Origin of the sequence: Plantactinospora sp. WMMC1484, from assembly GCF_049315195.1 — a bacterium.
In the GTDB taxonomy this organism is placed as follows: Bacteria; Actinomycetota; Actinomycetes; order Mycobacteriales; family Micromonosporaceae; genus Plantactinospora.
In genome coordinates, this window is the sequence record NZ_CP186055.1 from 7,787,564 (window position 1) to 7,962,965 (window position 175,402).

Annotated in this window: 152 protein-coding genes, 1 tRNA gene, 1 other RNA gene, 8 pseudogenes and 5 riboswitches (1 of these 167 only partly in view); of the genes and pseudogenes, 72 read left to right on the plus strand and 90 right to left on the minus strand. The window is 72.0% G+C overall.

Annotated features, from left to right (window positions below):
* The 8 genes from ACN28C_RS33325 to ACN28C_RS33360 all read right to left on the minus strand — a co-directional run.
* A protein-coding gene (locus ACN28C_RS33325; RefSeq protein WP_422771443.1) for an anchored repeat-type ABC transporter permease subunit crosses the window boundary here: on the minus strand, positions 1-360 show its beginning. Its footprint begins 573 nt before the window's first position; 360 of the gene's 933 nt are visible here — the first part of the coding sequence; it begins with the start codon at positions 358-360; its stop codon lies beyond the left edge, outside the window.
* Complete coding sequence (locus tag ACN28C_RS33330; protein ID WP_422774898.1) at positions 360-1,073, minus strand: anchored repeat-type ABC transporter ATP-binding subunit; 714 nt, start codon at positions 1,071-1,073, stop codon at positions 360-362. Before ACN28C_RS33330 ends, ACN28C_RS33325 begins: the two co-directional genes overlap by 1 nt.
* A gap of 26 nt (positions 1,074-1,099) precedes the next feature.
* Entirely contained in the window at positions 1,100-2,050 is a 951-nt protein-coding gene (locus ACN28C_RS33335; RefSeq protein WP_422774899.1) for a choice-of-anchor M domain-containing protein, read from the minus strand.
* A gap of 191 nt (positions 2,051-2,241) precedes the next feature.
* A complete protein-coding gene (locus ACN28C_RS33340; RefSeq protein ID WP_422771444.1) occupies positions 2,242-3,864 on the minus strand; it encodes an anchored repeat ABC transporter, substrate-binding protein in 1,623 nt (540 codons plus the stop codon).
* Between the two features lie 108 nt (positions 3,865-3,972).
* Positions 3,973-5,544, minus strand: coding sequence for a TIGR03773 family transporter-associated surface protein (locus ACN28C_RS33345; RefSeq protein ID WP_422771445.1), 1,572 nt, complete (start codon positions 5,542-5,544; stop codon positions 3,973-3,975).
* Positions 5,545-5,643: 99 nt separating this feature from the next.
* Positions 5,644-6,849 carry a WxL protein peptidoglycan domain-containing protein gene (locus tag ACN28C_RS33350; protein ID WP_422771446.1) on the minus strand — a complete coding sequence of 402 codons (1,206 nt, stop codon included), beginning with the start codon at positions 6,847-6,849 and terminating at the stop codon, positions 5,644-5,646.
* 210 nt (positions 6,850-7,059) lie between these two features.
* The gene (locus ACN28C_RS33355) at positions 7,060-7,572 is read right to left on the minus strand and encodes a Fur family transcriptional regulator (RefSeq protein ID WP_422771447.1); all 513 of its coding nucleotides are present in this window, start codon (positions 7,570-7,572) and stop codon (positions 7,060-7,062) included.
* A gap of 259 nt (positions 7,573-7,831) precedes the next feature.
* Positions 7,832-9,307: a choice-of-anchor M domain-containing protein gene (locus tag ACN28C_RS33360; protein WP_422771448.1), complete on the minus strand. Its 1,476-nt coding sequence runs from the start codon at positions 9,305-9,307 to the stop codon at positions 7,832-7,834.
* 99 nt (positions 9,308-9,406) lie between these two features.
* On the opposite strand from ACN28C_RS33360, the gene ACN28C_RS33365 reads away from it, so the two are divergent.
* The 3 genes from ACN28C_RS33365 (at position 9,407) to ACN28C_RS33375 (ending at position 11,066) form a co-directional block, all read left to right on the plus strand.
* The gene (locus tag ACN28C_RS33365) at positions 9,407-9,676 is read left to right on the plus strand and encodes an ArsR/SmtB family transcription factor (protein ID WP_422771449.1); all 270 of its coding nucleotides are present in this window, start codon (positions 9,407-9,409) and stop codon (positions 9,674-9,676) included.
* A 192-nt stretch (positions 9,677-9,868) separates the two neighbouring features.
* The gene (locus tag ACN28C_RS33370; protein ID WP_422771450.1) at positions 9,869-10,756 is read left to right on the plus strand and encodes a fructose bisphosphate aldolase; all 888 of its coding nucleotides are present in this window, start codon (positions 9,869-9,871) and stop codon (positions 10,754-10,756) included.
* A 19-nt stretch (positions 10,757-10,775) separates the two neighbouring features.
* Positions 10,776-11,066 (plus strand): hypothetical protein, encoded by a 291-nt coding sequence (locus ACN28C_RS33375; RefSeq protein ID WP_422771451.1) that lies wholly within the window; start codon positions 10,776-10,778, stop codon positions 11,064-11,066.
* Between the two features lie 210 nt (positions 11,067-11,276).
* Here ACN28C_RS33375 and ACN28C_RS33380 read toward each other — a convergent pair whose 3' ends face one another.
* Positions 11,277-11,432: a hypothetical protein gene (locus ACN28C_RS33380; protein WP_422771452.1), complete on the minus strand. Its 156-nt coding sequence runs from the start codon at positions 11,430-11,432 to the stop codon at positions 11,277-11,279.
* A gap of 182 nt (positions 11,433-11,614) precedes the next feature.
* Here ACN28C_RS33380 and ACN28C_RS33385 point away from each other — a divergent pair, with 182 nt between their 5' ends.
* From ACN28C_RS33385 to ACN28C_RS33410, 6 genes are all read left to right on the plus strand, one after another.
* Positions 11,615-11,905, plus strand: coding sequence for a transcriptional regulator (locus ACN28C_RS33385; protein ID WP_422771453.1), 291 nt, complete (start codon positions 11,615-11,617; stop codon positions 11,903-11,905).
* Entirely contained in the window at positions 11,902-12,207 is a 306-nt protein-coding gene (locus ACN28C_RS33390) for a hypothetical protein (protein ID WP_422771454.1), read from the plus strand. The genes ACN28C_RS33385 and ACN28C_RS33390 overlap by 4 nt, the downstream gene beginning before the upstream one ends.
* A 509-nt stretch (positions 12,208-12,716) precedes the next feature.
* Positions 12,717-12,917 (plus strand): hypothetical protein, encoded by a 201-nt coding sequence (locus ACN28C_RS33395; protein WP_422771455.1) that lies wholly within the window; start codon positions 12,717-12,719, stop codon positions 12,915-12,917.
* Positions 12,918-13,172: 255 nt separating this feature from the next.
* Positions 13,173-15,017, plus strand: coding sequence for an ABC transporter ATP-binding protein (locus ACN28C_RS33400; protein WP_422771456.1), 1,845 nt, complete (start codon positions 13,173-13,175; stop codon positions 15,015-15,017).
* Entirely contained in the window at positions 15,014-16,756 is a 1,743-nt protein-coding gene (locus ACN28C_RS33405) for an ABC transporter ATP-binding protein (RefSeq protein ID WP_422771457.1), read from the plus strand. Before ACN28C_RS33400 ends, ACN28C_RS33405 begins: the two co-directional genes overlap by 4 nt.
* A gap of 63 nt (positions 16,757-16,819) precedes the next feature.
* The gene (locus ACN28C_RS33410; RefSeq protein ID WP_422771458.1) at positions 16,820-17,656 is read left to right on the plus strand and encodes a class I SAM-dependent methyltransferase; all 837 of its coding nucleotides are present in this window, start codon (positions 16,820-16,822) and stop codon (positions 17,654-17,656) included.
* A gap of 152 nt (positions 17,657-17,808) precedes the next feature.
* Here the strand turns inward: ACN28C_RS33410 and aztC are convergent, their stop codons facing one another.
* The 7 genes from aztC to ACN28C_RS33445 form a co-directional block, all read right to left on the minus strand.
* Positions 17,809-18,732, minus strand: a complete 924-nt coding sequence (aztC, locus tag ACN28C_RS33415) for a zinc ABC transporter substrate-binding protein AztC (protein ID WP_422771459.1) — start codon at positions 18,730-18,732, stop codon at positions 17,809-17,811.
* Positions 18,729-19,910, minus strand: coding sequence for a hypothetical protein (locus ACN28C_RS33420; RefSeq protein WP_422771460.1), 1,182 nt, complete (start codon positions 19,908-19,910; stop codon positions 18,729-18,731). The genes aztC and ACN28C_RS33420 overlap by 4 nt, the downstream gene beginning before the upstream one ends.
* 390 nt (positions 19,911-20,300) lie before the next feature.
* Positions 20,301-21,224: a class I SAM-dependent methyltransferase gene (locus tag ACN28C_RS33425; protein ID WP_422771461.1), complete on the minus strand. Its 924-nt coding sequence runs from the start codon at positions 21,222-21,224 to the stop codon at positions 20,301-20,303.
* 104 nt (positions 21,225-21,328) lie between these two features.
* A complete protein-coding gene (locus ACN28C_RS33430) occupies positions 21,329-25,030 on the minus strand; it encodes a choice-of-anchor M domain-containing protein (RefSeq protein WP_422771462.1) in 3,702 nt (1,233 codons plus the stop codon).
* Positions 25,031-25,117: 87 nt separating this feature from the next.
* Entirely contained in the window at positions 25,118-25,768 is a 651-nt protein-coding gene (locus tag ACN28C_RS33435) for a hypothetical protein (RefSeq protein WP_422771463.1), read from the minus strand.
* A gap of 123 nt (positions 25,769-25,891) precedes the next feature.
* Positions 25,892-26,533: a choice-of-anchor M domain-containing protein gene (locus ACN28C_RS33440; protein ID WP_422771464.1), complete on the minus strand. Its 642-nt coding sequence runs from the start codon at positions 26,531-26,533 to the stop codon at positions 25,892-25,894.
* A 316-nt stretch (positions 26,534-26,849) separates the two neighbouring features.
* Positions 26,850-27,254 carry a hypothetical protein gene (locus ACN28C_RS33445; protein WP_422771465.1) on the minus strand — a complete coding sequence of 135 codons (405 nt, stop codon included), beginning with the start codon at positions 27,252-27,254 and terminating at the stop codon, positions 26,850-26,852.
* Positions 27,255-27,552: 298 nt separating this feature from the next.
* Here ACN28C_RS33445 and ACN28C_RS33450 point away from each other — a divergent pair, with 298 nt between their 5' ends.
* The 4 genes from ACN28C_RS33450 to ACN28C_RS33465 all read left to right on the plus strand — a co-directional run bounded on the left by ACN28C_RS33450 (position 27,553) and on the right by ACN28C_RS33465 (position 30,440).
* A complete protein-coding gene (locus ACN28C_RS33450) occupies positions 27,553-27,753 on the plus strand; it encodes a hypothetical protein (protein ID WP_422771466.1) in 201 nt (66 codons plus the stop codon).
* A gap of 119 nt (positions 27,754-27,872) precedes the next feature.
* The gene (locus ACN28C_RS33455; protein WP_422771467.1) at positions 27,873-28,562 is read left to right on the plus strand and encodes a helix-turn-helix domain-containing protein; all 690 of its coding nucleotides are present in this window, start codon (positions 27,873-27,875) and stop codon (positions 28,560-28,562) included.
* Positions 28,563-28,874: 312 nt separating this feature from the next.
* Complete coding sequence (locus ACN28C_RS33460) at positions 28,875-29,285, plus strand: transposase (protein WP_422771468.1); 411 nt, start codon at positions 28,875-28,877, stop codon at positions 29,283-29,285.
* Between the two features lie 1,026 nt (positions 29,286-30,311).
* Entirely contained in the window at positions 30,312-30,440 is a 129-nt protein-coding gene (locus tag ACN28C_RS33465; protein WP_422771469.1) for a hypothetical protein, read from the plus strand.
* 1,028 nt (positions 30,441-31,468) lie between these two features.
* Here the strand turns inward: ACN28C_RS33465 and ACN28C_RS33470 are convergent.
* Positions 31,469-31,684: pseudogene (locus tag ACN28C_RS33470) on the minus strand (glycine hydroxymethyltransferase); the annotation flags it as partial.
* A gap of 52 nt (positions 31,685-31,736) precedes the next feature.
* Positions 31,737-33,974, minus strand: coding sequence for a 5-methyltetrahydropteroyltriglutamate--homocysteine S-methyltransferase (gene metE / locus ACN28C_RS33475; RefSeq protein ID WP_422771470.1), 2,238 nt, complete (start codon positions 33,972-33,974; stop codon positions 31,737-31,739).
* Between the two features lie 117 nt (positions 33,975-34,091).
* A riboswitch (cobalamin riboswitch) is annotated at positions 34,092-34,303 on the minus strand.
* A 110-nt stretch (positions 34,304-34,413) separates the two neighbouring features.
* Between metE and ACN28C_RS33480 the strand changes: the two genes are divergently transcribed.
* Entirely contained in the window at positions 34,414-34,740 is a 327-nt protein-coding gene (locus ACN28C_RS33480) for a hypothetical protein (RefSeq protein WP_422771471.1), read from the plus strand.
* Here ACN28C_RS33480 and ACN28C_RS33485 read toward each other — a convergent pair.
* The 11 genes and pseudogenes from ACN28C_RS33485 to ACN28C_RS33535 all read right to left on the minus strand — a co-directional run bounded on the left by ACN28C_RS33485 (position 34,718) and on the right by ACN28C_RS33535 (position 49,733).
* On the minus strand, positions 34,718-35,764 hold the full coding sequence (locus tag ACN28C_RS33485) for a ribonucleotide-diphosphate reductase subunit beta (protein WP_422771472.1): 1,047 nt from the start codon (positions 35,762-35,764) through the stop codon (positions 34,718-34,720). The two genes, ACN28C_RS33480 and ACN28C_RS33485, sit on opposite strands and share 23 nt — an antisense overlap.
* Positions 35,761-38,150: pseudogene (locus tag ACN28C_RS33490) on the minus strand (ribonucleoside-diphosphate reductase subunit alpha). The gene ACN28C_RS33485 and the pseudogene ACN28C_RS33490 overlap by 4 nt, the downstream one beginning before the upstream one ends.
* Before the next feature lie 134 nt (positions 38,151-38,284).
* Positions 38,285-38,492: riboswitch (cobalamin riboswitch) on the minus strand.
* A gap of 340 nt (positions 38,493-38,832) precedes the next feature.
* Positions 38,833-39,276 carry a hypothetical protein gene (locus ACN28C_RS33495; RefSeq protein WP_422774900.1) on the minus strand — a complete coding sequence of 148 codons (444 nt, stop codon included), beginning with the start codon at positions 39,274-39,276 and terminating at the stop codon, positions 38,833-38,835.
* Positions 39,277-39,329: 53 nt separating this feature from the next.
* A complete protein-coding gene (locus tag ACN28C_RS33500) occupies positions 39,330-40,370 on the minus strand; it encodes a peptidase (RefSeq protein ID WP_422771473.1) in 1,041 nt (346 codons plus the stop codon).
* 387 nt (positions 40,371-40,757) lie between these two features.
* Positions 40,758-41,399 (minus strand): LysE family translocator, encoded by a 642-nt coding sequence (locus ACN28C_RS33505; protein WP_422771474.1) that lies wholly within the window; start codon positions 41,397-41,399, stop codon positions 40,758-40,760.
* Positions 41,396-41,905 (minus strand): acyl-CoA thioesterase, encoded by a 510-nt coding sequence (locus ACN28C_RS33510; RefSeq protein WP_422771475.1) that lies wholly within the window; start codon positions 41,903-41,905, stop codon positions 41,396-41,398. Before ACN28C_RS33510 ends, ACN28C_RS33505 begins: the two co-directional genes overlap by 4 nt.
* 139 nt (positions 41,906-42,044) lie before the next feature.
* Positions 42,045-42,264, minus strand: a riboswitch (cobalamin riboswitch).
* Positions 42,265-42,469: 205 nt separating this feature from the next.
* Complete coding sequence (locus ACN28C_RS33515; RefSeq protein WP_422771476.1) at positions 42,470-43,279, minus strand: ECF transporter S component; 810 nt, start codon at positions 43,277-43,279, stop codon at positions 42,470-42,472.
* Complete coding sequence (locus tag ACN28C_RS33520) at positions 43,276-44,895, minus strand: ABC transporter ATP-binding protein (protein WP_422771477.1); 1,620 nt, start codon at positions 44,893-44,895, stop codon at positions 43,276-43,278. The genes ACN28C_RS33515 and ACN28C_RS33520 overlap by 4 nt, the downstream gene beginning before the upstream one ends.
* On the minus strand, positions 44,892-46,028 hold the full coding sequence (locus ACN28C_RS33525) for a CbiQ family ECF transporter T component (protein WP_422771478.1): 1,137 nt from the start codon (positions 46,026-46,028) through the stop codon (positions 44,892-44,894). The genes ACN28C_RS33520 and ACN28C_RS33525 overlap by 4 nt, the downstream gene beginning before the upstream one ends.
* A 46-nt stretch (positions 46,029-46,074) precedes the next feature.
* Positions 46,075-47,037 (minus strand): hypothetical protein, encoded by a 963-nt coding sequence (locus tag ACN28C_RS33530; protein WP_422771479.1) that lies wholly within the window; start codon positions 47,035-47,037, stop codon positions 46,075-46,077.
* Complete coding sequence (locus ACN28C_RS33535) at positions 47,034-49,733, minus strand: prenyltransferase/squalene oxidase repeat-containing protein (RefSeq protein ID WP_422771480.1); 2,700 nt, start codon at positions 49,731-49,733, stop codon at positions 47,034-47,036. The genes ACN28C_RS33530 and ACN28C_RS33535 overlap by 4 nt, the downstream gene beginning before the upstream one ends.
* Positions 49,734-49,996: 263 nt before the next feature.
* Positions 49,997-50,129: riboswitch (cobalamin riboswitch) on the plus strand.
* Between the two features lie 107 nt (positions 50,130-50,236).
* Here ACN28C_RS33535 and ACN28C_RS33540 point away from each other — a divergent pair.
* The 6 genes and pseudogenes from ACN28C_RS33540 to ACN28C_RS33565 all read left to right on the plus strand — a co-directional run bounded on the left by ACN28C_RS33540 (position 50,237) and on the right by ACN28C_RS33565 (position 55,864).
* Positions 50,237-51,637 (plus strand): prenyltransferase/squalene oxidase repeat-containing protein, encoded by a 1,401-nt coding sequence (locus tag ACN28C_RS33540; RefSeq protein ID WP_422771481.1) that lies wholly within the window; start codon positions 50,237-50,239, stop codon positions 51,635-51,637.
* A gap of 139 nt (positions 51,638-51,776) precedes the next feature.
* Positions 51,777-52,508 (plus strand): helical backbone metal receptor, encoded by a 732-nt coding sequence (locus ACN28C_RS33545; protein WP_422771482.1) that lies wholly within the window; start codon positions 51,777-51,779, stop codon positions 52,506-52,508.
* Between the two features lie 441 nt (positions 52,509-52,949).
* A pseudogene (locus tag ACN28C_RS33550) lies at positions 52,950-53,519 on the plus strand (superoxide dismutase); the annotation flags it as partial.
* Positions 53,520-53,525: 6 nt separating this feature from the next.
* Complete coding sequence (locus ACN28C_RS33555; RefSeq protein WP_422771483.1) at positions 53,526-53,798, plus strand: superoxide dismutase; 273 nt, start codon at positions 53,526-53,528, stop codon at positions 53,796-53,798.
* 217 nt (positions 53,799-54,015) lie between these two features.
* Complete coding sequence (locus tag ACN28C_RS33560; protein ID WP_422771484.1) at positions 54,016-55,254, plus strand: hypothetical protein; 1,239 nt, start codon at positions 54,016-54,018, stop codon at positions 55,252-55,254.
* A gap of 61 nt (positions 55,255-55,315) precedes the next feature.
* Positions 55,316-55,864, plus strand: a complete 549-nt coding sequence (locus tag ACN28C_RS33565) for a hypothetical protein (protein WP_422771485.1) — start codon at positions 55,316-55,318, stop codon at positions 55,862-55,864.
* A 56-nt stretch (positions 55,865-55,920) separates the two neighbouring features.
* Here the strand turns inward: ACN28C_RS33565 and ACN28C_RS33570 are convergent, their stop codons facing one another.
* The 4 genes from ACN28C_RS33570 to ACN28C_RS33585 are packed head-to-tail and all read right to left on the minus strand — an operon-like array spanning position 55,921 to position 59,491.
* The gene (locus ACN28C_RS33570; protein ID WP_422771486.1) at positions 55,921-56,616 is read right to left on the minus strand and encodes a class I SAM-dependent methyltransferase; all 696 of its coding nucleotides are present in this window, start codon (positions 56,614-56,616) and stop codon (positions 55,921-55,923) included.
* Positions 56,613-57,401 carry an ABC transporter ATP-binding protein gene (locus ACN28C_RS33575; RefSeq protein ID WP_422771487.1) on the minus strand — a complete coding sequence of 263 codons (789 nt, stop codon included), beginning with the start codon at positions 57,399-57,401 and terminating at the stop codon, positions 56,613-56,615. Before ACN28C_RS33575 ends, ACN28C_RS33570 begins: the two co-directional genes overlap by 4 nt.
* Entirely contained in the window at positions 57,398-58,381 is a 984-nt protein-coding gene (locus tag ACN28C_RS33580; protein ID WP_422771488.1) for an ABC transporter substrate-binding protein, read from the minus strand. The genes ACN28C_RS33575 and ACN28C_RS33580 overlap by 4 nt, the downstream gene beginning before the upstream one ends.
* Before the next feature lie 24 nt (positions 58,382-58,405).
* Positions 58,406-59,491 carry a FecCD family ABC transporter permease gene (locus tag ACN28C_RS33585; protein ID WP_422771489.1) on the minus strand — a complete coding sequence of 362 codons (1,086 nt, stop codon included), beginning with the start codon at positions 59,489-59,491 and terminating at the stop codon, positions 58,406-58,408.
* 337 nt (positions 59,492-59,828) lie between these two features.
* Between ACN28C_RS33585 and ACN28C_RS33590 the strand changes: the two genes are divergently transcribed.
* The 5 genes from ACN28C_RS33590 (at position 59,829) to ACN28C_RS33610 (ending at position 64,426) form a co-directional block, all read left to right on the plus strand.
* Positions 59,829-60,590, plus strand: coding sequence for a class I SAM-dependent methyltransferase (locus tag ACN28C_RS33590; protein WP_422771490.1), 762 nt, complete (start codon positions 59,829-59,831; stop codon positions 60,588-60,590).
* A 237-nt stretch (positions 60,591-60,827) separates the two neighbouring features.
* Positions 60,828-61,012, plus strand: a riboswitch (cobalamin riboswitch).
* A 44-nt stretch (positions 61,013-61,056) separates the two neighbouring features.
* Positions 61,057-62,091, plus strand: a complete 1,035-nt coding sequence (locus ACN28C_RS33595; protein ID WP_422771491.1) for a FecCD family ABC transporter permease — start codon at positions 61,057-61,059, stop codon at positions 62,089-62,091.
* Entirely contained in the window at positions 62,088-62,921 is an 834-nt protein-coding gene (locus ACN28C_RS33600; protein WP_422771492.1) for an ABC transporter ATP-binding protein, read from the plus strand. Before ACN28C_RS33595 ends, ACN28C_RS33600 begins: the two co-directional genes overlap by 4 nt.
* Positions 62,918-63,994: an ABC transporter substrate-binding protein gene (locus ACN28C_RS33605; RefSeq protein ID WP_422771493.1), complete on the plus strand. Its 1,077-nt coding sequence runs from the start codon at positions 62,918-62,920 to the stop codon at positions 63,992-63,994. The genes ACN28C_RS33600 and ACN28C_RS33605 overlap by 4 nt, the downstream gene beginning before the upstream one ends.
* A 90-nt stretch (positions 63,995-64,084) precedes the next feature.
* Positions 64,085-64,426: a hypothetical protein gene (locus ACN28C_RS33610; protein WP_422774901.1), complete on the plus strand. Its 342-nt coding sequence runs from the start codon at positions 64,085-64,087 to the stop codon at positions 64,424-64,426.
* 599 nt (positions 64,427-65,025) lie between these two features.
* Here the strand turns inward: ACN28C_RS33610 and ACN28C_RS33615 are convergent.
* Positions 65,026-65,098 (minus strand) — tRNA-Ala (locus tag ACN28C_RS33615).
* A gap of 95 nt (positions 65,099-65,193) precedes the next feature.
* Positions 65,194-65,748 (minus strand): YqgE/AlgH family protein, encoded by a 555-nt coding sequence (locus ACN28C_RS33620; protein ID WP_107258059.1) that lies wholly within the window; start codon positions 65,746-65,748, stop codon positions 65,194-65,196.
* 340 nt (positions 65,749-66,088) lie between these two features.
* Between ACN28C_RS33620 and ACN28C_RS33625 the strand changes: the two genes are divergently transcribed.
* Positions 66,089-66,892 carry an S-methyl-5'-thioadenosine phosphorylase gene (locus ACN28C_RS33625; protein ID WP_422771494.1) on the plus strand — a complete coding sequence of 268 codons (804 nt, stop codon included), beginning with the start codon at positions 66,089-66,091 and terminating at the stop codon, positions 66,890-66,892.
* 30 nt (positions 66,893-66,922) lie between these two features.
* On the opposite strand, the gene ACN28C_RS33630 is transcribed toward ACN28C_RS33625, so the two are convergent.
* The 9 genes from ACN28C_RS33630 to pruA all read right to left on the minus strand — a co-directional run bounded on the left by ACN28C_RS33630 (position 66,923) and on the right by pruA (position 75,363).
* The gene (locus tag ACN28C_RS33630) at positions 66,923-67,048 is read right to left on the minus strand and encodes a hypothetical protein (RefSeq protein WP_422771495.1); all 126 of its coding nucleotides are present in this window, start codon (positions 67,046-67,048) and stop codon (positions 66,923-66,925) included.
* Between the two features lie 167 nt (positions 67,049-67,215).
* Positions 67,216-67,591: a transfer-messenger RNA gene (gene ssrA / locus ACN28C_RS33635) on the minus strand.
* Positions 67,592-67,798: 207 nt separating this feature from the next.
* Positions 67,799-68,275, minus strand: a complete 477-nt coding sequence (gene smpB / locus ACN28C_RS33640) for an SsrA-binding protein SmpB (RefSeq protein WP_422774902.1) — start codon at positions 68,273-68,275, stop codon at positions 67,799-67,801.
* A gap of 141 nt (positions 68,276-68,416) precedes the next feature.
* Positions 68,417-69,292 carry a permease-like cell division protein FtsX gene (ftsX, locus tag ACN28C_RS33645; protein ID WP_422771496.1) on the minus strand — a complete coding sequence of 292 codons (876 nt, stop codon included), beginning with the start codon at positions 69,290-69,292 and terminating at the stop codon, positions 68,417-68,419.
* A gap of 102 nt (positions 69,293-69,394) precedes the next feature.
* Positions 69,395-70,075: a cell division ATP-binding protein FtsE gene (gene ftsE, locus ACN28C_RS33650; RefSeq protein WP_421490846.1), complete on the minus strand. Its 681-nt coding sequence runs from the start codon at positions 70,073-70,075 to the stop codon at positions 69,395-69,397.
* A 164-nt stretch (positions 70,076-70,239) separates the two neighbouring features.
* Positions 70,240-71,361, minus strand: coding sequence for a peptide chain release factor 2 (prfB, locus tag ACN28C_RS33655; protein ID WP_422771497.1), 1,122 nt, complete (start codon positions 71,359-71,361; stop codon positions 70,240-70,242).
* Between the two features lie 215 nt (positions 71,362-71,576).
* On the minus strand, positions 71,577-72,089 hold the full coding sequence (locus ACN28C_RS33660) for a helix-turn-helix transcriptional regulator (protein ID WP_421490844.1): 513 nt from the start codon (positions 72,087-72,089) through the stop codon (positions 71,577-71,579).
* 219 nt (positions 72,090-72,308) lie between these two features.
* Positions 72,309-73,457, minus strand: coding sequence for a protein kinase domain-containing protein (locus ACN28C_RS33665; protein ID WP_422771498.1), 1,149 nt, complete (start codon positions 73,455-73,457; stop codon positions 72,309-72,311).
* Between the two features lie 277 nt (positions 73,458-73,734).
* Positions 73,735-75,363: an L-glutamate gamma-semialdehyde dehydrogenase gene (gene pruA / locus ACN28C_RS33670; RefSeq protein WP_422771499.1), complete on the minus strand. Its 1,629-nt coding sequence runs from the start codon at positions 75,361-75,363 to the stop codon at positions 73,735-73,737.
* A 290-nt stretch (positions 75,364-75,653) separates the two neighbouring features.
* On the opposite strand from pruA, the gene ACN28C_RS33675 reads away from it, so the two are divergent.
* Both ACN28C_RS33675 and ACN28C_RS33680 read left to right on the plus strand, forming a co-directional pair.
* A complete protein-coding gene (locus ACN28C_RS33675; RefSeq protein ID WP_422771500.1) occupies positions 75,654-76,892 on the plus strand; it encodes a hypothetical protein in 1,239 nt (412 codons plus the stop codon).
* Positions 76,893-77,016: 124 nt separating this feature from the next.
* Positions 77,017-77,340, plus strand: a complete 324-nt coding sequence (locus ACN28C_RS33680) for a hypothetical protein (RefSeq protein ID WP_422771501.1) — start codon at positions 77,017-77,019, stop codon at positions 77,338-77,340.
* Positions 77,341-77,452: 112 nt separating this feature from the next.
* On the opposite strand, the gene ACN28C_RS33685 is transcribed toward ACN28C_RS33680, so the two are convergent.
* Positions 77,453-77,965 carry a DUF6912 family protein gene (locus ACN28C_RS33685; RefSeq protein ID WP_422771502.1) on the minus strand — a complete coding sequence of 171 codons (513 nt, stop codon included), beginning with the start codon at positions 77,963-77,965 and terminating at the stop codon, positions 77,453-77,455.
* A gap of 297 nt (positions 77,966-78,262) precedes the next feature.
* On the opposite strand from ACN28C_RS33685, the gene ACN28C_RS33690 reads away from it, so the two are divergent.
* Positions 78,263-78,490, plus strand: a complete 228-nt coding sequence (locus ACN28C_RS33690) for a helix-turn-helix transcriptional regulator (protein ID WP_421490838.1) — start codon at positions 78,263-78,265, stop codon at positions 78,488-78,490.
* A 212-nt stretch (positions 78,491-78,702) separates the two neighbouring features.
* Complete coding sequence (locus ACN28C_RS33695; RefSeq protein ID WP_422771503.1) at positions 78,703-79,431, plus strand: Rv3235 family protein; 729 nt, start codon at positions 78,703-78,705, stop codon at positions 79,429-79,431.
* A 153-nt stretch (positions 79,432-79,584) separates the two neighbouring features.
* Here ACN28C_RS33695 and secA read toward each other — a convergent pair whose 3' ends face one another.
* Positions 79,585-82,443 (minus strand): preprotein translocase subunit SecA, encoded by a 2,859-nt coding sequence (secA, locus tag ACN28C_RS33700; RefSeq protein ID WP_422771504.1) that lies wholly within the window; start codon positions 82,441-82,443, stop codon positions 79,585-79,587.
* A gap of 171 nt (positions 82,444-82,614) precedes the next feature.
* On the opposite strand from secA, the gene ACN28C_RS33705 reads away from it, so the two are divergent.
* Positions 82,615-83,949 carry a GNAT family N-acetyltransferase gene (locus ACN28C_RS33705; RefSeq protein ID WP_422771505.1) on the plus strand — a complete coding sequence of 445 codons (1,335 nt, stop codon included), beginning with the start codon at positions 82,615-82,617 and terminating at the stop codon, positions 83,947-83,949.
* Between the two features lie 199 nt (positions 83,950-84,148).
* Here the strand turns inward: ACN28C_RS33705 and ACN28C_RS33710 are convergent.
* The 6 genes and pseudogenes from ACN28C_RS33710 to mtrA form a co-directional block, all read right to left on the minus strand.
* Positions 84,149-84,343 (minus strand): annotated as a pseudogene (locus tag ACN28C_RS33710) (sigma 54 modulation/S30EA ribosomal C-terminal domain-containing protein); the annotation flags it as partial.
* A gap of 87 nt (positions 84,344-84,430) precedes the next feature.
* Positions 84,431-84,820: pseudogene (gene hpf / locus ACN28C_RS33715) on the minus strand (ribosome hibernation-promoting factor, HPF/YfiA family); the annotation flags it as partial.
* 342 nt (positions 84,821-85,162) lie between these two features.
* Positions 85,163-85,906, minus strand: coding sequence for a ComF family protein (locus ACN28C_RS33720; RefSeq protein WP_422771506.1), 744 nt, complete (start codon positions 85,904-85,906; stop codon positions 85,163-85,165).
* A gap of 10 nt (positions 85,907-85,916) precedes the next feature.
* The gene (locus tag ACN28C_RS33725) at positions 85,917-87,731 is read right to left on the minus strand and encodes an LpqB family beta-propeller domain-containing protein (RefSeq protein WP_422771507.1); all 1,815 of its coding nucleotides are present in this window, start codon (positions 87,729-87,731) and stop codon (positions 85,917-85,919) included.
* Positions 87,732-87,808: 77 nt separating this feature from the next.
* Positions 87,809-89,644, minus strand: a complete 1,836-nt coding sequence (gene mtrB / locus ACN28C_RS33730) for an MtrAB system histidine kinase MtrB (protein ID WP_422774903.1) — start codon at positions 89,642-89,644, stop codon at positions 87,809-87,811.
* 76 nt (positions 89,645-89,720) lie between these two features.
* The gene (mtrA, locus tag ACN28C_RS33735; RefSeq protein WP_101369873.1) at positions 89,721-90,410 is read right to left on the minus strand and encodes an MtrAB system response regulator MtrA; all 690 of its coding nucleotides are present in this window, start codon (positions 90,408-90,410) and stop codon (positions 89,721-89,723) included.
* A 373-nt stretch (positions 90,411-90,783) separates the two neighbouring features.
* On the opposite strand from mtrA, the gene ACN28C_RS33740 reads away from it, so the two are divergent.
* The 5 genes from ACN28C_RS33740 to ACN28C_RS33760 all read left to right on the plus strand — a co-directional run bounded on the left by ACN28C_RS33740 (position 90,784) and on the right by ACN28C_RS33760 (position 96,242).
* Positions 90,784-91,629 (plus strand): hypothetical protein, encoded by an 846-nt coding sequence (locus ACN28C_RS33740; protein ID WP_422771508.1) that lies wholly within the window; start codon positions 90,784-90,786, stop codon positions 91,627-91,629.
* Positions 91,626-92,372 (plus strand): DUF4129 domain-containing protein, encoded by a 747-nt coding sequence (locus ACN28C_RS33745; RefSeq protein ID WP_422771509.1) that lies wholly within the window; start codon positions 91,626-91,628, stop codon positions 92,370-92,372. Before ACN28C_RS33740 ends, ACN28C_RS33745 begins: the two co-directional genes overlap by 4 nt.
* Positions 92,369-93,907: a DUF4350 domain-containing protein gene (locus ACN28C_RS33750; protein WP_422771510.1), complete on the plus strand. Its 1,539-nt coding sequence runs from the start codon at positions 92,369-92,371 to the stop codon at positions 93,905-93,907. The genes ACN28C_RS33745 and ACN28C_RS33750 overlap by 4 nt, the downstream gene beginning before the upstream one ends.
* Positions 93,908-94,005: 98 nt before the next feature.
* Positions 94,006-94,935, plus strand: coding sequence for an AAA family ATPase (locus tag ACN28C_RS33755; RefSeq protein ID WP_422774904.1), 930 nt, complete (start codon positions 94,006-94,008; stop codon positions 94,933-94,935).
* Complete coding sequence (locus ACN28C_RS33760) at positions 94,932-96,242, plus strand: DUF58 domain-containing protein (RefSeq protein WP_422771511.1); 1,311 nt, start codon at positions 94,932-94,934, stop codon at positions 96,240-96,242. The genes ACN28C_RS33755 and ACN28C_RS33760 overlap by 4 nt, the downstream gene beginning before the upstream one ends.
* On the opposite strand, the gene ACN28C_RS33765 is transcribed toward ACN28C_RS33760, so the two are convergent.
* The gene (locus ACN28C_RS33765) at positions 96,220-97,212 is read right to left on the minus strand and encodes a stage II sporulation protein M (protein ID WP_422771512.1); all 993 of its coding nucleotides are present in this window, start codon (positions 97,210-97,212) and stop codon (positions 96,220-96,222) included. The two genes, ACN28C_RS33760 and ACN28C_RS33765, sit on opposite strands and share 23 nt — an antisense overlap.
* Positions 97,213-97,254: 42 nt before the next feature.
* Between ACN28C_RS33765 and ACN28C_RS33770 the strand changes: the two genes are divergently transcribed.
* Positions 97,255-98,241 (plus strand): RDD family protein, encoded by a 987-nt coding sequence (locus ACN28C_RS33770; protein WP_422771513.1) that lies wholly within the window; start codon positions 97,255-97,257, stop codon positions 98,239-98,241.
* Between the two features lie 98 nt (positions 98,242-98,339).
* Here the strand turns inward: ACN28C_RS33770 and ahcY are convergent, their stop codons facing one another.
* The 13 genes and pseudogenes from ahcY to ACN28C_RS33835 all read right to left on the minus strand — a co-directional run bounded on the left by ahcY (position 98,340) and on the right by ACN28C_RS33835 (position 115,495).
* Positions 98,340-99,839, minus strand: coding sequence for an adenosylhomocysteinase (gene ahcY / locus ACN28C_RS33775; protein WP_422771514.1), 1,500 nt, complete (start codon positions 99,837-99,839; stop codon positions 98,340-98,342).
* A 434-nt stretch (positions 99,840-100,273) separates the two neighbouring features.
* Positions 100,274-101,449, minus strand: coding sequence for a mannose-6-phosphate isomerase, class I (gene manA / locus ACN28C_RS33780; protein ID WP_422771515.1), 1,176 nt, complete (start codon positions 101,447-101,449; stop codon positions 100,274-100,276).
* 3 nt (positions 101,450-101,452) lie between these two features.
* On the minus strand, positions 101,453-102,421 hold the full coding sequence (locus tag ACN28C_RS33785) for a cation diffusion facilitator family transporter (protein ID WP_422771516.1): 969 nt from the start codon (positions 102,419-102,421) through the stop codon (positions 101,453-101,455).
* Between the two features lie 67 nt (positions 102,422-102,488).
* Entirely contained in the window at positions 102,489-103,682 is a 1,194-nt protein-coding gene (locus ACN28C_RS33790; protein WP_422771517.1) for an SIS domain-containing protein, read from the minus strand.
* A 95-nt stretch (positions 103,683-103,777) separates the two neighbouring features.
* Positions 103,778-103,951 (minus strand): annotated as a pseudogene (locus ACN28C_RS33795) (Trm112 family protein); the annotation flags it as partial.
* A gap of 69 nt (positions 103,952-104,020) precedes the next feature.
* On the minus strand, positions 104,021-105,406 hold the full coding sequence (locus tag ACN28C_RS33800) for a phosphomannomutase/phosphoglucomutase (RefSeq protein WP_422771518.1): 1,386 nt from the start codon (positions 105,404-105,406) through the stop codon (positions 104,021-104,023).
* 126 nt (positions 105,407-105,532) lie between these two features.
* Positions 105,533-106,840: a hypothetical protein gene (locus ACN28C_RS33805; protein ID WP_422771519.1), complete on the minus strand. Its 1,308-nt coding sequence runs from the start codon at positions 106,838-106,840 to the stop codon at positions 105,533-105,535.
* A 176-nt stretch (positions 106,841-107,016) separates the two neighbouring features.
* Positions 107,017-107,661 (minus strand): deoxyribonuclease V, encoded by a 645-nt coding sequence (gene nfi, locus ACN28C_RS33810; protein WP_422774905.1) that lies wholly within the window; start codon positions 107,659-107,661, stop codon positions 107,017-107,019.
* A 41-nt stretch (positions 107,662-107,702) separates the two neighbouring features.
* Positions 107,703-109,175, minus strand: a complete 1,473-nt coding sequence (locus tag ACN28C_RS33815; protein ID WP_422771520.1) for an aldehyde dehydrogenase family protein — start codon at positions 109,173-109,175, stop codon at positions 107,703-107,705.
* Between the two features lie 112 nt (positions 109,176-109,287).
* Entirely contained in the window at positions 109,288-110,331 is a 1,044-nt protein-coding gene (locus tag ACN28C_RS33820) for a glycoside hydrolase family protein (protein ID WP_422771521.1), read from the minus strand.
* 433 nt (positions 110,332-110,764) lie between these two features.
* The gene (locus ACN28C_RS33825; protein WP_422771522.1) at positions 110,765-112,315 is read right to left on the minus strand and encodes a hypothetical protein; all 1,551 of its coding nucleotides are present in this window, start codon (positions 112,313-112,315) and stop codon (positions 110,765-110,767) included.
* Positions 112,312-114,441: a GTP-binding protein gene (locus tag ACN28C_RS33830; RefSeq protein ID WP_422774906.1), complete on the minus strand. Its 2,130-nt coding sequence runs from the start codon at positions 114,439-114,441 to the stop codon at positions 112,312-112,314. The genes ACN28C_RS33825 and ACN28C_RS33830 overlap by 4 nt, the downstream gene beginning before the upstream one ends.
* Positions 114,442-114,559: 118 nt before the next feature.
* Positions 114,560-115,495 carry an IniB N-terminal domain-containing protein gene (locus ACN28C_RS33835; RefSeq protein WP_422771523.1) on the minus strand — a complete coding sequence of 312 codons (936 nt, stop codon included), beginning with the start codon at positions 115,493-115,495 and terminating at the stop codon, positions 114,560-114,562.
* A 397-nt stretch (positions 115,496-115,892) separates the two neighbouring features.
* Here ACN28C_RS33835 and ACN28C_RS33840 point away from each other — a divergent pair, with 397 nt between their 5' ends.
* The 13 genes from ACN28C_RS33840 (at position 115,893) to ACN28C_RS33900 (ending at position 132,753) form a co-directional block, all read left to right on the plus strand.
* A complete protein-coding gene (locus tag ACN28C_RS33840; RefSeq protein ID WP_422771524.1) occupies positions 115,893-117,320 on the plus strand; it encodes an Hsp70 family protein in 1,428 nt (475 codons plus the stop codon).
* On the plus strand, positions 117,317-119,971 hold the full coding sequence (locus ACN28C_RS33845; RefSeq protein ID WP_422771525.1) for a LuxR C-terminal-related transcriptional regulator: 2,655 nt from the start codon (positions 117,317-117,319) through the stop codon (positions 119,969-119,971). Before ACN28C_RS33840 ends, ACN28C_RS33845 begins: the two co-directional genes overlap by 4 nt.
* Positions 119,968-122,445: a nitrate- and nitrite sensing domain-containing protein gene (locus ACN28C_RS33850; protein ID WP_422771526.1), complete on the plus strand. Its 2,478-nt coding sequence runs from the start codon at positions 119,968-119,970 to the stop codon at positions 122,443-122,445. Before ACN28C_RS33845 ends, ACN28C_RS33850 begins: the two co-directional genes overlap by 4 nt.
* Complete coding sequence (locus ACN28C_RS33855) at positions 122,429-122,836, plus strand: roadblock/LC7 domain-containing protein (RefSeq protein ID WP_422771527.1); 408 nt, start codon at positions 122,429-122,431, stop codon at positions 122,834-122,836. Before ACN28C_RS33850 ends, ACN28C_RS33855 begins: the two co-directional genes overlap by 17 nt.
* Before the next feature lie 6 nt (positions 122,837-122,842).
* The gene (locus ACN28C_RS33860; RefSeq protein WP_422771528.1) at positions 122,843-123,226 is read left to right on the plus strand and encodes a DUF742 domain-containing protein; all 384 of its coding nucleotides are present in this window, start codon (positions 122,843-122,845) and stop codon (positions 123,224-123,226) included.
* Positions 123,227-123,312: 86 nt separating this feature from the next.
* Positions 123,313-124,047, plus strand: a complete 735-nt coding sequence (locus ACN28C_RS33865) for a cellulose binding domain-containing protein (RefSeq protein WP_422771529.1) — start codon at positions 123,313-123,315, stop codon at positions 124,045-124,047.
* An 87-nt stretch (positions 124,048-124,134) separates the two neighbouring features.
* Positions 124,135-124,902 carry an ABC transporter permease gene (locus tag ACN28C_RS33870; RefSeq protein WP_422771530.1) on the plus strand — a complete coding sequence of 256 codons (768 nt, stop codon included), beginning with the start codon at positions 124,135-124,137 and terminating at the stop codon, positions 124,900-124,902.
* 170 nt (positions 124,903-125,072) lie between these two features.
* Positions 125,073-125,267 carry a CsbD family protein gene (locus tag ACN28C_RS33875; RefSeq protein ID WP_422771531.1) on the plus strand — a complete coding sequence of 65 codons (195 nt, stop codon included), beginning with the start codon at positions 125,073-125,075 and terminating at the stop codon, positions 125,265-125,267.
* Between the two features lie 254 nt (positions 125,268-125,521).
* Positions 125,522-126,793, plus strand: coding sequence for an ATP-grasp domain-containing protein (locus tag ACN28C_RS33880; RefSeq protein ID WP_422771532.1), 1,272 nt, complete (start codon positions 125,522-125,524; stop codon positions 126,791-126,793).
* A gap of 16 nt (positions 126,794-126,809) precedes the next feature.
* The gene (locus ACN28C_RS33885) at positions 126,810-128,687 is read left to right on the plus strand and encodes an IucA/IucC family protein (RefSeq protein WP_422771533.1); all 1,878 of its coding nucleotides are present in this window, start codon (positions 126,810-126,812) and stop codon (positions 128,685-128,687) included.
* Positions 128,688-128,727: 40 nt separating this feature from the next.
* Positions 128,728-130,302, plus strand: coding sequence for an IucA/IucC family protein (locus ACN28C_RS33890; protein ID WP_422771534.1), 1,575 nt, complete (start codon positions 128,728-128,730; stop codon positions 130,300-130,302).
* A complete protein-coding gene (locus tag ACN28C_RS33895; protein ID WP_422771535.1) occupies positions 130,299-131,468 on the plus strand; it encodes a type III PLP-dependent enzyme in 1,170 nt (389 codons plus the stop codon). Before ACN28C_RS33890 ends, ACN28C_RS33895 begins: the two co-directional genes overlap by 4 nt.
* A gap of 10 nt (positions 131,469-131,478) precedes the next feature.
* Entirely contained in the window at positions 131,479-132,753 is a 1,275-nt protein-coding gene (locus ACN28C_RS33900; protein ID WP_422771536.1) for a bifunctional helix-turn-helix transcriptional regulator/GNAT family N-acetyltransferase, read from the plus strand.
* On the opposite strand, the gene ACN28C_RS33905 is transcribed toward ACN28C_RS33900, so the two are convergent.
* Entirely contained in the window at positions 132,750-134,009 is a 1,260-nt protein-coding gene (locus tag ACN28C_RS33905) for an erythromycin esterase family protein (protein ID WP_422771537.1), read from the minus strand. The genes ACN28C_RS33900 and ACN28C_RS33905 overlap by 4 nt on opposite strands.
* 73 nt (positions 134,010-134,082) lie before the next feature.
* Here ACN28C_RS33905 and ACN28C_RS33910 point away from each other — a divergent pair, with 73 nt between their 5' ends.
* Complete coding sequence (locus ACN28C_RS33910) at positions 134,083-134,274, plus strand: DUF2795 domain-containing protein (protein WP_422771538.1); 192 nt, start codon at positions 134,083-134,085, stop codon at positions 134,272-134,274.
* 125 nt (positions 134,275-134,399) lie between these two features.
* Here the strand turns inward: ACN28C_RS33910 and ACN28C_RS33915 are convergent, their stop codons facing one another.
* The 4 genes from ACN28C_RS33915 to ACN28C_RS33930 all read right to left on the minus strand — a co-directional run bounded on the left by ACN28C_RS33915 (position 134,400) and on the right by ACN28C_RS33930 (position 139,250).
* A complete protein-coding gene (locus tag ACN28C_RS33915) occupies positions 134,400-135,056 on the minus strand; it encodes a response regulator (protein WP_422771539.1) in 657 nt (218 codons plus the stop codon).
* Positions 135,057-135,071: 15 nt separating this feature from the next.
* A complete protein-coding gene (locus ACN28C_RS33920) occupies positions 135,072-135,995 on the minus strand; it encodes a Gfo/Idh/MocA family protein (RefSeq protein WP_422771540.1) in 924 nt (307 codons plus the stop codon).
* Between the two features lie 77 nt (positions 135,996-136,072).
* Positions 136,073-136,852: a hypothetical protein gene (locus tag ACN28C_RS33925; RefSeq protein ID WP_422771541.1), complete on the minus strand. Its 780-nt coding sequence runs from the start codon at positions 136,850-136,852 to the stop codon at positions 136,073-136,075.
* A gap of 112 nt (positions 136,853-136,964) precedes the next feature.
* Entirely contained in the window at positions 136,965-139,250 is a 2,286-nt protein-coding gene (locus ACN28C_RS33930) for a HelD family protein (protein WP_422771542.1), read from the minus strand.
* Positions 139,251-139,677: 427 nt separating this feature from the next.
* Here ACN28C_RS33930 and ACN28C_RS33935 point away from each other — a divergent pair, with 427 nt between their 5' ends.
* Positions 139,678-140,043, plus strand: a complete 366-nt coding sequence (locus tag ACN28C_RS33935; protein WP_422771543.1) for a hypothetical protein — start codon at positions 139,678-139,680, stop codon at positions 140,041-140,043.
* A gap of 139 nt (positions 140,044-140,182) precedes the next feature.
* Complete coding sequence (locus tag ACN28C_RS33940; protein WP_422771544.1) at positions 140,183-140,659, plus strand: hypothetical protein; 477 nt, start codon at positions 140,183-140,185, stop codon at positions 140,657-140,659.
* Here ACN28C_RS33940 and ACN28C_RS33945 read toward each other — a convergent pair.
* Positions 140,617-142,272, minus strand: coding sequence for an alpha-amylase family protein (locus tag ACN28C_RS33945; protein WP_422771545.1), 1,656 nt, complete (start codon positions 142,270-142,272; stop codon positions 140,617-140,619). The two genes, ACN28C_RS33940 and ACN28C_RS33945, sit on opposite strands and share 43 nt — an antisense overlap.
* Before the next feature lie 149 nt (positions 142,273-142,421).
* Between ACN28C_RS33945 and ACN28C_RS33950 the strand changes: the two genes are divergently transcribed.
* Complete coding sequence (locus ACN28C_RS33950) at positions 142,422-143,084, plus strand: DedA family protein (RefSeq protein ID WP_422771546.1); 663 nt, start codon at positions 142,422-142,424, stop codon at positions 143,082-143,084.
* Positions 143,085-143,106: 22 nt separating this feature from the next.
* Here the strand turns inward: ACN28C_RS33950 and ACN28C_RS33955 are convergent, their stop codons facing one another.
* The 4 genes from ACN28C_RS33955 to ACN28C_RS33970 all read right to left on the minus strand — a co-directional run bounded on the left by ACN28C_RS33955 (position 143,107) and on the right by ACN28C_RS33970 (position 147,578).
* Positions 143,107-144,489: a chitinase gene (locus ACN28C_RS33955; RefSeq protein WP_422771547.1), complete on the minus strand. Its 1,383-nt coding sequence runs from the start codon at positions 144,487-144,489 to the stop codon at positions 143,107-143,109.
* A gap of 108 nt (positions 144,490-144,597) precedes the next feature.
* Positions 144,598-146,034, minus strand: a complete 1,437-nt coding sequence (locus ACN28C_RS33960) for a carbohydrate-binding protein (RefSeq protein WP_422771548.1) — start codon at positions 146,032-146,034, stop codon at positions 144,598-144,600.
* 53 nt (positions 146,035-146,087) lie between these two features.
* Positions 146,088-147,014, minus strand: a complete 927-nt coding sequence (gene yidC, locus ACN28C_RS33965; RefSeq protein WP_422771549.1) for a membrane protein insertase YidC — start codon at positions 147,012-147,014, stop codon at positions 146,088-146,090.
* 177 nt (positions 147,015-147,191) lie between these two features.
* Complete coding sequence (locus tag ACN28C_RS33970; RefSeq protein ID WP_422771550.1) at positions 147,192-147,578, minus strand: DUF6412 domain-containing protein; 387 nt, start codon at positions 147,576-147,578, stop codon at positions 147,192-147,194.
* A 338-nt stretch (positions 147,579-147,916) separates the two neighbouring features.
* On the opposite strand from ACN28C_RS33970, the gene ACN28C_RS33975 reads away from it, so the two are divergent.
* A complete protein-coding gene (locus ACN28C_RS33975; RefSeq protein ID WP_422771551.1) occupies positions 147,917-149,074 on the plus strand; it encodes a carboxylate-amine ligase in 1,158 nt (385 codons plus the stop codon).
* Positions 149,067-150,437: an FAD-dependent oxidoreductase gene (locus ACN28C_RS33980; protein ID WP_422771552.1), complete on the plus strand. Its 1,371-nt coding sequence runs from the start codon at positions 149,067-149,069 to the stop codon at positions 150,435-150,437. The genes ACN28C_RS33975 and ACN28C_RS33980 overlap by 8 nt, the downstream gene beginning before the upstream one ends.
* A gap of 36 nt (positions 150,438-150,473) precedes the next feature.
* On the opposite strand, the gene ACN28C_RS33985 is transcribed toward ACN28C_RS33980, so the two are convergent.
* Positions 150,474-151,031 (minus strand): GNAT family N-acetyltransferase, encoded by a 558-nt coding sequence (locus ACN28C_RS33985; RefSeq protein WP_422771553.1) that lies wholly within the window; start codon positions 151,029-151,031, stop codon positions 150,474-150,476.
* A gap of 381 nt (positions 151,032-151,412) precedes the next feature.
* Between ACN28C_RS33985 and ACN28C_RS33990 the strand changes: the two genes are divergently transcribed.
* From ACN28C_RS33990 to ACN28C_RS34005, 4 genes and pseudogenes are all read left to right on the plus strand, one after another.
* On the plus strand, positions 151,413-152,141 hold the full coding sequence (locus ACN28C_RS33990; protein WP_422771554.1) for a glycoside hydrolase family protein: 729 nt from the start codon (positions 151,413-151,415) through the stop codon (positions 152,139-152,141).
* Between the two features lie 64 nt (positions 152,142-152,205).
* The gene (locus ACN28C_RS33995) at positions 152,206-153,288 is read left to right on the plus strand and encodes a response regulator transcription factor (protein ID WP_422771555.1); all 1,083 of its coding nucleotides are present in this window, start codon (positions 152,206-152,208) and stop codon (positions 153,286-153,288) included.
* A 34-nt stretch (positions 153,289-153,322) separates the two neighbouring features.
* Positions 153,323-153,985, plus strand: coding sequence for a uridine kinase (locus tag ACN28C_RS34000; RefSeq protein WP_422771556.1), 663 nt, complete (start codon positions 153,323-153,325; stop codon positions 153,983-153,985).
* 160 nt (positions 153,986-154,145) lie between these two features.
* Positions 154,146-154,286: pseudogene (locus ACN28C_RS34005) on the plus strand (transposase); the annotation flags it as partial.
* An 81-nt stretch (positions 154,287-154,367) separates the two neighbouring features.
* Here the strand turns inward: ACN28C_RS34005 and ACN28C_RS34010 are convergent.
* On the minus strand, positions 154,368-154,805 hold the full coding sequence (locus ACN28C_RS34010; RefSeq protein WP_422771557.1) for a MarR family winged helix-turn-helix transcriptional regulator: 438 nt from the start codon (positions 154,803-154,805) through the stop codon (positions 154,368-154,370).
* Positions 154,806-154,868: 63 nt separating this feature from the next.
* Between ACN28C_RS34010 and ACN28C_RS34015 the strand changes: the two genes are divergently transcribed.
* Positions 154,869-155,345, plus strand: coding sequence for a MarR family winged helix-turn-helix transcriptional regulator (locus tag ACN28C_RS34015; RefSeq protein WP_422771558.1), 477 nt, complete (start codon positions 154,869-154,871; stop codon positions 155,343-155,345).
* Between the two features lie 326 nt (positions 155,346-155,671).
* Here ACN28C_RS34015 and ACN28C_RS34020 read toward each other — a convergent pair whose 3' ends face one another.
* Both ACN28C_RS34020 and ACN28C_RS34025 read right to left on the minus strand, forming a co-directional pair.
* On the minus strand, positions 155,672-156,394 hold the full coding sequence (locus ACN28C_RS34020) for a hypothetical protein (protein ID WP_422771559.1): 723 nt from the start codon (positions 156,392-156,394) through the stop codon (positions 155,672-155,674).
* A gap of 15 nt (positions 156,395-156,409) precedes the next feature.
* A complete protein-coding gene (locus ACN28C_RS34025; RefSeq protein WP_422771560.1) occupies positions 156,410-156,949 on the minus strand; it encodes a TetR/AcrR family transcriptional regulator in 540 nt (179 codons plus the stop codon).
* A gap of 112 nt (positions 156,950-157,061) precedes the next feature.
* Between ACN28C_RS34025 and ACN28C_RS34030 the strand changes: the two genes are divergently transcribed.
* Both ACN28C_RS34030 and ACN28C_RS34035 read left to right on the plus strand, forming a co-directional pair.
* Positions 157,062-157,886, plus strand: a complete 825-nt coding sequence (locus ACN28C_RS34030) for a methyltransferase domain-containing protein (RefSeq protein ID WP_422771561.1) — start codon at positions 157,062-157,064, stop codon at positions 157,884-157,886.
* Between the two features lie 99 nt (positions 157,887-157,985).
* A complete protein-coding gene (locus tag ACN28C_RS34035; protein ID WP_422771562.1) occupies positions 157,986-158,579 on the plus strand; it encodes a DUF1707 SHOCT-like domain-containing protein in 594 nt (197 codons plus the stop codon).
* Between the two features lie 49 nt (positions 158,580-158,628).
* Here ACN28C_RS34035 and ACN28C_RS34040 read toward each other — a convergent pair whose 3' ends face one another.
* Positions 158,629-159,900, minus strand: a complete 1,272-nt coding sequence (locus ACN28C_RS34040; protein WP_422771563.1) for an ArsB/NhaD family transporter — start codon at positions 159,898-159,900, stop codon at positions 158,629-158,631.
* 197 nt (positions 159,901-160,097) lie between these two features.
* Between ACN28C_RS34040 and ACN28C_RS34045 the strand changes: the two genes are divergently transcribed.
* From ACN28C_RS34045 to ACN28C_RS34055, 3 genes are read left to right on the plus strand one after another with little or no spacing between them, the layout of a single operon-like run.
* Positions 160,098-160,457, plus strand: a complete 360-nt coding sequence (locus ACN28C_RS34045) for a GntR family transcriptional regulator (RefSeq protein WP_422771564.1) — start codon at positions 160,098-160,100, stop codon at positions 160,455-160,457.
* Entirely contained in the window at positions 160,454-161,371 is a 918-nt protein-coding gene (locus tag ACN28C_RS34050; RefSeq protein WP_422771565.1) for an ABC transporter ATP-binding protein, read from the plus strand. Before ACN28C_RS34045 ends, ACN28C_RS34050 begins: the two co-directional genes overlap by 4 nt.
* The gene (locus ACN28C_RS34055; protein ID WP_422771566.1) at positions 161,368-162,060 is read left to right on the plus strand and encodes an ABC transporter permease; all 693 of its coding nucleotides are present in this window, start codon (positions 161,368-161,370) and stop codon (positions 162,058-162,060) included. The genes ACN28C_RS34050 and ACN28C_RS34055 overlap by 4 nt, the downstream gene beginning before the upstream one ends.
* Before the next feature lie 88 nt (positions 162,061-162,148).
* Here ACN28C_RS34055 and ACN28C_RS34060 read toward each other — a convergent pair whose 3' ends face one another.
* Together ACN28C_RS34060 and ACN28C_RS34065 are read right to left on the minus strand one after the other, a co-directional pair.
* Positions 162,149-162,973: an Fpg/Nei family DNA glycosylase gene (locus ACN28C_RS34060; protein WP_422771567.1), complete on the minus strand. Its 825-nt coding sequence runs from the start codon at positions 162,971-162,973 to the stop codon at positions 162,149-162,151.
* Positions 162,974-163,013: 40 nt separating this feature from the next.
* The gene (locus tag ACN28C_RS34065) at positions 163,014-163,424 is read right to left on the minus strand and encodes a VOC family protein (protein WP_422771568.1); all 411 of its coding nucleotides are present in this window, start codon (positions 163,422-163,424) and stop codon (positions 163,014-163,016) included.
* A gap of 254 nt (positions 163,425-163,678) precedes the next feature.
* On the opposite strand from ACN28C_RS34065, the gene ACN28C_RS34070 reads away from it, so the two are divergent.
* Positions 163,679-164,050: a hypothetical protein gene (locus ACN28C_RS34070; protein WP_422771569.1), complete on the plus strand. Its 372-nt coding sequence runs from the start codon at positions 163,679-163,681 to the stop codon at positions 164,048-164,050.
* A gap of 57 nt (positions 164,051-164,107) precedes the next feature.
* Here ACN28C_RS34070 and ACN28C_RS34075 read toward each other — a convergent pair whose 3' ends face one another.
* Genes ACN28C_RS34075 through ACN28C_RS34085 form a run of 3 tightly spaced genes read right to left on the minus strand, consistent with a single transcriptional unit; the run spans position 164,108 to position 168,861 of the window.
* Positions 164,108-165,838 carry an ABC transporter ATP-binding protein gene (locus tag ACN28C_RS34075; protein ID WP_422771570.1) on the minus strand — a complete coding sequence of 577 codons (1,731 nt, stop codon included), beginning with the start codon at positions 165,836-165,838 and terminating at the stop codon, positions 164,108-164,110.
* Positions 165,835-167,658 (minus strand): ABC transporter ATP-binding protein, encoded by a 1,824-nt coding sequence (locus ACN28C_RS34080; RefSeq protein WP_422771571.1) that lies wholly within the window; start codon positions 167,656-167,658, stop codon positions 165,835-165,837. The genes ACN28C_RS34075 and ACN28C_RS34080 overlap by 4 nt, the downstream gene beginning before the upstream one ends.
* A gap of 42 nt (positions 167,659-167,700) precedes the next feature.
* On the minus strand, positions 167,701-168,861 hold the full coding sequence (locus tag ACN28C_RS34085; RefSeq protein WP_422771572.1) for an AraC family transcriptional regulator: 1,161 nt from the start codon (positions 168,859-168,861) through the stop codon (positions 167,701-167,703).
* A gap of 106 nt (positions 168,862-168,967) precedes the next feature.
* Between ACN28C_RS34085 and ACN28C_RS34090 the strand changes: the two genes are divergently transcribed.
* Together ACN28C_RS34090 and ACN28C_RS34095 are read left to right on the plus strand one after the other, a co-directional pair.
* The gene (locus ACN28C_RS34090) at positions 168,968-169,903 is read left to right on the plus strand and encodes an NADP-dependent oxidoreductase (RefSeq protein WP_422771573.1); all 936 of its coding nucleotides are present in this window, start codon (positions 168,968-168,970) and stop codon (positions 169,901-169,903) included.
* Between the two features lie 231 nt (positions 169,904-170,134).
* A complete protein-coding gene (locus ACN28C_RS34095) occupies positions 170,135-170,791 on the plus strand; it encodes a PaaI family thioesterase (RefSeq protein ID WP_422771574.1) in 657 nt (218 codons plus the stop codon).
* Positions 170,792-170,817: 26 nt separating this feature from the next.
* On the opposite strand, the gene ACN28C_RS34100 is transcribed toward ACN28C_RS34095, so the two are convergent.
* From ACN28C_RS34100 to ACN28C_RS34110, 3 genes are all read right to left on the minus strand, one after another.
* Entirely contained in the window at positions 170,818-170,964 is a 147-nt protein-coding gene (locus ACN28C_RS34100; RefSeq protein ID WP_422771575.1) for a DUF397 domain-containing protein, read from the minus strand.
* On the minus strand, positions 170,961-171,101 hold the full coding sequence (locus ACN28C_RS34105; RefSeq protein ID WP_422771576.1) for a hypothetical protein: 141 nt from the start codon (positions 171,099-171,101) through the stop codon (positions 170,961-170,963). Before ACN28C_RS34105 ends, ACN28C_RS34100 begins: the two co-directional genes overlap by 4 nt.
* Positions 171,102-171,484: 383 nt before the next feature.
* Positions 171,485-172,393, minus strand: coding sequence for a helix-turn-helix domain-containing protein (locus ACN28C_RS34110; protein ID WP_422771577.1), 909 nt, complete (start codon positions 172,391-172,393; stop codon positions 171,485-171,487).
* Between the two features lie 574 nt (positions 172,394-172,967).
* On the opposite strand from ACN28C_RS34110, the gene ACN28C_RS34115 reads away from it, so the two are divergent.
* Positions 172,968-173,297 (plus strand): hypothetical protein, encoded by a 330-nt coding sequence (locus ACN28C_RS34115; RefSeq protein ID WP_422771578.1) that lies wholly within the window; start codon positions 172,968-172,970, stop codon positions 173,295-173,297.
* Between the two features lie 221 nt (positions 173,298-173,518).
* Here the strand turns inward: ACN28C_RS34115 and ACN28C_RS34120 are convergent, their stop codons facing one another.
* Positions 173,519-174,007: a cupin domain-containing protein gene (locus ACN28C_RS34120; RefSeq protein WP_422771579.1), complete on the minus strand. Its 489-nt coding sequence runs from the start codon at positions 174,005-174,007 to the stop codon at positions 173,519-173,521.
* A gap of 128 nt (positions 174,008-174,135) precedes the next feature.
* Between ACN28C_RS34120 and ACN28C_RS34125 the strand changes: the two genes are divergently transcribed.
* A complete protein-coding gene (locus tag ACN28C_RS34125; RefSeq protein ID WP_422771580.1) occupies positions 174,136-174,789 on the plus strand; it encodes a TetR/AcrR family transcriptional regulator in 654 nt (217 codons plus the stop codon).
* 145 nt (positions 174,790-174,934) lie between these two features.
* Positions 174,935-175,402, plus strand: a pseudogene (locus ACN28C_RS34130) (hypothetical protein); the annotation flags it as partial.

Here is a 175,402-nt window from a genome sequence, read left to right on the forward strand (position 1 = left end):
GTACCCGGGTGCCTGCGAGATGATCACGATGCCGAGGGCGAAGGCGGCGACCAGGAAGACGCCGATCAGGGAGTCCTCCTTGAGCCGCCGGTTCTGCGCGAAGATCGCGATCAACAGGGCGGTCGCTATCCCGGCGACGGCGCCGCCGAGGACCAGGCTGCCCTGCAGGACGAAGGCGACCGCGAGGCCGGGGAAGACCGCGTGCGCGACGGCGTCGCCGATGAAGGCCATCCCCCGGAGTACGACATAGCAGCCGACGACGCCGCAGACGACGCTGGACATCACCGCGATGGCCAGCGCCTTCGGCAGGAAGGCGAGGTCAGGATTGAGCAGGTCGGTGATGAAGTCGGTGATGGACACTAGGCCGCCCTAACGAGTTTCAACAGCGGAGAGGTCTCGCTGACCCCGAAGGTACGCATCCACACCTCGACGTCCTGGAGTTCGTCGGGTCGCCCGTCGGCGATGACCGTGCGGTTGAGCAGGACCAGCCGGGTGCAGGACTCCATCGCCGCGACCAGGTCGTGGGTGGTCATCAGCACCGCCCGGCCCTCGGCGGCGAGGCTGGCGAAGAGGTCGCCGAGCAGTTCCTGGGTCGGCATGTCCAGCCCGGTGAACGGCTCGTCGAGCAGCAGGATGCGCGGCGCCAGCGCCAGTGCCCTGGCCACCAGGACACGTTGCCGCTGCCCACCGGAAAGCTCGCCGACCGGGCGCCGACGCAGACCGGCGAGTTGCACCCGGTCGAGCGCCTCGCCGACGGCCCGCCAGTCGGCGAGGCCGGGGCGGCGGAGCAGGCCGATCCGGCCCGTCCGGCCGGTCAGCACCGCCTGCTCGACGGAGATCGGGAAGTCCCAGGTGAACTCGTGGCGCTGCGGCACGTACCCGATCCCCGCGCGTCCGGGCCGGGACCGCTTCCCCTCCACCAGCACCTGGCCGCCCCTGGCGCGGACCAACGCCAGGACGGTACGGAGCAGGGTGGTCTTGCCGGCTCCGTTGGGGCCGAGCAGTCCGACCAGCTCCCCCGGTTCGAGGTGCAGGCGTACGTCGCGCAGCACCGGCCGGCCGCCGAGGTCCACGTCCAGGTTTTCGATTTCCAGTGCTCTCACGGCCGACCGTCCGTCGGCGGCGTGCTGCGCTCGAATTCGGCCCGGCGCCGCGCCCCGGCGCCGCGGACCAGCACCACCACGAGGGCCACCGCGAGCAGGACCGCGATGCCGACCAGCGCGGCGAGCAGCGGCGTACCCGGGCCGCCGGACGAGTCGCCGGCCTCGGCCGGCCCGTCGTCCGGTGCGCCCTGGCCGCCGGGTCCGGGGACGTCCGCCGCGGCGGCGAACGCCTCGTCAACGCTGGCCGCGTCGCCGACCGCGAAGCGCAGCGTCCGGGTGGCGGAGACCTTCTCACCACTGATCAGGTCGGCGGAGACCTGCACCGAGACCAGGTAGACCCCGGGCGTGCTGAAGACCCAGTTGGCGTGGGTGTGGGTGTTGACCTCGACCCACATCGGCTGGGCTGCCGGCTCCGCCGAGCGCCACAGCACCTGCGGCGCGGCGAAGTTGCCGGACTGGAGGAACGTGGTGAGGGTGCCCGGCCCGCGCACGCCGAGCAGGCTCAGCGTGACGCCCCGGTCGATGGTCTGCATCACCCGGGGATCCTGGCTGTTCCAGCCGAGCCAGACCACGCCCTGATCCTGCACCTGTGGCACCACGTGCACCCGCTTCCCGGCGTCGATGCCGAGAAAGGCGTACGCCGGATCGTCCGGCACGGCCTGCAACGCCGCGTCGGAGACCCGGAACACCGTCTCGTCGGGATCGCGCCACACCGGCCGGGCCTGCGTGCCGTCGTGCACCAGGAGCGTCCACTTGTCGTCGACGTAGCGGGGGCCGATGTCCACGTGCCCGGTCGCCAGGGTCACCCGGCCGGTGGCCAGCGGCTGGTCCGCCGCGATCGACTGTTGTAGTCCCGGGCTCGGCTGCTGTAGTCCCGGGCTCGGCTGCGCGACGGGCACGGAACCAGATCGCTCGGCAGGCACGGAAGCAAGGCGCTCGGCAGGCATGGAAACCGGCCGCGCGCCGAGCGCGGGAGTGGCCGTCGCCGCCAACACGACCACCGTTCCCGCCACGCATCGCCACAGGGTCGTCGCCGCGCGGGCGCTCCGCTCACGCGTCGGCCGCCGCGCCGCGTCCAGGCGCCGCTCACCGAGCCAACGGCGCGACCGCGCTCGTCCTGCCGTCACTGCTTCCTCCCTCATCGTGCCGTGCCCAGGCAGTCGTACAGCGATTCGGCGTTGAACCGCATCATTTGCAGGTAGTCGGTGACCTCGTCGTCGAAGGTGTCGCCGTAGATCCGGCAGATCCGCAGCCCCTCCTCCCGGGCCACCTCGGTCAGCGTGGCGGAGCGGGCCGCCAGGTTCGGCTCCAGGAACACGGCCGGGATGTCGAGGTTGCGGATCGTCTCGGTGAGCCGGCGCCGGTCGGCCAGGCTCGGCTCGGTCGCCGGGTTCGGAGTGACGAAACCCGAGATCTCGATCCCGTACGCCTGGCCGAGATAGCCGAACGCGTCATGCGTGGTGACCAGATGGCGTCGCGAGGGCGGGATCTGGGCGATGGTGTCCCGGACGAAGGCGTCGAGTCGTTCGAGTTCGCCGACGTAGGCCGCCGCGTTGGCGCGGTACTCCGCCGCGCCCTGCGGATCCACCCCGATCAGGGTGTCCCGGATCAGCTCCACGTAGGCGATGACGTTGCGGACGTTCTGCCACAGGTGCGGGTCGATCTCGCCGTGCACGTGCTTGCCGAGCACCGCCTGGGGTAGCTGGTGGACCTGGGTGCCCGGCCGGCCGAGGAACCGGTACCTGCGGTCGCCCGGCACCTCCCGCAGTGCCTTGTTCGGCACCTCGATCACCGTGCCGGCCGGGTCGTACACCCGCTGGTTGACCGTGCCGCCACCCTCCGGGTCCGCCAGCAGGTCGAGCCGGCCCCGGTCGAGGTCGACGCTGAGGTCCGCGTGCCCGGAGTTCAGCACCGCCGCATCCGCCATCCCTGGCACCGAGTGCGGATCCACCCCGACGGCGAAGGTGAAGACCTGCTCCCCCATCGGCACGGGCGCGGTGTCCGGGGTGACCGCGAGCTCTGCCCGCATGGTGAGCCGGTAGACGCCCGGCTTGGTGAACGCCCAGCTCATGTGCGTGTGCGCGTCTGGTGGCAGGGTCGCAGTGTCGTCCCGGTAGCCGTTGCCCGGGTCGAATCCGTCCGTGGAGTCGACGTAGAACGACGGGTCACCGAACGACTCGGTCAGGTAGGCGACGAGGCCGCCCGGCCCCTCGACGGCGGTGGCGTGCAGCAGCACGTCGGAGGAGCGGTTGGCGCCGTGCGCCGCGCCGGTGCCCCGGACCCGCATACCGAGCCAGATGGTGTCCAACGAGACGTCCTCGACCAGCGGAATGATCTCCGCCGCGTACTTCACCGCCCCCTCGGCCAGCGAGACGTTCGGTACGCCGTCGCGCAGGTTCGCGTCCAGCGCCTTGATGATCGCCTGCTCCTCCAGCAGCAGGTAGTTGCTGAACGCGACGTCGGCGTAGACCACGTTGCGGATGCTCCGCAGGGTCGGCTCGTAGCTGTGCGGGTCGGCACCGTCCGGCACCAGCGCGCTGACCCGTACCCGGTCACCACCGACCTGGCCGACCAGGTCGCGCAGGATGCCGGTGGTGGTGACGACCTGGAGCCGCTCGTCGTGGGCGCTCAGCGTCACCTCCGACCGGCAGCCGGTGGCGAGCACCGCGAAGAGCAGTGGCAGCAGCACCGGCAACAGCCGGACCCTCGGGATGGTGCGGTACGCCTGCGGGCGGACCCGGGTGACGGCGGCAGCGGGCATCCGCGTACCTCCTCGCTCGGCGCGACGGCGCCGGTCGGTCCCCACCACCGTGCCGCGCGAACGATAGCACGGAGATGGCAACGGTTATCAGCTCTGTTAGGGCGGTGACTACGGTGCGGTGGTCGCCCCGGTGCCGGTCCCGCCGCGGCGGCGCCGTGCGACGAAGAGCAGCAGCGCACCGGCCAACACGAGCAGCAGTCCGCCGCCCACCGCCGGAAGGAGCCAGGACTCACCGGTACGCGGCAGCCTGCCGTTCCCGGAACCGTTCCCGGAGCCGTCGCCCGAACCGGCACCGAAGCCCGCGCCCGGATCGGTCCCGTCGCCGACCGCGATCGCCAGGGTCTTGGTGTCGGTGACCGCCCTGCCGTCCGTGGTGCTGCCGCTCATCTGCACGCTCAGTTTGTAGAGGCCGGCCTCGCTGAACGCCCAGCTGCCGTGCGCGTGCGTGTTCGGCGGGATCACCAGCCGCTGCGGCAGCGCCTTGCCGGTGTCGAACAGCACCTTCGCGCCGCCGAACGAGTCCGTCGTGAAGAGCGTGAACCGGCCCGGACCGTCGACCCCGGCAAGAGTCCACGTCACATTGCCCCGGATACCCGAGATCACCGACTCGTGCTGGGTGTTCCAACCCGGCCAGACGATCCCGGACTCCTGCACCTGCGGCAGCACCCAGACCTCGTCACCCTCCTCGCCGAGGAAGTCCTTTCCGGCCGGCACCGTCGTCTTCGCGTTGTCCTTGACCTGGAGGACCACGTCGGCCAGCTCCCGCCACACCGCCGGGGTGACGCTGTCGTCCTTGAGCCGGATCGTAAGGTTCCCGCCCACCAAATTCGGTCCCATGTCGACGTGCCCGTCCGAGATCACCTTGCGTTCGGCGGCGGCCGCGGCGGCGTTCACGCCTGCCGGCTGCGACGCCGACGGTGTCGTCGGCACCGGCGCGGCCTGCGGCGGCGCGGGGGCCTTGGCTCTGGTCTGTGGCAACTGCCGGGCCGGCTCGACCGGAGCCGCCGGCACCGGCGGCGGCAGCGTCGGGCCCGGCCGCAGCGGCGGGACACTGACCTGGTACGTCGCCTCGGCCGTCACCGTCGCCCCGGTCGTCAGCGTCGCCGACGACGCGAGCGTCAGCCGGTAGTCCCCGGCCGCGTCGAAGGCCCACACGACCGGAGTCCGGGCGGCGGTCGGCAGCGACACGTCCCGGGCGTCCGGGCCGAGCAGTTGCCGGGCCACGCCGAGACCGGAGACGGTGTACGCGGTGAATCGGCCGGGTCCCGCCACCGCCGTCAGCGACAGCTTCACCGTGTCACCCCGGACGGCGCCCCGGCCCACCCTCGTGGTGTCGAACCCGGGCAGACCCGCGTTCCCCGAGGTGAGCGACCAGACCGCCGCACCGGGCGTACCGAGGAACGAGAACTGTGGACTGTCCGGCAGCCGTACCGTCACGCCACCCTCCGGGTCCAGCAGCACGTCGGCCGGAGCGTGCCCGGCCTCGTCCCGGGCGACCTGGCCGGCGTCGCGGACCCGCATCGAGAGGTCGCCGTCGACGAGGGAGAGGGATACCAGATCCGCCCCCGCCGGGTCGACCGGCGCCGGCGCGGCGCCCACCGGTGCGGCAGTGCCGGCCAGCGACAGTACGGCCAGGGCGAGCCCGGCCGCGCCCACCCGTACCACTGCTCTTCTTCTCATCTCCCTGCCTCGCTCCACTCGGGGGTTGTCGATGTCACGGCCGGTACGCCGGCACTGTTCGTCTCGATCACGGTTCGTCTCGATCACTGTTCGTCTCGATCACGGTTGGGCGCCCGGGGTTGACGTCGGCGGCCCGGCCGCGGCCTTCGGCGTACTCCTGTCGGGCTGTGTGGGTGGGCCCGTGCCGGCCGGCGGTCCGGACGGCGTGCCGGCGGCCGTCGCGGTGGCTTCGGCACGGCCCTGCTCGCGAGCTGCGGCAACGGCCTGCGCCAGGTTCCGGGCCGCCCGGCGGCGCCTGCGGCGGCGAAGCATCAGCAGGGCACCCACCGCCCCGAGGACGAGGAGGACCAGCAGGAGTTGGCGCCACGGTACGGCCCACACGGTGACCTCCTCCGACGCCTCGGCCGGGTGCGGGTCGAGCGCCTGCCCCTCGACGGCCGCCGGGACGACGGTGGTGGTGACGGTGAGCCGGAACAACGGCGCCACCCCGCGGAGCCGGACGGTGGTCCGGACGGCCCCGCCCGGCAGGATCTCCGGCAACGCCGTGCCGGACGCGCTGCGACGTCCCAGGCCGAAGAGTCCGGCCGACTCGGTCATCGGCTGGCCGGCGAGCCGCACGTTTCCGGTGTTCCGGATCGTTGCCGTGGCGACGATCTCGCCCCCGGCGAACGGGTTGCCGGACGCCCGGTGGTCTACCCGAAGGCCCTCCAGGGCCAGCGCAGGCCGCAGTTCGCCGGTGACGCGCAGGTAGATCCGTGCGCCGACCCGGTGGTCGACCGCGACCTGGTTGCCCTGCCCGTCGGTGGTGGTGGCGGCGAGCGAGGCCACGATGCCGCCGACGTGGTCGCCCGGGGTGGCGTTCTCGGGCACGGTCAGGGTGAACGGCACGTCCATCCGGGACGTCGACGGGATCGTCAGCGTCGGGGCGGTGAGCCGCACCCAGGAACCCACGTCGACCGGCCGCTGCCCCCCGGGCAGTAGGTCGAATCCGCCCTGCGGGGTGGTGACGGCGTCGCTGGCGTAGAGGCTGAGGGTCAGCGGCCGGGCCGAGTGGTTGGTCACCGCGACGTAGTCCGTCACCCTGGCACCGGGATCGAGCTTGTAGCCGAAGCTCGCCCGCCCGTTTGGCCCGGTCGGGCTCGACGGGGTCACGCCCCAGGTCACCGGCGCCGGACGGGCGGGCACGCTGCCGCTCGGCGTCGGCGTCGGCGTCGGCGTCGGCGCGGCGGCCGCCGGGACCGCGCCGAGCACGAGCGCACTGACGGCGCCGGCAACGACGGCGGCGATGGAGGTGGGCAGACGCATAATGGGTGGCGCATCCGTTCGGGTAGGGGCATGGCCGGCGCTCGGGCCGCCCGGCGTTCGGGGAGCGGTGGTCACCGCTCGGCTCCTGGCACAGAGCAAGACACTATAAGGGTAACCGTTTTCGTTTTCGCCAGGGTGGCCCCGGCGGGTCGACCGAGGAGACCGAAGGTGCCACTTGACTTCCGCCGCGACGCCACGTCGACATGTCGGTCACTGATCGCCATCCGGTGGGCGGCGATCGGCGCGCAGGCACGTTCCACACACTCCGTACAGGTCGCTGTGCTGTGGGTTGGGCACGAAATCCTCGTCCGCACGTACCTGTTGGAGCCAGCGGGTCACCGCGTCGGCGGACCGCTCCACGACCAGCCCGCACACCTCGCACACCAGGTGGTGGTGCGGCCCCTCCCGGCAGTGCCGATAGGTCAGCTCACCGTCGCGATGGAAGACGTGCACCCGTCCTGTGTCCGCCAACGCGTGCAGGGTGCGGTAGACCGTGGTCAACCCCACCGCCCGTCCGTCCGCGCGCAGCCGCTGGTGGATTGCGATCGCACTGGCCGGATGCTCCTGCCCGTGCAGCGCGTCGAGCACCAGCCGGCGCTGGGCGGTCGGCGCCAGGCCGGCCGCCCGCAGCTCGCCGATCAGCTCGTGCTGCTGGTCCGGCCCGCCCCGCTGGTGGATGGCCATCATGGCGTCGCGGGGCGGGCCGGTCGGAGTGCCCGACACTCTCCGATGACCAGCACGCTCGGTCGGCCGTACCGGCCAATCGGTGGCAGCACGGCGCCATCCGCGCACCGGCACGCCGGGAAGGAACGCAGGACCATGGTGACCACGCTATACGGTAATGAAAACCAATATCAAGTCAAATCGAACCAGATCTTGCCGGAGACCGCCGGCGCCGACTGATCGCCAGCCACCCCGGTCGGCTCGGTCCGGACGCCGCCCCGGCCGGGCCAAGGGTCGGGGCGGCGACTGCGGCGGTGGATTAGATGGCGGTCAGCGTCAAGGTGGCTGCGTATTCGCCCGCCGCCGTGTCGGTCGGCAGCTCGAGCGAGACGACGGCGCCGAGTCGAGCGGTGCCGCGCCCGCTGCCGGATGGCGCGGAGCCGAGTAACGCGCCGCTGGCGAGGCCGTTACCCGAGGTGAAGCCGGAGGCGGCCACCGGGCCGGCGACCACGTCCTGGCCGGCTGCCTGTGCGATGACCTCCGGCGCCCATCCGAGGTACCGGCCCCCGAAGTTGCCGGCGGTGCCGACGAAGTCTGAGACCTGGCCCGACGCGTTCCAGCCGGGCTTTCCGACCCGGGTGTCGGTGACGGTCACCGGACGCAGCGCACCGGAGGACGCCAACCGGTCACCGTTCGCCCCGAGGGTCGCCGCAGGCAGCGTGACGACGCGGTCGTCGGGGTCGACGCTGACCACCAGCGCGCCGTCGGAATCGCGGATCGTCGCGACGATCGCCTGGCTGGCACCGGGTTCGCCGGGGTCGTGGCCGGGCTCGACCACGAGGGTCACGGGATCTGCCTCGGCCACCGCGTTGTGGTCGTCGTCGTAGAGGATCGCCTTGTACTGGCAGCCGTTCAACGCCTCGGTGGCGGTGAACTGGTACGAGAAAGAGCCCTCCCCCGCGATGACGGTGAACTCGGCAGCGCCCGGGCACCGGCTGAACCAGTGGAAGTGGTCGAGTTCGGTCTCGATGTCGGTCGCGGCGACGAGGTTGACCTGCCGGCCGGGCGAGTAGCTGTCTTCCAGGCCGTAGATGTCGAGGTTGATCTCGGTAGGTGGCGGGGATCCCGTCAGGTCGCCCACCACGAATGTGTAGTCGACCGGGCCGGTCGACACCGGGGTGCCGTCGGCGAGTGTGGCGTCGGCCTGGAACTTCAGGGTGTAGGTGCCGGTGGCACCGAACGCCCAGTTGGCATGGGCGTGGGTGTGTACCGGCACCTGGAGCGCGTCGGGCAACCCGTCGTCGCTCCGGAACTGGTGAAGCGGCAGTCCGATGGCGTCTTCCATGTACACCCAGACGTTACCGGGGCCATCGACGTCGACCAGGGAGATGGTGACCTCGTCGCCCCTGAAGACTCCGTTTTCGAGCGTGGTGGTGTTCCAGCCCGGCCAGAGCAGATCCGGGTTCTGGATCTGGGGTAGCAGCCAGATGGTGCTCCCGGCCGGGCCGAGAAACGCGTAGTCCGGGTGGTCCGGCACCGCCGCGGCCGACGCCGGCAGCGCGTGGAATATCACGTCCGCCGGGTCGCGGGAGACCGCCGGCTCCACGGTGTCGTCGTGCACCTGCAGCGACAGCACACCGTCCTCGAGGTGGACGTCGACCGCGTCCGTGTGCCCCTTCGACAGCACGACCCGTTCTGCCGCTGCGGCAGGCTGCGCACCAACCGAAAGACCCGCCAGGCCCGTCAGCAGTGCGACTGCCACCACCAGAGGCCGGCCGCGCGCGCGTAGTCTCATTCTGCTCCTTGTTTCGACGACAGCCTCTTAATGAGAACGACAATCAATGTCAAGGCCGTGGCCGGGAAAGTACCACGGGTCGCGGCAATCTGTCGAGTTGTGCACCGAGTCCAGTCGGCCGCGCTGAAGCCGCCGAGGAGGTGCGTCGCGCGACCGTGCCAGCCAGAGGCGCGACGACAGTACGAACGCCACCTGTCCAACCACCTGGCCTGCCTGCGGGGCTGCGGCCTCGTCGTCGGGATTCCCGAGGGGCGGCACACCCGTCACGAGCTGGCCGACGGTCGCCTCGCACACGCCCTCGGCGACCTGCTCGGCCTGATCCTCGCCGTGGACCCGGCCTGCACCGCCCCGGCGGGAACGGATCACTGACACGTCGGGGGTCGACCGGCCCCGGCCGCTCGCGCCGACATCGGCGGGCGCGTTCAGGGTCATCTCAAACCAGGTCCCGCCGCCCGCTCAAGTCTGGCCGGATCAGGGCGCCGCGAAGCAGGCTGTATTGAAAACGGTTTTCTATTAGACTGACGGCGGCCCGACCGGACCACGTAGCGAGAGGAACCACCCGTGCCCGACCAGGAGCAGCTCACCCGATTCGAGACCGGACGCGGGTTCATCGCCGCGCTGGATCAGAGCGGCGGCAGCACGCCGAAGGCGCTGCGGCTGTACGGAATCGAGGAGTCTCGATACTCATCCGAGGCGAAGATGTTCGACCTGATTCATGCCGCACGGGTCCGTGTCGTCGGCAGCCGCGCCTTCACCTCCGAACGAATCCTGGGCGCGATCCTGTTCGAAGGCACCCTCGATCGCCAGCTCGACGGGCGCGGATTCGTCGACTACCTCTGGAAGGACAAGGGCATCGTGCCCTTTCTGAAGATCGACAAGGGCATGCGGGACGAACAGGACGGCGTCCAGTTGATGCGGGACATCCCGGCCCTCGACGAACTGCTCGACCGTGCGCGAGCGGCGGGCGTGTTCGGCACGAAGGAGCGCTCGGTCATCCACTCGGCGAACGCTGCCGGGATCGACCGCATCGTTGCCCAGCAGTTCGAGATCGCGGAGCGTGTCCTCGCAGCGGACCTTGTGCCGATCCTGGAGCCCGAGGTCGACATCAAGGCTCCGGACAAGTCCGAGGCCGAGGCGTTGTTGAAGGCGGCGATCCTGGAGCGGCTCGATGCGCTGGGTGGCCGGAAGGTCGCCATCAAGATCACCATCCCCTCCGTCGACGGGTTCTACGCCGACCTGATCGCCCACCCGACGATTGCCCGCGTCGTCGCTCTTTCCGGCGGCTACAGCCGGGACGAAGCCAACGAGCGCTTGTCCCGTAACCCGGGGCTCATCGCCAGCTTCAGCCGCGCCCTGCTGGACGGGTTGACGGCGCAGCAGAGCGACGAGGAGTTCGATCGCACCCTCGACGCGTCGATCGAGTCCATTCACCGGGCCTCGGTCGCCTGACCCCGGCGAGCTGATGATCATGAGCGGCGAGGCGGACTCCTGGCTCTCCCCGACACAGTTCCGCTGCCTGCGATCCGGTCTACGCGTGGTCACCACCTGGGCGGCCGAGGACCTCGAACCCGAGGCCGCGCTTACGCAGGCACTGCACGACGAGCCGGCCCTCGTCGAGGTCGTCGTCGGGCTGGCCACGGTCTCCCGCCTCCTGGCCATCGAGCTCGCCACGGCCACCGGAGCGACCGAGGCAGAGGTACTTGCTCGGCTGGATGCCACCGTCCACCGACTACAAGGCACCGCACACAAACCAGGTTGAGAGCCTGTTGCCCTGGCGGGCGGCCGGTCCCCCGTCGTACGTGCCGGCACGCCCGCCGGGCGCCTCAGTGTCCCGTGCCCGGCCCCTGCTGATAGGGGCCGGGCCGGACGAGGTTGGTCCGTGGGCCGGCCACCCCGTACTCCGATAACCCCGTCGGTACCCGACGATGCGGGAGACCGGACTCCGGCAGAGCCGCCCGATGGTCGGGCGTCAGTCGCAGCACGTGCCGCAGTCGCCGCTCTCCTTGCGCTTCTGGGCGGCGGCGACCGTCGCAGCCTGCACAGCGTGGGCCCGAGCCCGGGCTGCGGCGTCGACCTCCGCCTGCCGTGCGGGATTGCCGAACCGTCGCTGTTTCCTGCTCGCCATGACCGCAGCCTTGCCACCTGTCCCTGGCTGCCGTAACGCCAGGGCGACCAGGGCCGCAGCGCCCACCTCTCCGGCGCCTCTCAGTCCCACCGGAACCCGACATCGTGCGTGGCGGGCGTCACCCTCCTGCCTCGCGAATTTGATATGCGCTTCTGCGCATGCGACTATGTGTTCCGGATGAGGTGGAACCGTACGAGGCTGTCGGCCAGCTGTCCCGGGCACTGGCCGCACCGCTTCGGGGAGCAGCCGTCGACCTGCTCGCCTACCGGAAGCTCCTGGTGCAGCGGTTGGCGGAGGCGACCGGACCGGCGCAGCCGTTGGTGTCGCAACGCCCGCGCGTACTGCGCGAGGTCCGGCTGGTCCGGCGCGGACACGACGCGGTGTACGCATCCACGACCGCTCACCCGGCACCCATCGTGGGCGACGCCGTCGCCCACGCGACCGAACACGGCAGCGAGGAAGGACCGTCATGACGACCGCTACCGAACACCGTCCGCACAGCGGACACGAGCACGCGCACGCCGATGGCTGCGGGCACGTTCCCGTCCAGCACGCTGGCCACATCGACTACCTGCACGATGGACACGCCCACCACAGCCACGGCGACCACTACGACGAGTGTGACGTCCAGGGCCAGCACGTCGCGGCCGAACGGCACGAGCACACCCACGCTGACGGCTGCGGCCACGAGGCCGTGGCCCACGGCAACCACGTGGACTACGTGCACGACGGCCACCGCCACGCCGCCCACGAGGGCCACTACGACGAACACTGAAAGTGCCGGGCCGGCGCCGTGGAAACTGCCGGGACCTCCGGGCGATGCCCCGTCCGGCCGTCCGGGCACCCGATCGGCCCACGGTGATGTCGTCCGGCGCCACCGGCCGGCGGGCGGCGCCCGGTCGGTGGCGCCGGACATCACGTCGAACCACGGCGTGGGACCTGTGTCGATCTCCTTCCCCGGCCGGGCGGTTCACCCGCGTCGACGACAGGATCAGGCGCCGCGAACGAGGCTTCGCGGGCCCCGGCACCCGCGTCCGCCGAGCACCGGGACCGCGTCGGCGCTGCGGGCGCTCGTTGGTGCGGGGCTGCGGCTCCCCCGAAGAGGCACCCCCCTTCCGGACCGATGGGCCGTTATCAGTATTGAGAATCGTTATCAATTGTGGTGGGCTGTCGGTGCGCTCGCCACGAAGGCCAGCCGGGCCCGGGCGGGGATGGGGGTCGGACACAATGCATCCCACGCTGGAGACACTGACCCAGCTCTCTGAGCGTGATGACCCACGTTTCGTGCGCGGGCTCCGCTGCGGTGTGCCCGTACCGCCCCGCGAGTACCGGTACGCGACGGCATCGACGGTCCGGCTCTGGTGCGTCGTGGCACAGGTGCTCGCGGTCATCTGCGGGTTCGACATCGGCGTCGTCGTGGCGAGCGTCCTCCTCGCGGCGGCCGTGACAGCACCCCACATGACCAGCGCGTTCCTGAAACACTGAGGCGGCCGGCGCGACTGCCCGGATCCGACGCGTCGCCCGACGGAACCGGCTCGACGGCCCCCACCCGGCGGCGGCTGGGACCCCCGCCCGACTCGGTGGAGCACCTCCCGGAACACCTACGCGCGCGGCCCGGTCCCGATCCGTTCCCGAATCCACGGCACTGCTGAAAACGATGTTCGTTGTACGATCTGCTCGGCCGTACCCACCCGCACGTAAAATCTGCCCCACCCACGACTCGGAGTCCGAGGAGCTCGCATGGTCACGATCGTGGACGACGGGACAACCGCTCCGTCGGCGCAGGACCACAACCCGACGAAGCCCGCAGACGCCGAGACGGAGGCGCGGGCGTCGTCGCGGGCACTGTCCGACCTCCTGGCCCCGGCGCGGGCTTCGCTGGCCATCGGAGTGGCGCTCCAGGCATTGGGCGCGATCGCCACAATCGCGCCGTACGTGGCCATCGCCGAACTTGGAAAGAGCTTCCTCGGCACCGGTGAGGTGGACCGGGCCCGAGTGTGGTGGATCGCGATCGCGGTGGTTATCGCGTTGTTCGCCCGCACGGTGCTCGGCGGCGCGGCCCTGTCGGTGACGCATTTCGCCGACGCCCGGTTGCAGGGGATCATCCGTACCCGCATCGTGGAGCGACTGGGCCGGGTACCGCTGGGATGGTTCACCCAGAACTCGTCCGGCCTGGTCCGCAAGGCCACCCAGAACGACATCAACGACATCCACTACCTCGTGGCCCACGGCGCCGTGGAGACCACCGCGGCGGTCACCGTGCCGCTGGTCGGCCTGGCCTACCTGTTCACGCTGGACTGGCGGCTCGCGCTGGTGGGAATCGCGACGCTCCCCATCTACCTGGTCGCCTACGCGGTCATGGCGAGAGGCATGGCCGCGAAGATGGTCGAGATGAACGCCGGGATCGCACGGATCAGCGCGACCATCGTCGAGTTCGTCTCCGGCATCTCGGTGGTCAAGACCTTCGGGCAGGCCGGGCGCGCGCACGCCGCCTACCGGAAGGCGGCCATGCGGTTCGCCGAGGCGTACGCGGCATGGGTGCGGCCGATGCTGCGTACCGACGCCCTGGCGACTATCCCGATCTCCGCCCCGTTCGTGCTGCTGGTCAACCTCGTGGTCGGGGCCTGGTTCGTCGCCCGGGGCCGGGTCACCGTGGTCGACCTGGTGACGGCGGCCCTGGTGGCGATGACGCTGCCGGCGGCGATCATGACGGTGAGCTTCAGCATGCAGGCCCGCCGCGAGGCTGCGGCCGCCGCGAAGCGCATCACCGACCTCCTGGCCACGCCGGTGCTGCCCGAGCCGGCGCAGCCACGGTCGCCGGAGTCGGCGGAGGTGCGGATCGAAGACGTCGGGTTCAGCTACGACGGTCGGCACCGGGTGCTGCACGACATCGACCTGACGCTCCCGGTCGGTACGGTCACCGCGCTCGTCGGGCCCTCCGGCTCCGGTAAGTCGACGTTGGCGACACTGGTGGCGCGGTTCCATGACGTGGCGGACGGCCGCATCTCGATCGGCGGGGTGGACCTGCGGGACATCGCCACGGAAGAGCTGTACCGGTGGGTGGGGTTCGTGCTGCAGGACGTCCAACTGCTGCGGGCGACCGTGGCTGACAACATCCGGCTGGCTCGGCCCGACGCGACCCTGGAGCAGGTACGGCGAGCCGCACGGCTGGCGCAGATCGACGACCGGCTCCTCGCCCTGCCGCGCGGGTACGACTCGGTGGTCGGCGTGGACGCGCAGCTCTCCGGCGGCGAGGCGCAGCGGGTGTCGATCGCCCGGGCCGTCTTGGCCGACCCGCCGATCCTGATTCTCGACGAGGCGACCGCGTTCGCCGACCCGGAGTCGGAGGCGCGCATCCAGACCGCGCTCGCGCACCTGGTCGGCGGGCGCACGCTGCTCGTGATCGCCCACCGGCTCGCCTCGATCACGTCGGCCGACCAGATCGTGGTGCTGGATCGCGGCCGCGTCGCCGAGGTCGGAACCCACACCGAACTGCTGGGTGCCGGCGGGGTGTACGCACGCATGTGGCGGGCCCACCAGGGTGACTCCGCAACGGCCGTCTCCGCCGAGGGGGAATCGCGATGATCCGGCAACTGAGGGCGGTGCTCGGCCCCGAGCATCAGGGTGACTACACGCGGTTCCTCGTCTGGGCGAGCATCTACGGCGTGCTCCAGGGCTTCGCCGTCAGCCTGCTCGTCCCCATCGCCCGGGCGCTGGCCGTCGGCGACTGGTCGGGTGTCCGGACGTGGGTCGGCGTCCTGGCCGTGGCGGTCACGGGCTGTGCCGTCGCGCACTACGTGCAGGCGATGCGCGGATTCGGCGTGGCGCTGACCGTGCTGCGCACCATGCACCTGAACATCGGCGACCACCTCGTCCGATTGCCGATCGGCTGGTTCGCCGGCAAGACCGGCAGTGTCGCCCAGATCGCCGCCAAGGGCACCCTGGCCGCCGGTGGCGCCGCGGCCCACCTGATGACCCCGCTCGTCGTCGGTATCGCCGCACCGGCCGCGGTCACCGCGTCCATGCTCGTCTTCGACTGGCGACTCGGCCTCGCCCTGCTCGTGACGGCACCCGTCCTCGCCCTCGCCGCCCGGGCGGCCGCGCGACTGATCGCTCGCAGCGAGCACGCCGCACACGAGGCCGCGGTCGAGTCCAGCGACCGAGTCATCGAGTTCGCCCGCTGCCAGCCCGTGCTCCGCGCCTTCGGCCGCACCACCGGAGCCGGCTACCCGCCACTGAGCGCGGCGATCGCCCGGCAGCAGAGGGTCGCCCGGCGCACCATGGTCGAGGCGGTTCTGGGTCTGTCTCTCAACGGGGTGACCATCCAACTCGTCTTCACCGGCGTGGTGGTCCTCGCCGCCGCTCTCGCGCTCGGCGGCAGCCTGTCCGGTGTCGACCTGCTCGCGCTGCTCGGGGTGGCCTCCCGGTTCGTGCAGCCGCTGTCGGAGATCGGTGAGTTCGGTGGCTCGCTGCGCCAGATCCGTGGCGAACTGAGCCGCATCCAGGGCATCATGGACGCCCGGCCACTGCCCGAACCGCACCGGTCCGCCGCCGTCGACGCGCCCGGCCTGGTCGAGTTCGCACACGTCCACTTCGGCTACGAACCCGGTACGCCGGTGCTCGACGACGTGACCTTCACCGTTCCGCCGAACAGCATGACCGCGCTCGTCGGGCCGTCCGGTGCCGGCAAGACCACGGTCACCCGGCTCATCGCCCGCTTCTACGAGGTGGACGCCGGCACGGTCCGCGTCGGTGGCGCCGACGTTCGGGACCAGACCACCGAGGACCTCATGGCGCAGCTCGCCCTGGTGTTCCAGGACGTCTACCTCTTCGACGACACGCTGCGGGAGAACATCCGCTTCGGCCGCCCCGACGCCAGCGAGGACGAGATAGCCGAGGCGGCGCTGCTGGCCGGGGTGACCGAGATCGCCGATCGACTCCCCGACGGCTGGGACACCCGGGTGGGCGAGGCCGGATCCGCGCTCTCCGGCGGCGAGCGCCAGCGCGTCTCCGTCGCCCGAGCGATCGTCAAGCGCGCCCCCGTCGTGCTGCTCGACGAGGCCACGGCCGCGCTCGACCCCGAGAACGAACGCTACGTCCAACGTTCCCTGGAAGCCCTGCGGGAACACTGCACCCTCGTGGTCATCGCCCACCGGCTCTCCACCGTGATGGACGCCGACCAGATCATCGTCCTCGACGAGCGGGGACGCGTCGCCGAGGTCGGTACCCACGACCGCCTGCTGGCCGCCGGCGGCCGGTACGCCGCCTTCTGGCTCGAACGGTCCAGCGCCGTCGGATGGCGCCTGGAGGCCGCCCGCTCGTGAGCCATCAGGGCGAGACGATCGGCCGGTTCATCGGCAACGGTTGCCACCGTAGAGTCGGCCGACATGACGGAACGTGCACCCATCTCGCTCGGCGACGTCGAAGAGACGATGCTGATTCCGCTCTACGCGCGGGCCGTGGAGACCCGGCGCGAGCGAGGCATCGTCAACGATCCACTGTCGGCGCGGATGGTCGACGCCATCGACTACGACTTCAGCCGCTTCGACCAGCCACCGACCCTGTACGGCTGCGTGCTGCGTGCGTCGGTCTTCGACCGCTGGGTGCGCGAGTTCCTCGCCGACCACCCCACGGGCACGGTCATCGAGGTGGGTGCCGGCCTGAACACCCGTTTCGAACGGGTCGACAACGGCAGCGTGCACTGGGTGGACCTCGATCTGCCGGATGTGATCGCCCTGCGCCGACGATTCTTCGACGAGTCCGACCGGCGTCGCATCGGTGCCGCGTCGGTGCTCGACCCGGCGTGGGTGTCTACGGTCCGGCAGTGGCCTCCGCCGTACTTCTTCGCCGTCGAGGCGGTCCTCATGTACCTGGTCGAGGCGGACGTCCGCCGCGCACTCGGCCTCATCGCCGACAACTTTCCGGGCGCCCGGGTCGCGCTGGACACCGGCGGCCACCTCATGGTCGACCGGCAGGACCGGCACCCCACGATGAAGTTCATGGCGGCGAAGATGCGGTGGGCCTGCGACGACCCCAGGGAGATCGAAGGCTGGGGGCTCGGCCTGCGGTTGCTCGCCTCCTCCACCTCTACCGAGGTCCCCCGGGACCAGTTCCGACGGCTTCCGCTGGTCTACCGCGCCGCGTTGCGGGCCATGCGCGCATTCCCCCCGACGGCCCGCATGTACCGACTCAACATCTTCGAGGTCGCGCCCCCCGCCGGATGACGGCCCCGACCGCCGGGAGAGGCGTGTTCCCGGCGGTCGGGCCCACTGCGGTGAGACCATGGACAGCGCGTCGGTTCACTGCCTCCTCAACGGTTCTGCAACCGTTTTCATGAGAAATACCTGAGCAGTCCCGTTCGGCGTCCCGGCCCGACTCAGCGGCCGTTGCCGGTGAGGCCACCGATGATGGCTTCGGCGTTGAACCGCATCATGTCCAGGTAGGTCCCGGCGTCACCGTCGGCCTCGCTCAGCGACTCGGAATAGAGCGGGACCACGCTTACCCGGATCCCTGCCTCGGCGGCAAGGACCTCGGCCAGCTTGGCCGGCTGCGAGGTGTCGGCAAAGATCGCCGGCACCTGATGCGTCCTGATCGCGGTGACCAGCGAGGCCAGATCGGACGAACTCGGCGACGCGAGCGTCGTGCCGCCCGGGATGATCGCGCCGATCACCGTGAAGTCGTAGCGATCGGCGAAGTAACCGAACACGTGGTGGTTGGTGACCAGCACCCGCCGTTGCGCCGGCAGGCCGGCGAACCGCTCGGCCAACTGGGCGTCCAGCTCACTCACCTGTTTCGCGTACGCGTCCGCGCGTTCCCGCACGACCGCGGCGTCCACCCCGTCGACCTGGCCGACGATCTCGTCGGTGAGCAACCGCACCGCGCCGACCACCCGGGCCGGGTCGGTCCAGAAGTGCGGATCGGACGTCCCCGCCGCATCGCCGTCCCGGTATTCCATCGGGTCGACCTGCTTGCCCACCTCGACGGTGCGGGCGCCTTCGGCCCGGGCCGCCTCGACGTGCTGCAGCACGCCCTCCTCGAGGCCGAGACCGTTGTAGACGACCAGGTCCGCCGATTGCATGGCATGCGCCTCGCGAGCCGAGATGCCGAACGAGTGCGGGTCCGCGTTCGGCTTCATCAGCACGCTCACCTCGGCCTCGTCACCGACGATCTGGCTGACCACGTCGCCGAGGATGTTCGTGGTCACCACGATGCTCGGCCGGTCCGGCGAGCCGCAGGCGGCCCCGGCCACCAGCATCGACGTCGAGACGGCGAGCATGGACAGCAGTTTGCGGAGTCTCATCGGCCGACCTCCACCATCAGATCCGGGCGTTCGGCGACCGGCAGGGTGCGGGCCGTGCGTAGCCCGTCGCCGTAGTCGATCTCGTGGATCACCTGGCCCTGCGGGTCGGGCAGGTAGGCGCGGTTCATGTCGATGGTGAGGCTGGTGGCCGGCACGGGCTTCTGCGCGAGCACCTTCCCGGTCTCGAGGTCCAGGCTGAGCAGCGTGCCGGCGGAGGAGAGGGCGAGCACCGTGTCGCCGTCGGCCGGAGACGCCGCCGCCACCAGGTTGTGCCCGGCGGCCGGCAGATGCCGCAGGGTGTCCTTGGCCGCGTTCACCGACCAGATGCCGCCGGCACCGGCCAGCGCGGCCTCGTTGCTGCGCGGCCGGTATCCCAGTCCGCCCGTCGGGACCGGCCGGTGCGGGGAGGTCAGGGCTTTCGCGCCGAGCCCGCCGGATTCGCGCTGGACCCGTACCAGACGGTCCTCGCAGGCGATGACCGCGCCGCCGCGCAGCACCGCCCATCCGCGCGGCGCCCGGCAGGGCGTCTCCGCACCGGTCCGGCGGCCGTCCGCGGCCATCGTGACAATCCGGTCCGCCGGCTGGCCGCTGTCGCCGCCGCCGATGGCGACGATCAGTTCATCGCCATACGGCACCGCCAGCGGCGTGGAGCTGCCCGAGTCGATCCGGCCCAGCTCGGCGACCTGCCCCGCCTCGAGTTGACGTCGGTCGAGGACCCGGATCTGCCCATCGGCGGTACCGATCGCGGTGTGGCCACGGAAACCGGTGATCGTGCGGATCTCGGCGTCGAAGGTCAGCGTGCCCAGCGATCGGGCCGGCTTGCGGTAGTAGTGGACGTGATCGGTGTGGTCGACCGTCCACACCCCGGCGTCGACGATTTCGAGTTGCCGTCCGCCGTCGTCGGCGTAGACGAAGCGGCCGTCCTCGACCAGCCGTTGGACCGCGATCGACAGTGTGACGTCCTTCTCGGTGGCGGAGGCGAGATCGAGCAGACCGAGGCGGGACGAGCCGCGCGCCGCATAAGCGACGGTCGCCTGCATCTCGTCCATCTCCTCGGCGCCGGCGACGTAGCCGTGCGGCGTCGCCTCGGCGTCCTGCGGTTGTTCCGGTGAGCCGCAAGCGGCCAGCGCGAACGCGACGCTCAACGCTGCCGCGCCGAGAAACCTATTGATGAACACGAGCATCCCTTCCGGTACGGGGCTTGTGCCCTGACGGCGACGGCTGACCGGCGCCCGAGGCGCTGACGAGGCCCGTCCGGCCAGCAGGAGAAGGAACGACAGAAGGGTGACCGCAGTAATCGTCACGAGCAGCGACATCACCCAATCGAATATGGGCGTAGGCGCCATGTGCGTTCCGAGGTCGCACACGCGCAGGTTCTGCCGCTCGTTCGCGCCGCCCGCGAATGCCTCGTGGCAAACTTCCACGGCCACGCCGTGGTAGGGGCGACCGGCCGACTCCAGCAGCGCGAGACCGACTGCCGGCCTGGGCCTCGGCGGTACCTCCCGTGCGGTGGGCGGCGAGCGCGCTCAGATGCTGCGTCCCGTGGCGGCCGGGCCCGCTGTCGGCGCTCACGCGACCGGTGTGCGCCCGGTCCACAGCAGGGTGGGTTGGACGACGTAGGTGTGCGGGTCGTCACCGACCCAGGCGGGCCCCTCCGGATCGAGCAGTTCTCCGGCGCGGACGATGTCGGTCTCGCTCATGCCGGCGGCGCGCCCGTGTGAGGCCACGGCATGGCGCATCTCCGGCCACACGATCTGCTCCAGGAACGCCCGTGCCGCCGGCTCCGAGGCCATGCCGGCAAGCGGGAACGCCCGGACGGCGACGTCGGCCAGACCGGCCGCACGCAGCCACGCACCCAACCGTTCGTAGTGGGTCGGCCCGTCACCGGGCAGTCCCCAGGTGAGCTCCGACGCCGTCCGGATGAGTCGCTCCAGCCGCGAGTGCCCCGGAAGAAGCATCGACTGGTAGTAGTTCGTCGTGAACAACGCCAACGTCCCGCCCGGAACGAGCGCGCCGGCCAGGGTCTGCACCACCTCGGCCGGATTGTCGAACGTGGTTGGCCAGACCACGTCGGACGACCAGATCAGGTCGAAGCGTTCACCCGATGTCACGGCCCCGGCCGCCACGTCACGCAGGTCGGCAACCCGCAGGTCGACCGGTGCCGCACCCAGGTTCAGGTCGCCGAGTTGGCGCCCGGCCACCTCGACCGCCCGCTCGTCGACGTCGACCGCCACCACGGTGCCCCCGGGCCCGCCCGCCGCCCGCACCAGCGCGATCAGCTCGGGAAGCGCGCCGCCGGCCCCCGTACCGGCATCCAGCACCCGGAGCGGGCGACCCGAGATCTCCGGCGTGATCGACGCGACCGCGGCTGCCACCGCGGGTGCGGTGAAGTTCCGGTTCGTGAGCAGATAGTCCAGGTAGCCCCGGGTGTCCGGGCCCGCGCCCGTGTCAGCCACCGGCAACTGCTGCTTCTCGGCCACGTGTACCCCCACTTCCTCAATGAGAACGATTGTCATTCTAACCAAGCGTTGTCGCCGCAGGCCCGCAGGTGCGGCGCCGGCACGACCTCTTGCCCTGGCAGATCCGCCAAGGCAGGTCAGATGGCGGTGAGGGTGAGGGTGGCGGCATAGGTTCCGGGGGCGGTGTCGGTGGGCAGTTCCAGGTACAGGCCGGCGACCAGGCGGGCGGTGCCACGGCCGGCACCGGCCGGCGCCGAGCCGAGGATGCCGCCGGCCGCCAGACCGCCGCCACCGGAGAAGCCGGCCGGTACCGCAGGGCCGGGCGTAACTTCCTGGGCCGGGGCCTGCGCCAACACGCCCGGCGTCCATCCGAGGAAGGCGCCGCTGACCCGGCCGGCGGCCGAGGTGAAGTCGTTGACCTGGCCGGACACGTTCCAACCGGGTGCCGCCGGGCGGGTGTCCGTGACGGTGACCGGCCGCAGCTGTCCGGCGGTCTGCCACCGGTCGCCCGAAGCCGCCAGTGCGGTCTCCGGCAACACCACCAGACGGTCGGTGGAGTCGACGGCGACCACCAGCCCGCCGTGCGCCGGATCCACGGCGACGACGATCTGCTGGCTGGCACCGGGCTCGACAACGACAGACTGCGAGGGTGGGGAGGGAGCCGAGGCGCCGATGGCGTTCACCGCGAGAACAGAGGCGGTGTAGGTGCCCGGGGCGACGCCCGTGAACGTCGCCGTGGTCGTACCGGTGACCTGCTGGACCAACGGAGTGGGGCCACCGTCCAGTCGGACGGTGTAGCCGGTGATCGGCGACCCGCCGTCCGCCGGCGCGGTCCAGTTGACGGTGACGGCATCACCGCTTCCCTCGGCGGTCGGCGCGGCCGGCGGGTGCGGCACGGTCCGGCCCGGTCCGGCGGCCGTGCAGTCGGATGGGTCGATCCGACGCGGGTCTGTCTCGCCGACGGCGACCGCGAGGGTGAACGCGTGCGCCTGCGGCGCCTCCGCGCCCGCGACGGAGCGCTCGAAGTCGAGGCAGTAGACGCCCTCGGCGGTGAACGCCCAGCTACCGTGGGCGTGCGTGGCCGGCGGGATCGTGTAGTGGTCGGGCAATCCGTCCGCGGCGTTGAAGACCTGCCTGATCGGGCTCACCCCGCCGCCGTAGTAGAGGAAGAATTGTCCCGGGCCGCGCGCCCCGGTCAGGGTCCACCGAACCCCCTCGGGATAGACGCCCGGCCCGATGTGTTCGGTCGACCAGCCCGGCCACAGCAACCCGGGCTGTTGGGTCTGCGAGACCTGCCAGACGTGGCTGCCGGCAGCGCCGAGGAAGGCGTACTGCGGGTCGTTCGGAACCGTCGTCCTCGACTCCGGCAGCAGTTGCAGCACGACGTCGTCGCTGTCATGCCAGTACGCGGTTTCGCCGTCGGGCTTGTTGGCCAGGCCCTCGGTGGTGGTGTCCTTGACCACCGTGGTGAGTACGCCGTCGCGGCGGATCGAGGCGATGTCGATGTGCCCGTCGTTGAGAATCACCGCGTCGGTGGTCGTCCTGGACCAGTTCGGCACGTTCCAGGGAGCGTCGGATGGTGGGCCGCCGGGAACGGGTACCTCCTCAGGTGTGGTCGCGGCTCCGCCCCGGGTACAGGTGACGGTGAGGGTGTGCTCGTTGTGTCGGAATGCCGGACCGGGATAGTTCCCCGAGCCGTCCGGACGAGTCGTGGGGTCCAACGGGCCGTCGACGACGAAGGTCAGGGTTCTGGTGTCGGAGACGACACCGCCGCCGTCGGGCAGGTCGGCCTGCCAGTTCAGGGTGACGCAGTACTTGCCGGGGCGGGAGAACGACCAGGTCATCGCACTGTTGGTGGTGCCGCCGGCGGAACCCGCCCAGAGGGCGTACGGGTCGCGGTCTCCGGTGGCGGTGTTGAAGACGTACGGTCCACGCTGGGTTTCGCCGCCGGACAGCGCGACGTCACCGGGTCCGGCGAGGCCGGCGAGGGACCAGCGGATGTCACCGTCGAGCTGCTGCGGAAGCAATCCGGTCAGGTCCCATCGGGTGGCCGGCAGCGACCATCCGTACACCGGTGACGTAAAACCGGAGACGTTGTGTGCGGCGCCGGAGAGCGCCGCCGGGCGGTGGAAGATCACCTCGTCGATGTTCCGGGGGTCGCCCCAGCCGGCGGTCGGCGCATCGTAGATCAGGAGTTGGGTACGGAGGCCGGCCGGGTCGAGGGTGCTCACCATCGAGCTGGTCCCGCCGTCGACCACGACCGTGTCGTGGCTGGGCACCGGGGTCGGGCTGTCGGGTACGGGCTGTGGGTACGGCTGGGTCCGCCCGCAGGGGGTGACGGCGTCGGCGTCGGTCGTGTCGCCGACGGCGATGGTGAGCTGCTCGGAGTCGGTCAGGCGCCGGCCGTCCGTGGTCTCGGCCCGGAGGCTCATCGCCACGCAGTACACGCCCGGTGCGCTGAAGGACCAGTTGTAGTGCGCGTGCCGATGTTGCGGGACCCACTGCGCGGCGGGCAGGCCGAGCCGGGTACCGACCTCGGGAAGGTCCTGCCGGTCGGCGGCCTGTTGCCCGCGCTGCGGCGAGCCCTGCCAGAGCGCGAACTCGCCGGGTGCGGCGGCGCCGCCCGGGCCGGAGACCGCGTCGACCCGCCACAGCAGACTGTTGTGCCCGAGCGCGGAGAGAGTGTTCGACTCGGTGCTGAGGCCCGCCCAGGGCATGCCCGACTCCTGGTCGAGCGGCAGGTTCCAGTAACCGGTGCCGGGAGGCGCGATGAAACTCCAGTCGTTGCCGGAGGTGTAGGCCGCCGGGGTCGTCTCTCTCGCCGCGTCCGGTGTGACGATCACCAGGTCGTCGTACTCGATCCACGCCTGCCGGTGCTCGCGGGGGACGTCGTACTTCGCCCGCAGGGACAGCCCGTCGCCGTCGACCTGGGCGGCGATCGCGTCGATGTGCCCCTCGCGGACCACCCACTCGGCGATGCCGGGCTCGGCGGGCTGACTGGGGCCGGGAGAGCCGGTCGGGCCGGGAGAGCCGGTCGGGCTGCCCGGGTCGGTGGGTGCGGCCGTACCGCACTCGGCTTCGGCCGGCGTCGTGTCGCCGACGACGAACCGGATCGGCAGCGAGCGCTCCGCCGTGCCGCCGTCGAGCAGCGGGACCCGCGCGGTGAGCGTGAAGCAGTACATCCCGGCGGCGCCGAACCGGAACCGGGTCGGGCTGGAATCCCATGCGGTCAGCTCCGCCGGAACCGTCGCCTGCGGCGTCCCGTCCCGCTGGGTTCCCGTGCCGAAGCGGTACCCGATCGGGACGTTCGTGTCCGGCTCGAACGGGAGCCTGGAGGTCGCGTAGTAGGCGAGGTCTCCCGGGCCGACGACTTCAGTCGCCGTGAAGGAGAATTGGCTGCCCTCCGAGATGAGGTGGTCGTAGTAGTAGCCGTCCGGGGCGTTCGTGCTCAGCGACAGCACGAGTCCGTCGGAGATGTCCTCGAAGGGCCCTCGGGTGGTGAAGCCGGTCGCACCCGCCGGACCCAGCCAGGCGTACGAGTCCGCGTCCGGCACGTCGGTGACCGAGTCCGACGGCACCCGGAACGCCAGGCCGTCCGGGTTCACCGAAACGAACTCGTAGGCACGCTCGTCCAACAGCCCGATGGCCATCGCACCGGTCTCGTCGGGATACGCCGCGATCTGGTAGATGCCCGCCGGCGTCTCGGCCGGGATCGGGTCGGTGGCGGCGGCAAGGATCGGTACCGCGACGAGCCCGGCCAGCCCGACCGCCACCACGACTGACAGCGTGGTGGCGTCGGCCGGACGCCGGAACGGTCCGAAACGAACGCTGGAGAACATGGGATCCTCTGGGCTCTCGCGGAACTGCCGAAAGGGGGCGGTGCCCGGAAACGTGGTGGTTCCGGGCACCGCTGGTAGCTACCGAGGTCAGGGAACGATGACGAACTCGGCCTCGAGATAGTTCTGCGTGCTCATCGGGGTCCCGTTGTCGGGGCCGAACCCGAAGTACAGCCGGTACGTCGCGGCGATCGTCGGCTTCGCCGAGGCGTAGAACCGCCATGCGAAGTGCGTGTGCTGACCGGAACTCAGGGCGTACTCCGCCGAGGAGTTCGTGCTCAGCACCACGGAGCCGCCGGAGTTGCGCAGTTCCACCCGGCCGGGGTTGGCGCCGTTCACCGGGGAGAGCCACACGTCGCCGCTGCCCGCGCAGCTACCGTTGAAGTTGAAGCCGACCCAGGGCGCCGTCCCCATGGTCGAGGAGGAGATGTCGACCAGCCAGTATCCGGCCGTGCCCGTGGTCGGAACCCAGGAGACGTACGGGCTGGACGCGTCTTGGTACACGAAGGCGTAGTTGTGCAGGTCGGTCGGGTTGATCGGCGTGCCCGAGTCGAGCTTCGTCGTCAGGGCAAGGGCGGGGCTCGACGGGCATTCGATGTTGACGATGTCGATGTGGCCGGAGGTAATGTCGTTCGTGGCGTAGACGCCGGCGAAGGCCGGCGCGGAGGGTGCGACCAGCGCCAGCACGAGGCCGGCGAAGCCGGCGAGCATCGAGCGCCTCGTGCGTCGAGTCTTCAACATGCGTACCCCTACTCCTCGTGGGTTGACGGTCCCTGCGTGGCCGCGTGGGTCACGGCCTGCCCACGCCGCCTGGCGGCGAGGCGTGTCTTGGTGGATCGCGGCTGGCGTGCGGCGGTGACCGGACTATCCGACCTGGAACGTGTAGGTGACGTTGCCGGAGGTGACGCCCGCCCCGCCCTGGGCGGTCGCGCGGAAGGTCAGGGTGTAGGTGCCGAGGGTGTTGAAGGCCCAGTTGCCGTGGCCGTGGACCCCACGGGCGATGTTGCCCGGCCACGTCGTGATGGTGCAGCCTGCGGCGCCGTTGGTGTTGAGGCGGTAGGTGGGCCCGCCGAGACTGACGGTGTAGAGGGCGAACCTGCCGCCAGGGGGCGTGGTCCAGCTGACCAGTTGCATCCTGATCGGGCCCTGGGCCACAGGAACGTCGTAGGTGTCCCAGCCCGGCCAGAGCAGGTTGGGATTCTGGCTCTGCGGCAGGACATAGGTGGTAGAGCCGGCGGCGCCGAGGCAGGCCCAGGTGGACCCTGAGGGGATGGTCCCGGCAGAGGCGGGCAGTACGCGTAGGACGGTGCCCGTCGGCGAGAGGTCGTCGTTGGCGGGGTTCTGGGTCCTGATGTTCAGGGTGAGCGCGCCGCCGGAGTAGTCGACGTCGAGGGCGTCGATGTGGCCGGTCTGGATGGTGGCGGCTGAGGCCGGTGTGGCCGACAGGGTCAGGGCTGCGGCTGTCGCGACCGCGGTAAGCGACAGGAGGCGGCGCGTGAATGGCATCCTCGGCTCCTTTGCTGCTCGTCGTTGCATGCCTTCGAACGCGATGTCGATGGTGTCCACGTGCTCTACGACGCACCACCCATGGCAACGCAGACACCGGCACCGTCCAGACCGGCACGGTGACCGTCACCGACACCACAGGAGGTAACCCGTCGTGTTCCGTGCGGCGTTCGCCACAACACGGCGATGGTAGTCATTTTCAATAGCAGAAGTCAATCACTGCCGATCCCCCTGCGGCCGAGCGGCCGTAGCCCGGCAGTGGTGGCGCACCCCGGCGGCGGAGAAGGTGAGGTCTTCCCCGGCGGAAACCGGGACGTCAGTGTGCCGACAGCGTTCCGCTGATCTCGTTCGGAATCGCGTCGAGCGTCACCGATCGGACAACCTTGCCGGTGGCGAGGTCGAGCCGGTGCACCGTCCTGGTGGCCGGTTCGGTGATGTACGCGTCGTTCCCCCGGGCGAAGAGAGCCGGGCGTGGCTCCTGCCAGTCCATCGGCTCCTTCCACGCGGCGACCACCGGCCACGAGTTGGTCAACTTCCCGGAGCTGGGATCGACCACGTGCAGCTTGCCGTCGGTCCCGAGGATCAGCCCCTCGCCCTGCGGACCACGGGCCAGCGAGCGGAAGCTGTAGCTGGCGCCCGCCGGCATCGGCACGACCCGGATATTCTGGTCGCCGGGACCGCCTCGATCCTGGGTCCACAACAGCGACTGCGAAGAGATCATCTGTAAGAACGCCTACGACGCTCGATTCCCGCTACGCGTTCCGGATACCTACGAGCAGGATGAGCTGCCTGATCCTTCGATCGTCCGGCGGAGCAAATAAGGGCGGGGACCAATCGCCAACGGCTGCCACCACTTCGTGATCATGCCGAATGACGAGGTCAGGACAGTGGCCGACACCGGGCGCGGTGGGTCACGTACGCCGGCATCGGTTCTCGAAGACCTGTGAGAATAGAAGATCTTCGCTGGGCACACGAGCATCGTGGGATTTGCGAGACCGAAGGTCCCCAACGGGGTGCTTATGGCAGGGGTTCTCAAGGTCAAAGACGGACAGGTCGTGGAGTTCAATCGGTTTTCCGGCCACTATGAGCCGCAGGACTACGGAGACGACGGCGAGATGCTCGAAGAGATCTCCAAGCGTGCGTTCGCAGCGGCCGGTTACGGCGGGTCCGCGACGTACACGGGCATGACGTGGTGCGAGGACGAGGACGAGGAGGACTAGGGTAATGGCGACCCGATGGCGGACGGTTTGGGCGACCGGCGGAAGCGACAACTTGATCGCCTGTCTCGGCATGACGAGTCCCGCCGTGGTGGTCTCGGCCCACCACGGCGGTACCCTCGATGCACGGCGAGCCGATGACGTTTCCCTGCTGGCAGCGATTCAGGTCGCCCGTTCCGGCCACCGAGATGACGGAGGTGAGTGTGGAACGTCCGAGTGCCGCCGTAATCAAGGCGCTGACCGATCCGGCGCACGATGCTGCTCCCGACCAGCTGGCTGCCGAACGGTCGGTCCTGGCGACGTTCCTTGACACGCTGCTGGGCGAGCTGCCGTGGTGGAATCGCGCCTGGCGGGTCGCCGAGGTGGGAGAAGTGTGTAAGAGTTCTTCTGCCCGGGCCATGCGGCCGGGGAGGGTGCAGGTTGTCGAGGTGACCGTGCCGGGTTCCCTCGGCGGCGACGCCCGCGAAATTCAGACGTTCTCCGCGCGGGTGAGGCTGCTGGAAGACCGGCTCCTCCGTTGGCAGATGAAGGTCGGGGACACGGTCATCGGACCGGCGGTCGCGCCGGCGGGGGAACTGGAGCCGCACCCGTTCGGCGCCGTGTTCCAGATGCTGGTGGAGATGCGCGGCCTGTCGCGGGGCGAGGTGGCCTTGCGGACCGGGCGAGCCCAGGCGACGATCATGAAGCTCCGTCACGGAGCCCTGGTTCCCGAACGGGCGCTGATCGAGGAGCTGGCGCGGGCGTTGAACGTGCCGGCAGCGAATCTCGCCCTCATCGCCGGAGTGGACTCGGCCGACCCGGGCCGGGCATAGGCGTTTGAGGCCTCGATCAGCGCTCAGCGAGCAGCGAAATGCGGCCGTTCCAGGATGTCATCTATGTGGTGTGGGGCATCGCGGACGTCTCGGCTTAAGGCGAAGTTTACGAGTACGGTGTAGGGCGTTTCGTGCCCCAGCCCGGGATGTTGACCTCGCCTGAGCTGCGGTTCGACGCGGTACGAGAACGAGGACAGCGACCGTCGATGATGGACGGTTGCGTGGCCTGACCATGACGCAGCGGTGGCTGCCGGATAGAGGGCAGACGCCCCCAGCGATGGCGGGTGCTGTTCGACGACCTGATGTTGACGGTTGGGCAGCGTTTCCGCAGGCCCGAGCCGCGTCGCCGGGCGCGTGACTTCGTCGGGCCTGTTGGCACCGCCGCTGCGGAAGAACCGCTGGATTATCGCCGAGCACGCCGGGGATGCGGGCCTGGACGGGATGCAGGGACTGCTGCCCCGGGTGACGTGGGACGACGCCGAGGTTCGTGCCGATGTCCGCGAGTTCGTCGGTGACCAGCTCGGTGATGTCGATGCCGTGCTGATCATCGACGAGATGGGTGATGTGAAGAAGCGCCGGCACACCGTGAGTGTGCAGCGGCAGCACTCGGAAAGGGCCGGGGAAGATCGAGAACTGCCAGGTCGCCGTGCGCCTAGTCTATGCTGCCGAGGGTGCTCACGCGATGCTCAACCCGGCCCTCTACCTGCCGAAATCCTGGCGTGAAGATCCGCAGCTACCACATACCGGCCGACCAGATCGAACGCTTGCTCGACAGGGAATTCAATGGTCGGGTGGCAGGGAGGCGCCTCACCTGCCGGCTCCCTCAGATTCGGGCGTGACAGTCTCCCGTCACCCGGCTCTTGTCACCCCTGGTCCCCAGAAGCCGCGGGTCCAACGCCAGTGGGCGCGCGCTCGTCGCACCACAGGCGTCGGCGCACCCAAACAGCAGCTCAGGCGGAGCCGACAAGCGAGCATGCCAGCACACATTCGATGTGGTGCGGTGCCTCGCCGACGGTTCCGAGGCCGGCGAACTTCGACGAGCCGGACGGGCCAACGGGCTGACGCAGCCACTACGACCAGGGAAATCGCTCCGAATAGAAGCAAGGCTCGCGGCTGCCTGGTCATGCTCCGACCACTGAAGCAGGCCGCTTGAAGACGCCAACAGCCTTCACGTAGTGAGACGATGTGAGACGCGAGGCCAGCGGCATTCACAAGCATCGCTTGAAAATGCCGCTGACCTGCGATTTCGGGTGGAGCCGAGGGGACTCGAACCCCTGACCCCCACACTGCCAGTGAACCGGCCAGCCTGCCGGGGTCTGTCAGACGATGCCGGTTCGTGCCGAACATGCAGGTCACTGGCCCAGTCGGAGTCCGGACCGTACCGTCCTTCGCCGGGGCTTGTCAGACCGTCCGTGAGACGGTTGTGAGATATCACGGCCATCCGGCCCTGGAGGGGCGCTGGAGATCAACAACCAGCGCACCTCCCTCTTTTGTGGTCCGACTCACAGAACTAACAGACGACTGGTTCCGGCGAAGCGCTCGCGGAGAAGCTCGGCGGTGGCGTGGTGTACCTCAAGGCGGAGCCCTTCGAGCCGAAGCACGATGACGCAACCGAGAACCCGCCGGAGCATCTGCTTAGCCTCGCAGCAAGGTCGGTCGTGTCTCTGTCGCGTTCGCGGTGAACGGCCTTGTTCACTTCTGGGAACAGGAGGCGCTCGCGACGGACGAGCGGCAAACAGTGTGAACAGGGTGCGCTCGCGGTTCCCCGCCCCACACAGCAACCTCGACGACGGCCCGGACCGGCTCAGCGACCAGGAACGGGCACGCCTCCCCGACGAACTGGCGAACAAGCTGCTGGCCATACGCCGGAATTCCTAGCTACCAAGACCAGCTCACCGGCCGCACGCAAGCAGGTAGCCGAGCAGTTCCTCATCCCGCAGGGCGGCGGGTGCAGCCTGCCAGCACAATCTCCGAGACGAGCTGTACGCGTCTCATCGGCGCCTTGCCACGACAGTCAAACAACCCTCCGCCCAGCTGTAGCGACCGGTCGTGTCGCTCCAGAGCGATGCTGCGGGTGAGGCGTCACCAGGCGTTACCAGGCGTTACCAGGCGTTACCGCGACCGGCGTTGTCATGTCGGAAGCCTGGAACCGCGACTCTTCGCCGGCACCACTTCTTTCGATGAACATCGATACGGGTGGGCCGAGCGCAGAGACTTCAAGGTCGTCAAACCGTAGAGGCCAGGAGCAACGTCCGTTCACTTGCTCACGTAGTGCTGTGCCGCAGAACACGGAACAACGCTCCTGCGGAAGCCGAACCCAAGAGCGCGGAGGGAACAGCGGAGCGCGCAGCGAACAGGTGCTGCGGGGTCTCACCCGGTCGAACAGCGACGGCCCAAGGTAAAGAGCCGTCGGGATGCCCGCCGGCGGTGTGTCCGCGACCGTCGAGGACGAGCCGCGCGCCCTCGGCCAGACCGCAGGCGATGTGAATGGTGGCCCGGCGGCAGGCCGCATTGATGACCAGGGAGCCCGAAGGCGGCGTCCGGGTCGTGCCCGGCCCCGACTTGCAGGGCACGGACCCGGTCGGCGGGGCGCCCGACCAGCGCGTCGGCGTGGCCTCCCGATCGACACCGCCATCGAGACCGCCATGCAGCGTTGCCCGGCAGGCCGCACCGCGGCGCCGACCAGGGGCGTCGAGAACCTAGTCGAGGTCGGCATCGGGCATCACCACAGCATGGTTCTTCGCACCGCCGAGGCACTGCGCCCGTTTGCCGTGAGCCGTGGCGGTGGCTCACACGTCGTGCGCGGCGGTCGTGAAGCCGACGAAACCCACCGCCAGCACCCGGGGGTCGGTCAGCAGTGGCGCGTCGGTATCGCCGTCTCCGTTGACCACGTTGCAGAACCCGGGCCGACGCCCGACGGTGCCATCGGCGTACTTGTCGGACAGCCAGTTACCCACCTCCAGCAGCACGGCCGGCGAGGCGTAGTCCTTCTTGGCGATTAGTTTCAGTAACTCGCGCTGATCGTCAAGTTCCTAGATGATCGCGTCGGCGATGCGCGGTTCGACGGCGCGGACCGCCTCGATCGCAAAGCGAGAAGCGCCTGATTCGACGTTCAATGTCACTCCCGAATCAGGCCGGGCGGGCTCTCCGGAAAGCCCGCCCGGCGCGGCGATGTCAGTTTCCGCGGACCTCGGCGGCAGCGGCGACCAGGTGTCGCAGCGACGCCTCGACTTCGGGGTAGCCGCGGGTCTTCAGTCCGCAGTCGGGGTTGACCCAGAGCCGCTGGGCCGGGACGGCGGCGACCGCCCGGCGCAGCGCCTCGACCACCTCGTCGTGGGACGGGACCCGGGGCGAGTGGATGTCCCACACCCCGGGGCCGACGCCCCGGCGGTAGCCGATCGCGGCGAGGTCGTCGAGGACCTCCATCTTCGACCGGGACGCCTCGATGCTTGTCACGTCGGCGTCGAGGGCGTCGATCGCGGTGATGACCTCGCCGAACTCGGAGTAACACAGGTGGGTGTGGATCTGGGTGTCGTCGGCGACGCCGCTGGTCGCCAGCCGGAAGGCGCCGACCGCCCAGTCGAGGTACGCCTTCTGGTCGGCCTTGCGCAGGGGCAGGGTTTCGCGCAGGGCCGGCTCGTCGACCTGGATGACCCGGATGCCGGCGGTCTCCAGGTCGTGGCACTCGTCGCGCAGGGCGAGCGCGACCTGGTCAGCGGTGTCGGCCAGGGGCTGGTCGGTGCGGACGAACGACCAGGCCAGGATGGTGACCGGACCGGTGAGCATCCCCTTGACCGGCTTGCTCGTGAGCGACTGGGCGTAGGTGGACCACTCGACGGTCATCGGCGCCTTGCGGGCGACGTCGCCGTAGATGATCGGCGGGCGTACGCAGCGGGAGCCGTACGACTGCACCCAGCCGTGTTTGGGTGCGGCGAACCCGTTCAGTTGTTCGCCGAAGTACTGGACCATGTCGTTGCGTTCCGGTTCGCCGTGCACGAGCACGTTTAGGCCAAGCCGCTCCTGGAGCCGGATGACGTGCTCGACCTCGGCGCGCATCCGCTGGACGTAGCCGGCGTCGTCGAGCCGGCCGGCCCGGTGCTCGGCGCGAGCCTTGCGCAGCTCGTCGGTTTGCGGGAACGACCCGATCGTGGTGGTCGGAAGCTGCGGCAGTCCCAGCCGCTGCTGCTGGACGGCGGCCCGGTCGGCGTAGTCACCGCGCTGCCGGTCCGCCGGGGTGAGCGCGACCAGCCGGGCCCGGACGTCGTCGTGCCGCCAGGCCGCCGGGGTGGGCGGCTGGGGCTCGGGCAGGTGGGTGGTGCCGTCGCGCAGCGCGCGGCCGAGCAGGACGACCTCGTCGACCTTCTGCCGGGCGAACGCGAGCCGGGCGTACAGATCCGGGTCGAGACGGGTCTCGACGGACAGGTCGACCGGCACGTGCAGCAAAGAGCAGGAGGTGGAGACGGCGACGTGGTCGGCGAGCGCGGTGACGGTCGCTCCGGTGGCGATGGCCGCGCGCAGGTCGGTACGCCAGACGTTGTGGCCGTCGACCAGGCCTGCCACGATCGTCTTGCCGCGTAGCGGGCCGGCCGCGGCGAGCCGTCCCAGGTTGCCCGGTCCGGCGACCAGGTCAAGGCCGACCGCCTCGACCGGGGTGTCCAGCAGGGCCGGCAGGGCGTCGCCGAGCTCGCCGAAGTAGGTGGCCACGAAGATCCGTGGCCGGTGTCCGAGTTCGCCGAGCCGGCTGTAGGCGCGGCGCAGAGCCTCGATCTCCTCGGGGCTGCGGTCGGCGACGTAGCCGGGTTCGTCGAGCTGCACCCACGCCACGCCGGCCTCGGCGAGTGCGGAGAGGATCTCGGCGTACGTCTCGACCAGGTCATCGATTCGGGCGAACGGATCGGCGCCCTTGGCCAGCAGCAGGAACGTGGCCGGGCCGACCAGCACCGGTCGGGTGGTGATGTTCAGCGCGCGGGCCTCGGCGTACTCGCCCAGCGCCTTGGCCGGGTTCGCGGTGAACTCGGTGTCCGGGTCGATCTCCGGCACCAGGTAGTGGTAGTTGGTGTCGAACCACTTCGTCAGCTCGAGCGCCGGCTCGGCGTCCACGCCGCGGGCCATCGCGAAGTAGGTGTCCAGCGCGGGAAGGCCGAGCCGGGCGAACCGGGCCGGGATCGCGCCGACGGCGACGGCGGTGTCGAGCATCTGGTCGTAGTAGGAGAAGGTGTTCGACGGGATCGCGTCGAGGCGGGCGTTGGCCAGGGTCCGCCAGACCTCGGCCCGCAGCCCGGCGGCGGTCTTCTCCAAGGCTTCGGCATCAATGCCGCCGGCCCAGTATGCCTCGACGGCTTTCTTCAACTCGCGGTTGGCGCCGATGCGCGGGTAGCCGAGCACGGTGCTCTGGCCGAATGCGGTGCTCATGACAGGGGGTCCTTCCCTCGAAGTGCCCGGCGGACACGGGAGGGGGAAGGCAGGGTACGCGTGAGGTACCGGCTTCCGCCCTGGCCCTCCCGAGAGGCCGCCGGCGGCGCACACCGGGCGGTGTGCGCAGCGCTGGCAGGTCTTCGGACTCGTGGGCATGACACAAGGTCGCCTACTGGCCGTCGCTTCCCAGACCTTCCGGTCCAGTGCTTCGTTGACGGCGGTCGTTCCCACTCACCGCTGCGGGGCAGTCCCGGTCTTCCACCGGGTTCCCTCTTGCGACGTCCCATCCTGGCGGGGTGGGACGAACCAGCACCGCCCGCCATCGTACGGGCCTGATGGTCGTATCCGCGCCAGGCTGTCCGACGTACGGGACCGGTGTCTGGGCGTTGCGTGGTTGACTTGTCGTCCGATATTCGTCCGCACGGGAAGGTGCCGCATGGGCCGAAAGATCGACAAGCGCGCCGTGGTTGTCGATGGCCGGGAAATGATCGCAGTCTCGCCCGCGGATTTCGAACGCCTCGACGCGTCCCGCCGGCAGGTGGGTGCCCGGGCCGCCCGGGCCATGCGGCTGCACCAGCAGTTGCGGGACGCCGAGGACCGTCTCGCGCATATCCGCGCCATCGTCACCGCAAACCGGCCCGCGGACTGTGTCTGTGACCGGGTCGCCGCTGTCCTGGGCGGCGGCGACAGCACCGCCCAGGACAGCGACCCGGCTCAGCCGGCCGAAAATCGTCGCCGGATCAGAAATCGTCGTCGAAGCTGACCGAACCGGTCACCCCGACCTGATAGGCCGACACCCGCCGCTCGAAGAAGTTCGACAGCTCCTGCACGTCCTGTAGCTCCATGAACGCGAACGGGTTACGGCTGCCGTACACCGGCTCGATGCCGAGCATGGCCAGCCGCCGGTCGGCGACGTACTGGAGGTATTCCCGCATCTCGGCCAGGGACATCCCGGAGACGCCCTGTTCGAGCAGGTCGGCGGCGAACTGCACCTCACACTCCACCGCCTCGGCCAGCATCTCCCTGACCTGCTGTTCCAACTCGGCGTCGAAGAGGTCCGGCTCCTCGGCGCGTACGGCGTCGACCACGTCGAAGGCGAACGCCATGTGCATGGACTCGTCCCGGAACACCCAGTTGGTGCCCGAGGCGAGGCCGTGCAGCACCCCCCGGGAGCGCAGGAAGTACACGTACGCGAAGGCGCCGTAGAAGAAGAGTCCCTCGATGCAGGCGGCGAAGCAGATCAGGTTGAGCAGGAACGCCCGCCGGTCCTCGCGGGTCTTCAGCTCCCGCAGTTCGAAGACCGAGTCGATCCACCTGAAGCAGAACTCTGCCTTCCGGGCGATCGACGGGATGTTCTCCACCGCCGCGAACGCCTCGAACCGTTCCTTCTCGTCCGGAACGTAGGTGTCCAGCAGGTTCAGGTAGAACTGGACGTGCACCGCCTCCTCGAACAGCTGCCGGGATAGATAGAGGCGGCCCTCCGGGGAGTTGACGTGCTGATAGAGGTTGAGCACCAGGTTGTTGGCGACGATCGTGTCGCCGGTGGCGAAGAACGCGACCAACCGGGACACCAGGTGCTGCTCGGCGGATGAGAGCTTGGCCAGGTCGGCGAGGTCGGAGTGCAGGTCGACCTCCTCGACGGTCCAGGTGTTCTTGATCGCGTCCTTGAACCGGTCGAAGAACTGCGGATAGCGCATCGGCCGCAGCGTCAGATCCATGCCCGGGTCGAGCAGCAGGTGCCGCCCACCGACGCCGGTGCCGGGCCGGGTTTCGGAGGTGGTGGTCACTGGCAGGCCTCACAGCTTTCGGGGTTTTCCAGGGAACAGGCCAACGCCTCGTCGTCGCTGACCGCGACGATCGGCTTGACGACCGGGGTGACGGCGACGGTGGCCTGCTGGATCCGGGTCGCGGGACGCGACCGCAGGTAGTAGGTGGTCTTCAGCCCGGACTTCCAGGCGTACAGGTACATCGAGGAGAGCTTGCCGATCGTCGGCGCGCTCATGAACAGGTTCAGCGACTGCGACTGGTCGATGTACGGGGCACGGGCGGCGGCCAGATCGACAAGCGCCCGCTGCGGCAGCTCCCACGCCGTGCGGAACAGCTCCCGTACGTCGCCGGGAAGGTCGGCGATGCCCTGTACGGAGCCCTCCGCGCGCTTGATCTGCTCGCGGATCGCGGCGGTCCACAGCCCTCGTGACTTCAGCTCCCGCACCAGGTAGGTGTTGATCTGGAGGAATTCCCCGGACATCGTCTCGCGCTTGAACAGGTTGGAGACCTGCGGCTCGATGCACTCGTAGCAGCCGGCGATCGACGCGATCGTCGCCGTCGGCGCGATCGCCACCAACAGCGAGTTGCGCAGGCCGTGCGCGGCGATCGTCGACCGCAGCGCGGCCCACCGCTCCACCTGGGCGAGTTCGGCACCCCACAGGTCCGGGTGCAACTCGCCCCGCGCCGCGCGGGTCTCGGCGTACGCCGGATGCGGGCCGAACCGCTCGGCCAGCCCGGCCGAGGTCTCCAGCGCGGTCAGGAAGATCTCTTCCTGTACCCGGGTCGACAGCTCTCGCGCCTGCGGTGAGTCGAACGGCAGACGCAGCGTGAAGAACGCGTCCTGCAACCCCATCAGCCCGAGCCCGACCGGCCGCCAGCGGGGGTTCGACGCCGCCGCCTGCTCCGCCGGGTAGTAGTTGATGTCGATCACCCGGTCGAGGAACACCACCGCCGTGCGGACCGTCGCCCGCAGCCGCTCCCAGTCCACGCCGTCCGCGGTGACGTGCGCGCCCAGGTTGACCGACCCCAGGTTGCACACCGCCGTCTCACCGTCGCTGTTCACCTCCAGGATCTCCGTGCACAGGTTGGACAGGTGGATCGTGTTGCCCGGGGAGCCGGTCTGGTTGGACAGCCGGTTCGACGCGTCCTTGAACGTCATCCACCCGTTGCCGGTCTGGGCCAGCGTGCGCATCATCCGCCCGTACAGGTCCCGGGCCTTCACCGTCCGCACGGCCTTCTTCTCCGCCGCCCGGTACGCCTCGTCGAACGCCTCGCCGAAGAGGTCGGGCAGCTCCGGCGCGTCGGACGGGTCGATCAGCGACCAGTCGCCGTCCGCCTCGACCCGGCGCATGAACTCGTCCGGGATCCAGTTCGCCAGGTTAAGGTTGTGGGTGCGCCGGGCGTCCTCGCCGGTGTTGTCCCGCAGCTCCAGAAACTCCTCGACGTCCGGGTGCCACGGCTCCAGATAGACGCAGGCCGCTCCCTTGCGCCGGCCACCCTGGTTCACCGCCGCCACCCCGGCGTCGAGCGTCTTGAGGAACGGCACGATCCCGTTCGACCGCCCGTTGGTGCCCCGGATCAACGCGCCGCGACCACGGACCCGGGACCAGGAGATGCCGATCCCGCCGGAGAACTTCGACAGCTTCGCGACCTGGTGGTAGCGCTCGTAGATCGAGTCGAGCTCGTCGCGCGGCGAGTCGACCAGGAAACACGACGACATCTGGGTGTGCCGGGTGCCCGAGTTGAACAGCGTCGGCGAACTCGGCAGGTACGCCAGGCTGGACATGAGACGGTAGAGGTCGATCGCCTCACCGGGCGTCTGCGACAGTCCACAGGCGACCCGCAGCAGCCAGTACTGCGGCGTCTCCACCACCAGCCGCGACTCCGGATGCCGCAACAGATACCTGTCCGCGACCGTACGCAGCCCGAAGTACTCGAACCGACGATCACCGTCCAGGTCGACAGCGTCGTCGAGCTTGCGGGCGTTGCGGGCCACGAACGCGGCCGTCCCGTCCCCGATCAACCCCAGACCGTGGGCGTACCGGATGGACTGGCTGAAGCTCGCCACCCCTGCCCGCGCACCTCCTTGTCCACGTACGCCGCCAGCAGCCGGGCGGCGAGCTTCGAGTACTGCGGCTCCTCGCCGATCAGCTCCGCCGCCGTCTGGATCGACAACTTGTCCAACTCGGCCGTGGTCGCCCCGTCGTACAACCCGCTGATCGTCTTCGTCGCCACCCGCAGCGGATCCACCTCGCCCAGGTCGGCGACCCACCGCTCCACCGCCCTGACGATCTTGTTGACGTCCACCGGCTCGGTGTCGCCGTTACGCTTACGGACCCGCATCACCTGCCGGCGCTGCTCCGGCGCCGCCTGGTCCGGCGCGACCCGCTCTCGCGTCGCGGTCATGTCCCCCTCCTCACACGCCTGTCCACAAGGTCGACGGGCGCACGGGAGGACGCCGCCGGGCACCCTCGGCGTACCTGCCGACGGGTCCGGCTGATGGCGTCGGCCGTCCCGCGCGGCCTTCGACCGCCGCACGCGACGCGTGCGGCGCGCTGGCAGGTCTTCGGACTCGCGGGCGTCGTACTCGTCCCTACTGGCCGTCGCTTCCCAGACCCGAGGGTCCAGTGCTTCGTTGACGGCGGTCGTTCCCACTCACCGCTGCGGGGCAGTCCCGGATTCCCACCGGGTTCCCTCTTGCCTCGACCACCATGGATTGACGGTCGAACCAGCTACGGACAACACCATATATGGGCACGACGAAAGGAGAAAACACCAGATGCTGTGTCGGGCGTGTCACGGTGCAGGATTTGCGCCTGACTTCCCCAGCGTGCTGGGAGTCGGGTGCCCGCCAACGGCGACGCGGGCGGGTCGGCGGCAGGCCGGTAACCGATCAGAAGCGGAACCCGACGTCACCCCCGGTCATCCCCTGGTCCTTGACCCGCCGTAGCGGCAGGAACCCGTCTACGATGACCGTCCGCCGACCGAGCGTCGTGCCGGGTCCCCACCCCGTCTCGGTCCGGGGCATCGCATGGTGGTGACATGCCTGGCCGGCCACCGGCACGGCGGTCGGCCAGGCGGGCCGAGGTCACGGTGGGGAAATCGAGGGTGCCTGGCCGGATCCGAATCGCCAGCCTTCGACGGTGCCCTGGGCGGGGTTGTAGCTGGTGGCGCCGAGGGTGCTGTAGGACCAGCTGCCGCCGGGTGGGGCGTGCCAGTAGGACCAGTAGGCGGTGGCCGGCGGTGTGTTGACGCACGGTTCGGCGGCCGGTAGCGGTCGTCCGTTGATGCGGCAGATGAACGCGAGACCCCAGCGTTGGGTGCCGGTGACGGTGTAGCCGGCGCCTTGCAGGGCGGCCAGGCCGGTCGGTGGGTCGCCGAGGTAGCAGGCGGTCTGCACGCCAAGACCGAACGCGGTGAAGTCGACGACGACGGTGACCCCGGTGCCGGGGCTGCACGCGGCGGCGTGCGCCGGGCGGGGCGTCGGGTCGGCGGCGACCAGCCCGGCCGCGACGACGATGATGGCGATCAGTGCGGCGATGTGGCGGCGGATCGGGATAGGCACTGGTGGACCTCCCATGGTGGTCATCGGTGCGGACACGCCAGGGTCGGGGCGACCGGGTGGGAGCCGGCGGCGGACAGGGTGGCGAAGCCGCTGCCTGCCAGTCCGGGGACGGCTTGGGCGGTGGCGCGGGTCGCGGTGGCGGGGTCGTACCCGCCGTCTGTGTAGGCGATCGCGCCCCGGTTCGCCGTAGGGGCGGTGCAGCCCTGCTGGAGGCTGGTCAGGTACTGGCGAGCCTCCAACCACGGCACTGCCCGGCCGGCGGCAGCGAGCGCCTGGGCGGCCAGTCCGGTGCTGTTGGCGTTGGCCACCCCGTTCGCGGTGAACGACCCGTCGTCGGCCTGCACGGAGACCAGCCATCGAGCCGCCGCCTGAGCGACGAGGGGACGGTCGGCGGCGAGGAGTGCCTGGATCGCCAGTGCGGTGGCGTCCACGTCGCTGACGCAGGTGGCCTGGGCGAATAGCAGGGGAAAGCCGCCGTCGGGGCAGCGGGCGCCGGCCAGGAAGGCCACCGCCGCCGGGGGTGCTCCGCCCGCCCGGTCGAGTGCCAGCACCGCGAATGACTGGCTGAACATATTGCTGAAGTCGCCGAAGGCGGACCGGTCGGTGAACCTACCGGTTGGTGCCATCAGGGTGTGCAGGCGGGCGATCAGGTCGACACCGCCGAACGCTGCCGGATTCAGGCCGCGGACCTGTGCACCGAGGGCGAGTTTGGCGGTCGCTCCGGCGTACGCCTCGGTGCCGTCGCCGATGTAGCCGGTGGTGACCGCCGGTTGCGCCAACCAGGCGGTGGCGCTGGCGGCGTTCGTGTCGGCGACCTTCGCGGCGGCGAAGGCGAAGATCGCGTCGAGGGTGAGTCCCTGGTCGGGGTAGGCGACGCCGTCGAAGACGACCTCGAACCGTTCGCCGTCGACCATCTGGCGCGCGAGCCATCCTGCGGCGGCGTCGACACGGTTGAGGGTGGATTGCGCGGCGGCCGGTGGGGCGACAGCTATGCACAGGGTGAGAGTGGCGAGTACGCCGGTGACGAGGGTGCGGCTGCGGTGTCGGAGGAGGGCGGCCATCAATCGGTGCCTTTCCGGCCCGACGGTCGACGCGACCCGGGACCGCTCCCGGGCGGCTCCGACCCGTGGGCCACGACGGGTGGGGGAACCTTGCGGTACATCGATGGGTACTCGGGCTCGCGGCGTGTGTTCGCCGCCTACCGTTGCGGGCCAGCGCCGGCTTGTACCGGACTTCCCCCATCGACGCACAGGTATCATGATGTTGCAGTCAGTGTGGCCATCCGGGCTCGTGTCGTCAACGGCCGTCCTGCTGAGACTCTCCGGGCATGCGACCCTCCGGGCAGCCGAAGTCACGGATCTGCCTGTGCGGGCACGCTCTTCGGCTGGCCGCTCATACTGGCGCCCTGTCGGCGGTTGTCGGGGCGCCGGCGTGGGTCGTCGGGCGGGTTATCCGATGGCAAGGTGTACACCGATGCCGAAGAAGGCCACGGCGCTGATTCGATGCAACAGGCGGGCGGGCCGGCCGGTGGTCAGCCTGCCGGCAAGTCGGCCGGTGACCAGCCCGAGTGCGATGTCGAGGGCGAGTTGTACGGCGACGAAGACGGCGCCCAGGACCAGGAGTTGGGCGGTGACGTGGCCTCGGTTCAGGTCGACGAACTGGGGCAGGAACGCGATCGTGAAGAGGATCATCTTCGGGTTGAGCAGGTTGGTCAGCAGGCCACGACCGGCCGCCTTGACCAGACCGATCGTTGCCGGTGCCGCGTCCTGCCGGGCGGTCCGGGGATTCGCCGGTCGGCGCAGGGCCAGCAGTCCGAGGGTGATCAGGTAGGCGGCTCCGGCGTACCGGATCGTCGCGTACAGGGTCGGTGAGTTGGCGATCACGACGGAGAGCCCGGCGATCGCGACGGCCACGTGGATGATCTCGCCGACGGCGACGCCGGCCGCGGCGGCGACGCTGGCCCGGGTGCCGTAGCGGACGGCGTTGGCCAGCACGTACAGCATGTCCGGGCCAGGGGTGAGCATGAACAGGGTGATCACGGCGAGGTAGCCAACGAGGGTTCCGGCCGGCACGTACCCGAACTCGCTCACGCCAGGCCGGCCTGGCTGGCGAGGGCGCGGCGGAGCGTCAGGCGGTGCTCGCGGCGGATCTGCGCCTCCTGGTAGCGGCGGCGATCGTCGTCGGTCTCCGGCGACAGTGCAGGTACCGGTCGGGGTTGGCCGTTGTCGTCGATGGCGACCATCACCAGGTGGGCCGTGGCGACCAGGGTGGGTGGGACGGCGCGGTCCCACCGGTCGGCGGTGACGGTGACGGCGATCTCCATCGAGGACCGGCCGGCCCAGGTGATCCGGGCGTCCACGTGCACGACGTCGCCGACGCGTACCGCCTGGAGGAAGGCGGTTTCGTCGATGGCGGCGGTGACGGCCGGGCCTTCGGAGTGGCGGGCGGCGACCACGCCGGCGACGGCGTCGATCAGGTTCAGGATCCGGCCGCCGTGCACGGTGCCCATCAGGTTGGTGTGGTGCTGGTCCATGATCTGCGACAGGGTCAGCTGCGATGCGGACGGTGGGCGGCTGGGCAGAATCGTGTCGCGCACGGGTTGTCCCCCGAAGGTGGTCGTGACCTGCGGCAGGAAGGACAGACCACACCGACCGTCGGGCGCCGTGGTAGGCGGTACCGGACGGGTACGCGGTCCGCCCGGCCCACCCGCGAGGCCGGCGGCAGCACACACCCGGTCGGTGTGTGCGGCGCGGGCAGGTCTTCGGACTCGCGGGCACGTCCGGACTGGGGTCCGGTCTCCTACTGGCCGTCGCTTCCCAGGCGCGGGTGCGCCCAGTGCCGTTGACGGCGGTCGTTCCTGCTCACCGCTGCGGGGCAGTCCCGGATTCTCACCGGGTTCCCTCTTACGACGCCCCGCCTGCACGGACGGGGCGAACCAGCGCTGACGCCGATGATAGCCGCCGCCGTCCCACTGTGTGGAAGGCAGAAGCGTCCTGCAACGCGGAAGTGTGCGGATCGTCTCACCAGCGCGGCGCAGGCCGGGTCGGCTCACAGCGCGGCGCAGGCCGGGCACGGGTACACCGCTGTCGCCGCGTCGGGACGGCCGGATTGCGTGACCCGCGGCTCGCGGGCGTCGTTTGGTGCTCGGGCGGAGGCGTCGTCATGCTCCACGGTCGGCGCCCCGCCTGGCGGGCTCGAAGCTGGGTGTGGTGTGGAAGTTCGCTCGGCGGGCGGCGCGGCGGAAGGCACCGAGGACCGCCGGGCCGGTGAGGGTGACGAGGATCGCGGTGGTGACGGCGCGGCCGGTGTCCCAGCCGAGCGAGGTGACGGTGAAGAAGGCGAAGTATCGCTGGAACTGTTCGAGCAGGGGCAGGCCGGGTTGGTAGGCGATGGAGCTGGCGGGGTCGAGGGAGAACGGCCAGAAGGACAGGTTGAGCATGAACCCGAACAGGTAGCCGCTGACCGCCGAATAGCAGGCCAGCAGCGCGATCTCCGCCTTGCCGCTTGCTTTGGGTAGTAGGCCGGCGAGCATGCCGACCCAGGCGCAGCCGAACATCTGGTACGGCATCCACGGTCCGACGCCGCCGGTGAGGAGGGCGGAGGCGAACAGAGAGGTGCAGCCGAGCGCGAACCCGAAGCCGGGGCCGAAGACCCGTCCGGCGAGGACGAGGACGAAGAAGACGGTTTCGATGCCGGCGGTGCCGGCGCCGAGGGGGCGTAGTGCGGCGTTGATCGCGGAGAGGACGCCGAGCATGGCGAGGGCTTTGGCGTCGATGCGCCGGTCGGCGATCTCGGCGAAGACGACGGCGAGGACGAGGACGAGCAGGGCGCCGAACATCAGCGGTGGGGTCTCGGCGGCGCCGAACGTGCCGGGGGCGACGACGAACGGCCACAGGAAGGCGACGAGGCCCACGAACGACGCCATCACGATCGTCGCGGTCGCCCGGGCCGGAACCTGTACGGCGGTCACGGCTGCGCCTGGGGTGTGTCGAGGGCGGCGGCGACCTGGCCGACGGTGAGGTACGGCAGCGGGGCGAGGATCTTCGTGATCTGTGGGGCGAAGGTCGGTGAGGCGGTCAGGACCGTCGGTGCGGGGCCGTCGGTGACGATGTCGCCGTCGGCCATGACGACGACCCGGTCGGCGGCGGCGGTGGCGAACTCGACGTCGTGGGTGGCCACGACGACCGCGTGCCCCTGGATGGCGAGTTGGTTCAGGGTGCGGACCAGGGCGGCTTTGGCCGTGTAGTCGAGTCCTCGGGTCGGTTCGTCGAGCAGTACCACCCGGGGTGTGACGGCGAGTTGGATGGCCAGGACCAGCGCCAGCTGCTGTCCGGCGGACAGGTCGCGGGGATGTGCGGCGTCGGCGATGCCGGGCGTGAGGTCGTCGAGGAGCCGTCGGGCGGTTCCCGGGGTGGCGCCGTCGCGGTCGGCCTGGTCGAGTTCGGCGCCGACGCTGTCGAGGTAGAGCAGGTCGGTGGCGGTCTGCGGCACCAGCCCGACCAGCCGACGGGCCTCGACCGGGGTGACCTTGGCCGGGTCGGAACCACCCGTGCGGATCGTGCCGCCGGCGCGGCGGCCGGCGCCCTGCAACGCCCACAGCAGGGACGACTTGCCCGATCCGTTGCGGCCCATCAACGCCACCACCTCACCGGCCCGCAGGTCGAGGGTGGCGCCGCGAACGGCGACGACCGGGCCGTGCCGGACCACCACTCCCCTGGCGGTCAGCGTCACCTCGCCGTCGGCGCATGCGGGACGGTGTGGGACCGGTGGTGTGGCGGGTAGCCGCTGCCGCAGGGTGGGAGTGTGTCGGCGGGCGTCGCGGACGGACAGCGGTGGCGGTGCCCACCCGGCGAGGCGGCCGAGGTGCACGATCGGTGGGGCGACGGTGCTGTCGGCCAGCAGGGTGGCCGGATCGCCGTGCCGGGCGGTGCCGTCACCGCCCAGCAGGACGAGGCGGTCGGCGTACGGGATGACGCGTTCGAGGCGGTGTTCGGCGAGGACGACGGTGATCCCGAGGTCGTGCACGAGGCGGGTGATCGTGGCAAGGACGTCCTCGGCGCTGGTCGGGTCGAGCGCCGAGGTGGGTTCGTCGAGGACGAGTACCCGGGGGTGGGCGGTGAGGGCGGCGCCGATCGCGACCCGCTGCTGCTGGCCGCCGGAGAGTTCGTGCAGGCCCCGGTGGCGCAGGTCGGCGAGGCCGAGCAGGTCGAGCGTCTCCTCGACCCGGGTCCGCATCACCGTCGGGGTGAGGGCGAGTTGTTCCATTCCGTAGGCGAGTTCCTCCTCGACGGTGTCGGTGACGAACCCGGCGACCGGGTCCTGTCCGACGACGCCGACGAGTTCGGCGAACTCGCGCGGTGGGTGCTCGGCGGTGGACCGGTCGGCGACGGTGACCCGGCCGGTGAGGGTGCCGCCGGTGAAGTGCGGGACGAGGCCGTTGATCGCGCCGAGGAGGGTGGACTTGCCGGATCCGGTGTGCCCGACGACCAGGCACAGTTCACCCTCGTCGATCGTGAGGGTGACGTCGCGCAGCGCCGGTCGAGGGCTGTCGGCGTAGGTGATGCTGACGTGGTCGAAGCGAATCACGGGTGGGCTCCGGCGGCGGGAACGGCGATCGGTCTGGGCCGTGGTGGTGGGGGTGCGGCGAACGCGGCGAGCGCCGCGAGGAGGATCGCGGCGGTGGGTAGCAGCGGCAGGGTCGGCCACGCCAGCGGGTACAGGCCGGGGTTCAGCTCGGCGGGGTCGTAGCCGGTCCCGGCGGTGAGGACGACGGCGGCGGCGATGCCGCAGCCGGCGACGACCCATTCCGGCCACTGCCAGGGGTCAGGGCGGTAGCGGCTGCGGGAGACCCGCCGCCCGCCGACGGCCAGGCCGGTGACGCTGAGGACGATGCCGGTGGCCAGGGCGCCGAGGCTGACGGGGCGGGGCACGCTCGGGTCGAGCAGGCCGTAGACGCCGATGCACAGGCCGGCCATGCCGGTGAGCATCAGGGCGCCGGTGAGGCGCCGGGAGGTGCGGGTGGCGGTGCCGGTCCGGCCGTAGCCACGGGAGTCCATCGCGGCAGCCAGCCGTAGCGACCGGTCCAAGGCGTCGTGCAGCACCGGCAACGCGATCGCGCGTACCGCCCGCAGACCACGGGAGCGGCCGGCACGAAGTCGGCGGGCCCGGGCGACCCGCTGCACGCTCTCCACCAGCTGCGGTGCGACGCTGAGCGCGACGGTGACGGCCACGCCGAGTTCGTAGAGCGCGCCGGGCAGCACCTTCAGGGCACGTTTCGGGTTGGCGAGGCTGTTCGCGGCGCCGATGCAGCAGAGCAGGCAGGCGAGCCGGAGCCCGTCCAGCGCGGCCGAGAGGGTCGCCTCCAGCGACACCGGGCCACCGATCTGGATCCCGGCATACCAGTCGGGGGTCGGCACATGCGGCAGCCGGAACAGGATGTGGTCCTCGGGGGTGACGCCGGTGGCGAAGACGATCCGGAACACGACCCGGATGACGATGACCGACAGCGCGAGGATCAGGTAGTAGTGGAACGCCCTGGCCCAGGGCGCGTCGGTGCGCCGGGCGGTGACCACGAAGCCGAGTACGGCGAAGATGAGGGCCAGCAGCAGCGGGTTGCTGGTGCGGCTGGCCGCGGTGGCCAGGGCGAGTGCCCACAGCCACCAGGCGACCGGATGCAGCCCTCGGGGCAGCCGCGCGGCGCGAAGACTCGCCGTGTTCACGCCGGGCCGGGCGCCACGCGCGGCCGCGTGCTGAACCGAGCGCGGGTCACGGTGCCGGTTCCACCGGTGGCGCGGCGTCCGGGCCGGTACGGCGGCGACGCCAGCCGAGTACCGCGCCGCCGCTCCCGAGCAGCGCGAGTACGCCGAGGGTGATCAGCAGCGGGCCGGCCGAGCCACGGTCGGCGGGTGCGGCCCGGGTGGGGACGGCGTCGACCACCGTCGGGCCGCCGCTGCCCCCGGTGTCGGTCGGCCCGGCGCCGCCGTTCGAGGCCGTCGGGCTCGGTGCGCCGGACGGCCACACCGTGGCGGGCGGGGTCGCGCCGAGGGTGCTGGTCGGACCGGTCGGCACCGGCACCGTGGTGGCGTCGTCGGCTGTCGCGGGTGGTGCGGGCGCCTGCGCCGGAGGTGGGTTGCCGCCGGGGGCGGGCCGGTTGGTGGTCGGGGCCGGGGCCGGTGGTGGATTCGGGACCGGGGCGGTGTTGTGGGCCCGGACGCTGTCCGGGCTGAACGTCGGCCGGCCCTTGGTGCCGCCGATGTCGGTCCCGCCGAAGATCCACAGGTCGACGCTGCCCGGCTTCGGTTTGTAGCTCATCGCCCCGAGCTGGCTGTACTCCCAGCTGTTGGCGCCGGGATCGGCGTGCCAGTACGACCAGTACGCCGACGCCGGCGGGGTCAGCACACAGCGTTCCTCGGTCGGCGGCGGGTACTGGGTGCCGTTGCGGAAGCCGGAGTAGCCGATCCGGCAGATGAACGCCGGTCCGTCGTGTCCGGTGCCAGCGGTCTTCCAACCGCCCTGGTTCAGCAGTTGGTAGCCGGTGGTCGGGGTGGTGCCGCAGGAGCGCAGCAGTGGGCCGCCCCACCGGCTGAAGTCCACGGCGAGTATCACCCCGGAGCGGGTGGTGCACTGGCCCAACGGCAGCGGCGCCGCGTACGCGGCTGCCGGGGCGACGACGGCCGCCGCCTGCGCCACGGCCAGCGCGGCGACGGCGGCGCCGATACGGCGGATCATGACCGGCCTGCCGTGTCGATGGTGGTCCGGCGGCGGCGGGCGAGTACGAGCAGGACCACACCGGCGATGATCAGGACGAGCGCGCCGAGGGTCAGCGAGACGATCGAAGCGCCGGTCACCGGCATCGCGTCCGGTGGCGGCGTCGCGCTCGGTTCGCTGGATACCGACGGTGACGGGGTTGGTGAGGTCGACGGGGACGGGGTTTGCGACGGGGACGGCGTCGGGGAAGGGTCGAGGTCGTGCACGTCGCGTAGCAGGGTGCCGAACGAGATCCCGGTCGCGCCGCCGACGACCTGGGTCGAGGCGCGGACGTCAGAGCCTGCCTGCCCGTCGGCCGCGACGTTGAATCCGCCGTCGGGATTCTGCTGCCCGGCCAGAAACGCCAGTGCCTTACCGATCTGGCTGCTGTAGGTCCCGCGCCGCAGCGTCATCCCCTGGATCGCCAACGCGGTGGAGTTGGTGGAGATGCCGGCCGCGCCCGGGAACCCGCCGTCGGCCTGCTGCTGGCCGGCGATCCAGCCGAGGGCCCTGTCGACGGCGGTGACGGCATCCGGGTCGTCGGGAAGCATCGCCAGGGCCATCGCGGCCATCGCCGTACTGTCGACCTCGTCACCGCTGCCCTCGGCCGGAATCAGGCTCGGGAACGCGCCGTTGGCCCGCTGGAGACTCTTGAGGAACTCGATCGGGGCGGCGGCGTCCTGCGTCCGCCCGGCCCGCAGTTGCGCGATGACGCCCAGGACCTGCGCGAACACCGACGGCGCGTTGCGGTAGTTCCCGGCGGCGGCGCAGCCGGTCGCCGGATCGGCCGTGGTGCAGGTGATGTCGTGCAGGGCGGTGATCAGGTCGTGGCCGCCGAAGGTGCCCGGGTCGTAGCCGGTGACCTGGGCGAGGAGCGCGACCTTGCCGATCGCGCCGCCGGACGGAAACTCGGTGCCGATCCCCAGCCAACTGTCGACGGTGAACTCACTCTCGCCGACCTTGCCGCCGCTGCGGATGAAATCGGTGATCGCCCGCAGCTTGGCGTCGTCGAGACCGGCGGCGGCCAGCGCGAACGCGCCGTCGATCGTCAGCCCGAACTCCGGAAAGCCGGGAAACGATTCGTAGTAGCGGCCGTCGACGAGCTGCGCCGGTGCGACGAGCCATGCCACACCCCTGGCGAGATCCGGCGTCGGGCCCTGCGGCGGCTCCCCACCGAGCGGATGTGTCAGCGTGGCGAGATTCCGCCCGGCCAGGGTCGGCAGCGCGCCCGAGGTCGCGACCAGGTCCGACTCGGTCACCGTCGCATCCGGGCTCAGGCCGCCGTCGGCGGCCGTCCGGGCGGCGAGGAAACCGCGCGCCGCCGCGACCGGCTCCGCCGCCCCGACCGCGAGCAGCCCCTGCGCCGCCATCGCGGTGGTGTAGCTGTCCGACGCCCCGGCACCGACATAGGGCAGGTAGCCGCCGTCGGCCCGCTGCGCCCCCGTCAGGTACGCCTTCGCGGCCGTGACCTCACTATCGTGCCCGCCGAGTACGGACAGGGCGAGCAGTGCCGCACCGGTGTTCGCCGGATCCGGTGTGCACGGGTCACCGGGCGCGATCAGCGAGTCGGCGAACCCACCCCCGGCGCACTGCCACTGCAACAGCCGCTCGACCGTGGCCGCCGGTGGAGTCACCCCGGCGCGGCGCAGGGCGAGCAGCGCGAACGCGTGCGTCACCGGGGCATACGAGCCGGCGAAGTCCCCGGCCGCAGTGCAGCCCGCGCCGGCGTCGGCCGCCGTGCACACCCGATCGGTGAGCACCGCCAACAGGTCTCGACCGCCGACGTCACGCGGGTCGCCGCCGGTGATGGTGACCAGGAGCGCGAGGTTGGCCGCGTTGAACTGGTTGGGCAGCCCGTCGGCACCGTCGGGGAGGACCGCCGCCTCCACATGCGCGGCAAGGTAGTCGCGCATCTTCGTCAGGGTCGGGTCCTGCCCGCCCGAGGCGGCGAGCGCCGTCGCGACCACGATGCTGCGGGTGTGGTCGACGAACTGCCCATCCGGGTTGTAGACATGGTCACCGTCGGTCAGCTTCCCGACCAGGTAGGAAGAGGCGGCGGCGATCTGCGCTTCGGTCGGCGGGGCGCCCGGCCCGCCGGGACCGGCAGTCGGGGAGACGGTGGGAGACGGCGTGGGGCCGGCGGCTCGGACCTCGTCCGGGGTGAACGTCGGCCGGCCCGTCGTACCGCCGATGTCGGTGCCGCCGAAGACCCACGCCTGCACCTCCCCCGGCCCCGGCACCATCTCCATCGCCCCGAGCGGGCTGTACGTCCACCCTTCCTGCCCCGGCGAGGCGTACCAGTACGACCAGTACGCGGTCGCGGGCGGGGTGAGTTGGCACGCCTCCCGCTCCGGCGTCGGATACTGGGTACCGCCGTCGAAAGCCGCGTTGCCGATCCGGCAGATGAAACCCGACCCGTCGTGCGCCGTGCCGGCCGTGGTGAACCCGGCCTCGTGCAACAGCTCGAAGCCGGTCGTCGGGGTCGCGTCGCAGCCCCGCAGCACCTGACCGTTCCACGGACGGAAGTCGACGGCGACTATCGCGCCGCTGGTCGGCGTGCACGCCTCGATCGGATCGGCGGCGGCGGCCGTCGACACCGCCACCGCGGTGACGCCGAGGGTGAGCAGTGCGACGGCGGCGGCCCCGAGACGGGACCATCGGCGGGTGAGGGACGGCATGGGCGGCTCTTCCAGGGGTGTGAGCGGCGTAGACACGGCCGCCGCCCCGGTGCCTTTCCCGGCGCGGTACCCGCATCGTGACCTCGACGACGCTGACGCATCTCCAGCCAGGTAATCCGACTCGTCCCGACGCTGCGGAACCTACGGCTGCGGGCCAGTGCCGGGATTTGACCGGCTTCCCCTGGGTGCTGGAGCACTTCATCGCAACACAGTGGTCTTGCCAGCGTCAATCGCCGACCGATGTCGGCTGGGTAACAGCGCGACGTTGATCGTTGTCGTAGCGTCACCGCCGTCGACGTGTGGGGGAACCCGGTCACAAGTCCGGGGCTGACGCGCAACGGTAGGGGTGCGACTTCGCGCCCGAGCCCGAACACCCGCGCGGCGACGCGCCACCTGCGGTATCCGTCCCACGCGCCCATGGGTCCGGCCCGCCCCACCGTCCCGCCGGTCGCCGTCCGGTCCGGGTTCCGGGGCCGAGTCGAGCCCCGAACCGGAGGAACCCGATGCGCCGTAAACCCCTCACCCTCACCCTGGCCACACTGGCTACCGCCGCCCTGACGGTGGTGGTGGCCGTACCGGCCGCCGCGACATCCACCCAGGCCCAGATCACCACCGCCCGTAACAACGGCGTCGCGTACCTGAAGACCCTGCAAGCCCCGGACGGCAGTTACGCCGGCGCCGGCCTGTCCCTGGAGTGGGCGTTCAGCGCCTTCGCCGCCGCCGGCACCCACCCGGTCGACGTCTACCCCGGCGGCGACACCACCAAGAACGCCCGCGCCGCGTACCAGACCCACCTGGGCGCCGCCTCCTGGCCCGGCGGCTCACCCGTCGTCACCGACTACGAACGCGGCATCCTCAACGCCTACGCCGCCGGCATCGACCCCGCCCGCGTCGCCGCCTCCCGCAACCTCATCGCCGACGTGGTCGGCTACTGGCAGACCGGCACCGCCGGCTACTACGGCCCACCGGCGAACTTCAACGGCACCGTCTTCGCCGTCCTCGCCCTCGCCGGCGCCAAAACCCAGACCGGCAACGCCCGGATCCCGCAACGGCTGCTCGACCTGTCCGTCACCAGGATCCGCAACAACCAGCACAACGACGGAGGCTGGAACTTCAACCAGGCCGAAGGCAACCCGTCCCAACTCGCCGCGCCCAGCGACATCGATATGACCGGCGCCGCCATGGCCGCCCTCTGCGTCGCCGGGGTACCGAACACCGACACCGACGTGGTCCAGGCAAAGACGTTCCTCAAGAGCAAGCTGATCAACACGACCGGCGCGTTCAACTCCATGTTCGGCGCGAACACCGACTCCAACGGCTGGGCCGTCTCCGGCCTCAACGCCTGCGGCATTCCCCACCAAGGCGTCGACTTCACCACCGCAGCCGGCCGCACCCCGATCGACTTCCTCCGCGCCCAGCAACTGTCCAGCGGCGGCTTCAAATATCTGCCCTCGGACACCAGCCCCTCCGGCTACGCCTCCATCGACGCCGTCCGCGCCCTCGGCGGCAGCGGGTTCACTGCCGCACCGCCCACGCCGGTCACGGCCGGCGCTCCGAGATGGGTCGCGGCGAGCGGATTCACCGCCGGCACCCCGGCGAAGATCACCCTCGTCGTCGACAACGGCACCACCGTCCTGCCCTGCGCGGTCACCCTCACCCCGACCGCCGCCACCACGACGCTCGGCACCGTCCTGACCGCCGCCGCGACCAGCGCCGCGCCAGCCGGCTGCGTCACCGCCGTCACCCCCAGCTCAGGCACCGGCACGATCACCGCGATCAACGGACTCGCCAACACCGGCACCACCACCTGGAAGATGTCCCGCGACGGCGGCAGCCCGACCACCGCCACCCGCGGCGGAACCATCACCGTCGGCGACGTCGTCCACCTGCGTTACGGTTCGTGACCTGACCCCTCACCGCCGCCCGCTCCTGCGGTAGCTCTTTGAACGCCCGCTACCGCTGGTGCCGCGAGCCCCGCTCCGGGCGTGGGCTCGCGGCACCGGCCAGAATAGGCCTGCTCCAGCGCGGACAGGAGGAACAGCGATGCGAGTGGTGTCCCTGGTCCCGTCGCTGACCGAAGCCGTCGCGGCCACCCTGCCCGGGCTCCTCGTCGGCGCCACCGACTACTGCACCCACCCCGCCGGACTGGACGTGCCCCGCGTCGGCGGCAGCAAGTACCCGGATCTCGACCGCATCTTCGCCCTGCACCCCGACGTCGTACTCATGAACGTCGAGGAGAACCAGCGCTCCGACGCCGAAGCGATCGAGGCGGCCGGGGTACGGGTTCGGCTCACCTATCCCCGCACCGTCGACCAGGCGCTCGACGAACTCGCCGACCTGCTGCGGGACCTCGGCACCAGCCAGGAGCCCGAGTGGCTGGCACAGGCCCGCGCCGCCTGGGCCGCCGTCACCCCGGCCATCCCGCCACGTACCGTCATCGTTCCGGTCTGGCGGCGCCCCTGGATCGTTGCCGGGGGCGACACCTTCACCTCCGACGTGCTACTCCGGCTCGGCCTACGCAACCTCTACGCCGACACCTCCGACCGGTACCCTCGGCCGACGCTCGACGACCTGCGCGCCGCAGCGCCCGACCTGGTCGTACTGCCCGACGAGCCCTACCCGTTCTCCCCCGCCGACGGCCCCGAGGCGTTCCCCGACGCCCCCTGCGCCCTGGTCTCCGGACGACACCTGACCTGGTACGGCCCCTCACTCGCCGAAGCACCCCGACTGCTGACCGCCCAGCTCACCCGGCCGGCCCGCAAAGCCCCGCACTGACAGCTTCGCGGCGGTCCGGTCACGGCTCGCCATTCGTCACGGTCCAGCCACCCGCGTGACCGACCCTGGTGCTGGCCGACCGGCTCGCGTGCACGGCCCCGGCCGTGACCAGGGCGTTCAGGGTGCGGTGCACCGTGGACAGGTCGACACAGACGCCGACGTGGCGATCCGGTCGCGTACCTGCGCGGCGCTGAGGTGGGTGGCGTTCGCGAGCGCTTGCAGGACCGCCTGCCGCCCCGCGGTCCGACGCCCACCGCTGTCTCGCAACGCGGCAAGGGCTGTTGCCACGCGTTCGTGTGCGTCTTCCGTCACGCCGGCCAAGTCGCCCTCCGATCGCCATTCTTGCCATAGTGTGGCAGAAGCAATTTGTTGGCAGGACTGGGAAGGAATTCGCGGATGGCCGTCTACACGCTCCCCGACATGCCCTAGGACTACGGCGCACTCGAACCCGCCATGTCCGGCGAGATCCTGGAGCTGCACCACAGCAAGCACCACGCCGCCTACGTCAAGGGCAGCAACGACGCCCTCGACCGACTCGCCGAGGCCCGCGACAAGGGCGACTACGAAACCCTGGTCGGACTGGAGAAGACCTTCGCGTTCAACCTCTCCGGCCACGTACTCCACTCGATCTTCTGGAACAACCTCTCCCCCGACGGCGGCGACCGCCCCGACGGCGACCTCGCCGCCACCATCGACGAACACTTCGGCTCCTTCGACGCCTTCAGCAAGCAGCTCTCCGCCGCCACCAAGAGCGTCCAGGGCTCCGGCTGGGGAGTCCTCGCGTGGGAACCGCTCAGCCGCCGGCTGATCGTCGAGCAGGTCTACGACCACCACGGCAACGTCGGGCAGGGCTCCACCCCGATCCTCGTCTTCGACGCCTGGGAACACGCCTACTACCTGCAATACCGCAACGTCCGCCCCGACTACGTCGACCGACTCTGGAATCTGGTCAACTGGACCGACGTCACCGCCCGGTTCGACGCGGCCCGGGCCAGCCAGCCGAAGATCTGACCACCGGTGGGCCACCCCGATCCGGTCCACGTCGCCGAGACGGTGCAACGCGCCGCCGGAGTCATCGCCGCACGCCGACGCGGCGACCTCGACGGCGCCGAAGCCCTCCTCGCCACCTTCCCCACCGAACAGGCGAAAACCCTGGGTTTCTTCCTCCTCGCCGACCTCGCTCTCGGCCTGCTACAGGCGCAGTCGGGGCAGTCGATGGACGACCTTGTCCGGGAACTGTCCCTGCACCTCGCCACCGCCGCGGACCAGCCACCGTCGGGGGGCCGGTAGCGGCGGTCGAGCGCGGCCCACCGTCGCACGGGCCGGAAGGGGGTTCCCTTCCGGCCCATCGGCCAGGATCCGGATGCCCGGCGGTAACGGCTAGGAGCGCCGCCGGCCGTGACGTGGCCGGGTACGGCGGGCTACGGTTGCAGCGCGTCGAGGCGTCGTTCGGGCCCCAGCCGGGAGGTGGCCTATGCGGTCCGGGGCATCTGGTGTCGTCGCGATCATGGGATCCGGTGAGACCAGCCCGACGATGGTGAGCGTCCACCGTCGACTCGTCGACCTGATCGGCCGGCCTGATCCCCGGGCCGTGCTGGTGGACACGCCGTACGGTTTCCAGCAGAACGCGGCCGAGATATCCGCCAAGGCCCGGTCGTACTTCCTCACCAGTGTCGGCCTGCGGGTCACCGTGCCCGCCGGCCTGCACGGTGGCGGTGACGACGACACCGACCGGGCGCTGGCGGCGTTGACCGCCGCCGACTGGATTTTCTCCGGTCCAGGCAGCCCGACCTACGCACTGGCGTGTTGGCGGGCCAACCGGGCGGCACACGTCCTGCGCGACCGGTTCACCCGGCCACACGGTGTGGTCGTGTTCGCCTCCGCCGCCGCGGCCACGATGGGCCGGTTCACGGTGCCGGTCTACGAGATCTACAAGGTCGGCGCAGCGCCGCACTGGCTCGACGGGCTCGACCTGTTCGGCCACCTCGACCTGCCGGTGGCGGTCATCCCGCACTACGACAACACCGAGGGCGGCACCCACGACACCCGGTACGCCTACCTCGGAGAACCGCGCCTGCGCGTCCTCGAACAGCAGCTACCCGCCGACGCCGCCGTCCTCGGTGTCGACGAGCACACCGCCGTGCTGCTCGACCTCGGCGCCGCCGAGGTGGAGGTGGTCGGCCGCGGCGGAATGACCGTGCGCCGCGACGGGCGCAGCCAGGTCTTCCCGGCCGGCGCGACCTTGACCCTGACCGACCTGCGCGACCTGGTCCACGGCCGGTCCCGGATTCCCCGGCCCCGGACAACGGGCCAGACGCCGCGAGCACCGGCCCAGCCGGCGCCGGCCACGCTGACCGAGACGGCCGCACGTTGCACGGCGAGGTTCGACGACGGCCTGCGGCGCGGCGACGCCGAGGCGATGGTCAGCGCCGTCCTCGACCTGGAGACGGCGGTACACACCTGGGCGGCCGACACCGAGGAGGACGACGGCACCACGCAGGCCCGCACCGTGCTGCGTACCCTCGTCGTCCGGCTCGGCCAGGCAGCCACGACCGGACTACAGAATCCCGACGAGCGGCTCCGCCCGCTGGTGGAGCCACTCGTCGCGCTACGCGAGCGGTTACGGCAGCGCAACGACTACGGCGCCGCCGACGGCATCCGGGAATCCCTCGCCGTCGGAGGCGTCCAGCTCGACGACACGCCCGACGGTCCACGCTGGGCCCTGCGGGCCGTACCGATCGAATGACCGACACCGGACACCCGCGAACGTTACTGCCAACTTTTCGCAGTTGCATATGCTGCGCATCGTGGCATACGGAACGACGGCACGTCCCGACCTGACCGACCCGCCGGCCGCACCGGCGGTGCCGGTCGAGGTCGAGACCATCCTGCTCAGCGCCGTCCGGGACGGACTGCGGTTCCGGGTACGCGCCGGAGCGCTGACCGAGGGCGAACACCCGGACGCCGTGGCCCGGAACCTCGCCGGCCTGTCCCACCGAGACCCGCACGCCCTGCTCCACTCGACATCGTGGCGCTCCCAGGACACCGGAATCGTCCTCACCTACGCAGCGCTGCCCGACCCGGACCCGGAGACCGGGCGGTCGACCCCCGTCCACTCCGAGGCGATCGCCGGCCAGGACGACCCGCTCGCGCCGGCGTCGGTCACGGTCCGGCCGGTCGATGTCGCGGTGCACGCCTGCCGGCACCTGTCCTTCCTGCGCCACACCGACCCGCTGGTGGCCGGCCTGGCAGCCGACCTGCCGGACCTGTGGCGGCACATCGACCGGTTCAGCCCCGCCGTCGCCGGACTGCTGACCCCGCCGACGTCACGACAACATCCATCAGCCACCCGCTGACCCCAGGCCCGAATACGACCACCACCGGCAAGCGGCAGAGGGCTGGTATCGCGGCCTTACCGCTGGCCGGTGATGAGGAACTGCATCTGAAGGTCGTGGTTCGGGGCCACCCCGAAGCGCCGGTCGAGTTCGTAGATCGACGTCAGGGGCGTGACGGTGACCTCCCGCAGACCCGCTTTCTCCAGGACCGCGACGGTCTGGTCGATGGACGTGGCGGTGGCCAGGGGCAGCACGGCTTGGACCTGGGTGTCGTAGTGGGCGCTCATGTTCTCCGGGGCGTTGTCGAGGCCGTGGGGGAACCAGGTGCTGTCGACCACCGCGACCGTGCCGCCCCGGCGCAGCAGGCGGACCCAGTTCGCCACGGCGACCTCCGGTTCCCGGAGGGTCCACATCAGGTACCGGCTGGTCACCGCGTCGAAGCTGGCAGCCGGGAAGTCCGGGTGGACGGCGTCGCCGTGCCGGATGACCGGCCCGTTCGCGATGGCGGCGGCGTGCTCGCGGGCGCGCTCCAGCATCCCGTCCGCGAGGTCGATTCCGGTGACCCGGTGACCGAGGCCGGCCAGGACGGTGGCGGCCTGACCGGTGCCGGTGCCGACGTCGAGCACGTCGAGCGGGGCCGGCGGCAGGGCCTGCTCCCAGATCGCCGACCAGGCCTGCTGGTCGGCGGCGAAACGGTCGGGGCGCTGCTGGTACTCGTCGTAGCTCGGCGCACGGCCGGCCCAGTAGGCGTTGATGCGGTCCTGCGCACTCATGCAGCAGCGCTCCTTTCCTCGGCGGCCCGCTCGACGGGCTGGAACAGCAGGTGGATGGCGCCCTCCAGGTCCAGGCGCCGGATCCCGATGCCGTAGACGGGTTCGAGGAGCGCAGGGTCCAGCACCTCGTCGGTGGTGCCGGCGGCGACGACCCCACCGTTGCCGAGCAGCACCAGGTCGTCGCAGTACCGGGCGGCGAGGTTGAGGTCGTGCAGCACGACGACGCAGCAGGTGTCCAGGGTGCGAATCAGGTGAAGGATCTCGTGCTGGTAACGGATGTCGAGGTGGTTGGTCGGCTCGTCGAGCAGCAGGTGGGTGGCCTGCTGGGCAAGGGCGCGGGCGATCAGCACCCGCTGACGCTCGCCGCCGGAAAGTTGGACGAACGCCCGCGGCCCGAGGTGGGCGGCACCGACCCGGCTCAGGCAGCGGGCCGCGATCTCGCGGTCGGCCGTACCCGTGCGCTGGAACGTCGACAGGTGCGGGCCCCGGCCCAGCAGCACCAGCTCCGCCACGGTCAGCGCTGTTTCGCCACCGCTTTCCTGGACGACGACGGCCAGCCGGCGTGCGGCTTCCCGCGACGGCAGAGCGGTCAAATCGTCACCGTCGACCACGACCTGTCCGGTACTGCTGAGCAGGGCGCCGTAGAGCAGCCGCAGCAGGGTCGTCTTGCCGCTGCCGTTCGGGCCGATCAGCCCGAGGACACGGCCCGGGTTCGCGGTCACGCTGACCCCGTCGATGACCGGGTTGGCGCCGTAGTGCCAGGTGACCCCGGTCGCCCGGATCACGGATTCGCCTTGAAACGCCGCACGATCCGCTCCAGACCGTCGATCGACAGCGGGGTCGGCGGCTCGGTGAAGTTGAACAGCTGGGTCATCACGTTGCCGGTGCGGACGGCGTTGAGGTTCTGCGCGCCGGGCAGGCCGGTCAGCCCCTGCTCGACGGCCGTGGGGTCGCCGTCGCCGTACAGCAGGATCAGCACGTCGGGGTTGCGGCCGAGCAACTCCTCGACGGTGACCTCGAAGACCCGTTCCTTGACGTCACCGAAGACGTTACGCAGGCCCGCCGCCTCCAACTGGGGATGGGCCATGCTGGCCGTGCCATAGGCGTACGTAACCCCGCCACCGACCGTCGGATACAGCACCGCCGCGGTCCGCCCGGACGACGTACCCACCTCTGCCTGGACTTTGGCCATCCGCTCCTGCAGAGCGGTCACCGCGGCGGTGGCTTCCGCGTCGCGGCCGAACACCTTGCCGTAGCTCCGCATCTGGGCATAGATGTCGTCGAAGGTCGGCACCGCCTTACTGTCAGGACACATCGCGGGCTCCTCCAACAGGGGGATGTTCACCGCGGAGAGGGTGTCGCGGGACAGGTTGTCGACCTCACCGAGCACCAGGTCCGGCTGTTGGCTGATCACCACCTCCTTGGAGATTTGCAGGTGGCCGCTGGTGTCGGTCTTGTCGGTCAGCAGTGGGATCCGGTCCAGCTCGGCGATGGTCGCGGCGTCGTAGTACTCCTTCGGGTACTGACCGGCCCGCGCGGTGACCCGGTCCATGACGCCGAGCGAGTGCAGGTACGGCACGGCCGCGCTCTTGAGCAGGACCACCCGCTGCGGCGCGGCGTCGAAGGTGACCTGCGCACCGCAGTTGGTGACGGTGAGCGGGTACCCGCCGCCCGCCGCCGTCGGTTCGTCACCACCACCGCACCCGGCGACGAGCATCAGGGTGGCGGACGCGGCGACGGCGACAGCCAGACGGATCGTCTTCATCATTCTCCTCGACGGATCGGGGGCTCAGGCGCCGGTGGCGTGCAGACGACGAATCAGGATGACCAGGAACGGCGCACCGAGCAGGGAGGTGATGATCCCGATCGGGATCTCCTGCGGGGCCAGTAGGACCCGGGCAAGCACATCGGCCCAGACCAGCAGGATGGCGCCGAGCAGCGCGGCGACAGGTACCACCCGCACGTGCGGGGCGCCGACGAGGCGTCGGGCCAGGTGCGGGACGACGAGCCCGATGAATCCGATACTGCCGGCGGCGGAGACCAGCACGCCGACGCTGAGCGAGACCGCCACGAGCAACCGCATCCGGAACCTGTCCGGCGAGACACCCAGAGTCTGCGCGGTCTCGTCACCGATGGCCAGTACGTCGAGCCGCCGTCCGGCGACGGTCAGGTAGAGGATCGTGCCACCCAGCACGACCGCGGCCACCAGAAGCAGGGCGTCCCACCGCGCCAGCCCGAGCGACCCGAGAAGCCAGAACATCACCGACCGGGCGCCCTCGGCCGACCCGGACGCGAAGATCAGGAAGCTGGTGGTGGCGTACAGGGCGTAGCCGACCGCGACCCCGGAGAGCAGCAGCCGAATCGAGGTAATCCGACCACCGCTGCGAGCGATCAGGAAGACCAGCAACGACGCCGCCAGCGCGCCGACGAAGGCGCTCGATGGCAACGCGTACTCCCCGAAGCCGGCACCGGCCCCGAACAGGATCGCCGCGGCGGCACCGCTGGAGGCCCCGGAGTTGATACCCAACAGGTACGGGTCGGCCAGCACGTTGCGCACCATGGCCTGCAACGCCACTCCGCACACCGCCAGCCCGGCGCCCACGAGCATGCCGAGCAGCACCCGGGGCAGCCGTACCTGCCAGACGATCGCCTCCTGCGGCAGGGTCCAGGACACCTCGCCGGGCACGCCCACGAGCTGATGGCCGATGATCCGGGCCACGGTCACCCGGGCGATCCCGATCGCGCCGGACCCGACCGCGACCACCCCGGTCAGGACCAGCCCGACCACCAGCGCAATCAGCCAGAGCCCGGTCCGGCGTCGCTGAGCCACGACCCCGAGCAGGTCCTGCTCACCCTTCAACAGGGCGGTGGCCATCGCCGCACCCCCAGATGCCTTCATATGGTTCTTGCCACAATATTGCAGAAGCTAACATCAAGATCAGAGGCGGTGGAAGACGACCGAGTCGGTGTTCACTCCCACCACGCCGGGACGACGCCCGTCAGAAGGAAGAGCTACACACTCCCCGCGCTGACGACGGACCGGGGTGCGCGTGGCGGTTGAGGCGCTCGTACTACGCACGGCGCGAGTTGACCCCGAGAAATATCGGCCTTCGATGCGACGGCGCGTCCGCCGACGGCGGACGCGCCGTCGCCAGCCTCAACACGTTGATGCCGTCTAGACGGCCGCCAGCGACGTAACTACCGTCTGCGGCATGGATCCTTACGTAGTCGCCGCACCCTCGGCCTGGCAGGAGAGCTGGGACCGGCAACAGGAGGCGTACCTGCCGGACCGGGAACAGCGCATCGCCGCGATGCTCGATGCCGTGGCCGCCGTCACCGGTCGACGCCCGCCACGGCTACTCGACCTCGCTGGCGGCACCGGCACCATCACCCTGCGCGCCCTGGCCCGGTTCCCCGATGCCGAGGTCACCCTCATCGACCAAGACCCCGTCCTGCTCGCCATCGCGGGTCCGTCGCTGGATGGCCGCGCGGCCATCGTCACGTCTGATCTCAACAAGCCGGACTGGGCGGCCGCGATGCCACGCGACCACTTCGACGCGGTACTCACCGCCACCGCCCTGCACTGGCTGAGCCCGAACCGGCTGACCGTCCTGTACGGCGAAATCCGCGAGCTGCTGCGCCCGGGAGGAATGTTCGTCAACGCCGACCACATGCCCGACGACGGGCTGCCAACGCTGACGAAACAGTTGTCCGCCGACGCCGAGGCCCGTCGCCAGGCCCGCTACACCGCCGGCGCGGTGCTGTCCTGGCGAGCCTGGTGGAACCACGTCGCCGCCGATCCCACCCTGGCGCCGCTGGTCGAACGCCGCGAGCGGATCTACCCCGACGGGCACGCCGCCGAGTGGACCCCTCCGGCTTCCTGGCATCTGCGTGCCCTCCGTGACGCCGGGTACACCGAAGCCGGACTCATCTGGCGCGGCGGCGCGGACGCCGCCGTCGCCGGCATCCGCTGACTTCGGCGATCGTCCTGGCCGCACCTCGCGGCTGGCGGCCGGTCGCGGGGATGCATGCAGCGGTGCCGCAGGCTGCCCGTGCGTCAGCACCTTGCGCCAGAGCCTCGTCACCCGCAGCCGCCGAGTTCCCGGCGATCGCCGGGAAGCTCGCCCACGTCGTGGCCCTCAATGCAGACCAAGTGGTCGACGTCACCGAGGATGGGATCCTCGGCGGCTGAATCCGTCTGGTGCTGCGTGTAGTGTCCCGGTCGAGTCGACCGCATCCTTCAGGGATGCCAGGGAACTCCGGTGAGATTCCGGGACTGGCGCGCAGCGGTGAGGGCGACGGCGGCACGATCTCGCCACTGGGGAGCGCTTCTCTGGGAAGGCTGTGCCGCCGGTTGACCCCGAGTCCGAAGACCTGTCGGCTCACATGCTCGTCGGTGGACTCTCGCGATCGGGGTCTCCAGACCCGAGAGGCCTCATCATGTCCCGGCGCCGGCTGCCGTTCTGGCCGCTGCTTTTCGTGCTGGCCGTCGTGTCGGTGCTCAGCGTGATCGCCTCGCTGGCCTTCGGTTCCGAGCGCGTCCCGCTCGCCGAGGTCGTCGCGGCGGTCACGGATCGTTTCGCTGGCGAGCCGGCCGGCCGCTGGGACGTCATCATCTGGGAACTGCGCCTGCCCCGCGCGCTGCTGGCGCTGGTCGTGGGCGCGGGCCTGGCGATCGCCGGTGCCGGCATGCAGACCCTGGTACGTAACTCACTGGCCGACCCCTACCTGCTGGGCATCAGCTCGGGCGCGTCGGTGGGCGCCACCGCGGCCCTCACCACCGGCGCGCTCGCGGGGCTCGGTCTCTACGCAGTCTCGATCGGAGCACTGCTGGGCGCGATGGGATCCGCGCTGCTGATCTGGCTGATCGCCACCGCGCAGGGCGGCCTGACCCCGATCCGGCTCGTGCTCTCCGGCGTCGTCCTGTCCTCCGGGTTGTCGGCGATCGCCTCGCTGCTGGTCTTTCTCAGCGACGACGAGCGCGCGGCCAACTCGGTGATGTTCTGGATGCTGGGTAGCGTCGGCGGCGCCACCTGGGAGAAGCTCTGGATACCCGCCGCGTCCGTCGTCGTCCTCGCGGCCGGCTTGCTGGCCGTGCATCGCTGGCTGGACGCGCTGGCAGCCGGGCCGGAGACGGCCGCGGCTCTCGGGATCAACGTGACCGCGCTGCGTACGGCGCTGTTCGTGACCCTGTCCGTGGTCGTCGGTGTGCTGGTGGCGGTCAGCGGAGGAGTGGGATTCGTCGGGCTCCTCGTTCCGCACGCGGCCCGGCTGGTCGTGGGCGCCCGGCACCGGGTCGTCCTGCCGGTCGCGGCGGTGGCGGGTGCGGTGTTCCTCGTCTGGGTCGACGTGCTGGCCCGGGTGGCGGTGCGTCCGCAGGAGATACCCCTGGGCGTGGTGACCGGCGTGCTCGGGGCGCCCCTGTTCCTGCTGCTCATGGGCCGAGGCGCGTACCGGTTCGGTGGTGACCGATGACCCCCGCCCTGCGCCTGCACGACGTCTCCGCCCGGCTGGGCGGCCGCACCGTGCTGCGTGGCGTCGACCTCGACGTCGCCGACGGCACACGGCTCGGCATCGTCGGGGTGAACGGCGCCGGGAAGACGACGCTGCTGCGGGTGCTGGCCGGAGTGCTGCACCCCAGCTCCGGAACCGCGCTGATCGCCGACGGCGCGGGCGGGCTGGTCGATCTGCGGCGGCTCCCGAACCGGGAGCGCGCCCGGCGGCTTGCCTATGTGCCCCAGGAAGACGTGACGACCTCCGAGCTACGGGTCGGTGAGATGGTCGCCCTCGGCCGCGTGCCGCAGACCCGTCCCTGGGCCCGCGGTGGCCGGGCCGAACACGACCTCGTGCGCGGCGCCCTCGACGCCGTCGGACTGGCCGACCGGATCGACACCGTCGCCGACCAGCTGTCCGGCGGCGAGCGGCGCCGGGCCACCCTGGCCCGCGGCCTGGCCCAGCAGTGCCCGGTGATGCTGCTCGACGAGCCGACCAACCACCTCGACGTCGCCTGGCAGCTCGACCTCCTGGAGGTCTTCGCCACACGCGCCCGGACCCTGGTGGCCACCGTGCACGACCTCGATCTCGCCCTGCGCTTCTTCGACCGACTCGCCCTTGTCGGCTGGCGCGAGGGCGCCGACCGGACGTCGGAGCCGGCGGGCATCGTCGCCGTCGGCCCGCCCGCCGAGGTGCTCGGCGCCCACCACGTCGAGACGCACTTCGGCGTCGGCTCCGTTCAGGTGCCCCATCCCAACCGCCCGCAGCACCACCTGCTCATCCACCCCCGAGAGGACCCCGCACCGGCATGACCGTCTTTCCGCCCGGCCGTACCCGTCTCACCGCTCTTGTGCTCGGCCTGTCCACCCTCACCGCGTGCGCCTCCGGCGATGCCGGATCGAGCGCGACCCCCGGCGCCATCACCGTCCAGAACTGTGGGCAGGACGTGAGTGTCGACAGGCCCGTCACCCGGCTGTACGCGTACGACGGCGGCATCATCTCGATCGTGCTGTCCGTCGGCGCACGCGACCAACTGATCGCCGTCACCGGCATGGACCAGGACCGGGACGTACTAGAGCTCGCCTATCCCGAGGCCCGGATCGATCAGCTGAAACAGGTCGGGGACGAGTACCCCACCTTGGAGAACGTCCTGGCGGTCAAGCCGGAGATGATGTTCGCCGGCTACGGGTACGGGTTCAGCGAGTCCCGCAACCTGATGCCCGAAGACCTGACGACCCACGGCATCAAGACCTACCTGCTCAGCGAGACATGCAAGCAGGACAACGGCGCTCGCGGCACGATGGACGCGTGGACGGCGCTCACCACCGACCTGCGCAACGTCGGTACGCTGACCAACCACCGCGAGACCGCGGACGCCGTCGTCGCCGACATCGAAAAGCGGCGGGCAACACTGGCGGCGGCCCCCACGAGTGGCGAGAAGCCGACGGCGTTCCTCTTCGACTCCGGGACCGACGCCGTCTTCACCTCCGGATCGTACGGCGGCCCGCAGGCCATCTTCGACGCCGCGGGGGTCACCAACGCCACCGCCGATGTGAAGGACACCTGGACCGAGGTGGGCTGGGAACGGCTCGCCGCATCGAACCCGGACGTCATCTTCTTCGTCGACTACCCGGGACAGTCTTACCAGCAGAAGATCGACACCCTGAAGGCCAACCCGGCATCCCGCAACCTCAAGGCGGTCAAGGATGGACGGTTCGTCAACCTGCCGTACGCCATGTGGGTCTCCGGCCCTCTCAACATCGACGCGGCCGAGTGGGTACGCGAAGCGGTGGAGCATTTTGGCGTGGCCCCGAAGTCATCGGTCTCGCCGACGCTCGACATCCGGCAGCTCAGCAAGCTGCCCGGCAACGACTGGCTCAAGTGACCGCCCGCAGCTTGATCGCGGCGCGGAGAATGCGCGAATCCGCACCGGCTACCGTGGTGGTCCGTCTTGAGCGGTGACGTGGGCTGCACCGTGACCGTGTGCCGGGACTGCTGCTGCGGCAGCCGGGCCAAGCATCCGCAGGTCGACCATGATGCCCAGCTCGACCGGGTCCGAGCGGCCCTGGGCCGGGACCATCAGATACGCACCAGCGACTGCCTGGACGTCTGCGCCCAGTCCAACGTCTTCGTGGTCAACCCGGCGCCGGCCGCCCGGCGGGCCGGCGCCCGCCCGGTGTGGTTCGGCCTGGTCCTCGACGACGCGGTGCTCACCGACCTGATCGAGTGGATCCGGGCAGGTGGGCCCGGAAAGGCCGACCTGCCGGCTGTCCTCGAGTTGTCGGTCATCGCCGCTCCGCGTGCGTCGGCTCCCTGAGCTGGACCGGCGTGATCGGCGGCGACGCCGCCGACCCCTGCCGGACTTTCGCTGGCGCCGCCGCTGCGGTCACCCGGTACAGCGGCCGTCGGTGCCGACGGTCACGGCCGAGGTGGAGCGCCGCCGGCTGGCCGATCATGACCGGATGTTCGCCTCGACGTCGAGGCGGTTGCGTGATGGCTACCAAGACGAGCCGCAACGTCTCCTCCGAGATCGCGTTCCTCACCCGGGGCGAGAGCACCGGGCGCAGGAGATCAAACGCAGACGGCGCTGTCGGCGGCTGCTGGGCCCGATCATCCGCCGGAGGACTTCCCTCGCGCCGACAGGTCGAACAGGTGAACCGGCGACCGATCCGTACGTAGCGACACGGGCCGGCACCGCCGTACTACACGGTTCTGCGCCCCACATTCCCGCCCAGACATCCCGGACATCCCGAGGAGCAGCAATAGTCCCTGGTCAGAGGCAACTTTTTCGGACGTTTCAACACCGGTCGCCGCAGCGTAGTGTGGGGCGCTGTGTGACCACGGACGTGACCACAAGATCACAAAAAATCGGCACCAGTCGATGACTGATGCCGATTGACCTGCACAAACACAAGGTGGAGCCGAGGGGACTCGAACCCCTGACCCCCACACTGCCAGTGTGGTGCGCTACCAGCTGCGCCACGGCCCCTTGCTCTACCGCCTGCCCGGTCTCCCGGGCACCCGCGCAATAGTACACACCCTCTCGACCCCGGTCATCCGAGGGGCCGCCCGTGCCGCGCAGGGTCAGTTGAGCAGTACGTCCGGCGGGAAGTGCGCGACCGCCGCCATGATCCCGCCCTGCCGGCGCAGCACCATCGGCCAGAGGTCGTCCGGGCGCTCCATGAACGCGTCGCCGGGGAGCGCGTCCAGGACGAACCAGGACCCCCGGGCGACCTCCTCCTCGACCTGGCCGGGGGACCAGCCCGAGTAGCCGGCGAAGACCCGGATCCCGGTGACGGCGTCGCGGAGCCGGTCCGGGTCGACCGAGAGATCGACTGTGCCGACCGCGCCGGTGACCTGGTGGATGCCCTTCACCCGCTGGGTCGGGGTACGCATCCGGGCGAGGCAGATCGCCGACTCGGGCTGCACCGGGCCGCCCTCGAAGAGTACGGCCGGGTCCCTGGCCAGGCCGCCCCAGGCGCCGAGCACCTCGGAGACCGGCACCTCGGTGGCCCGGTTGAGCACCACTCCGAGCGCACCGCCCGCCTCATGGGCCACGAGCAGCACCACGGTCCGGTCGAAGTTCGGGTCCTTGAGCGCAGGGGTCGCGACCAGCAACTGCCCGGTCATCGACTCCATCGATCGTCCCCCGATCGCCTGCCCTTCGCCGAACACGCCAGCACCCACTACTCGGCCGGCCCGAGGACCAGAGACCGCTCCCCGGGGCGCTGCCGTGTCTCGTCGTCGGTCGTCACGGCCCGGCACGTCATCGGCCTGACCGGATCGACAGGATCGATGGTGATCCTGCGCGTAGTAAACGCCATGCCACGCACCATAGCTTGCGGCACTGGCGCTGGTTAAGGTCTGTAGGGCTAGTCCACAGAGCGCTTTGCCGACAAACCGGCAAGCCGGCCGACGTTTCGGCGACCCGGCGAAGCTCTGGCGAGACGGCCGGGACAGAAACTGGAGAGGCAGGGGCATGGCAGTGCAGGCGGAACTCGCGGTCATCGGTGGATCCGGGCTCTACGCACTGCTGGAAGATGCCTCCGAGCATCGGATCGACACCCCGTACGGACCACCGTCCGACCCGGTGACGATCGCGCAGGTGGCCGGGCGTGCGGTCGCCTTCCTGCCCCGACACGGTCGGGACCACCGGTTTCCGCCGCACCTGATCCCGTACCGGGCGAATCTGTGGGCGTTGCGGTCGCTCGGCGTACGCCAGATCCTCGCCCCCTGTGCGGTCGGCGGGCTGCGCCCGGAACTCGGACCCGGGACGTTCGTGGTTCCGGACCAGCTCATCGACCGGACCAGTGGTCGGGCGCAGACCTACTACGACAGGGGCGCGGTGCACGTCTCCTTCGCCGACCCGTACTGTCCGCGTGGCCGGGGCGCGGTGCTCTCCTCCACTGCCGCGCACGGGATCGAGGCACACGACGGGGGCACGATGGTCGTCGTGGAGGGGCCGAGGTTCTCCACCCGGGCCGAGTCGCGGTGGTTCTCCGCGATCGGCGGCTCGATCATCAACATGACCGGCCATCCGGAGGCGGTGCTCGCCCGCGAGCTGGCGCTCTGCTACACCGCGGTCGCGCTCGTCACCGACCTCGACGCCGGTGTGGAGGGTGGGCACGCGGTGACCCAGGAGGAGGTCTTCCGGGTCTTCGGCGAGAACACCGCGCGACTGCGCGAGGTGCTGCTCGACGCGGTCGGCCGGCTCTCCGCCGACCGGGACTGCCCGTGCCCGCACAGCCTCGACGGCATCAAGCTGCCGATCGACCTGCCCTGAACGCGCGGCGGTCGGCCGGGGGCCGCGCGGTCAGGTCTCGCCGCCGATGTCCGGTTGGTACGCCTCGTAGACCAGATCCGCGCCGCGCTGCCGGTGCCGGAACAGTTCCCTGAGCAGGTCGGTGGCCGAGATCGTCTCTTCCAGGACACGGATCACGTGCGCCAGGACGGCCGCTGACAGCCGGCGGTCGACAACCCGGCGACCCCGGCAGGCTCGCCCGCGACGTGCGGCACGCCAGCTTCCCGCTGCCGCGGGGCGGGTCGACGGCAGGCCGGAAAGCGGCTGCGCCCCGGTCCGAGTGGACCGGGGCGCAGCCGTCGGTGTCGTGGAGGTGCCGGGAATCGAACCCGGGTCCTTCGCCGCCTTGCCAGGGCTTCTCCGAGCGCAGCTCGCTGTGCCTCTACTCGGCCCCTCCGATCACGCGAGCGAGTCGGTGTGACGGGCCCAGTCGCTGATTAATCTCGCCGCACGGACCCCGCGACCGGGTCCGGTTGGCCAGCCTCCTAGCTGATGCCGGCTAGCTGGGTCGAAGGCACTCCCAGGCCGACAGACTTGCTACCCGCCTCAGGCGGCGAGAGCGAAGTCAGCGCGATTCTGCTTGGCGCTTATTGGTTTCCGACGAACGATTCTCGAGACGACGTCGGCTTCCTCGGCTCGCTTCCCCTGCCGCAACGTACGAAGTCGAAACCAGTCACCCCCTGGGATGCTCCCTGGCCCGGAGCCCGGACCGTGGAAGTCTTCGGCCACCGCCTCTCGGTGGCCACCCCAAGCCTAACGCCTCAGCCCGCCGAGTTCATTCCGGATACCTCCCGCCACACCGGCTGTGGACGACGACTCTGCCGGCACCGCGCTGACCGGGTGGTAGCCCGGATCCGCTCGTCACCGCCGCAACTCTCGTCACACCGGTCACGACATCCCCTTGCCGCGCCGGCCGGCGACCCGGGCGATCTCCCGGTCCGCGTCCCGCTTGGCCAGGTCCTGCCGTTTGTCGTACGACTTCTTGCCCTTGGCCAGGCCGATCTCGACCTTGGCCCAGCCGTCCGAGAAGTAGACCGAGAGCGGCACCAGGGTCAGCCCGCTCTCCTTCAGCTTGCCGATCAGCCGGCTGATCTCCTGGCGGTTCAGCAGCAGCTTGCGGGTGCGCCGGGGCTCGTGGTTGGTCCAGGTCCCCTGGGCGTACTCGGGGATGTGCATGCCGTGCAGGTAGATCTCGCCGTCCCGCTCCTGGGCGAAGGCATCGACCAGGGAGGCCCGGCCGGCGCGCAGGGACTTGACCTCGGTGCCGGTCAGCGCCATGCCGGCCTCGTAGGTGTCGAGGATGGCGTAGTCGTGCCGCGCCTTGCGGTTGGAGGCGACGACCTTCCGCCCCTTCTCCCGTGGCATCGACGCCACACCCCTTTCCTCGTACTGCCACACGTGCCGTGGACAACCGCGCAATGCTACCTCGCGGCACAGGGCCCCCGGCTCGCGCTTTCGCGCCTGCCAGGGGCCCTGCGGTGGATCGGGGAGACGGGGAGGGGAGAGCTAGACCCTCAGGTAGAACCGGAGCGTCACCCAGGCGGTGATCGCACTGACCAGACCGCCGACCCCGGCCATGAACGGGAACATCAGCAGTACCGTGCTCCACTCGATCGGGGTGAGCAGGTCGGTGAGGTCCCGCAGCGACCCGTCGAGCAGGAAGATCTTGCCGAGGATCAGCGCACCGAACCCGATGATCGCGCCGAGCAGCCCGGCCACCACCGCCTCCAGCACGAACGGCGCCTGGATGAACCAGTTTGAGGCGCCGACCAGCTTCATCACCGCAACCTCGCGGCGCTTGCTGTAGGCGGCGACCTGAATCGTGTTCGCGACCAGCAGCAGCGCGGCGATCGCCATCACCGAGGCCGACACCAGTGCCATGTTCTGGATGGCGCCGAGGATGTTGAAGATCTGCTCCAGCAGGCGGCGCTGGTCGATGATGTCGTCGATCCCCTCGCGATCCTTGTAGGTGTCGAGGATCTGCTGGTACTGCTCCGGGTTGACGAGGTTGATCCGGAACGACTCGGGGAGCTTGTCCGCCTGAACCGCGTTGACGAGGTCTGGCGAGTCGGCGAAGAGCTTCTTGAACCGCTCGTACGCCTCCTGCTTGGACTCGTACTTGACCTCCCGGACGAGTGGGTCGCCCTCCAGCTCGGTCTGCAACTGGGTGCGCTGCTCCTCGGTCACGCCCGCGACGAGGAAGATCGACACCTCGATGTCCTTGTAGTACGCGTCTTTCATGGCGTCGACCTGGAGATACATCAGGCCGCTCGCGCCGAGCATGGTCAGTGAGACCGCCATCGTGATGATCATCGCGATGGTCATGGTCACGTTGCGCCACAGCCCGACCAACACCTCGGACAGGACGTATTTCAAGCGCATCGGGGGGTTCCTTCCGGATCTCCGCAGGGGTCGTTCGTGTTCGTCGGTTCAGGGCCGGGGCCGGTCGGACCGGGGGCTGTCCGCCTCGGCCGGCGGGACGGGTCAGCCGTAGACGCCCCGGGCCTGGTCACGCACGATGCGACCACTTTCGATCTCGATGACGCGACGGCGCATCTGGTTGACGATGTTGGAGTCGTGGGTGACCATCACGACCGTGGTGCCGGTGCGGTTGATCCGGTCCAGCAGGCGCATGATCTCGATCGACGTGTCCGGGTCGAGGTTTCCGGTGGGCTCGTCGGCCAGCAGGATCAACGGCCGGTTGACGAAGGCCCGGGCGACCGCGACGCGCTGCTGCTCACCGCCGGAGAGCTCGTGCGGGTAGCGGTGCTCCTTGCCGCCGAGCCCGACCAGCTCCAGCACCTCGGGCACGACCCGGCGGGCGACCGCCTTGGTCTTGCCGATCACCTCGAGGGCGAACGCCACGTTCTCGTACGCGGTGCGGTTGGGCAGCAGCCGGAAGTCCTGGAAGACGCAGCCGATCGACCGCCGGAAGTGCGGGATCTTCCAGGAGCGCATCGAGGTCACGTCCTTGTTGTTGACCATGACGCGGCCCTTGTTGGGCGTCACCTCGTGCAGCAGCAGCTTGATGATCGTCGACTTGCCGGAACCGGAGGGACCGATGAAGAAGACGAACTCACCCTTCTCGATCCCGACCGAGACGCTGTCGAGCGATGGCCGGGACGCCTTCGGGTACGTCTTCGTCACTTGCTCAAGCTGAATCACGGGTGGTGAGTCTACGCGTCGTAACGGAAACGCCAAGTCCGGTGCCCGGCCTGTCCGCCCGGCTTTTCCCTCGACGCTGCGTTGCGTCCCGCATCCCTCACGCCCCGCACATGAAAACGATCATCGCCGTCGACGCACCGCAGCGCCGTGGACGCGAGCCGTGTTCACGCCGCCTCGCCGGCAAGCTGCCGTTGCTTGCGCCAGCGGATGCCGGCCTCGATAAATCCGTCCAAATCACCGTCGAACACCGAGGAAGGGTTGCCGGTCTCCTGCTCGGTACGCAGATCCTTCACCATCTGATACGGGTGCAGGACGTACGAGCGCATCTGGTCGCCCCACGAGCCGGCGGCGTCGGCCTTCAGCCCCTCCAGTTTGGCCTGCTCCTCCTGCCGCTTGCGCTCCAGCAGCCGGGCCTGGAGCACCCGCAGCGCGGAGGCCTTGTTCTGGAGTTGGGACTTCTCGTTCTGGCAGGTGACCACGATCCCGGTCGGGACGTGCGTGATCCGCACCGCCGAGTCGGTGGTGTTCACGCTCTGTCCACCCGGCCCCGACGATCGGTAGACGTCGACCCGGAGCTCGTTCTCCGGGATGTCGATGTGGTCGGTCTGCTCGGTCACCGGCAGCACCTCGACCCCGGCGAAGCTGGTCTGCCGGCGCCCCTGGTTGTCGAAGGGGCTGATCCGGACCAACCGGTGCGTACCGGCCTCGACACTGAGCGTGCCGTAGGCGTACGGGACCTTGACGGCGAAGGTGGCCGACTTCAGGCCCGCCTCCTCGGCGTACGACGTCTCGTAGACCTCGGTCGGGTAGCCGTGCCGCTCGGCCCAGCGCAGGTACATCCGGAGCAGCATCTCCGCGAAGTCGGCCGCGTCCACCCCGCCGGCACCGGCCCGGATCGCCACCAGCGCCTCCCGGGAGTCGTACTCCCCGGAGAGCAGGGTGCGCACCTCCATCTCCTGGATGGCCTTGCCGAGCCCGCCGATCTCCGCCTCGACCTCGCCGAGCACGCCCGCGTCGCTCTCCGCCTCGGCGAGTTCCAGCAGCACCCGGGCGTCGTCGAGCCGACCGCGCAGGCTCTCCAGCTTGGCGATCTCTCCGTTGACGTAGGAGAGCTTGGAGGTCACCTCCTGCGCGCGGGCCTGGTCGTCCCACAGGTCTGGCGCGGAGGCCGCCTCCTCCAGCTCAGCCTTGGTCTGACGCAGTCGATCAACATCGAGGACGGCCTCGATGTTGCGGAGCGTAGCGTCAAGATCCTTGAGTTGGTCGGCGTATTCGGCAGCGGTCACGACAGTCAAGAGTACTGGTCGTCCGCGGCACCGGGTCGGCGCCGGGGACGGTGCGTCCCGGCGCGTCTGTCGGGCGTGACCCGCGCCGGGTCAGCGCGTCCGCCGGGCGTCGCTCGGACCGGGTCAGCCGCGCCCGGCCAGCCGCGCGGCACCGGATCGGGCCGGGCCAATCGGGTCGATCGGGTCGGGTGGGTCGGGTCCGCTGTCCCGCCGGGTCAGACGGGCGCGCTCTTCAGCCAGGAGAGAGCCGCCCTGTGGTACGCGACCGCGAACTCCAGGGCGGCGGCACCGTACGAGTCGCCGGCCTTCTTGGCATCCCGGGCCTGCTCCCGGGCTGCCGCCAGCGCCTCGGCGTGGTACTCGTTGGCACTGCTCACGAGGTTGCGCAACTGGTTGGCCGAGTGCTGCGGCCCGAAGGCCACCCGGAGGGCCGTCGGGTTACGCACCGTGTCCCGCCCCGGGGTCTCGGTGAGCCAGCGGGAGAAGGTGCGCTTCCCGGCCGCCGTGATCGCGTAAGGCTGGCTGGACCGGGGGCCGGGCTTGCCAAGCCGGACCAGTCCCTGCTCGGCCAGGGCCGGCAACTCCCGGTAGACCTGGCTGCGGGTCATTGACCAGTACGGCGCCAGGCGGCGCTCGGCGGCAGCCATCAACTGGCCGCCTGTCATGGGTCCTTCATGGAGCAGCCCGAGCAGGGCTGCGGCAGTGGGATTGATAGCAACATCCGCCATAGCCTCCACGCTGCCACTTTGCCGGCGCCGCGTCCAGGATTTGGCACTATCCGCTGGTGAGCGTCTCCATTGTGCACTGTTTTACCGCGACAGTCGGATGAGGACGATCGATGGATTGGGCACGACGGAGGCACGCGCAGGCACGGCGGAGCCGACCGCCCCGGGCGGGACACCTCGCTCCGCCGAGCGGCATTGCCAATTGCGGAGGTTAGTCGACTTTCAGCAGTTATGTGGCTTTTTGCCGTAGCTGCCCGATGGTCGGCCCGGACCCGCTCCCGGGATGGCGGCGGACGGGCGCCGGCCCGGCGGCCAGGGGCTGGCCCGCGACGGCGCCGGTCGGCGCAGGGCCTGCGCGTGGTGGAGTTGCTGGTACGACGGCGGTGGCGGTCGCACGGCTATCCACCGGTACGGCGGCGGCGACGTCGCCCTCGGGGCGGTTCGCGGCGGCCCGGCGGGCGGCTCCGTCGCCGCATGATCCACCGGGGCCGTCCCGGTCACCGCAGCGGCCGCCCGCGGCCACCAGGTGATCTGGTCCGCGCCGGGCCGAGGGAGGGCGGTCAGTCCGTCCAGGGCCGGTTCCATGCCACGCAGCCGGGCGGCGGCCACCTCCGCACCGGGCCGGCCCGCCGGATCCGCCGCCAGGCAGTCCTCGAGGAACTTCCAGACCACCGGCGGCATCCCGGGCGGCGGCACCGGCCGGCAGCTGCGGTGCCGGTCGAGCACCTCGGCCGGCGATCCACCCCGGTACGGGCTGCGCCCACAGACCAGTTCGAACAGTACGATGCCGAGCGCGTACACGTCGCTGGCCGGGCCGGGCGATGCGCCGGCGACCACCTCCGGCGCGACATACTCCGGAGTCGCCTGGGTGTCCGGCCAGGCGGGTCCGGTACCCACCCGTCGGGCAGCACCGAAGTCGACCAGCCGGACCGGCCCGCCGTCCGCCGGCACGATCAGGTTGCCCGGCTTCACGTCGCCGTGCACGATCTCCCGCCGGTGCAGATAGGCCAGCCCGGCGGCGAGTTGGGACGCCACCTCGGCCGCGATCCCCGGCGGCACCGGGCCGGTCCGGTGCAGCCGACGGCGGAGATCCTCCCCCTCGACCAGTTCCATCACCAGCGCCCGCTCCCGCCCGTGCCCGAGCACGTCGCGGGGGCGCACCAGGCAGGGGTGGTCGAGACGGGCGACGATCTCCGTTTCGACGGCGAACGCGGCCACCAGGTCCGACCGGGCGGCGGCCTGTGGACGCAGCATCTTGACCGCCACCGACCCACCGCCACGCAGGTCGAGCGCCCGCCAGACCGTCCCGGTCGCGCCGTACGCGATTTCCCGCAGCAGGCGGTAGCGGCCGCCCAGCACACAGTTGATCATGCCGTCCCTCCCCTGGCCCGGTCGCCGCCCGCCCCACCGTCAGCGACTGACGGACGGTCACCTTGCGCTGTCTGCAGGTGACGCTAGGGTCGTCGGACTGGACGGTGAGCCGGCCGAGGCCGGGCTGGCACGAACCGGGGACGCCGGGCGGAACCGGCTGGCACGAACCCGGGACCCGCGGCGCCGTGCCCCGGCCACCGGGCGGAGGCGCCGGACGAGCACATCCGGGCGCGGCTAACGGACGGTCAGATGTGGGTGGGCGCCGGGAAGTGGACGGTCAGTCCATGTGCGGGTAACGGTGGTCGGTGGGCGGGACGAAGGTCTCCTTGATGGTGCGCGGCGACATCCAGCGCGCCAGGTTGTGCCAGGAGCCGGCCTTGTCGTTGGTGCCGCTGGCCCGGGCACCGCCGAACGGCTGCTGCCCGACCACCGCACCGGTCGGCTTGTCGTTGACGTAGAAGTTGCCGGCCGCGTACCGCAGGGTCTCGGTCGTCCAATCGATCACGCGGCGGTCGGTGGCGAAGATCGAGCCGGTCAGGGCGTACGGCGCGACCGACTCGGCCTGCCGCACGGTCTCCTCGAACCGCGCGTCCTCGTAGACGTGCACGCCGAGGATCGGCCCGAAGTACTCGGTGGTGAAGGACTTGTGCCCCGGGTCGTCGCACTCGAAGAGGGTCGGCCGGACGAACCAGCCGACCGAGTCGTCCGCGGTGCCGCCCGCCACGATCCGGCACGCCGGGTCGCCGGAGATCATGTCGAGCGCGGCGGTGTGCCGGGCGAACGCCCTGGCGTCGATGACCGCGCCGCCGAAGTTGCCGAAGTCGGTGACGTCGCCGTACGCCAGCCCGTCGGCGGTGCCGGCCAGCCGGTCCCGCAGGCCGCCCTCCCAGAGCGACCGGGGCACGTACGCCCGGGACGCGGCCGAACACTTCTGTCCCTGGTACTCGTACGCTCCCCGGATCAGCGCGGTGTGCAGCGCGTCGGCGTCGGCGCTCGGATGCGCGACCACGAAGTCCTTGCCGCCGGTCTCGCCGACCAGCCGGGGATAGCCGCGATAGTTCGCGATGTTCTCGCCGACGCCCTGCCAGAGCTTCTGGAAGACCTTGGTCGAGCCGGTGAAGTGGATGCCGGCCAGCTCGGGGTCGGCAAGGGTGACCTCGGAGACCGCGATGCCGTCCCCGGTGACCATGTTGATGACACCCGGTGGCAGCCCGGCCGCCTCGAAGAGGCGCATGGTGAAGTGCGCCGCGAGCTGCTGGGTCGGCGCCGGCTTCCAGACCACGGTGTTGCCGACGAGCGCCGGCGCGGCGGGTAGGTTCGCGGCGATCGCCGTGAAGTTGAACGGGGTGACGGCGTAGACGAAGCCCTCCAGCGGCCGGTGGTCGAACCGGTTCCAGACGCCGCTCGACGACAGCGGCTGCTCGGCGAGCAGCTTGCGCGCGAAGGCGACGTTGAACCGCAGGAAGTCGATCAACTCACAGGCGGAGTCGATCTCGGCCTGGATCGCCGTCTTGGACTGGCCGAGCATCGTCGCCGCGTTCAGCGTGTCCCGCCAGGGGCCGGCGAGCAGGTCGGCGGCACGGAGAAAAACGGCAGCCCGCTCCGCAAAGGACAAATCCCGCCACATCGGGGCAGCCTGCTTCGCGGCCGTCACCGCCGCCTGCGCATCCGCGTTGGTTGCGTTGTGGGTGACCCCCAGCACATGCTGGTGCCGGTGCGGCTGTACGACGTCGATCGCGGCACCCGCGGCCATCCGTTGCGTACCGCCGATGGTCATCGGCAGTTCGCGCCGTTCGGCGGCGAGTTCGCCGAGCCGGCGCTGCAGGCTGGCCCGCTCGGCGCTGCCGGGAGCGTAGGTGCGGACCGACTCGTTGCGCGGCTCCGGAACGGAGAGAACGGCGTCCATGGGATTCTCCTGGGCGATCTCGACAACGACGGCGGAACCGGCCCCGCCGGCCCCGACCGGTCGGCCGGGCACCTCGGCCCCGTGCTCTCGGAAGATGCCGGGAGCACCGGGGGCGGGACCTGCGCCAATCCTTACATGGTCGCCCCCACCGCCCCGCTCGGCGGGGCAACGGCGGCGAGCCGTCGCCCCGACCGGTCCGCGTACGCTGAGGGACCGGCGGCCGGATCGCACCGCGCCAGCCCCCGTCGCCGTTACGCCACCGCGACCGGCCACCCGCTGAAGGGGAGATGATGACAGAAGAGTCCGGGACGACCGCGACCTCGGCTCCCGACCAACCGGTCGAGCCCGCGACGCCGGTAGCGGCCACACCGTCCCCGGTGCCCGCACCCGGCGCGCTCGTCCTCGCCGTGCTCGCCCTCGGCTGGCTCTCCGCGATGCTCTGGTCGGCCAAGGCCGAGATCGCCTCCTCCGGCATCGTCTCGATGGCCATCACCTCGGCCGCGTACGCCCTGCCGGGGGTGATCTCGGCGAGCCTCGTCAGCGGTGCGGCCGTCAGCCTCGTGCTGGGTAACCTGATGACCCGGCTCGGGATCCGGCGCAGCACACCCCGGTTCCTGGTCTCCCTCGTCGCCGGCCTCGCCACCGGGTTCCTCGCCGCACTGGTGGTGACGCTCAACTACGGCGAGGGCTCGGCGATCATGGTGCTCGCCGGCACCACCGCAGCGGCGGCCACGGTCGGTGGCATCGCCGGTGGGCTCCGCAACACCCTGGTGGTGGCTGCGGTGGTCGCCGCCGGACTGGCCGTCTTCGCGGTCGGCTTCGCGCTGAGCTACTTCCAGGACCCGGTGCTCGACCTCTACGGCTCCGGCGACACCCAGGCGTCGCAGCTCACCGGGTTCCGCTGGTTCTCCCGGACCGCCTCGGTGGCCAGCGGGCTCGCCGCCGGGCTGGTGGCCTTCGGCTACCTGCGGATCGCCGGGCGCCGGGCCGCCGGGCGGGCCGCCGGCACGGTGCCGCTGCCGCGCTGGCCGGCGTACCTGATCGCGGGCGCGGGGCCGGGCCTCCTGCTGCTCGCCGCCGAGGTGCTCACCCGGACGGCCGGGGCGGAGGTGCTCCGGCTGGCGGGAGCGTTGAGCGAGGCGGACCGGGCCGCGCAGAGCCTGCTCGGCGGCTCCCGGATCAACCACGCACTGCTGGTGCTCTTCCTCGGCTCGCTCACCGCGATCATCGCCTTCGGCCGCACGCTCCGGCCGGCCGAGGAGTCGACCGGGACCCCGCCCGGACTCCGGCGCCCCGACCGGGACGGCGCCGAGGGCGACGAGCCGGCGGTCGGGGCCGAGTACGACGGTCAGGACGACGCGCCGGACACGGCCCGGAACGGCGATCCGAGGGCGGAGGCCGGCGGCACGACCGGCACCGACCCGGAGAGCGGCACCGACCCGGAGAGCGGCACCGACCCGGAGAGCGGCACCGGAAACGACCGCGGGCCGGCGGACCGCCCCGAGCCGGTCGGCAACGCCGGCCGCTGAGCACCCCGGTCCGGCAACGCCGGCCGGTGCGGGACGTGGCCGCAGGCCGCCAGCCGCTCCGCCTCCGGAGGACCCGACCGGCGCCGAAGCATCGGAGCGGAACGGGCACACATAGACTGGCGTCATGCTCAGACTTTGCAGGAGGGGCGCCGCCGGTCTCGCCGTGCTGGGACTCGCGCTCGCCTTGACCGCGTGTTCCGACGGCGGCACCCAGCGGGACGACGTGGTGGAGAAGATCCGCTCCGACCCGCGAATGGCAGGTACCTCCGACCGGGCGGTCGACTGCCTGGCCGACTGGTACATGGAGTACGCGACGGCCGAGCAGCGCGAGGTGTTCCTGAGGGGCGCGCCGGGTGCGGCGGGTGCGGCCGGCTCCGATCCGGACAGCCAGGCAGCGGTCGACGCCGCCGTGCTCAACTGCCTCAGGAGGGCCGACGACACGCCCTGACGCCACCCCGTCCCGACACCGCCCGCCGTGCCGCCGTCCCGACACCGCCCGCCGTGCCGCCGTCCCGACACCGCCCGCCGTGCCGCCGGCCCGGTACGCCGGTCGGGCGGGGTCAACCGGTGACGCCGGAGAGCGTGTCCAGCTCCGAGGGGTCGTACCACTCCAACTCGTGGTCCTCGGCACCATCCACGGTGAACTGCGCGTCCGGGTCGCCGGCCAACGCCTCGTCGACCACCTCGACCGCGGCCGCCACGTCCTCCGTCGCGCCGGCGCCGTCCACGTGGATGGCGGCGACGGCGCCGACCCCGATCCGCCCGTGCAGCCGTACGGTGCTCGAACCGAGTTCGTGGTCGCCACGGTGGACCACCCCGGACGGCACGTCCACGGCGACCACGACCCGGCGCCGGGGAGCCCCGGAATCGGCCCGGAGCAGCCGCAGCGCCTCCTGCGCCGCCCGGGTGAAGGCGACGTACTCCAGCTCCTCCTCGTCGCCCTCGGCGTACCACTCGCGCAGTTCGGGTGTGACCGCGTGCCCCTGGGCCGCCATGATCCAGCCCTCCTGGCGCAACTCGGCGAGCATCGGCAGGGTTGCCGGGACGTACACCCGGACGAGCTGCTCTGTCACGGTAGGTCTCTCCCGCTCGACGCCGGCCCGCGCCGGCGCCCGCTCCGGGCCACGGCGTCGCTGTACTCACCCGCGACGGTAGTACATCGGCGGCGTTCCGGCCGGTAGCGGATCCGGATCCCAGGCCGACAGCGGATCCGGATCCGGACCGGGCGTCACGGGTCAGGACGGGCTCGGGGCGGTCACCACCAGCATGGTCTACTCCAGCCCGCTCCCCGGTCGCGACCTGACGGCGGAGGCGACCGGGCCGCAGTCGATGGCAAACTGAAGCGGCCACCGACAACCGGGAGACTTTCCGTGGAACCAAGGTTCCTGCTGCTGTCCGACGTCGCCGCCGAGCTGAACGTCTCGGACTCGCAGGTCTACCACATGGTCCGCAGTGGCGAGCTTCCGGCGATAAAGATCGGTGGCCGGGGGCAGTGGCGGGTCGAGCGCAGCCGCCTGGAGGAGTACATCCAGCGCAAGTACGCCGAGACCGCCGAGTGGGTGGCCGGCAACCCGCTGGTGGATCGCCTACCCGAATAGTCGCGGGGTCGCGCCCGGCGCGGACACCTGCCCCCGTCGGCTGTCCGACCTGCCGCACCGGCCCGCCGCATCAGCCCTGTCACCCCGTGTGGCACACCTTCGGTGCCTCGTCCGGTCGGATCGACGTCATTGACGGTGGCCGTTGAGTCCGCTAGAAATTAGCCCGTCGGAGGCAAACGAAAGCAAACGCAAGATCAAGAAAGGGAACGAGGATGCCCCTCGCCCGCACCCGGCCGCCGGTCCGGCCCACCGTGCGACTGCGCCCCGCACCGCCCCTTGATCCGCCCTTCGACGACGAGCACGCCGCGGCCGCGTGGTTCGACCTGGCGCCCCGCTCCGGCGCCGCCCCACCCGCTCCCGAGCGGTTTCGATCGTCCGGCGCGGCCGAAGGTCCGGCCCTCTCTCCGGCCGTCCGCGTCTCCCCTGCCGGCACCGCACCGTCCTCCCCCGCCGCGCGAAGAGGCGGCCGCGGCACCGCGCGAAGAGGCGGTCCCGCCACCGCCCCGACCGGTGCCCCCGCCGGTACGCGCGCAGGCGCTCCCACCACAACACCGCCAAGCGCTCCCGGCCAAGCCCCGGCAGGCGCCCTCGCCGGCGCGACCCCCGAGGCGAGGCAGGCGGCGAAGCGGTTCCTCGACACCTGCCTGGAGATCGTCAACGGCTACCGGCCGGCCGGGCACGTCCGGGCGCTGGCCAGTCCGGCCGATGCCGCCGGCATGGTCGCGCAGCTCTCCTCCGCAGCCAGCCGCGTCTCCGGGCGCCGCCGGCCGGGTCAGCCCGTCCGCACGCTGCGGCTGCGCCGGCTCCGCGTCTGCGAACCCCGGCCCGGTGTCGTCGAGGCGGCCGCAGCGGTCGGCACCCCCGGACGCACCTGGGCACTGGCGTTCCGCATCGAACGGCGCCGGGGAAGCTGGGTCGGAGTCTCGGTGGCGTTGCTCTGACGCGGGCCATCGCAGACGGCCTGGAAAGCAGCGCTGCCCCCGGTCGCCGAAGTGGGCGACCGGGGGCGGCGGCGTTCGGACAGCGACGCGCGTTCGGCGGCGACGCTCGGAGCGGGACGTGCGTCGCGGGTTCAGCCCGGCGGAACCGGAACGTCAGGCAGCTCCGGGCGCCCCGTGACAGCGCTTGTACTTCCGGCCCGAGCCGCAGGGGCACGGGGCGTTCCGGGACGGGGCGTTGCTTCCGGCCGCCTGGCCCGTGGCGGGCCGCCGCGAGGCCGAAGGCGGCGGCGGGCCGCCGACCCCGAGGGCCGGGGCCTGGGCCTGCGGCTGCTCCAGGGCCACGCCACCGGTCGCCGGCGCGCCGCCGTCGATGGTGGGCGCCGAGTAGTGCAGGCCCTGGGTCCGGGGCGCCCGGCCCAGTCCCTTGGCGCGGATCTCGACCGGCGGCTCCGTCGGCACCGGCATCGGCGCCGGGCCGGACTCGACCGGCGCGGGCTTCGCCTCCTCGACCTGGACCTCCAGGTTGTAGAGGAAGCCGACCGTCTCCTCCTTGATCCCGTCCATCATGGTGGCGAACATGTCGAAGCCCTCGCGCTGGTATTCGACCACCGGGTCACGCTGGGCGTACGCGCGCAGGCTGATGCCCTCCTGCAGGTAGTCCATCTCGTAGAGGTGCTCGCGCCACTTGCGGTCGATGACCTGGAGCAGCACCATCCGTTCCAGCTGGCGCATCGCCTCGCTGCCGAGCTCCTCCTCACGCCGCTGGTACGCGGCGAAGGCGTCCTGCTTGAGCTGCTCCAGCAGGAAGTCGGGGTCGAGGGTGTTCCGTTCGCCGCCGGACTCCTCCACGATGTCGTCGACGGTGACGCCGATCGGGTAGAGCTGCTTGAGGCTGGACCAGAGCTGGTCGAGATCCCAGTCCTCGGCGTAGCCGTCGGCGGTCGCCCCGGTGACGTACGCCGTGACCACGTCGTCGATCATGTGCTTGACCTGGTCGTTCAGGTCCTCGCCGTCGAGCACCCGCTTGCGCTCGGCGTAGACCACCTGGCGCTGCTTGTTCATCACCTCGTCGTACTTGAGGACGTTCTTGCGGATCTCGGCGTTCTGGCCCTCGATCTGGGCCTGGGCGCTCTTGATCTGCCGGGTCACCATCTTGGATTCGATGGGGACGTCCTCGGGGATGTTGAAGCGCTCCATCACGGCCTCGACGGCCCCGGCCCGGAACCGCTTCATCAGCTCGTCCTGGAGGGAGAGGTAGAAGCGCGACTCGCCGGGGTCGCCCTGCCGGCCGGACCGGCCGCGCAGCTGGTTGTCGATCCGCCGGGACTCGTGCCGCTCGGTGCCCAGCACGTAGAGGCCACCGACCGAGGAGACCTCCTCCGCCTCGGCGTCACAGGCATCCTTCCAGCGCGGGAGAATCTCCTCGAGCGCCTTGGCGTAGTCGTCGGCGTGCTCCACCGGATCCAACCCGCGCTGTCGCAGCTCGGTGTTGGCCAGGTATTCCGGGTTGCCGCCGAGCAGGATGTCGGTGCCTCGACCCGCCATGTTGGTCGCCACCGTCACCCCGCCCTTACGCCCCGCCTGGGCGATGATCTCCGCTTCCTTGGCGTGGAACTTGGCGTTGAGGACGGCGTGCGGGATGCCCCGGCGACGCAGGAGCTGGGAGAGGACCTCCGAGTTCTCCACCGACACCGTACCGACCAGCACCGGCTGGCCGAGCGCGTGCCGCTCGGCGATGTCCTCGATGACCGCGTTGAACTTGGCCCGCTCGGTCTTGTAGATCACGTCGGGCCGGTCGACCCGAACCATCGGGCGGTGCGTCGGAATCGTCACGACGCCGACCTTGTAGACCTTGTTGAACTCGCCGGCCTCGGTCTGGGCGGTACCGGTCATACCGGAGAGCTTGTTGTAGAGCCGAAAGTAGTTCTGCAGGGTGATCGTGGCGAGGGTCTGGTTCTCCTGCTTGATCTCCACGCCTTCCTTGGCCTCGATCGCCTGGTGCATGCCCTCGTTGTATCGGCGACCGTGCAGGATCCGGCCGGTGAACTCGTCGACGATCAGGACCTCGCCCTCGCTGACGATGTAGTCCTTGTCGCGCTTGTAGAGCTCCTTCGCCTTGATCGCGTTGTTCAGGTAACCGACAAGCGGGGTATTCACCGACTCGTAGAGGTTGTCGATGCCGAGCCGGTCCTCGACCTTGGCGACACCGCGCTCGGTAACCGCGATGGTCCGCTTGGCGTAGTCGACCTCGTAGTCGCCCTCGCCGTCCTTGCCGGACTGGAGCCGGGCCACCACCCCGGCGAACTCGCTGTACCAGCGCGCCGAGTGCTCGGCCGGACCGGAGATGATCAGCGGGGTCCGGGCCTCGTCGATCAGGATCGAGTCGACCTCGTCGACAATCGCGAAGTTGTGGCCCCGCTGGACCAGGTCGTCCTTGCTCCAGGACATGTTGTCCCGCAGGTAGTCGAAGCCGAACTCGTTGTTGGTGCCGTACGTGATGTCCGCCTGGTAGGCGGCCCGGTGCTCGGCGGCCGGCCGGTTGGGCAGGATGACCCCGACGGTGAGGCCGAGGAACTCGTGCACCCGCCCCATCCATGCGGCGTCCCGCTCGGCGAGGTAGTCGTTCACCGTGACGATGTGCACACCCTCGCCCGAGAGTGCGTTGAGGTAGGCCGGCAGCACCGAGGTGAGGGTCTTGCCCTCACCGGTCTTCATCTCGGCGATGTTGCCGAAGTGCAGCGCCGCGCCGCCCATGATCTGCACGTCGTAGTGGCGCTGGCCGAGCACCCGCGACGCCGCCTCACGTACCGTGGCGAATGCCTCGGGAAGCAGGTCGTCGAGGCTCTCGCCCTCGGCCAGCCGCTCCCGGTACTGCTCGGTGAGCGCCCGGAGCTCGGCGTCGGTGAGGTTGATGTAGTCGTCCTCGATCGAGTTGACGGCGTTGGCGATCACCTTGAGCCGGCGCACCATGCGCCCCTCGCCCGCGCGGAGGACCTTTTCCAGAATCGACACGGATCAACGCTCCCCTAGACAGTCTGCCGAACCATCGTAGGCGCATCATCGGCCCTACCGTCAGTCGCGGCGCCCGTCCCATTCGCCAAACCGGACTTTCCGGCTGATACCAGGCTTGTGGACCGGTAAATCCGGTTACGCCCAGCGCGAACCGTCCGGGACGATGGCCCGATGAACCGGAACAGCCGCCCCGGCCTCGCCGGACCGCTCGGTCGAGCCGCAGCCGGGTCGTCGTCACCGGCGGCGACCGAGATCGTCGAGGCGGGGCTGCTGCTGCGGCAGTGGCGGGCCGAGGACGCCCAGGACGTACACCGGGCATGCCAGGATCCGGAGATCCAGCGCTGGACCAGGGTGCCCAGCCCCTACCGGCGGGAGGACGCGGTCGACTTCGTGACCAGGCTGGCACCTCAGGCCTGGTCGGCCGGCTCCGGGGCGCCGTTCGCGGTCTGCGACGCGGCCACCGGCGACCTGCTCGGCTCCTGCGGGCTGGTCACCATAGATCCGGTGCTCCGGTCGGCGGAGATCGGCTACTGGACCGCGCCGTGGGCCCGGGGGCGCGGGGTGGCGGTCCGGGCCGGCCGGGCGCTCTGCCGCTGGGGGTTCGACGAGCTGGGGCTGTACCGGATCGTCTGGCAGGCCGAGATCGGCAACCACCTGTCCCGGCTGGTCGCGCTGCGGGCGGGTTTCCAGGTCGCCGGAGAGCTGCGGCTCGCCGATCCGCGTGCCGGTGGCGCCCGGGACGGCTGGGTGGGCTCGCTGCTCGCGGCCGACCTGAGTGCCGAGCGGGATCGGTCCGGCGGTGGGCGTCCGGAGGGCGGTCCCGCCGGCAGCGGCTCGCTCCAGGCCCGCCGCGCCACCCTCTTCGCCGCGCCGCAGCCCGTGCTGTTCGCCCGGGCCCCCGACGGTACGGAGCTCCGACTCCGGCAGCTGCACGAGCCGGACCTGGACCCGATCGTGCAGGCGTGCCGTGACCCGGAGAGCGTCCGCTGGACCACGGTGCCGGACCCGTACCAGCGGTCGGACGCAGAGTTCTTCGGGCACGAGTACGCCCCGGCGGTCTGGCGCCGGGGCACCGGCGCGGTGTTCGTGATCGCCGACGGATCCGACCGGTACGCCGGGATCATGGAACTCCGCATCTCGGCGGCAGATCCCCTCGTCGGCGACCTCGGCTTCATGGTCGCTCCGCAGGCGCGCGGCCGCGGATACTGCCCGGCGGCGGTCGTCGCCGTCTCCGCCTGGGGCTTCACCGCGCTGAACCTGGTCAGGATCGAGTGGCGGGCCAACGTGGGCAACACCGCCTCACGCCGGGCCGTCGAGAAGGCGGGCTTCACCTTCGAGGGGACCGCCCGGCACGCCCTCAACCACCGGGGAGCCCGGGTGGATGCCTGGATCGGCGCCCTGCTTCCCGGCGATCTCGGACTCGCCGCGGACAGCGGTCCCGGACCCGCCGCCGACGACGACCCCGGACCCGCCACGGGGCCGGACCGGCGCGCCGACATCGGCTGAGCGGCAGGACGCCGACATCGGCTGACCGGCAGGACGCCGACGCCGGCTGACCGGCAGGACGCCGACGCCGGCTGAGCGGCAGCATGACGGCGCCGGCTGACCGGCGGGCGGCCTGTGCGCCCGGACCGTTCCCGGTAGGAATTCGGGGGACGGCTCCCGCCGGCCCGGGGCAGACCGGGCCGGCGGGGCAGCGCAGCGGTCAGGCGGCCAGGGCGATGATGCCGTAGTCGTAGCCCTTGCGCCGGTAGACGACGCTGGGGCGGCCGGACTCCTTGTCCAGGAAGAGATAGAAGTCGTGGCCGACGAGTTCCATCTGGAACAGTGCGTCGTCGACCGTCATCGGCGCGGCAGGATGCAGCTTCTCTCGGGCGATGTGCCAGGGCTGCGCGTCGTCGTACTCGTCGAACTCGGGCTCCGGGGCCGACGGCTCGTGGCCGTTCGACCGGCCGCGACCGTTCGACTGCGCCGGGGCGGGGGCGGTGAGGGTGGCCAGCGCCGGACCGGCGGCGTCCACCACCGGCAGCCCGGCCGTGGCGGCGGCGACGGAGAGCGGAGCGTGCCGGCCGCGGTGCACCCGGCGCCGGTCGGCGGCCCTGCGCAGTCTGGTGTCGAGCTTCGAGATCGCGGCGTCGAGGGCGCTGTAGAAGTCCTTCGCGCACGCCTCCGCGCGGACCACGGGTCCTCGGGAGATGCAGGTAATCTCTATTCGCTGGCAGTGATCGGACTGTCGCGGATTGCGTTCGTGAAAGAGTTCCACGTCGATCCGAATAAGCTTGTGGTCGTAGCGCTCGATCTTGGCGAGCTTCTCGGCTACGTGCACCCGGTAATGATCCGGCACCTCGACGTTTCGGCCTTTGACCACGAGATCCATGCGTGACCTCCCTGCGCCATCGGAGAGTCTGCGGAAACGAAAATCCCCGGTCAGCCCGCCCCTGAGAATCGGCTGGACCGGATCCGGAACAACGGCGTTGCCTCCCTCCAGGTGTCGCTCGCGGGGCTTGGAACACCCGTCATACCCCCGGTGAATAAGACGCTAACCCCAATCGACTCGCGCGTCACCCCGATCATCAAGACCAATTCGAGAAGGTTTGCAGGAAGTGCACGATGGGGTGTATGCCACGACACAGAGAGTGAATACTTTTCCACCTACGGTCCGCCCCGGCCGAAGCCGGGAGCCGAACCCGGGGCATGCCTCCGGCCCCGGAAGGCCGGGTCAGGCACGAGATCGGCGTACGGTGGCGGCGAGCACCGCCGCCGCGTACACCGGGATGCCGGCGGTCTCCAGTCGCCGGGCCACGGCGGCCAGGGTGACCCCGGTGGTGACGATGTCGTCCAACAGCACCACCGCCCGACCGGCCGCACCGCGCCGGACCCTGCCCGACCGCCCGGTCCGAAGCCGGAACGCGTCCCTCGCCGCCGCCGCCCGGCCGGTGCTGTCCAGCGTCGCGGAGTCAGGCCGGGGCAGCGCCCGCAGCGGATGCGCCACCGCGACCGGCCAGCCGGCGGCCCGCAGCCGGGCGGCGGCGTGCCGGGTCAACCGGCGCAGATGGTCCCCGTGCCGGGCCCGTGCCGCCCGGGCGGTCGCCGGCACGGGCACCAACAGCACCGGCCGGCGCTCTCCGGCGGCCTCCGCCACCACCTCGGCGAGCAGCCTGCCCAGCGGGCGGGCGAGGCCGTGCCGCCCCCGCTCCTTGTAGGCCAGGATCGACTCCCGCAGCGCGCCCTGATAGCTGCCGAGCGCCACGCAGCGCGGCAGGCCCGGCGGTGCCGGGGAGGGGCGTACCGGGGTCGGGCGCAGTGCCCGGAGCGCGGCGGCACAGCCGGGGCAGGCGCCCTGGCGCAGCGGCAGCCGCTCGCCGCGACAACCCGCGCACTCGGCCGGCAACACCAGGTCGGTCAGTTCGGCCCAGACCCCCGCCAGCACCGCCACTCCTCCCGAGCCGAACAGTCGAGACACCGTCGTGGATTCAGTAGAGGTAGAAGGCCGCGGTCGCCGGGTTGGGGCTGGACGGCTGGGTGCCGCCGCCGGGCGCGACCTGGTTCCGGTTGATCGCCGTCTCGCCCATGAAGGCCACCTGGTTCGCCCCGTACATCAGGGGAAAGGGCTGGGCGTCCTCGGGATAGGCTGCCAGCGCCTCGACCGGGGCGCCGACGTTGGTCACCTGCCGCAACTCCAGCGCGCCGTCGACGTTGAGCCGGTGGATCGCCGAGCCGCCGGCGTCGTCCAGGCCGGCCAGTACGAGCATGTTCTCGCCGCTCCAGTCGACCGCGCTCAACTGGTGCAACGAGGTGGGCAACTGGCGGGCCGGCTCGACCTTGAGCCCACCGTCCTCGACCCGCACACCGGCGACGTAGAGCCGCCCGTCGGCGACGAAGGCGATCCGGTTACCGTCCACCGAGGCCCCGACCGCGGTCACCGACCCGGAGAGGCCGGAGAAGGAGACCGGGGTGAGGTCGGGATTGCCGGCGGTGAAGGTCATGAGCCTGCCGTCGGCGACCACCAGACCCGCCGGCCGGCGCTCTCCCGGCCCCTTCAACCACACCGGCCGCCCCATGCTCCGGTAGCGGTCTTCGCTGGTCAGAAGCGCGCTAACCACTCGTGGACCGGATCCGGTGCGCAGCCGGAAGTACTCCCCCTGCCGGCTGACCAGCGCCACCGAGACGATGTCGCCGTCCCGGGTCGCCCCCGCGGTGACGACGTCGTGGTTCTCCTCCGCCGGGATCGGCAGCGGCGCCGGATCACCGGGGTTGGCCAACTGGTAGACGCGGCCCTCGAAGACGCCGTATCCGGCCGGGGCGCCGGTGAGCTGGTAGAGCGGATGCCGCTGCCGGTATTCCTCGGCGACCTCGATCATCCTGGACTGATTCTGGATTTTCAGTTCGAGCTCGTTGTCGAGCAGCTGGTTGCTCTTCAGCGACCAGACGATCTGGGTGAAGAGCTTCTGGAGTTCGATGTCGGTCTCCAGGGCACCGGCCTTGACCGAGAGGTTCACCTCCAGCCGGCCGCCGTCCTTCGGCGCCGGCACGTTCCCCACCGGGCTGGTGCCCTCAGGCAACCGGACGGCGACCGGGCTGAGCCAGTCGGACGGCCCGCCGATCAGCCAGTCGAGGACTGCGGTCGCGTGCCGCTGCACCGGCACCGAACGCGGCAGGTAGCGTAGGTCCGGCACGAGCGCGGTCCGGTCGGAGTTCCAGAAGTAGACGGTCTTCTCCTGGTAGTAGGTGCTCAGGGCGCGGTCGGTCATCAACAGCACCGACGGCGGATCGAGCACCCAGAGCCCGCTACCCATCCCGGGATCGGTCGGCGCCCCGCCGATCGTGAACGTGTATTCGCGCTCCGTCTCGACCGGCTCGCCGATGGATCCGTTGCCCCGGAGCACTCCGACCTGCTGGACCTCGACCTTCACCAGGCTGGTGCCGTCGTTACGCTGAGTGATGACGATCCCACCCCCGTCGGCATCGACCCGTACGAGGTTGACGTCGCCCTCGTCGTCAGGCTTCGGGACGAACCGCTCGGTCGAGACGATGTACTCGTTGACCCGCTTGTACGCCTCGGCCGCCTCACCCGCGGCGGCGGTCAGGAAGTTCAGTGCGAACATCCGCTGGTCGCTGCCGCTGTCGGTACGGCCCGGCGGCTGACCACCGGTCGGGTCCCCGGGAGCGGTGTCGCCGACCGGTCCCCTACCGTCGATGCGCACGGCGGTCTCGTCGGGGATGCCGCACCCGGCCAGCACCGCCAGGAGCAGCGCGACCGACCCGAACGCCGTCCACCGCCGCCGCATGCCGCCATCTCGCTCCGGCCGGCCGGACCACCGGCGTAGCCCACCGCCTCCTCGCCCCGCCCGGCCGGACCACCCGCTCATCCCGCCACCTCGCTCCGCTCGACATCGGCCGGGGTGCGGGGACCGGCCACCCCACCGGGTGCCGGACCGGTGGTCTCCTCCGGGACGGTCGCGTCGACGGCCGGGCCGGTCGCGCGGCCGGTCGGCACTTCGGTGTCGCCGGCCCGGCCGTGGTCCGCACCGCCGGGCCGGGCCGGGCCGCCGCCGTGACCCGGCCGGTGGAGCGGACCGCCGACGATCGCGGTCGCGGCCGGCCAGCCGAGCCCGTCCACGGCCGCCGTGCTGGCGTCGGCCGGCACCAGCCGCAACGGCGACGACGTCAACCGGTCACCGGCCCGGGCCGGCAGAGTCAGCCGGAACTGGGCGCCCTCGCCTGGCGCACCCCACGCCTCCAGCCAGCCGCCGTGCAGCCGGGCATCCTCCAGGCTGATCGAGAGGCCGAGCCCGGTGCCGCCGGTCTGCCTCGCCCGGGACGGGTCGGCCCGCCAGAACCGGTTGAAGACCAACTTCTCCTCACCCGGCTTGAGCCCGACGCCATGGTCACGGACCGTGATCGCCACTGCGGTCTCGTCCGCGGCCAGCACGACGACCACCGGCTTGCCGGCGCCGTGCTCCACGGCGTTGCCGATCAGGTTGCGCAGCACCCGCTCCACCCGGCGCGGGTCGACCTCGGCGATGACCGGGCTGTCCGGCACGGTCACCCGCAGCGGCACGTCGCAGCGGCTGGCCAGCGACTCCAGCCGGTCGACCACCCGATGCACCACCGGCACCAGGTCGGTGGGCTCGGCGTCCAGCATCGCGAACCCGGCGTCGAACCGGCTGATCTCCAGCAGGTCGGTGAGCAGATCCTCGAAGCGGTCGAGCTCGGCGTGCAACAGCTCGGCAGTACGCCGGACCGCCGGATCGAACTCGTCGCGCTCCGCGTAGATCAGGTCGGCCGCCATCCGTACGGTGGTGAGCGGGGTACGCAGCTCGTGCGAGACGTCCGAGGTGAACCGGCGTTGCAGCCGGGACATCTCCTCCAGCCGGACGATCTGGCGCTGCAGGTTCGTCGCCATCTGGTTGAACGACGCGGCGAGCATCGCCAGGTCGTCCTCGCCGTTGACCACCATCCGCTGGTCGAGCAGTCCGGCCGAGAGCCGCTGGGCGGTCCGGGCGGCGGCGCGTACCGGGTTGACCACCAGCCGGGTGACCAGCCCGGAGAGGAGCCCGAGCAGCACGACCAGGGCGAACCCGGTGGCCAGCACGGTGGAACGGGAGGCGTCGGCGATCTGGTCCCAGCGGGTCAGCGGGACGAGATAGTAGAGCTCGACCTGACCGAACTGGGTCGGCACCGGTGAGCCGTAGACGAGATACTTCGTCTGGCCCTTGTCGAACAGGTCGCCGGTGCGGAACTGGTGCGCGATGTCGCCGCCCTCGACCGCGTCCTGCAACCCGGCGGTCAGGATCCCGCCGACGTCGACCTGGGGGGAGGTCGCCGGGGGCACGCCGGGGAAGTTGCCGGCCCGCAGCGCCACCACCACGCCGCCGAGCTGGGCCGGATCCCCACCGGCCAGATAGTTGACCGTGTTCTCCAGGGTCGCCCGCAGTCCCTGGTCGGAGACGGTCAGGTGGTTACTGAGCTGCTCGGCGGCGTACTGCTGACCGTCGTCGAGCCGGCTCTTGACGTCGCTGGTGGCGTTGTCCAGCACGATGTCGGTGATGTTGTCGGCGACCAGATAGGCGAAACCACCCACCAGCAGGCTGGACGCCACCAGGGTGATGGTGACGACGCGCACCTGGAGCGACCGCCGCCAGGTGCGGTGCAGGGCGTTGGCCGCGGTCGCCGCCCGCACCGAGCCGGCACGCCGCAGCCGCCGCCCGGTCGCGGCGACGCGGGCGAGGAGGTCGGCGGAGGAGGTCAGGGTGCGGGCCACAGTGCGACCCAGGCTATCCGGTGCCCGCCTTGTAACCGACTCCCCGCACCGTGAGGATGACCTCGGGTCGCTCCGGGTCCGGCTCGATCTTGGCGCGGAGCCGCTGGACGTGCACGTTGACCAGCCGGGTGTCGGCGGCGTGCCGATAGCCCCAGACCTGCTCCAGCAGGACCTCGCGGGTGAAGACCTGGCGCGGCTTGCGGGCCAGTGCCACCAGCAGGTCGAACTCCAGCGGAGTCAACTTGACCTCTTCGCCGTCCCGGCTGACGGTGTGCGCCGGCACGTCGATGTTGATCTGGTTGCCCGGCGGGCCGATGGTCAGCAGCTCCGGCGCGGCGTCCTCGCCGCGGCGCAGCCGGGCCCGCATCCGGGCGACCAGCTCCTTGGGCTTGAACGGCTTGACCACGTAGTCGTCCGCGCCCGACTCGAGCCCGAGCACGACGTCGACGGTGTCGCTCTTGGCGGTCAGCATCACGATCGGGATGCCCGACTCGGAGCGGATGGCCCGGGCGACATCGATGCCGCTCATCCCCGGCAGCATGAGATCGAGCAGGACGATATCGGGCCGGTTCTCCCGGAACGCGGCCAATGCCCGTTCTCCGTCGGCGACGAACGAGGGCAGGAACCCCTCGCTGCGCAGCACGATGCCGAGCATCTCGGCCAGCGCGGGATCGTCGTCGACGACCAGTACCCGGGCTCTCATGACACTAATATTCCACCCTCTGTGCGACGTCGCCGTCCCGCGCCTCCCGGCGCGGCGCACCGCGACCCTCCGTGGCCACGAAGCGCAGAAGCTTACCCCGGCCGACCGGTCCGCACCAGCGATGGACCACCGCTGGTCAGCGCCGGCCGATGCGGCGGGCCGATGCGGCGGGCCGAGCCGGGCGGCCGGCGGACCGGATCGACGGCGGACCGGATCGACGGCGGACCGGATCGACGGCGGAGCGGATCGACGGCGGAGCGGACCCGACCGTGACGTGGGAACCGGCCGCGCGGTTCCGTCAGGGACGAGAAGGCGTGTCACCATGACTGCTGCGGCGCGTTCCCCCGCCACCCCCGAGGTCCCAGGAGTAGGTTTGCCCGACGCCGGCCCGACCGCCGTACTGCCGCTGCGGCCGCTCACCGTCGGTGAGCTGGTCGACTCGGCGGTGCTGCTGCTCCGCGACCACGCCCGGACGCTGGTGCCGGTCGCCGTGGTCCTGGCGGGGCTGGAACAACTCCTGCTGTACCCGCTGCGCCTGGTCGCCGAGGTCATGCCGCCCGCCTATCTCCCGCGCCTGGACGAGCTGCCCGCGTACTGGTTCCTGCTGGCCGTCGGCGCCGCCTGTGAAGGGGTGGTCATCGCGCTGCTCGGCAACCTGACCGCGCGGGCGGCCGGTACGGTCCTGGTCGACCCGGCGCCCCGGGGCCACCGGCTGCTCCACCCGGGCGGTGCGCGGTTTCCGGCAACGTTCCTCGCCGCCGGGCTGGCCGGCGCCGTCATGTTCGTGTCGGCCCTGGTCATGCCGCTCTGGGTGGTCGGGTTCGCGCTGCTCGGCTCGGTGGCGCCGGCGATCGTACTGGACCGGGTCGGACCGATCCGCGCACTGTGGCGCTCCGCCACGCTCGCCCTGCGCAACAGCGGCCGGGCGGCGGCGGTACGGCTACTCAACTACCTCGTCTGGTGGCTGCTGCGGATCGGGCTGGCGATCGGCGCCGTGACCGGCCTGGAGTCGGCCGGGCTGTTGGCGCCGGAGTGGAAGCTGCCAGTCGCCCTGGCCGTCTGGACGCTGGTGAACGGCGTCGCCTATCCCGCACTCGCCTGCCTCGACGCGGTGACCTGTCTGGAGACCCGGATCCGCACCGAGGGGCTGGACATCGCCGTCGGTCGTGCCCGGCAGACCGGCCGCCCGGCGCTGACCCCGACGGCGGATCGACGGTGAGCCTCAGCCGCTGGTGGACCGAGACGGCGGCGGCCCTCGGCGACCGCCTTCCCCTCCCCCTCGCCGCGCTGCTTCTGCTGCTCGGCGCCGGGCTGGCCGCACTCGCCTGGTTCCACTACCCGGCCTGGGTGCCCCGCCGGCCGCCCCGCTGGCGGCTGTCCCGCTGGCGACACGAGCGGCGGCAGGCCCGGCCGGCCCCGCCCGCCGAGCCGGAACCGGTCGATGCGGTGGACGATCCCGAGCTGCCGGAGGTGCCGCCCGCGACGCTGGCCGCCCTCGCCGACCGGCTCGCCGCCGAGGGCCGGTACGCCGAGGCGGCCCGCGAGCGGTTCCGGGGCATGGTCCGGGAACTCGTCGACACCGGGGTGCTGGAGCACCGCCCCGGGATGACCGTCACCGAACTCGCGGCGGCGGCACCGGACCGGCCGGAGGTGCAGGCGCCGTTCACCGAGGCCGGCCGGCTCTTCTCCGACCTCTGGTACGCCGAGCGGCCCGCCCGGCGCGAGCACGACGACCGGATGCGCGTGCTCGCCACCGAGCTGGGCCGGGGTCTCGGCGCGGAGCCCCCCGCCGCCACCGGCACCCACACCACCGACGACACCCACACCACCGACGACACCCACACCACCGACGACACCGGCACCACCGACGACATGCATACCGCCGACGGCAGAGGCACCACCGACGACATGCATACCGCCGACGGCAGACGCACCGGTGACGAGGGGATGGTGCGGCGATGAGGCCCGCGCCGGAGGCCGCCGCCCGCACCGGCGAGGGGCGGTCCGACACCGTCTCCACCCGGCCGCCGGCCGCCCCGGCAGGGGTACGCCGGCAACGCCGCTGGCACCGGATCGCTATCCCGCTCGGTGCCGCCGCCCTGCTGCTCGCCGGCACCGTGATCAGCCATGCGGTTGACCAGCCCGACCCGACCGACTCCGGCTTCCTCTCCCCGGTCAATTCCGACGACGACGGGGGTAGCCAGCTCGCCGACCGGCTGCGCGCGGCAGGCATCACCGTCGAGCGGACGACCAGCACCCGCGAGGCACTGCCCCGCGCGTACGCCGAGGGCTCCACCCTCTTCGTCCCGGCACCGGGGCTGGTGCATCCGCTGTACCTGCCGTACCTCACCGAGCCCGCCGGGCACGCCGACGGCACCCGGGTGGTGCTGGTCGACCCGCCACAGCGCGTGCTGGACGCCACCGATCTACCGCTGGCCGCCACCGGCCGGCGCTGGGCCGCCCGGGCGGTCGGGGCCGACGCGGACGGCGAGCCCTGCCCGTTGCGAGAGGCGGTGACGGCCGGCCGGGCCGCAGCACTGCTGCAGCGCTACCGCGATCTGTCCCAGGTGGACGACCGCACCGACTACTGCTATTCGGGCGGGCTGGCCAGGACGGCACAGCGGGACGGCGACATCGTCGTGATCGGCGCCAGCGACCCGTTCCGGAACGACCGCCTGGCCGAGTGGGGGAACGCCGCACTCGCCACGGGACTGCTCGGCGGCCACGAGCGGGTCGTCTGGCTCGACCTGGCCGGGCCGGAGCCGCCTCCGCCGCATTACCGGGGTGGTGGCCTGGACCCGTGGACGTCGGGCCCGGACGGGTCCGAGACATATCAGGGCGAGGAGCCCGAGGAGGGTGACGGCGACCCCGAGTACGAGGAGCAGGCGGAGCCGCCGCCGCGAAAGCCCGACCCGCAGGGCGCCCCGCCGAAGCCGCGCAACCCGCTCTGGGACGCCCTGCCGCAGTGGTTCTGGGCCGTGCTGGTCCAACTCGCCCTGGCGCTGCTGGTTGCCGTGCTCTGGCGGGCCCGCCGGCTCGGGCCACCGGTCGCCGAGCCGTTGCCGGTGTCGGTGCCGGCCGCCGAGACCGTATACGGCCGGGCCCGGCTCTACCAGCGTGCCCGGGCGTACGGGCCGGCGGCGCGGACCCTCCGGGCGGCGGCCCTGCACCGGCTTGCCCAGGCCGGCAACCTGCCCGCCGACGCCCGGCCGGACGAGCTGGCCGCCGCCGTCGCGGCGCGTACCGGACGGGATGCCGCCGAGGTGCACGACCTGCTCTACGGGCCGGCGCCGGAGACCAACCGCGAACTGCTCGACCTGGCCCGGGCCCTCGACGTGCTGGCCGGCCGGGCCGGCGACACCCGCGACGACCGGCCCGCGTCCCACGCGGGCCAGCCCACGTCCCGCACCGACCGGCCCGCGTTCCCTTCCGGCCAACCCACGTCACTCCTTGACCAGTCCCGACACGACCGCCACAGCGAAGGAGAAGCCCGGTGAGCACATCCGCCGGAACCACCGACCCGCGCTACGCCGCCGCACCGTACCCGGTTCCGGCGCAGGCCGGGCCGGGCGGCGCCGACGAGGCCCGGGCCGCCCTGCACCGGCTGCGCGCCGAGGTCGCCAGGGCGGTCGTCGGGCAGGACGCCGTCGTCACCGGGATGGTGATCGCGCTGCTCTGCCGGGGGCACGTGCTGCTCGAAGGCGTACCGGGGGTGGCCAAGACCCTGCTGGTGCGGACCGTCGCGGCCGCACTCGACCTGGACTCCAAGCGGCTCCAGTTCACCCCCGACCTGATGCCCGGCGACGTCACCGGCTCACTCATCTTCGACCCGCGCACCGCCGCCTTCACCTTCCGGGAGGGTCCGGTCTTCACCAACCTGCTGCTCGCCGACGAGATCAACCGGACGCCGCCGAAGACCCAGGCCGCGCTGCTGGAGGTGATGGAGGAGCGACAGGTCTCGGTCGAGGGGAGCCGCCGGCCGCTGCCGGACCCGTTCATCGTGGCCGCGACGCAGAACCCGGTGGAGTACGAGGGCACCTACGCGCTGCCCGAGGCCCAGCTCGACCGCTTCCTGCTGCACCTGACCATGCCGCTGCCGAGCCGGGACGAGGAGCTGGGCGTGCTCCGGGCGCACCATGCCGGCTTCGACCCGCGCGAGCTGGCCGCCGCCGGGGTACGCCCGGTGGCCAGCCCCGCCGATCTGGCGCTGGCCCGGGCGGCGGTGAGCCGGACCGCCGTCGCCGAGAGCGTCCTCGGCTATGTCGTGGACCTCTGCCGGGCCACCCGGGCGGCGCCCGCGCTGGAGCTGGGCGCCTCTCCCCGGGGCGCGATCGCGCTGCTGGTCACCTCGAAGGCGTGGGCCTGGCTGGCCGGCCGCGACCACGTCACGCCGGACGACGTCAAGGCGGTCGCCCGGCCGACGCTGCGGCACCGGCTCCGGCTCCGGCCCGAGGCCGAGCTCGAGGGCGTCACCACCCGGTCGGTGCTGGACGCGGTGCTCGGCACCGTGCCGACACCCCGATGACGGGACGGGCGGCGGTCCTGCTCGGCGCGGGCGCACTGACCCTGCCGCTCTGGCCGGCGCCCTGGCTCGGCGTGGCGGTAACGTCCGGGCTGGTGCTGGCGCTGACCGTACTCGACTGGCGGCTGGCCGCCCCGCCCGGCGCGGTCGAGGCGAGCCGGGACGGCGACCGGGCGGTACGGCTCGGCGACACCGCCACGGTCTCGGTACGGCTGCACAACACCTCACACCGGCCACTGCGCGCGATGGTCCGGGACGCCTGGGTGCCGTCCGCCGGGGCCCGGCCAGACCTCCCCGGTGCCCCGATCCTGCGGGTCGACCCGGGCGCCCGGGTCGAGCTGCCCAGCCGGCTGACCCCGACCCGCCGTGGTGACCGGCCGGCGCTGCGGCTGACCCTGCGCTCGTACGGGCCGCTGGGGCTGGCGTTCCGGCAACGGGCCGGGCAGCCGCCGACGCCGCCGTGGACACTGCGGGTGCTGCCCCGGTTCGACTCCCGCCGACACCTGCCGGAGAAGCTGGCCCGGCTCCGGATCATCGACGGCACCGAGGTGACGCGCGGCCGTGGCCACGGCACAGAGTTCGACACCCTGCGGGAGTACGTCGTCGGCGACGACGTGCGCTCGGTCGACTGGCGGGCCAGTGCCCGGCGGGCCGACGTACTGGTCCGGACCTGGCGGCCGGAACGGGACCGGCGGGTGGTATGTGTGCTCGACACCGGACGCACCTCGGCGGTACGGGTCGGCGACGAGCCCCGGCTGGACTCCGCCATCGACGCCGCCCTGCTGCTGGCGGCGCTGGCCGCCCGGGCCGGTGACCGGGTCGATCTGCTGGCCGTGGACAGTGCCGTGCGGGTGGCGCTGACCGGGGGCGCCCAGCCGACGCTGCTGGCCCGGATGGTCGACGCGCTCGCGCCGCTCCAGTCGGCCCTGGTCGAGACCGACTTCGAACTGGTCGCCGGAGAGGTCCTCCGGCGGGAGCGCCGGCGCTCCCTGGTGGTGCTCTTCACCGGCCTCGAACCGGGCGCCCTCGGCGAGGGGCTGCTGCCGGTGCTGCCCCGGTTGGCGACCCGGCACCGGGTGATCGTGGCGTCCGTGCACGATCCGGTGCTGACCGACCTCACCACCCGGTCGCCGCTGGAAGTCCAGGACGCCTATGCGGCGGCAGCGGCCTGGCGGGCACTGGGCGACCGGGAGCGGGTCCGGTCGGCGCTGGCCCGGCACGGGGTGACCGTGGTCGACGCCCCGGCGGGTCGGCTGGCCCCGATGGTCACCGACACCTACCTGCGACTCAAGTCCCTCGGCCAGCTCTGACCCGCCCGTCGTCTCTGCACCGTCGCGCGGCGCGCAGGCTCGCCCGGCGGCCGAAGTGGAGCACGTAACCGAGGAAGCCGAGCCAGGCCAGCACGCCGATGCCGACACGTACCCCGGTGGGGGCCGACGCCGGGGTGACGAAGGCCTCGATGAGGCCGGCGACCGCGAAGAGTCCCACCAGGCCGACGGCGACCATGATGCCGGAGCGGCCGGCCCGGGCCACCGCCTGGCCCCGGGTCAGGTCGCGCGGCGGGGCGATCCAGGCCCAGCCGATCCGCAGGCCGACGCCGGCCGCCAGGAAGATCCCGGTCAGCTCCAGCAGGCCGTGCGGGGTGATCATGGCGAAGAAGACGTCGGTGCGATCGTAGGCGGCGAGCACCCCGCCGGTCACGCCGATGTTGACGGCGTTCTGCCAGAGCAGGTAGAAGACCGGCACGACCAGGATGCCGGCGGCCAGGCAGCGGGCGGCGATCCAGGCGTTGTGGGTCCACAGCTGGAAGGCGAAGCTGGGCGCGGAGTATTCGCTGTAGTAGCCGACGAAACGGGCCTCGAGCGCCTCCGCCGCGGCCTCGTCGCCGATCAGCGCGGCAGCGGCCTCCGGATGCTCGGCGGTCCAGACCATCAGGAAGCCCGCGACCAGCACGAAGCAGACGCCGACCGCGCTCCACCACGGCCAGCTCCGGTAGACGGCCAGCGGAAAACCGCTGGTGAAGAACTGGCCGACGGCCGCCCAGGAGAAACCGGAACGCCCGGCCAGCCTGCCCCGGGCGGCCAGCACCAGCTGGGAGAGGCGGGCGACCAGCACCGGATCGGGCGAGCGGCTGCGCACCACCGACAGGTGGGTGGCGACCCGCTGGTAGAGCGCGATCAGCTCGTCGACCCCGTCGGCGTCGAGGCGGTGCCGCCGGGTCAACTCGGCCAGCCGCCGCCACTCCCGCTCGTGCTCGGCCGTGTACGCGTCGAGATCCAACTCAGCTCCCCAGGTTTCGCGCTCATAGTGTTCACTGTCCGTGTGACAGCGCAACCACCGAGGTCGGCGCCGGCCCCCTACCGCGCCGGCTACGGTGCGGATGCCGGGCTGGTCAGCGGCGAGGCGGTCGAGTTGGACATCCGGGCCGCCCGGCTCGGCTCCCGGGCGCTGGCGCTGCTGGTCGACATCCTGGTGCAGCTCACCCTCGCGGTGATCCTGGTGAGCGGCGCGAGCATCCTGCTGACCTCGACCGTCGGCCCGGGCAGCCTGGACAGGGCGTTACTGACCGGGTTGCAGACCGTCGGCGTGGTGCTGGTGCTGGTCGGCTATCCGGTGCTCTGCGAGACGTTCAACTCCGGGCGTACGGTCGGCAAGCTCGCCGTCGGGCTGCGGGTGATCCGGGCCGACGGCGGCCGGGTGGGTTTCCGGCAGGCGCTGACCCGAAGCCTGGTCGGCGTCGCGGTGGAGTGGCCCGGTCTGGTGCTGCCCCTGCTCACCTGGGCGGCGGGGGTGACGGTGATGCTCAGCGATCCCCGGGGTCGCCGCCTCGGTGACCTGGCCGCCGGCACGCTGGTCATCCACGAGCGGAGCCCGGCCGGCACGGGCTACGTCCCGATGATGGTTCCGCCGCTCGCGGGCTGGGCTGCCTCCCTGGACCTGACCCGGTTGGACGACGGCCTGGCGCTGGCCGTACGCCAGCTGCTGAGCCGGACCTCGACGCTGACCCGGGACGCCCGGCACCGGCTCACCCGGTCACTCTGGGCGGAGGTCGCGGCGGTGGTCGCCCCACCACCACCCCCGGGCCTGCCGGAGTGGGCCTACCTGGCCGCCGTACTGGCCGAGCGGCACGCGCGGGCGCGGCGGCGGCTGGCCCGGAACCGGTCGGTGACCTCGGCGCTCTGGCCGGAGCTCGGCACGCGGGGTGCGGAGGCTCCGGCGGTGGCGCCGGTGCGGCCGGCGGCACCGGTGCCGACGACGCCACAGCCCGTGGTGGCGGTGCCCGCGGCGCGGAGCGGATCGACCGGTTAGGCGGACATGGCGGCACCGGTGTGCGGTCGCTGGAGCGCGGCGAGCCCCGGGCCGGATGGCACCGGCCCGGGGCTGCTCGTCAGGCCGCGGTCCGGGGATCAGTAGCGGTAGTGCTCCGACTTGTACGGCCCCTCGACCGGCACGCCGAGGTACGCGGCCTGCTCCTTGGTCAGCTCGGTCAGCCTGGCGCCCAGGGCGTCCAGGTGCAGCCGGGCCACCTTCTCGTCCAGGTGCTTCGGCAGCGTGTAGACGCCGACCGGGTACTGGTCGGTCTTGGTGAAGAGCTCGATCTGCGCAATCGTCTGGTTGGCGAACGAGTTCGACATCACGAAGCTCGGGTGCCCGGTGGCGTTGCCGAGGTTCAGCAGACGGCCCTCGGAGAGCACGATGATCGAGTGGCCGTCGTCGAACTGCCAGACGTCGACCTGCGGCTTGATGTTGATCCGCTGCACGTCGGAGCGCTTGGCGAGGCCGGCCATGTCGATCTCGTTGTCGAAGTGGCCGATGTTGCCGACGATCGCCTGGTGCTTCATCCGCGCCATGTGGTCGTTGCGGATCACGTCGAAGCAGCCGGTGGCGGTGATGAAGATGTCGGCGGTCTCGACCACGTCCTCCAGGGTGGCGACCTGGTAGCCGTCCATCGCGGCCTGCAGCGCGCAGATCGGGTCCACCTCGGTCACGATCACCCGGGCGCCCTGGCCGCGCAGCGACTCCGCGCAGCCCTTGCCGACGTCGCCGTAGCCGAGCACGACGGCGGTCTTGCCACCGATCAGCACGTCGGTGGCCCGGTTGATGCCGTCGATCAGCGAGTGGCGGCAGCCGTACTTGTTGTCGAACTTGCTCTTGGTCACCGAGTCGTTGACGTTGATGGCCGGGAAGAGCAGCGTGCCGTTCTGCTGCATCTCGTAGAGCCGGTGCACGCCGGTGGTGGTCTCCTCGGTCACACCCTTGATGGCGGCGGCGACCCGGGTCCAGCGCCGGTCGTCCTCCGCGAGCGAGCGGTGCAGCAGGTTGAGGACGACCGCGTACTCCTCGGAGTCGGCGCTCTCCACCGGGGGCACCGCACCGGCGCCCTCGAACTGGGCGCCCCGGTGCACCAGCAGGGTGGCGTCACCGCCGTCGTCGAGGATCATGTTCGGCCCCTGGCCGTCCGGCCAGAGCAGCACCTGCTCGGTGCACCACCAGTACTCCTCGAGCGTCTCGCCCTTCCAGGCGTAGACGGGTACGCCCGACGGGGCGTCGACGGTGCCGTCCGGGCCGACCACGATGGCGGCGGCGGCGTGGTCCTGGGTGGAGAAGATGTTGCAGGAGGCCCAGCGGACCTGCGCGCCGAGCGCCACCAGCGTCTCGATGAGCACCGCGGTCTGGATCGTCATGTGCAGCGAGCCGGTGATCCGGGCGCCGCGGAGCGGCTGCTCCGCCGCGTACTCCCGGCGGATCGACATCAGGCCGGGCATCTCGTGTTCGGCGAGTCGGATCTCCTTGCGCCCGAACTCGGCAAGGGAGAGGTCCGCCACCTTGTAGTCGCCCTCGGCGACGGTGCCGGGGCGGGGCGCGGCGGCCGGCCCACCTGCCGGTGCCGGGAGAGTGCTGGTCATGAACGCTCCTGTCGTATGGTCTGCGACGCGACCCTCCACGTTACGCCGTGGGTGTCACCCGAGGGACCGGGGATGGGTCGCAATCCGGACAGTACGGACCTCCGGCCGGGCCGCCCGCACCGGGTCGCCGGTCGTACGGAGAGGTCACGGGGCCCTGCGGCGGCGGGGCGGGAACAACTCGTCGACATCCCGGACAGCGCGCGGGGCGGCCGGTCCCGAGCGTTTCCGCCCAGCCTCCGGCCGCCCCGCGCATCCCCCCGGTTTGGTTCCCCCGCGCGTGTCTTCGGACCTGCTTTCTCTTCCGCGATAACACGGCGTGCTCATAGCGTCACACTGAGCAAGATAACTGTCAAGCTGATCCGCAAATTTCCCTTTTGGGAGCACTCATCTCCCGGGCGGAAAGAGCGGGGCCTGGATGGAGGCTGCAGCAGGGCTCAGGCCGGGCCGACCGAGGCGACGTAGAGCTCGCCGTCGCCGCTGACCGTGAGCTGCCCGCCGTCCGCCCGGCCGATCGCCGCCTCGCCGGGCCCGAGCAGCGTCGATCCGGCGCCGTCCGCCACGCTGACCTCACCGGCCAGGCAGAGCGCGATCCGGGGACCGCGCGGCGCGAGCCGGGCCGACCCCACCCGGCGGTCCAGGCGTACGCCGTGCAGCGCGAAGTCGTCCACCGGCACCGGCCAGGTGACCACCCCGGGGGCCACCGGCACCGGGCTGACCACCGGGTCGGCGAGCACCTCGAAGCGGAGCACCCGGAGCAGTTCCCGGACGTCCACGTGTTTCGGGGTCAGCCCGCCGCGCAGCACGTTGTCGCTGGCCGCCAGGATCTCCACCCCGGCGCCGTGGAGGTAGGCGTGCAGGTTGCCGGCCGGCATCCAGATCGCCTCCCCCGGCGCCAGGCTGACGTGGTTGAGCAGCAGCGCGACCAGCACACCCGGATCCCCCGGGTAGCGCCGGGCCAGGTCGCGGGCGAGCTCGGCGGCGGGGGCGAACCGCTCGCCGACCTGCGCCGCCGCCACCGCCGCGACCAGTCCGGCGCGCTCCGGCTCCGGCCAGCTGAGCAGCGTACGCACCGCCTCCGGCAGCCCGCCGGAGGCGGCCCGCAGCGCACCGACCACCGGAGCCAGCGCCGGTACGCCGAACGCCTCCAGCAGCTCCGCCGACTCCACCGGATCACGGAACCCGCAGAGCGCCCGGAACGGCGAGACCGCGACCAGCATCTCCGGCTTGTGATAGGGATCGACGTAGTTGCGGTGCGTCAACTCCGGGTCGGTCGTCTCGGCCGCGTACCCGGCGCGGGCCTGCTCGGCGTCCGGGTGCGCCTGTAACGACAGCGGCGCCTCCGGGGCCAGCACCTTGAGCAGGAAGGGGAGCCGCTGCCCGAACCGGTCGACAACGTCCGCCCCGAGCCAGCGCCCCGGATCCTCGGCCAGCGCGTCGAGCAGGCTCAGCGGCGCCCCGCCCCGGTGCAGCGTGCTCGGGTCGCCGGGGTGGGCGCCGAGCCACAGCTCCGCCTCCGGGCCCTCACTCGGCACCGGGCGCCCCTGCAGCTGGGCGAGAACAGTCCGCGACCCCCACGCGTAGTCCCGGATCCGGCCGTACAGCGGCTCCACCCGTCAGGCCTCCTTGAGCTCCGGTACGCCGTCCGCGGGCTGCTCGGCGTTCCGGTAGATGTCCGGCTCCAGATAGATCACCCGGGCGATCGGCACGGAGTTGCGGATCCGCGCCTCGACCGTGTTGATCCCCTCGGCCAACTCGGCCGCGGAGGCGTACGGCCGCACCGCGACCTTCGCCGCCACCAGCAGCTCCTCCGGCCCGAGGTGCAGGGTCTTCATGTGGATGATCCGCTCGACCTCGGCGCCGCCGGTGATCGCCTGCTCGATCCGGCGGACGTCCTCGGCGGAGGCTCCCTCGCCGACCAGCAGGCTCTTGGTCTCGAACGCCAGCACGACCGCGATCGCGACCAGCAGGATGCCGATCGCCGCGGTGCCGGCGGCGTCCCAGTAGCCGTTGTCGGTCGCCAGGGTCATGGAGACGCCGACCAGGGCGAAGACCAGACCGAGCAGCGCACCGAGGTCCTCCAGCAGCACCACCGGCAGCTCCGGCGCCTTCGCCCGGCGGATGAACTCCCACCAGCTCGCCTTGCCGCGTACCGCGTTGGACTCGACGATCGCGGTCCGGAACGAGAAGGACTCCAGGATGATCGCGACCACCAGCACGACCACCGGCAGCCACTGCCAGGACTCGATGCCGCCCGGATGCTCCATCTGCTCGTGCCACTTGTGGTAGGCCTCGTACAGCGCGAAGAGGCCACCGAGGCTGAAGAGCACGATGGAGACGATGAAGGCGTAGATGTAGCGCTCCCGGCCGTACCCGAAGGGGTGTTCCGGGGTGGCCTTGCGCTTCGCCCGGCGCCCGCCGAGCAGCAGCAGCGCCTGGTTGCCGGAGTCGGCCACCGAGTGGATCGACTCGGCGAGCATCGACGACGAGCCGCTCAGCCCGAACGCGACGAACTTGGTGACCGCGATCCCCAGGTTGGCCAGCAGGGCCGCGACGATCGCCCTGGTGCCGCCGCCCGCGCTCACGAGCGGGCCCCGGCCGGCTCGGCGCGGGCGTGAGCCACGGCGATGCCGGGCCCGGTGGTCTGCTCGTTCACGGGTTGGACAGCTCCTTCATCTCGGTGATCGCCGGTACGGCCATCGGGTCGAGGCCGTGCGCCAGAGCCAGGTAGATGGAGGCGAAGTCCGGGACGGCGGTCAGCGAGGCGAGCCGCTCGAGCGCCGAGCCGCCCTCGGCGGTCACCACGTCGCAGCGCACCCCGCGCCGCTCGGCGAGGGTCTGCACCGCGTCGGCCCGGCGCTCCTCCACCACCAGCGGCTCGTCGGTGTCGTCGTCGGCGTTCAGGCCACCGTCGCGGAGCAGCACCAGCCGCAGTCGGGTGCCGGGCATCTCGTCGTCCGGGTCGGCGAAGATGTCCCGGCTGGACTCGACGAGTCCGCCGAAGACGCCGTCGAGCAGCCCGACCCGGCCCCGGCCCGCCTCGCCGAGGGCGCCGGCCACCACCGGGTACCGGGCGTTCGCCGAGAGGGTGTCGCCGAAGCGCCGGGCCGCGGCGGTCGCCAACGGCGACGACCCCCAGACGATCGGCACCGAGCCGGCCAGGCCGAGCGCCAGCGACTTGGCCGGGTTGACGAAGGACTCGGCGGACGGGCGGCACCGGTCGGCGTCGGTGTCCAGCCGGGCCGCCGTCTCGGCCAGATCGGCCTCGTTCACCTTGACCAGGCCGAGCGCGCGGCCGGCGAGCAGCACCGGCACGGTGAGCGCCCAGAGGCTGGCCCTGGCCGGTGCCCGGCGCGGGACCGGCACGAACGGTGCCCGTACGCCCTCGGCCACCGACTGGAGCTGCGAGTCCGGTGCGCCGACCGCGACCAGCCGGGCGCCGCGGCGGGCGGCGGCCTCGGCCGCGCCGAGCGCCTCCGGGCCGCGCCCGGACGCGCTGACCGCGATGACCACGTCCGCCGCGCCGACCCAGCCGGGCACCCCGGCGCTGCGATGCTGGATCACGGGTACGGGGCAGCGCGGGCCGGCCACGGTGGTCAGCACCTCACCGGTCCGGGCGGCGGTGCCGATGCCGGCGATGACGACCGCCCGGGGCCGACCCTCGTCGGCCAGCATCCCGAGATTGGCCTCGGCGGCCAGCGCGGCGGACTCCCGCACCTGCGCGCCGGCTGCGGCGGTGTGCCGGAGCATGCCGCCGGGATCGTTCTCCGACATCGCCGCCACGTCGTCGAGCAGCGCCTCGTCGGCGACCGGGCGACCGCGCAGACCGGCCGTGCCGTCCATCATCGCGGGTCCGTGCTCTCGCCGGAGACGTCTCCCCCGCCGGAGGTGGCACCGTCCCCGGAGGGGGCGCCATCGCCGGAGATCGCGCCAGCACCGGTCGCCGGGCCGCCGCGCGCCTCGTCCAGCAGCAACACCGGCACGTCGTCGCGTACGTCGAAGATCCGCGCGCACTCGGTGCAGGTCAGGGTCTGCGCCGCCGGATCGTAGTCCAGCGGTGCGTGGTGGGTGTCCGGACAGGCCAGGATCTCCAGCAACTGCGGGTCGAGGGCCACGGTGCGGCTCCTTCCACTCCTCGTGCGGTAGGTCGGCTGACGGCGGGTCGCCGACCGGCGCGATGGATCTTAACGGCGAACGACTCCGAGCACCTCGTCGCGGAGTGCCACCATCCGGTCCGGGGTGGGGGCCTCGACGTTGAGCCGGAGCAGCGGCTCGGTGTTGGAGGGACGCAGGTTGAGCCAGGCGCCGTCGGCGAACCGCAGGGTCAGCCCGTCCATCTCGTCGGCCTCCGCCTCCGGGTACGCCGCCCTGACCTCCGCCACCTTCGCCCGCTGGTCCGGCACCGTCGAGTTGATCTCACCGGAGGCGGTGTACCGCTCGTAGGCCCGGGCCAGCTCGGAGAGGGGTGCGGACTGCTCGCCGAGCGCCGCCAGCAGGTGCATCGCGGCGAGCATGCCGGTGTCGGCGAACCAGAACTCCCGGAAGTAGTAGTGCGCCGAGTGCTCACCGCCGAAGACCGCGTTGGTCCGGGCCATGTCGGCCTTGATGAACGAGTGCCCGACCCGGCTGCAGACCGGCACGCCGCCGTGCTCCCGGACGATCTCCGGCACCGCGCTCGACGTGATCAGGTTGTGGATGATCGTGGCACCCGGGTGCTTGGCCAGCTCGCGGACGGCGACCAGGGCGGTGATCGCCGACGGCGAGACGGGCTCGCCCCGCTCGTCGACCACGAAGCACCGGTCGGCGTCGCCGTCGAACGCGAGCCCGACATCGGCGCCGTGCCGGCGTACCGCCGCCTGGAGGTCGACCAGGTTCGCCGGGTCGAGGGGGTTGGCCTCGTGGTTCGGGAACGAGCCGTCGAGGTCGAAGTAGAGCGGCACGATCTCCAGCGGCAGGGCCGGCAGGACGGTATCGCCGAGCACCGCCGGCACGGTGTGCCCGCCCATGCCGTTGCCCGCGTCGATCACCACCTTGAGCGGACGGATCCCGGAGAGGTCGACAAGGGTGCGCAGGTGGGCGGCGTACCCGGAAAGCATGTCCCGGTGCTCCAGCGGCGGCAGCGGGCCCTCCACCAGGCGCGCCTCACCCTTGTCCAGCAGTGCCTGGGCGCGGTCCCGCAGCTCGGCGAGCCCGGTGTCCTGGCCGAGCGGCCGCGCGCCGGCCCGGCACATCTTGATGCCGTTGTAGGCCGCCGGGTTGTGGCTGGCGGTGAACATCGCGCCGGGTAACCCGAGGCTGCCGGAGGCGTAGTAGAGCAGGTCCGTGCTGCCCAGGCCGAGGTGGAGCACGGCGAGGCCCTCGGAGCGGACGCCGTCGGTGAACGCGGCGGCGAGCCCGGGCGACGACTCCCGCATGTCGTGCGCGACGGTGACGGTCTCCACGGACTCCCCGGAGGTACGGAGAAGCTGCGCGAAGGCTGCACCCAACGCCTCGGCGACCCGCTCGTCCCACTGTTCGGGAACGGTGCCCCGGACGTCGTACGCCTTGACGATAGCGGACAAATCAGACAAGATCTCGCCCCTCAGCCGGACACTCGGTCAACGGCCTGAGCGTATCGGAGCCGAACGGCGCACCCCGCCCCAAGGCGAGCCACCGGCGGCGAAGAGCACCGATCGCAGCCTGCTCCCACCGGCCCGCTACCGCGGAGGGCGGCGACGGGCGGGCGGCAGGATCAACGTGGCGTCCGGTCCGCCGGCAGACGGCTGTTCCGGCGGCACCGGCCCGTCCTCGCCCGGCGGCCGACCGTCGAGCCGCGCCGGCCCGTTCGACGGGCGGGACGCCGCGCCGTCGGCACGGGCAGGCACCTCGCCGGGCGCTCCGCCACCGGCCCCTACCGGCGGACCGGGGTGGGGTGGCACCGGCCCCGCCTGGCGCGGCGGTGTCGCGCCGGCCGGACGCGGCGGGATGCCTCCGGCGGTGGGCAGGATCAGCGTCTGTTCCCCGAAGCCCGGCACGGCGGCGCCTGCCGGTGGTCGAACGCCACCTGCCGACCCCGGCCCTCCGCCCGCCGCCGGCCCGGCGGCACCGACCGGCGGAATCCGGGTCGTCGGAGACGCACCGACCGGCGGAATCCGGGTCGTCGGGGAGGCGTCGGCCGGCGGAACGCGGGGCGCCGGCTCCGCGCCGAGCACGACGATCCGGGCGGTCCGGTCGGCATCCGCCGACGCCTGGGCCGCCGCCCGACGAGCCCGGTCCGCCCGGCCACGCCGGATCAGGAGCACCAGCAGGGCGACACCGATTCCGACCATCACCAGACCGACAAGCATCACCAGCCCACCGAGCCCGAGCGACCCGCCGGACTCGACGCCGGCCGGCGTACTCCCCGGCAGCGCGGCCGCGGCGGCCACCTCCTGGGTGGGCTCCGCCACCGCCTCCTCGGTCTGCTCCACGGTCGGGGACGGCGTCAGCGCCTCCGCCGTACTCGGCGTCGGTGCCGGGGTGACGCCGGTCCGGCCGCTCACCCGGGCCGTGTCGGTGCCCCGACCGAGCAGCCGACCGTTTGCCGTGTGCGCCTCGGCCAGCAGGCCCACCCGGCCAGCCGGCGCACCGGCCAGCAGGGTCACCCGGTAACGGCTGGAGACGTTCTTCCGGGCGCAGAGCTCGGGCCGGTTCGGCGCGGTGCGCTCCGTGACGACCAACCCGCCGGCCGCCGAGACCGGCACGCGACGCCAGCCACCGTCGGCCGCGACCCGCACCTCGACCCGATCGGCGGTCAGCCCGGGCAGGTGTATGCCGAGCGAGGTCCGGACGCTGACACAGTCACCGCTGCGCATCGAGACGTTCACCGTCACCGAGCCCGGCGAACCGCCCGCGCTTATCGAGTTGGGCGCCCGGACCCGGACGGCCTCACCCGCGGCTCCGACCGGGACGGCGGTCAGGAACACCGTCGTTGCGACCAGCAGGCAGACAGCTCCGAGCCGGCTCGCGGCATGCCGTACCGACATGATCACCTCGCTTGTCGCAGTGCGGATCCGGGCACAGGCTACCGGTGGGCCGAAGCCCGCACCCTCTCGTGCCCGCCCAGCCTCTCTCATGCCCGCCCGGCGCTACGCCGAATCCTGCCCCGAGGGGTTAGGCGGGGGCCCTTCTTCTACAGAAAGCGATAAGAAGGGGCCCTTCCTTACAGTTCGGCGCGGCAGAGGCGGTCGGCCTGGCGGGTCGTCTCCGGCAGGCGGTAGCGCGGAGCCAGCCGGAGCACCTGGGCGCAGGCGTTCTCCAGGTCCATCCGGTGCCCCACGGAGACGAAGACCGGCTTGACGCCGTCCTGGGTACGCAGCACCCGGCCGACCTGTTCCGTGCCGTCGAGCAGCGGTGTCCAGGAGCCGCGCCGATGCTCCGGCTCGGTCCACCGGCCCACCAGCGGGGTCTTGCCGACGCCGATCGCCGGGCGGCCGGTGAGCACCCCGAGGTGGCAGGCGAGTCCGAACCGGCGCGGGTGGGCGAGGCCGTGCCCGTCGCAGACCAGCAGCTCCGGTTCGACGGTCAGCCGGGCGAGCGCGGCCAGCAGGGCGGGCAGCTCGCGGAAGGCGAAGAGTCCCGGTACGTAGTCGAAGGCGGCCCTGCCGGTGGCGACCGCCGTGTCCAGCACAGTCAGGGTGCCGGGGTCCAGCACGGTGACGGCGGCGGCGAGCCGGTCGCCGTCCTCGGCGTACGCCACGTCGAGGCCGGCCACGGTGCGGGGCTCGGCTGGCCCCGGCCCGACCAGGTCGACGAGCGGGCGGAGTTCGTCCTGCACCGCCTCGGCCTCGGCGATCGTGGCCGGGATCGGCACGGTCGCCGCGACTGTGGAGAGTTCCGGCGGGCGGCCTACCACTCGATGCCGCTCAGCACCATGACCCGGGGTTCGGTGTAGTCCTCCATCGCGCTGCGCACCCCCTCCCGGCCGACGCCGCTGCCCTTCACCCCGCCGTACGGCATCTGGTCGGCCCGGTACGACGGCACGTCCCCGACGATCACCCCGCCCACCCGGAGCGTCCGGTACGCGGCGAAGGCGGTCTGCACACTGTGCGTGAAGACCCCGGCCTGCAACCCGTACGCCGAGTCGTTGACGGCGGCGAACGCGGCCGCGTCGTCCGGCACCGGCGCCACCACCAGGACGGGTCCGAAGACCTCCTCGGTGTCGACCCGGCAGCCCGGCGGCACCCCGGTCAGCACCGTCGGGGCGTAGCAGGCGCCCTCGCGGCGACCGCCCAGCTCGACGGTTGCCCCGGCCGCCACCGCCTCGTCGACCCAGCTCTCGACGCGCCGGGCGGCGGCCCCGTCGATCAGCGGCCCGACGTCCGTGGCCTCCTCGGCCGGATTCCCGGTACGCAGCGCCGCGACCGCCGCCACCAGCCGGGGCAGGAATCCGTCGAGCAGCCACTCGTGCACGAAGACCCGCTGCACCGCGATGCAGCTCTGCCCGGCCTGGTAGTTGCCGAAGGTGGCTATCCGCTGCGCCGCGTACCCGAAGTCGTCGGTGCTGGCCCAGTCCGCGCAGATCACGGCGGCAGCGTTGCCGCCGAGTTCCAGCGTGACGTGCTTCTCCGGCACCGACCGCCGGATCGCCGCGCCGACCGGCCCGGAGCCGGTGAAGGAGACCACCGGCAGCCGGGGGTCGCGGACCAGGTCACCGGCCCGCTCGTTCGGCAGCGGCAGCACCGAGACCATCCCGGCCGGCAGGCCGCTGCCCGGCCCGTCCGGGCCGTCCGGCTCGGTCACCTCGGCCAGCAGCTCGCCGAGGAGCAGCGCGGTCAGCGGGGTCGCCGGGGCCGGCTTGACCACGATCGGCGCCCCGACCGCGAGCGCGGGGGCGACCTTGTGCGCCACCAGGTTCAGCGGGAAATTGAAGGGGGTGATGCCGAGCACCGGGCCCCGGGGCACCCGGCGGACCAGGGCGATCCGTCCCTCACCGGCCGGGTCGGTGTCGAGCCGCTGCAGCTCGCCGGACCAGCGCCGGGCCTCCTCGGCCGCCCACCGGAAGGTCGAGACCGCGCGGGCCACCTCGACCCGGGCCCACTTCACCGGCTTGCCGCTCTCGGCGGTGATGCCCTGGGCGACCTCCTCGGCCCGTTCGGCGAGCCGGCGCGACACGTGCTCCAGGGCACCGGCCCGGACGTGCGCCGGCAGTGCGGCGGCCCGCTCCGCTACCGACTCGGCGGCGGCGACCGCCGCCTCGACCTGCTCCCTATCGGCGTGGCTGGTGCGGCCGACGTCGCGCCCGTCGTAGGGACGCCGGACCACGAGGGCCTCGGCGCCCTGGGCCGGCCGGCCGGCGAGGAGGAACGGCACGGACTCCACGTCGGCAGCCTAACGCTCCGCCCCGGTCCCGCGCCCCGGTCCCGCGCCCCGGTCAGGCATCCCGGTCAGGCATCCCGGTCCCGCGCCGCCGCGTATCCGGCGCCGCCACTGATCAGCCGGCGGCCTGGAAGGCCCGACCGACCGCCGTCGGCTGGTTGCCCGTACGGAAGAGTCCGGTGCGGTCGCGGTCGGTGGCGGGCAGGCCGAACCAGGCGTACCGGTGCAGGTAGGGGAGGCCGGCCAGCATCTTCGTGGAGGCGGTGACGAAGGCGGCCTGCTGCTGCTCGCTGGGGAACCGGGTACCGCCGTTCGAAAAGTCGATCAGCGCGTACTCGGTGAGCCAGATCGGCATCCGGTAACGCTGGTGAACCGCCTGGAGATACTGCCGGAGCTGGTTGACGGCGTTGGCGGTCACGAAGTCCCCGCCGTACCAGTGCAGGGCGATGAAGTCGACCCGGTAACCGCGCGACCTGGCGCCGGAGATGAACCGGTCGAGCCAACCGCCGGGGTCGGCCCCGCCAAAGGCGACCGCGGGGCTACCCAGCGTGGCACCGGTCTCCTGCACCTTCGGCCAGAGCCGCAGCGCCTCCTCCACGCTCATGTTCGCCTGGCCGGCCATGTCCGGCTCGTTGAAGCCCAGCAGGTACGGCCCGGCCGCCTTCGCCTGGGACAGGCTGCCGGGGTCCACATTGTCCCGACCCCAGATCATCGGCACGAAGTCGACGCCCCGGGGCGTGGTGATCCCCTGGTGGTGGGTGGCCCAGGTGTAGTACCAGCTCGCCTTCGAGTTCGCCAGCGCCTGGCCGACGCCGGGAAACGTCCAGACCGCCACCCCCTTTTTGTCGGAGGTGCGGGCCAATCCCGCCGCTGCGGCCGGCCGCGAAGACGTCCGGGCCCGCGGCGTCGGCGTGGCCGGGTGCGGGCTCGGCGAGATGCCGGTGAGCGTCGGCGTCGGTGCGGCAGGCGCGCCGCCAGGCACGGTGGCGGTGGCGGTGGCGCTCGGCGCACCGCCGGCATCGGCCGCCGTGGCGTCCGGAGCGGGCGGCTGGGTCACCTGCACGGCCACCAGGACCGCTGCCACGAGCCCGGCGACCGCCGCACCGATCGAGACCGGCCCGACCAGCCGGCGTACCCCGCCCGGCGCTGACCGCCGCACCTCCGCCGCCGCCTCCCCGACCGGTAGGGAACCTTCCCCCGGCCTCCCCTCGTCGGGGTCCCTCCTACCCGCTCGCATCATGCTCGCCTTCCTCCCCACCGCTCAACCTCCCACGCCGCACCTACAACCCCCACCCCGCACTACGGATCTCCCCCACCCCCGGATCACCGCACCAACCTCCAAAGTCGAAAGAGATCGCAGATCTTGGAATCGCAGGGTCGCTATGGCGACCATCGGGTTCCAAGATCCGAGATCTTGCAGTTTGCGAAGCAGGCGAGCGGGGGCGGGGGGAGGGAGGGCGGGGGCGGGAGGGCAGAGGGCGGGGAGGGCGGGGAGGGAGGGCAGAGGGCGGGGAGGGCGGGGAGGGCGGGGAGGGCGGGAGGGGGTTGTTGTGTGGGCGTAGAGGGCTATCGGGTTTCGGCTCAGGAGAGTGTCAGGAGAGTTCGGCGAGCATTCCCTCGCAGCTGCGTACCACGACCCGGGCCGCCCGGCGCTGGTCGATGCCGCGCAGCGGGTCCTCGGCCAGGTCCTGCCAACGGCGTACCGCCGTCGAGCCACGCGCCCACAGCTCGTCCCCGGTGGCGTCGTGCTCGACGCCGAGCCGGGCCGCCAGGCTGGCACCGTCACCGCCGACCAGCCGGTTGGCCTCGGCCGCCAGCTCCGCGTCGAAGCGGAGTTCGCCGCCGAGCAGCGCCGCCGAGAGCCGCAGCTCGCGAAACTCGTGCGCCCCGGCGAGCACCTGCTCGAGCCGGGCGAGCAGCTCGGTCGCTCCCGGGCGGAGCTCGGCGCGGATCAGGGACTCCAGGGCCATCAGCACCGCCCGCGCCTTCAGCACCGGGGCACGGTCCACGAAGTAGCGGTTCATCGACTCGCGCAGCTCGGTCAGGCCGCTGCGCCGGACCAGCTCGGCGGCGAGCTTGGCGCGGCTGTCGCAGCCCGTCCGGACCAGCGTCGTCGCCAGGCGTACCCCGAAGATGCCGAGCCGGTCGAGCAGCCGCTGCCGGGTTTCGACGTCGACCGCGACCGGGAAGTCGACCGCGGTGAACCGGTCGGTGGAGAGGAGCAGCCGGTCGGTGTCGGGTCGGGGCAGCCGGCCCAGCGCGGCCAGCCCGGCGAAGTCGGGCTCGCTCAGCATCCGGCCGGCGAGCGCGACGAGCCCACCGAGCGCGACCACGCTGAGGCAGCGGGTGTTGATCCGGGGATCGCGACGGTGCCGGCGGGCGAGCTGCCTGGCGGTGAGCAGGGCGTCGACCCGGCCGCCGGCGAGTTCGTCCACCCGGGAGAGCACCAGGAGTACGTTGACCGGCGCGGCTCGGGCCACCATCCCCGACTGCGCCGCGTGCAGCGGCCCAAGCTCGTCACTGCTGCCGTCCCGGCTCAGCCAGAGCACCGCGTCCGTCTCGCGGACGATACGCTCCATCGTGGACGCGCCGCCCGGTCCGGCGACAAGTTCGGCGTCTCCCCCGGCGGCCGGCCCGGCACCGAGCGCCCGCCGCCCTGACGGAGTGTCCTCGCCCGCCGGCCGGGCGCCGGTGACCCCGGTGCTGACCGCCGGGGTGTCGATAAGCACGGCGTGCCGCAGTGCCCGGGTCGGCCACTGCACCACGATGTCGTCGACCTGGTCCCACCGCCCGCCCCCGAGGTCGACCCGCATCCCGCTGGCGGTACGGGTCACCGCGAGGTCCCGGGGCGCACCGCCGGCCGGGTACGCGGTCACCCTCGGCTCGGGCCCGTCCTCGTACCAGGTGAAGACCTGGCGGCCGTCGGCCACCTCGACCGGCGCGACCGCCTCGCCCATAACGGCGTTCACCAGGGTCGACTTGCCGGACCGCCACGGCCCGGCGACCGCGATCCGCAGCGGCTCCTCGAAGCGGGCGAACTGGCGGTGCAACTGCTCCACCGCCCGGGGATCGTTGCCGTAGACCTCCAGCGCCTCGTGCACCAGCCCCCAGGCCGCCTCGTCCAACCGGCCCACCCGATTCACCCGAGACCACCCCGGCCGGACTCCAGGCCGGTGGGTCCGGCACCGAGGGACTCCGTGCCGGTGGGTCCGGCACCGAGGGACTCCGTGCCGACCAGCGCCTGGGCCCGCTCGTAGATGTCCGCCAGCCGCTTCATCTCCAGCGCGATCCGGCGCTGACGCTGGTCGCGTTCTGCCGCCTCCGTCTCGGCCGCCTGCTTGGCGGTCCGGAACGACCGCACGATCCCCTCCTGCAACTCCTCGCTCAGCGCGGTGAAGTGGTCCCGGAGCATCCGCTGCACCTGCCGGGCGGTGTCCTTGCAGTCCTTGCTGAGCCGGAGGAAGAAGTCGTCGACGTGCCGCTGGGTGGCCGTCTTGACCGCCGCCTGCCGCCGTTTGAGCAGCGACTTCCCCTCGTCGCGCACGCTCTTGCCGCCGAAGAGCGCGCCGGCGCCGAGCGAGATCGGGTTGATCAGCGGCATGCCGGCCAGCGTGGTGGCCAGGCCGAACATCAGCACGCCACCGTACGAGCCGCGCAGGCCGGTGACCAGCTTCTGGGTGGGGGTGAACCGTTCCACAGTGGGCTGTTCCATGATCTGGATCCGGTCGCCGAGGTTCTCCGGCACCCGCACCGACCAGCTCGGCAGCGCGTCGAAGCCGTACCGGTCGAACTGGCTGGCGACCCGGTTGGCGATCCAGCCGCAGCGCTCGGCCAGCCAGGCGTAGTTGGCCTCGGCCGCGTCGGTGAGGTTCTCGGTCAGCCACTCCTGGAAGGTGTCCCAGCCGGTCAGCGGATCGGCCTTGTCGAACGCCTCGTCGACCTTGCGCAGGATCTGCCGGGTACGGTCCCGCAGGTCGTACTCGACGTCGGAGATCAGGTCCGCCATCTCGTCGTTGAGGGTGTTCTGCCAGCGCTGTGAGCACCGGCGCAGCTCGTCCACCTCGCGCTGCGCCGCGTGCAGCTTCGCGATCGGGCCGGACTGCTCCGGTGTGACGGCCTTCGAGACGGCGAGTTCGGCACGGAGCGGCGCCGCGAGCTGTTCGAGTGCGGTGCGGGCGCTGTGTGCCACCGCCGCCCGGGCCAGCGCGTCGGTCTTGCCTGCCTGGTCGCGCCTGAGCCGGTTGATCAGCTCCGGGAAGTGCGACTCGGCGTTGAGCTGCTTGTCGTTGCTCCGGGCCGCCTGCAACCGCAGCGTCGCCGAGACCGGGATGAGCGCCGCCGGGACGCCCGCGTCGGCGAGGTGCTGGCGGTTGCGCTCGACCACCGTACGCCAGTGCGGCACCAGATCGATCTTGCTCTGCACCACGGCCAGGTTGGCGTGCGACCGCGCGATGTGCAGCAGGAGGTTCATCTCGGCGACCGAGAGTTCCCGGGTCACGTCGGAGACCAGCAGCACCAGGTCGGCCTGGCTCGGGGTGGCGGCCGGACTGATCGCCCGGCCCGGGTCGGTGCCGCCCGTGCCGGGCGTGTCGACCAGAACCAGCCCCGAGGCGAGCAGCGCCCGGGGAATGCCGATCTCGGCATGCTCCAGGCCACCGGTCGGCCGCCGCCCGCCAGACCCGACCGTACGCCCGGCGCCGGCCGGCCCGCCGGTCGCCGTGGCGGGAACGTCCCCGATCCCGCCGCTGCGGCCGCTGATCCGGGCGGTGATCTGTTCGATCGGGACGGCGATCCGGCGCGCCGGCCCGGACACCGCCGTGCCGGGCCGCGCCCCGACCGGGGACGGGAGATCCTCCGGTGACCCGGACCGCTCCGCAGGTGCCTGCGGGACGGGGCGCCGGCCACCACCCGGTCGTTCCGGACCCCGACCATCCGACGGGCCGCGACCGTCTGCCGGTCGTGGCTGCGCCGGCCGGTCGAGCGGCTGCGGCGGGCTCCAGACGAGGGCGGCGGTCGGCGCCTCGGCGTGCCCGACCACGGTCGGAATGGTGGTGCTGATCCCGTCACCGACCGGACAGACCGAGGCGTTGAGCAGTGCGTTGACGAGCTGGCTCTTGCCCTGTTTGGGCTCGCCGACCACCAGCACCCGCAGTCTCGGATCCAGCAACTGGGTCCGCCGCTGCCGGAGCCAGGCGATCAGGTCACTTCGACCATGCGTACCGGAGACCCGAACGACCTCGTCGAGCACGGCAAGCCAGCTGGGCGGCATCACGCACCAAGTGTGCCGGTTGCGCCGGAATTATCAAGAGGAGCCAAGAGAAGAGGACCGAAGGCCGGACCGTGGGACCACGGTCCGGCCTTCGGCGGGCCTCACGGACTTCCCGCGCTCAGAGGAGGTCGTCCGCGATCCCCAGAAGGCCGCCGGAGGTGGAGGCGTCTACTTCTCCGGCATGGCCGTTGTCACCGAGGACACCCGAGGTGGTGTCCCTGAGAGTGCTGCCGACGGTGTCCGTCAGGCCGGTCACCGTCGACCCGGCATCGAGGCCGTCGAGGACCGGTGCTCCGGTGGAGCTGAGGGGTGCGATGTCCAGGCCCTCGCCGACTCCGGTCACCGCGTTCGTCACACCGCCGACGGTGTCGGTCACGCCACCCACGGTGTCGGTCACCCCGCCGACGGTGCCGCCCACGCCCAGCGAGTCGACCAGGCCGGTGACACCGTCCAGGGTGCCCCGCACGGTGTCACCGGCGAAGTCGACCAGGCCGAGTTGACCGCCACCCACCGGGTCGCCGACCGCGCCGTCGGCGGTGCCCACCACGCCGCCGGGGTTGCTCAGCGCCGGGTCCACCACCTCGGAGTCGAGGCTGTCGGCGACATCCACACCGGTCGGCACCAGCGGGTCGACCAGACCCAGCGGATCGGCGAGCTGGTCGCCACCGAGCCCGGGCACGGCGGCGCCGACGCCGCCGAGGACCTCCGGCGCGACGCTTATCGCACCCAGCGTCGCCGCGTTGATGTCCGGGCCCGTGGAGTGCGTGGCGGCACCGAACTGCGCCACGTCCTGCAGCTGACCGATCACGCCGGTCGGGTCGAGCTGGAACTGACCGAGCCCGCCGTCGTCGCCGACCGGCGCCAGCGAGGTGAGCCCCTGGACCGGCGCGTAGTCCACCACCAGCGGCACCACGTCCTGGACGTCCGCGACGCTGAGGTCGGCCAGCCCGGCCTCACGCAGCGCGCCCTCGGGGTCGATCTCGAAGGCCGACCGGGCGTCCGGGTTGGTCAGCAGGTTGAGCACGAAGTCGTGCAGTGTCTGGGGCGAGCCCATGTGCCGGTCTCCTCGGTGCGGTTCTCGTCAGCCCATCTTGTGCTGCGAGTCTGGAGCCTGTGCTGCGCGGTGGAGCGATCCGGCGGCGGCGCGCTGCGTAGCGCCGCCGCCGGACGTCGTAGCGACGGTAGCCGGAATCGCGCGCGTCCGACATCGGGGAGGACTCCGGGGTCTGGCGGCCCGCGCGCTAGGGCGACGCCTTAGATCTGCGTTAGGGGCATAGGGGATGTGCCGTCCCAGAGTTAGGGTCCCGATGGCGGATAGATCTCTGGTACGAAAAGATGACTCCCCTAACGGCCCGCCGGGCGAGCCCAACCACCCCGGGGCGCCCCCCGGTGAAGCCGCGATCCGCTTCGCGCCGTCCCGGGTCCATGACTCGCGGTGAAGGAATGGTCGGATGTCCTACGTCCTCGGAATCGACATCGGCAGCACCGCCACGGCTGCCGCTGTCGCCCGGCTCCGGGGCAACAGCTGGGATCCACCCGAACCCGTCAGGCTCGGGCCGGACGGCGCGTCGGTGCCGTCGGTCCTGCTGATGGCGACGAACCGGTCCATAACAGTCGCCGATCCCGACGATTACGACGGGCCGGTCGACAGCGGCTGGGTCGCCCGGGGGTTCGGCAACCGGGTCGGCGACGACGTACCGCTGCTGGTCGGCGGCGAGGCGTGCTCGGCACAGGCCCTGACCGCCATGCTCGCGATGTGGGTCGTCGAGCGGGTGATCGACCAGGAGCGCGAACGTCCCGAGTGGATCGTGCTCAGCCACCCGGCGGGTTGGGGCGGCTACCGCCGGCACCTGCTCGGCGAGGCGCTCTGGGACGTTGGCCTGGCCGACGTGACCCTGCTGCCGGCGCCGGTCCTCGCCGCCGCCGGGCACGTCGTGCAGGGCTTCTCCGGCCGTACCCTCGCCGTCCACACCCTCGGCGGGCATACCTTCACCGGCGCGGTCGTCGACCGGGGGCAGCCGCCGCTCGGCTTCGACCTGCGCGGGGAGCCGGCCCACGCCGAGCCGCTCGGCGGGGCCGACTTCGACGAGGCGCTGGTCGAGCACGTCCGCGCCGGCCTGGCCAAGGAGCTGGCAAGGGAACTCGCCGACCCGTCCGACCCGCGGGTCGGACAGGCCCTGCGCGGACTCCGCCGGGAGTGCCGGCGCGCCAAGGCGGAACTGGCCGTCGCCGACCGCACCGACGTGCTGGTCCGGCTTCCCGGCGGGCAGACCCGGGTGCCGGTGACCCGCTCGCAGTTCGAGGACCTGATCCGGCCCGCCGTCACGCTGACCGTGGACGAGCTGACCCGCTCCGTCCGCTCCTGCGGACTGGCGCCGCACCAGCTCGACGGCGTCCTGCTGGCCGGCGGATCGGCGCGGATCCCGCTGGTCCGCGACCTGCTCGCGGCCCGGTTCCCGGTGCCGGTCGAGGTGGGGGCCGACCCGCAGCTCGCGGTCGCGGCCGGTGCCGCGGTGGTCGGCGGCCACCTGCTCGACCGACAGCGGGGCAACCGGCCACCACCGCGCCCGCCGGTGATGCGTCCGCCCCGGCCGGGAGCGCGACGCGGCGAGCCGCCGCGCCGGCAGCGACACCGGCCCGGTGACGGCCCGGGTGCGGAACCCGGCCGGTACGACGACGACCGCTCCCAACTGCCGCCCCGGCCACCGGTCCGGATCACCCCCCTGGAGCTGCCGATGCGTGCGCTGTCCCGGTTCGGGTCCGGGCACAACAACACGGTGATCGGCCTGGCGGTGCTGCTGGCCGCGCTCGGCGTGCTGCTCACCGCCGTCGCCGGGACGGAACCGCTGGCCGTGGCGACCGTCGGGTGGGGTCGGTGAGTACCACCTTGACGCTGCGCACCGACGCCGAGCCCTGGCTCGTGCTGGACGAGCAGACCACGGCCTTCCTGACCCGGGTGGAATCCGACCCGCAGGCGCCGCTCTGCGCCGCCGTGCAGGCGCCGGGCGGGCACGGCAAGACGGCGCTGCTGTCCCGGCTGCGCCGCACCTACCAGCAGGCCGGCGTGCCGGTCCTGGACTCCTGGCGGGACCTTGCCGAGCCGGGTTCACCCGACGGCGTGCTGCCGGGTTCACCCGACGGCGTGCTGTTGGTGGACGACGCGCACCTGCTCGACGCCGGCAGCCTCCTCGCGTTGCGGCGGCTGGCCGAGACCGGCCGTGCCCGGCTCGCCGCCGCGTTCCGGCCCTGGCCCCGCCCGGCCGGGCTGGTCGAGCTGGCCGAGGTGCTGCACCGGGGCGGGCCGCCGGTGCTGCCCGGCCCCTTCACCGAGCAGCGCACCGCCGCCTATCTCGGCACGGCGTACGGGTCGACACCGCCACCGGGAGTCGCGCGGCTGGTGCAGGAGCAGACTGCCGGCGTACCCCGGTTCGTCGAGTGGCTGGCGCGGACGCTGCGCCCGGCCGACCGCCGGGCCGTCCGCGCGGAGCGACCGCCGACCGACCGCCCGGCGCCGGCCGGACCGACCCTGGAGATTCCCCGGTCGGTGCTGCTCCAGTTCGCCCCGGAGCTGGAGAGCCTGGAGATCGAGGTACGCCGGCTGCTGCTGGCGATGGCGGCCGGCCCGACCCTCCCCACCGACCTGCTCGGCGCGCTGCTCTCCCGGCACCCGGAGGAGCTCGACGAGTTGCTCGCCGCCGCCCGCGCCGCCGGCCTGCTCGGGCCGGACGACCGGCTTCCGCCGATCGTCCGGCGGGCCATCGGCGCGCTCAGCCCGGCGAACCAGCGCGCGGCGGTCTGGCAGCGCCTGGCGGAGCTGCAACTCCAGCGCGGTGGCCGGGTACTCCCCCTGGTCCGGTCGATGCTCGACGCCGGTTTCGGCGGCAGTTGCCCGGCCGGGGTCGCGGAGGCCGCCGGTGACGAGGCGCTCGGCGACGACCCGGCGCTCGCGGCCCGGCTTTTCGCGGTCGCCGGGGCGGCCGGTCGGCCGGTGGCGGCCCGCCGGGCGATGGCGGCGGCGCTCTCCGCCGACCTCGACTCCGCGCTGCGCCTCGCCGACCGGCTGATCGCCACCGCCGACTCACCCGACCGGGCCGACGGGGCGGCGGTGGCCGCGACCGCGCTGGTGCACCGGGGCCACCCGGACCGCGCGGTCGAGCTCTACCGCTGGTCCGGCACGCCCGCCTCGCTGGCATTCGCGGCGATCGGCGCGGCCGGCGCCGGCCGGGTCGACCAGCTCGACCGGATCCTCGCCGACCCGCCGGCCGACGGCCCGCCGACGTTGCTCGCCAGTGCCGCGCTGCTGATGGCCCGGGGCCTGCGGGAAACCCTCTCCGGCCCGCCCACCGCCGCGCTCTCCACCCTGGTGCAGGCGTCGGCGCTGCTCGAACCGGCCGGGCGGTCGGTGCTGCTGCCGGAGACACCGGCGGCGCTGGCAGCGCTGGTGGCGCTGCACTCCGGTGAGCTGGACATCGGCGAGCGCGCCCTGGACCGGGCCGCACAGGCCGGGCTCGGTGCGGCCCTGACCAGCCGCCGGCACCGGCTGCTCCAGGCCTGGCTCCTGATGGTCCGGGGGCGGGCCGCCGAGGCCGGTGCGCAGGTGGCCGCCGTCACCGCCGGCCCGGCCCCGCTGGAGTCCCGCGACCTGGTCTTCGCCGCCGCGCTGGAACTGGGCGTCGCCCGCCGCAACAGCGACCTGCCGGCCCTGCAACGCGGCTGGGAACGGGCCCGGGAGGCCGTCGTACGCCATCCGGTGGACCTGTTCACCCTGTTGCCGCTCGGCGAGTTCGCCATCGCCGCCGCCCGGCTTGGCGAGTTGGACCGGCTCGCGCCCTATCTCGGCGAGGCGCGCAGCCTGCTGGCCAGCCTGGGTAATCCAGCACTGTGGACCGTTCCGCTGCACTGGAGCTGCCTGCACGCCGCGATCCTGGCCGACCGGCCGGCGGTGGCGGACGAACACGTCGCCGCGCTGGCCGCCGCCACCGGACATACCCGCTACGCCTCCGTCGTGGCCACCGCCGGGCAGAGCTGGGTCGAGGTGCTGCGCGGCACGGTAGACCCGGTGCGGGTGGAGGCCGCGGCCCGCGGGCTGCACGGCATCGGGCTCTGCTGGGACGCCGCCCGGCTCGCCGGTCAGGCCGCGATCCGCACCTCCGACCGAAAGGCGATGACCGCCCTGCTGGACTGCGCCCGGATGCTCCAGGGCCGGCCGGCCGGAGGCAAGGGGGGCAGTCGGCCGGCAGGGCCGGGCGCGACCCAGGTGGCGGACGCGATCGCCGTACCGGCGGAGGAGCGGCTCAGCGAACGGGAGCGGGAGGTCGCCGAGCTGGTGCTCAGCGGCCTGACCTACAAGCAGATCGGTGACCGGCTCTTCATCTCGGCCAAGACGGTCGAGCACCACGTGGCCCGGATGCGCCAGCGGCTCAACTGCGCCAACCGCAGCGAGTTGCTGGCCCGGCTGCGGAGCATCGTCGAGGAGCGCTCCGGCGGCCGGCCGGGGGCCGCGCCCTGGCCAGAGCGGACGGCCCGATGAGGGCGGTGGCACGCCGGCTGGCGACGCTGGGTTCCGGGCTCCGGCGGCCGGCGCCCCGCAGCTCCGGGGCTGCCGGACCGGCCGAGGGCCGCACCCCGAAGGACCCCGGACCGACCGAGGCCCACACCCCGAAGGGCCCCGGACCGACCGAGGCCCACACCCCGAAGGATGGCGGGCCGGCAGGGGGCAGGGTGCCGGCAGCATCGGAGCCGGCGGCCGGGCCGGTGCCGACCCGGATCGTGGCCACGGGCGCGGCCCTGCTGGTCGTACTCGCCCTGCTCTGGGGCTATGCCACGTTCCTGACCGCCCGGGACGCGATGGACCTGCTCGCCGTCCGTACCCTCGGCACCGAACTCGGCCAGCCGACCGACGCGCTGATCCTCGACCTGCAGGCGGAACGCCGGCTCAGCATGGTCGAACTGGCCGCGCCGGGCCGGCACCGCGCCGCCCTGCGTGACCAACGCACCCGGACCGACGACGCGACCGTTGCGCTGCGGCGGTTCACCGATCAGAGCGATCTCCGGTTGGCCACCGCCGGGGCGGTCCGGGAACGGGCGGCGGAACTGGTCCGTCGGCTGGACGACCTCCGGTCGCTCCGCGACGATGTCGACGCCGGTCGGATCAACCGGGCCACCACCGCCGCGGCGTACGCGAAGATCATCGACGCCGGCTTCGCCGTCTACGGCTCCCAGTGGACCAGCCGCCGCAGCGACCTGCTGGAGGAGACCCGGGCCCTGCTCGCCCTCTCCCGCGCCGCCGAACTGCTCGCCCGGGAGGACGCCCTGGTGGCCGGGGCGCTCGCCTCGAGCCGGCTGACCGAGGCCGAGCACACCCGGCTCGCCGACCTCGTCGCGGTGGCCCGATTCGCCCGGACCGAGGCGGCGGCGGGGCTGCCCGACGCGGAGCGGGCCGGCTACGACCGCCTGGTCTCCGGCCCGCTCTTCGGGGCCCTGAACGCCGTCGAGACAGAGCTCCTGGCCGCCGACTGGGCGGGCGCGAGCCCGCCGGTCCAGCCCGCCCGCTGGCAGGCGGTGACCGAACCGGCCCTGGCCGAGCTGCGCACCCTGGTCACCACCGGCGTCCGGGACAGCGTCGGCCGGGCGACCCGGGGCGCGGCCGGGGTGGCCGCCCGGGCCGGCCTGGTCGGCGGGCTCGGTCTGGTGCTGCTGGTCGCCGCCGCCGTGCTGACCCTGCGCGGCACCCGCCGGATCGTCGCCCGGCTCGACGAGTTGGGCAGCGGGCAGGCCGCCCTGAGCACCGACCGCGACAAGCTGGTCGCCGAACGGAACAGGCTGGCGGCGCAGTTGGCCGCCCAGCGGGACCGGACCGCCACGCTGACCGACCGGACGGCCGAACTATCCGCCCAGCGCAAACGGCTCGCCACCCAACGCGAGCAGTTGGTGGCGCAGACCGGACGGCGGCAGGCCGAGACCGAACGGGTGACCGAACGCGCCGCGCAGATCGCCGCCCGGCTCGCCGCGCACCAGCGGGCCCGCGAGGTCACCGTATGGCTGACCCGGGGGAACCAAAACCTCCTGCACCGGCAGATCGGACTCCTCGACGCCCTGGAACGCCGGGAGACGGACACCGAGGATCTGGCCGAACTCTTCCGGCTCGACCACCTGGCGACCCGGATCCGACGCAACGTCGAGCAGCTGATCAGCCTCTCCGGCGGCACCCCCGGCCGGCGCTGGCGGCGACCGGTGCCACTCGTCGACATCGTCCGGGGCGCGGTGGCCGAGGTGTCGGACTATCCGCGGGTACTGGTGGCTCCGAACTGGCCCGGTTCGGTCGCCGGACGGGCCCTGCCCGACCTGATCCACCTGCTCGCCGAGCTCATCGAGGCCGCACTGGGCGGATCGGCGCCGACCACCACGGTCCGGGTCGCCGGTGGTGAGGCCCGCAGCGGCGGCCGCGCGATCATCGTCAGCGACGACGGCGCAGGCCGGAGCCCGGCGGAACTGGACGCCGTCAACGCACTGATCCGGGACACTCCGCACGCCGGGCCCCTCAACGGTGCGCTCGGCATGTACGTGGTCGGCCGGCTGGCCCGCCGGCACGGCATCACCGTCGAACTGACGGCCGGCCCCCGGGGCGGGACGACCGCGACCGTGCTTGTGCCGGCTACGCTGCTGGTCGAGGAATCCACGCCCGAACCCACGCCCGCTCCGGGCACCACCACCGCACCGGGGCGGCCGGCCGACAGCACCGTCGGGCAGCGACGCGGCGCACCCCGACCGGGTCCCGCTCCGGACGCCCTGCCCGTACGGGTCCGTCGCCCGGATCACGACACCCCGGTCGGCACCCAGGGCCGGGCTGCCGGCTCCGCTCAGAACGGCGCGCCTGCCCGGCGCACCGAAACCGACTGGTCGGCGACGTTGGAGCTGCCGGTAGCGCTGCCGGCGCCCAGCGACGACCGACCGGGAAGCAGCGAGAGGACGACAGGTGACTCACGCAGTGGTCACGACGGATAACCTGGTCCGGATACTCGACGAGTTCGTGGACCGGGTCTCGGCGGCCGAACACGCCGTCGCGCTCTCCCCCGACGGGCTGCTGCTCGGGGTCTCCCGAGGGGTCGGCGGCGAACTCGCCGACCAGCTCTCCAGCGTGGTCGCCGGGCTACAGGCGCTGGCCCATGCCGCCGCGCGTTACGCCGGTCCCGGCGGGGTAAGACAGATCATCGTGCAGATGCACCGGGCGTTCCTCTTCGTGGCCGCGACCCGGGGCGGCGCGATCCTGGCCGTCCGGTTCAGCGGCGATGCCGACGTCGACGAGATGGCCTACGAGGTGGCGCTCGCCGCGGGTCGGGCGGACTCGCACCTGCCCACCTTTCCGGTGCCGGCCGATGGCCTGACCGGGGGGTGACGCGCGGTGGGCACCGGTTCAGGGGGTCGGCACGACGACGCCTGGTACGACCAGGACGCTGGGCCGGTGGTCCGCCCGTACGCGATGACGCGGGGCAGGACGCAGCCGATCCGGGGGCAGTTCGACCTGATCTCGCTGGTGGTCTCCCGCTGGCCGGTGCCGCAGCGCGCGGAGCTGACGCCCGAGCAGTCCAAGATCCTCGAAAGTTGCCGCCGACCGCTCTCGGTGGCGGAGGTCGCCGCCGCGCTGGACCTGCCGGTGGGCACCGTTCGGGTGCTGCTCGGCGACCTGCTGGACGCGGGACTGATCCACACCCACGAGCCACCGGTGCTCGACGCACCCTCGGAGGATCTGCTGGAGGCGGTGCTCGCCGGGCTGAGGGCGCTCTGATCCGCCGGGCCCGGCTTCCGTCCTGGTCGGGGCCTGACGGGCGGGGTGGCGCGGCGTCGCCACCGTGCAGCGGAAGGGAAGTTCACGTGCAGAAGATCCGACAGCGTCCGGCGCGTACCCTGCCGGTCGCCATCCTCGACGTGCTGCTCGCCGGGGTGGCCCGGGTACGCGCCCTGCTCCGCCGGCTGGCCCGGCTGCTGCCGGTGCCCCGGGGCGACCGGGCGGTGGCGGCGGGAATCGTTGCGGCGGCGCTCGCCGTCGTCGTCGGCACCGGCGTCTTCGTCGTCGCGGTGCTGCGCAGCCCGGACCGGCTCGCCCCGCTGGGGGTGGCACCGCCGCCGAGTGGCGGGGTCGACGTGGAGACCGGCGACGGGGTCGACGGCCCCACCGGCAGCGCGACGCCGCCCGCCTCCTCCCCACTGCCCACGTCAGCACCCCCGCCCCGCGCCGAGCCCCGCAACCGGCCGCAGCGTCCCGCGCCCCCGCCACCGGCTCCGCCACCGGCCCTGGCCGCCCGGTACGCGACCGAGGACGTCACGCTGCTGCACTACACCGCCTCGGTGACGATCAGCAATCCCGGCCCGGGTACCGCCACGGGCTGGCGGCTGACCATCACCCTGCCCCGGACGACCCAGTCCGTCGCCGCGGTCGACGGCGCCACGGCTAGCCGGAAGGGCACCACCTGGACGTTCGTGCCCGACCAGCGGACCGGCCGGGTCCCGGCGCGCGGGTCGGTGCAGGTGCGCTTCCGGGTCGACGGGGCGCTGATCGACTCGCAGCCGACCGCCTGCACCATCGACACCCGCCCCTGCCAGGTGTAGCCGGCGACCGGCGCGGAGTCGCCGGACGGTACGCGACCCGCCTTCGTCCGGATGCGACAGGCCGGCGGGATGGCCACAATCCGCATCATGGATCAGACCTCGATCGACCTCGGGCCGACCTTCTTCGCCGTCCTCGCGGTGCTGGCGCTGCTCGGCGCCGGGGTCGTCGGCTGGGCCCGACTCGGCCCGGGCCGGGCGGTGCTGACCGCCTCCGGTCGGGCCGCGGTCCAGCTCGGGGCGGTCTCCGCGATCATCGTCCTGGTCCTGCACGCCTGGTGGTCGACGATGCTCTTCGTCGTCGTCATGTACGTGGTCGCGGCCGGCACCTCCGCCCGGCGGGTCACCGGTGGACGCGCCGGCTGGGCCACCCTGCTCCCCATCGGACTCGGCGTTGCCCCGGCGCTGACCCTGCTCGTCGGCACCGGCGCCGTGCCGCCGACCCCGCTGGCCGTGCTGCCGACGGCCGGCATCCTGATCGGTGGCGCGATGACCGCGACCAGCCTGTCCGGCCGGCGTGCTCTGGACGAACTCCGGACCCGGCACGGCGAGTACGAGGCCGGGCTCGCCCTCGGCCTGCCGGACCGGGACGCCGCCCTGGAGATCTGCCGGCCCTCGGCCGGGCAGGCGCTCGTGCCGGCGCTCGACCAGACCCGAACGGTCGGGCTCGTCACCCTGCCCGGCGCGTTCGTCGGGGTGCTGCTCGGCGGGGCGGGCCCGGTACAGGCCGGCGCCACCCAATTGCTCATCCTCGTCTCGCTGCTCGCCGTGGAGGCCGTCGCCATTGCCGGGACTGTCGAGCTGGTCGCCCGGCAATGGCTGACCGCTGCCGCCGACCCGGCCGACTCGGCCGGCTGACCGCTGCCGGCCCGGCCAACTCCGCCGGCTGACCGCTGCCGGCCCGGTCGACTCCGTGCCACCTCGGGTGACGGCCGCAGCCGGACGGTGGCCGTTTCGGTGGTCGTGGTCCGGGGCACTAGAGAGGTAGCGGGGTGTGCACAGCACTTCGGCTAGGACTGGAGGACACGATGGGCATAGGAGACAAGATCCGTCACAAGGTCGAGGAGGTCACCGGAGCCGCCAAGGAGAAGGTGGGCGAGGCGACCGACAACGAGCGGCTTCGTGCCGAGGGTGCCACCGAGCAGACCGAGGCGAACGTCAAGCAGGCCGGCGACCACGTGGGTGACGCCGCCCGCGACACCCGGGACGCGTTCCGGCCCTGATTCCCAGCTCCACGGCGGGCGGTGGGTGCGTCGACCCTGCGCACCCACCGCCCGCCGCGTGCGCTGTGCTGTGCTGTGCTGTGCTGTGCTGTGCTGTGCTGTGCCGCGACAGACTCCGGCCGGCCTGCGCGGTGACAGGTTCGACACGCCGGCTCGGATCGGCCGGAAGTTTCCCTTACGCAACAAGCAAGGCTAACCTAACCGAGACGTAGGAGAGCCTTACCTATCTTGTTGTTCGGGAGACGAATACGCCTGTGCGGCTCTACCTGACCGCGCTCAATCCCACCGACTCGGTGCTCGACGGCTTCCTGCCGGCGGCGGCCCGGCTCGGGCTGCCGGTGACGGTGTTGACCGATCAGCCCGCTGCCTGGCCGGCGGACCCGGCCGAACGGTCCGGGGCCGAGGTGTCCGGAGCGGACGTCCGCGACGTACGCGGGGTGCTCGACGCGGTCCACCGGGGCGAACCAGCTGTCGCGCTGCTTTCCAACAGCGACCATCTTCAGGCGCCCACCGCGCTGGCTGCCGAATATCTCGGGCTGCCCGGCAAGGACTGGCGGGCGGCGTTGCGTGCCAAGGACAAGCGGCTGACCCGGCGTACCGTCGCCGAAGCCGGACTGGACCGGGTGGCGGTGGTGGCCCTCGGCCCGGACGACGACGCCGACCGTGCCGGCGGCGTGCCGTTTCCGGCTGTGGTCAAGCCCCGCGAGGGTGTGGCCAGCGAGGACGTCTACCTGGTCGGCGGGCCGGCGGAGTTGCGCCGCCGGATCGCCGAGATCCGGGCCCGGCGCCCCGGCCAGGCGCTGCTGATCGAGGAATATCTGGATGGCGAGTTGCACACCCTGGAGACCCTCGGCGACGGCGGCGGCACCGGCGTGCTCGGCACCTGGCGCACCAGCCTCGGCCCGCCGCCGACCTTCACCGAGGAGGCCCTCGACTGGGCGCCGGAGCTGCCGCGGGCGGTGGTGGCGCAGGTGCTCGCCCAGCTCGACGCGCTCGGTGTCGGCTTCGGCGCCTGCCACACCGAGTTCGTCGTCGCCGACGGTCGGGCCCGGCTCGTCGAGGTCAACTATCGCCTGATCGGCGACCGGGTGGACCTGGTGCTGGCCGACCTGCTCGACGTGCCGCTCTTCGAGCACGTCATCCGGCTCCACGCCGGCGACCCGCTGCCACCCCTGCCCGACCCGGTACGTCTGCCCCGGCACGCCCGGGTGGAGTACGTCTGTGCCGACCGCTCCGGCACCCTGGTGGCCGCGCCCGGCCGGATGGATGCGACCGGGCCGGACGGGATCCGGCTCGGCTGCCGTCCCCTGCGGGCGGTCGGGGTGACCGCCGCGTTGACCGGCACCAACCGCGACTATCTCGCCGCACTGCACGCGATCGGCCCCGGGCCGGCCCCGGTACGCGCCGCGCTCCGGGACTTCCGTGCGGCGCACCGGTGGACCATCGAGGCACCAGCCGGAGGCGGCGCGGAGATGCCGGGCGGAGGTAGGGAGGACGACGTCGTGACCGTCGAGGAGATCTCGTGACCGTCGAGGAGATCTCGTGAGCGCTCCGGCCGGCGCCGACGGCGCCGAGCGACAGCTCTGGCAACGGGTGCTCGACGCGCTGCTCCGGGAGGACCATCTCGGTCTGGTCCGCAACGGTCGGCGCGACGGCCCCGAGTGGTGGCTGACCCGGGTCCCCGGTGCCCGGCTGCGGTTGCCGGTCCGGCCGGACGGCTTCCAGCACGACCTGCGCACCGCCCGACCGGAGCTGCTGGTGCTGCCCGACGAGGCGCCGACGACACCGTCCGGCCAGGCGTGGCGGGCGGTGCAGAGCCTCGACGAACTGCTCGACGTACTTGCCCCGGCCGGAGATCCGGAGGCCGAGGCGGGGTGGGTGGCGTTCCGTGCCGAGTGCCGGGACGATCTCGCCGCCCGCCGACTCGCCGACCGGACCCGTTCCCGGGTCCACGCCGGCGTGCTCGCCGCCCGCGCCGAGTCGTCGACCGGGATGGCGGGTGCGCTGCTCGACGAGATACTGGCCGCCCGGACCGACCACCCCGTCTATCCGACGAGCCGGGCCAGGATCGGACTGGACCCCGCCGCACTGCTCCGGTACGCGCCGGAGCACGCCCCCACCTTCGCGTTGTGCTGGCTGCCGGTCCCCCGCACCGAGCTGACCCTCGCCGGCACGCTGCCGGACTGGTGGCCGCCCTCCGGCGATCCGGGGACCGTGCTGCTGCCGGTGCACCCGGTCACCGCCGACCGGCTCGGGCTGCCCATCCGGGCCGACGTGCCCGAAACCCTGGTCCGGCCGACCCTGTCGACCAGGACGGTGGTGCTGGTCGACGACCCCTGCACCCAGGTGAAACTACCGCTGACCACCGCGACCCTCGGCGCGCGGAACGTCCGTACCATCGCGCCCGGCACCCTGGTCGACGGGGACGAGCTGCACCGGCTGCTGGCCGGGATCGCCGCCGCCGAGCCGGCGTTCGCGGGCCGGATCCTGCACGCCGACGAGAGCTGCTACGGGCACGCCGGTGACGACGTCCGGTCGTTCCTGGTGCGTCGCTTTCCGACCGAGCTGGCCCGGCAGACCGTGGTGCCGGTCGCCGCGCTGGCGGCGGAGGACCCGGCCGGCGGGACGGTCGCCCAGCGGGTCGGCGGGGCGGACCCGACCGCCCTGCTGGAGTCCTATCTGGACCTGCTGCTCGACTGGCACGGCTATCTCTGGCTGTGGCACGGCATCGCGCTGGAGGCGCACCAGCAGAACATCTACCTGATCCTCGACCCGCCGGACGACGGCACCGCGCCCCGTGCCGGCGCAACCGCCGAAGCCCGTGCCGGCGCAACCGCCGAAGCCCGTGCCGGCGCAACCGCCGAAGCCCGTGCCGGCGGCGGTGCCGGAGCACGGCGGGAAGACGGGGGTAGACTCCGGCTGCTCTACAAGGACAACGATGGTGCCCGACTGGTCCGCCGGCCCGGGCCGGCCCTGCGGGACGCCCGAATGTGGATCACGGATCCCGGCGAGTTGGCCGACGTGTTCACCACGATCACCCTGCACCTCGCCGCGACCGCGCCGCTGCGCGCCCTCGCCGAGCGGGGCGTACCGGTACCGGCACCCGGCACCGCGCTCCGTTCCCGCCTGCTCGCCGTCCGGGACCGCTGGGCCACCCGGCCGGGCGGCTCCGGAACGGACGGCTCCGGCACCGGCGGCTCCGGAACGGCGGCCACCGGGCCGGGCGGCTCCGGAACGGCGGGCTGGGATGTGGCCGCCGCCGGCCGGCTCTTCACCGAGCGCCTCCTGACCGCCGACCGTCTGCCGGTCAAGGGGATGCTCACCGCCGGCACGCTGCTGCCGAAGCAGCGCACCGGCTGTACCGACATCAACAAGTACTACCTGCGTACCGGCCCCAACTATCTGCGGTCCGCCCGGTGACCGCGGTCCGGCCCGGCCGCGTCGTGGCAAGGAGCAGTAGATGACCGCCGCTGTGTCCCGGTCCACCGCCGACATCGCCAGCACGCACACCCTGCTCGGCTGCGTCGCCCGCGAGGTCGCCGGCCCGGAACGGCAGACCACCCTGACCGACGGGCATGCCGTGGTACGCCTACCCCGCAGCGCCGTCCTGCTGCGCTGTGCGGTGGGCCGGGTCTCGGAGGTGGGCGCGCACCGCTACGAGGGGCCGGTGCAGCGCTTCTCGGCCGGCGAGTGGTCCCCGGTCGACGCAGCAGGGCTGGCGGAGCTGGTCGCCGACGAGCTGACCCTGCGCACCGGCGTCCGCAACGACGAGTTCGCCCGGCAGGTGGTGGCGAGCCGGGACGCACTGGACCGGGTGCTGCGGCTGCGTCCGCCGGCCGACCCCGACCCGACCGGCGACCCCGTCGTCGACTCCTACGTGGACTCCGAACAGTCGCTGGTGCACGGCCATCCCCGGCACCCGACCCCGAAGTGGCGCAGCGGTGACGTCGAGTCGTGGAACGCGTACGCGCCCGAGCTGCGTACCAGTCTGCGGCTGCGCTGGATCGGCGTACCGGAGGCGCTGCTCGGCTCGGCCGGACCGTTCGACGAGCTGATCGGGGCGCTCGACCCACCGCCGGCGCCGGCCGGGCACGCCGTGCTGCCGGTGCACCCCTGGCAGTTCGCGCTCTCCCGGCCACTCGACCGCCGGCTGCGCGACCTCGGCACCGGCGGGGCGGCGCTGCGCCCCACAGCCAGCGTCCGCACCCTCTACGCACCCCGCGCCGACCTCTTCGTCAAGGCGAGCCTGCACGTCCGGATCACCAACTGCGTGCGCAAGAACGCCCGCTACGAGCTCACCGGTGCGGTGGAGTTGACCCGGCTCCTCGCCGGGCTGGAGCTGCCGCCCGGGGTGGCGCTGCTGCCCGAGCCGGCGTACCGGACGGTGGAGCTGCCGGGGCTGGACGAGACGTACGGGGTGATCCTCCGGGGCGGGCTGCGCCCGCACCTGGCCGACGGCGAGGCTCCGGTCCTCGCCGCCGCCCTGGCCACCGCGCCGCTGGCGGTGGCGGATCCGGTCGGCTGGTGGGAGGCGTACGTCCGGCTGCTGGTCCCGGCCGTGCTCGAACTCTGGTGGCGGCACGGGGTCGTGCACGAGGCCCACCTGCAGAACGTGGTGGTGGTGCTGGCCGGCGCCGACCGGTGGCCGGTCCGGATGCTCCTGCGCGACCTGGAGGGCGTGAAGCTCGACACCGAGCGCCGGGCCGACTGGCTCGCCCACCTCCCGGCCCCGATCGGGTACGACCCCGCGCAGGCGTTCAACCGGGTCAGCTACTGCCTCTTCGTCAACCACCTGGTCGAGCTGGCCGGGGCGCTGGCCGACGCGCACCCGGGGGTGGAGACGCACCTCTGGGCGGCGCTGCGCGAGGTGGTGCGGGAGACCTCGGCCCGGCTCGGCGACCCGCCCCCGCTGCGCGCCCTGCTGGCCGGCGTACCGCTGCCGGTCAAGGCGAACCTGCTGGTGCGCTGGGAGCGGGCCGCCGACCGGCACGCCGGCTACCTGCCCTTTCCCAACCCGCTGGGCGGGCACTGGTGACGCCCCGGCCGAGCTACTGGTACGACCTGGCCGGGCTCGCCACCTCGGCGGCGGCGGTCCGGGCCGCGCTGCCGCCCGGGGTGGAGCTGCTCTACGCGATGAAGGCGAACCCCGACCCCGGGATTCTGCGCACCCTCGCCCCGCACGTCGACGGCTTCGAGGCGGCCAGCGGCGGCGAGCTGCGGCACCTCGCCGAGGTCTTTCCGGGCGGCGCCGCGGCGGCCTTCGGCGGGCCGGGCAAGACCGATGCCGAGCTCGCCGCCGGGCTGACCGCCGGGGTGCGCCGGTTCCACGTCGAGTCCCCGACCGAGCTGCGCCGGCTCGCGCTGCTCGCCGCCGGCTCGGGCGTGGTGGCCGACGTGCTACTGCGGGTCAACCTGCCGGTGCCGGTCGGCGAGGCCGTGCTGGTGATGGGCGGCCGGCCGAGCCCGTTCGGGATGTCCCCGGACGACGCCCGGGCCTGCGCCCGACTCGGCCTGCCCGGGATTCGGATCCGGGGCGTGCACGCCCACCTGGGCAGCGGGCTCGCCGCACCGGGCGCGGCGGCGGTGGCCCGGACGGTCGTGGAGTGGGCGGTGGCCGAGCTGGACGCCCGGGAGGTGAACGTCGGCGGCGGGATGGCGGTCGACTACGCCGACCCGGCGGCCCGTTTCGACTGGTCGGCGTATGGTGCCGCGCTGGCCGGCCTGCTCGCCGAGCATCCGGGCCGGACGCTGCGGATCGAGCCGGGCCGCGCACTGACCGTCTACTGTGGGCACTATCGGACCGGGGTGCTGGACGTGAAGCGCTCCGGTGGCGAGTGGTTCGTGGTGGTGACCGGCGGCACCCACCAGCTCCGCACCCCGGCCGCCAAGGGGCACTCCCAGCCCTTCACCGTGCTCCCCCGCCCGGAGTGGGAATATCCGTTCCCCCGGCCGGTCACCGACGCCGGTCCGGTGACGATCGTCGGGCAGCTCTGCACCCCGAAGGACGTGCTGGCCCGGGTGCCGGACGCGGCCGGGCTGCCACCGCCCGGCCGGATCGCGGCCGGCGACACGATCGTCTTCGGCATGGCCGGCGCGTACGCCTGGAACATCAGTCACCGCGACTTCCTGATGCACGACCCGCCCGCGTTCCGGACCGGCCTCCCCGAGAACCGACTCGAACATCGGCAATTCGCTGACTAAAGTCAGAGGAATGACGGCTCTCCGCGAACAGGCCCAGTTGGTCCGCGACTTCAACCGCTACTACTCGCAGCGGATCGGCCTGCTCACCGACCACTACCTCGGCCGGGCCCGCCCGCTGAGCGAGTCCCGGCTGCTCTACGAGATCGGCACCGGCGGCGCCACCGTCCGCGAGCTGCGCGCCCGGCTCGGCTGGGACTCCGGCTACCTGAGTCGGTCACTGCGCTCGCTGGAGACCCAGGGCCTGGTCCGGCTCCGCCAGCACGAGACCGACGGCCGGATCCGGGTGGCCGAGCCGACCGAGGCCGGCGGCGCCGAACTCGCCGAACTCGACCGGCTCTCCGACGCCGCCGCCACCGGGCTGCTGGAACCGCTCACCGCCGCCCAGCGGGCCGACCTGATCGCGGCACAGCAGCGCACCCGCCGCCTGCTCCGGCTCGCCGCCGTCACGGTCGAGACCGTGGCCGCCGGCACGGCCGACGCCCGGGCGTGCCTGAGCGCGTACGCCGCCGAGCTGTCGACGAGGTTCCCCGAGGGCTACGACCGCCGGGCGCTGGTGGACCCGGCCGAGGTCGGCGGCGACGGTGGCACGTTCTGCGTCGCGTACGAGCAGGACCGGCCGATCGGTTGCGGCGGCATCCGCACCCTGGCACCCGGCGTCGCGGAACTCTGCCACCTCTGGGTGCACGCCGACGCCCGGGGGTTGGGGCTCGGCCGCCGGCTCCTCGGCGAGTTGGAACGGCAGGCGGCCGGCCGTGGCCTGCACACCGTGCGGCTCGGCACGCACCGTTCGCTGCCCGAGGCGGCGGCGCTCTACCGCTCGGCCGGTTACCGGGAGATCCCGGTCTACGGCGACAGCCCGTACAACCAGCTCTGCTTCGAGCGGATGCTCGGCGTACCCGAAGAGCGGTCCGGCGTACCCGAAGACCGGCTGCCGTCGCTGCACGGGCGGCGCTTCCGGGCGGTCGGCTCGGTCGACGGCGGCGAGGTCGACGCCGCCACCGTCTTCGACTACCGGGAGCGCGACGGAGAGATCTCCGCGTCGTACGCCGGGGGCGCGATCCGCACCGGCCACCTGCTCGGCACCCGCGACGGCGACGCCCTCGACTTCCGCTACGTGCAGCTCAACAGCGTGGGCGAGACCTCCAGCGGGCACTGCGTCAGCCGGCTCTCCCGGCTGTCGGACGGCCGGCTGCGGCTCGACGAGACCTGGCGGTGGGAGTCCCGCGACGGCTCCGGCACCAGCGCCGTCGAGGAGATCGGACCCGTCGACGAGAGCAGCCGCTAAACCCCCGACGGGTACGTCTCCAGCTCGCCGGGGGCGGGCACCGCGGGCAGCGGGTGCAGGGCCGCCGTGTGGTCGCACCAGACGAAGGCGTCGTACCGGTCGCCGAGCCGGGTCGGCACGTAGTTGCCCCACGCCTCGAAGGACGGGTCGTAGACCACCCCGATCGCCCGGTGGTCGGCCTCCTCGACCAGCCACTCCGGCCGGTCGCCCCCGGAGTCGAAGACCAGCAGGGCCTGCTCGGGGAGCAGCTGGTGCAGCCGCTCCTCCAGCGACCCGGCCCGGGCCGGCGGAACGGTCATCACCTCGGCCGGCGCGCCCCACCGGTTGGCGGCGACCACGCTGCCCTGGTAGCTGCCGAAGCCGACCAGCAGCACGTCGTCGACGCCGTACCGCTCCCGGGCGAGCTGGCCGATGTTGACCATCCCGCCGCCGGCCATGTCGGTGGCCCGGGCGTCGCCGACGTGCGTGTTGTGCGCCCAGACCACCGCCCGGGCGTCCGGGCCGTACCGGTCCAGCAGCCGGTCCAGGGTCTCGGCCATGTGGGTGTCCCGGACGTTCCAGGACTGCGGCCCGCCGCCCACCATCGCCCGGTAGTAGCGCTCCGCGCCGGCCACCACCGCCGCGTTCTGCCAGGCCGAGAAGGCGCCGGTGCCGTCGGCGGCGGCCCGTTCCCGGGTACGCGCCAAGAGCCGCACCACCTCCGCCTCGCAGCGGGCCGAGACGAACCGGCTCGCCACCCCGTACTCCTCGATCCGGCTGCCGTACGGCTCGAAGCACCGGTACGCCTCCTGGGCGACCTCCAGCGACGCCGGATCCTCCTCGCCCAGGTAGTCGAGGATCGCCTGCATCGACTCCCACAGGCTGTAGACGTCGAGCCCGTGGAAGCCGGCCCGCCCCGTCTCCGGCCGGTCCGCGTTCCAGGCCCGCAGCCACCGGCAGAAGCGCGCCACCTCGGCGTTGGCCCACATCCAGGTCGGCCAGCGCGCGAACCGCTCCAGCGCGCGCTGCGGGTCGTCGTCGGCGCCCGGGGCCGCGACCACCGAGCGGTGCACCAGGTCGCAGTCCGGCCAGTCGCCCTCCACGGCCACGAAGGAGAAGCCGGCCTCGGTGATCAACCGGCGGGTCAGCTGCTCCCGAAGCCGGTAGTAGTCGTACGTTCCGTGGCTCGCCTCGCCGAGCATCACCACCCGGGCCGAGCCGACGCGCTCCAGCAACGGGTCGAAGTCGGCCGGAGCCCCGAGCCGGTGAACCTGCATGGCCGGCGCCTACCCGGGCACCGCCGGGGTAAACCGTGGTGTGGGTGGGGCGGGGGTGGGTAACCGACCAGGTATGACAGTGAACGCGGGCCAGCTGCAGGAGTCGCTCGCCGGACTGGACTACCCGGTGTCAAAGGAGGATCTGGTGCGCTGGGCCCAGGAGACCGGCGTGGACACCCAGACCCTCCGGCTGCTCCAGTCGCTGCCGGTCGAGCAGTTCCAGACCCCGGCCGAGGTCGGCGACGCCATCATCGAACTCTCCTGAGCGGACAGGATCGAACTCTACCGAGCCGGCAGGGCCGGACGGTGCTGCCCACCGGTAGCGCCGGGGCCGGGCTATCCGCCGGCAGTGCCGGGGCCGGGCTATCCGCCGGCAGTGCCGGGGCCGGGCTATCCGCCGGCAGCGCCGTTCAGGTAGGCCAGGACGGCCAGCACCCGGCGGTTGTCGTCGTCCGACGGCGCCAGGCCGAGCTTGCCGAAGATGCTGGCGGTGTGCTTGCCGACCGCGCTCTCGCTGAGGAAGAGCCGCTGCCCGATGGCGCTGTTGGAGCGCCCCTCGGCCATCAGCTCCAGCACCTCCCGCTCCCGGGGCGTCAGCCGGGCCATCGGGGTGTCCCGGCTGCTCCGTGCGACCAGCTTGGCGATCACGTCCGGGTCCATCGCCATCCCGCCGCCGGCGACCCGGCGCACCGCGTCGACGAACTGCTCCGCGTTGAAGACCCGGTCCTTGAGCAGGTAGCCGACCCCGCCGGTGCCGTCGGCGAGCAGTTCCCGCGCGTAGAGCTGCTCGACGTGCTGGGAGAGGACCAGCACCGGCAACCCGGGCACCTGCCGGCGGGCCGCCAGCGCCGCCTGGAGCCCCTCGTCGGTCTGGGTCGGCGGCAGCCGTACGTCCACCACGGCCACGTCGGGGCGGCGCTCCAGCAGGGCCGCCAGCAGCTCCGGGCCGGTCTCCACCGCCGCCACCACGTCGAAGCCGTGCGCGGTGAGCATCCGGGACAGCCCGTCCCTCAGCAGATAAAGGTCCTCGGCGAGGACGACACGCACCTGTCCAACCTCCGGTCAGCCGGTGACGCCGGTGCCGGCGGGCAGGCCGACCGTACGCCCCTGTTCCCGGGCGGTCTGTGCGGCGGCGAGCACGGCCACCACGTCGCGGCCGAAGCGCACGTCGCACTGCTGGTCGCGGGTGCCGGTGTCGACCTCGGTGCAGAGCTGCCCGACGGCGAGCCGGAGTGCGTCGACCGGCGTCCCCTCGCGCCGGGGCAGCACGTCGATGCCCTCCTCGCCGTGGAAGAGCAACTCGACGGTGGTCGAGGCCGGCGGGGCGTCCAGGGCCAGCGACAGGGTGCTGGTCGCGGCGTCGCCGTGCGCCAGCGTCAGGTGCACGCTCCCCCTGGGCCCGGCCATCGCGGCGACCCGGGTCACCGGGCCGAGCACCGGCAGGACCAGCGAGAGCGCGTGCGGGCCGACGTCCCAGAGCGCGCCGTGCTCGCGCCGCCAGGCCGAGCCGCCGTACGGGTTGCCGGGCTGGAAGATCGACGCGTAGGTCACGCCCCGGGCCCCGTGCCAGCCACCGGTGGCCGCCGCGCTGGCCAGAAAGCTGGCGATGGCCGGCCGGAAGCGGTTGGTGAAGAAGACCACCGAGGCGACCCCGGACTGCCCAGCCGCCTGCACCACCCGGTCGGCGTCCGGAAGGCTGAGCGCCAGCGGCTTGTCCAGCAGCAGGTGCCGGCCAGCGGTGGCGGCGCGTACCGCCAGATCGGCCTGCACGTCGGGCGGCAGCGCCACCGCCACCGCCTCCACGGCCCCGATCAGCGCGTCCGCGTCGGAGAAGGCCGGTACGCCGTACCGCTCGGCCAGTGCCGCCGCCTTGGCCGGGTCCCGCCCCCAGACCCCGCCGAGGCGGGCACCGGGATGCCCGGCGAGCGCGGCGGCGTGCACCTCCGCCGCCCAGTGACCGGTGCCGAACAGTCCGAACGTGAGCACGGAAGACCTTCCCACGAGCCGCCAATCTGGTCCTTCCTAGCACACCTGGCCCGGCCGCTCCGGCCTACCGGCAGGGCTCAACCGGCCTGTCGGGCGCGGCGGCGGGACCGGGGGGATGACCTGCGGCGCTGCTGGGCGAACCGCTGCACCGTGTGGTACGCCTCCCGCGCGTCGGCCACCGACCGGTGTGCCTCGGCCATCAGCTCCCAGGCGGCCTCCTCGGCGGCCCGGGTCTCCTGCTCGGCCCTACGGGCCAGGACAGCCGCCCGGTCGTACGCCCGGCGGGCCTCGCCCAGCAGCATCCGCTGGCGTTCGAGCAGCCGCTCCCGCTCCTCCTGCGCCGGATCCCAGTGCCCGGAGCGGCGGAACACCTCCCGCAGTTGCGGCAGCGAGAGGTCCCCGCGCTTGTACGCCGCCAGCGCCGCCCGGGCGACCGTGCGCTCCCGCTCCGGATCGGGGCGGGTGCTGGCCGCCGGTGCCCGGTCCGCCTCCTCCCGGCCGGCGAGCACCGCCTGCCAGGCCCGGTCGTACTCCCGCTCGGCCGCCTCCTGAGCCTGCCACGCCGCGTGCCGCTCCCGCTCCGCCGTCGCGAGCGCCACCCGGGCCGCGTCGGCGATCGCGGCGGCCCGACCGGCGTCGGTCTGGGTCGCCACCGCGTACGCCTCGAGTTCCTCGGCGGCGGCGCGCAGCCGCTCCGGATCGGGTCGGGGTCTGGCCGGCCGGTCCATCAGCACGGCGAGGGCGAGCAGCGCGAAGAGCACCACACCACCGGCGATCAGCAGCGCGGAGAGCGCGTCGATGCCGGACAGATCCACGCCCTTGGCTCCCGGTGCGGTGGGGGTGCGGGTGCTGTCCAATCATAGAAGATACTGATAATCCGGCCATGATCGCCTGGTCGGCTCGGCGCGTCCGGCCGACGGCCGATCCGGCTGCCGCACCGCACCGGGAGGCAGCCGCACCGCACCGGGATCAGTCGTGCAGGGCCTCGGGCAGCGGCTTGCGGTGCAGCACGACCAGACCCGCGACGGCCCGAGTCAGCACCACGTAGAGCCGGCCCAGCCCGCGGGGCTCGGCGGCCACGATGTCGGCCGGCTCGACCACGATCACGTGGTCGTACTCCAGTCCCTTGACCAGGCTGGCCGGCATCACGGCGACGCCGGGCACGTCGACGACCCCGGCGAGTCCGCCGGCCGCCTCGTCGGTGGCGACGACGGCGACGGTGGCGTCGCGCGGAGCCTGCCGGGCCGCCTCCCGGACGGCGGCGTACAGGTCGTCGACCTGCCGCACCGACAGCCTCCCGCCCGGCCGGTACGAGCGGGTCGGCGCGACGCCGGGGGCGAGGACCCGCGCCCCGTACTCCGCGACGGCCTGCGGCACCCGGTATCCGGTACGCAGTTCCAGCGTCCGGACCTCGCGCTTGCCGAGCCGGGCGAGGAGTCCGGGCCAGGAGTCGGCGGCCAGCGGATGGGTCGCCTGCCCCAGGTCGCCGACGACCGTCATCGAGGCGTATTCGGCACGACGGGCGATCATCCGGCACTCCATCGGCGAGAGGTCCTGCGCCTCGTCGAGGATCACGTGCAGATAGGGCTCCATAGTGGACCTGTCGTCGTCCTCCGGCTCCGGCTCCGGCAGCGGCTCGGCGAGCAGCGGCACGTAGCCCTCCTCGCCGTGCGGGTCGAGCCCGTCGGTCCAGCCGACCACGTGGTGCCCCTCCCGGAGGATGACGGCCTCGGCCCAGCGCTGGGCGGCGCCGGTCGCGTCGTTGTCGATCCCCGGCCCGGCCAGGGCGATCGGCGTGGGATGACCGGGGGCGTAGAGCTCCCAACCCTCGCGCAGCCCGCAGCTCAGCACGAAGGACTGCACGGTACGGGTGCCGCCGCCCAGCTCGCGCAGCCGCCACTCGGGCTCCGGCGCCCTCGGCGCGGCCGGCGGCTCGCCGAGCAGCCCGGTCAGCTCGTCCAGCAGCGGTACGTCGTCCACGGACCAGTCGGCCCCGCCCCGGTACGAGGCGGCCAGCGGCTCGGCGTCGCGGCCGTCCAGCCCGACCACCCGGGCCGGGTCGGCGAGCCAGCGGAGTACGGCCGCCGGGGTCAGCACCGGCCACCACGCCCCGAGGAAGCGGCGGAACTCGCTCCGGTCTCCGACCTCCTCGACGAAGAGCTCCCGGTCGAGGTGCCCGCCCTCCGCCCTGCCCCAGAGGGCGTCCAGCAGGATCGCGGCGGCGTCCGGACGGGCGGCGTTCGGCGGCGTGCCGGCCGCCTCGCAGCGGGCGCGTACCGCACGGCGGGCCGCCGCCAGGTCGGCGCCGCCGAGGGTGAGCACCTGCCCCGCGTAGACGAGTCGCAGCCGGTCCGGCGCCGCCGGCGGGGTCTGCCAGATCAGCTCGGCCAACACCTCCCGGATGCGCTCGTCGCCCTTGGTCCGGGCGATCTCCGCCCGGTCCCGGCGGGTGGCGGTCACCCCGTCCACGAGTTCGCCGAGGGCGCGCAGGTGCACGCTCTCCTCGCCGAGGGAGGGCAGCACCCGGCCGATGTAGCTGGTGAAGATCGTCGACGGGCCGACCACCAGGATCCGGCCGTCGGTGAACCGGCCCCGGTCGGTGTAGAGCAGGTACGCCGCCCGGTGCAACGCCACCTGGGTCTTACCGGTCCCCGGACCGCCGGTGATCAGGGTGACGCCTCGGGCGGGTGCCCGGATGGCCTCGTCCTGCTCGCGTTGGATGGTGGTGACGATGTCGCGCATGTGCGCACCGCGGGAGCGTCGCAGCGCGGCCAACAGCGCACCCTCGCCGAGTACCCGCAGGTCGCCCGCATTCTCCGGGGTGAGGACGTCGTCGTCGAGGTCGACGACCCGCGGCCCCCGGCAGATGATGACCCGGCGGCGCACCACGCCGAGCGGCTCGCCCGGGGTGGCCCGGTAGAACGGCGCGGCGGCCGGCGCCCGCCAGTCGACAAGCAGCGGCTCCAGACCGTCGCGGACGCCCAGCCTCCCGATGTGATAGGTCTCGCCGTCGTCGAAGTCGAGCCGGCCGAACACGAGCCCCTCCGCCTCGGCGTCGAGCGTCCGCAGTTGGATGGCGGCCCGGTGAGCCATCGCGTCGCGCTCCACCAACCCGGCGACCGGACCGGCCGCCGCCCGCCGGTTTCCCTCGCCGGCGAGCACGTTCGCCTGCTGCCGCATCACGTCGAGCCGTGCGTAGACCCGGTCGACGAGCCGCTGTTCGGCAGCGATCTCCTGACTTCTGGCGTCGGACACAGTGCTTCCCCCCGGTGCGTGCAGCGCGACTCGGGCGAGCATATGTACGGTTCAGCGCTGAGAAATCATCATTCGTGCCGACGCGACCGGGTTGCCTCGCCGATATCATGAAAGTGGCCGGTGGGGATGGAGGGCTCCGAGGCAGTGCCCGACCGCCGCCCGTTCCCCACCCCCTAACTAACTCCCCACGCCCCCTAACTCCCCGCCTCCCTCACTCCCCGCCCCTCGATCGACCTCCGTCCACGTCCAGATCTTGACGACTTTTCGTCGTTCCAGGTGCAACAAGTCGTCAAGATCTGCAGCGCACCGGGCCGCGGGGCGGCCGACTGCGCTACTACGGGGATTAGTAGACTGCGCGGGTGAGTCGATACCGGTCCCGTGCCGCCGTGCTGCCGTCTCGCACCGGCATCCGCACCCGGGCCGGCCGATGAACGACGTTCTCGTCGCGGCGTCGATCGTGCTGTCGCTCGTACTCGCGGGCTGGGGCCTGGTGGCGACGCTGCGCAACCGGCCGCCGGACGTCTCCCACCTCGCCGGCCTGGCCGTGCTGGAGTTGGTCCTGCTCGCGCTCGCCGCCACCGCCGTGGTCGCCTGGACCGGCGGCGAGCAGCCCGCCGAGGCCGGCACCTTCGCCGGTTACCTGGTCACGCTGGTCTTTCTGCCGCCACTGGCCGGGGTGCTGGCCCGGATGGAGCCGACCCGCTGGGGTTCGGTGATCGTCACCGTCGTCTGCCTGGTCATCCCCGTCGTCGTGCTGCGCCTGCAACAGACCTGGCAGCTCCCCGGTGCCTGACCCGACGACGCCGACCCCCGGCACGCCCACAACGCCCGGCACGCCGACCCCCGGCACGCCCACAACGCCCGGCACGCCCACGACGGGGACGCCCGGCACGCCCACGACGCCCACGTCCCGGGCGCCCGGGACGCCCACGATGCCCGGGGCGGAGGCGGACGCCGGCACCGGGACCCGCCGGATCAACAGCGGCCCCGGCCGGGCGCTGATCGCGGTCTACATCCTCTTCGCGATCGCGGCCACCTCCCGGGCCGGTTACCAGATCGCCACCAGGTTCGACGAGGCGCCGGTGGCGTACCTGCTCTCCGCGCTCGCCGCCGTGATCTACATCGTCGCCACGGTCGGGCTGGCCCGCGGCGACCGGCTCGGCCGGCGCACCGCCCTGGTCTGCTGCACCGTCGAACTCGCCGGGGTGCTGAGCGTCGGTGCACTGAGCCTGCTGGACCCGGCGCTCTTCCCCGACGACACCGTCTGGTCGGACTTCGGCGGCGGCTACGGCTACGTCCCGCTGGTGCTGCCGGTGCTCGGCCTGCTCTGGCTCCGCCGCACCCGCCGCCCGGCGGCGGCGCGGTCTCAGCCGAACGCCTCGTCCCGGCAGAGCCGGATCCAGCGGTAGCCGTAGCCGGCCAGCTCCAGCGCGTCGAGTCTGCCGACGGGGGCGTACTCCTGGTCGCTCAGGACGTCGTCCGGCATGTCCGCCTCGGCGTAGAGGGACCCGAGGTCGACGGTGGCCGGCTCGGTGCCGAGGTTGTGCAGGAAGAGCATCGTGCCGCTGGCCCCGTCCGCCCGGTGCGCCAGCACGCCCGGCGGCAGCTTCTGGTCGATGTGCGTACAGGAACCGGAGCCGATCTCCGGCGCCTCGCGCAGCGTACGGACCATCCGCTCGAACCAGGCCAGCAGCGACGTGCGATCGTGGCGCTGCGCGCTGACGTTGACCCGGCGGTAGTCGTACTCGCCGCCGTCGATGACGGGCAGCACCAGCTTCTCGCTCTCCGCCGTGGAGAAGCCGGCGTTCCGCTTCGGCGACCACTGCATCGGGGTACGGATCGCCGTCCGGCCGGGCAGGGACAGGTCCTCGCCCATCCCGATCTCCTCGCCGTAGCGCAGCACCGGCGTGCCGCGCAGGGCGAACTGGAGCGAGTACGCCAGCTCGATCCGGCGCCGGTCGTTGCCGAGCATCGGCGCCAGCCGTCGCCGGATGCCCCGGTCGTAGATCCGCATGTGCTCCTCGGGACCGAACTGCCGGTACACGTCGGCCCGCTGGTCGGCGGTGAGCCGGGAGAGGTCGATCTCGTCGTGGTTGCGCAGGAAGGTGGCCCACTGCCCGCCGGGCGGCAGCGCCGGGGTGTCCCGCAGCGCCTCGATGATCGGCTCCGGGTCCTGCCTGGCGAGCGCGAGCATCAGCCGGCCGTTGAGCATGAAGTCGAAGAGCATGTGCAGCCGGTTCGCGGAGCCGCCCGAGTCGCCGAAGAACTGCGGGAGCTGTTCCGGAGGCACGTTCGCCTCGGCGAGCAGCAGCGCATCCGACCGGCGCCACTGGGCGTGCTGGCGCAGCTCGGTCAGGAACTCGAAGTCCTTGGGCGAGTTGGGGTTCCCCGGCTCGGTCATCTCGATGATGAACGGCGCCGCGTCGATCCGGAACCCGGCGACGCCGAGCCGGAGCCAGAACGACATGATCTTCTTGATCTCGGCCCGGACCTCCGGGTTGGCGTAGTTCAGGTCCGGCTGGAACCGGTAGAACCGGTGGTAGTACCAGGCCTTCGCCGTCCGGTCGTAGCTCCAGGTCTCCTTCTGCTCGCCCGGGAAGACCATCCCCTGGCGCCGGTCCGGCGGCTCCTGCTCCGACCAGACGTACCAGTTCCGGTACGGCGAGTCCGGCGACGAACGCGCGGAGACGAACCACGGGTGCTCGTCGGAGGTGTGGTTGACGACCAGGTCGATGATGACCCGAATCCCCCGGTCCGCGGCCTGGTGCAGCAGCTCGGCGAAGTCGCCGAGGGTGCCGAGCCGTGGGTCGACGCCGTAGAAGTCGGTCGCGTCGTATCCGTCGTCCCGGTGCGGTGACGGATGGATCGGGTGTAGCCACAGGCAGGTCACCCCGAGCCGGGCCAGATAGTCGAGCCGCCCGATCAGGCCGCTGATGTCGCCGACCCCGTCACCGTCCGAGTCGGCGTACGTGTCGATGTCGAGGCAGTAGACGACCGCCTCCGCGTACCACCGGTCTGTCATACCGGAAACTCTTTTCCGTCCGGCTCCCCCGGCAAACCGGTCGATGTCCCGGATCCTCCGACCGGCGGGTGTAACGGGATCGCCTCGCGGGTACGAAGATCGCTTCCCCCGACAGCCGATGAACGAGCCGACGAAGGGGTGGTTGCGCCGTGGCGCTCGCCGAGGACGTGGACCCGACGCAACTCGGTGGGCTGACCGGCTGGATAGCCGGCGTGATCGACGCGATGGGTGTGCCCGGGGTCGGGCTGCTGGTCCTGCTGGAGAACATCGTGCCGCCGATGCCGAGCGAGCTGGTGCTGGCGATGGCCGGCTACCTCTCCGGCGAGGGACGGATGAACGTCGTCATGGTGGTGCTCTCCGCCACCGCCGGCTCGGTCTTCGGCGCACTGCTGCTCTACTGGCTCGGCGCGACGCTCGGCGAGGACCGGTTGAAACGCTGGCTGGACCGGGTCCCCCTGCTGGACCTCGACGACCTGGAGCGGGCCGACCGCTGGTTCGAGCGGTACGGCTCCTGGGCGGTGCTCTTCGGCCGGATGATCCCGGTGGTCCGCAGCCTCGTCTCGATCCCGGCCGGCGCCGACCACATGCCGGTGGCTCGGTTCGTGGCACTGACCACGCTGGGCAGCGGCGTCTGGAACGCGATCTTCGTCGGCCTCGGCTACGGCGTCGGCTCCTCCTGGCAGGAGGTCGACCGGTACGCCTCCTACTTCGACTATGCCCTGCTCGTCATATTCGTGGCGATGGCCGTCCTCTGGGTGGTGAAGAAGCTGCGCCGCCGCGCGGCACGGCGCCGGCCGGTCAGCACCCGCTGACCGGCCGGCGAAGGTCCCGCCCTCAGGGCAGCGTGTTCAGGTGTGGCCGGACGGTGCGGGCGAAATTGTTGCCGTTGCTGACGTCCCAGTTGATCGACCAGGTCATCGCGCCCCGGATGCCCGGGTAGGTGCGCGGCGGGCGGAAGCTGCCGCAGTTGGCCCCCCTGGCCAGGCAGTCCAGCGCCTGGTTGACCAGGCTCGGCGCGACGACGCCCCCACCGGCCGCACCGGGCCCGGCGGGCAGCCCGAGCGCCACCTGGTCGGGCCGGAGCCCGGCCTCCAGTTGCAGGCAGGCCAGCGCCGTCATGAAGTTGACGCTCCCCTGCGAGTACGCGAAGGACTGGTCGCAGCCGAGCATCGAGCCGGAGTTGTAGAACTGGGTGTGCACGACGGTGAGGATGTCCCGGATGTCGAGCGCCAGCTTGAAGTAGGAGACCGACGGCGACTGCATGTCGATGGTCTGCGGCGCCATCGTGATGATCAGCCCTGAGCCGACCCGGCTTCGCAGCGACCGCAGCGCCTGGGCCATGTAGGTCGGGTTGAGCCCGTTCTCCAGGTCGATGTCGACGCCGTCGAAGCCGTACTGCTGGATCAGGTTGTAGACGCTGTTGCTGAAGTTGGTCGCGGAGGCGGCGTCGTTGACGGCGACCCGGCCGGTCTCGCCGCCGACCGAGATGATGACCTTCTTGCCCCGGGAGTGCAGCGTGCGGACGTCGGCGGCGAAGTCGGCGTTGGTGTAGCCGCCGACCGAGGCCGAGAGCCCGGGGTCGATGCCGAAGGTGACCGCGCCGGGCGTGCTGGTGGCCTCGGCGAAGGCGACCGCGATCACGTCGTAATCGGCGGGCACGTCCCGCAGCCGCAGCTCGACGGCGGCATTGTCGAAGTTGTGCCAGTAGCCGGTGAGGAAGTGCTTCGGCAGCCCGGAGGTGGGCGGGGTGGTCGGCGGCGGGGTCGTGGGGGGCGGGGTGGTCGGCGGGCGGGTGGTCGGCGGGGTCGTCGGGGTGCTGCCGCCGCCGCAGGCCGCGCCGTTCAGGGTGCAGTTGGTGGGGCTGCCGGAGCCGACGCCGATGAAGCCGAACGACACCGAGGCGCCCGGCGCGACAGTGCCGTTCCAGGAGCGGTTCGTGAAGGTGTGCCGCTGGCCCGAGGAGGTCAGCAGGGCGTCCCAGTAGCTACCGAGCGTGGTGCCGGCGGGCAGGTCGAAGGCGACCGACCAGCCGTTGATCGTGCTGGTTCCACCGTTGGTGATGGTGTACTTCCCCTCCCAGCCCGAGCCCCAGTCGGAGGTCTTCACGAAGGTGGCGGTCGGCCCGGCGGCGTACGCGGGCAGCGCTCCCCAGGCAACGCCGACGGCCGCCACCAGGCCGGCTACCACGGACAGGACAAGGCTTCTGCGACGTCTCATGTGGTCCTCCCGCCGCAATTATTAACAAGCTTAACTGTTTCCGCAAGGGATGTAAGGAAGGGCCCCCGCTTATCGTTTTCTGTTGTAGCGGGGGCCCTTCCTAACACGTCAGCGGCGGAACGTGAACCAGTTGAGGTTGACGAAGTCCGCCGGCTGGCCACTGCTGAAGGTGAGGTAGACGGTGCGGACGCCGGTCACCGACGACACGTTGCCGGGGATCGACTGCCAGCTCTGCCAGCCGCCCGTGTTGCCGACCGCGAAGCTGCCCAGCACCGGGCCGGTGGGACTGTCCACCCGGACCTGCACCAGACCGCTCACCCCGCCGCCGGCACCGGAGGCGACCCGGGCGACGAAGTCCCGGGGTGGCGTCGACCCGAAGTCCACCCGGTCGTAGCGCGCCCAGTCACCGTTGGCGAGCCAGGCGATGTTCTGGCCGCCCTCGCTGCACGTCTCGACCCCGACACCCTGCTGCGCGTTGAACGCCTCGCCCTGGATCGTCGAGTACGCGCTGACCGTGCCGCCCGGCGGCGGGGTGGTCGGCGGCGGGGTCGTCGGGGGGTTGGTCGGGTTGCCGCCGCCACCCCGGCTCCACACCGCCACGTAGTCGACCACCATCGGCCGGCCGGAGACGGTCGCGGAGGTCGGGGTGGTGCTGCCGGCCACGCCGTTCGGGAACGAGCCGCCCATCGCCACGTTCAGCAGCAGGAAGTAGCCGGCGTGGCTGGTCATCTGCGACCAGTACGAGCCGACCTGGGTCTGGCTGACGGTGTGGTACTGCTGGCCGTCGACGTACCAGCGCAGTTGCTGCGGGCTGACCGAGGCGTCCCACTCGAACCGGTAGGTGTGGAACGCCGACTGGCAGGTCGAGCCGGGACAGGCGCGTTGTGCACCGATGCCGTTGAACTCGTCGCACGGGCCGCCGGGCGCGACGCCGCAGTGCAGTACGCCCCAGACCGAGTTGATCCCGTTGACGTTCTCCATCACGTCGAACTCGCCGATCCCCGGCCAGTTCTGGTAGTTCCCGCGGTACGGCGCGCCGAGCGCCCAGAACGCCGGCCAGTAGCCGGCCGCCGCCGCGCCGGTCACGTTCGGCATCTGGATCCGGCCCTCGATCGCCAGTACGCCACCGGCCGGCGGCTTGAAGTTGGTGCGTACGGTCTCGATCCGGGCCGACGTCCAGCCGCCGGAGGAGGTGCGCAGCGGGGTGATCCGCAGGTTGCCGTTTCCGTCGTGGCTGACGTTGGCGGTGCTGTTGGTGTAGGTCTGGATCTCCCCGGTGCCCCAGTTCGGCGGGCCGCCGGGATAGCTGGTGCCGGTGTCGATGATCCAGTTCGCCGACGAGGGCAGGGTGTTGGCCGCGCCGGTGAAGTCGTCGCCCCAGACCAGGCTCCAGCCGCTCGCGGGCGGCGGGATGGCGGCGCGGGCGGTCACGGTCACGGTGGCGAAGACCGTGGCGAAGGCGGTGAAGGCGGCCACCAGCAGCGCGAGCCGCCGCCTGGTGACCCGGCCGGCGACGGCCGACCGGTCGATCCCGATGGTGATCATGTTGGGCCTCTCTACAGGGGACGGGGAGCCGAGAGAGCGCTCTCAGACGAGTTCTACGTGCCGGACCTCCCCGTGTCAACATCTGTCGATGCCCGACCCCGCCGCAGCACCACCTGCTCCAGCCCCGTCCAGGCCGTCGTGGTGACCAGGTAGAGCACCGCGGCCAGCGGCACGAAGAGCGCCACCAGCACGGTCCCGTACGGCAGCAGCGGCAGCACCCTGGCCACCACCGCCGCGCCGGGCAGCTCGGTGCCACCCGCCGCCGTCCCGCCGGCCGCCGCCCCGCCCGACGTAGCCCCGCCGCCCGACGCAGCCGCGCCGCCCGACGCAGCCGCGCCCGCCGCCGCTCGACGCATCCGCCGGGAGGACCACCAAGCCAGGAGTACCAGCAGGCCGAACAGGACGCCGAAGACCAACCCGGCCGACCCGGCCAGTCCGTCGCCGAGATGGTGACCGAGCGTCACCCCGAACAGCCGCTCGGCGAGCAGCCCGCCGGCATCGGCCGCCGCACCCGCATCCACCTCCCCACCCGCGCCCGCGCTCGCGCCCGCGCCCCCGCCCGCGTCCCCGCCCGCGTCCCCGCCCGTGTCCCCGCCCACGTTCGCGGACACGGGCACGGTGAAGAGCCGGTACATCAGGAGGAAGAAGGGCGCCTGGGCGAGCCCCGGCAGGAGGCTGGCCCACGGCGAGACCCCGGCCTCCCGGTGCGCCGCGACCAGTTCGGTCCGGAGCCGGACCGGCTGGTCCCGGTAGCGCCGCTGTAGCTCCCGGATCCGGGGCGCCAGCGCGGCCCTGCGCCGCTCCCCCCGGATCTGGAGCCAGCTCAGCGGCGAGATCGACAGTCGTACGACGACGGTGAAGAGCACGATCGCGGCGGCGGTGGCACCGGCGCCGGCCACCGGTTGCAACGCGCCGGCAAGCAGCGCGACGACGTGTGCGGCGGCACCGACGGCGCCGTCGAGTGGTGCGAAGGCAAGCATGGAAAACCTCTCGGCTCGATTCCGGAACGCCGGGACAGGAATCGGCTCCCGTCCGGGCGGAGGGCCCGACGCCACAACCCGCCGCTCTGCGCGCGGGGCGGGTGTACGGGCGTGGTGGTGCGAGCGGAATCGGCCGCGGGAGCGGCGGAGGGTGGAGGGTGGAGGGTGGAGCCGCCGCTAACCGGCCGAGGGGTGCGCCGAGGGTGCGCGCGGACGGGGCCGGCCGGCGGCGTCCGGATCGAGCTGGCGGGGCGTGCGGAGCCGGCGGGACCGCTGCCGGAACGTCGCGCTCTGGCGTGTCCGGTCGACGGTCGCGTCCGGGCCGGCCGGCAACCGGCCGGCGAGGGCGATCGCGACCAGGGACGCGGCGGCGAGCACCGCGGCGCCGGCCAGCGACTCGACGAGCGGGCCGGTCGGTGTGCCGAGCTGGATCAGCGCGTACGCCAGCCAGCCCAGCAGCACCGCCGCCAGCCAGCCCAGCGGCGCCGCCAGCCAGCCCGGCGCGTCCGCCCGGCCGAGCGGACGCGCCCGGCCGGGGGTGGCCCCGCGCAGTCTCCCCGACACGGGCACAGGCTAGCCAACGCGGGCAAGGACGCGCCTCCCACCGGCCGGGTCGGGTCGTTCCCGGACGCCGGCACCCGCTCCCGGACGCCGGCACCCGCTCCCGGACGCCGGCACCCGCTCCCGGACGCCGGCACCCGTTCCCGGGCAGCGGGCACCGGCCCGGGGTCCGAGCTTCACCTGCACGGAGCGTGCGTACCCGAACGGGTAACAGCCCGACCGAAATCTGCACCGCTGGCACGATTGGGGGGCAGGCGTTTCCGGCCATCCGAACAGTGGGTAATCAGCCCGGCATGGCGCCGAGCGTGGCGTGGATTCGAGAAGAACAGGCGGTGAGGGTGATGGTCAGCGGACTGGCCGCGCCGACGAGACCGGTTGTCCCGGATGCCGGGCTGGATCAGCTCACGGTCGGTGTGGAAGAGGAGTTCCTGCTCGTCGACCCGGTGACCGGTGCGGCGACCCCTGCCGTGGAGGCGGTGTTCGCCGAGGTGGCGGACGAGCTGCGCGGGCAGGTGCAGCACGAGTTCCAGACGAGCCAGATCGAGATCGGCACCCCGCCCGGCCTGGAACTGAGCGCGCTCCGGCACTCGCTCGGGCTGCTGCGGACCGGACTGGCCGACGCGGCCGAGGCGGCCGGCGTACGGCTGGTGGCGGCCGGCACCGGCCCGGTCGACGGCCCGGTGCCGCCGGTGGTGGACAATCCCCGGTTCCACCGCATGATCGAGCGGTTCGGGCTGCTGGTGCCGTCGCCGGGCGTCAACGGCATGCACGTACACGTCGGGGTGCCGGACCCGGAGATCGCGGTGCAGGTGCTCAACCACCTCCGCCCGACGCTGCCGATTCTGCACGCCGCCACCGCGAACTCGCCGTTCTACGCCGGCCGGGACACCGGGTACGCGAGCTGGCGCTCCGTGCTCTGGGAGCGCTGGCCCTCGGTGGCCCCGACCCCCTGGCTGGAGTCGCACGCACACTACGAGGGGCTGGTCGACGAGCTGGTCGGCACCGGCATGATGCTCGACGAGGGCATGCTCTACTGGTACGCCCGGCTCTCCTCGAAGTATCCGACGGTCGAGATCCGGATCGGCGACGTCTGCCCCGGCCTGGACGACACGATCCTGATCGCGGCACTGGTCCGGGCCCTGGTCGACACCGCACTTGCCGACATCGCGGCCGGGCGGCCGGCGCCCCGGGTGCCGCACCACATGCTGGTGGCGGCGCACTGGCGGGCCGCGCACGACGGCCTGGAGGGCATGGCCGTGGACCTGGCCGGTGGCGGGCTCCGGCCCGCCTGGCACCTGATGCGCCGGCTCTTCACCCGGCTCCGCCCCTCCCTCGAACGCCACGGCGACCTGCCACTGGTCACCGCGATGCTGAGCCGGTTGCAGGCGCACGGCACCGGCGCCGCCCGGCAACGGGCCGCGTACGCCAAACGGCACGAGATCTCCGACGTGCTCGACGACCTGGTTCGGCGTACCCGGGGCACCGCCGGCCATGGCTGACAAGCTGGTGGTGATCGGCGGCGACGCGGCCGGGATGTCCGCCGCGTCGCAGGCCCGGCAGCGCCGGGACGCCGCCGACCTGGAGATCGTGGCGTTCGAGCGGGGAAACTTCACGTCGTACTCGGCGTGCGGCATCCCGTACTGGGTCGGTGGGCTCGTCGACGACGTCGACCAACTGGTCATCCGGGATCCGGCCACGTTCCGGGAGAAGTTCTCCATCGACGTCCGGCTCCGGCACGAGGTGGTCGGGGTCGACCTGAAGCGGCGGGAGGTGCTGGCCCGGGACCATGCGCACGGCGGGCGGGAGGTGCGGGAGGGCTTCGACCAGCTCGTCTACGCGGCCGGGGCGGTGCCGATCACCCCGGCCTGGGCCCGCACGGACGCCGCCGGCATCTTCGGCGTGCAGACCCTCGACGACGGCGCCGCCCTGCTCGACTGGCTGGAGCGCGAGCCGGCGCCGCGCCGGGCGGTGGTCATCGGCGGCGGCTACATCGGCGTCGAGATGGCCGAGGCGCTGATCCAACGCGGGCTCTCGGTGACCCTGGTGGAACGGAGCCAGGAGCCGATGTCCACCGTGGACCCGGACATGGGCGCGCTGGTCCGGCAGGCGCTCTGCGGTCTCGGCCTGGACGTGCGCAGCGGGATCACCGTCACCGGGCTGGAGACCCGGGACGGCCGGGTCACCGCCGTGGTCACCGAGAAGGGGACCCTCCCGGCCGACGTGGTGGTGCTGGGTCTCGGGGTACGCCCCAACACCGCGCTCGCCGCCGAGGCGGGACTGCCGCTCGGCCCCACCGGCGCGATCCGGGTGGACCTGCGGATGCGGGTGGTGGACGTGCCGGGGGTCTGGGCGGCGGGCGACTGCGTCGAGTCGGTACACCGGATCTCCGGGCAGCCGGTCTTCGTGCCGCTCGGCACCCACGCCAACAAGCAGGGCCGGGTCGCCGGGATCAACATCGGCGGCGGGTACGCCACCTTCGCCGGGGTGGTCGGCACCGCCGTGACCCGGGTCTGCGACCTGGAGGTGGGCCGGACCGGCCTGCGCGAGGTCGAGGCGACGGCCGCCGGTTTCGAGTTCGTCAGCGTACGGGTGGAGTCGACGAACCGGGCCGGCTACTTCCCCGGCGCCAAGCCGATGACGGTGAAGCTGATCGCCGAGCGGCGCAGCGGGCGGCTGCTCGGCGCCCAGATCGTCGGCCGGTCGGAGGCGGCGAAGCGGATCGACGTGCTGGCAGTGGCGCTGTGGAACAAGATGACCGTGGACGAGATGGCCGGCCTCGACCTCGGCTACGCCCCACCGTACGCCCCGGTCTGGGACCCGGTGCTGGTCGCGGCCCGCAAGGCGGTCGACGCGATCCGCTGAGTCGGTGGCCGTGGCGGCGCCGGGCCCGAACATGCGTCAGGTCGCGACCCCTTCGAGACCGTCGCTTCGCAGGCCCACGCAGTCCAGGGCCCAGAAGACGTCGGAGTACACGAAGGTGCCCGTCATCCATTCCTCGTAGGAGGACAGTTTGGCGACCTGGAAGGCGCCGGGCGGGTAGCGCAGTGTGGGCGGCCGAAAGCCCGACGTCGTGGCGTCGGTGAAGCCGCGCTTACCGTAGTAGTGCGGTGAACCCTCCAGGAACACCAGCGGGATACCCCGACCGTCGGCTTCCGCGAGGGCGTGTGCCACCAGTCGAGTGCCGATTCCCTGGCGCTGGAACTCCGGCAGAACGCCCAGGGGCGACAGCGACAGCACGTCCACGAGCCGGGGCAGCGCGTCCAACCGGCAGGCGCTGAGCATCACATGGCCGACCACCCGCTCAGCGACGACAGCGACCAGCGACAACGGCGCCGGGAATGTCCGAGCGGCGCGCAGCGCATCGACGAGCGCGGGGACGCGTCCGCCGTCGCCGAACGCCTGCGTGTGAACGTCCCGCACGGCCTCGTGATCGCTGGCCTGTTCGTGCCGGACCACCAGCTCGACACCTCTGCCCTGAAGGCCGTCCCTCGACCGCACGGCGCCAGGCTAGCCCCGCCACGATCAGCACGCGACTCGATTGACGCCGGACGCGGGCGGCTGCTCGGCACCCAGATCGTCGGCCGGTCGCAGGCGGCGGAGCGGATCGACGGGCTGCTGTTTCTGTCTCGCGTGGCGGACCGGACACCCCACAGTTCTGGGATGGTCGCCGGGCGGAATGTGTAACTAGGCTGGCCGCCGTCAATGTCGAGACACCTTTTGTCTCCCGCCGTCCTGGTGGAAGCGGGTCCGGCCGCGGCCGGTGGCCCGAAACCTCCGCCGACCAAGCCGACGGAGCAGCCGGCCGGTCCCTGCCCGCTCGGCAGGGCGCCGCGCAAGATGGAGATCAGTGAGTTCAAGGAGTTCGTCGCCAGGCACGAGAGCCCACACGGACTCGCCGGAGATCCGCACGTCTACGTCGACACGAAGGGGCACCCGACGGTCGGCATCGGCTTCAATCTCGACCGGGCCGACGCCCGGACGCGCCTCACCGCCGTGGGCGCCGACTACGACGACGTGCGGGCCGGCCGGGTGGACCTGACACAGGTCCAGATCACCATCCTGTTCGAGCAGACCATCGCGGAGGCGACCAGCGACGCGTACTCCCTCTTTCCGAACTTCGACCAGCTGTCGACGGCCCGGCAGGCCGTCCTCATCGATATGATCTTCAACCTCGGGCGGGCCGGTGTGGCCCAGTTCCAGAACATGCTGGCCGCCCTCAACCGGTGGGACTACGAGACGGCAGCATCCGAGATGGAGAAATCGGCCTGGAAACAGCAGACGGGCACCCGCGCCACCCAGGACATCACCCTGATGCGCCGAGGGCTGATGTGCGATCCGCTGCCGCCGGGAACCATTCCGGTGATCCCCCCGGTGTCGTCTGACATCCCCGGGTACACCCACCCCGGCGGGACCGGGTATCCGAGCGGCGTGACCACCTTCCAACCATGGGGCGGCGACGGCGACGGCACCGGCGACGGCGGTACCGGCGCGATGCGCTGCAACTTCACGAAGATCGACGTCTTCTACGACAACCACTGGATCACGGTGCTCGACATCTATTGCTGACTGCCGACGGGCAGGACGGGCCACGCGGTGACGATGCCGCACGGATCGGCGGTAACGTTGCCGCGTGGTCGTCCGCCGCCAGGTCCACGGGAAGCAGATCCACCAGCGGGTGGTGATGGCGCTCACCGACATCACCACAGCCCGTCCCACCTCGACCGACCTGTTCGGGCAGTGCACCGAACTGCTCCGCGACGCGCTCGGGTTCGACGCGGCCTGCTGGCATCTGAACGACCACGTGACGGGTCTCATCACCACCATCCACCCCGACGGGCTGGACCCGCGCGGGTTCGCCCAGGCGGCGCACCTCGAGTTCGGTTGTGACGACGTGGCGACGTTCGCCAAGATCCGAGGTAGCGGCCAGTCGGCGGACGCCCTGAGCCACGCTACCCAGGGCCACGTCGCCCAGAGCATCCGCTACCGAGAACAGCTCCAGCCCGCCGGGTTCGGCGACGAGCTGCGGGCGAACTTCGACGCCCAGGGTGGACGCTGGGGATGCGCGGCGTTCATGCGGGCGGCCGACCGGGGTCCCTACACACCACACGAACTCCGGATCGCCCGTCAGATAGCCCGGCAACTCGGCGCCGCCCTGCGTGGCCTGCACAGCCCTGCTCCCGGCCCCGACCCGGACGCCGAGCGGTTCCCGGCGGCGGCCGTGCTCGGCCCGCGCAACGAGCTCCTGGCCGCCGACCCGTCGGCAGAGGCACTCATCGCCGAGCTGAACGCGGACCAGCCCGAACTCGACGTGCCCGCCTCCTTTCTCGTCGTCGCCGGGCGGGCGCGACGGATGGAGGTGGCCCGCGCCAGGGTGCGCAGTGAACGCGGCACCTGGCTCGTCGTGCACGCGTCTCTGCTCGACGGCCGGCGCGACGGCCGGCGCGACGGCCGGATATGCGTGGTCGCCACCGTCGCGGCGCCGGCGGAGGTCGTCCCCATCGCACTCATCGGTTACGGCCTGACGCCCCGGGAACAGGAGGTGGCCCTGCACGTGGTCCGCGGCCGGAGCACCAGCGACATCGCCCGCATCCTCTCGCTGACCAACCTGACGGTCCAGGACCACCTGAAGGCCATCTTCGCCAAGACCTCCGTGCGCAGCCGCCGCCAACTGGTCGCACAGCTGTTCGCCGCCACCCCACCCGAAACGGTGTGAAGCGGCCAATGCGTCAGCACGAAACGCTCGTCGGATGATCACTTCAGCCGAACGGCGCGAGGTCATCCGCCGGGTAACCGGCCTCCTACCCGGTCCCCGCGACGACCTCTGCACACGTGTGGGGATCGATGGGCCGGACGGATCCGGGAAGAGCACGTTCGCAGACGAACTCGCCGCCGAACTTCGCGCGTCCGGCCGCCCCGTCGTCCGAATCTCCCTCGACAGCTTCCACAATCCTCGCGCGGTCCGATATCAGCGGGGACGGGAATCGCCGGAAGGATTCTGGCGGCACGCCTTCGACTATCCGAGATTCCGCGCCGACGTCCTCGATCCCTTCGGCCCCGGCGGAACCCGGCTTTACCGGAAGGCCGCGCTCGACCTCGCCACCGACACCCCGCTGGACCCGGAACCGCTCGTGGCGCCGCCCGCCGCCGTACTCGTCGTCGACGGGCTCTTCCTACACCGCGACGAGCTGGTCACGGCCTGGGACCTGACGGTCTTCCTGGACGTGCCCTTCGCTGAGACAGCACGACGCATGGCGGCGCGCGACGGGACACCGCCCGACCCGGAGCACCCCGGCGTTCGTCGCTACACAGATGCCCAACGCATCTACTTCGACGTGTGCCATCCACAGCATCGGGCCGATGTCCACATCGACAATCGGGACCTCGGCGCACCACGCATCATGCGCCCATGAGGAGGGGCCCGGGAGGGCGAAATCACCGACTACCTCGGCTACGACCGGCACGACCCGGGCGGCGACGGCAGCGGGAACTCCCGCAACGGCATCCGCACCGAGACCGCTGACCACCGGGACTTCCTCGGGCTGTGGGCCGGTGAGATCCGCACGATCGCGGGCCACACCAGACGCGATCGAGAGCGTCAACGCCCGCATCCGCAAGGCGGGCCGCGCCCGTGGCCACTTCCCGAACGAACAGGCCGCCCTCAAATGCGTATACCTGGCGGTGATGTCCCTGGACCCCACCGGGACCGGACGCAAGTAGCTATTTCACCTCAGTTACACCAAAAACTTGACAGACCCCCGATGGAGTGGACGGCTCAGGACTGATCCGTCTCGCTCATCGCGCACCCTCCAGATTATGGATCATGGTCTGGAGGTTGGCGATCGTTTGTTCGTACTGCCGCTCGTCGAGGCCGGCGGCGGTGAGCTCGCGTAGGGCCTGAACATCGGTCGCCAGGCTTCGGAGAAGGCCGCGTCCGGCGTCGGTGAGGGTGAAGGCGTCGCCGTCGTGGTGAACGAGTCCCTGCTGCATCAGCGGATCGATGTGCTGCTGGACGGACTCACCGGCCGCCCGGTCGAGGAACGGCGCCAACGTATCGTCGAGTGCCGCCGAGGAGTGGCCGCCGTCGACGAGGGCGTTCAGGAGCTGCCATTGGCGGCGGGTGACGCCACGCTTGCCGAGAGTATGTTCGAACCGTTCCTCGATCAGGCGGTCGAGCTTGCGCAGGGCGTAGCCGATCGGGGGTTGGCGACGCCCACCATCAGTTGTATTCATGCAACCGATGCAACAGGAACGTCAATTAAGTTGTCAAGTTACAACTGTTGTAGCCTGGTCGACATGACGGCGGAGGAGCGCGGACCAGATGAGGTCATCGCCATGGCCCTCGTCCGGATCCGACGGGATCACCAGGCACGCCGCCTCCAGCGTCGGGCCGCGCAGGGCGATCCCGCCGCGGCATCTGCCACGAACGCCGCCCGCTATCGCTACCTCGATGCCCTCGACGGCCGCCGTACGGCCTTGTCGATCTCGGAAGTCGCCGATGCGATCGGGGTGGACCGGCCGCGCGCCAGCCGGCTGACCACAGAGTTGATCATTGAGGGGTACATCGAGCGGGAGCCGGCGCCGGGCGACTCGCGGTACGTCCTGATCCGCCTCACCGCACTGGGCAAAGAGTTCGTCGCCAGCATCCATGAGCGGCGTCGACGAGGCGTGGCAGAGGCTCTCGCCGAGTTCACCGCAGAGGAATCGCGCACGCTCGCCGAGCTCTTGGAGCGCTTCGTCGACGCCTGGCCACGGAACCCATCGGTTACCTGACTCTCCCGGCCGCACCGCCCGCCCGCAGAACAGACTCCTGCCGGCCGCAGCACGGGCCAACTACGAACATCCGATCGCGCAAGGCGCAACTGCCCGGCCGCGGAGATGACCACAGCTGGATCAGCGCCGAACGTAGGCAGTTCACGGCCACGGTGCCTGCTCGATCTCATCGCCAAGGTGTTCCGTCACCGGGTAAGTCGTGGATACCCGGCGATCGTCAGCGTGTACTCAGGTAGTCGCGATCCGCTCGTCATCGAAGTCGATGTGGACGGCGGGCGCTGCTCCCCGGTGTCGGTCGCACCAAGGCGCGTACATGTGGTTGAGCGTCATGTGGGTTGGCGGTGGTGTGTCGGGAGGAGCAGCCATCGGGCGAAGCAGCTCTGGTCGTCAATTTCGGTGTACCACCTGACTCTGAGCGTGTATCCGTTGCCGCAAGCTGGCAGGAGCAGTCCCGTGTCCGGCTCCCGTGACGGAGGTCCATGATCAGCCGGCGACGGGCCTGGCTGAGGCGGCGACAGCGGCATCGCGTGCTCGCCTACTCCGTCGAGGGCGGCGCTGAAGATTGCGAGGTCGCCGCTGGGGATGCTGAGGGCGTCACCGACATCATCGCTGGTTGATGGATGGTTCAGCGCCGATTCGAGGGCTCTGCGATAGTCAGGGCCCGAGGCCTGGACTATCGCCAAGGCGCCCTCCGCAGACTCGAACACCTCCATCCAGCTGTCGTCACGCACGACCCCGTCAGCCCCGACAAGGAGAGCGGTGGAGCCGGCGACGGCGATGCTGGTCTCCTCGGGGGTCATGCCGACAATCCGGTCGTACTCATCGTTGCTCATGCCGCGCCAAGAATGGCGAACGGCGGCGTCGACGGCGAGGTACGGTTCGCCGTTCGTCCAGAGCCGCCCGATGTGGGTCCAAGACGTATGCACGGTGACAGTATCCATACGGCCGTCGCCACGGCTGGCCGGCGCCCAACGGCTCACTCTCATAGCCGCGATGCGCTCGTCACTACCGCTGGCGCCCATGCCGATGAGCTGATCCTCGGCCGTCACGTTTCGGCTCTGGGATCACAGTGCTCGCGTGGCGCTGGCCAGAACCGTGGTCACGACATTGCGGACGGCGGCAGGCTCGGGCGGGCTGTCGTTCCGTTCGGTGAACAGCAGGTGCGCGGCGCCGATCAGGGTGGGCGCGAGCGTGTCGACGTCGGCGTCGGGCGCGATCCGGCCCTGGTCGCGCTCGGCCCTCAGGTAGCCGGCGATCATGGCCGCTCCCTCGCCGACGAGCGGGAACCGGGCAGTGCCGGCCATGCGCAGCCGCGCGCGTAGCTCGTCACGGGCGATCACGAGGACCACGATCGCCACCATGACCGGCTCGAAGAGTGTCATCAGGGCACGGGTCAGGTTGTCGGCGACACCGCCGGTCCCGGCCAAGTCCCGCAGGGCGGCAGCCTGAGCCTCGATTCCCGCGATGCGGTCCAGCACCAGTTCGGTGAGAAAGGCGTCGAAGTCGGCGAAGTGGCGATGCAGGACCCCCTTGGCGACGTCCGCCTCCGCGGTGACCGCCCGACTGGTCAGGCCGGTGACGCCGTCCCGGACCAGCACCCGCACGGCGGCGTCGAAGAGTTGTCGGCGTGGGTCTCGCAGCGCTACACCGGTCGGCAACGGCATCCTCTCCTCGACTCCATTGCCCGAATGGGCGAGCGCCCACTAGAGTGGGCACATGGTCACTATACCGCCCTCTCCCACACCGGAACCGCACCTGCACCGTCGGATGGCGGAGTCGTTCGGGATCGATCCGGAACGGTACGACCGGAACCGGCCGCCGTACCCCGACGCCATGATCACGCGGATCACGACCGCCAGTCCCGGCGCGGACGTGCTCGACGTCGGCTGCGGCACCGGCATCGAAGCCCGTCAGTTCCTGGCCGCCGGCTGCACGGTGCTCGGCGTCGAGCCCGACCCACGGATGGCCGACTTCGCGCGGGAAACCGGCCTTGAGGTCGAGGTCGCGACCTTCGAGGCGTGGGATCCGGCCGGCCGCATCTTCGACGCGGTCGTCTCCGGCACGGCCTGGCACTGGGTCGACCCGGTCGCCGGGGCGGCGAAAGCGGCGCGGATCCTGCGGCCGGGCGGTGTACTGGCACCATTTGGGCACGTGTACCAGCTGCCGCCCACCGTGGCGGAGGCCCTCGCCACGGCGTTCCGGCGCGTGGCACCCGACTCACCGATCAACCTCGACGGCCGGTCGGGGAGCTCGATCCTGGACTCGTACCAGGCGCTGTACGCCAGGGCCGCCGACGGGATCCGCGAGGCGGGCGGGTTCGGCGAACCCGAGCTGTGGCGGTACGACTGGAAACGCTCGTACACCCGCGACGAGTTCCTGGCCCTGGTGCCGACCTCGGGCGGCCTCACCAGCATGCCGCCGGACCGGGTGGCGGAGGTGCTGGCGGCCGTGGGCGCGGCGGTCGACCAGCTCGGAGGTGGCGTCACGCTGCCGTACGCCACCTGGGGCCTCACCGCTGTTCGGACGGACTTCCAGCCCTGACAAAGACAGGGAGACCGACGGACCGAGAGGCGCGACGGTCGCCACTCGTACCGTTCCGGTGGGACCACCGGCGTGGACACGGCACTAGGCTGTGTCGCCATGGAACTCGTACCCTCGGACGACGCGGACCGGCTCCGGGTCTCCGACCGCGAGCGTGAGCAGGTCGTCGAGCTGCTCGGCACGGCGGCGGCCGAGGGACGGCTGACCCTCGACGAGTACGCCGACCGGGCGGCCGCCGCGTACGCCGCCACGACCCGGGGCGAGTTGGCCCGGCTCACCGACGACCTGCCGACCGACCCGACCCCCGCCCCGCTGCCGGCGCGCCGGTCCGGTGCGACCGGGCTGGAGCCGGCCCCGGAGCGCCTGGTCGCCATCTTCGGCAACGAGTCCCGCAAGGGGCGCTGGCCGGTGCCGGCCCGGCTGGAGGCGCAGGCGGTCTTCGGCGACTGCCACATCGAGTTGCAGGACGCCCAGCTCTCGCAGCCGGTGATCTCGATCGACGCGACCGCGATCTTCGGATCGGTGACGATCTTCGTGCCGGAGGGCGTGGAGGTACGGCTCACCGGCACGGCGATCTTCGGCAGCAAGGAGTCCAAGCTCCGGGGCAGTGCCCCGTCCGGCGCGCCGGTGCTGGAGGTCCGCTCCCGGGTCGTCTTCGGCTCGGTCACCGTGCGCCCACCACACCAGCGCTGACGCCGGACCCGGCACCGGGCCGACCGGCCGTATTTCCCGGATCGGCAAGCTACGCCATCCGGGTCAGGTGCAGCGCGACCCAGAGCGCGACCACCCCGGCGACGATGCCGGTGGGCGCGGTGAGCGCGCCGAGCCGCAGGAAGGTGCCGGTCTCCGGCGGCTCGCGGCGCAGGTGCAGGATGCGCCGCCAGAGCAGCGTGGCCAGCGAGCCGACATAGTAGAGGTTGGGGCCGACGTTGACCCCGATCAGCACGGCCAGCACCAGGCCGGGCGAGTGCGTGACCGCCGGCAGCAGCACGAGGGTGGCCGGCAGGTTGTTCACCAGGTTGGCCAGGATGGCGGCGAGCGCCGCGACCGCCAGCAGCCCCAGCAGGTCGGCCCGGTCCGGGGCGAGCCGGCCGGCGAGGTCGTCGAGGCCCTGCCGGCGCACCGCGAGCACCACGACCCCGAGCGCGAGGACGAAGAGGCAGAAGAGCGGCTGCGTCTCGGCGGCGATCCGGCCGGTGGCCCGCAGCCGGCCGGCCGGCGGGGTGCGGACGACCAGCGGTACGGCCAGCAGCAGCGCCCCGGCACCGGCAACCCAGCCCGGGTGTACGTGCAGCGGCTCGGCCGCGACGAACCCGCCGAGCGTCGCCGCGAGTACACCGAGAGCGTACCGGGGCGGCGGCACCTCGACGGCCGATCCCGGCCCTGCCGGGGCGGCCAGGTCGGCGCCGAAGAACCACCGGAAGACCAGGTACTCGACGGCGATCACCGCCAGCCAGGGCAGCGCCATCGTGGCGGCGAACCCGGCGAAGGTCAGACCGCTGGCGGCGAAGGCCAGCAGGTTGGTGAGGTTCGAGACCGGCAGCAGCAGGGACGCCGAGTTGGCCAGGTGAGCGCAGGCGTAGACGTGTGGCCGGGCGCGTACCCCCGTGGCGGTGGCGGTGGCGAGCACGACCGGGGTGAGTAGCACCACGGTGGCGTCCAGGCTGAGCACCGCCGTCACCGTCGCGGCGATGCCGAACACCACCGCGAGCAGCCTGCTGGCCGGGTGTCGCCCGCTGCCGCCCCGGGCGAACCGGGCCGCGACCGCACCGGCGTAGGCGAAGACCTGCCAGGCGTCGGCGAGGTGTGCCAGCACGAGGATCGCGGCGAGGAACCCGACCGTCGGCGCCAGCGTCGCCAGCTCTGCCCCTGCCGCCGACCATGGCACGAGGCCGGCGGCGAGCACCAGGAGGGCCGCCGGTATCGCGGCGACGGCCTCCGGCAGCCGGCGCGGGCGTAGTACGGCGAATCCGAGTACCGCCGCCAGCAGCGTCGCGGCGGTGATGGTCGGCATCAGCCGGCAGCGTAGGGCGCCGCGCGGTGCGCCGCACTGCGGGCGATCCGGGGTGTGGTCCGGGCAACCTCCACCGACCGGGCCTTGACATCGGACCGCACTGGTTGGATGGTTAGCTACATGAGTAATGAACCCACGAAGCGCGGCGCGGCCGGCCCGGTGCCCCGGGCGCGGCGGTCGGCGGACGGGTCCGGCTGATGGACGACGGGCGGCCGATCTTCCTCCAGATCGCCGAGATGATCGAAAACTCGATCATCGACGGCACGCTCGTCGAGGAGGGGCAGGTGCCCTCCACCAACGAGCTGGCGGCGTTCCACCGGATCAATCCGGCGACCGCGGGCAAGGGCGTCAACCAACTGGTCGACGACGGGATTCTCTACAAGAAGCGAGGTATCGGCATGTTCGTCGCCACCGGCGCCCGCGCGAAACTGCGGGACCGCCGCCGCGAGGAGTTCGCCCGGCAGTACCTGCAACCGCTGCTCGCCGAGGCGCACAAACTCGGCATCGACGTCGACGAGCTCAAGCACATGATCGACCGGTGGGAGGAGGAACGATGAGCACGGTGGTGACCGCCGCGCACCTCGCGAAGCGGTTCCGGGACGTCACCGCCCTGGACGACATCGGCTTCGCCCTGGAACAGGACAAGATCCACGGTCTGCTCGGTCGGAACGGGGCCGGCAAGACCACGCTGATGCAGATCATGACCGGTCAGCTCCTCCCCAGCTCGGGCGAGCTGACCGTCTTCGGAAGGCCGCCGTACGAGAACGAGACCGTCATGTCCCGGGTCTGCTTCATCAAGGAGAGCCAGACCTATCCGCAGTACTTCAAGGTGCGGCACGCCCTGACCTCGGCCCGGCTGCTCTTCCCCGGCTGGGACGAGGACTTCGCGCGGACCCTGCTCGCGGACTTCCGACTGCCGCTCAACCGGCACGTCCGCAAGCTCTCCCGAGGCATGCACTCCATGCTCGGCATCATCATCGGACTCGCCTCCCGCGCCCCACTGACCCTCTTCGACGAGCCGTACCTCGGTCTCGACGCCGTCGCCCGGCACCTCTTCTACGACCACCTGCTCACCGACTACGCCGAGCATCCCCGCACCATCGTGCTCTCCACCCACCTCATCGACGAGGTCGGCGAGCTGCTCGAAAACGTGCTCCTGCTCGACCAGGGGCGGATGCTGCTGGACACCACCGCCGAGGCGCTGCGCGGCCAGGTGGTCACCGTCGCCGGGCCGGCCGACCCGGTCGGCGAGTTCGCGGCCGGCACCGAGGAACTGCACCGCGAGACCCTCGGCCGCTACACCCGGGTGACCCTGCGCGGCACCTTCGGCCCCGCCGACCACGCCCGCGCGAAGACGCTCGGACTCGACCTGGAGCCGGTCTCGCTCCAGGAGATCGTCGTACGGCTCACCACCGCAGGGCAAAGGTCCGGCGACGCGCCCTCCGCCTCCCGGAAGGAGACCCCCCGATGAACCGCGTGCTGACCGTCACCCGGGTGCAGCTCGTCGGCTGGCAGAACACCGTGGGCTGGCCCTGGCTGCTGCTCACGATGGTCTTCGCCGTCAACTACGTCGTCTTCTGGACCATCGGCGACACGGAGGGCAACTACACCACCGGCGCGCTCGTCTCGATCTACATCGTCGTCTTCGTCACCAGCATCAACTGGATCACTCAGCTCCTGCCGTTCAGCATGGCGCTGAGCGTGATCCGGCGGACCTTCTATCTGGCCTCCGCCCTGCTGCTGGTCGTGCAGTCCGTCGTCTTCGGCATCCTGCTCTTCCTCTGCCAACTCGTCGAGGAAGCCACCGGCGGCTGGGGCATCCACCTACAGTTCTTCGGCCTGAACTTCGTCGACGACCTGCACCCGCTGCTCCGGATCGCGTTCTACACGATGCCGTTCGTCCTGCTCGGCTTCCTCGGCATCTTCGTCGCGGTCTTCTACAAGCGGTTCGGGCTCACCGGGATGTGGCTGCTCACCACCGCCACCCTGCTCGGGCTGGCCGGGCTCGCCGTGCTCCTCACCTGGCAGGAACTCTGGCCCGCCATCGGGCGCTGGCTGGTCGACCAGCCGCAGGTGGCCTGGTTCGTCGGCTGGCCGGCGCTCTTCACCGCGCTCTTCGGCGGGGCGGGGTATCTGACGCTGCGGCGGGTCACGCCCTGACGGACGCGAAAGGAAGGGCCCCCGCTTATCGCTTTCTGTTGTAGCGGGGGCCCTTCCTAACTCCTAACTCCTAACTCCTAACTCCTGCTCAGCGCCGACGGCGGGGCGCCGGCTGGCAGCGGGGGCACCAGTAGACATTGCGGCCCACCAGGTCGGCCCGGAGGATCTCGGTGCCGCAGACGTGGCACGGCAGGGCGGCGCGGCGGTAGACGTACACCTCGCCGCCGTGCCGGTCGATCCGGGGCGGCCGGCCCATCGCCTCGGGCAGGTGGTGCGGGTGCACGGTGTCGATCCGCCCCGTGCCGACGGCGACGCCCATCAACTCCACCAGGTCCGCCCAGATCCGGCGCCAGCCCACCGGGACGAGGTCCCGACCGGGGGTGGTGGGCGGGAGGCCGGCCCGGAACAGTGCCTCGGTGACGAAGATCAGACCGGTGCCGGCGACGATCGACTGGTCGAGCAGGAGCGCGAAGAGCGGGGTGGGGCTGCGCCGGATCCGGGCGTACGCCGCGTCCGGGTCGGCGTCGGCGCGCAGCGGGTCGGCCCCGAGCCGGGCCCGCAGCGCGTCGATCTCGGGCGGCGACAGCAGCTCGCAGGCGGTCGGGCCGCGCAGGTCGAGCCAGTGCAGGTCGGTGCAGAGCCGCAACCGGACCTGGCCGACCGGCGCCGGCGGCTCACCGTCCCCGTCCGCGAACTTCCCGTAGAGCCCCAGGTGTACGTGCAGCACCTGCCCACCCTCGTAGTGGTGCAGCAGGTGCTTGCCGTACGCCTCGGTCTGCGCGAGTACGGCGCCGGAGAGCAGCGCGGCCCCCTCGGCGAACCGCCCCTGCGGGCTGCTGGCCTGCACCTTCTCGCCGCCGAACAGCTCCCGGTGCCGGGCGGCCAGCCGGTGCACCGTGTGACCCTCGGGCATGGTCGTCAAGCATAGATCGTGGCGGCCCCGCTCCCGGCCGTCAGCCGGCGGGCTGCGAGATGTTGACCATCCAGGGGGTGCCGAACCGGTCGACGCAGGCACCGAATTCGTCGCCCCACATCTGCCGCTCCAGCGGCACCGAGACGATGCCGCCGTCGGAGAGCTCGGTCCAGTAGCCGTGCAGCTCGTCGGCGTCGTCCCCGCTCAGGCTGACCGTCATGGTGGTGCCGCGGGTGTACTCCATCTCGGGTGGCACGTCGGAACCCATCAGGGTGAACCCGTTGTCGGTTTCGAGCTGGGCGTGCATGATCTTGTCGGCCTGCTCGCCCTCGGTGCCGAATTCGCCGAACGTGTTCATCGCGAGCTGGCCCCCGAACACGCGCTGGTAGAACTCCATCGCCTCCCGGGCATTGCCGTCGAAGTTCAGATAGGGGTTGAGTCGAGTGGGCACCGTCGTTCCTCCTGATTCGGCCGGCAGGACGCCTGTCCCGCTTCTCGACGGCGTCCGTCGTGGTCCTGGTAAAGGTCGTCGTCGAGACCTAACGAGACAACCGGCGAATCGGCTTCCGGCCACGGCCCGGATTACGTCACCGACAACCCGATCCGGTGGAGCAAACTGCCCGGACGGCCACGGCCCAGATCCCAGCGGACCGCGCCCGTCAAGTCAACTTGACGTCAGGGTGATCTGACGAGCAAGCTGCCGGTATGACGAGCCCCGACGAACTGGAGCGCCGGTTCACCCTGCTGACCGCGTCCGCCCGCTATGACCAGCTCCGACTGCGCGAATCGCTCGCCCCGCCGGCCGACGAGCCGCCCCAGGAGCCGCTCGACGAGCGTGACGACCCGGAGGCCCGACCACTGTCCAGAGAGGAGGCGCTGGAGCTCCTCGCCCTGAGCGAAGTGATCGTGCGCAAGGCGAGCTATGGCCGGCAGCTGACGGTTCGGACCGCCCGCGCGGCCGGAGCCTCCTGGACGCAGATCGGCGCCGCCCTCGCCACCAGCAAGCAGTCGGCGTGGGAGACCCACGCCCGCTGGCTCGCCGAACAGGACGCCGCCGGCGGCCGGGAGACCCCGTGACCGGTAGAGGCCACGACCGCCGGGACGCCGTTGCGGGCCCGCCCCGCAGGGCGCGCGTCAGCCGTGCCAGGAGCACCAGAGCGCGGCGTAGGCGCCGCCGGCCCGGATCAGCTCGTCGTGGCTGCCCAGTTCCGTGATCCGGCCCTCCTCCATCACCGCCACCCGATCCGCGTCGTGCGCGGTGTTCAACCGGTGCGCGATCGCGATCACCGTACGCCCGGTGAGCACCGCGGCCAGCGCCCGCTCGGTACGCCGGGCCGTGCTCGGGTCCAGCGCGGCCGTCGCCTCGTCGAGGATCAGCGTGTGCGGGTCGGCCAGGACGAGCCGGGCCAGGGCGAGTTGCTGCGCGTCGGCGGCACTGAGCTCCCGCGCCCCGTCGCCGAGCGCCGTGTCGAGCCCGTCGGGCAGTTCGGCGTACCAGTCGGCGCCGACCGCCACCAGCGCGGAGCGCATCTGGGCGTCGGTGGCCTCCGGGGCGGCGAAGGCGAGATTGTCCCGCAGCGAGCCGAGGAAGACATGGTGCTCCTGGGTGACCAGGGCGATCCGGCGGCGCCGTTCCGCCGGGTCGAGGTCGGTAACCGGGCAGCCGCCGACGGTCACCTCGCCGCTCCGGGGGCGGTCGATTCCGGCCAGCAGCCGCGCCAGGGTCGACTTGCCAGCCCCTGACGGCCCGACGATCGCCAGCCGTTCGCCGGGCCGGACCGTCAGGTCGATGCCGTGCAGCACGTCCCGGCCGTCGGCGTAGCCGAAGCGCGCTCCGCAGACCGCGAGCTGGGGCCCGGCCGGCGCGGACGCCCCGCCCCGGGGTTCCGGCGGAACCTGGCCGACCCCGAGCACCCGGGCGAACGAGGCGAGACCGCGCTGCGCCTGCTCCAGCCAGATCAGGAGCTGGTCCAGCGGACCGCTCGCCTGTTGCGCGTAGAGCGCGGCGGCGACCACCTCACCGATGCTCACCAGTCCACTGTCGAGACCGAGGCCGCCGACGAGCAGCACCGCCGCGATCGGCAGCGCGTAGCTCGACTCCACCACGGGGAAGAAGACCGACCGCAACCCGAGGGTACGCCGCCGGGTCGCCCAGACCCGGCGGATCCGCTCCCGGCCGTGCGCGACGCGTGCGCCGGTGAGCCGGAGCGCCTCCACCGTCCGGGCCCCCTCGGCGGTGGTGGTCAGCGTGTCGGTCAGCTCCGCCGTGGCGGCGCCCTCGGCGAGATAGGCCGGCGAGGCCCGGCGCAGATACCAGCGGGTCACCAGGAGGATCGAGGGAAGCCCGGCCAGCGCCGCCAGGCCGAGCAGCGGATGCAGCAGGAAGATCGCCCCGAAGAGCAGGGTCAGTTGCGCCGTGGCGATCACCACCACCGGCACCACCTGGCGGACCGTGATGCCGACCGTGCCGACGTCGACCGCGCTGCGGGTGGCGAGGTCTCCGGTGCCGGCCCGTTCGACCACGGCGACCGGCAGGGCCAGGGTCCGCCGGACGAACTCCTCGCGCAGCCGAGCCACCGCGCGCTCCCCGAACCGGTGGCCGGCGTACTGGGCGTACCGGGCGAGCAACGCCTGCCCCAGCACACAGCCGGCGATCGCCATCGCCAGCCCGTCGATCGCGCCGGCCCCGGCACCGGCCACCACCCGGTCGACGATGACCCCCACCAGCCACGGCGCGGCGAGTCCGGTGGCGGTGGCGGCGACGTGCAGCGCCAGGATGGCGGCGACCGTCCGGCGGTCCCGGGCGATCAGGCCCAGCGCCGCCCGGCGTACGGCGGCCAGGTCCGCCACCGGCAGTCCGGTCACCGCAGCACCCCCTCACCGTCGGCAGGGCCGCCGGCCGCGACCGGTTCGCCGTCCCGGGAGACCAGTGCCCGGTAGTCCGGGTCGGCTTCGAGCAGCTCGGTGTGGCTGCCGGTGGCGACGATCCGGCCGTCTCGCAGGTGCGCCACCCGGTCGGCGGCGGCGAGCAGCAGCGGCGAGGTGGCGAGCAGCAGGGTGGTCCGCCCGGCCCGGGCCGCCCGGAGCCGTTGCGCGATCCGCGCCTCGGTGTGCGCGTCCACCGCCGAGGTCGGGTCGATCAGGATCAGCACCTCGGGCTCGGCGAGCATCGCCCGGGCCAGGCGTACCCGCTGCCGCTGGCCGCCGGAGAGACGGCGGGCCCGGGTGTCGATCGCCGTGTCGAGGCCGTCGGGCAGCGCCTCGACGACGTCGTCGGCCGAGGCGACCCGCAGCCCGGCCAGGATCTCGGTCTCGTCCCGCCGCCCGGCACCGTGCAGGATCTCCCGCAGGGTCCCGGCGAAGAGGTAGGAGTCGTGGTCGGCGACGAGGATCCGGGAGCGCAGCTCGGGCAGTGCGATCGCGGTCAGCGGCACCCCGCCCCAGCTCGCCCGGCTGGCGACGTACCGGCCGAGCCGGTCGGCCAGGGCGACCGCCTCGGCGGGATCGGCGGCGGCGACCGCGGTCAGCCGGCCGCCGGGGACGGTGAGCCCGGTCTCCGGGTCGTGCAGGTCGGCGAGGCGGGTCGGAGCCGGTTGGTCCCCGCCGCCGGCTACGTCGCCCGGAGTCCGCCTGTCGCCCGGAGTGAGCACGTCGTCCGAGCCCTGCACGTCGTCCGGAGTCAGCACGTCGTCCGGAGTGAGCTTCAGCAGGGCGATGATCCGGCGGGCCGCGACCCGGCCCCGGATGAGCTGGTAGCTCGCCTCCAGCATGAACCAGACCGGCACGATCAGGACCGCGACGTACCCGTAGACGGCCACGAGCTGACCGACGGTGATCTCGCCGCTGACCGCCATCCGGGCGGCCAGCCAGACCACGGCGGCGAGAAAGCCCGCCGGGATCGCCACCGTCAGCGCGTCGATCCAGCTCCGGACCGCGCCGACCCGGTAGCCCTCGGCCAGCAGTTCCTGGGAGCGGGCCGCGTACCGGTGGGCGAAGAGGTCCCGCCCGCCGACCCCGGCGAGCACCCGCAACCCGGCGACGATGTCCCCGGCCCGGGTGGTGAGCTGGCCCTGCCGGTGCCGGTAGGCGGACTCGACCCGGTCCAGCCGGCGCAGCAGCGGGCCGACGATGACGGTCACCGCAGGCACGCCGAGTAGCACGCAGAGCGCGAGGAGCGGCGAGATCGACCAGAGCACGACCGCGACGACCCCGTACGCGACGATCGCGCCGACCCCCGGGCCGGTCATCGTCAGCACCCCCGAGGTGTTGACGATGTCGGAGCCGCCGACGGTGGCGACCTCGCCGGCGGCGAGCTTGCGCGGCAGTACGGCGCCGATCCGGGAGAGCTGCCGCAGCAGTACGCCTGCGGAGCGTGCGCTCGCGTCCTCCCGGATGAAGGTCATGGTGCGGTGCCGCATGATGCCGAGCTGGGCCAGCCCCAGCCCGGCGACGACGATCGCAGCCGTCCAGAGCAGCAGCGCCCCGGTGTCGCCGGTGCGCAGCCCGTCGTCGACCGCCCGGGAGATGAGGTAGGGCCGTAGCGAGAGCGCGACCATCCAGGCCGTGCCGACCAGGCTGCCCCGCAGCACGCGCAGCGGTTGGCTGCGCACCAGCCACCAGATGTAGCGGATCGGCCCCCGCGTATCCGGTACACCCGGGTCAGGGTGCGGGAGCTGCGGGGACACGGAGTCAGGCTACCGACGCCGTCCATGACGCACCTACCCATTTCAGGAAGGGTGCGGAGGCAACGGGCGGCCCGGGTGCGTCGTCGGTAGCGTCCCGACATGGCGGTGTTCCGGACTCTCCCCGTGCCGGGACCTGGTCCGCCGGTACCGGCCGGGCGCGATGCCGTACCGGCGCTTGAACGCGGCACCGAGGGCGAACTCCGAGGCGTAGCCGACCCGCCCCGCGATGGTGGTCAGGGGCGTGTCGGACTCCCGGAGCAGCCGGGCGGCGGTGGTCATCCGCCACCAGGTCAGATAGGCCAGCGGCGGCTGACCGAGTAGCGCGGTGAACCGGCGCGCGAACGGCGCCCGGGAGAGTCCGGCCTCGGCGGCCAGGGCCGCGACGGTCCAGGGGTGTGCCGGGTCGCGGTGGATCGCCCGCAGTGCCGCGCCGGTGACCGGGTCGCGTAGCGCTGCCGCCCAGCCGGGACCGTCGCCGGGCTGCGGTGCCCGGTCGTACCAGGCCCGCAGTGTGTAGAGCAGCAGCGTGTCGAGTAGTGCGGGCACGATGGCGTCGGTGCCGAGGCGCGGGGACGCGAGTTCGGCGGCGAGCAGGTCCACGGTGGACCGCAGTTCGGGGTACCGCCCGAGGTGCGCGGGAAGGTGGATCAGATCTGGCAGGGCCGCCAGCAGCGGATGGGTGCCGGCCGGGTCGAGTTCGTACGCTCCGCAGAGCGTCACCGTCACGCCGACCGACGCCTCCGCCGCCGGCACTCCGCCGCCGACGGCCGGAACGCCGACGGCCGGAACGCCGACGGCCGGAACATCGACGGCCGGAACGTCGACGGCGGGAACGGAGGCGAAAGCGGCGGCACGGTCGGTGACACGGCCGACGGCGGGAGAGACGACGGCGGGAGAAATGGCGTACCGGGCGCGGGACCGGAGGTCGGTCGGATCGCAGCCGGGCCCGGTCGGCCGGGTCGACGGGCTGTCGGCGAGGGTGTGTCCGCGCCCGTGCGACAGGAAGAGCACGTCACCGGCGCCGAGCGGCACCGGCTCGGTCTCCGGGCGGATCAGCCAGCAGGGCCCGCGCAGGATCACCTGGAAGCCGGCGGCTCCGGGCACCGGGCCGAAGTGCTGGGCCCACGGCGCCTGCCAGGCCAGTCGGGCCGATCTCGGCCGTCCGGTCCGCATCACCGCGATGACGTCGCTCAGCACGTCCACCGGGCCACGATATCCGCGCGGAGGGTACTCACCCGAGACGGAGGCGTATGAAACGAGGACCGGAAAACATAGGCCGTCTCATGCCCGGCGCCATAGGTTGCTGATCATGAGAGCCGCACGAATTCACGAGTACGGCGAGCCGTCGGTGATCCGCTATGACGAGGTGCCCCGCCCGGTTCCCGGTGCCGGGGAGGTACTGATCGAGGTGGCTGCCGCGTCGTTCAACCCGTCGGAGATCGGCCTGCGCCGAGGGCTGCTGCGATCCGTCTTCGCGCTGGAGTTGCCGTACACCCTGGGGTGGGACGTGGCCGGGACGGTCATCGAGGTCGGCGCCGGCGTGCGGACCCCGGCCGTCGGGGACCGGGTCGTCGGTCGGGTCGACACCGGCGGCACCGCCGCCGAGTACGTCGTAGCGGCGGCCGGCACCGTCGTGCCGGCGCCCCGCACGATCCCCCTCACACACGCCGCCGCCCTGCCGGTCGCCGGACTCACCGCCTGGCAGGCGGTGTACGAACACGCCGGGCTCGCCCCCGGGGCACGGCTACTGGTCAACGGGGCGGGTGGCGGCGTCGGCGGGTTCGCCGTACAGCTCGCCCGGCACGCCGGGGCGTACGTCATCGCGACCGCCAGCCCGCGCAGTGCCGCCCCGGTACGCCGGCTCGGCGCGGACCGAATCGTCGACTACACGGCGACGCCGCTGGCGGAGGCGCTGGACGGGCCGGTCGACGCGTTGCTCAACCTCGTGCCGATCGGAGCGCGTGAGGCAGCGGCCCTGGTGCCACTGGTCCGGCCGGGCGGCGTCCTGGTCTCCGCCACCATCCCGATCGGGGTGCCGGCCGACGGGCCGATCCGGACGACGCAGTTCGTGGTCCGCAACGATCCCGGCCAGCTCGGTGAACTGGTCGGGCTGGTGGATGCCGGCATCGTGCGGGTGGATGTCGCCGGCACCAGGCCGCTGGCCGAGTTGGCCCTGCTGCACGGGGATGCGGAGGCCGGCCGACTTCGGGGCAAAATCCTCCTGATCCCGGCGCATGCCGCATGAACCGACATCCGGGGCGACGGCGGCGGCACCACCGGAGGCCGGCTCGCGCCGTGGCTGCTGCCGATCACCCTCACCTGCGACGACCGTCCGCCGCTCGTACCGCCACCGCCGCCGTTCCCTGGTAGCCGGGCCAGTCCCGCCCTGCGGGGCGCCCGGCGGGCGCCCCGGCGTACGGTGGTGGTCCTGCCAGCCGGTCCGCGAGCCGGGCCCCACCTCGGGAAAGGCGGACCGATGCTCATCCCCGCCCGCTTCAACGGGCCGCCCGGTTCCGGCAACGGCGGCTACTCCGCCGGCCTCTTCGCGCACGGCGGCACCTGCGAGGTGACGCTGCGGATGCCGCCGCCACTGGACACCCCGCTGTCGCTGCTCGACTGCCAGGTCCGCACCGAGGACGGCAGCGTCGTGGCCGAGGTCGCCCCGGGGGCCGAGGTCGAGACGGCGGTCCCACCGATCGGGTACGCGGAGGCGGTCGAGGCCGCCGAGGCGTACCCCGGTTTCACCGCCCACCCCTTCCCGACCTGCTATGTCTGCGGCCCCGACCGGAGCGACGGGTTGGGCATCTTTCCCGGCCGACTCGCCGACGGCAGCACCGCCGCCCCGTGGAGCGTCCCGCCGGACGTCTCGCCCGCCACCGTCTGGGCCGCCCTGGACTGTCCCGGCGGCTGGGCGGTGATCGGTGCCGACCGCCCGTACGTGCTGGGCCGGATCGCCGTACGCCTGGACCGGCTCCCCGCCCCCGGCGAGCGCTGCGTGCTCCGCGGCGCCCTCGTCGCCGCCGAGGGCCGCAAGGCCCTGGTGCACACCACCCTGTACGCCCCGGACGGCGCCGAACTGGCCCGCGCCCGAGCCACCTGGATCGCCCTGCCCGCCCCCCACACCACCGGGTAGTCCGCCCACCGCCCACACCGCCGCGCTCACCTGGACGCCAGCACGGGACCGTCCGTGTCCCTGCTGTCCCGCACCCCGACGACCCCCACCAGGTTGCCCGCCACCTCCACGCAGTTGCCACCTCCGCTTCGGCCGCTCGTACGCCAGTCCGCCCGGGACAGCTCGACCGTCATGCCGGAATCTCCTCCGCGATCGACGCGATCAGCTTTCGTGATTGCGCCTCGGTCAAGCCAACTTCCTCAATATCTCCCGAGACGGCCAGACGCGCTTCCACCTCGTGCGACTTTTCCGGGTACAGCGCGCCGGTCAAATCTTCGCTGTGGACGATCGGTGGCTCGGTCCGACGGCCGAACCCGTCATCGGGAAACCCCAGGACCGCAAAGCCACCAATGGCACGCTCGGCCCGGTAGATCCTGTCGGGTCGGGTCGGGTCGGGTCCGGTCGGGTCGGGTCCGGTCGGGTCCGGTCCGGTCGTGGTGCTCTGCCGCGCGGGTCTGCGAACCGCCGCTCGGGCACGAACCCACGTCTCCCGGGCGCGAGTGCCACCCGCGCCGACCCCGTCCCCCGTTCCCCCGCATTCCGTACGGTCCGCCGCCGCTGTCTCCCCACACCGGCGACGTACCGCAGGTTGGCACTGCTCTCATTCTTTCCCGCCGACAGGCGCCCTCGTGGCCTGGCGGCGACCTCAGATCGTTACCCGCCGTACTCTTCGGCGATCGACGTGATGAACTTCCGGGACAGGTCTTCGGTGAGGCTGAGCGCCTCTATGTCAGACCAGACGGCGGCATGACTGTCCACCTCGTGCGGCTGCTCGAGGTAGATGGCTCCGGTCAAGCCACCGCTGTAGACGATCGGCGGCTCGGTCCTACGCCCGAGGCCGTCGGTGGGGAACTCCAGGATGGCAAACCCGCCATTGGCGTGTTCGGCGCGGTGGAGCCCGATGGAGAACGGCAGCACCCGCACCGAAATATTCGGTTGTTCGCTGACGGTCACCAGGTGTCGCAACTGTTCGCTCATCATCGACCCGCTGCCCGCGGCGCGACGCAACACCGCCTCGTCGAGGATCACGTCGAGCTGTGGAAGCGGACCCCGCTGCCGGCTGAGGATCGCCTGCCGTCCGAGCTCGACCTCGACCATCCGCTCGCGTTCGGCCGGGCCGAGTTCGGGACTGCCGATCCGCACGAACTCCGTGGCGTAGGCCGGAGTTTGCAGCAACCCCGGAACGAACTGGGGCTCGTACATTCGAAGACGACTGGCGGCGGCCTCCAGTCCGGCGTACAACTCGAACCACTGGGGGATGGCGGCACCGTAGGAGTGCCACCAGCCGCGTCCCCGGGTTTCCTTGGCAAGCCCGGTCAGGGCCTCGGTCATTTCTGGTGACGCACCGTATATCCGGCACATCGCCTCGACGTCCAGTGAGCGCATACTGGTCGCCCCGCTCTCGATGCGCCAGATCTTCGGCATCGACCACTCCAGCGCCTCCGACACCACCCTGATGGTGAGCCGCGCCTCCTCACGGAGCTGGCGTAGATGCCGTCCGAGCTCCCTGCGAGGAACGGTGGAGTCCACCCCTGCCTGCACTACAGTCCCCCTCTCCGGCATTACCTTCGAGCGAACATTTCACTCGGTATGTAATGTCCGTTGTATACTCTCCGTGATTCCAGTAATTACAGATCGTCAGAGGGAAATCGTTCAGTCAACACGTAATATTGCATTGTTCCGCGCTGTAGTAAAGCATCGATCGCATGGCAGCCGAACCTCTGACGACCGAAGCTGGGGGAACGGAAATGCGGGACCACGACCCGACCGCTCCCCTGTGGACCTGCACGGAGTGTGGGAACGACTGGCCGTGCGCCGCCCGAAGACGGCAGCTCCGTGCGGAGTTCGCCGGCAGCATCGTCTCCCTCAGGTACTACCTCGCCCACCATCTCGTCAACGCCGCCGAGGATCTGCGGCATGTTCCGGCCGGTTGGTTACACAATCGTTTCATCGCCTGGACCGATCGCGCCGCCGAGCCCCCGCCGTACACGTCGGCGGACATCCTGGTCAACAGCTATCTGTTAGCAGACTCACACAGTCCCGACCGGTTCGGACGGTGCCCAGTCTGCGGCGATCCCGCCAACTGCTGGGTGCGACTCGACCCGAACGGTCCAGGCTTTCTCATCCCGGTCCCCTGATGTTCGAGCCACCCCGCCCCGGAATGGTGGTCTACGTCGGGGCGGCGGCGAGCGTACAGTTCGGCGGTGGGCGGGCGCTGCTGTTCCGGGTGACCCGGGTGAGCGAAAAACCCACCTATCACGGTTGGTGCTGGCTCACCGGCTACACCTTGGACGAAGTCGGCGAGGCCGTCGAGCGCCGAGAGATCTACGTACAACTCGCCGGCCTACGGCCGGTCCGCCCTCGACCGAGGGAACCGAAACGCGCGCCCGCCACCTCGAACCGGGGCCCGGACCTCAGCCGGCGCCCCACGCGGATGCCGAACCGCGCTCCTGTCGTCGCAAGATGAAGCCGGAGTGTAAGGAAGGGCCCTTCTTATCCAGAAAAGATAAGAAGGGCCCTTCCTTACACTCCGGCACCGAAAGTTTCGACAGGTCGAGTTTATCGCCCCGCAGGCGGGTACGGCGGCCCGTTCGGGCGAGAACGGGCTCGAACCGCGCAGTCGTCGGATAGTGCCGGCGACGGGATGCCTCCGCCGGACGATTCGACGGGAACGCCGTTCGTGCGGCGTCAGTGCGTTGGGGGTGGGCCAAGTAGCTCGATGCCGTGCCGGGCGGCGGCGTGTCCGAGGGCGGCGGGATCGACCGGCCCGGGGTCCGGCAGGCGTCGCTCCCGGGCCGGCTCGCCGACGTCGGCGGCGAACCGCTCGAAGCCGGAGGGTGCGGTGATCTGCAGGGTACGCAGCGGCTCGTGGGGGCCGACCAGGAAGGTGTGTGCCAGGCCCGCCGGCAGCAGGACGAAGTCGCCGGGGCCGGCAGGGAACACCTCGCCGTCGCAGCGGAACTCGACGGTGCCGGAGAGCACGTAGAACATCTCGTCCTCGGAGAGGTGCCGGTGCAGCGGCGGCGCGAAGCCGGGCGGGTTGACGAACTCCACGACGGTGACCCGGTCACCGGTCTCCGCACTGTTCGCCTTGACCGTGACCAGGCTGCCGAGAAACCACATAGCCTCGCCCTCGGTCTCCCGGCGGATGAATGGACGGATGCCTGTCTGGGTCATTGCTGCCGCCTCCCCTGTCTCGTCGCCCGCACCCGGCGACCGGCACGCCGCCGCGCGTGGGGCGAGCGTTCCCGGCCAAATTCGAGATACTCACAGTATAGTGAATATGCAGCTAGTATGACGAAGTCATGAGCGGTGTCAACCCCAGACCCAGGCGGCGTTACCAGTCCCCGGTCCGCGCGGAGGCGGCCCGGCGTACCCGGCAGGCGATCGTCGCGGCGGCCGGCGAGATGTTCGTCGCACGCGGGTACGCCGCGACCTCGCTCGCCGAGATCGCGGAGGCCGCCGGGGTCTCCCGGCCGACCGTCTTCGCCGCCTTCGGCTCCAAGCCGGCCCTGCTACGTGAGGCCCTCGACCAGGCGCTCGCCGGCGACGACGAGCCGGTCGCCGTCGCCGACCGGCCCTGGTTCCGGCCCGTCTGGGACGCCACCACCCCGGCCGGGGTCTTCGACGCCTACGCCGAGGTGTGCGTGCTGATCGGCGGCCGGGCCGCCCGGCTCTTCGAGACCGTACGGCGGGCTGCGGACGACGCCCCCGAGATGGCCGAGCTGTGGCGGACACTGCTGCGCAACCGGCGGGCCGGTGCCACGATGGTGCTCACGCACGCCCGCGACCTCGGACCGCTCACCCCCGACCTCGATCCGGACCGCGCGATCGACGTCCTCTGGCTCTGCAACGACCCGGCGCACTACGCCACCCTGGTGCACGAATGTGGCTGGTCCGAACGGGACTTCACCGGCTGGCTGGCCGCCACCATGCGCCGCGCGCTGCTACCCCACTGAACCTGTGCACCCGGCGCCCGCCCGTCCGTCCGGCATGTGTCACCGAACGGGTATCGGGGTACACCGATCAAATGCTGCGTAGGCGCCAACGTCGAGGCTCCACGCACGGATCAGGAGGTGTGTTGTGGTCAGGATTCCATCACTGATGCGCCACTCGGAGCCGGCGCCCGCGCGGGACAAGAACCGCGACGGTCGCGTCGACGCCCGAGACGACAACCCCGGCACCGGCGGCGAGAAGCCGGACGTCCGGGACACCAACCGCGACGGTCGCGTCGACGCCCGGGACGAGGGGGCCACCGCCACCGCCGCCCCGGTCGCCGACACCGACCGGACGGGCGGCACGACGCCCCACCGGGGCCGCACCACGGTCCCCGACCGGGACACCGGGACCTCCCCCACCGTCCCGGAGACCGAGACCCGTCCGGCTCGGCCGGACGCGGCGACGACCACCGACACCCGCGCGACGGACGACCGGAGCGCCGATCCCGAGCGAGGGCTCGGCGAGCGTACGCCCGAGGGCACCGAGCGGGTGGTGGTCGACCGCGGTCCGCGCCCCCGGGCCAGCATGCTCGCCACGCTCAGCCTGGTCTTCGGGGTGGCCGCCGTAGCGTTC

Excerpts from the sequence above, each read along its gene's own strand:
- ACN28C_RS33335 (WP_422774899.1), bottom strand. The coding sequence starts at position 2,050 with ATGCCTGCCGAGCGCCTTGCTTCCGTGCCTGCCGAGCGATCTGGTTCC.
- ACN28C_RS33340 (WP_422771444.1), bottom strand. The coding sequence starts at position 3,864 with ATGCCCGCTGCCGCCGTCACCCGGGTCCGCCCGCAGGCGTACCGCACC.
- ACN28C_RS33345 (WP_422771445.1), bottom strand. The coding sequence starts at position 5,544 with ATGAGAAGAAGAGCAGTGGTACGGGTGGGCGCGGCCGGGCTCGCCCTG.
- ACN28C_RS33350 (WP_422771446.1), bottom strand. The coding sequence starts at position 6,849 with ATGCGTCTGCCCACCTCCATCGCCGCCGTCGTTGCCGGCGCCGTCAGT.
- ACN28C_RS33360 (WP_422771448.1), bottom strand. The coding sequence starts at position 9,307 with ATGAGACTACGCGCGCGCGGCCGGCCTCTGGTGGTGGCAGTCGCACTG.
- ACN28C_RS33375 (WP_422771451.1), top strand. The coding sequence starts at position 10,776 with ATGAGCGGCGAGGCGGACTCCTGGCTCTCCCCGACACAGTTCCGCTGC.
- ACN28C_RS33380 (WP_422771452.1), bottom strand. The coding sequence starts at position 11,432 with ATGGCGAGCAGGAAACAGCGACGGTTCGGCAATCCCGCACGGCAGGCG.
- ACN28C_RS33390 (WP_422771454.1), top strand. The coding sequence starts at position 11,902 with ATGACGACCGCTACCGAACACCGTCCGCACAGCGGACACGAGCACGCG.
- ACN28C_RS33400 (WP_422771456.1), top strand. The coding sequence starts at position 13,173 with ATGGTCACGATCGTGGACGACGGGACAACCGCTCCGTCGGCGCAGGAC.
- ACN28C_RS33405 (WP_422771457.1), top strand. The coding sequence starts at position 15,014 with ATGATCCGGCAACTGAGGGCGGTGCTCGGCCCCGAGCATCAGGGTGAC.
- ACN28C_RS33410 (WP_422771458.1), top strand. The coding sequence starts at position 16,820 with ATGACGGAACGTGCACCCATCTCGCTCGGCGACGTCGAAGAGACGATG.
- aztC (WP_422771459.1), bottom strand. The coding sequence starts at position 18,732 with ATGAGACTCCGCAAACTGCTGTCCATGCTCGCCGTCTCGACGTCGATG.
- ACN28C_RS33430 (WP_422771462.1), bottom strand. The coding sequence starts at position 25,030 with ATGTTCTCCAGCGTTCGTTTCGGACCGTTCCGGCGTCCGGCCGACGCC.
- ACN28C_RS33435 (WP_422771463.1), bottom strand. The coding sequence starts at position 25,768 with ATGTTGAAGACTCGACGCACGAGGCGCTCGATGCTCGCCGGCTTCGCC.
- ACN28C_RS33440 (WP_422771464.1), bottom strand. The coding sequence starts at position 26,533 with ATGCCATTCACGCGCCGCCTCCTGTCGCTTACCGCGGTCGCGACAGCC.
- ACN28C_RS33445 (WP_422771465.1), bottom strand. The coding sequence starts at position 27,254 with ATGATCTCTTCGCAGTCGCTGTTGTGGACCCAGGATCGAGGCGGTCCC.
- ACN28C_RS33450 (WP_422771466.1), top strand. The coding sequence starts at position 27,553 with ATGGCAGGGGTTCTCAAGGTCAAAGACGGACAGGTCGTGGAGTTCAAT.
- ACN28C_RS33455 (WP_422771467.1), top strand. The coding sequence starts at position 27,873 with ATGCACGGCGAGCCGATGACGTTTCCCTGCTGGCAGCGATTCAGGTCG.
- metE (WP_422771470.1), bottom strand. The coding sequence starts at position 33,974 with ATGAGCACCGCATTCGGCCAGAGCACCGTGCTCGGCTACCCGCGCATC.
- ACN28C_RS33480 (WP_422771471.1), top strand. The coding sequence starts at position 34,414 with ATGGGCCGAAAGATCGACAAGCGCGCCGTGGTTGTCGATGGCCGGGAA.
- ACN28C_RS33500 (WP_422771473.1), bottom strand. The coding sequence starts at position 40,370 with ATGGCCGCCCTCCTCCGACACCGCAGCCGCACCCTCGTCACCGGCGTA.
- ACN28C_RS33530 (WP_422771479.1), bottom strand. The coding sequence starts at position 47,037 with ATGATCCGCCGTATCGGCGCCGCCGTCGCCGCGCTGGCCGTGGCGCAG.
- ACN28C_RS33535 (WP_422771480.1), bottom strand. The coding sequence starts at position 49,733 with ATGCCGTCCCTCACCCGCCGATGGTCCCGTCTCGGGGCCGCCGCCGTC.
- ACN28C_RS33540 (WP_422771481.1), top strand. The coding sequence starts at position 50,237 with ATGCGCCGTAAACCCCTCACCCTCACCCTGGCCACACTGGCTACCGCC.
- ACN28C_RS33545 (WP_422771482.1), top strand. The coding sequence starts at position 51,777 with ATGCGAGTGGTGTCCCTGGTCCCGTCGCTGACCGAAGCCGTCGCGGCC.
- ACN28C_RS33560 (WP_422771484.1), top strand. The coding sequence starts at position 54,016 with ATGGGATCCGGTGAGACCAGCCCGACGATGGTGAGCGTCCACCGTCGA.
- ACN28C_RS33570 (WP_422771486.1), bottom strand. The coding sequence starts at position 56,616 with ATGAGTGCGCAGGACCGCATCAACGCCTACTGGGCCGGCCGTGCGCCG.
- ACN28C_RS33580 (WP_422771488.1), bottom strand. The coding sequence starts at position 58,381 with ATGAAGACGATCCGTCTGGCTGTCGCCGTCGCCGCGTCCGCCACCCTG.
- ACN28C_RS33585 (WP_422771489.1), bottom strand. The coding sequence starts at position 59,491 with ATGGCCACCGCCCTGTTGAAGGGTGAGCAGGACCTGCTCGGGGTCGTG.
- ACN28C_RS33590 (WP_422771490.1), top strand. The coding sequence starts at position 59,829 with ATGGATCCTTACGTAGTCGCCGCACCCTCGGCCTGGCAGGAGAGCTGG.
- ACN28C_RS33595 (WP_422771491.1), top strand. The coding sequence starts at position 61,057 with ATGTCCCGGCGCCGGCTGCCGTTCTGGCCGCTGCTTTTCGTGCTGGCC.
- ACN28C_RS33600 (WP_422771492.1), top strand. The coding sequence starts at position 62,088 with ATGACCCCCGCCCTGCGCCTGCACGACGTCTCCGCCCGGCTGGGCGGC.
- ACN28C_RS33605 (WP_422771493.1), top strand. The coding sequence starts at position 62,918 with ATGACCGTCTTTCCGCCCGGCCGTACCCGTCTCACCGCTCTTGTGCTC.
- ACN28C_RS33620 (WP_107258059.1), bottom strand. The coding sequence starts at position 65,748 with ATGGAGTCGATGACCGGGCAGTTGCTGGTCGCGACCCCTGCGCTCAAG.
- ACN28C_RS33625 (WP_422771494.1), top strand. The coding sequence starts at position 66,089 with ATGGCAGTGCAGGCGGAACTCGCGGTCATCGGTGGATCCGGGCTCTAC.
- smpB (WP_422774902.1), bottom strand. The coding sequence starts at position 68,275 with ATGCCACGGGAGAAGGGGCGGAAGGTCGTCGCCTCCAACCGCAAGGCG.
- ftsX (WP_422771496.1), bottom strand. The coding sequence starts at position 69,292 with ATGCGCTTGAAATACGTCCTGTCCGAGGTGTTGGTCGGGCTGTGGCGC.
- ACN28C_RS33660 (WP_421490844.1), bottom strand. The coding sequence starts at position 72,089 with ATGGCGGATGTTGCTATCAATCCCACTGCCGCAGCCCTGCTCGGGCTG.
- ACN28C_RS33665 (WP_422771498.1), bottom strand. The coding sequence starts at position 73,457 with ATGATCAACTGTGTGCTGGGCGGCCGCTACCGCCTGCTGCGGGAAATC.
- pruA (WP_422771499.1), bottom strand. The coding sequence starts at position 75,363 with ATGGACGCCGTTCTCTCCGTTCCGGAGCCGCGCAACGAGTCGGTCCGC.
- ACN28C_RS33675 (WP_422771500.1), top strand. The coding sequence starts at position 75,654 with ATGACAGAAGAGTCCGGGACGACCGCGACCTCGGCTCCCGACCAACCG.
- ACN28C_RS33680 (WP_422771501.1), top strand. The coding sequence starts at position 77,017 with ATGCTCAGACTTTGCAGGAGGGGCGCCGCCGGTCTCGCCGTGCTGGGA.
- ACN28C_RS33695 (WP_422771503.1), top strand. The coding sequence starts at position 78,703 with ATGCCCCTCGCCCGCACCCGGCCGCCGGTCCGGCCCACCGTGCGACTG.
- ACN28C_RS33705 (WP_422771505.1), top strand. The coding sequence starts at position 82,615 with ATGAACCGGAACAGCCGCCCCGGCCTCGCCGGACCGCTCGGTCGAGCC.
- ACN28C_RS33725 (WP_422771507.1), bottom strand. The coding sequence starts at position 87,731 with ATGCGGCGGCGGTGGACGGCGTTCGGGTCGGTCGCGCTGCTCCTGGCG.
- mtrA (WP_101369873.1), bottom strand. The coding sequence starts at position 90,410 with ATGAGAGCCCGGGTACTGGTCGTCGACGACGATCCCGCGCTGGCCGAG.
- ACN28C_RS33750 (WP_422771510.1), top strand. The coding sequence starts at position 92,369 with ATGAGGCCCGCGCCGGAGGCCGCCGCCCGCACCGGCGAGGGGCGGTCC.
- ACN28C_RS33760 (WP_422771511.1), top strand. The coding sequence starts at position 94,932 with ATGACGGGACGGGCGGCGGTCCTGCTCGGCGCGGGCGCACTGACCCTG.
- ahcY (WP_422771514.1), bottom strand. The coding sequence starts at position 99,839 with ATGACCAGCACTCTCCCGGCACCGGCAGGTGGGCCGGCCGCCGCGCCC.
- ACN28C_RS33790 (WP_422771517.1), bottom strand. The coding sequence starts at position 103,682 with ATGATGGACGGCACGGCCGGTCTGCGCGGTCGCCCGGTCGCCGACGAG.
- ACN28C_RS33805 (WP_422771519.1), bottom strand. The coding sequence starts at position 106,840 with ATGTCGGTACGGCATGCCGCGAGCCGGCTCGGAGCTGTCTGCCTGCTG.
- ACN28C_RS33830 (WP_422774906.1), bottom strand. The coding sequence starts at position 114,441 with ATGCCGCCCAGCTGGCTTGCCGTGCTCGACGAGGTCGTTCGGGTCTCC.
- ACN28C_RS33835 (WP_422771523.1), bottom strand. The coding sequence starts at position 115,495 with ATGGGCTCGCCCCAGACACTGCACGACTTCGTGCTCAACCTGCTGACC.
- ACN28C_RS33840 (WP_422771524.1), top strand. The coding sequence starts at position 115,893 with ATGTCCTACGTCCTCGGAATCGACATCGGCAGCACCGCCACGGCTGCC.
- ACN28C_RS33850 (WP_422771526.1), top strand. The coding sequence starts at position 119,968 with ATGAGGGCGGTGGCACGCCGGCTGGCGACGCTGGGTTCCGGGCTCCGG.
- ACN28C_RS33870 (WP_422771530.1), top strand. The coding sequence starts at position 124,135 with ATGGATCAGACCTCGATCGACCTCGGGCCGACCTTCTTCGCCGTCCTC.
- ACN28C_RS33875 (WP_422771531.1), top strand. The coding sequence starts at position 125,073 with ATGGGCATAGGAGACAAGATCCGTCACAAGGTCGAGGAGGTCACCGGA.
- ACN28C_RS33890 (WP_422771534.1), top strand. The coding sequence starts at position 128,728 with ATGACCGCCGCTGTGTCCCGGTCCACCGCCGACATCGCCAGCACGCAC.
- ACN28C_RS33900 (WP_422771536.1), top strand. The coding sequence starts at position 131,479 with ATGACGGCTCTCCGCGAACAGGCCCAGTTGGTCCGCGACTTCAACCGC.
- ACN28C_RS33905 (WP_422771537.1), bottom strand. The coding sequence starts at position 134,009 with ATGCAGGTTCACCGGCTCGGGGCTCCGGCCGACTTCGACCCGTTGCTG.
- ACN28C_RS33910 (WP_422771538.1), top strand. The coding sequence starts at position 134,083 with ATGACAGTGAACGCGGGCCAGCTGCAGGAGTCGCTCGCCGGACTGGAC.
- ACN28C_RS33935 (WP_422771543.1), top strand. The coding sequence starts at position 139,678 with ATGAACGACGTTCTCGTCGCGGCGTCGATCGTGCTGTCGCTCGTACTC.
- ACN28C_RS33940 (WP_422771544.1), top strand. The coding sequence starts at position 140,183 with ATGCCCGGGGCGGAGGCGGACGCCGGCACCGGGACCCGCCGGATCAAC.
- ACN28C_RS33945 (WP_422771545.1), bottom strand. The coding sequence starts at position 142,272 with ATGACAGACCGGTGGTACGCGGAGGCGGTCGTCTACTGCCTCGACATC.
- ACN28C_RS33955 (WP_422771547.1), bottom strand. The coding sequence starts at position 144,489 with ATGAGACGTCGCAGAAGCCTTGTCCTGTCCGTGGTAGCCGGCCTGGTG.
- ACN28C_RS33960 (WP_422771548.1), bottom strand. The coding sequence starts at position 146,034 with ATGATCACCATCGGGATCGACCGGTCGGCCGTCGCCGGCCGGGTCACC.
- yidC (WP_422771549.1), bottom strand. The coding sequence starts at position 147,014 with ATGCTTGCCTTCGCACCACTCGACGGCGCCGTCGGTGCCGCCGCACAC.
- ACN28C_RS33975 (WP_422771551.1), top strand. The coding sequence starts at position 147,917 with ATGGTCAGCGGACTGGCCGCGCCGACGAGACCGGTTGTCCCGGATGCC.
- ACN28C_RS33980 (WP_422771552.1), top strand. The coding sequence starts at position 149,067 with ATGGCTGACAAGCTGGTGGTGATCGGCGGCGACGCGGCCGGGATGTCC.
- ACN28C_RS33990 (WP_422771554.1), top strand. The coding sequence starts at position 151,413 with ATGGAGATCAGTGAGTTCAAGGAGTTCGTCGCCAGGCACGAGAGCCCA.
- ACN28C_RS34000 (WP_422771556.1), top strand. The coding sequence starts at position 153,323 with ATGATCACTTCAGCCGAACGGCGCGAGGTCATCCGCCGGGTAACCGGC.
- ACN28C_RS34010 (WP_422771557.1), bottom strand. The coding sequence starts at position 154,805 with ATGAATACAACTGATGGTGGGCGTCGCCAACCCCCGATCGGCTACGCC.
- ACN28C_RS34015 (WP_422771558.1), top strand. The coding sequence starts at position 154,869 with ATGACGGCGGAGGAGCGCGGACCAGATGAGGTCATCGCCATGGCCCTC.
- ACN28C_RS34030 (WP_422771561.1), top strand. The coding sequence starts at position 157,062 with ATGGTCACTATACCGCCCTCTCCCACACCGGAACCGCACCTGCACCGT.
- ACN28C_RS34035 (WP_422771562.1), top strand. The coding sequence starts at position 157,986 with ATGGAACTCGTACCCTCGGACGACGCGGACCGGCTCCGGGTCTCCGAC.
- ACN28C_RS34040 (WP_422771563.1), bottom strand. The coding sequence starts at position 159,900 with ATGCCGACCATCACCGCCGCGACGCTGCTGGCGGCGGTACTCGGATTC.
- ACN28C_RS34045 (WP_422771564.1), top strand. The coding sequence starts at position 160,098 with ATGGACGACGGGCGGCCGATCTTCCTCCAGATCGCCGAGATGATCGAA.
- ACN28C_RS34050 (WP_422771565.1), top strand. The coding sequence starts at position 160,454 with ATGAGCACGGTGGTGACCGCCGCGCACCTCGCGAAGCGGTTCCGGGAC.
- ACN28C_RS34055 (WP_422771566.1), top strand. The coding sequence starts at position 161,368 with ATGAACCGCGTGCTGACCGTCACCCGGGTGCAGCTCGTCGGCTGGCAG.
- ACN28C_RS34060 (WP_422771567.1), bottom strand. The coding sequence starts at position 162,973 with ATGCCCGAGGGTCACACGGTGCACCGGCTGGCCGCCCGGCACCGGGAG.
- ACN28C_RS34070 (WP_422771569.1), top strand. The coding sequence starts at position 163,679 with ATGACGAGCCCCGACGAACTGGAGCGCCGGTTCACCCTGCTGACCGCG.
- ACN28C_RS34090 (WP_422771573.1), top strand. The coding sequence starts at position 168,968 with ATGAGAGCCGCACGAATTCACGAGTACGGCGAGCCGTCGGTGATCCGC.
- ACN28C_RS34095 (WP_422771574.1), top strand. The coding sequence starts at position 170,135 with ATGCTCATCCCCGCCCGCTTCAACGGGCCGCCCGGTTCCGGCAACGGC.
- ACN28C_RS34100 (WP_422771575.1), bottom strand. The coding sequence starts at position 170,964 with ATGACGGTCGAGCTGTCCCGGGCGGACTGGCGTACGAGCGGCCGAAGC.
- ACN28C_RS34110 (WP_422771577.1), bottom strand. The coding sequence starts at position 172,393 with ATGCCGGAGAGGGGGACTGTAGTGCAGGCAGGGGTGGACTCCACCGTT.
- ACN28C_RS34115 (WP_422771578.1), top strand. The coding sequence starts at position 172,968 with ATGTTCGAGCCACCCCGCCCCGGAATGGTGGTCTACGTCGGGGCGGCG.
- ACN28C_RS34120 (WP_422771579.1), bottom strand. The coding sequence starts at position 174,007 with ATGACCCAGACAGGCATCCGTCCATTCATCCGCCGGGAGACCGAGGGC.
- ACN28C_RS34125 (WP_422771580.1), top strand. The coding sequence starts at position 174,136 with ATGAGCGGTGTCAACCCCAGACCCAGGCGGCGTTACCAGTCCCCGGTC.